Raw genomic sequence first — 225049 nt, 5'->3', positions numbered from 1 at the left:
ATCACCATGAAGACGAGGAGCGAGATCTGCTCGCCGATGCTCAGCGGGTCACCCGTGGCGTTGGCGATGAAGAGCGAGGCCATCGTGAGGTAGATGGCGGTGCCGTCGAGGTTGAAGCTGTAGCCGGTCGGCACGGTGATGCCGACGACGGGCTTGCTGACGCCCATGTGCTCCATCTTCGCGATGAGCCGCGGCAGCGCCGACTCTGACGACGATGTGGACAGGATCAGCAGGAACTCGCGCCCCAGGTACTTCAGCAGAGACAGGATGTTGATCCCGGCCACCACCCGCAGGATCGCGCCCAGGATCACGAACACGAACACGGCGCAGGTGACGTAGAAGCCGACCATGATGATGGCGAGGGACTTCAGGGCGTCCACGCCGGTCTCGCCGACGACCGCGGCCATGGCACCGAACGCTCCGACCGGCGCCGCCCACATGATCATCGCGAGGATGCGGAAGACCAGGCGCTGGATGTGGCCGATGCCGCGCAGGACCGGCTCGCCGGCCGTCCCCATGGCCTGCAGCGCGAAGCCCGCGAGCAGGGCGATGAGCAGCGTCTGCAGGACCTCGCCTTCGGTGAAGGCCGAGACCATGGTGGTCGGGATGATGCCGAGCAGGAAGTCCGCGGTGGACTCGCTGGCACCGGACGCCTGCTTCTCGCCCGCGGCCCGTGCCGCGTCGGTGAGGTGCAGGGTGGAGCCGGGTTCCAGGATGTTGCCCACGACGAGGCCGATGGCCAGGGCGACCGTCGACATCACGAGGAAGTATCCGAGGGCGAGCCCTCCGACCGCGCCGACCTTGGCGGCCTTCCGCACGGAGCCGACCCCCAGCACGATCGTGCAGAAGATGATCGGCGAGATCATCATCTTGATGAGGGCGACGAAGCCGGTGCCGATGGGCTTGAGCTCCACGGCGAAGTCCGGCGCCACCAGGCCCACGGTGATGCCCAGCACCACGGCGGCGATCACGGCCAGGTAGAGATAGTGCGTACGGTCCCGTCGTGCGGCTTGCTCTGCCACGGGGGTCTCCTCGGGTATGCGGTGGCTCCCCGTCCCTGGGGGCCCCGGTGACTATTCACTCCCCTGTGACGCCCGTCACCCTTGTGTTCATATCGTTCACGGATGCTTATCGGCCACCTTGGGCCGGTGCCCGGTGCCAGGCAGACTGTGGGGCATGCGCCTGCCCCGAACCCTGCCCCGCAGCCTGGCCGGCCAGCTGTTCGCGATGCAGGCCCTGCTCGTGGCCGCGGTCGTCGCCGGGTGCGCCTTCTTCGCCTACGCCTCGGGCCGGGCGCAGGCCGAGGAGACGGCGGCCCGCCAGGTGCGCGCTGCGGCCCTCGCGATGGCCGGATCACCGTCCGTGCGGGAGGCGATCCGCACCCCGGACCCCTCCGCGGTGCTCCAGCCCTACGCGGAGCGGGTGCGCGCGGACACCGGGATCGCGTTCGTCACGATCATGGATCCGGACGGCGTCCGCTGGACCCACCCGGATCCCTCCCAGATCGGCCGCCGCTTCATCGGGCACACCGAGCGCGCCCTCGCCGGCGAGACGTTCGAGGAGACGTACACCGGCACGCTCGGGCCCTCGATACGGGTCGTCACGCCGATCCGCGACGGCGGCGGGATCGTCGGGCTCGTGAGCGCGGGCATCACGGTCGAGCGGGTGTCGACCCAGGTACGGGAGCAGTTGGGCGCCCTCGGGACCGCGGCGGGCGCCGCACTCGCGCTCGGCGGGCTCGGGACGTACGTGATCAACGCGAGGCTGCGGCGGCACACGCACGGGATGAACGCCCGGGAGCTGAGCCGGATGCACACGTATCACGAGGCCACCCTGCACGCCGTGCGCGAGGGGCTGCTGATGCTGGACGGCCGGCGCAGGGTCGCCCTGATCAACGACGCGGGCCGGGAGCTGCTGGGACTGGCGCCGGGCGCGGTGGGGCGCAGGGTCGACGAACTCGCGCTGCCCGCGCCGCTGACGGGGGCACTCCTGGCGTCCGAGCCCCGGGTGGACGAGGTCCACCTGACGGCGGACCGGGTGATCGTGGTCAACACGAGCCCGGTGGTCGGCGGCGAGCGGCGCGGCACGGTGGTGACCCTGCGGGACCACACGGAGCTGCAGGCGCTGTCGGGCGAGCTCGACTCCGAGCGCGGCTTCACCCAGGCGCTGCGCTCACAGGCGCACGAGGCGGCGAACCGGCTGCACACCGTGGTGTCGCTGATCGAACTGGGCCGGGTCGACGAGGCCGTGGAGTTCGCGACGGCCGAGCTGGAGCTCGCACAGGTCCTCACCGACCGGGTGGTGGGGGCGGTCGCCGAGCCGGTGCTGGCCGCGCTGCTGCTCGGCAAGGCCGCACAGGCCCACGAACGCGGCGTGGAGCTGGCCCTCGCCGAGGACAGCCTGATCGACGACGGGGCGCTGCCGCGTTCGCTGGCACCGCGGGACCTTGTGACGATCCTCGGCAACCTGATCGACAACGCGGTGGACGCCGCGTCGGAGACGGCGACGGCCGGGGGCGGCCCCGTGCCGGCGCAGCGCACCGGGCCGGCGCGGGCCCTGGTCACCGTGACCGCGCTCACCGAGGCGGGCGAACTGCTGCTGCGGGTCGCGGACACCGGCGCCGGGATCGGCCCGGACGACGCGGACGAGGTGTTCCGGCGCGGCTGGACGACGCACGGCACGGGGCGGGGGCTGGGCCTCGCGCTCGTGCGGCAGGCGGTCCACCGCAACGGCGGGACGGTCACCCTGGGCAGGGCACCGGACGGCGGCGCGGAGTTCACGGTGCGGCTGCCGCTCTCCGGCCGCGCCACCGGCGCGGAGGTGGTCACGGCATGATCCGGGTGCTGGTCGTGGAGGACGACCCGGTGGCGGCGGACGCCCATCAGCTGTACGTGGGGCGGGTACCGGGCTTCGAGGTGGCGGCCGTCGCCCACTCCCGGGCCCAGGCCGTACGGGCGCTGGACCGCACGGAGGTGGATCTGCTCCTGCTGGACCTCTACCTGCCGGACGGTCACGGCCTGCAGCTGCTGCGCTCGCTGCGCGCGGCGGGGCACGGCGCGGACGTCATCGCGGTGACGTCGGCGCGCGATCTGGCGGTGGTGCGGGAGGGGGTGTCGCTCGGCGTCGTGCAGTACGTGCTGAAGCCCTTCACCTATCCCACCCTCAGGGACCGGCTCGTGCGGTACGCCGAGTTCCGGGCGGCGGCCGGCGAGGCGAGCGGTCAGGAGGAGGTGGACCGGGCCCTGGGAGCGCTGCGGGTCGCGGACCCCGCGACGCTGCCCAAGGGCCTGAGCGGACCGACCCTGCGGGCCGTGACCAGGGCCCTGCGCGAGTCCCCGGAGGGGGCGACGGCTGCGGCCACCGGGGAGGAGCTGGGCATCTCCCGGATCACCGCCCGCCGCTATCTGGAGCACCTGGTGACCGCCGGACGTGCGGAGCGGCGCCCGAGTTACGGCCAGGTGGGACGTCCCGAACTGCACTACCACTGGGTGGCCGAAACCCGCTGACGGCCCCGGCAGCCCGCGACCGATCCGCTAGGAGGATCATACGAAGGGTGAACTGGTCGGAACAGCCTGTAGCCAGGCCGATCCCGGCCTCATACGGTGGGGCCGTGCACCCCACCCCGCCCTTCAACGCCCCCGCCGCCCGCCGTCTCCGCGAGGCACTGGGAATGGCTCCAGGACATGTTGCGTACGGCCTCGGAGCCCAGTACGGACTGCAGATAACAGCGGAGACCGTGATGGCCTGGGAGCGGGGTACGGCCCTGCCCGGCGAACGCGAACTGATGGCACTGGCCGGGGTGCTGTGGTGCGCCCCGGGTGATCTGCTGGCCGCCGCGAGCACGCTGCGCGAGCACCGGATCGCGCGCGACCTCTCCGTGGAGGACCTGGCCCGCTCCCTCGGGATGACCGGGGGCGCGTACACGCGGATCGAGGAGTCGGGGCGCTGGAGGGGCAACGAGCGCCAGGCGGTCGCCCTGTGCGAGGCGCTGGACATGTCGGCCGCGCAGTTCCTGACCGCGACCGGCCGCAACGAGGAGCTCGCCGACCTGCTGACCAGGGCGGTGACGACCCGCTGGCAGGCCTACGTCCGGCCGGTGGACAAGCTCGTCCCGCTGGACCGGATCCTGGTGCAGGACGTGCTGGAGCAACTCCACGCCGACTACCAGGCGTTGATGGTCTCGACGCTCAGCTGGAACACCACGAACCGGGACCGGGCGGGCACCGCGGGCGACGCGGGACGGGAGTTCATCGACCGGGTCGTCGAGGAGTTCTGGCGGACCGCGGGCATCTGATCCGGGCCGCGGGGGGCACGACGGCGCCCCCGGCCCTCCCGAGGGAGACCGGGGGCGTGGGAGTGCCGGACACGATGCCCGGCGGGAGGATCAGAAGACCGACTCGGCCTCGTACATCCGGTCGCTCGGGACCGTCTTCAGCCGGGCAACGGCGTCCGCCAGGGGCGCCATCACGATGTCGGTCCCGCGCAGCGCGGTCATCCGGCCGAAGTCCCCGCGGTGCACGGCCTCCACCGCGTTCCAGCCGAAGCGGGTCGCCAGCACCCGGTCGTACGCGGTCGGCGTGCCACCGCGCTGCACGTGCCCGAGGATGACCGGCCGGGCCTCCTTGCCCAGGCGCAGCTCCAGTTCGACGGCGAGCCGGTTGCCGATGCCCTGGAAGCGCTCGTGACCGAACTGGTCGATCTCTCCCTTGGCGTACGGCATGGAGCCCTCCGCGGGGTGCGCGCCCTCGGCGACGCAGATGACGGCGAACTTCTTGCCCCGGGAGAAGCGCTCCTCGACCATCTTGACCAGGTCGTCGACCTGGAAGGGCCGCTCAGGCAGGCAGATACCGTGGGCGCCGCCGGCCATCCCGGACTCCAGCGCGATCCAGCCCGCGTGGCGGCCCATGACCTCGACCACCATGACGCGCTGGTGCGACTCGGCGGTGGTCTTGAGACGGTCTATGGCATCGGTCGCGACGCCCACGGCGGTGTCGAAGCCGAAGGTCCGGTCGGTGGCCGAGATGTCGTTGTCGATGGTCTTCGGGACACCGACGACGGGCATGCCCGCCTCGGACAGCATGCGCGCGGCGGTCAGGGTGCCCTCGCCGCCGATGGGGATCAGGGCGTCGATGCCGTAACGGAGCGAGAGCTCGGCGCAGTTCTCCGCCGCCTCGCGCAGCCGGTCGCGCTCCAGCCTCGCCGAGCCGAGGATGGTGCCGCCCCGCGCCAGGATGCCGCTGACCGCGTTCAGGTCGAGGGGCCGGAAGTGGCCGTCGAGCAGCCCCTTGAAACCGTCCTCGAAGCCGATGACCTCATCGCCGTGCCCCACCACGGCGCGGTGTACGACCGACCGGATCACGGCGTTGAGGCCGGGGCAGTCGCCGCCTGCGGTGAGAATTCCGATGCGCATCGTGCTCTGTCTCCTGCTCGCTAGTGGCATGCATTCCGGGGACCTCTCGAAAACCCCCGTACCGTGAGCCACGACGATTGTCCCACGCCGGGCCCCGGCCACGTGCTTCCGGCTTCGCCGGTGCGGGTCCGTCCGCTGCCCGGGAGGGCTCGGAGCGGGTGTCCGCCGGCGGGCGTCCCGCCTGTTCCGGTGGGTATCGTCAAAGGGGCAATGCCAGCCAAACAGGACGGGAGAGCACGCGTGACGCGCAGCGTGTACGTGACCGGGATCGACCGGGGGGACGGCCGCCAGGTCGTCGATCTGGGAGTCATGGAGCTCCTGACGCGTCAGGTGGACCGGGTGGGCGTCTTCCGGCCACTGCTCCACGACGGACCCGACCGGCTGTTCGAGCTGCTGCGGGCCCGCTACCGGCTCTCGCAGAGCCCCGACACCGTGTTCGGGCTGGACTACCACGCGGCCTCCGCCATACAGGCGGAGCAGGGGACCGACGAACTGGTCTCCCTGCTTGTGGACCGCTTCCACCGGGTGGCACGTGACTACGAGGTCGTGCTCGTGCTCGGCAGCGACTTCGCCGCCACCCAGCTGCCGGACGAGCTGGCTCTGAACGCCCGCCTGGCCAACGAGTTCGGCGCCTCGGTGATCGCGGTCGTCGGCGGCCAGGACCAGGACGCCGAGTCCGTGCGGGCCGAGACGCGCAACGCCTACCGCGCGTACACCGGCCTCGGCTGCGACGTCCTCGCCATGATCGTGAACAGGGTGGCGTCCGAGGACCGGGACGACATCGCCGAACGTCTGCGGACCCAGCTGCCGGTCCCCTGCTCGGTCCTGCCCGACGACCCGGCGCTGTCCGCGCCCACCGTCGCCCAGATCACCGGCGCCCTGGGCGGCACGGTCCTGCTCGGTGACGACGCGGGGCTGGCCAGGGACGCGCTGGACTTCGTCTTCGGCGGGGCCATGCTCCCCAACCTCCTGAAGGCACTGACCCCGGGCTGCATGGTGGTGACCCCGGGCGACCGCGCCGACCTGGTCGTCGGGTCGCTCGCCGCGCACAGCGCGGGCACCCCGCCCATCGCGGGTGTGCTGCTGACCCTGGACGAGCGCCCCGGCGAGGAGATCCTCCGGCTCGCGGCCCGCCTCGCACCGGGCACCCCGGTCGTCGCGGTGTCGGGCGGCTCCTTCCCCACGGCCGGTGAACTCTTCGCCCTGGAAGGAAAGTTGAACGCGGCAACGCCCCGCAAGGCCGAGACCGCGCTCGGCCTCTTCGAGCGCCACGTGGACACCGCGGCCCTGCTGGACCGGATCTCGGTGGCCCGCAGTGGCCGGGTCACCCCGATGATGTTCGAGCACGAACTGCTGGAGCAGGCCCGCGCCGGCCGGCGGCGCGTCGTGCTGCCCGAGGGCACCGAGGAGCGCATCCTGCGCGCCGCCGACGTGCTGCTGCGCCGCGACGTCTGCGATCTGACGCTGCTCGGCGACGTGGAGACCGTGCGCAGGAAGGCCGCCGACCTGGGCGTGGACCTCGCCGGCACCCAGGTGATCGACCCGCAGACCTCCGAGCTGCGCCAGGGCTTCGCCGAGCGGTACGCCTCGCTGCGCGCACACCGCGGGGTCACGGTGGAGCTGGCGTACGACGTCGTCTCCGACGTCAACTACTTCGGCACCCTGATGGTCGAGGAGGGCCTGGCCGACGGGATGGTGTCCGGGTCGGTGCACTCCACGGCGGCGACGATCCGGCCGGCGTTCGAGATCATCAAGACCAAGCCGGACGCATCGATCGTCTCCTCCGTCTTCTTCATGTGCCTCGCCGACAAGGTGCTGGTCTACGGCGACTGCGCGGTCAACCCGGACCCGGACGCGGAGCAGCTCGCGGACATCGCGGTCCAGTCCGCCGCGACCGCGGCCCGCTTCGGGGTGGAGCCCAGGATCGCGATGCTGTCCTACTCGACCGGCACCTCCGGCTCGGGCGCCGACGTCGACAAGGTGCGTGAGGCCACGGAGCGGGTACGCGCCTCGCGGCCGGACCTGAGGACCGAGGGCCCGATCCAGTACGACGCCGCGGTCGAGCCGTCCGTCGCCGCGACCAAGCTGCCGGCGTCGGAGGTGGCGGGCCGGGCGACCGTGCTGGTCTTCCCGGACCTCAACACCGGCAACAACACCTACAAGGCGGTCCAGCGCTCGGCGGGCGCGGTCGCGGTCGGCCCGGTCCTGCAGGGGCTGCGCAAGCCGGTCAACGACCTCTCGCGCGGGGCGCTGGTGCAGGACATCGTCAACACGGTGGCCATCACAGCGATCCAGGCACAGGCCCAGGACGGCGCATGACCACGACGGCCACCGACCCGACCAGCGGAGGTTCCCGCTCCATGACTGACGCCCCGCGCGTGCTCGTGCTCAATTCCGGTTCCTCGTCGCTGAAGTACCAGCTGCTGGACATGCGTGACCGCTCACGGCTGGCCACCGGCCTCGTCGAGCGCATCGGCGAGCCGGAGTCCCGTGTGGTGCACACCCCCCTGACCGGCGGCGGGGAGCCCCGGGAGCGCGCCGGGCGCATCGCCGACCACGAGCAGGCCCTGAAGGCCGCGGCCGAGGAGCTGGCCGCCGACGGGCTGGGGCTCGACTCCCCCGAGCTGGCCGCGATCGGCCACCGGGTGGTGCACGGCGGGCTGAGGTTCAGCGAGCCGGCGGTGATCACCGACGAGGTGCTGGAGGAGATCGAGCGCCTGGTCCCGGTGGCCCCGCTGCACAACCCGGCCAACATCACGGGGATCCGCACCGCCCGGGCACTGCGGCCGGACCTGCCGCAGGTCGCGGTCTTCGACACGGCGTTCCACACGACGATGCCGGAGTACGCGGCGCGCTACGCGATCGACGTCGAGACCGCCGACGCGCACCGCATCCGCCGCTACGGGTTCCACGGCACGTCGCACGCCTACGTGTCGCGCAGGACGGCGGAGCTGCTGGGCCGCCCCGTGGACGAGGTGAACGTGATCGTGCTCCATCTCGGCAACGGCGCCTCCGCGTCCGCGGTGGCGGGCGGCCGGTGCGTGGACACGTCGATGGGACTGACCCCCTTGGAGGGGCTGGTCATGGGTACGCGTTCGGGAGACATCGATCCGGCCGTCACCTTCCACCTGCAGCGGGTGGCGGGGATGTCGACGGACGAGATCGACGTCCTGCTGAACAAGAGGAGCGGCCTGGTCGGTCTCTGCGGCGACAACGACATGCGGGAGATCCGGCGCCGGGTGGACGAGGGCGACGAGCGGGCCGCCCTCGCGTTCGACGTCTACGTCCACCGTCTGAAGAAGTACGTCGGCGCCTACGCGGCGGTGCTCGGCCGGGTGGACGCGGTGGTGTTCACGGCGGGGGTCGGGGAGAACTCGGCTCCGGTGCGCGAGGCTGCGCTGGCGGGGCTGGAGTTCTTCGGCCTGGCCGTGGACCCGGACCGCAATGCCGTGCGGTCCGGCGAACCCCGGCTGATCTCGCCCGACGACGCCCGGGTCGCGGTCGCGGTCGTGCCTACGGACGAGGAGCTGGAGATCGCCGGCCAGACCTTCGCCCTGGTCCACAACTGAGCGGACCTCCGCCCCTTTGTATCTTCCACCAGCCGGAATATTCCGCACTGAAACAAACCGATAGGATCCGCCTCATGCGCCGTTCCAAAATCGTCTGCACCCTCGGTCCCGCCGTCGACTCCCATGAGCAGCTCGTCGCTCTGATCGAGGCCGGCATGAGCGTGGCCCGTTTCAACTTCAGTCACGGTACCCACGAGGAGCACCAAGGCCGTTACGACAGGGTCCGCAAGGCCGCCGCCGAGACCGGCCGCGCGGTCGGCGTGCTCGCCGACCTCCAGGGGCCGAAGATCCGCCTCGCGAAGTTCGCCGAGGGCCCGGTCGAGCTGGTCCGGGGGGACGAGTTCGTCATCACCTCGGAGGACGTCCCCGGCGACAAGTCGGTGTGCGGCACCACCTACAAGGGGCTGCCCGGTGACGTCGCCAAGGGCGACCCGATCCTGATCAACGACGGCAACGTCGAGCTGAAGGTCGTCTCGGTGGACGGCCCGAGGGTCACCACCATCGTGATCGAGGGCGGTGTCGTCTCCGACCACAAGGGCATCAACCTGCCCGGGGCGGCCGTCAACGTCCCCGCGCTGTCCGACAAGGACGTCGAGGACCTCCGGTTCGCCCTGCGGATGGGCTGCGACCTGGTCGCCCTGTCCTTCGTGCGGGACGCCGAGGACGTCAAGGACGTGCACAAGGTGATGGACGAGGAGGGCCGCCGGGTCCCCGTCATCGCCAAGGTCGAGAAGCCGCAGGCCGTCGAGCACATGGAGGGCATCGTCGCGGCCTTCGACGGCGTCATGGTCGCGCGTGGCGACCTGGCCGTCGAGTACCCGCTCGAGAAGGTCCCGATGGTGCAGAAGCGGCTCATCGAGCTGTGCCGCCGCAACGCCAAGCCGGTGATCGTGGCGACCCAGATGATGGAGTCGATGATCACCAACTCGCGGCCGACCCGCGCCGAGGCCTCCGACGTCGCCAACGCGATCCTGGACGGCGCGGACGCGGTCATGCTGTCCGCGGAGTCCTCCGTCGGCGCGTACCCGATCGAGACCGTCAAGACGATGTCGAAGATCGTCGTCGCCGCCGAGGAGGAGCTTCTCGGCAAGGGCCTCCAGCCGCTGGTACCGGGCAAGAAGCCCCGTACCCAGGGCGGTTCGGTGGCGCGTGCGGCCTGCGAGATCGCGGACTTCCTCGACGGCAAGGCCCTGGTCGCCTTCACCAAGTCCGGTGACACGGCCCGTCGTCTCTCCCGCTACCGCACCGCCCAGCCGATCCTGGCCTTCACCACGGAGGAGTCGACCCGCAACCAGCTCGCGCTGAGCTGGGGCATCGATTCCTACGTCGTGCCGCACGTGGACAACACGGACGCCATGGTCGACCTGGTGGACGCCGAGCTGCTGAAGCTGAACCGCTACAGCCAGGGCGACACGATGGTCATCACGGCCGGCTCGCCCCCCGGCGTCCCCGGCACCACCAACATGGTCCGGGTGCACCACCTGGGCGGCGAGGGCGTCTGACGTCCCGCCCCCGCACACGACTGTGGCCCGCGCCCCGTGAGAACGGGGGCGGGCCACAGTGCTGTGCGGCTCCCGGACGGGTCCGGACCACCGGCTAGCCGTTGCCGCCGGTGAAGTAGTTCTGCAGCCCGGGGACCTTGAGCGAGCCGCCGAACTGGCCGGCCTGGGTCACCTCGGCGTCGGTGAAGAAGGCGAACGGTACGTTCAGCGGCGGCGGGCTCTCCGGGCTGAAGGTGATGGGGATGATGCCGAAGAGGTTGCCCTTCAGCTTCTCCGTGTACATCGTCACCGTGCCGTTGCGGATGGTGGACGTCGAGCCCTCCTCCGCCTTGACGTGGCCGGTCGTGCCCGCCGGGCCCTTCGTCAGCTGGTGGAGGTCCCTGATGTCGATGGTGTCGGCGGTGAACTTGAGGACCTTCTTGACCTTGCCGCCGTACGTCTTCACCTCGACGATGCCGTGGTAGTCGAGACCGGTGAGCGTGAGCTTCGAGGTCTCCAGGGTCCACGGGTCGTCCGGGAGCAGCGGGATGCCCTGCTCCAGGTCGGCCGCGGCGAGCGCCTCCGGGTCGGCGGTCGGGCAGGGGAAGCGCTCCTTGGCGCCGTCCGGGATGTCCTCGTCCTTCACCGGGTCGAGGCCCTTGACGTCCTCGTCGAGTTCCTCGACGTCCTTGCCGGCCTTGTCGGCGGCCTCACGGATGGCGTCGGTGGTCTTGTCGACCGTGTCCTTCGCCGCGTCCGTGACCTTCTCCGCCGGCTTGGCGGGCGTGGTGCTCTCCGACGGCTCCGGGGTCTCCGTGGTGGCGCCGGGGGACGGCTCGGCCGTCTCCTTGTCCGGTCCGTCGAGGAGGTCCTTGAGCGCGTCGCCGACGCCCAGCGGGTCGAGCGGGTTCTTCGACTCGGTGGGCGCGGGGGTCGCGGTCGCGTCGTCCTCGCCCTCGGCCGCGGAGGGCGTGCCGGACGCGCTCGCCGAGGGCTTCGGCTCGGCCGTCTCGTCCTTGCCGCCGTCCCCGCCCGCTCCGTCGTCCTTGCCCGCCTCGTCGTCCTTGCCGGCGTCGTCGGAGGGGGTGGCGCTCGGGGTCGGCTTGGCCTCGGGCTCCTGCGACTCGGCAGGCTCGTCGGAGCGGGTCACGCAGGGGCCGGGCGCGAAGGGGATGTCCGTGCTGTCGTCGGCCATCGCCAGCCTGGGGGTGAGGCCCATGCCCACGAAGACCGCGGTCGGCATCGCGGCGAGCGCGAACGCCTTCTTGCCCGCGGGCATGTGGAGCTTCGTCAGCAGCGATTTCCTGGGGGCCGCGTGCCGGGGTCCTCTTCGCTCCGGGAACGCGTCCTGCCCGGAGCCGTTCGTCTGCGTGTCGTCACCCCGCACGGTGCCTCCCGCCGTCCGCGTCGACCGTCCCGTCGAACTGCGCGGGCTGCGGCGGGACCGGGGCCGCGCCGTGGAACTCCTGGCCGTACTCCGGCGCCCGGGCGTCGTCGTCCTGCCGCGTCCACTGCTCCGGAGCGCCTGCCGGCGCCGGGGCCATCGCCTCGCCGGGGACCCAGGCGATGGAGAGGGCTCCGCCGAGCAGCGCGAAGACGAAGCCGACGATGAAGCCGCCGATGTTGGCGACGGGTATGGAGATCAGTGCGAGCAGGATCGCCGCGACACCCGCGAACACCCGCACGATGTGGTGGAACCACATGGTGAGGCCGAGCGTGACGAGCAGGACCCCGATGATCAGCGATCCCGCGCCCGCGGTGGTCGACATCGCGATCGTCATGTTGCCGAGGTGCATGTTGGCGTACGGGAAGTACGCGATGGGTAGACCACCCAGGATGGTGAACAGGCCCGCCCAGAAAGGCCGGTTACCCCGCCAGGTGCGGAATCCCCGCCAGAAGACGGTGAGGTAGTGCTCGTTCTGCCCTGTGGACTCGGGGCTCATGGAAAACAGCTCCCTGGAACCGGTACTGCTGTGAGAAGAGAAGGGGTGGGCGGCCGGAGGTCCTCACGGAGCACTCCGGCCACCCGGGCGAGCGCTTAGAAGCACTCCTTGACGCCCTTGTGCAGCTTCAGGCTGAGGTTGCTCAGCTTGAAGGTGCCGGCGGTGGTCGCCCACGCCGTCTGCTCCACGTTGGTCAGCGTGGCCGTCTCGGCGCGCTGCGCGAAGCCGTTGGGGTTGACGGCCTTCTCGGTGCCGGGCTGGATACCGGGCTTGCCGACCGAACCGGCGGCGACGCCGATGTCGATCTTCTCGAAGTACGCGTCCGCGTCGAGCTGGGCCACGTCGAGGTAGAGGTTCGTCGCCTCGACGGGCTTCTTCGGGTCGGTGCCCGCGTTCAGCTCGAGGCTGACGCTGCCGAGACCGAAGGGCAGGTCGGGCGTGACCACCGACTGGCACATGTTGGTGATCGTGGCGCTGCTGAAGCCGGAGACGGCGACCGGGTGTGCAGCGTCGTTGCCCTTGAGGTCCTTGCCGACAGCGACGCTGCCGTACTGGACGAAGTCCTTACCGACGAGCTTGTCGGTGCTGACCTTGAAGCTCTGGCCGGAGACGCTGAACGACGCGGCGAGCGCACCCTGCGCCAGGCCGACGCCGACGGCGGCGGTCGCGACGACGCTCGGGACCATGACCAGAGCGAAACGCTTCCATCTGGTACCACCGCGAACCTGCGAACTCATAAAATTTCCTCCTTCTCGGACGTACATCTCCGGTCGGGCATCGTGCCCGCCCTGGGATGGGAGAAGTGCTACGTCCTCGGGAAGGAGAGCGCCCGGACCGGAGGCGCGTACCGCATCCGAATCACCGGCGATCACCCCCGAGCGACAACCACTGACCGCGCGTCTGCACGGCCGGTTCGGACAGGCCCTGCCCAGGGGCAGGAACCCCCCTGTCCGCGATCGGCGCCACTGCCGCCGACCACCCGGTGGGGACCCAACGGATCCGCCCGCTCGACTGGACGTCGGGCCGGCGGGTATTGGACCGAGCGTGGCCGATCGTGGTGCATTCGCGGCCATGACACAAGGGGGGTCGTTACTCGCTAGTAACGGCCCGATAACCAGGGGACGACAGGGCGATACCGCCCGGCCACACAGGGTGGCCCCGGAGGGGCGCGCGAATGGGGGTAATTCGACCCTCAACCGGACAGACCCCGGGAGGCGATTTACTGCCAGTAACAGTGAGTACTTTTATCAAGTTTTGGTAAAGCAGGGGCATTCGTTGTCGTTCGCCCGCGAAAACGGCCGTGGTGCCCGGGAGGGCTCCACGGCCGTGTTGTCACATCAGAACAAGACGCGCGCGAGGGCGGTCCGGGCGGCCACGACACGCGGGTCGTCCGGGCCGATCACCTCGAAGAGCTCCAGGAGCCGCACCCGCACCGCGTCGCGGTCGTCACCGAAATTACGGCGGACCGTCTCGACGAGCCGCCCGAAGGCGTCCTCGACGTGACCGCCGACGAGGTCCAGGTCGGCGGCGTCCATCTGCGCCGCCGGATCGGCCGGGTCGTCGGCGGCCGCCTTGCGGACCTGCTGCGGGTCCATGCCCCCCACGCGGCCCAGCAGATCGGCCTGGGCCAGGCCCAGCTTCGCCTCGGTGTTCAGCGGGTCGTCGGCCAGGACGCTCCGGTACGCCTGGACCGCGCCGTCGAAGTCATTGGCGTCCAGCGCCTGCGCGGCGGTCTCCAGCAACGCGTCGTACGGCCCCGCGGGCACCTCGGCGGGGGCGGCCTCCGCACCACCGGCCCCGGCCTCCGCGTCGACGACGATCCCGGTGAGACCGAACCGCTCCTCGCCCACCTGGATCAGCTGGTCGAGCGTCTGGCGGATCTGGCTCTCCGGCGCCGCGCCCTGGAAGAGCGGCAGCGCCTGCCCGGCCACCACGGCGAAGACCGCCGGGATGCCCTGGATGCCGAACTGCTGCATGAGCATCTGGTTGGCGTCGACGTCGACCTTGGCCAGCAGGAAGCGGCCGTTGTACTCGACGGCGAGACGCTCCAGGAGCGGGCCGAGCTGCTTGCAGGGTTCGCACCACTCGGCCCAGAAGTCGATGACGACCGGGACTTCGGTGGAGCGCTGGAGGACGTCGGTCTCGAAGCCGGCCTCGTCGACGTCGATCACCAGGGAGGCGGGGGACACGGCGCCGGTCCCACCCTGCCGGGCGGACTCGGCGCGGGCGTGCTCCGCCTTCGCCTTGGCCTCGCCGGCCGCCTTCACAGCGGCGAGGTCGACGACGCCGCTCATGGACATGTTCCTAGGCTGCATACGTACATCCTCCCCCCTGTGCGCGCTGCCGCGAAAAGCGATCCGCGAGCCGCCCCCGCCCACAGCCGCACCGGAGTGCGCGGCGTGTGGTCGAAAGCGGCCCCGAGGCCCTGAAACCCCCTGGTCGGCACCGGGTCCCCACCTGGTGCCTGTGGCTGTCGATCGGTCGTTGCGTGACGACGGCGGACCGTCGCTTCTTACGCTACGACCCGTAGCGTAACTGCCCGGCCCCCCTCCGGGGCAAGAGCGCACGGTGATCTGTCTCACGGGCTCCGGGGCCGGTCAGCGCTACTTACCGGCCGGTATGGTCGCCGCATGCTGAGCCGCAGCCCGACCGAACCCGCCCGATCCGGACGTCCCCGCAGCGCCGAGGCCGACGCCGCGATCCTGGAGGCGACCCGCGAGTCACTGGTCGATCTCGGCTGGTCGAAGCTGACCATGGGGGACGTGGCGTCGCGGGCGGGGGTCGCCAAGACGACCCTCTACCGCCGTTGGGCGGGCAAGAACGAACTGGTCGTGGACGCGGTCGCCGTGCTCTTCGACGAACTGGAGCTGCCCGACCTCGGCAGTCTGTCGGCCGATGTGCAGGCGGTGGTGCTGCAGTTCGCCGCCCTGCTGGAGCGGCCCGAGACCAGGACGGCGCTGATGGCGGTCGTCGCGGAGTCCACACGCGACGAGGCCCTGCGGGACCGTATACGGAACTCGATCGTGGCCCGGCAGAAGCGACTGGTCCTGCAGGGGCGCGAGCGGGCGGAGGAGCGCGGGGAACTGCCCCTGGAGTCCGACCCGGAGCTCGCGGCCCGGACCGCCGACCTGATCTTCGACGTCATCGCCGGCGCGGTGGTGCACCGCGCGCTGGTGAGCGCCGAGCCCGTCGATGCCGACTGGGCCCGGCGCTTCACCCTGCTGCTGCTCTCGGGACTGGGAGCGGCGGCGGCCTCGCGGGAGGACTGACGCGAGGTCAGAAGCCGGGCGGCTCGGTGTAGACGCCCCACTCGTCACGCAGCACGCCGCAGATCTCGCCCAGCGTCGCCTCCGCCCGTACGGCCTCCAGCATCGGCGCGATCATGTTCGAACCGTCCCGCGCGGAGGCCAGCATCGCGTCCAGTGCCCTGCGGACCCGGGCGTCGTCGCGGCTCTGCTTGCGCGTGGCGAGTTCGCTCACCTGGTCGCGCTCCACCTCGTGGCTGACCCGCAGGATCTCCAGGTCTCCCGTGACGGACCCGTGGTGGACGTTGACGCCGACGACGCGCTTCTCGCCCTTCTCCAGGGACTGCTGGTAGCGGAAGGCCGACTCGGCGATCTCGCCGGTGAACCAGCCGTCCTCGATGCCCCGCAGGATGCCCGAGGTCATGGGCCCGATGGGGTGCTTGCCGTCCGGGTGGGCCCGGGTGCCGCGCTCCCTGATCTGCTCGAAGATCTTCTCGGCGTCGGCCTCGATCCGGTCGGTGAGCTGCTCGACGTACCACGAGCCGCCCAGCGGGTCGGCGACGTTGGCGACGCCGGTCTCCTCCATGAGCACCTGCTGGGTGCGCAGCGCGATCTCGGCGGCCTGCTCGGACGGGAGGGCGAGGGTCTCGTCCAGGGCGTTGGTGTGCAGCGAGTTGGTTCCGCCGAGGACCGCGGAGAGCGCCTCCACCGCGGTACGCACCACGTTGTTGTACGGCTGCTGGGCCGTGAGCGAGACTCCGGCGGTCTGCGTGTGGAAGCGGAGCCACTGCGCCTTGTCGGTCTTCGCGCCGTACGTCTCCTTCATCCAGCGCGCCCAGATCCGGCGGGCCGCGCGGAACTTGGCGATCTCCTCGAAGAAGTCGAGGTGCGCGTCGAAGAAGAAGGACAGGCCGGGGGCGAAGGTGTCGACGTCGAGGCCGCGGGAGAGACCCAGCTCGACGTAGCCGAAGCCGTCGGCGAGGGTGTACGCGAGCTCCTGTGCGGCCGTGGCCCCCGCTTCGCGGATGTGGTAGCCGGACACCGAGAGCGGCTTGTAGGCGGGGATGTCGCGGGCGCAGTGCTCCATCAGGTCGCCGATGAGGCGGAGGTGCGGCTCGGGCTGGAAGAGCCACTCCTTCTGCGCGATGTACTCCTTGAAGATGTCCGTCTGGAGCGTGCCGTTGAGCACGGCCGGGTCGATGCCCTGGCGTTCGGCGGCGACCAGGTACATGCAGAAGACGGGGACGGCGGGCCCGCTGATCGTCATCGAGGTGGTGACGTCGCCGAGCGGGATGTCCCGGAAGAGGACCTCCATGTCGGCGGCGGAGTCGATGGCGACACCGCAGTGGCCGACCTCGCCCAGTGCGCGGGCGTCGTCGGAGTCGCGTCCCATCAGGGTCGGCATGTCGAAGGCGACGCTGAGTCCGCCGCCGCCGTTGGCCAGGATGGTCTTGTAGCGCTCATTGGTCTGCTGGGCGTTCCCGAAGCCGGCGAACTGGCGGATGGTCCAGGTGCGGCCCCGGTATCCCGTGGGGTGGAGTCCCCGGGTGAAGGGGTACTCGCCGGGCCAGCCGATCCGTTCGAATCCTTCGTACGCGTCGCCGGGGCGGGGCCCGTACACGGGCTCCACCGGGTCGCCGGAGAGCGTGCTGAAGTCCGCGTCGCGTGTGCGGGCCTTGTCAAAACGGGCCTGCCAGCGTCGGCGGCCTTCCTCGATCGCGTGAGCGTCCATGGTACGAATTTACTAGGACGTCCTAGTAAATGTCGATGGCAAACCGCCCGGCGCTTCGCGCGGGGCGGTTTCGCGGTGCGGTTTCGCGGTGCGGATCAGGCCTTGACGGTCTGCGGGGAGCCGTCGGCGATCAGCGGCTCCACCTCCTGGACCACCTTGCGCTCGACGAAGAACGCGGCGGTCGGGATCGTGCCCGAGATCAGCACCCAGAGCAGTTTGCCGACGGGCCACTTCGCCTTGGAACCGAGGTCGAAGGCGAAGACCAGGTAGATGATGTAGAGGACACCGTGGATCTGCGAGACGACGAGCGTCAGACCCTCACCGGTGTCGAAGCCGTACTTGAAGATCATGCAGACGCACAGGATCAACAGCATGACGGCGGTGACGTAGGCCATCACCCGGTAGCGGGTCAGCACACTGCGTTTCATGGCATCGAGCGTATCCGGGCGGCCGGGGCGATCTTGCGGCACCCCGCGCCCCGCACCTCGCACCTCGCACCGCACGCCCGCCCGCCCGGCGTGGTGCGGTCACTTGTCCTCGAAGTCCCGGGCCGCCACCCGCAGCGGGCGCAGCATCGCGAAGATCTCGGCGCACTCCTCCGCGTCGTACGCCCCGAGCCCGAAGTCCATCGCCATCAGGTCCGCACTGGCCGCCTCGACGACCTCACGGCCTTTGTCCGTGATGGAGGCGAGGGTTCCGCGCCCGTCGTTGGGGTTGGGGCGCTTGGCGACGAGGCCCGACCGCACCAGCCGGTCGACGGTGTTCGTCACGGAGGTCGGGTGCACCATCAGACGCTCACCGATCTTGGACATCGGCAGCTCACCGGCCTGGGAGAAGGTGAGCAGGACCAGCGCCTCGTAGCGGGCGAAGGTCAGGCCGTACGGCTTGACCACCGCGTCCACCTCGGCCAGCAGAATCTGCTGCGCCCGCATGATCGAGGTGATCGCGCCCATCGAGGGCACCGGCCCCCAGCGCCGGTGCCAGAGTTCCTCTGCACGGGCGATGGGGTCGAAAGGGAGGCTGAGCGGCTTCGGCACGGCACGACCTTACCCACTGGTCACATGGCGGTCATGCCCGTCTCGCACTTCGGTACCGGACGCGTGTTCTACGGACCTCCACGGCGAGCAGCAGCGTCGTCACGGCGCCCACGGCCCCCGAGGCGGCCACCACCTGGTGGACCGGGAAGAACTCCGCCGCCAGTCCCGCCAGGGCCATGCCGAGCCCCTGGACCGTCATCAGGCCCGCGGTGAGCAGGGTCATCGCCCGGCCCCTGAGGTGTTCGGGGACCGCCTGGACGAACCACTGGTCGAGCCCGATGACGTACGCGGCCCCCGTGCCCGCCAGGACGAGGACCACGACGGCCCCGGCCGTCCCCGGGCGGAACGCGTACAGCACGAGGGGCAGCAGGCCCAGGACGGCGACCGGCAGCACGATCCTGGAGCGGGCACGGGGCCCGAGGGCTGTACCCGCGAAGATCTCCGCACCGATGTGGCCGACGGCCATCGCGCACATCATCAGCCCGAGCGCCGCCGGTCCCGCGCCGATCGCGTCCGCGTACGGGGCCGCGAGCGCCTCCGGGGCCACCACGAAGAACGCGGGCACCCAGAACAGGAGCAGCAGCCCCCTGACCCCGCGGTCGCCGAGGACGGCGCGCGCCCCGGCGAGCGACTCCTTCAGCAGCGTGCCGCCCACGTCCCCTCCCGAGCGGGCGGGCCTGGCCTCGGTGCCCAGGCGCAGCAGGGCCGCTGAGCACAGGAACGTGACCACGGTGACGGTGATCGCCCCGCGCGGGGACAGCGCGGCGAGCAGGACCCCGCCCGCGCCAAAGCCGATGAGCAGGGCACTCTGCGAGACCAGGCGCAGCAGTGACCGGCCGAGGACGTAGAGCGGGCCGTCGCCGAGGATGTCCGGGAGGGCGGCCGTGCGGGTCCCCGTGAAGACGGGCGCCACGGCGGCGACCAGGCAGCGCAGCGCGAGGAGCAGGCCGACGGAGGTCCCCGGGAGCACCATGACGGCGACGCATCCGGCGCAGATCAGGTCGCAGGTGACGAGCACCCGCCGGGCGGGGTAGCGGTCCGCGACGCCGGCGAGGAGGGTTCCGCCCACGATGTACGGCAGGAAACCGAGCGCGAAGGTGAGGGCGGACAGCAGCGGCGAGCCGGTGAGGTCGTAGACGAGCACGGTGAGCGCGAGCTCGCTGACGACGACACCGAGGAGGGAGAGCAGATGGGCGGCGAACACCGCCCGGAACTCCCGTACGGCGAACACGGCGCGGTAGTTCGCGGACCGCGGGGGCGGTGCGGGACCGGTGGACGGGGTGTCGGCGGTGGACTCGTCGCGGGGTGTGCCCGCCGGGGTGGTGGTGTCGCTCGGCATGGCACGACCTGCTGCGCTGCCGCTTCGCCCTCTCGCCGCTGTGGGAGACCCAGGCGGCCGTACGACTGCTGGCCCGTCCGGGGGCGCACGGCCACCACCTGCCCTGGCTGCGCCGCATCCGCGAGGACGCGGCAGCCCTCGACTTCACCCCGCTGTGGCTGCTCATGCCGGACGGCGGCCACAACCCCGACTTCATCTGCCCGCCGCCCGTCGGCCCCACGACCACCTTCGAGGAGGAGATCGACGGGGTGCGCGGCACCGATCCGCTGGTCGCCCGCGAGGACATCGCACTGGCCCTGGCAGGGCGGCCCGACCGCCCCGCCGGTGAGCGGATGCTCGCCGACCCGGTGCGGGCGGTACGGGAGCTCGCCGACCTGCTGGAGCGGGCCTGGCGGGTCATGGTCGAGCCGCACTGGCCCCGGCTGCGCTCCCTGCTGGAGGCGGACATCGCCTACCACTCGCGCCGTCTCGCCGAGGTCGGCTTCGAGCGCCTGCTCGGTGAGATCAGCCCGCGGCTGCGATGGACGGACTCGACGCTGACGGTGGCCGGCACCAGGGGGAACCACACCCGGGTGCTCGGCGGCCAGGGGCTCGTCCTGATGCCCAGCGCCTTCGTCTGGCCCGACGTGGTCGGCGGCCACGAACCGCCCTGGCAGCCGGCCGTGATCTACCCCGCGCGGGGTATCGGCGGTCTGTGGACCCCGGCGGGCGACCGGACGCCCGACGCGCTCGCCCGTCTGCTGGGCCGGGCACGCGCGGACGTGCTGTGCGCGCTCGACGAACCCGCCGGTACCAGCGCCCTCGCGCACCGGCTGGCCCTCGCTCCCTCCTCCGTCTCGGCGCACCTGTCGGTGCTGCGCGCGGCGGGTCTGCTCACCTCACGGCGCTACGGTCACCAGGTGCTGTACGAGCGCACGCCGCTCGGCATCGCGCTGGCCGGCCAGGAGGCCTGAGTCCGCCCGGCGCCGCCGGGTCAGCCGCCCGGCGCGGGAGTGCCCGCGGCGGCGGCGGGGGCGCGCTCGGCCTCCGTGAGGGGCAGCGCCTCACGGCCGCGGGCCTCCTGGCGGCGGCGCTCCCGCAGTCGCGCGAGGGAGCTCACGGCGGTCGGCGCCAGGGCGGCGGGCAGGGTGAGCGCGGCCCAGGCCGTCGCCGGGAAGAGTAGCCAGGTCAGCGCGCAGAGCGCCCAGCCGACGACCGTCACGGGGCGGTGGAGGAGGAGCAGGGTGTAGCCCAGGAGCCGGCCGGCGGGCACCCGGAACAGCGCCTTCCCGTACAGCGGCAGCAGTGTTCTGCGGAGCCCGGGCGACGGGTCCCGGCGCGCCCCCGACACCTCTCGGGCGGCCGGCTCGTCCGCGCTGTGGACGGAACGCCAGTGGCGTCCGGTGAGGGGGTTGTGCCGGCGGTGCATCTCCAGCCCGGCCGCGATGTCGCCGGTGGCCGGGGCCCGGAACCCGCCCGCCCCGCGCAGCGCCTCGACGCGTACGACGACGCCGGAGCCGGAAAGCAGGGGCGCCCCGTGGTGGTTGCCCGCGCACTGGACCAGCGCCCGGTGGACGGGGTCCGGCCCCGGGCCGTCGGCCCCCTCGCCCTGCGGGCCCACCACGAAGGCGGTGTCGGCGTCCCGGAACCAGCCAGTAGTGCGTTCCAGGAAGCCCGGGTGCGGCACGTGACCCGGGGCCGCGCAGGCCAGGAGGCCGTAGTCGTCGCCGTGCTTGGCGATCCAGGCGTTGTGGTTGCCGTGCTCCGCCCCCGCCTCGTGCGGACCCCGCGCCCGGTTCCACTCGGGCACCCCGCGGCGGGTGAAGTGGTGCACGCCGAGTTCGGCGCAGAGCATCCTGGCCTCGGGATCGTCGCCCTCGTCGAGCAGCCACACGTCCAGCGGCCCGGGGTGCCGCAGCCGCACCGCGCCCTCCAGGACCGCCCGCACCGCGGAGAGGGGTTCCCTCCCCGGTGCGTACGTGGCCAGGAAGGCGACCGCGTAGCCGGGTTCGGGCGTCGCGGGGACCGGCTCCCGGGCGGCCCGGACGGCCCGGACCGTCAGGACCGCGTTGACCACGGCGACCAGTACGAGCGGGCAGACCACCCCGAGCAGTGCGGGGCGCTGGGCCTGCAGGACGGAGCCGAGGGCGAGCAGGCCGGTGAGCGCGGGGGCGAACGCCGCCGTGAGCAGCCCTCCCGTGCCTCCGTGCCCGGCCGCGGGCGCGTCCTGGTGCTCCGCCGTCGGCGGCCCGGCGGTCCGTCCCGCGGGACGGCCGCGCTTGTCGTGGTCGTGACCCTCCGTCGGCATCGCGCCTCCAACGGTCGAATATGCCGGTATCCCCACAGAAGGGGAGAGACGCGAAGGTGTCGACCCGGCAGGACCGGGCGGGCGGATTCTTTCCGCCGAACGGGGAAGAGCCCCCGGCGCCTGTGGGCGGCCGGGGGCTCCTGGGTGTGCGGAGAGCGGTACGGAGGGTCCGTCAGCCGGCGAGGTGGCGTTCCACCGTCTCGACCTTGGACGTCAGGCCGTCGGTCACACCGGGCCGGATGTCGGCCTTGAGCACCAGCGACACGCGGCCCGCGCGGGCCTCGACGGCCGCGACGGCGCGCTTCACCACGTCCATCACCTCGTCCCACTCGCCCTCGATCGAGGTGAACATCGCGTCCGTGCGGTTGGGCAGCCCGGACTCGCGGACGACGCGCACGGCGTCGGCGACGTACTCGCCGACGTCCTCGCCCACACCCAGGGGACTCACGGAGAAGGCGACGATCATGCGTTCACCGTGCCCTCGGCGCGGGCGCGGGCGGCGATCACGCCGTCGGCCTCGTACTTCTTGAGCAGCTTCTCGCCGTAGAGCCCGCCGAACGGCACGACCGCGAGGAGGAAGAACAGGCCGACGCGCTTGAGCGGCCACTTGGCCTTGACCCAGACGTCCACGAGGAAGATCACGTAGATCGTGAACAGGATGCCGTGCAGCGCCCCGAGGGGCGGCATCAGGAAGTCGATGTCCGAGACCCGCATGAGCAGCGAGCCGAAGATGAGCAGCGCCGGGAAGGAGAGTGCTTCGGGAAGCGAGATGAGGCGCAGCCGGTGCAGGGCGGAAGCGGTCTTGATGTCCACGAGGGCACCTTCGGTGGGAGGGGCGTGTCGGCTTGTGAACGCACGCACAAGCACAGCCATTGTGGCATCGGGCACGGCCCCCCTCCGAGCGGGGTCCCCGTACCGCCTCCGCAGCACGTACCGGTGCATTTCAGGGCCGTCGCGGGGGGCATTCGGGGTGGGATCGGTCACCGGGGCCTGTCCGCGCGGCGCACCTGCGGCTACCGTCTCATCGTGGCGATGTTCCGACTCCAAGGCAGCAAGACGCTGGCCGTCGACCTGACAGGCGATGCCGTCAAGGCGAAGAACGGCTCGATGGTCGCGTACGACGGCCGGATGGACTTCAAGAAGATGTCCGGCGGCGGTGAGGGCATCCGCGGCATGGTGACCCGCCGCCTCACCGGCGAGCAGATGGAGATGATGGAGGTGAAGGGGCAGGGGACCTGCTATTTCGCGGACCGCGCGAGTGAGATCAACCTCGTCTCGCTGCACGGCGACAAGCTGTACGTCGAGGCCAGCAACCTGCTGGCCGCGGACGCCGGGCTCCGCACCGGCACCACCTTCACCGGCCTCCGGGGCGGGGCGAGCGGCAACGGCCTGTTCACCACGACCGTCGAGGGGACCGGCCAGGCCGCGATCATGTCGGACGGCTCGGCCGTGGTACTGCGGGTGACCCCCCAGTACCCGCTGAACGTCGATCCCGGCGCCTACATCGCCCATCAGGGCAGGCTCCAGCAGCACTTCCAGTCCGGCGTGAACTTCCGGACGCTCATGGGCGAGGGCTCCGGGGAGTCCTTCCAGATCCGCTTCGAGGGCGAGGGCCTCGTGTACGTCCAGCCCAGTGAGCGCAACACCGTGGGGGGCGACGTCTGATGCCGTTCCGCGAGATCAACTCGAAGATGGTCGAGGCCACGGTGGCACCCGGCCAGAAGATGTACAGCCAGCGCGGCGCGATGCTCGCGTACCGCGGCGACGTGTCGTTCACCCCGAACATCCAGGGGGGCCAGGGCGGCCTGGGGTCGATGATCGGCCGGCGGGTGGCCAACGAGGCGACCCCCCTGATGACCGTCGAGGGGAGCGGCACGGTGATGTTCGGCCACGGCGGCCACCACATCCAGGTGATCAACCTGGCCGGGGACACCCTGTACGTGGAGGCCGACCGGCTGCTCGCCTTCGACGGCACCCTTCAGCAGGGCACCATGTTCATGGGCTCGCAGGGCGGGGTCATGGGGATGGTGCGCGGCCAGGTGACGGGGCAGGGCCTCTTCACCACGACACTCAAGGGCCACGGCGCCGTCGCCGTGATGGCGCACGGCGGTGTGATCGAACTGCCGATCACCCAGGGCCGCCCGGTCCACGTCGATCCGCAGGCGTACGTCGCGCACCACGGGAGCGTGACCAACAAGCTGTCCACGGCGCTCGGCTGGCGCGACATGGTGGGGCGCGGTTCGGGTGAGGCGTTCCAGCTGGAGCTCAGCGGCAACGGAGCGGTGTACGTCCAGGCGTCGGAGGAGAAGCTGTGAGCACGCCGGTGATCTTCGATCCGACGACGCTGCCGTCGGACGACAACGTGAACGCGTACACCTTCTGCGTGGAGCTCAAGGGGAGCCAGTGGTTCCTGCAGAAGGGCAAGATGATCGCCTACTACGGGCGCATCGACTTCAACGGGATCGGGCACGGGCGCTTCGAGCGGCTGATCCGCACGAGCTTCCACTCCCCCCTGCACGCCAGTGACTGGGTCGTGGCCGAGGGCAGCGGGAAGATGCTGCTCGCCGACCGGGCCTTCGACGTGAACTCCTACGACCTGGACGACGGCAACCTGACCATCAGGTCGGGCAACCTGCTGGCGTACCAGCCGACGCTCGCGCTGAAGCAGTCGATCGTCCCGGGCTTCCTGACCCTGATCGGGACGGGGAAGTTCGTCGCGGCGTCCAACGGCCCGGTGGTCTTCATGGAGCCGCCGGTGCGGGTGGACCCGCAGGCGCTGGTGGGATGGGCGGACTGCCCGTCCCCCTGCCATCACTACGACCACGGCTACATGACGGGCGTGATGGGCGGGCTGCGGTCGCTCACCGGTATCGGCGGCACCTCGGGCGAGGAGCACCAGTTCGAGTTCGTCGGGGCGGGCACGGTGCTGCTCCAGTCGACCGAGGTGCTGATGCCCGAGCAGGCGACCGGCGCGGTCCCGCACGAGCCGGGTGTGCCCGGCGGCGGTCCCGGAGCGGGTCAACACGGCTCCACACCCCGCATGCCCGGTCAGCTGGGGGACCTCCAGCGTCGCTTCGGCCTGTAAACGATAGTCTGCGGAGTGTGACGCCCGGCAGTGCGTGCGAGGTGTCACACTCCCTGACTTCGTCCGGCTTTCAACATCTTAGGTAGAATCCATACATGGAGACCGAGACGGCCACCCGCTGGCTGAACGACGCGGAGCAGTGCGCCTGGCGCACCCACCTTGACGTCAGCAGGCTGCTGACGCACCAGCTGGAGAAGGACCTCCAGCCGTTCGGGCTGACCATGAACGACTACGAGATCCTGGTCAACCTCTCGGAGTCGGACGAGCGGCGCATGCGGATGAGCGACCTCGCCGCCGCCACCCTGCAGTCCAAGAGCAGGCTCTCGCACCAGATCACCCGCATGGAGACCGCCGGCCTCGTGCGGCGCGAGCACTGCGAGTCGGACCGGCGCGGGCTCTACGCGGTCCTCACGGACCTCGGCGGCGAGACGATGCGCAAGGTCGCGCCCCACCACGTCGAGTCGGTGCGCAGCCACTTCATGGACCTGCTGTCACCCGAGGCGCTCGCCGAACTGCACGCGGCGCTGACCCCCATCGCGGACCACCTGCGCGGCCGCCGCGGCAAGCCGTAGGGCGCCCGTCGGCCCGGCCGGCCGGGACCCGCTCACCCCCTGCGGGGCAGCCGCAGGGTGAAGCGCGCTCCACCGTCCGAGGCCGCGCCGGCCGTCAGCGTGCCCCCGTGCCGCACGGCCACGTCGCGTGCGATGGCCAGGCCCAGTCCGGCTCCGCCGTCGTCCCGGCTGCGCGCGTCGTCCAGGCGCACGAAGCGCTCGAAGATCCGGTCGCGTTCGCCCGGCGGCACCCCGGCGCCGTCGTCGGTGACCTCCACGACCACGCCGCCACGGTCCGCGCGCACCGACACGGCGACCGAACGCACCGCGTGGCGCTCGGCGTTGTCCAGCAGGTTGCCGACGACCCGGGCCAGCTGACCGCGTGAACCGGTGACGTCGAGACCGTCCTCCTCCCGCACCGACACCGCCGGGGCGATCCGGTCCCCCGTACGCCGGGACACCTCCTCGCGGACCAGGGCGCCCAGATCGACCACCACGCTCCCCGGCCGCTCCCCCGCGTCCAGCCGGGCCAGCAGCAGCAGGTCGGCGGCCAGCGTCTGCAGGCGCACCGTGTCCGCGACCGCGCCCGGCACGTCCAGCAGCTCCGGGTGGGCGGCCCCCACCTCCAGCTGCGTGCGCAGCGAGGCGATCGGGCTGCGCAGCTCGTGCGAGGCGTCCGCGACGAAACGCCGCTGCCGGCCGACCGAGGCCTCCAGCACGGTCAGGGTCTCGTTCGTCGTACGGGCCAGCCTCGCCACCTCGTCCCGGGAGTCCGGCTCGGGGACGCGACGCCCGAGGTCCTCCGACGCGGTGATCGCGGCCAGTTCCCGCCGGATGCCCTCGACCGGGCGCAGCGCGCGCCGCGTGACGAGCCAGGTCACCCCAGCGACGACCAGCAGCACGACGGGCAGCCCCGTCAGCATGGAGTCGCGCACCGAGTCCACGGCCTCCTGTTCGGCCGCGAGCGGGGCACCCGCGTGGACGGTCAGGGTGACGTCCTCGTCCGTGGTCAGCTCGACGGAGGCGAACCGGTAGTCGGCCGTCTCGCCGTCGACGGTGGCCGTGCCGTTCGCGAAGTCCAACCGGTCGGAGGACACTTCACCGCGGTCCGGGGTGCTCGTGTCGTCATCGTCGTCATCGTCGCCCTCCGGGCTCGGGGCCGGCGCCGGCGGCTCCGGCTCGACCTCCGCCGTGCCCGTGCCCGAGATCGCCTCCAGGTCCTTGGAGACGGCCACGACGCGCCCCTCCTCGTCGGTCACCTGGACGGGGTGGGTCTCCTCGTCGCCCGGTTCCAGCTCCGCGTACGCCGTCCCCAGGGCGAGCTGCCCGGCCACCTCGCGCGCGGCCACCTCCGCCTCCAGCCCGGCCCGGTCCGTCAGATTGGCGCGCAGCACCAGCAGGACGGCCAGCCCGGCACCGATCAGCGCGACGGCGACGACGAGGGTGGCGCCCAGCGCCGCCCTCGCCCGGACGGACCTCACCGCGCCTCCAGCCGGTAACCGGCGCCGCGGACCGTGCGGATCGAGGTGGCGCCGAGTTTGCGGCGCAGGGTGCTGACGTAGACCTCGACGATGTTCGGGTCGCCGTCGTAGGCGAAGTCCCAGACGTGCTCCAGGATGTCCGCCTTGCTGACCACCTCGCCGGCCCGCAGCACGAGCTGCTCCAGGACGGCGAACTCCTTCGCGGTGAGGGCGACTTCCTCCCCGTCCCTGTGCACCCGCCGGGCGGCGGTGTCCATCCGGAGCGCACCGGCGTTCAGCACCGGCGAGGCGGAACCGGCGCGACGGCGCAGCAGCGCCCGGATCCGGGCGACGAGCACGACGTACGAGAACGGCTTGGTCAGGTAGTCGTCGGCGCCCGTGTCCAGGCCCTCCGCCTCGTCGTACTCCCCGTCCTTGGCGGTCAGCATCAGGATCGGCATCTCGTGTCCGGCGGCCCGCAGGGCGGCACAGATCCGGTAGCCGTTCATGCCGGGCAGCATGATGTCGAGCACGACGAGGTCGTGGACGCCCTCACCGGCCCGGTGCAGACCCTCCAGACCGTCGTGCACGACGTCGACGGCGAACCCCTCGGCCGTCAGCCCGCGCGCCAGTGACGTCGCCAGGCGCTTCTCGTCCTCCACGATCAACAGACGCATGGGGACAGCTTCCCAAACCGGACCTGAAGACGTCTTCAGGCGGCTTCAGGCTGGGTTCAGCATCGCGGCGCCAGTGTGGTTCCCGTCGTACCGCACCGCACATCCCATCGGGGAGGAACCCGCCATGAAGCGCAACATCACCGTCGCCGCTCTCACCGCCGCCGTGCTCGTGGGCGGCGGGCTCGTCACCACCGCGGCGTTCGCCGACTCCGACGGCGGCACGAAGGAGGGACGCACGGCCGGGAACACGGGCAGCGGCACGGCCGGCCGGACGATCCCCCTGGACGAGGCGGTGGGCACCGCCCTGAAGGCCGTCCCGGGCACGGTCACCGAGGCCGGGCTGGACGACGATGACGACCACGGGGGCCGCACCGTCTGGGAACTGGACGTGTACGGCTCCGACAAGGCCTGGCACGACGTGACGGTGGACGCCCGCGGCGGCAAGGTGCTGTCGGAGCGCACGGACGACGACAACGACGACCGCGACCGTGCGCCCCGCCGGACGGCCGTCTCCCTCGACGCGGCCGTGAAGGCGGCCCTCGGCGACCGGCCGGGCACCGTGACGTCCGTGGACCTTGACGACGACGGCGACGACGGCGGGAAGGCCGCGCCGCACTGGGAGGTCGACGTCACAGGCGAGGACGGCCGCGCGCACGAGCTCCACGTCGACGCGAAGAGCGGCAAGGTCACGGCGGACCGTGCCGATGACGACACCGACGACGACAGCGACAGCGACAGCGACGACTGACGGCCGGGAGCCGTCCGGCGGAAGCCTCCCCGGGCGGCCCGCACGCCGCCCGGGGCGGTCAGTTTCCGCTGGTGAGTCCCGCGACCAGCTCGTCGGCCGCCGCGTACGGGTCGAGCTCTCCCGCCACGATCCGCTCGGCGAGCGCGTCCAGCCGGCGGTCGCCGTGCAGATCGGCGATCCGTTCACGGAGCGCCGTGACGGCGATCGTCTCGACCTCGCGGGCCGCGCGTGCCGTGCGCCGCTCGGCGAGAACGCCGTGCTCCTCCATCCAGGCCCGGTGCTTCTCCAGCGCCTCGACGACCTCGTCGATGCCCTCGCCCCGGGCCGCGACCGTCTTCACGATCGGCGGCCGCCAGTCGCCGGGCCCCCGGGACTCCCCCAGGCCCAGCATGTGGTTGAGCTCCCGGGCGGTCGCGTCGGCGCCGTCCCGGTCGGCCTTGTTGACGACGTAGAGGTCGCCGATCTCCAGGATCCCGGCCTTCGCCGCCTGGATGCCGTCGCCCATGCCGGGGGCGAGGAGGACGACGGAGGTGTCGGCCTGGGAGGCGATCTCCACCTCCGACTGGCCCACCCCCACCGTCTCCACGAGGATCACGTCGCAGCCCGCCGCGTCCAGCACCCGGATCGCCTGCGGGGCCGACCAGGCGAGCCCGCCCAGATGCCCGCGGGTGGCCATCGAACGGATGTAGACGCCCGGGTCGGAGGCGTGCTCCGACATCCGGACCCGGTCGCCGAGGAGCGCGCCCCCGGAGAAGGGCGACGACGGGTCGACGGCGAGGACCCCGACCCGCTTGCCCGCCTTCCGGTAGGCGGAGACCAGCGCCGAGGTCGAGGTGGACTTCCCGACCCCCGGCGACCCGGTCAGGCCGACGACGTACGCCCGGCCGGCGAGCGGCGCCAAGGCGGCCATCACCTCGCGCAGGTGCTCGGAGGCACCCTCCACCAGGGAGATGAGCCGGGCCACCGCACGCGGCCTGCCCTCCCGCGCCTGCTCGACCAGGGTGGGGACGTCCACCTTCACACTCGGCCTCCTCGCTCGTTCGTACGGTGTACTACTTGCCCGGTACGCGGATGATCAACGCGTCGCCCTGACCGCCGCCGCCGCACAGAGCCGCCGCGCCGGTGCCTCCGCCGCGCCTCTTCAGCTCCAGCGCCAGGTGCAGCACCACGCGGGCGCCGGACATGCCGATCGGGTGGCCGAGCGCGATCGCGCCGCCGTTGACGTTGACCTTGTCCGAGCTGACGCCGAGGTCCTTCATCGACTGGACCGCGACGGCCGCGAAGGCCTCGTTGATCTCGATGAGGTCGAGGTCCTCGACGCCGATGCCCTCCTTCTTCAGGGCGTGCCGGATGGCGTTGGAGGGCTGCGACTGGAGGGAGTTGTCCGGTCCCGCCACGTTGCCGTGGGCGCCGATCTCGGCGATCCACTCCAGGCCCAGCTCCTCGGCCTTGGCCCTGCTCATGACGACGACGGCGGCGGCGCCGTCGGAGATCTGCGAGGACGTGCCCGCCGTGATCGTCCCGTCCTTGGTGAAGGCCGGGCGCAGCTTGCCGAGCGACTCCGCGGTCGTCTCGGGGCGGATGCCCTCGTCCTTGGAGAAGAGGACCGGGTCGCCCTTGCGCTGCGGGATCTCGACCGGGGTGATCTCGGCCTCGAACAGGCCGTTCTTCTGAGCGGCGGCGGCCCGCTGGTGCGAGAGGGCGCCGATCTCGTCCTGGGCCGCGCGGGTCAGGCCGAGGCGGGAGTTGTGCTTCTCGGTGGACTCGCCCATCGGGATGTTCTCGTGGGCGTCGGTCAGGCCGTCGTAGGCCATCGAGTCGAGCAGCTCGACCGCTCCGTACTTGTAGCCCTCGCGGGACTTCGGCAGCAGGTGCGGGGCGTTGGTCATGGACTCCTGGCCGCCGGCCACCACGACGTCGAACTCGCCGGCCCGGATCAGCTGGTCCGCGAGGGCGATCGCGTCGAGCCCGGACAGACACACCTTGTTGACGGTGAGCGCGGGGACGTTCATCGGGATTCCGGCCTTGATCGCCGCCTGGCGTGCGGGGATCTGCCCCGCCCCGGCCTGGAGCACCTGGCCCATGATCACGTACTGGACCTGGTCGCCGCCGATGCCGGCCCGGTCCAGCGCGGCCTTGATGGCGACGCCGCCGAGGTCGGCCCCGGAGAAGCTCTTCAGCGAGCCGAGGAGGCGGCCCATGGGCGTACGTGCGCCCGCGACGATCACTGAGGTGGTACCGGTCGTTCCTGACATGAGGCGCAGCCCCTTGGATTGGTTGTGAACGAGGGTTTACCTGAATGTACTGAGCGGTACCGCGCCCGTCATCCGGCAGTGGGTGTGATCGCGCGCACGTTGCGTAACCATCCCCGGGGCGCTGCACTGGTTCCATGCTGACGCGAATCGACCACATCGGAATCGCCTGTTTCGACCTGGACAGGACGGTGGAGTTCTACCGCGCGACCTACGGCTTCGAGGTGTACCACTCCGAGGTCAACGAGGAGCAGGGCGTCCGGGAGGCCATGCTCAAGATCAATGACACCTCCGACGGCGGTGCCTCGTACCTCCAGCTGCTGGAACCGACCCGCGAGGACTCGGCCGTGGGCAAGTGGCTGGCAAAGAATGGCGAGGGTGTGCACCACATCGCCTTCGGTACGGCGGACGTCGACGCGGACGCCGCGGACATCCGCGGGAAGGGCGTCAGGGTGCTGTACGACGAGCCCAGGACGGGTTCCATGGGGTCGCGCATCACCTTCCTCCACCCCAAGGACTGCCACGGGGTGCTGACCGAACTGGTCACCTCGGCAACGGAGCACTGACCCGCCGGATACCCGGCCCGGTAGAGTGGGCGGTTCCGGGCCGGGGCCGGGTCGGGGCCGTGCCCCGTCCTCACCGTTGATCTGTCACCATTCCCCGGGGGACCGCTCGCCGCGAGCGGTGCTCGTACGGATTTTGCGACAGGGTTGGGGTCTCCCCCGCTCGAACGATGTTGAGAGCTCGGGGAAGGATGGGACCGCGCAGTGCGGGGCTACGAAGGCCAGCAGAGCCACCGGGCTGACGACGACCATCTCTCGCGGTTCGAAGCCGAGATGGACCGGCTGAAGACCGACCGGGAGAAGGCCGTCCAGCACGCCGAGGACCTCGGTTACCAGGTCGAGGTCTTGCGCGCCAAGCTGCACGAGGCGCGGCGCAATCTCGCGACCCGCCCCGCACACGACGGCGCGGACATCGGCTACCAGGCCGAACAGATGCTCCGCAACGCCCAGATCCAGGCCGATCAGCTGCGCACGGACGCCGAGCGCGAGCTGCGCGAGGCCAGGGCGCAGACGCAGCGGATCCTCCAGGAGCACGCGGAGCACCAGGCGCGTCTGCAGGCCGAGTTGCACTCCGAGGCGGTGCAGCGGCGCCAGCGGCTCGACCAGGAGCTCGCGGAGCGCCGGCAGACCGTCGAGTCCCACGTCAACGAGAACGTCGCCTGGGCCGAGCAGTTGCGTGCCAGGACCGAGTCGCAGGCCCGCCGTCTCCTGGACGAGTCGCGCACCGAGGCCGAGCAGTCCCTGGCGGGCGCCCGCGCGGAGGCCGCGCGGCTGGCCGACGAGACCCGTCGGCGCCTCAACTCCGAAGCGGAGGCGGCCCGTAACGAGGCCGAGGGGACGCTGCTGCGGGCCCGCCGGGACGCGGAGCGACTGCTCGACGCCGCGTCCACGCAGGCGCAGGAGGCCACCAGTCACGCCGAGCAGCTGCGCTCGACGGCGGCCGCCGAGACGGACCAGACCCGTCAGCAGACGGCCGAGCTCAACCGCACGGCCGAGCAGCGCATGCAGGAGGCCGAGACCCGGCTGCGCGAGGCCAGGCTGGAGGCCGAGAAGGTCCTCGCCGAGGCCAAGGAGGCCGCCGTCAAGCGGCTGGCCGGTGCCGAGTCGCAGAACGAGCAGCGCACCCGTACGGCCAAGTCCGAGATCGCCCGGCTGGTCGGCGAGGCCACCAAGCAGGCCGAGACGCTCAAGGAGGAGGCCGAGCAGGCCCTCACCGACGCCCGGGCGCAGGCCGAGCGGGTGGTCGCCGAGGCCGCCGAGAAGGCCCGCACCCTGGCCGCCGAGGACGCCGCGGCCCAGCTCGCGAAGGCGGCCCGCAGCGCCGAGGAGGTCCTGACCAAGGCCTCCGAGGACGCCATGTCCACGACCAAGGCGGCGAGCGAGGAGGCCGACCGGATCCGCCGCGAGGCCGAGGCCGAGGCGGACCGGCTGCGCGGCGAGGCCGCCGAGCAGGCCGACCAGCTCAAGGGCGCGGCCAAGGACGACACCAAGGAGTACCGGGCCAAGACCGTCGAGCTGCAGGAGGAGGCGCGCAGGCTGCGCGGCGAGGCCGAGCAGCTGCGTTCCGAGGCCGTCGCCGAGGGCGAGCGCATCCGCGGCGAGGCCCGGCGGGAGGCCGTCCAGCAGCTGGAGGAGGGCGCCCGGACCACCGAGGAACTGCTCACCAAGGCGAAGGACGACGCCGAGGAGCGGCGTACCTCCGCGGGCACCGAGGCCGAGCGGGTCAGGACCGAGGCGGCCGAGCGCGCGGCCACGCTGCGCAAGCAGGCGGAGGAAGCCCTCGAACGTGCCCGCGCCGACGCCGAGAAGGTGCGTGCCGAGGCCGAGGAGCAGGCCGCCGCGCTGACCGCCGCCGCGGAGACGGCGGCCGAGGCCCTGCGCGAGGAGACCGAGCGCGGCGTCGAGGCCCGCAAGACCGAGGCGGCCGACGAGCTGGCCCGGCTGCACACCGAGGCCGAGTCCCGGGTCACCGCCGCCGAGGAGGCCCTCGGCGAGGCGCGTACGGAGGCGGAGCGCATCCGCCGCGAGACCAACGAGGAGTCCGAACGGCTGCGCTCCGAGGCCGCCGAGCGGGTGCGCACGCTCCAGGAGCAGGCGACGACGGAGGCCGAGCGGCTGCGCATCGAGGCCGCCGCGGACGCCGCCCAGTCGCGCGCCGAGGGCGAGTCCGTGGCCGTACGGCTGCGCAGCGAGGCGGCGGCGGAGGCCGAGCGGCTGAAGACCGAGGCCCAGGAGACCGCCGACCGGGTGCGCTCCGAGGCGGCCGCCGCCGCCGAGCGCGTCGGCACGGAGGCGGCCGAGGCTCTGGCCGCCGCCCAGGAGGAGGCCAACAGGCGCCACCGCGAGGCCGAGGAGACGCTGGGTTCCGCCCGCGCCGAGGCGGAGCAGGAGCGCGAGCGCGCCCGCGAGCAGAGCGAGGAGCTCCTCGCCTCCGCGCGCAAGCGGGTCGAGGAGGCCCAGGCGGAGGCGCAGCGGCTGGTCGAGGAGGCCGAGAGCCGGGCGTCGGAGCTCGTCTCCGCCGCCGAGCAGACCGCCCAGCAGGTGCGCGACTCCGTGTCCGGGCTGCAGGAGCAGGCCGAGGAGGAGATCACCGGGCTGCGTTCGGCCGCCGAGCACTCTGCCGAGCGGACGAAGAACGAGGCCCAGGAGGAGGCGGACCGGGTCAGGGCCGACGCCTACGCCGAGCGCGAGCGGGCCACCGAGGACGCCAACCGTGTGCGCCAGGTCGCGCACGAGGAGTCGGAGGCCGCGAAGTCCCTGGCCGAACGGACCGTGTCCGAGGCGATCACCGAGTCGGAGAAGCTCCGCTCGGACACCTCGGAGTACAGCCAGCGGGTGCGCACCGAGGCGTCGGACGCCCTCGCCTCGGCCGAGCAGGACGCCTCGCGCGCCCGCGCCGACGCCCGTGAGGACGCCAACCGGATCCGTTCGGAGGCGGCGGCTCAGGCCGACCGGCTCGTGGCGGAGGCCACGAGCGAGAGCGAGCGGGTCCGCACCGAGGCCACCGAGGAGTCGGCACGGTTCGTCGGCGAGGCGACCGACGAGGCGGAGCGGCTGCGGGCCGAGGCGGCGCAGACCGTCGGGTCGGCCCAGGAACACGCAGCCCGGACGCGCGAGGAGTCGGAGCGGCTGCGCACCGAGGCCGAGGCCGAGGCCGAGCGGATGCGCGCGGATGCCCGCCAGGAGGCGGACCGGCTGCTCGACGAGGCGCGCGAGGCCGCGGCGAAGCGGCGTACGGACGCCGCCGAACAGGCCGACCAGCTCATGGAGAAGGCGCAGGAGGAGGCGCTGCGTTCCGCCACCGAGGCCGAGGAGCAGGCCGACAGGATGGTCGGGGCGGCCCGCGACGAGGCCGTCAGGATCACCTCGGCCGCCACCGTCGAGGGCAACACCCTGGTCGAGCGGGCTCGTACGGACGCGGACGAGCTGCTCGTCGGCGCGCGCCGTGACGCCACCGCCACCCGGGAGCGCGCGGAGGAGCTCAGGGCCCGGATCGAGAGCGAGATCGAGGAACTGCACGAGCGTGCCCGGCGCGAGACCTCGGAGCAGATGAAGACGGCCGGCGAGCGTGTCGACAAGCTCATGAAGGCCGCGACGGAGCAGCGCGAGGAGGCCGAGGCGAAGGCCAAGGAGCTGCTGAACGACGCGAATTCGGAGGCGAGCAAGGTCCGGATCGCCGCCGTGAAGCGCGCCGAGTCGCTCCTGAAGGAGGCCGAGACCAAGAAGGCCGAGCTGACCCGCGCGGCGGAGAAGCTGCACGCCGACGCCGAGGCCGAGGCACAGCAGTTGGTCGACGAGGGCAGGCGGGAGCTGGATCTGCTGGTCCGCAGACGGGAGGACATCAATACGGAGATCTCCCGTGTCCAGGACGTGCTCGAGGCGTTGGAGTCTTTCGAGGCTCCGGGTGGGACGGGCAAGGCCGCGGGGGGTGGCGCCGGGGGCGTCAAGACCGGTGCCTCGGTGGGCAACCGGTCGGGCGGCAAGACGTCGGACGGCTAGCCTCGTACGACTTTGCCATGAACATTCAATCCTTCGAGTGGCAAGCACTCCGGAGGTCAGCCACTCAAAAGGGGTGTCATTCTCCATACCAAAGCGGCATCTTCACGTTGACACGCCGCCCAGGCCCCTAGGATTCCCTCTAACACCTCACCGGTCTCATTCGACAGGAACCCCATGAGCGACCCTTCCTCCCCCTTCGGCTTCGAGCTCGTGCGACGTGGATACGACCGCGGTCAGGTGGACGACCGCATTACCAAACTCGTCGCCGACCGTGACAGCGCCCTCGCCCGAATCACCTCGCTGGAAAAGCGCATCGAGGAGCTCCACCTCGAAACGCAGAACGCCCAGGCCCAGGTCAACGACGCCGAACCGTCGTACGCCGGCCTCGGTGCCCGTGTCGAGAAGATCCTCCGCCTCGCCGAGGAAGAGGCGAAGGACCTGCGTGAGGAGGCCCGCCGCGCGGCCGAGCAGCACCGCGAGCTCGCCGAGTCGGCCGCCCAGCAGGTGCGCAACGACGCGGAGACCTTCGCCGCCGAGCGCAAGTCGAAGGCCGAGGACGAGGGCGTCCGCATCGTCGAGAAGGCCAAGGGCGAGGCGGGCACGCTGCGCACCGAGGCGCAGAAGGACGCCCAGCAGAAGCGCGAGGAGGCGGACGCGCTCTTCGAGGAGACCCGCGCCAAGGCCGCCCAGGCCGCCGCGGACTTCGAGACGAACCTCGCCAAGCGCCGCGAGCAGTCCGAGCGCGACCTCGCGTCCCGCCAGGCGAAGGCCGAGAAGCGTCTCGCCGAGATCGAGCACCGCGCCGAGCAGCTTCGCCTGGAGGCGGAGAAGCTCCGCACGGACGCCGAGCGCCGGGCCCGTCAGACGGTGGAGACCGCGCAGCGCCAGGCCGAGGACATCGTGGCCGACGCCAACGCCAAGGCCGACCGGATCCGCAGCGAGTCGGAGCGCGAGCTGGCGGCGCTCACCAACCGCCGCGACTCGATCAACGCCCAGCTGACCAACGTCCGCGAGATGCTGGCGACGCTGACGGGTGCCGCGGTCGCCGCCGCCGGCTCCCCGGCGGAGGACGAGCCCGCCACCCGCGGGGTCCCGGCGCAGCAGAGCCGCTGACGCCCCACGCACCTCAGCTGTACCTCTTGCGCGCCCGGTTCCGCCCTTGTGGTGGCGCCGGGCGCGCGGCCGTTCTAGCGTGAACGCATGATCGAGCTGGACGGCCTCACCAAACGCTTCGGCAGCAAGGTTGCCGTCGACCATCTGTCATGCCGGGTCAAGCCGGGCATGGTGACCGGATTCCTCGGCCCGAACGGCGCGGGCAAGTCCACGACGATGCGGATGATGCTCGACCTCGACAACCCGACCAGCGGCACGGTGCGCATCGACGGCAGGCACTACCGGGAGCTGCAGGAGCCGCTCAAGCACATCGGCGCGCTGCTGGACGCCAAGTCGATGCACGGCGGGCGCAGCGCGTACAACAACCTCCTGTGCCTCGCCCAGAGCAACCGCATCCCGGCGAGCCGGGTCGCCCACGTGCTCGACACCGTCGGTCTGAGCGCGGTGGCGAAGAAGAAGTCCAAGGGTTTCTCGCTCGGTATGGGACAACGGCTGGGAATCGCCGCGGCGCTGCTGGGTGATCCCGAGATCCTGATGTTCGACGAACCCGTCAACGGTCTGGACCCGGAGGGAATTCACTGGATCAGGAATCTGATGAAGGCCCTCGCCGCGGAAGGCCGGACGATCTTCGTCTCCTCGCACCTGATGAGCGAAATGGCCCTGACCGCAGATCATTTGATCGTCATCGGACAGGGCAGGCTGCTCGCCGACACCTCGATGGCCGATTTCATCCGCGACAACTCCCGGAGTTTCGTGCGGATGCGCTCTCCCGAGCGGGAGCGGCTGCTCGACGTGCTGCACACGGAGGGCGTCGTCGTGGTCGAGTCGGGCAACGGCACACTGGAGGTCGACGGCGAGCCCCCGGAGCGGCTCGGTGAACTCGCCGCGCGGCACGGCATCGTGCTGCACGAGCTGAGTCCCCAGCAGGCCTCCCTGGAGGAGGCCTTCATGCAGATGACCGCGGGCTCCGTGGAGTACCACGCCCACTCCGACCGGGACGGCACACCGCCGGTGCCCGCGCCGGCGGGTCCGAACTGGGGCGAACGGTGGAACCAGCAGGCCGGCGACGGCACGAAGGGCGCGTGACGGCGATGGCATCGGTACCCGCGGTCCTGAACTCCGAATGGACCAAGATCCGGACGGTCTCCTCGACCACCTGGACGCTGATCTCCGCGTTCGCCGTCACCGTCGCGATCGGGGCGGCCCTCAGCGCCGTACTGAACAGCCAGTTCGACGACCTCTCCGACGCCGAGCGCGCGACCTTCGACCCGACCTTCGTGGGCTTCTCCGGACTGATCCTGGGGCAGCTGGCGATGGTCGTCTTCGGGGTCCTGGTGGTCGGTACGGAATACAGCTCCGGCATGATCCGCACGTCGCTCGCGGCCGTGCCCCAGCGGGGCTCGTTCCTCTTCAGCAAGATCGCGGTGGCGGGCGTCCTCGCCACGCTGGTCGGCCTCGCCACGAGTTTCGTGACCTTCTTCTTCAGCCAGGCCCTGCTCGGCGACCACAGCACCGACATCGGCGCGCCGAACGTCCTGCGCGCCGTCTTCGGCGGCGGTCTCTACATGGGCCTGATCGCGGTCTTCTCCATGGGCGTGGCCACGATGCTGCGCAGTTCCATGCTGTCGCTCGGCATCCTGATGCCGTTCTTCTTCCTCGTCTCGCAGATCCTCTCGGCGGTCCCCGGGGCCAAGAGCGTGGCCCGCTACTTCCCCGACCAGGCGGGCTCCGAGATCACCCAAGTCGTCCCGGACGCCATGAACAGCGACCCCGCACCGTACGGACCGTGGGGCGGGCTCGGGATCATGGTGCTGTGGGTGATCGCGGCGCTGGTGGGCGGCTTCCTCGTCCTGAAGAAGCGGGACGCCTGACCGGAAGCGGGTGCGCCGGCCCGGCGGCGGCACCCCGTCGGTGCGGACGCGGTGTGCCCGACGACCCGCGCGACGGCTTGGCCGGAACCAGGGCACGCTGGTTATCCTCCTAAGTCTTACGGGGGCGTGCGGCCGGCCGGCCTGGGCCCCGACGACAGACACGTCGATGGGGCTGGAGAATGATCGAGGCAGTCGGCCTGACGAAGCGCTACGGCGCGAAGACGGCCGTGCACAACCTTTCCTTCCAGGTACGCCCGGGTGCCGTGACGGGGTTCCTCGGTCCCAACGGGTCGGGCAAGTCCACCACCATGCGCATGATGCTCGGCCTCGACCGGCCGACGTCCGGCCACGTGACGATCGGCGGACACGCCTTCCGCAGCCTGCCCAACGCGCCGCGCCAGGTCGGGGCGCTGCTCGACGCCAAAGCGGTCCACGGGGGGCGCAGCGCCCGCAACCACCTCCTCAGCCTCGCCCAGCTGGCCGGCATCCCGGCGGCCCGGGTGGACGAGGTCCTGGGCGTCGTCGGGCTCCAGGACGTCGCCGGTAAGCGCTCCAACGGCTTCTCGCTGGGCATGGGGCAGCGGCTCGGGATCGCGGCGGCGCTGCTCGGGGATCCCCAGGTGCTCCTCTTCGACGAACCGGTGAACGGGCTCGACCCCGAGGGCATCCTGTGGGTGCGCAACCTCATGAAGCAGCTGGCCTCGGAGGGGCGCACCGTCTTCGTCTCCAGCCATCTGATGAGCGAGATGGCGCTCACCGCCGATCATCTGATCGTGATCGGGCGCGGGCAGCTGCTCTCCGACATGAGCGTCACGGCCTTCATCTCGGCCAATTCCGCGGACTTCGCCCGGGTGCGGGTCGCGTCGGACGGGCCCGAGGTCCGGGAGAAGCTGACGGCGTCGCTGACGGAGGCGGGCGGCCGGGTCATGACGGAGCCGGACGGCGCCCTGCGCGTGACGGGGCTGCCGCTCCCCCGGATCAGCGACCTGGCCCACGAGTCCGGCGTACGGCTGTGGGAGCTCTCGCCGCACCAGGCGTCGCTGGAGGAGGCGTACATGCGGATGACGCAGGGCGCCGTGGACTACCGGTCGACCGCGGACGCCAAGGCGGGACTCCAGCCTCCGCAGCCCGCCCACGGATTCGGGCAGCCGGGATCCGGCGGGTACGCGCAGCCGGGATACGCCCCCCAGCCGCCGCCCGAGGTCCCGGGGCAGGGCTGGTACGCCCCGCCCCCGCCGGGACAGAACCCGTACGCCGACGCCCCCGCGGCCACCGCCGAACCGACCGAGCGCACGACCAGCGAGGACCCCCGATGACGACACCGGCGACACCGCCGCCCCCGCAGGCACACCCCCACCAGGACCCGCAGCAGGGCTGGGGCAGCCCGTCCGGGACGTACGCCTCGCCGATCCCGGTGCGCACCCCGGGCCTCGGCGACGCGATCGCGTCCGAGTGGACGAAGATCCGCTCGGTGCGCTCCACGATGTGGACGCTCGGGGTGATGATCGTGCTGCTGGTCGGCATCGGACTGCTCACCGCGTTCGCCGTGAGCGTGTCGGACGCGGAGATGGAGGGGACACCGGTCCTCAGTCTCGGCTTCTTCGGCGTGCTGCTGGGCTCGATCTGCGTGATCACGCTCGGCGTGCTCACCATCGCGTCCGAGTACGGCACGGGAATGATCCGCACGACCCTGACCGCCTGCCCGAGCAGGGCGCGGCTGCTGACCGCGAAGTCGGTCGTCTTCTTCCTGCTCGCCTTCACGATCACCACGGTGACGACGGGGATCGTCGGGTTGCTGCAGACGGCCATGCTGGGCGGGGTCACCGCCGACGCCGGCTCCTGGACGCGCGCCACCCTGGGGATCGGCCTCTACGTCGCGACGCTCGGGCTGCTCGCCCTCGCGGTCGGCGCGCTCATCAGGCACTCGGCGGGCGCGATCACGGTGATGATCGGGGTGGTGCTGCTCCCGCTCGTGCTGGCGATGTTCATGTTCGCGGACTCCCTGGCGCGCGTGCAGCAGGCCCTCTTCGAGTACTCCGTCCCCAGCCAGCTCGGCGCGATGTACGACGCCTCGGTGGCCACGTCGGGACCGACCGGCTGGCAGCCGCTGTGGATCATCATCGGCGTGACCGCCGTGGTCATGGCGGGCGCGTACGCCTCGCTGGACCGGCGGGACGTCTGACTCAGTAGCGCGGGGCGTTCCTGGACCGCTGCACCCTCGTGGTGCGGCGGTCCTTCGCGTTCCAGCAGGCCTTGTGCCAGTGCCTCCGGTCGTCGATGCCGCCGAACTCGGGCCAGGCCACCATGTGCGGCACCCCGGACGGGATCTCCTGGTCGCAGCCCGGGCAGCGGTAGCGCTTCCCCGCCGCGCTCGCGCCGCTCACGGGGCGCACCGACCACTCCTCGCCCTGCCAGCTCTCGGTCGCACCGCCGCTGCCGTACCGCTCCCCGGGCTCTCGTGCGTTTCCATCGGGACTCTCGCCGCCTCGGGGGCGGTTGCGGCGCGGGGACACGGAACACCTCACGTGACGGTACGGGCAGATTGTTCCGTCCAGCCTAGAGCCATCCGCGGCGGACCGGGTGCGTGTGAGGCGCCCGAGTGCCGGTGGGGCGAGTGGGTAACCGGAAAATCGCAACAACTTCGCCGCGGACCGTGCCTTTGGCACGTGTCAGACGTTGTTGCCAGTGGGGGACAGCCGCGTCGGCCGTAAGGAGGCAAGAGGCGATGCGCGTAGGAACGTTCGTACTGGCGGCACAGTTTCCGGGGCAGGGGCAGGGCGAGGCCCTGCACCGCGCGGTCCGGTCCGCCGAGGTCGCGGAGGAGTCCGGACTCGATTCCGTCTGGCTGGCGGAACACCATTTCGTGCCGTACGGGGTGTGCCCGTCCGCCACGACACTGGCCGCGCTGCTGCTCGGCCGCACCCGCAGGATCAGGGTGGGCACGGCGGTCAGCGTGCTGCCCAACCAGCACCCGGTGATGCTCGGTGAACAGGCGGCGCTGCTGCACCTGACCAGCGGCGGCCGCTTCACCCTCGGGGTGGGGCGCGGCGGCCCGTGGGTCGACCTGGAGGTGTTCGGAGGCGGCCTCGACGCCTACGAGCGCGGCTTCCCCGAGGCGCTGGGGCTGCTGCTCGACTGGCTGGACAAGCCCCGGGTGGCGGGCGGCGGGGAGCGCTTCGGCTTCCGCGAGGTGGCCGTGGTCCCGCGCGCCGACGAACTCCTCGGGGACGGCCCGCCGGGCCCCGAGGTGATCGTGGCGTGCACCTCGCCGAAAAGCGTGAAACTCGCCGCTGGAAAGGGTTTGCCGATGCTCCTCGGGATGCACTGCGGCGACGAGGAGAAGGCGGAGATGGTCGCGCTGTGGCGGACGGCGGCCCGGGACGCCGGCCAGCCGGCCGACGTCGTGGAGCGGGTGGAACACGTGTCCGCAGGGGTGGCCCAGATCGCCGACCGTACGGCCGACGCGGTGGAGACGCTCGTGAAGGCGATGCCGGGGTGGCTGCGCCAGGGGCTCGACGCCCATGTGACGGTGGACGGCCGGCACCGGGTGATGCGCGACCCCGTCGCGTACACGGAGTTCCTGTGCGGGCTCCACCCGGTGGGACCGCCCGGTCTCGCCGCCGACCGCCTGGCGGCCACGGCGGAGCGCACGGGCATCACCCGCTTCGCCCTCATGGTGGAGGGATCGGGCGATCTCGCGGCGACGGAGACCAATGTGCAGCGGCTGGGCACAGAGGTGCTGCCGCTGCTGAAGTGACGGGTTCACGCTGGTTGTCCTGGTGGTGCGGTGGTACGGAAGCTGCCGCTCCGGAGCCAGTTGCACCTCCCGCGGCCCGAAGCGGCAGCGGAAGCGTCAGCAGTCCCGCAGCTCGGGCGACTGGTTGAGCAGCTGACCCCTCACCGAGGTGAAGCGGGCCAGACGCTCGTCGACCGAGGAGTCCAGCGGGAATACGGCGATGCGGTGGCAGTTCTGGAATGCCAGGCGCACCCCGAAGTGCCGCTGCAGCGCGCCGCGTATCGCATCACTCGCGAGCGCACGCAGCAGCTGACCACGTGCCTGCTCGTCCGGCGGGGGCGTCTGGTTGTCGGCGAACTCTCCGCCGTCGACCTTCAGCTGTGCCACCAGGGAGCTGATCATCTCCCATGCGTAGGGCAGGGAGGTCCGGACGCAGTCGACGAAGTCGGCTTCGTCGACCTCGCCTCGCTCGGCCTGTTCCAACAGCGCCGGTGAGACGTCGAGCGACATGGGTTCTCCTCTCGCGACCCCGACGGGTGGCCGGGGCCTTACGGGCAGGGCAGGGCGGCGACGCTGCGTACACAGGCGGCGACCTCCTGCTTCCACGGTAAGGGCGCAGTCCGGGCCGCACCAGGAGATTGGGAACACAACCGGCCAATAACGAACGGTTGCAAAGAGGGGCAAGCCCGATCGGGGTCCTTCGGGGGGCGCCGGGGCGGGGTCCGGGAATCGCGTGGACCCCGCGTCGTCGAGTAGCGTTGCCGACCATGCGTCTCGTCATCGCCCGTTGCTCCGTCGACTACGCGGGCCGGCTCACCGCCCACCTGCCCTCCGCCCCCCGTCTGATCCTGGTGAAGGCGGACGGCAGTGTCTCGATCCATGCCGACGACCGGGCGTACAAACCGCTCAACTGGATGTCGCCGCCCTGCACCCTGAAGGAGGGCGCCGACGACAACGAGGGCGTCTGGACCGTGGTGAACAAGGCGGGCGAAAAACTGATCATCACCATGGAGGAAATCCTCCATGACTCGTCCCACGAGCTGGGCGTCGATCCGGGTCTCATCAAGGACGGTGTGGAGGCACACCTCCAGGAGCTGCTCGCCGACCGCATCGAGACGATCGGCGAGGGTTACACGCTGATCCGCCGTGAGTACCCGACGGCCATCGGCCCGGTCGACATCCTGTGCCGGGACGCGGACGGCGCGACGGTGGCCGTGGAGCTGAAGCGCCGCGGCGACATCGACGGCGTGGAGCAGCTGACCCGCTATCTGGAGCTGCTCAACCGCGATCCCCATCTCGCGCCGGTGCGTGGTGTGTTCGCCGCACAGGAGATCAAGCCGCAGGCGCGGGTGCTGGCAACCGACCGCGGTATCGGATGCCTGGTCCTGGACTACGACGCGATGCGCGGCATCGAGGACGACAAGCTGCGGCTGTTCTGACCCGGGGGCGCCCGCCCCCTCGCCACACAAGCTGCGGCTGTTCTGACCCGGGGGGCCCGCCCCCTCGCCCCGCCGCACTGCCGCTCACGCCGTACGGGCCCGGATTCCGGGCCCGTACGGCGTACTTCGCCGTCAGGCCGTCGTCGGTGAAACGGTCGCTTCCTGCGTGGTCGACGCGCTGACCGTCTCGGCCGGTCCGCTCGCGGAGTCGGACATGGTCGGGGCCGTGGTCGTCTCCGACTCCGACGGGGTGGGCGTCGGCGTCGGGGTCTCGGTCGGGGTCCCGGTCGGGGTCCCGGTCTGGCCGGGCGGCGTGGTCGGCGGCTTCGTGGGCTTCTTCGTCGGCGACGGGCTGCCGTGCGTGGGCTGTCCGGTGGGGCTGCCGCTCGACGGGGTGGCGGAGCTCGCACCGGGGCTGGAGGCGCCCGGGGACGGAGTGCCGCTCGCCGACGCACCGGCCGTGCCGGACGGGCCGGGTGCGGCGGGGCCGTCACCGGGCGTGCCGTCCTCGGACACCGGGTCCTCGGCGGGTTCGTCCGCGGGGAGACCGTTCCCGCCGTCGTCCTCGTCCGCCGACTGCTCGGTCGTGACGTTCCGCCCTTCCGGGTCCTCGCTGCCCGAGGTCGCGCCCAGCGTCACGACCGTGCCGAGCACCGCCGCCAGCAGCGCACCCGCGCCGACCGCGACGAGATTGCGCCGGGCACCCCGGAGCACCCCCACGCGGGTGCGGCCCCTCTCGGGCGTCATGGGTTCCCGATGGGTGATCAGCATCGCGGAGGTGTCCGTGACCCGGGGGAAGAGCGGTCTGACCGCGGGCACACCGCCGGGGGGCGAGACGGGCTCGTCGCGCAGGACGGGCAACTCATCGCCCGACAGGGTGCGTTCGGCCGGGAGTGGTTCACCGGCACGGTCGGCGACGAGGGCGAGTGCGCGTCGCCCCGCCACCGCACCGGACTTGTCGGCGAGCGCACCGCGCATCCCGATGGACGTCTCCAACTCGGCCCGGGCGCGGTCGAGATGCCCGGTGCAGAGCGCGAGGATTCCCAACTCGTGGTGGAAGTAGGCCTCTTCGGCGACCTCACCGGCGATCCGGGCAGCCTCCTGGCCGGATCTGAGCGCCTTCTCCCAGGAGCCCCACTGCATGCCGGCGGCGAAGGCGGGCGCGGCGCTGCGGGCCAGCAGGACGGCCGCACTGGCCTGTCCCGCCAGATCGCCCGGGACGAGGCGGGACAGTGCGGCAAGGAGGGCGTCAGCCTCGGCGGCGGCCCGTTCGGGGGTGACGGAGGGGTGGCCGGACCACCAGGTGTAGTGCTGGGCGGCGCTCCGGGCGTGGGAGTCGGCGGTCTCGCCGTATCCGCTCGCCTCCAGTTGGGCCAGCACCCCGGCGGCCAGCCGGTAGCGGGAACCCGCCGGGGAGAGCAGCCCGCTGCGGTGCAGTTCGCCCAGCGCGGCATCGGCGTGGGTGTCGCCCACGAGGGCGGGCAGGTGCGCCTGGTGCGGCACCTCGCCGCCGAGGGCGACGGCGAAGCGGAGGGTCTCGCGGGCGGCCTCGCTCAGCCGGGAGGCGAGCAGTGCCGCGGGCGCGGCTCCCTCACCGAGGCTGGGCAGGGGCGAGTCGGCCGAGGGGGCCGTGCCGAAGGCCGGCATGTCGGCCGGGTCGTCGTCGAAGGCCTCGACGGTGTCCTGACCGGTCCGCAGGTCGTCGCGCTGGCGCAGGAGGGCGCCGGCCTGGACGAACCGCAGGGGCAGCCCTTCGGACTCGAACCAGAGGTCTCCCGCCCAGTTCGCCTCCTCGTCGGTGAGTTCGCGCTCCACGACGCGCTGGAGGAGTTCGATCGACGCGCTGCGGCCGAGGCCGTCGAGGGAGACCTCTTCGAGGTTCGAGTCGGCGGTGGGCGCGGGCACGTCGGGGGACGCGCCGAAGAGGAAGGCGCACTCGGGCGTCGCGTCGAGCAACTCCTGCAGCGGGGCGCCGCCGATTTCGAGGTCGTCGACGACGACCACGGCCCCGATGCCCTGGACGAGGGCGAGGAGCCCTTCCCGGTCGGGGCGGTGCAGCGGAGCCCGGTGGACGGTCTCGAAGAGCGCGTGGAGCAGGTCCGCGGAGGTCCGCTTGTAGCCGGAGAGCCGCACGACCCCGTCCGGGGCCAGATCCGCGCAGTCGGCCGCGACGGCGTCGAGGAGGGCCGTACGCCCGGAACCGGCCGGTCCGGTGAGGCGCACCGAGCGTCCGCGCCCGAGGTGGCGTACGAGGCGCTCACGGTCCTCCTGACGCTCCAGGAGGGGCAGCTGGGGGCCGGGGGGCCCGGCGGGGACGGGCGGCGCCGCAGCGCGCTCCCGGTCCTCGCGCTGCTCGGCGGTGTAGCGCTCGGGAGTGGAGGGGCGCTCCCCCGGCCGGCAGGACTCGACCTCGCTGCCGTCGACCGGGTTGACGGTGAGCAGGAGGTCGCCCGATATCAACTGCACCGCGCGGGACTGCTGCGGTGTCTGGTGCCCGAATTCGGGCGTCAGCGGTTCACGGGACTGACGTCGCGGTGGCGCGTCGTCACCGGACCGGTCATGGCCGTACTCTTCCGGTCCACGGTTGGTCGGGTCCATCGTCAAAGCCCCCCAAAGGCGCAGCGCGCGGTGACCCCTTCCGGCCTCGCACGCCCGCTTCGGCTCGTTCCGGTCCGGTGTCCGCCGGTGGGTCCTCGTCGATCGGCGGACGGCCGAACCCTAAACCTTCGCACAGTATCCATGAACCATCGGGGGGCCGCGCCGCCCACGACGTCACATTCTCGTGAGGATTGTGCGTAAATAGCCGTCCGCCGCTCCGGTCCGCCCGGAATTCCCTATACGCGTGGCAGGGAATCCGCCGCGATTCCGCCCTCGATGGCCAGGATCCTGTGGAGCCTCGTCGCGACCAGCAGGCGCTGCATCTGCGGCGGCACGCCGCGCAGTACGAGCCGTCGGCCCGCCCTGCCGGCCCTGCGGTGCGCACCCATGATGACGCCCAGTCCTGTGGCGTCCCACGAGTCCAGCTCGGTGAGGTTCAGCACGAGATCGCCGGCGCCGTCGTCGACGGCCGAGTGCAGGACCGTACGGGCGTCCGCCGCGCTTCGGACGTCGAGGCGGCCCCCGACGACCAGTTCGGCGTGGTCGCCCCTGATGTGCATATGCGCTCCCCGGAAATACTCCGCAGCAAGGTCGGTCTGACTGTTTTCTCTTTCTTCCTCTGCCCCAACTGACTGCCTCGGTGACAGGGAAGTTGCCGTCTGTAAGCGAACCGATACCGAATTCACCCCGAGGAGTGAAGAAGGTGTGGCGGTACCCCCTGGATCCGGATGCCGGGCGGCTCCGGTTCCCGGGCACCCGGGGTCCGGCCGACGGCGCGTCGGACGGCCCGGGGGCCCGGTCGTGATCAGTAGGTGTAGAAGCCCTGCCCGCTCTTGCGGCCGATGTCACCTGCGTCGACCATCCGGCGCATCAGCTCCGGGGCGGCGAACTTCTCGTCCTGCGACTCGGTGTAGATGTTGCCCGTGGCGTGCAGGAGGATGTCGACGCCCGTCATGTCCGCCGTGGCGAGGGGGCCCATGGCGTGGCCGAAGCCCAGCTTGCACGCGGTGTCGATGTCCTCGGCCGAGGCGACGCCCGACTCGTAGAGCCTGGCCGCCTCGACGACCAGCGCCGAGATCAGACGGGTGGTGACGAAACCCGCGACGTCGCGGTTGACGACGATGCACGTCTTGCCGACGGACTCGGCGAACTCCCGGGCGGTGGCGAGGGTTTCGTCGCTGGTCTTGTAGCCGCGCACCAGTTCGCAGAGCTGCATCATCGGGACCGGCGAGAAGAAGTGCACGCCGACGACGCGCTCGGGGCGCTCCGTGACCGCGGCGATCTTGGTGATCGGGATGGCGGACGTGTTGGACGCCAGGACGGCGTCCGGGCGGACGACCTTGTCGAGGGTGCGGAAGATCTCGTGCTTCACTTCGAGCTTCTCGAACACGGCCTCGACGACGACGTCGGCGTCGGCCACGGCGTCGAGGTCGGTGGTCATGGTGATCCGGGCGAGCGCGGCCTCGGCGTCGGACGCCTCCAGCTTGCCCTTGGAGACGAACTTGCCATAGCTCGCCTCGATACCGCCGCGTCCGCGCGCCAGGGCCTCGTCGGTGACATCACGCAGCACGACGTCCCAGCCCGCCTGGGCGGAGACCTGCGCGATACCGGACCCCATGAGTCCGGCGCCGATGACGGCGAGCTTCCTGGCCACGTTCGCACCCCTATGCATAGTCGGTCGTTCTCATGCTCTCCGGCGGAGATTAGTACCCGTGAGGGGACATGAGGCCGTGAAGAGATGCGCGTCACGTCTCACATGACGGACATCACACCCTCCGGCGTCACGCGGCGGCGCGCCGCGCGTAGTTGAGCGCCCTCTCGACGCTCGCACGGCGCGCCGTCCCGCTGCCCGTGGGCGGGTACGCGCTCCCGCGCCGGCCGGCATGCCACCACGCGTACGGCGCGCGCCGACGGCGTGGCGGCCCCCTGACACTCGTGGCCGTGACGGTGGGCACGTCCGTCCCCCGCGGGGCGGGGCGGTAACTACGCTGGCCCCATGGTCAATCTGACGCGCATCTACACCCGTACCGGCGACAAGGGCACCACCGCCCTCGGCGACATGAGCCGGACCGCCAAGACCGATCTGCGGATCTCGGCCTACGCCGACGCCAACGAGGCCAACGCCGTCATCGGTACGGCCGTCGCGCTCGGCAACCTCTCCGAGGACGTCGTGAAGGTCCTCGTCCGCGTCCAGAACGACCTCTTCGACGTGGGCGCGGACCTCTCCACGCCGGTGGTCCAGGACCCGGAGTACCCGCCGCTGCGGGTCGAGCAGTCCTACGTCGACAAGCTGGAGGCGGACTGCGACCGCTTCCTGGAGGACCTGGAGAAGCTGCGGAGCTTCATCCTTCCGGGAGGTACACCGGGCGCGGCGCTGCTGCACCAGGCCTGCACGGTCGTCCGCCGCGCCGAGCGGTCCACCTGGGCGGCGCTGGAGGTGCACGGCGAGGTCATGAACGCCCTCACGGCGACCTACCTGAACCGGCTCTCCGACCTCCTGTTCATCCTCGCCAGGACGGCGAACAAGGAGGTCGGGGACGTGCTGTGGGTGCCGGGCGGCGAACGCTGACCATCGGCCGGCCCCGGCCAGGGCGAAGACGCACACGTCAGTCGGCCGCCCGGAGGGCCGGGGCTGCGCAGCAGGGTGCAAGCGGCTTTCTCGGCACGGGAGTTGGGGATCCGACACCCGCTGGGAAACTTTGGTCTGGACCTCTTGACGATTGGTCCAGACCTTCCTAATCTCACCGAACACACTGCGGTGAGTACGCCATGACAAAGCGGGCTCAGGGCGACGCAGGGTTTGCAGTCCACGGACCATCCCCGTTAGCCGACCTCACCCGAGGAGCACCGTTGAGCACTGACAACCCCCTACGCGGATCCCGTCTCAGATGGAGGCGCGGAGCCGGTACCGGCACCCGGTCCAAGGCGGTCGCGGGCCTCACCGCCCTGCTGCTGCCGCTCGCCGCCATGGTCGGCCTGGCCTCCCCCGCCGAGGCCGCCACGTCCGCGACGGCGACCTACGTCAAGAAGTCCGACTGGGGCACCGGCTTCGAGGGCCAGTGGACGGTGAAGAACACCGGCACCACCGCCCTCTCCTCCTGGACGATCGAGTGGGACTTTCCCTCCGGCACCGCGGTCGGCTCCGCCTGGGACGCCACCGTCACGAGCTCCGGAACCCACTGGACCGCGAAGAACCTCGGCTGGAACGGCACCGTCGCCCCGGGCGCCAGCGTCAGCTTCGGCTTCAACGGCACCGGCACCGGCTCGCCCGCCGGCTGCAAGCTGAACGGCGCCTCCTGTGACGGCGGCAGCGTCCCCGGCGACAACGCCCCGTCCAAGCCCGGCACGCCCACCGCGAGCAACGTGACCGACACCTCCGCGAAGCTCACCTGGACCGCCGCCACGGACGACAAGGGCATCAAGAACTACGACGTGCTGCGCGACGGCGCCAAGGTCGCGACCGTCACCACGACGACGTACACCGACACCGGCCTCACCAAGGGCACCGACTACTCCTACACGGTGCAGGCCCGTGACACCGCCGACCAGACCGGACCCGTCAGCTCCTCGGTCGCCGTCCGCACCACCGGGACCACCGACCCGGGCAACCCCGGCACCGGCGACAAGATCAACCTGGGCTACTTCACCGAGTGGGGCGTCTACGGGCGCAACTACCACGTCAAGAACCTCGTGACCTCCGGCTCCGCCGCGAAGATCACCCACATCAACTACGCCTTCGGCAACGTCCAGAACGGCAGGTGCACCATCGGTGACTCCTACGCCGACTACGAGAAGGCCTACACCGCCGACCAGTCGGTCGACGGCGTCGCCGACACCTGGGACCAGCCGCTGCGCGGCAACTTCAACCAGCTGCGCAAGCTGAAGGCCCGGTACTCGCACATCAAGGTCCTCTGGTCCTTCGGCGGCTGGACGTGGTCCGGCGGCTTCCCGCAGGCCGCCCAGAACCCGGCCGCCTTCGCCCAGTCCTGCTACGACCTGGTCGAGGACCCCCGCTGGGCCGACGTCTTCGACGGCATCGACATCGACTGGGAGTACCCCAACGCCTGCGGTCTCACCTGTGACACCAGCGGCCCGGCGGCCCTGAAGAACGTCGCCTCCGCGCTGCGGACGAAGTTCGGCACCGGCAACCTGGTCACCGCCGCGATCACCGCGGACGGCTCGGCCGGCGGCAAGATCGACAAGGCCGACTACGCCGGCGCGGCCCAGTCCATGAACTGGTACAACGTGATGACGTACGACTTCTTCGGCGCCTTCGCCCCGCAGGGCCCGACGGCCCCGCACTCCCCGCTCACCTCGTACTCCGGCATCCCGCAGGAGGGCTTCAACTCCGCCGCCGCGATCGCCAAGCTGAAGGCGCAGGGCGTCCCGGCCTCGAAGCTCCTGCTCGGCATCGGCTTCTACGGCCGCGGCTGGACCGGCGTCACCCAGTCCGCCCCCGGCGGCACGGCGACCGGCGCGGCGCCGGGCACCTACGAGGCGGGCAACGAGGACTACAAGGTCCTCAAGAACACCTGCCCGGCCACCGGCACCATCGCCGGCACGGCCTACGCGCACTGCGGCACCAACTGGTGGAGCTACGACACCCCGGCGACGATCGCGACCAAGATGGCCTGGGCGAACAACCAGGGTCTGGGCGGGGCGTTCTTCTGGGAGTTCAGCGGCGACACCGCCAACGGTGAGCTCGTGACCGCGATGGACAACGGCCTCAGCTAGCCCGGCAGAAGCCTCGGCGCGCCACCCCCCACGAGGCAGCACCACTCCGGGAAATGCGCCGGGGAGACAGGTCCGCCCCCTGTCTCCCCGGTTCTCGCATGCTCAGACCGCATCGGCGCCCGCCCGAGTCCGTCCGGGGGGAAGCCTCCGCTCACGCCACGTTGACCCGCTGGCCGGGCGGTGCCGCCTCCAGCCAGGCGAGGAAACCGGTCAGGGCGTCCTCGCTCATCGCCAGCTCCAGGCGTGTCCCCCGGTGGAGACAGCCGAGCACGACGGAATCCGACAGGAGCGCGAGCTCCTCCTCGCCTTCGGGCAGCCGGCGCGCGACCACCTCGATGGCGGACCGCTCCAGCCCGCGGCGCGGGCGGGGCGAATAGGAGAAGACCCGGAACCAGTCGACGCGGTCACCGCTGTAGCGGGCGACGCCGTAGACCCAGCCCTTGCCGGACGGGTCGGGCTCCTCCGGGATGTCCCAGCGCAGACTGCAGTCGAAGGTGCCGCCCGAACGCTGGATCAGCCGCCTGCGCAGACCGAAGACGAACAGACCCACCGCGACCAGTACGACGATGACGCCGGCCACCCACAACGCGAGGACCATCTCCACCGACCTCCTCGCATCGTCGAGTAACGGATACCGCACCGAGCCGAACCGGACCGCACCTGCATCGCCTCAGCCGCGACACGGTCTGGAAGATTCCAGCACGGGCCGCGGCTGAGTCAAAAACTCCTCGTGGGGACGCTCAGTGCGCCGCCACCGCACGCAGTCGCACGTCCGCGCGGCGCTCGGCGCCCGCGTCCGTCTCCGACTTCGCACGCTCCAGCGCACGCTCGGCGCGCTGGACGTCGATCTCGTCCGCAAGCTCGGCGATCTCCGCCAGCAGCGAGAGCTTGTTGTCCGCGAACGAGATGAAACCGCCGTGCACAGCGGCGACCACGGTCCCGCCGTCGCTCGTACGGATGGTCACGGGTCCCGATTCCAGCACACCCAGGAGCGGCTGGTGACCGGGCATGACGCCGATGTCGCCGGACGTGGTTCGTGCGACAACGAGGGTGGCCTCGCCGGACCAGACACTGCGGTCCGCGGCGACCAGCTCGACATGCAGCTCAGCAGCCAAGGGTGGCTCCTCGGGTCACCACCCGGCGGTCGTGCCGGGTGTCGGTTCGATTCTACGGGGCGTGGTGAGGGGGGCGGGACACACCCACCCCCCTCGGTGAGCCGGAGGCTCAGGAGACGCCGAGCTCCTTGGCCTTCGCCTTCAGGTCCTCGATGCCACCGCACATGAAGAACGCCTGCTCGGGGAAGTGGTCGTAATCCCCGTCACAGATGGCGTTGAACGCGGCGATCGACTCGTCGAGCGGAACGTCCGAACCGTCCAGGCCGGTGAACTGCTTGGCGGCGTGGGTGTTCTGCGACAGGAAGCGCTCGACGCGACGGGCGCGGTGGACGACGAGCTTGTCCTCCTCGCCCAGCTCGTCGATACCGAGGATCGCGATGATGTCCTGGAGGTCCTTGTACTTCTGCAGGATCCCCTTGACGCGGCTGGCGGCCTCGTAGTGGTCCTGCGCGATGTAGCGCGGGTCCAGGATGCGGGACGTGGAGTCCAGCGGGTCCACGGCCGGGTAGATGCCCTTCTCGGAGATCGGACGGGAGAGAACCGTCGTCGCGTCGAGGTGGGCGAACGTGGTGGCCGGGGCCGGGTCGGTCAGGTCGTCCGCGGGGACGTAGATCGCCTGCATCGAGGTGATCGAGTGACCACGCGTCGAGGTGATGCGCTCCTGGAGCACACCCATCTCGTCGGCCAGGGTCGGCTGGTAACCCACCGCGGACGGCATGCGGCCGAGCAGCGTGGAGACCTCGGAGCCGGCCTGCGTGAAGCGGAAGATGTTGTCGATGAAGAGCAGCACGTCCTGCTTCTGCACATCGCGGAAGTACTCCGCCATGGTCAGGGCGGACAGCGCGACCCGCAGACGGGTGCCCGGCGGCTCGTCCATCTGGCCGAAGACCAGCGCGGTCTTGTCCAGGACGCCCGACTCGGTCATCTCGTCGATGAGGTCGTTGCCCTCACGGGTGCGCTCGCCGACACCGGCGAACACCGACACACCGTCGTGCAGCTTCGCCACACGCATGATCATTTCCTGGATGAGGACCGTCTTGCCGACGCCCGCACCACCGAACAGACCGATCTTGCCGCCCTTGACGTACGGGGTCAGCAGGTCGACGACCTTCAGGCCGGTCTCGAACATCTCGGTCTTCGACTCGAGCTGGTCGAAGGCCGGGGCCTTGCGGTGGATCGGCCAGCGCTCGGTGATCTGCGCCTCGGCCTCCGGCTCGTTCAGGATCTGACCGAGGGTGTTGAACACCTTGCCCTTGGTCACGTCGCCGACCGGGACGGTGATGCCCGTACCCGTGTTGGTCACCGACGCCTGGCGGACCAGGCCGTCGGTGGGCTGCATCGAGATCGCGCGGACCATGCCGTCACCCAGGTGCTGGGCGACTTCGAGGGTCAGCGTCTTACGAGCGCCGGCCTCGGCCGGGTCGTCGACCTCGACGTGCAGGGCGTTGTAGATCTCCGGCATCGCGTCGACGGGGAACTCCACGTCGACGACCGGGCCGATGACCCGGGCGACGCGGCCCGTGGCAGCGGCCGTCTCAACTGTCGTCGTCATTACTTGTCACTCCCCGCGGACGCGTCGGCCAGCGCACCTGCACCGCCGACGATCTCGCTGATTTCCTGGGTGATTTCGGCCTGGCGGGCCGCGTTGGCAAGCCGGGAGAGGCTCTTGATCAGGTCCCCGGCGTTGTCGGTCGCCGACTTCATCGCACGGCGGCGGGCAGCGTGCTCGGAAGCGGCGGCCTGCAGCAGTGCGTTGTAGATGCGGCTCTCGACGTAGCGCGGCAGAAGGGCGTCGAGGACGTCCTCAGCCGACGGCTCGAAGTCGAACAGCGGAAGGATCTCGTCCTTGCCGGCGCTCTCCTCCGCGACCTTGTCGAGCGACAGCGGCAGCATCCGGCCGTCGACCGCGTTCTGCGTCATCATCGACACGAATTCCGTGAAGACGATGTGCAGCTCGTCGACGCCGCCCTCGGCCGTGTCCTTCTGGATGGCCTCGATGAGGGGCTCGGCGATCTTCTTGGCGTCCGAGTACTCGGGGCTGTCGGTGAAGCCGGTCCACGAATCCGAGACCTTGCGCTCACGGAAGCCGTAGTACGCGACGCCCTTGCGGCCGACGATGTACGTGTCGACCTCCTTGCCCTCGGCCGCCAGCCGCTCCCTCAGCCGCTCCGCCGCCTTGATGGCGTTGGAGGAGTAGCCGCCGGCCAGACCGCGGTCGCTCGTGAGGAGCAGGACCGCGGCACGGACCGGGGACTCGGCCTCGGTGGTGAGCGGATGGCTGGTGTTCGATCCGGTCGCGACCGCGGTCACCGCACGGGTGAGCTCGGTCGCGTACGGCATCGACGCCGCCACCTTGCGCTGCGCCTTGACGATGCGCGAGGCGGCGATCATCTCCATCGCCTTGGTGATCTTCTTGGTCGCGGTGACGGCTTGGATGCGGCGCTTGTAAACGCGAAGCTGAGCGCCCATCGATCAGCCCTCGCCCAGGAGCTTGCCGTCCGAGGTCTCGAACTGCTGCTTGAAGGCGGCGATCGCGTCGGCGACCGACTGCAGCGTGTCGTCGGACATCTTGCCGCCCTCGGCGATGCTGGTCAGGAGGTCCTTGCGCTCACGGCGCAGGTACTCCAGCAGCTCGCTCTCGAAGCGGCGGATGTCCTCGACCGGGACGTCGTCCATCTTGCCCGTGGTGCCGGCCCAGACGGAGACGACCTGCTCCTCCATCGGGAACGGTGCGTACTGCGGCTGCTTCAGCAGCTCGACCATGCGCTTACCGCGCTCCAGCGACGCCTTGGAGGCCGCGTCCAGGTCGGAACCGAAGGCGGCGAACGCCTCCAGCTCGCGGTACTGGGCGAGGTCCACGCGCAGTCGGCCGGAGACCTGCTTCATGGCCTTGTGCTGGGCGGAGCCACCGACTCGGGAGACCGAGATACCGACGTTGAGCGCCGGACGCTGACCCGCGTTGAACAGGTCGGACTCCAGGAAGCACTGGCCGTCGGTGATGGAGATGACGTTGGTCGGGATGAACGCCGACACGTCGTTCGCCTTGGTCTCGACGATCGGGAGGCCCGTCATCGAACCGGCGCCCAGGTCGTCGGAGAGCTTGGCGCAGCGCTCCAGCAGACGCGAGTGCAGGTAGAAGACGTCGCCCGGGTAGGCCTCACGGCCCGGCGGACGGCGCAGCAGAAGCGACACGGCGCGGTAGGCGTCGGCCTGCTTCGAGAGGTCGTCGAAGATGATGAGGACGTGCTTGCCGTCGTACATCCAGTGCTGGCCGATGGCCGAGCCGGTGTACGGCGCCAGGTACTTGAAGCCGGCCGGGTCGGACGCCGGGGCGGCGACGATGGTCGTGTACTCGAGCGCGCCGGCCTCTTCCAGGGCACCGCGCACGGAGGCGATGGTGGAACCCTTCTGACCGATGGCGACGTAGATGCAGCGCACCTGCTTGTTCACGTCGCCCGAGCGCCAGTTGTCGCGCTGGTTGATGATCGTGTCGACGGCCAGAGCGGTCTTACCCGTCTGACGGTCGCCGATGATCAGCTGACGCTGGCCGCGGCCGATCGGCACCATGGCGTCGACGGCCTTGTAGCCGGTCTGCATCGGCTCGTGCACCGACTTGCGGACCATGACGCCAGGGGCCTGCAGCTCGAGGGCGCGGCGGCCTTCGGTCGCGATCTCGCCGAGACCGTCGATCGGGTTGCCGAGCGGGTCGACGACGCGGCCGAGGTAGCCCTCGCCGACGCCGACGGAGAGCACCTCACCGGTGCGCTGCACCGGCTGGCCCTCCTCGATTCCGCTGAACTCGCCGAGGACGATCGCACCGATCTCGCGCTCTTCGAGGTTGAGGGCGAGACCGAGGGTTCCGTCCTCGAACTTCAGCAGTTCGTTCGCCATGGCGGAGGGCAGACCCTCCACCTTCGCGATGCCGTCGCCGGCAACGCTGACCGTACCGACCTCCTCGCGCGAGGCCGCGTCCGGCTGGTACGACTGGACGAAGTTCTCCAGTGCGTCCCGGATCTCCTCCGGCCGGATCGTGAGCTCCGCCATCTGGGTTCCCTGCTCTCCTTGTTGGGCCCGAAGTTTCTTAAGGGGGTCTGGGGGCGACCCCCAGGAATCTTCTGCAGTCTCTGCACGGCCCAACCGGGCCGCCGTACTTGCTCGTTCAGTTGGTGCGGTTGGTAGCGCTGCGCGCCGTCAGCCGGCCATCCGGCGGGTCGCCTCGGAGAGACGCTCCGCGATCGTGCCGTTGATGACCTCGTCACCGACGCGCACCGAGATCCCGCCGAGGACCTCGGGGTCCACGTCGAGGTTCAGGTGCATCTGCCGGCCGTAGATCTTCGCCAGAGCCGCGCCGAGGCGCTGCTTCTGCCGGTCGGACAGCGGCACCGCGGAGGTGACGACGGCGACCATGCGGTCCCGGCGCTCCGCGGCGAGCTTGGACAGGGAATCGAGTCCTGCCTCCAGGCTACGTCCACGGGGCTGGGTCACGAGGCGCGTGACGACTCGCTCGGTGACGGGCTGGGCCTTGCCGCCGAGCAGACTGCGCAGCAGCTCGCTCTTGGCGGCGGTGGACGCCGTCCGGCTGGTCAGCGCGGAGCGCAGCCCAGTGTCGGAACCGACGATCCGGCCGAACCGGAACAGCTCGTCCTCGACGTCGTCGAGCGCACCCGCGCGCTGGGCCGCGGTGAGGTCTGCGGTGTTCGCCAGCTCCTCGACCGAGTCGACCAGGTCACGCGACTGCGACCAGCGGGAGCGGACCATGCCGGAGACCAGGTCCACGGTCGCGCCGCTCACCTGACCGCTCAGCAGTCGTCCGGCGAGCTCGGCCTTCGCCTCGCCGCCCTGCGACGGGTCGGTGAGGACCCGGCGCAGCGATACCTCGCGGTGGAGCAGCGCGGTGACGGCTGCCAGCTCCTCGGCGAGCTTCGCCGCGTCGACCGACGTGCTGTCGGTCAGCGCGTCGAGACGCTCGCGTGCGGCGGCCAGCGCCTCGCGGCTCGCTCCGTTCATCGGACGGCCTCGGCCTTCGCCTCGAGCTCGTCGAGGAACCGGTCGACGGTGCCGCTCTGCCGGGCGTGGTCCTCGAGGGACTCGCCGACGAGCTTGCCGGCCAGGGCGGTGGCGAGGGTGCCCACGTCCTGACGCAGCGCCGAGGCCGCGGCCTTGCGGTCCGCCTCGATCTGGGCGTGGCCCGCGGCGATGATCTCTTCGCGCTGCCGCTGACCTTCCGCCCTCATCTCCTGGATGATGACGGCACCCTGCTCCTGCGCCTCCTGGCGCAGACGGGCGGCTTCGTGGCGGGCCTCGGCGAGCTGAGCCTTGTACTGCTCAAGAACGCTCTGGGCCTCGGTCTGGGCCGCATCGGCCTTCTCGATACCGCCTTCGATGGCCTCGCGGCGCTCTTCCAGAACCTTGTTGATGTTCGGGAGGAGCTTCTTGGCGAGGAAGCCGAAGACGATGACGAAGGCGATGAGGCCGATGACGAGCTCTGGAATCGGCGGGATGAGGGGATTTTCCATCTCCTCAGCCGCGACCGTAAGCAGCTGGCTCACATCAGTGCCTTTCGTCTCGGGTGCTGTTCGTCAGGCCTGAAGATCAGGAACCGTAGACGAACGGCATGACCAGACCGATGAGGGCGAGCGCCTCACAGAAGGCGAAGCCGAGGATCTGGTTGGCGCGGATGAGGCCGGCGGCCTCGGGCTGGCGGGCGAGGGCCTGGGTGCCGTTACCGAAGATGATGCCGACGCCGACGCCGGGGCCGATGGCGGCGAGGCCGTAACCGATGGAGCCGAGAGCCTTCAGGTCGCCGGTGAGAGCGGCGAGGGTCTGGGACATGCCAGTCTTCCTTCTCTTTCAAGGACCGGTGGGGGTTGGCCACCGGACGAATAAGGGTTCGGTACGCGCTGCTCAGTGGTGCTTGGCGAGCGCGCCCTGGATGAAGGTGCAGGTGAGGAGCACGAAGACGTATGCCTGCAGCGCCTGAACGAAGAGCTCGAACGCGGTCATGACGATGACCATGATGAACGAGACGCCTGCGTACGCGATGCCGATGCCGTTGAGGAGGTACCAGCTGGCGATCGTGAAGAGCAGCAGAAGCGTGTGGCCCGCGAACATGTTCGCGAAGAGTCGCACCGCGTGCGTGAACGGCCGGACGAAGAGGTTCGAGAAGAACTCGATCAGCATCGCGAGCGGAAGCACCGGGCCGAGCGACTTGTCGTAGCCGGTGATGTTCTTGAACCCGCCGACGAATCCGTGCCGCTTGAAGGTCAGGCTGACCCAGAGCACGTAGACGATCAGGGCGAGCACGATCGGGTACGCGATGATCGACGTCACGGGGAACTGGGCGACCGGGATGATCGACCAGAGGTTCATCATCCAGACGAAGAAGAACAGCGAGACGACGAGCGGAACGTACTTCTCGCCCTCGCGCTTGCCGATCGTCTCGTAGACGATGCCGCGGCGGACGAAGTCGTAGCCCATCTCGGCGACCGACTGCAGCTTGCCGGGGACCATCTTGGGCTTGCGGAACGCAGCCCAGAAGAAACCGACGATGATGATCGAGCCGAGCAGGGCCAGCAGCATCGGCTTGTTGAAGTACAGGTTGCTGTCCGCGTCTCCCCAGAGGGGCTCGAACAGGAACGAGTGCAGGCCGGGTGCCGGGAAACCACAACCGTCGAAGATGTGGCAATCGGTCTCGAAGGCGAGCACCTGTGTCGGGTCAGCACTCACCGCGGGCTCCTTCAGCGTGGCGCATAGGTACGGCAACCTCGATGTGTCGGCGCGGCACGCGGCCGCGGTTCGGCACTGGACTGGTGTAACGGATGTGTGAGCGGCAGTCAGGCAATGAGCCTCGCGATCGAGCAGGCGTCAGCTCACATGCCCGCGCCCGCAGTGCCGCAGTTGAAACCGGACGATAGCAGGCTCCGGTGAGCGCCCTTATTCCGGCCCTACCCATCACGCCGACGAGCCCGTCTTCTTGGGCTCGCGGGCGTCGCTGGACTCGGGTTCGACGTAAAGGATCTTGGCCTTCATGTGTGCACGCGCCTGCGCGCCGATCCACGCGAGAGTCGTCGCGACCAGTGTGATCGCGAAGGCCTTCGGGTTGAACAGCGACGTGTCCTTGAACACGGCGACGAAGATGAACAGAAGGAGGAGCTGCGCCGTGTACAGCATCAGCCCCATGGCCTGGAACAGGTGCGGGAGGGACCTGGCGGTCCGTTGGAGGACCACGAGTCCGATCCCCATGAAGAGGATCACGACCAGCGTCGCGACGACCGCACCCACGGCTCCCTTGCCGCCCGCGACACCGGCGCTGACAGCAGCGGCGACGACGCCGGCGGCAGCAGTGGGCACGGCGGTCTGAAGGAGGGTCCGGACGTCGTTGGACGGCATGGCGGTTGCTCCGCATGGCAGGGGGTGGGCAGTGGTCGTCAGGGACGAGCGTAGGCCCGGTCCGAGATCGATGATCCGGGCCAATGGACCGCGCTACTCAGGTCCTTCGGCTTCATCACCGGGCTTCGTGAACGCTATCACAAACTATTTGATGAGGTCTTTACTCAGAAAGTGTGCCAGCTGTCACACGTGAGGGTTGTTTCGCGCGTCTGTGCAGCACGTCACAGCGGATTGTCTGGTATCGGGGCGTCTGCACCCCGTCCGTCAGCGTGACGAGTCGGCCCGGTCCCGATCCGTGAAGCGCGAACGGGGGCCGATCGCTGTCGCTCCGTTGACGCCGGACACCCCCACGGCCACCGGGGCCCGCTCCGGTGCCGGGGAGACCATCTCCGAGCCGCCCGGGCCGTGTTGGCCTTCGGCGCCGTCCTCGGCGCCCTGCACGGCCTCTGCCAGGCCCTTGCGCCGGCGGCGGTAGCGGGGCGGTACGAACGCCTCCGCCCAGCGCGGTGCCCGCGGGGTGAAGCGCGGCATCAGCAGGAGGATCAGACCGACGGCGCTGAGTCCCACGATGACCAGCACGATCCACAGCGAGGCCGAGTGCACCGAATAGCCGACGGCGCCGAACGCGATCAGCGCGGACCAGAAGTACATGATCAGCACCGACCTGCTGTGCGAGTGCCCGATCTCCAGCAGCCGGTGGTGCAGGTGCCCCCGGTCGGCCGCGAAAGGCGACTGGCCGTTCCAGGTGCGGCGCACGATGGCCAGCACGAGGTCGGCGGCCGGGATCGCGATGATCGTGAGCGGCAGCAGCAGCGGGATGAAGACGGGGAGCATCGCGTGGGTGGCCTGCCGCTCGCTGCCCTCGAAGAGCTTCATCGTGTCCGGGTCGACCTGACCGGTGACGGAGATGGCGCCGGCGGCCAGCACGAGGCCGATCAGCATCGATCCCGAGTCCCCCATGAAGATCCGGGCGGGGTGCATGTTGTGCGGCAGGAAGCCGAGGCACATGCCCATCAGGATCGCGGCGAAGAGCGTCGCGGGGGCCGCTGCCTCGATCCCGTACCCGTACCAGAGGCGGTAGGTGTACAGGAAGAACGCCGCGGACGCGATGCACACCATGCCGGCCGCGAGGCCGTCCAGGCCGTCGACGAAGTTGACCGCGTTGATGGTGATCACGACCAGGGCGACCGTGAGCAGCGTGCCCTGCCACTGGGTGAGCGCGACCGTCCCGACACCGGGGATGGGCAGCCACAGGATCGTCAGACCCTGGATGACCATGACCGCGGCGGCGATCATCTGTCCGCCGAGCTTGATCAGCGCGTCGATCTCGAACTTGTCGTCCAGGACACCGATCAGCCAGATGAGGGCCGCGCCGGAGAGCAGCGCCCTGGGCTCGTTGGAGAGTTCGAAGACATCGTTCAGGTTGAACAGGTGGTCCGCGACGATCAGGCCGGCGCACAGTCCGCCGAACATGGCGATGCCGCCGAGCCGGGGAGTCGGTTCCCGGTGCACGTCGCGCGCACGGATCGCGGGCATCGCCCCGACCGCGATGGCGAACTTCCGCACGGGTCCGGTCAGCAGATAGGTAACTGCGGCCGTGACACAGAGCGTCAGCAGGTAATCACGCACGGGCTGCCCCACAGAATTCGCCGGCCATCTCAGCCCCACACCCTAGTCTCATGAACGAGGACACCGAGCCACGGGTGATGGTTGCACATGGTCCGGCTACCCCGGATACGGCGGATTGCGCTCGGCCAGCGCGCGCACGTCGGCCCGCAGCCGGCCGGTGTCGCCTTCGTCACGCACGGCGGCGCCGAACAGCCCGGCGATCCGGACCATGTCGTCCTCGTCCATCCCCTGGGTGGTCACGGCCGCCGTGCCGAGCCGGATTCCGCGCGCGTCCCCGTAGGGAAGCGCGCAGGTGTCCAGGACCATCCCCGCGGCGCACAGCCGCTCGCGGGCCGTGCGGCCGTCCACGCCGAGGGGCCCGGGGTCCGCGACGACGATGTGGGTGTCCGTGCCGCCCGTGGTCACCTCGAAGCCCTCGGTCTCCAGGGCGGCCGCCAGGACCCGGGCGTGCGCGACGACCCGGTGGGCGTAGACCGCGTACGCCGGGGTCGCCGCCTCGCCGAACGCGACCGCCTTCGCCGCGACCGTGTGCATCTGCGCGCCGCCCTGGGTGAAGGGGAACACCGCGCGGTCGATCCGCTCGGCCAGCTCCACGCCGCAGAGGATCATGCCGCCGCGGGGCCCGCGCAGCACCTTGTGCGTCGTCGCGCAGACCACGTCCGCGTACGGCACCGGGCTGGGCGCCGCTCCCCCGGCGATCAGCCCCATGGGATGGGCGGCGTCGGCGATGAGATAGGCGCCTGCCTCGTCGGCGATGTCCCGGAACTGCTCGTAGTCGGGATGCCTGGGGTAGGAGATCGAGCCGCAGACGATCGCCTTGGGGCGCCGTGCCCGGGCGAGGGCGCGGACCTGCGCGTAGTCGATGAGGCCGCTGTCGGGGTCGACGCCGTATCCGGCGAACTCGAACCAGCGCCCGGAGAAGTTCTGCGGCGCACCGTGGGTGAGGTGGCCGCCGTACGGAAGTCCCATGGCCAGCACCGTGTCGCCCGGGCGCAGCAGCGCCGCGTAGGCGGCGAGCACGGCGGAGGAGCCCGAGTGCGGCTGGACGTTGGCGTGCTCGGCCCCGAACAGTGCCTTGGCGCGCCGTACGGCGAGGTCCTCGGCGGCGTCGGCCTGCTCGCAGCCGCCGTGGTGGCGGGCGCCGGGGTAGCCCTCGGCGTACTTGTTGGCGAGCGGGGAGCCGAGGGCGGCCAGGACCGCGGGCGAGGTGAAGTTCTCGGCGGCGATCAGCTGGAGGGTGCTCGCCTGCCGGCCCGCCTCGGCCAGCAGGATGGCGCCGGCCTCCGGGTCCTGGCGGAACAGGGCACCGAAGTCCTGGGGCACGGTGGTGTCCGGCGGGGGCGCGGCTGCGGGTGCGACTGGCGTGGTGACCGGCATCTGACGGCTCCGGGCCTGAGGGAGGGGTGCACTGGCGTCAGATCCAATGTAGGCCCGCCCCCGGCTGCCTGCCCGCTGCCGTGCGGCCCTCTACGCCGGTCGGCGCACCCGGGCGCGGAGTGCGCGGGGCGGTGGCCCTTCAGTGCGGGGCGCGTACCCCGGTCAGCGCGGTCATGACGGGATCGAGCGCCTGGCTGATCTCGTCGCCGATGGAGCGGAAGAAGGTGATCGGGGCACCGTAGGGGTCGTAGACCTCGTCGGCCTCGGCGGTGGGGGCGAGGAGCCAGCCGCGCAGGGCCGCCGCCGCGCGCACCAGGGCGCGGGCGCGCTCCACGACGCCCTCCTCGCGGGCGTCGGGGAGGGTCGCGGGGTCTATGGCCCGCACCAGCCGGGTGAACTCCTTGAGCGTGAAGGTCCGCAGGCCCGCCGAGTGGCCCATGGAGATGACCTGGGCCCGGTGGTCGCGGGTGGCGGTCAGCACCAGGTCGGCGCGGATCACGTGCTCGTCGAGGAGCTCGCGGCCGACGAAGCCGGAGGCGTCGGCGCCGAAGTCGGCGAGGACGACCTCTGCATTGGCCTCCATGGGTGCGCCCTCGTGTCCCCAGGTGCCGGCGCTCTCCACGATGAGGCCGCCGCTCAGCGGATCGCCGAGGCGGTCCATGAGGGCGTGGCGGGTCAGCCGCTCGGTGATGGGCGAGCGGCAGACGTTGCCGGTGCTGACGTGGAGGATGCGGAAAGCGTCGTGCTGCCCCGCTATGCCACGCCCCTCAGGGGCGGTCAATTGGCCACCTCGAGGTCGGGTACCACCTTGCGGAGCTCCTCGACCGAGAGTGCTCCGGCGCGGAGCAGCACGGGGGTCTTGCCCGTGACGTCGACGATCGAGGACGGCACGATCCCGGGGGTCGGGCCGCCGTCGAGGTAGACGGAGACGCTGTCGCCGAGCATGTCCTGGGCGGCGTCGCAGTCCTCGGGAGAGGGGTGACCGGTGAGGTTGGCGCTGGAGACGGCCATCGGGCCGACCTCCGTCAGCAGCTCGATGGCGACGGGGTGCAGGGGCATCCGGACGGCGACGGTTCCGCGGGTGTCACCGAGGTCCCACTGCAGCGACGGCTGGTGCCGGGCGACGATCGTGAGGGCGCCGGGCCAGAACGCGTCGACGAGCTCCCACGCCTGCTCGGAGAAGTCGGTGACCAGGCCGTGCAGGGTGTTCGGGGAGCCGATAAGGACGGGGGTCGGCATGTTGCGGCCGCGGCCCTTGGCGTCGAGCAGGTCGGCGACGCCCTCGGCGCTGAAGGCGTCCGCACCGATGCCGTAGACGGTGTCGGTGGGCAGCACGACCAGTTCGCCGCGGCGGACGGCGGACGCGGCTTCACGCAGGCCGGTCGTACGGTCGGTCGCGTCGTTGCAGTCGTATCGCCGTGCCATCAGCCGGCCTCCTCGGGCATGTACGGGTAGGGGTCCTGCGGTCCGGGTGTCCCGGTGGTCACGGCATGGCCCTGCGGGCCGTCGCGAACCGGGGCCGGTTGTTCAGGTCGGGGTGGTCGGCCGCGTCGGCCCAGCCCCGCTCCTCGGTGAAGATCCACGGCACCTGGCCGCCCTGGGTGTCGGCGTGCTCGATCACGACGAGCCCGCCGGGGCGGAGCAGCCGGTGCGCGGTGCGCTCGATGCCGCGGATGGTGTCGAGCCCGTCCTCGCCGGAGAACAGTGCCATCTGCGGGTCGTGGTCGCGGGCCTCGGGCGCCACGTACTCCCACTCGGTGAGCGGGATGTAGGGCGGGTTGGAGATCACCAGGTCGACCTGGCCGTCGAGCTCCGGGAGGGCGCTCAGGGCGTCGCCGCGGTGCACGGTGACCCTGGACCCCTCGGCGTTCTTCCGGGTCCACCTGAGGGCGTCCTCGGACAGCTCGACGGCGTGCACGCGCGAGCGCGGGACCTCCTGCGCCATGGCGAGGGCGATCGCGCCCGATCCGGTGCACAGGTCCACGATCAGGGGTTCCACGACGTCCATCGCGCGGACGGCGTCTATCGCCCAGCCGACGACCGACTCCGTCTCCGGGCGGGGGACGAAGACCCCGGGGCCGACCTGGAGTTCCAGGTAGCGGAAGAAGGCGCGGCCGGTGATGTGCTGGAGGGGTTCGCGGGCCTCGCGGCGGGCGATCGTCTCCCAGTAGCGGGCGTCGAAGTCGGCGTCCCGCACGTGGTGCAGTTCGCCCCGCTTGACCCCGTGCACGAACGCCGCGAGTTCCTCGGCGTCGAATCGCGGTGAGGGGACACCGGCGTCGGCCAGCCGCTGGGTGGCCTGGGCCACCTCGGCGAGCAGCAGGTTCATCGCGGTTCTCCGTACGGGTTCACGAGCGGGGCGGGCGGTGGCGCTTACGCGGAGGCGAGCTTGGCGGCCGAGTCGGCGTCGACGCAGGCCTGGATGACCGCGTCGAGCTCGCCGTCGAGCACCTGGTCCAAGTTGTACGCCTTGAAGCCGACGCGGTGGTCCGAGATGCGGTTTTCCGGGAAGTTGTACGTCCGGATCTTCTCGGAGCGGTCCACGGTGCGCACCTGGCTGCGGCGCACGTCGGAGGCCTCCTGCTCGGCGGCCTCCTGGGCGGCGGCCAGCAGCCGGGAGCGCAGGATGCGCATGGCCTGCTCCTTGTTCTGGAGCTGGCTCTTCTCGTTCTGGCAGGAGGCGACGACACCGGTCGGCAGGTGCGTGATGCGCACGGCGGAGTCCGTGGTGTTGACGGACTGGCCGCCGGGGCCGGAGGAGCGGTAGACGTCGATGCGGAGGTCGTTGGCGTGGATCTCCACGTCGACCTCCTCGGCCTCCGGCGTGACGAGCACACCGGCGGCGGAGGTGTGGATACGGCCCTGGGACTCGGTGGAGGGCACACGCTGCACGCGGTGCACACCGCCCTCGTACTTCAGCCGCGCCCAGACGCCCTGGCCGGGCTCGGTGGCGCCGTTGCCGCCCTTGGTCTTCACGGCGACCTGGACGTCCTTGTATCCGCCGAGCTCGGACTCCGTGGAGTCGATGATCTCGGTCTTCCAGCCGACGCGCTCGGCGTAGCGCAGGTACATGCGCAGCAGATCGCCGGCGAAGAGGGCGGACTCGTCGCCGCCCGCTCCCGCCTTGATCTCCAGCAGCACGTCCTTGTCGTCGCTGGGGTCGCGCGGGACCAGGAGGAGCCGGAGCTTCTCGGTGATCTCCTCGCGCTGCTTCTCCAGGACCTTGACCTCGGCGGCGAAGTCCGGGTCGTCGGCGGCGAATTCGCGGGCGGTCTCGATGTCGTCGCCGGTCTGCTTCCAGGACCGGTAGGTGGAGACGATCGGGGTCAGCTCCGCGTAGCGCTTGTTCAGCTTGCGCGCGTTGGCCTGGTCGGCGTGGACCGACGGGTCGGCGAGCTTCTTCTCGAGATCGACGTGCTCGCCGATCAGTTCCTCGACCGCCTCGAACATCTTCGGGCTCCTGGTTTCTGCGTCATACGTCTGCGGGCTGCCTGGACGGCGTGCTGCCGGTGGTGCCGCCCGCGGGGGCGCGACCGGCGGCAGAGCCGGAAAAAAACGCCGGTCCCGGCGCCCGTTGGAGGGCGTCGGGAACCGGCGCAGTGGCTCGCTACTTGCTGGCGGAGCCGGCAGCCTTGCCGAAGCGGGCCTCGAAGCGGGCCACGCGGCCGCCGGTGTCGAGGATCTTCTGCTTGCCCGTGTAGAACGGGTGGCACTCGGAGCAGACGTCGGCGCGGATGGCGCCGCCCTCGAGGGTGCTCCGGGTGGTGAACGACGCACCACAGGTGCAGCTGACCTGCGTCTCGACGTACTGGGGGTGGATCTCGCGCTTCAAGGTGTCTCCTAGGTTCGGGAGGGCTCCGGGTCGTTCGCGCGGATTGCGCGTCCGTGAACCGGGGCCGACGTACCAGTCTGCCAGGACCGGCCGTATCTCCCAAAACGAGGACCCCGCCGGGTGTATTCCCCCGTCCACGGGGAACGCTGGGCGACGTCGCGGTGACGGACAGCCGCCGGGGTCCCTCAGCGCACCACCGCCCCGGCCCCGCCCTTGTCACCGGCCGACTTCGCCGTGGCCGAGGCCGGAACCGGCTTGTCCTGCTTGAGCGCGGCCCACACCTGCTGCCCGGCCTTCTGCTGGGGAAGCACGCGGTTGGGGTTCTCCGGGTCGTACTCCACGGGCAGTGTCACCATGTCGACGTGCCTGGAGCCGAGGCCCTTGAGTCCTTCGGCGAAACCGGCGAGCTTCTTGACCGAGGCCAGTGCGGAGTCGGTGGTGACCGCCTTCGTGGCCGAATCCGCGAGCCCGAAGAGCGTCTTCGGGTGCGAGAAGACCCCGACGCTCTTCGCCTGGTCCATCAGGGCCTTCACGAACGCCTGCTGCAGCTGGATGCGGCCCAGGTCGCTGCCGTCGCCGACGCCGTGCCGGGTGCGGACGAGACCGAGGGACTGCTCACCGCTCAGGGTGTGCGTGCCGGGCTTCAGCGCGAGGTGGCTGTCGGGGTCGTCGATCGCCTGCGAGGTGGTGAGCTCCACGCCGCCCAGTTCGTCGATGATCTTCTTGAACCCGGTGAAGTCGACCTCCACGTAGTGGTCCATGCGGATGCCCGACATCGCCTCGACGGTCTTCACCGCGCAGGCGGGCCCGCCGACCTCGTACGCCGTGTTGAACATGGCTTGGCGCTCCGCGCCGACCTCCCGGCCGCCGGTGTCGCTCGCGCAGGCGGGGCGGTCGACGAGCGTGTCCCGGGGGACGGAGACCACACTCGCCGACGTGTGGCCCTGGTTGACGTGGACGACCATCGCGGTGTCCGACCGCGCGCCGCCGCCGTCCTCGCCGTACCGCGAGTTGGCCCCGGAGCGGGAGTCCGAGCCGAGCACGAGGATGTCCTGGGAGCCGTCGTCCACGTCGGCCGGACGGTCGGTGCCCAGCGCCGCGTCGATGTCGACGGCCTTGAGGTTCCCGTTGAGCGTGACGTAGGCGTATCCGGCCCCGGCACCCGCGACGACCACCAGAGCGGCGGCGCCCCAGAGTACGGCCGTCTTCACGCGGCGGCCCTTGGAGGGCTTCTTCCGGCGACTGCCGGTGCCACGTATTCGGCCGGCGCTCCTGCTCTGTTCGCTCATGGGGCTCCCTCTTTCCGTTCCTGGCTGCTGCCCCCTGCCGTCGTGCACGGGCGAGGCCCGTCGTCTCCCGTGGGTGACGACGGGCAGCCAGAAGCCTGGCACAGCGAGCGGTGGCCCCCGTCGGGCGACGGGGGCCACCGAAGGGGCGGCCGATGACCGGGTCACCCCGCGCTCACCAGGCATTTCGGCCGTCGGCGCGGTGGCTGCCCGCGCCGGGGCGGGGCCGCGCCCGTGTGGCGAAGGTCTCCGACGCGGCCGGGCCCGGGCCGGGGCGGCGCCCCGCAGCCGTGACGCGCCGCGGAGCGCGCACGCTCCACCGTGGTCCGCCCGCCCGCGGGAAGCGGGGGGCCGACGAGGCCCCGGTGGCCGTCGCGGCCCGGGTCCGGCCGCGCGACGACGACGTCACCGGTGTGCGAACCGGCACTTGCGACCGGCGGAGGGCCGAGGCCTCTCATCGGGGAGAAGGGGAAGGCGGGTTGTCGGACGGTCAGGAACGGTGGAACGCAGAACGCCCCGTCACCGAGGTGACGGGGCGTATCCCGCGCGCGGTCGAACCGCGTCCGGTCAGGGACGAGTTCAGTCGTTGCCGTTGCCCGGCGTCGTCTTCTGGATCTGGAGCAGGAACTCCGCGTTGGACTGCGTCTTCTTCATGCGGTCCAGGAGGAGCTCGATGGCCTGCTGCTGGTCGAGCGCGTGAAGCACCCGGCGCAGCTTCCAGACCACGGCCAACTCGTCGGTTCCCAGGAGGATTTCTTCCTTACGGGTGCTGGACGCGTCGACGTCCACCGCCGGGAAGATGCGCTTGTCCGAGAGCTTCCGGTCGAGCTTGAGCTCCATGTTGCCGGTGCCCTTGAACTCCTCGAAGATGACCTCGTCCATGCGCGAGCCGGTCTCGACGAGCGCGGTGGCCAGGATCGTCAGCGAGCCGCCGTCCTCGATGTTCCGCGCGGCACCGAAGAAGCGCTTCGGCGGGTAGAGCGCGGTCGAGTCGACACCACCGGACAGGATGCGGCCGGAGGCCGGCGCCGCCAGGTTGTAGGCGCGGCCCAGACGGGTGATCGAGTCCAGCAGGACCACGACGTCGTGACCCAGCTCCACCAGGCGCTTCGCGCGCTCGATGGCGAGCTCGGCGACCGTGGTGTGGTCCTCGGCGGGGCGGTCGAAGGTCGAGGAGATGACCTCGCCCTTCACCGACCGCTGCATGTCGGTGACCTCTTCCGGACGCTCGTCGACCAGGACGACCATCAGGTGGCACTCGGGGCTGTTGACCGTGATCGCGTTGGCGATGGCCTGGAGGATCATGGTCTTACCGGTCTTCGGCGGGGCCACGATCAGGCCTCGCTGGCCCTTGCCGATCGGTGCGACCAGGTCGATGATCCGGGTGGTCAGGACGTTGGAGTCGGTCTCCAGACGGAGTCTGTCCTGCGGGTAGAGCGGCGTCAGCTTCTGGAACTCGGGGCGGCCGCGGCCGCTCTCCGGCGCCATGCCGTTGACGGAGTCGAGACGGACCAGCGCGTTGAACTTCTCGCGCCGCTCCCCGTCCTTGGGCTGACGCACCGCGCCGGTGACGTGGTCACCCTTGCGCAGGCCGTTCTTGCGGACCTGGGCGAGCGAGACGTACACGTCGTTCGGGCCCGGCAGGTAGCCGGAGGTCCGGATGAACGCGTAGTTGTCGAGGATGTCCAGGATGCCCGCGACCGGGATCAGGACGTCGTCGTCCGCGACCTGCACGTCCGTCGCGAAGTCGTCGCGTCCACGACGGCCGCGGCGGTCGCGGTAGCGTCCGCGCCGGCCGCGCCGGCCGCCCTCGTCGTCGTAACCGTCGTCCTGCTGGCCGCCGCCGCCCTGCTGGCCCTGGCCGCCCTGGCCCTGGCTCTGGCCGCCGCCCTGCTGGCCCTGACGGCGTCCGCCGCCCTGCTGCTGGCCCTGGTCGTCGCCCTTGCCGCGCCGGTCGCGCTGGCGGTCCCGGCGGTCGCCGCGGTCCTGGCGGTCACCGCGCCGGCCGTCCTGACGGTCGCCCCGGCGGCCCTCGGCGGTGTCCGCCGCGGACTCCGCCTTGGCGTCGCCCTTCGTCTCGCCGCGCTCGTCGGCGCGGTCCTGGCGGCCCTCGCCCTTCGGCTCGGCCTGCGTCTCCGTCTTGGCCTCGGCCTTGGTGTCGGGGCTGCCGGCCTGCGCGGTGGCACGGCGGCGGCGACGCTCGCCCGTGGGCTGCTGGTCGTCGCTGGCCGGCTGGCCCGGGATGTCGATCTGCTGCTGGGCAGCGGCCTTGTCGGCGGCGGGCGCGGCGGCGGTCTCGTCACCCGTGCGCGTCTTGGAGGTGGCGCGTCGCTTCGGCTTGGTGCCGGCGTCCGCGTCGGCGGAGGCCTTGGGGGCGGGCGAGGAGGAGCCTCCTGCCTGCGCCTCCTTGATGACCTCGATCAGCTGGCTCTTGCGCATCCGCGCAGTTCCCCTGATGCCGAGGCCTGACGCGACCTGCTGCAGCTCGGCCAGGACCATGCCATCGAGGCCGGTGCCGGAGCGGCGGCGCCGTGCGGTGGTGCCAGAGGCAGCACCTTCGGCGGGCACGGAGCTGTCGACGTTCTTGTCGGCAGTCACGCCCATCAGATCGGTGGTGTCGCTCACGAAGGGTCCTTCCCTGGAGCGGACGTCGGCCTTCTGGCTCGGCGACCGGTTGTGCTGTCCGACTGCGGTCTGTTGATCGTTCGATCGCGGACCGTGCCGGGGCGGTGGTCCGCCGGGTACGGCGGAGAGACTGATGTGCGGGGTTCCGGCGCGAGATCCCCCTGCTCGGCCCACTCCTGGACGAGCAAGAGGGTGTCGTGCCGGTTCCGGAGCGTGCTCGAAAGCTCAGGCAGGATGCTCAGGCAGTCGGGGAGGCTCCCGGAAGAGTGGTGGTCCCGGAAGGGGACACGAAGCAACGCGCCACGAAGACGTCGATTGCTGACTTGAGGTTAACACTACCGGCTCCAACAAACATTCCCCCTCTCATGCACCGGCAATCACATGCGATTACGCGGCGAGCGGCAGCACGCTCGCGCCCGTGGCGTCCAGATCGAGCCGGTTCGCGGCCCAGCCCTCGCCGGCCAGCCGGGCGACCTTGTCGGCCGAACCCGCCTCGGTCAGTGCGAGCACGGTCGGTCCCGCACCGGAGATGACCGCCGGCACGCCGTCGGCGCGCAGCCGGCTCACCAGTTCCACGCTCTGCGGCATCGCGGGGCCCCGGTACTCCTGGTGGATCCGGTCCTCGGTGGCGGCGAGCAGCAGTTCCGGGCGCCGGGTCAGCGCCTCGACGAGAAGGGCCGCGCGGCCGGCGTTCGCAGCGGCGTCCACATGGGGGACGGTGCGCGGCAGCAGGCCCCGGGCGGTCTCGGTGAGCACCGGTGTGGCCGGGACGAAGACCACCGGCACGACGGAGTCGGCGGCGTCCATCCTGATGGCCCTGGCGGAGCCGCCGTCCATCCAGGCGAGGGTGAATCCGCCGAGGAGACACGCGGCGACGTTGTCGGGGTGGCCCTCGATCTCGGTCGCCAGCTCCAGCAGGGCGGCGTCGTCGAGGCGGGCCTCCCCGCCGGTGGTCACGGCGCGGGCCGCGACGATCCCGGCGCAGATGGCGGCGGACGACGATCCCAGGCCGCGGCCGTGCGGGATGCGGTTGGCGCAGACGATCTCCAGGCCGTGCGGCTGTCCGCCGAGCAGGTCGAACGCGGTGCGCAGGGAGCGGACGAGCAGGTGCTTCTCGTCGCGGGGCAGCGTCTCGGCTCCCTCACCCGCGATGTCGATGTGCAGTCCGGAGTCGGCGACCCGGACGACGACGTCGTCGTAGAGCCCCAGCGAGAGGCCGAGGGCGTCGAAGCCCGGACCCAGGTTGGCGCTGGTTGCGGGGACGCGCACCCGGACGGCGGCGGCTCGGAACGCGGGACCGGCCATCGGTTGGACGACTCTTCCTGTACGGCGGCGGGGATGTTGTGCGGGGTGGTTCGACGTGCGTGGGGGTGCCGGTGGTGCGAGGGGTGGGGGGCCCGGCATCACGACGGCCGCAGCACCGCGGCGCGAGCGGCGGGGCGGGTTGGTCACAGCTTATCGAAGGAAGGTTCCGTGGCGACATAGGGCGCACAGGAGGCGCACGATGCGTGTCGCACGCCTCCTATGCGCTGCCCGCCGGGAAGGGCGGCCGGGCTGCTACGCGAGGCCCAGCTTCTCGGCCGCGGTCACCGCGTCGACCGGGACCGTGACCGGCTGCGGAGCGCCCGCGACGGCCCAGTCGGGGTCCTTGAGGCCGTTGCCTGTGACGGTGCAGACGATCTTCTGGCCGGGGTCGACCTTGCCCTCTTCGGCGGCCTTGAGCAGACCGGCCACGGAGGCGGCCGACGCGGGCTCGACGAAGACACCCTCCTGGGAAGCCAGCAGGCGGTAGGCGGAGAGGATCTGACGGTCGGTCACCTCGTCGATGAAGCCGCCCGACTCGTCGCGCGCGTCGAGGGCGAACTGCCAGGACGCCGGGTTGCCGATGCGGATCGCGGTGGCGATCGTCGCGGGGTCCTTGACGATCTCGCCGCGCACGATGGGCGCGGAGCCGGAGGCCTGGAAACCCCACATGCGCGGGGTGTGCGTGGAGACCGCGTCCTTCGCGTACTCCTTGTAGCCCTTCCAGTAGGCCGTGATGTTGCCCGCGTTGCCCACCGGCAGGACGTGGATGTCGGGGGCGTCGCCCAGCGCGTCGACGATCTCGAACGCGGCGGTCTTCTGGCCCTCGATCCGGACCGGGTTGACGGAATTGACCAGCGCCACCGGGTAGTTGTCGGAAAGGCTGCGGGCGAGCGTCAGGCAGTCGTCGAAGTTGCCGTCCACCTGGAGGATCTTCGCCCCGTGGACGAGCGCCTGCCCCATCTTGCCGAGCGCGATCTTGCCCTGCGGCACGAGGACCGCGCAGACCATGCCCGCACGCACGGCGTACGCGGCGGCGGAGGCGGAGGTGTTGCCCGTGGAGGCGCAGATGACCGCCTTCGCGCCCTCCTCCTTCGCCCGGGTGATCGCCATCGTCATGCCGCGGTCCTTGAACGACCCCGTGGGGTTGGCGCCCTCGACCTTGAGGTGCACCTCGCAGCCCGTGCGCTCGGAGAGGACCTGCGCCGGGACGAGCGGCGTGCCGCCCTCACGGAGTGTGACGACCGGCGTCGTGCTCGTGACCGGAAGCCGGTCCCGGTACTCCTCGATGATGCCGCGCCACTGGTGGGTGCCCTTGCTGGTCATGGGTCCTTACTCCCCTTCAACACGCATGATGCTGGCGACACCGCGCACGGTGTCCAGCTTGCGCAGCGCTTCGACGGTCCCGGAGAGGGCGGCGTCGGGCGCGCGGTGGGTGACGACGACGAGGGACGCCTCGCCACTGCCGTCCTGTCGGACTTGCTGGCGGACCGTATCGATGGATACGTCCTGTTCGGCGAAGACCGTCGCGACCTGGGCGAGTACGCCAGGCTTGTCGGCCACGTCGAGACTGATGTGGTAGCGCGTGACCACGTCACCCATGGGGCTGACCGGCAGACGCGTGTACGCGGACTCACCGGGGCCGGTGGTCGCACCGATGATGTTGCGGCAGACGGCGACCAGGTCGCCGAGGACCGCCGACGCGGTCGGGGCGCCGCCGGCGCCGGGGCCGTAGAACATCAGCTGCCCGGCCGCCTCCGCCTCGACGAAGACCGCGTTGTACGCCTCGCGGACGGAGGCCAGCGGGTGGCTGAGCGGGATCATCGCGGGGTGCACGCGGGCGGTCACGGACCTGCCGTCGGCCGCGCGCTCGCAGATCGCGAGGAGCTTGACGGTACAGCCCATGCGGCGGGCTGACGCGATGTCGGCCGCGGTGACCTCCGTGATGCCCTCGCGGTGCACCTCACCGATCTTCACCCGGGTGTGGAAGGCGATCCCCGCGAGGATGGCGGCCTTCGCGGCGGCGTCGAAGCCCTCGACGTCGGCCGTGGGGTCGGCCTCGGCGTACCCGAGGGCGGTGGCCTCGTCGAGCGCCTCGGAGTAGCCGGCTCCGCTGGTGTCCATCTTGTCGAGGATGAAGTTGGTCGTGCCGTTGACGATGCCGAGCACCCGGTTGACCTTGTCCCCCGCGAGGGACTCGCGCAGCGGGCGCACGAGCGGGATGGCACCCGCCACGGCCGCCTCGTAGTAGAGGTCCCTGCCGTGCTTCTCGGCGGCGGCGTGGAGCGCGGCGCCGTCCTCGGCGAGGAGTGCCTTGTTGGCCGAGACGACCCCCGCGCCGTGCTCGAAGGCGGTCGTGATGAGCGTACGGGCGGGCTCGATGCCCCCGATGACCTCGATGACGACGTCGATGTCCCCCCGTTTGACCAGGGCGGTCGCGTCGGTGGTGATCAGGGCGGGGTCGATGCCCTCCCGCACCTTGGAGGGCCGGCGGACGGCTACACCGGCGAGCTCCACCGGCGCACCGATGCGCGCGGCGAGGTCGTCGGCGTGCGTCGTCATGATGCGCGCCACCTCTGAGCCGACCACTCCACAGCCCAGCAGCGCCACCTTCAGCGGACGCGTACGCATCATCCGACCTCGTTTCTCATACTTCTGATGTGTGGACCAGTCTCACTCACCGGACGGGGGTTTCTGCCACCCGTCCGGATTTTGAGATGCGAATTTCATCAGCCGACATCGAGTCGCAGGAGATCTTCCTCCGTCTCGCGCCGGACGATGACCTTCGCCTCTCCGTCACGCACAGCGACGACGGGCGGGCGGAGCGCGTGGTTGTAATTGCTCGCCATGGAACGGCAGTAGGCGCCGGTGGCGGGCACGGCGATCAGGTCGCCGGGAGCCAGGTCGGACGGCAGGAACGCGTCCTTGACCACGATGTCGCCGCTCTCGCAGTGCTTGCCGACCACGCGTACGAGCATGGGTTCGGCGTCGGAGGTGCGCGACACGAGCGAGACGCTGTACTCGGCGTCGTACAGCGCGGTGCGGATGTTGTCCGACATCCCGCCGTCGACGCTCACGTACGTCCGCAGGCCTTCGAGCGGCTTGATGGTGCCGACCTCGTACAGGGTGAAGGCCGTGGGGCCGACGATCGCGCGGCCGGGCTCGACGGAGATGCGCGGGGTGCGCAGCCCGGCGGACTCGCACTCCCGGGTCACGATGTCGCCGAGCGCCTTGGCGATCTCGTGCGGCTCGCGGGGGTCGTCGTCGGAGGTGTAGGCGATGCCGAGGCCGCCGCCGAGGTCGATCTCGGGGAGTTCGACGCCGTGCTCGTCGCGGATCTCGGCGAGGAGCTGCACGACCCGGCGCGCGGAGACCTCGAAGCCGGCCATGTCGAAGATCTGCGAGCCGATGTGCGAGTGGATGCCGACGAGCTCCAGCCCGTCCAGGGTGAGGGCCCTGCGGACCGCCTCGGCGGCCTGTCCGCCGGCCAGCGCGATGCCGAACTTCTGGTCCTCGTGCGCGGTGGCGATGAACTCGTGGGTGTGCGCCTCGACTCCGACCGTGACCCTGATCTGCACCCGCTGGCGCGTGCCGAGCCGCTGGGCGATGTGCGCGACGCGGACGATCTCCTGGAAGGAGTCGAGCACGATCCGCCCGACGCCCGCCCCGACGGCCCGCTCGATCTCGGCGACGGTCTTGTTGTTGCCGTGGAAGGCGATGCGCTCGGCGGGCATCCCGGCGTCCAGCGCGGTGGTGAGTTCGCCGCCGGAGCACACGTCCAGGTTCAGGCCCTCCTCCGTGAGCCAGCGGACCACGGCACGGGACAGGAAGGCCTTCCCGGCGTAGAACACGTCCGCGTCCGCCCCGAAGGCGTCGGACCAGGCACGGCAGCGGGCGCGGAAGTCGGCCTCGTCCAGGAAGTAGGCGGGGGTACCGAACTCCTCGGCAAGCCGGGCGACTTCGATCCCGCCGACGGTGAGGGCACCGTCCGCGTCACGGGTGACCGTGCGGGACCAGACCTTCTCGTCCAGGACGTTCAGGTCGGTGGCCGGTGCGGAGTAGTGGCCCTCGGGGAGGACGTCAGCGTGGCGGGGACCGGCGGGGTGTGCGGATCGGCTCATCGTGGCGCTCTGTTCTCTCGGTTCTCAGAGGTGTTCGGGGGCACTGATGCCGAGCAGGGACAGGCCGCCTGCGAGCACCGTCCCGGCGGCTTCGGCAAGGGCCAGCCGGGAGCGGTGGGCGGCCGAGGGTTTCTCGTCACCGACGGGGAGGGGCGGCGCCGTGTCCTGGAGGTCGAAGAAGGCGTCCGCCACCGCTTCGAGTTGCCGGGCGAGCCGGTCGGGGGCCCGGTGACGGGCTGCGGCGGCGAGGACACCCGGGTGGTCGGCGATCGCCTCGTGCAGCGCGGGCGCGTCGATGTCCTCCTCGTACGCACCGCTGAAACCCAGACGCTCCGCCCCCCTGGTGAGCGCGCGGGCGCGCGCGTGGGCGTAGCGGACCAGGAAGAGCGGGTTCGCCTCGCCCTGCACGAGGAGGTCGTCGCCGAGGGGCGCGCGGTCGTGTCCGGCGGGCCTCAGCAGGCCCCAGAGGGCGGCGTCGGCACCGAGCCGCCCCAGCAGCTCCGCGGCCGTCGCCCCGGCGGGAACCGGCCGGGTCTCCTTCAGGGGGGAGGGGGGACGGCCGTAGGCGTCGACGGTGACGCCGAGACGCGCCCAGTCGGGGTCGGGCGCCTCCTCGCAGGTGGTCCGCACCGGGGCGCCCTGTGCCCGCAGCAGCTTCCGCACCGCACCGGCCACGACGGCGGCGCGCACCTCGCGCCGGTGGTGGAGCTGGTGGGGCCGGCCCGCGCACTCGTCCCCCCACCCGTAACGGAGTCCCCGCTCCAGCACCTGGCGGACGCGCACGGCCCGGGCGTCCGCGTCGGCGGAGGCGTCGAGCGTGAAGTTGAGGAATCCGGGGCCGGTGATCTCGACCCGCCCGATGCCGGGCGCTCCGGCGACCCGGTCGCGCAGCAGCGCGGCGACCTCGCGCGCCGGGAGGCCGGCCGGGCCGGAAAGCTGGAGGGCGACGGCGCATGCGTAGTCGCCGCTGCCGCCCGGGCGGGTCCGCTCCACCCGCACGTGCGCGGGCACGGTGGCGCGCAGGACGTCCTCGTCGACCGCGCGGCGCACAGCGCGCAGCACGGTCCGGGAGAGCTCTGCGGGGGTCACGGGTCCAGCGTATGGGAGGAAGGGGGGCGGTTCGCCAACCGGTTTCGCCATGCGGGCAGAGGCCCGGTCAGCCGGCCGCGCTCCCGGCCGTCCCCGCACCGCGCCTGCCGTCCGCGGCCGTGGAATCCTCGCGCTTCGCGAGGCGGCGCACCATGCGTACCAGCTCGCTCGGCTCGAACGGTTTCGCCAGGAAGGCGTCGACCCCGGCGGCCACACCGGAGTCCACCTCGTAGGGGGTGCACGCGCTCACCACGGCGACGGGCAGGTGCCCGGTCCTGGGGTCGGCGCGCAGCCGGACGGCGGTCTGGATGCCGTCGAGCCGGGGCATCACCACGTCGAGGGTGATGACATCCGGGCAGAAATCGTGCACCAGGTCCAGGCACTCGACGCCGTCGGCCGCGGTCACGACCTCGAAGCCCTCCAGCTCGAGATTGACCCTGATCAGCTGCCGGATGACCTTGTTGTCGTCCACAACAAGCACGCGGCCGTACGCCCCTGACACCCCTCGAGGGTAGGTCGGGCGGAGGAGCTGCGTCCGGGTTTTGCCCACTTCCGCCCGCGGGGGGATGGCCGGAACCCCTCCACCCGCCGCCCGGGGACCACGTCGGCGGGCCGCCGCTGTCGCACCGTGCGGCACGAGGGCCCGGGCACGCGACCCCACCGCGTGCCCCCACCGCGTGCCCGCGACGCGGAAATACCTGTTCCCGGGCACCCGGTCGGAGCTGGTAGGGTTTCACTCGTCGCCGCCAAGCGCAGCGACATCGCCCCCGTAGCTCAGGGGATAGAGCATCGGCCTCCGGAGCCGGGTGCGCAGGTTCGAATCCTGCCGGGGGCACTCCGGATTAAGGCGCTGAACAGCGGAAACGCAGTTCAGCGCCTTTCTTGTGCATGCCGCGCCGCACACGGCCCACTTGGCCGTGACCGCTCGGCCCCTCGTAGCCCTGCTCGGGGTTTGCCACGGCCGGGTGGACGAAATCCCGATGGTCCGATTCCGCGACATGCCGGAAAGCCGCATGATTCGGTGGCCGCCGTCGCGCGCCAGATCGAGCGGGACAATCTCAACGAGCTCGTCCAGGTCGCCGAGGCCGAACACGGGCCCGTCGCCGACGGAGAGATCCAAGCCCTGCGCGACCAGCTCCACCAGGCCCGCCGGCAGCAAACGCAGGGCGGGACGAACGCCGCGTGACCCGGTCATCCGCCGCTGCCTCCGGCGGCACCCTGGTCCTCGACAGCGAAGGACTGGCCAAGGCAGTCCTGCGCGACCACACCGTCGCCGGCCGGCTCGCCCTCGCTCGCGCCGATGACCTGCGGGTGATCACTTCCGCAGCCACCCTTGTGGAAGTCGTCCACCCTCGGATCAACCGCCCGGCCCTGGAGTGGACCCTCTCCCGCCTCGTCATCGAACCCGTCGCATGTCACTCCCCTTGGACATCACCCGGTCTCCGGCCGCCGCCTGGGACCGTCGGCATGCCCGCCCGCTCGTCACCGGCCGCCGATACCGTGGCGGCATGACCGACCTGCCCTCCCCCGTGCGGGGTGTGACCGTCCGCGTGCGGATGGGGATCGGGGCCTGCGGGCCGTACGCGCATGTGGTCGCCGACTTCGAACCGCCCGGCGCCAGGGGCGGGTTCGAGCTGCACAGCGACGTACCGGAGCGCCGTCTTCCCGCCGAGTTCCTGCCCGCGCTGCGTGCCGGACTGCTGGAGGGGCTGGGTGGGGTCGCGGCGGCGGTGCTGGTCACGGACGGCTCGTTCCACGAGGTCGACTCGTCGGAGTTCGGCTACCGGATCGCCGGGGTGCAGGCGGGGCGGGCCGCACTGGTCGGGGCCGGGCTCCTGCCGCCGGAGGAGGGCGACGCCCTGCGCTGGGCCACCTGGCCGGGGCGCGGAGATCCGGCTCGCGCCGGGGAGCGGGGCCGTCACACCTCCTGAGCGTGGCGGAGCCCGGGAGTCGTATCCAGCTCCCGGGCCCCTGGGGTTGCCACCCAATTGCGCTTGCCAGCGCCGTTTAAGAGTGCGGATCAGTCGTCATACCGTCGCGTTCTGCCTTTGAACTACCGCGCCGTGGCAGAGGCGCAGGCCGGATTCGAACCAGCATTCCACGGTGTTCGTCCGTACTCGGTCGATCTGGCAATCGGCGGCGATACTGAAGCTGGAGCGAGAGTCTGAGATTGATCGCGGCTGCCTCTGCCATGTTGGGCCACCCCGGCAGGTGGTGCCGGGGGGAGGACTCGAACCTCCACCGTTACCGCGTCTTCAGGCTGAACGTCAGTTTCAGCTTGCGCTCGTCACACGGGGCGGATCTCGAAATCCGTCCCGTGCCGGGTGCGCAGCCCCCACGGCATTGGCGCGGGGGCGTTCTTGGGGGTGCCGCCTCGTGTCCGGCGTCAGCCGAACAGGTAGCCGAACACGGCGTCGCCGACCCGCCGGTCGGTGACCTCGGCTCCGTTGGCCTCCTCACGGGCGAACTTCACCGCCTGCTGCAGCTTCTCGACGCGCTCCAGCAGCTCGTTCACCCGTCGCGCCGGCAGCGCGCCGGAGAACTTCACGGTGGTCCAGTAGCCGATCGGCACGTCCTCGTAGTACACGTCGACCTGTGCCGGGTGCTTCTCCGTCGCCTCGGCCTTGACGTGGTTGCGCGGGACCTTCTTCGTGCGGATCGTGCGCACCGGGTCCGTCTTCCACCAGTCGGTCGACGGGTCGAGCGACCAGGACTCCGAGGCGTCCAGGACGGGGAGCTTCTTCACGAAGGTGTGGAGGTCGGTGAGCTGCTTCTCCAGGAAGAGCAGGTAGCTGACCGGGACTTCGGGGACGATGACCCGTCCGTCGACGGACACGTCCGCGCGGGCCGTGCAGTTGGCCCAGTCCTTGGTGGCGGTCACGTCGAACAGCCTGGTCAGCGACACGGACATCTCGCGCAGCGCGTCCTCGGCCTTGACCTGCACGCGGGAGGACTCGGGCGGCAGCTGCTCGCCCTCCTCGTTCTTGGGCTGGTAGGTGCGCGAGATACCGGCCAGCAGCGCGGTCTTCTGGACCTTGTGGTGGGCCGCGGTGGTGTCCTGGAGCGACTTGCTCTTGACACCCTTCTCCACGGCGATGATCTGGTTGAGCTTCGTCACTTCGCCCCCTTCGGATGCCAGGAAGCTATCGCACACAGAATCGATCTTGCATGCGATTAAAGGGCGCCGCTCAACGGATGCCGCGGGCAGGGCGTTAGCCGGGATCGCCGATCGCGGAAGTCGGGTTGCTCCGGCGGGCGTACCGCCGCGCCGGGTCAGCCCCGCTCCCCCGTCGGCGCCATGAGCTGCTCCCGCAGGGCCCGTTCGGTGGGTGTGAGCGGCTGGTCGGGGCGGACCCGCTCCGGGTGGCCGTCCGGCGGGCCCGTCAGGGCCGGGGCGAGCACGGGGACGAAGGGCCCGCCCAGCGGCAGCCCCAGCCAGATCCAGCCGACCGCGGTGAGCGAGGCGTAGACCTCGCGCAGTGCTCTTCTCACGTACCTCATGCGAGCTGCGCCTCCGCCGTCGCGCGGGGAGCCGTGCCGGCGGGCTCCGGGGCGCTCCAGGTCCACAGTCCGGACACGGCGTTGAGGTCCAGGTCGTGCCCCTCGGTCCAGATGCGGGCCGCGGCCGTGAGCACGGACTGGCGGTCCGCCTCGGGCGTCCCGGCGCGGGCCGGGAGGAGGGGTGTCACGGCGCCCGCGCCGAGGCGCAGGGAGCGGTGCCTGCGGGCGAAGGCGGTGAGCGTCTGACGGGGTCCGACCTCGATCAGCAGGACGTCGTCGGCCGCCAGCAGCTCGTCGAGGGCGTTGCGGAAGTACACGGTGTCGGTGATCTGGCGGGCCCAGAAGCGCGGGCTGCGGGCCTCTTCGGGGCTCATCATGGCTCCGGTGTAACCGGAGTAGAGGGGCATCCGGGGTTCCCGGAGGGGAATCTCGCGGTAGTCGGCCTCGATCGCGTCGGAGGCGGGGGCCATGGCCGGGGAGTGGAAGGGGCTGGTGGCCGGGACCGTCACCACCGTGTGCCCGTCCGCCTTGAGGCGTGCGGCGACGCGGGTGAGGGGTCCCTTCGAACCCGCCAGCATGACCTGCTGGTTGGCGTTGACCGCCGCGACCGCGACGTCGGCCGTGAGGTACGGCAGCACCGTCTCCTCGGCGGCGGCGACGGCGAGCATGCCGCCCGCCGGGATCTTCACGGCCTCCCTGACGCGGGCCATGACCATCGCGACCGCGTCGCGCAGGGAGACGACCCCGGCGAACGTCGCCGCGACGAGCTCGCCGGCGCTGTGGCCGAGCAGGGCCGTCGGCCGGACGCCCCAGCTGAGCACCAGCTTGCCGAGGGCGTAGTCGACGGCGAAGAGGAGCGGCTGGGCACGGCGTACGTCGTCGATGCCGATGGCGGCGCGCGCCGGGTCGAGCCAGTCGGCGCGGATGCGCGGTCCCTCGTCGCCCATGTACGAGAGGGCCGCGTCGACGGCGGCGGTGAAGACGGGCTCGGTGCCGTAGAGACCGGCCGCCATCCCGGCGTGCTGGGAGCCCTGGCCGGGGAAGATCAGGGCGATCGGCCGGGGCCGGGATCCGTCCGCGGTGCGTGCCTGGTGGACCGCGCGGGCGGCGAGCGCGGAGACGGCCACGACGCCGCCGCGGACCGGGCCCGGGGTGGTCCCGCAGGGTACGGCGGTCGGCAGGGCGGGGTAGATCTCGCGGTGCACTCCTCCGAGCATCGGCAGGAGTCCGTCGCGGACCCGGCTCTCGTCCTCGGCATCGCGCCCGGACCAGAGGATCAGCCGGTGGCGGTCGGGGTCGGTGCCGCGCGGGTCGCGGTGCAGGGGGCGCAGCGGTGGGGCGGTGTCCTCACGGGGCTCGGTGAGGTCGAGCACGCCGAGGACGGCGTCGCCGTCCGCGACCGCTTCGGCGGCGCGCCGGACGGCGTAGACGGTGATGGTCTGGGGGTCGGGTTCGCCGAAGCCGGCGACGAGGACCAGGTCGGCGGTGCCCTCGTGGAGTTCCCGGTGGGCCCGGCGCAGCGCGCGGGCCGGGGTGGGTTCGGTGCGGACGGTGAATCCCTCGTGCTCCGGGCGCAGTCCGGCGTCGACCGCGGCGGCGCCGATGAGCACGACGGTACGGGCGGGGAGGTCCTCCGGGGCGCGTCCGAAGGCGCGCAGCACCGCCGACACGCCGGCGGCCGAGGCGGTGACCCGGGCGTGCTGCCGGGGCGCGGAGCCGGGGCTGACGATCAGCCGGCGGACCACCGCACTCTGCGAGGTGAGCGACATGGTTCCTCCTTGGCGTCACCCCGTACCGGATGTGCGGGCCGGGGGTGTGGTCGGACGGTGCGGGGAGCCGGGGGGCGGTTGGGCCGCGGCCCGCGTGGGGCGGCCGGACGGCCCGGGAAGAGGGGCGGCCGCCCCGCCCCGGGGGGACGGAAGGCGGAGCGGCCGTGGGGGCCCGGCTCAGGCCGCGGTGGCCTGGCCGGAGTTGACGAGCGCGAGGAGCGCACCCGGGGTCTCGGCGTCGACGACGGCGTCGTCCGGGATCTCGATGCCGTACTCGCGCTGGATCTGGCCGATGACCTGGAGCAGGGCGAGGGAGTCGTAGCCCAGCTCCATGAACGGGGTGTCGATGACGTCACCGTCGAGGTCGATGCCCTCCTCCTCGCCGGCGCTCTCGCGCAGCATGCGGGTCAGGTCGGCCAGGGTCACTGTGGCGGTCGTGGTGCTCATGGTCGGTGCCGTCCTCTCGGTTGGGCGCATGGATGGTGTCGCCGTGCTGGTGGTACGTGGGGGCTGTGGGGCTCGTGGGGAGTCAGTGCGCACGGCGTACGACGAGGGCCGCGTTGAAGCCGCCGTGACCCCGGGCGAGGACCAGCGCGTGGCGCAGGTGCGCCTCGCGTGCCTCGGTGACCAGGTCCACGGTGTGGGCGGGTGCGGCGGCGGTGACGTTGGCCGTGGGCGGGATGACGCCGTCGCGCAGGGAGAGCAGGGCGGTGGCCACGTCGAGGGCGGCGCCCCCGGCGAGCAGCCGTCCCGTCATCGTCTTCGGTGCCGTGACGGGGACCCCGTGCGCGCCGAACAGCTCGGTGAGCGCCTGTGCTTCCGCCCGGTCGAGGTCGGGCACCCCGGAGGCGTCCGCGAAGACGACGTCGATGTCGCCGGCGGCGAGCCCCGCGTCGGCGAGGGCGTTCTCGGCGGCGCGGCGCAGGCCGGGCGGCCGTCCGCTGCCGGGTGCGGGGTCGAGGGTGGCGGCGTATCCGGCGATCTCGCCGTACACCTGGGCGGCGCCGCGGCCGCGGGCCGACTCGGCGTCCTCGACGAGGAGGATCGCGCCGCCCTCGCCGGGCACGTATCCGGCCGCGTCCTCGGAGAAGGGCAGATAGGCGCGGGCCGGGTCGTCGGCCGTGCTCATCAGGCCCGAGGCGATCTGCGGGACCCAGCCCCAGGGGCAGATGGCCGCGTCGACACCGCCGGAGATGACGGCCGGGAAGCCCTTGCGGATGTGGCGGCGGGCGTGGCCGAGGGAGTCGATGCCGCCGGCCTGTTCGGTGAGCAGGACGCCGCTGGGGCCGCGGAGCTTGTGCCGGATGGAGATCTGGCCGGTGTTGACGGCGTAGAACCAGGCGAAGGACTGGTAGGCGCTGACGTACTCCTTGCCCTTGCTCCACAGGTTCTGCAGTTCGCGCTGGCCGAACTCGACGGCTCCGCCGGAGGCGGCCGTGACCACGCCGATGCCGTAGTCGGGCATCTCGGTGGTGTCGATGCCCGCGTCGGCCAGTGCCCAGTCCGCCGCGGTCAGCGCCAGGCGCGTCATGTGGTCGGTCTGCGGCATGAGGCGGCTGGGGATGTGGTCCTCGGCGACGTAGTCGGAGACCTCACCCGCGATCCGGGAGGGGTACTGGGAGGCGTCGAAGCGGGTGACGGGTCCGAGGCCGGACTCGCCGGCCAGGGTGGCCTTCCAGTAGTCCTCGGTTCCCAGGCCGTTCGGGGCGGTGATGCCCAGGCCGGTCACCACTGCGGTGGTCATGGGGTGCTCCTCTCCGGGCGGGCCAGCACCATGGCGCTCTGGAATCCGCCGAAGCCGCTGCCGACGCTGAGGACCACGTCGGTCTGCTTCTCGCGGGCGGTCAGCGGGATGTAGTCGAGGTCCAGCTCGGGGTCGGGCTCATGGAGGTTCGCGGTGGGCGGCAGGACGCCGTGCTCCATCGCGAGGGCGCAGGCCGCGATCTCCAGGGAGCCGATGGCGCCCAGCGAGTGACCGATCATGGACTTGATGGAGCTGATCGGGGTGCGGTAGGCGTGCTCCCCGAGGCTGCGCTTGAAGGCACCGGTCTCGTGGCGGTCGTTCATCTTCGTGCCGGATCCGTGGGCGTTGATGTAGTCGACGGTGTCCGGTGCGAGGTGCGCTTCCGCCAGGGCGGCGTCGATGGCCTCGGCCATCTCCAGGCCCTCCGGCTTGAGGCCGGTCATGTGGTAGGCGTTGCAGCGGGAGGCGAACCCGGCGATCTCGGCGTAGATGTGGGCGCCGCGGCGGCGGGCGCTCTCCAGCTCCTCCAGGACCAGGATCGCCGCGCCCTCGCCGAGGACCAGGCCGCTGCGGGTCCGGTCGAAGGGCCGGCAGGAGCTCTCCGGGGTGTCGTTGCGCGGGGTGGTGGCGTGGATGGCGTCGAAGCAGGCCGAGGTGATCGGCGAGATCGGGGCCTCGGTGGCACCGGCGATCATGATGTCGGTGGTGCCCTCGCGGATGAGCTCGACGGCGTGCCCCAGTGAGTCCAGACCGGAGGTGCATCCGGTGGAGACGACCGCGGCGGGTCCCTCCGCGCCTGCCGCCAGGCCGACTTCGGCGGCGATGGAGCTGGGCACGAAGTGCCGGTACAGCTCGGGCACGGCGTATGCGTGGTCCACGTTCCACTTGCGGCCGCCGTCGCTGACGACCGCGTACTCGCGCTCCAGGCTGGTGGTGCAGCCGACCGCGCTGCCCACCGCGGTGCCGACCCGGCCGGGGTCGACGGCGGAGAGGTCGAGGCCGCTGTCGGCCAGGGCCTCACGGGTGGAGACCACCGCGAACTGCGAGGCCCGGTCGAGGCGCCGGATCTCCTGGTGGGAGAGGCCGGCGGCCAGGGCGTCGAAGTCGCACTCGGCGGCGACCTGCGAACGGAACGGCGAGGGGTCGTAGAAGCTGATCCTGCGGGTGGCGGTGCGACCCGCCGTCAGCAGGTCCCAGTACTCCTTGACACCGACCCCACCGGGGGCCACGACGCCCAGGCCGGTGATGGCGACTCTGCGCATGGTCTACCTGACCTTCGACGGGGCCGGATGCGGCTCTGCGCACCTGCCGGTTGGCACTGTGGGGGTCACTGTCGATCCCTTCGTCCATCTGACTGCTGAGCGTGTGACGGTGAGCGGGTGACGTGCCGGCCGCTCGGGCCGGTCCGCGCTGATCCGGGTCGGGACACCGGCGGCCGGGTCGGTTCGGGGTGTGAACTCCCCCGGCCGGCCGAACCGGTCGGCTGCCGGCTCGTAGCGGGCCGCCGTTTCCGGTGCAGCCATGGAACGTCCGTGCCCTAGACCGGGACTCGCGTGCTCGTGGACCTGCCGTATCGCACCGCTATGTGGGGATATTCCCGTGCTTACGGGACGGGATCTCGGCGTGCTTCGCCCGCAGCATGGCCAGGGAGCGGATCAGGGTCCGCCGGGTGTCACCGGGGTCGATGACGTCGTCCACGAGGCCCCGCTCGGCCGCGTAGTACGGGTGCATGAGCTCCGTCCTGTACTCGTCGATGCGCTGCGCCCGCACCGCCTCAGGATCGGCCGAGGCGGCGATCTCGCGGCGGAAGATGACGTTGGCGGCGCCCTCCGCGCCCATCACGGCGATCTCGTTGGTGGGCCAGGCGAAGGCCAGGTCGGCGCCGATGGAGCGGGAGTCCATGACGATGTACGCGCCGCCGTAGGCCTTGCGCAGGACGAGGGAGATCCGCGGGACGGTCGCGTTGCAGTAGGCGTACAGGAGCTTGGCCCCGTGCCGGATGATGCCGTTGTGCTCCTGGTCGACGCCGGGCAGGAAGCCGGGTACGTCGACGAGGGTGACCAGCGGGATGTTGAACGAGTCGCACGTCGAGACGAAGCGGGCGGCCTTCTCGCTGGCGTGGATGTCCAGGACCCCGGCGAGGGCCGCGGGCTGGTTGGCGACGATGCCGACCGGGTGGCCGTCGAGGCGGGCCAGCGCGCACACGATGTTGGGGGCCCACGCCTCGTGGACCTCGAAGGTCTCGCCGTCGTCGACGATCTCCCGGATCACCGCACGGACGTCGTAACTGCGCCCGGGGTCGGCCGGCACCAGGTCGGCGAGGGCGTCGGTGCGGCGGTCGGCGGGGTCGTCCGACGGGACGGCCGGGGGCATTTCGCGGTTGTTCGACGGCAGGAGCGCGATGAGGTAGCGCACGTCCTCCAGGCAGGTCTCCTCGTCGTCGTACGCGAAGTGGCTGACGCCGGAGACGCTCGCGTGCACGTCGGCACCGCCGAGGCCGTTGTGGGTGATCCGCTCGCCGGTGACCGCCTGCACGACGTCGGGGCCGGTGATGAACATCTGGGCCGACTCGCGGACCATGAAGACGTAGTCGGTGAGCGCCGGTGAGTACGCCGCGCCGCCCGCGCACGGGCCGAGCATCACGCTGATCTGGGGGATGACGCCGGAGGCGGCGACGTTGCGGCGGAAGATGCCGCCGTAGCCCGCGAGGGCGGTGACGCCCTCCTGGATCCGCGCGCCCGCCCCGTCGTTGAGGCTGACCAGCGGGGCGCCGGCGGCTTCGGCGAGGTCCATGACCTTGTGCACCTTCGCGGCGTGCGCCTCCCCGAGCGCGCCCGCGAAGACCCGGAAGTCGTGTGCGTAGGCGAAGACCGTGCGGCCGTGGACGAGGCCCCAGCCGATCACGACACCGTCGCCGTGCGGTTTGCGCGCCTCCAGGCCGAAGCCGGAGGCCCGGTGCCTGCGCAGCGGCTCGATCTCGGTGAACGTGTCCTCGTCGAAGAGGAGTCCGAGCCGCTCGTGGGCGGTGAGCTTGTTCTTCTCGTGCTGTCGCCGGGTGGCCGCCGGATCGGGTCCGCGGCTCACCTCCTCCTTCAGCCGGCGCAGTTCGGCGGCGGCTCGTCGCAGGTCGGGGGCGGCCGGAGCGACCGTCAGGTCGTCGAGGATCGTCATTGGCCGAACGTAGGAACGCTGCCTGGAGAAGTACTGGAGAGCCTGTGGGAGGGCGGGGTGCACCGCGGCCCCACAGGCTCAGCCGGAGGCCGGGACCGGGAGGTCGAGAGCCGGGTCGGCGGAGAGAACGGCCTGGTGGAGGCGCTGGAGACGGGCCGAGGGCTCCAGGCCGAGCTCGTCGACCAGGGTCACGCGCAGCCTCTGGTAGGCCTCGAGGGCACGCCAGGCGCCGCCCGAGCGGTGGAGCGCGGTCATCAGCTGGGCACAGAAGTTCTCGTGCATGGGGTGCCTGGCGACCAGCACCCGCAGTTCGGGCACGATCTCCGTGTGCCGGCCGAGTATGAGGTCGGCGTCGATGCGGCGCTCCAGAGCCGCCATCCGGTCCTCCTCCATGCGGAGGACCTCCAGCTCCAGCACGGTCCCGATGCGTACGTCGACGAGGGCGGAACCCTTCCACATCGCCAGGGCCCGTCCGAGGAGTCCGGAGGCCGCGTGATGGTCGCCGGCCTCGTGCGCGGCCCGGCCGGAGGCGGCGAGCCGGCCGAACTCGTGGGAGTCGACCTGGCCGGGCTGCACCTGGAGCAGGTAGCCGCCGTGCTGGGTGACCAGGACGTCCTTGGCCTGGCGCGCCGGGTCCCCGTCGAGCGCGGCCGCGATCTTGCGGCGGAGCTGGAGGATGTAGGTCTGCAGCGTGGTGGCCGCGCTGCGCGGGATGTCCTCGCCCCAGATCTCCTCCATGAGCGTCGCGACGGTGACGACGCGGTCGGACTGCAGGGCGAGCAGGGACAGGATCTGGCGGGGCTTGGCCGCGGTGGGCACGACGGACACACCGTTCTCACGGGCTGTCAGCGGTCCCAGGACTTTGATCTCCATGATGGCGCCCTCCCTTTCGTGCGCTCGGCGGCCGGCCCGACGGCGGGCCGGCACGGGCAGCGGAGTCTGGAGCGAGCCTGGCACCTGCGGCGATGGAGTCCCAGTGAGGTGGTCACGTGGGCGCACATGAAAATGTCATGCCCCGGTGGTGACACCGGCACTGTGCCGTGCGACTCGGTGGGACGCAGAATCCTGGCACTCGGCAAACCGCCGGGGGAACGCCGGAACACACGTCCGTGACACGGACACCGGAGGGGGAACTCCATGAGCACCACCCTGCACGACGCACCGGCCCACGTGATGGTCCAGCCGTCGTCCGACCACCGCCTCGCCCTGCTGACGGCCCGTGCGGGCCTGGAGCCCGAGCTCGCCCAGCGCTACACGAGCGACCCGGTGTCCGTGCTGGCCGAGTTCGGCCTCACGGCGACGGAGCCGGTGTACGGGGACGTGTCGGGACACGACGCGTACAAGCTCGGCACACCCGGCCAGGGCCGCGGCCTGGTGATCGACCACCTGGACCGGCCGGGGAACGCCACGCTCTACGGGTGCTACAGCGGCATGGCGCCGCTTCCCGGGGAAGAGGCCGGGACGGCCCTTGCATGACCGGAACCGGGGGGACGGGCAGCGAGCTGCCCGTGGGGTTCAAGAGGCACCTGCGGGTGGAGGCGATCGAGGGGGACGCCGTCTACCTGCTGTCGGAGCAGGGCACGACCGCCCTGCAGGGCCGTGAGGTTCAGGAGCTCGCGGCCCTGCTGGACGGCACCAGGACCCTGTCCGACGTGCTGCGGGACGCGGCGGCGACACTGCCGCCGGCGACCGCGGCCGGCATGATCGCGGAACTGGCCCGTGCCGATCTCATCGGCTACCACGACCCGGCCGCGGACGTCTCGACCGAGGCGTACTGGGAGTTCGCCGGCATCGACGGTGCGAGCGCCTCCGCGTCGTTCCGCACGACGCCGGTGGAGCTCGTCATCCTCGGCCGCGCGGATCCCGCCGCCGCGCGGGCCGAGTGCGTGGCGGCGGGGCTCCGGGTGACGGAGCCGGGCCGGGGGGAGACGGCCGCGCTGTCGCTCGTCCTCGTCGACGACTACCTGGACCCGCGGCTGGCCGAGGTCGACGCGGCGCACCGGGCCGCCGGCCGGACCTGGCTGCCGGCCAAGCCGAGCGGTGCGGAGACCTGGGTGGGGCCGGTGTTCGGCACCCCTGACACCGCGTGCTGGGAGTGTCTGGCCCACCGCCTGCGCGGCCACCGCACCTCGCGGGCGCCGGTGCTCCACGCCCTCGGCCTCGCCGGGACCGTCCAGGTCCCGGAGGTCTCCTTCGCCCCGGTGCGGGCGCTGGGGCTGCACACCGCCGTGCTGGAGGCCGCGAAGTGGGTGGCCGGCATGCGCTACGAAGGCCAGCGGGCCCTCTGCCGGCTCGACACCCGCACCCTGCACATCGAGCGCCACCGGGTGGACCGCCGCCCGCAGTGCGGGGTGTGCGGGGACCCGGGGCTCGTCGCGGACCGTGTACGAAGACCCTTCCGCCTCGGGTCCAGTCCGAAGACGCACACCGTGGGGGGCAACCACCGTGCGCAGAGCGCGGAGACGGTCCTCGCCCGCTACCGCCACCTGGCGGATCCGGTCACCGGGATCGTGTCCGGGCTGCGCCCGGCGCCCGACTCCCCGGACGGCCTGAACCGGTACGTCGCCGGGCGCAACATGGCCCTGGGCGACAGCCGTTCGCTCGCGGGGCTGCGCGGTGGGCTGCGGGGGCAGAGCGGGGGCAAGGGGACGACTCCGCAGGAGGCCGAGGTGGGCGCGCTGTGCGAGGCGCTGGAACGTTACTGCGGCACGCGCCAGGGCGACGAGCCCACCGTGCGCGGCACGCTCGCGGAGCTCGGTGACGCGGCGATCCACCCCAACCTCTGCCAGCTGTTCGCGGACCGGCAGTTCCGGGACCGCGCGAGCTGGAACGCCGGGCAGTCCCGCTTCCAGCAGGTACCGCCGCCCTTCGACCCCCAGGCCCCGTGCGACTGGACCCCGGTGTGGTCGCTCACCTCCGGGACCCGGAGGCTGCTGCCCACCTCGATGCTCTACTTCGGCGCGGGGCCGGGCGGCGTGCCGGCCGCCCCGTGGGCCGACTCCAACGGGAACGCGGCGGGCAGCAGCCCCGAGGACGCCGTCGTGCAGGGCTTCCTGGAACTGGTGGAACGGGACGCGGTGGCCCTGTGGTGGTACAACCGGACCCGGCAGCCGGCCGTGGACCTCGACGCGTTCGACGAACCGTGGCTGGCCCGGACCCGGCAGGCGTACGCGCGGCTCGGCCGTGACCTGTGGGTGCTCGACCTCACCGCGGACCTCGGAATTCCGGTCATGGTGGCGCTCTCGCGGTGCACCCGGGGACCGGCCCAGGGCATCTCCTTCGGATTCGGGGCCCATTTCGATCCCCGGCTCGCATTGCGCCGCGCGGTGACGGAGATGGCCCAACTGCTGCCGCCCGGAGGGGAATCCCTTCAGGCGCGTTCCATGGACCGTCATCTGTCCGCATGGTGGCGTGAAGCCACCGTGAATAATCAGCCATACCTCTGCGCGGATCCAGCCGAAACCGCGCGTACTCCCGCTTCCTGGCCGTATGTCGCGAGACCGGATCTGCGGGAGGACGTGGAGTGGGCCGAAATCCTCGTGCGGAACCAGGGGATGGAGATGCTGATTCTGGATCAAACCCGCCCCGACGTGGGACTTCCCGTAGCGAAGGTGATCATTCCGGGGATGCGGCACTTCTGGGCCCGATTCGCCCCGGGCCGCTTGTTCGACATCCCGGTGAAACTCGGACGCCTCGAAAGGGCCGTCCGGTACGAAGAATTGAACCCCGTACCGCTGTTCGTCTGAATCCGGCTACTGCCTGCGTCCGCTGGCTCACGGACAAGCGAAGACATAGCATGCGTCCGCCACTGTTGGTCCTTGGCGAGGAGGCGGCCATGCCGACGAGGAACATCGCTCCGTTCTCACCCCGGTCACAGGCGCCCGCGCCCAGGCTGGCCCGCGCGGTCATCGTCGTCGCCCTGCTCTGTTACAGCGCGATGACCGTGCTCAATGTCGTCCGGACGCGCCCGCCCACCGGGCAGCTGGTCGTCTGCGTCGGGCTGGTCCTGGCCGTGTTCGGCGTGCAGTTCGCGGTCTCGTCGCCGCAAGCCCGCCGGTGGCCGACCGGCCGGAAAGCGCTTGTCCTTTCTGTACAAGTGGTCCTCACCTTCGCGCCGCTCGTCTGGTTCGGCACCAACTGGGGAAGCATGGAGGGTCCGCTCGCGGCGTCGCTGCTGCTGACCCTCCCCGCCCGCTACGCCTGGCCGAGCTACGGACTGCTGATCGCCTTCATCCCGGTCTACAACGTGCTGGCCGGGGCGACCGTCGACCTGGTCCTGTACTTCACGATCGCCGGCATCCTCACCGGTCTCGTCATCTACGGCCTGACCCGCCTGACGGACCTCGTGCACGAGGTGCACGCCACCCGGGAGGAACTCGCCCGGATGGCGGTGACGCAGGAGCGGCTGAGGTTCGCCCGGGACCTGCACGACCTGCTCGGTTACAGCCTTTCCGCGATCACGCTCAAGGGGGAGCTGATCCAGCGGCTCATCGTCAGCCGTCCCGACAAGGCGCGCGAGGAGACGCTCTCGGTGCTGCGGGTGGCACGCCAGGCGCTGGCCGACGTACGGCTGGTGTCCAGCGGCTACCGGGACATGTCACTGGCCGAGGAGGCGGAGTCCGCGGGGGCGGTGCTCTCGGCCGCCGACATCCGCGCCGATGTCCGGGTCGAGTGCGGGCGGCTCCATCCGGTCGTCGACACCGTGCTCGCCACGGCGCTGCGTGAGGGGGTGACCAACATCCTGCGGCACAGCGGGGTCCGCGTCTGCACGATCACGGCGTCCGTGGAGGAAGAAACGGTCCGTCTCGGACTGACGAACGACCATCCGAACGCAGCGGCCGACGCTTTCTCCGCACGGTCCGGCGGAAGCGGACTGGACAACCTGCGCTGCCGGTTCGACGCCATAGGCGGCGGCCTCGACGCGGGGCTGCGGGGGGACGGACGGTTCCATCTGGAGGTCTGGGCGCCGTTGCAGCCGCGCAACCAGGAGGACGAGCCGCTGATCCTCGCGCCGGCGGCCGCAGAGAGAACCGCCGTGGCCTGACCACACCATCTGACCGGGGGTAATGATGCTGGATGTGAGAATCCTCCTAGCCGAGGATGTCCACATGATCCGTGGCGCGCTCGTGGCGCTGCTCCAGCTGGAGCCGGATCTGCACGTCGTCGCGGCCGTGGACCGCGGCGACACGATCGTGCCGACGGCGCTCGTGTCCAAACCGGACGTGGCCGTGATCGACGTCGATCTCCCCGGCATCGACGGGCTCACGGCGGCAGCCGAGCTCCATGAACAACTGCCCAGCTGCCGCACGCTGATCCTCACGAGCCTCGGACGGCCCGGAACACTGCGCCGCGCCCTGTCGGCCCACGTCTCGGGCTTCCTGCTCAAGGACTCACCACCGGACCAGCTCGCGCTGGCCGTGCGGTCGGTGGCGACCGGCCGCCGGGTCGTGGATCCACAACTCGCCCTGACTGCCTGGGACTCACCGGAGAACCCGCTGTCACCCCGCGAGCTGGAGGTGCTACGGCTCGCCGCCCGCGGCGCCGACGCCGCCGAGATCGCCGGCTGTCTCTACCTGTCCAAGGGCACGGTCCGCAACTATCTGACGGCGATCGTCGGCAAGCTCGGAGCCCGCAACCGCATCGACGCGATACGCATCGCGGAGGACGCCGGCTGGCTGCCGTGAGGCCGGCGGGGCCGGGCGTCCGGCGCCGGGTGCGCCCATCAGGGCGTCGAGCATGCCGGCGTCCAGGGTGGTGCCGACCGACAGGTCCGACAGTTCGCCGAAGCCGGTGTCGCACACCGCCGCGCTGACGACGTAGCCCTCCCCCGCCGGACGGGTGACGAACTGCCACTCCCCTCCGGGCACGGGCGACCCGTCCGGGCGCACCAGCCGGCTGGACTCTCCGTCCAGGGCGAAGCCGAACTCGGTGAACCGGAAGCGCAGCCCCTGACCGAGGGCCTTGCTGTACGCCTCCTTGAGGGTCCAGAGCCGCACCATCGTGTCGTTGCGGGCCTCTTCACCGCCGGCGTCCAGCCGCTCCTTCTCGTACGGGGTGCACGCCTGGCGTTCGGAGCCGGTGTGGGCGAGCCGCCGGTCCGCCCGCTCCACGTCCACACCGATGCGGCCCCTGCGGGTGAGGCCGACGACCATCATCTCCTCGGTGTGGCTGAGGCTGACATCGATCTGGTCGCAGCCGCGCACGTACGGCCGCCCGCCCGGCTGGTACGCCAGGTCGACCAGGTCCGGGGCGGTCCGCAGCGCGGCCGCCGCGGTCTGCCGCAGGAACAGCCGGGAGGCGACGAACCGCTCGCGGATGCGCGGCTGGGTGATCGTCTCGTAGCGGCGCCAGTCACGGCCGAGCCGCCGGCGCAGGTCCGACTCGGTGCCGCCGCGCGGCTGCCAGGCGGGCATCGTCGCGTACAGCACGACGCTGCCGGTGCGGGACAGCTCCTCGTGGAGTCCCTCCCAGGGGCCGTCCGGGCCCTCGGCGAACAGCAGGCGTCCCACCCGCCCACGCATCTCAGGCTCCGGACAGGGCCGCGGCCAGCGGCCCTGCGTCGAGGGCGGAGATCACCCCTGCCAGGTCCACGGCGTCGCTCGCCGGCCCCTGGCACACGGGCAGGCACACGGGACCGCGACGGCCGCCGCCCATCCGCCGCAAGTACGGCGTGAGGACGGCCTGCGGTCCGATCTCGACGACGTGCGTGGGCGTCTGCTGCGCGAGCAGGCTCCGCGCGGCGTCGGCGAACCGGACGGGGGCGGTGATCTGCTCGGTCCAGTACGGGGCGTGGAGCGGCTCGGTGGCCAGCCGGCCGTAGACCGTCGAGTAGAACGGCACCCGGGCGGCTCCCCCGGGCATCCGCCGGACGATCGCCTCGAACTTGGCGACGACCGGGGCCATCAGCGGCGAGTGGAAGGCGTGCGACACGGCGAGGTGCCGGCAGGGCACGCCGCGCTCCTCCAGCCGGGCCTCGATGCGCTCCAGCGCCGCCTTGTCGCCCGAGAGCACGACGGCTTTCGCCGCGTTGATGGCGCTGATGCCCACCTCCGGTTCGGCCGCGACCAGTTCGGCGGCCTCGTAGGGGGTCACGCAGGTGGCCATCATGCCGCCGCCGGGCGGCAGGTACTGCATGAAGGCGCCCCGCATGGACACCAGTTTCGCCGCGTCGGCCAGGGTGAGCGCACCGGCGACCGTCGCCGCCGCGAACTCGCCGATGCCGTGGCCGAGGACGGCCACCGGGTGCACGCCGGCCTCCTCCAGGGTCCGGGCGAGGGCGTACTCGACGGCGAACAGGGCGGGCTGGGTCATCGCGGTGCGGTGGATGCCCGGGTCGTCGGCGAGGATCGTCTTCACGACCGACTGCTTGGTCCACGGGGTGATCGCCGCGTCCGCCTCGTCCAGGAAGGCGCGGTAGCCGGTCGAGTTCAGGTAGAGCCCGGAGGTCATGCCCGGGTGCTGGGAGCCCTGGCCGGTGAAGACGAACGCGGCGCGGACCTTGCTGCCGCCCCGGTTCACGTCCCGCATGGCCAGGAAGTCCGCGAGCTGCCGGAGCGTCGGGTAGGCCCAGATGTCCTCGGGCTCGATCAGGGAGCCGAACTCCTCCTCGATGTCGCCGTAGAGGCTGAGGCCCGCCACCGAGTCGAGGCCCTCCTGGGCGAGCGACACGGTGTCGTCCACCGGCCGGCCGAGGTAATGGGCGACCCGCTCGGTGAGCCATTCGCGGTGGGCCACCGCGAAGTCGTCCTGTGCACGCGGGGGTTGGTCCTGCATGGGAGTGCTCCCTGTCTGGCTCTGGGGCGGGGGGCCGCCCGGGGTGGTGGTCAGGCGAGCGGCGAGCTGTAGAGGTCGTAACTGCGGCGGTTGTGCAGCCGGGCCATGGCCTCGTCCAGCACCAGCCGCTCGCAGTCCTCCGGACGGTCGGGCAGGGGGAGCCCGAGCCGTCTGACGAGCCGGTACAGCACCGCGGTCGCCCAGGCGGGGGACGCCAGGAAGGAGTCGGCGCGCCCGGCGTGCCGCTGCTCGCGCCACACCCCGAGCGCGGCCGCCCCCGCGAGCACGAGGGTGTAGCGGTCGGCGAGGCCGAAGCTGTACGGACTCGACAGCGCTTCCCGGTCGCCCTCGGGCACCTTCTCGAAGGCCTTCTTCAGCTCGACGAGTTCTCCGGTGAGCGCCCTGGCCAGGAAGCGCAGCGCCGGGCCGCCGTCCCCCTCCCCGCCCTGCCCGCCTGCGGATTCGAGGAGGTCGGTGCAGGCGACCAGGGTCGCGGCGAGCGGGTCGCCGTCGCCGAGCAGGGCCGGCTGGGACAGGTCCAGCGGCGGCAGCGGCTCGTGCGGGCGGAACAGCGAGGGGGGCGGTTCGGGGTCGGCGAACCAGGCGTGCCGGGCGAAGTAGGGCAGCTGGGGCAGGATGCTGACCTGCCGGCCGGCGCTGCCCGCGTGCCCCAGCGAGGTCACCGGCAGGTCCCGCCGCTGCTTCTGGAACATGCCGTACGCCCCGTCCTGGGCGAACGTCTCCTCGCCCAGGACCGAGGACATCTCGTCCATGCTCTCGGCCACGAGTTTGGGCGCCAGGTAGGCGGCGGCCGCCGCGTAGGCGCTCATCTGGCGGGGCAGCAGGTGCAGCGCCCTGGTGGCCACCAGGGCGCTGCAGTCGATGACCAGCAGGTCCAGGAAGCCGCCGGTGATCACGTCGCGCACGTGCTGCACGTCCAGCGAGGAGCGGCCGTCGGCGCGGACGCGGTTCGCGAAGCGTGCGACGGTGCGCAGCGCGGTGTCCGCTCCGGCGAGCACGATGGACGGGATCAGCCCGCGGATGAGGAGGGAGGAGCGCAGGGACAGCTCGTAGCCGTCGCCGACGGCGCCCAGCACCGCCGTGGCCGGCACCGGGCACTCGCTGATCCGCAGACCGCCGAACTCGGCGCTGCGCATTCCGGTGGTGGTGCGCCGTGCCAGGTCCTCGACCCGCTCGGCGGGCAGCTCGTCCCGGTCGAGCAGCAGGACCGTGTGGCTGCGGCCGCGCTCCGCGCCCTCGGTGCGGGCGAAGATGACCAGGCCGGTGGCGCGGGACGCGTTGGCGATGGCGGACTTGCTGCCGTCGAGGACCATCCCGCCGGGGACCGGGCGCGCGGTGAACTCGTCGCGCACGAAGTCGTTTCCGTGCGCGACCTCGTGCCGGGCGACGGCGACGCGGCGGCCGTCCAGGAGCAGCCGGGCGGCGTGCCCGCGCTGGTCCGGGTCGCCCGCGGTCCACACGGGGGCCGTGGCGAAGAAGCAGTTGAGTCCGTAGCCGAAGCCGAGGGAGGCGTCCCGCCGGAAGACGGGACGCAGGAGCCGGCCGAGCACGTCCATGCGCTCCAGCCGGCCACCGAGGTCCGCGGGGACGAATTCGGCGTTGAGGTCGAAGTCGTCCAGCACCCGTTCGGCCTCGGGCAGTACCTCTCCCGCCGCGTCGGCGGCGAGCAGCCCGGCCGTGCCGAGCGGGTTGGCGGTGTCGTCGAGGGGGCCGAACGCCTGCTCCAGGGCGTCGATCCGCTCCTCCGATGTGGTCATCGCTGCCTCCCCGACGCGAGCAGTTCCTCGATCTCGGGCTCGATGCGCTGGTGCAGCGGGGTCAGTTCCCCCCGCAGGAACAGCCGCCGCATGGCGGCCCGTTCGACCTTGCCGCTGGTCGTGCGGCGCACCGTGCCGGGGCGGACGAGCAGGACGGCGGAGGTCCGGATCTCGTACTCCTCGCCCAGCCGTCGCTGGACCGCGGTCGCGAGGGCCGCCAGGTCGACGTCGTAGCGGCTGCGGGCGCGGAGTTCCTGGACGATGACCACGCGTTCGCGCTCGCCGGCCACCGCGAAGGCGGTGGCCGCGCCGAAGAGGCCGCTGACCTGCTGGACGGTGCGTTCGAGGTCTTGTGGGTAGAGGTTGCGTCCGGCGACGACGATCATGTCCTTGAGCCGTCCGGTGACATGGAGCAGGCCCTCGCTCAGCGTCCCGAGGTCACCGGTGCGCAGGTACCCGCCGCCGCCGCCCTCGATACGGCGGTCGAAGGTCTCCGCGGTCTCCGCGGGGCGGGCCCAGTAGCCGGGTCCGACGCTCTCGCCGCGGACCCAGATCTCGCCGATCCGGCCGTCGGGCAGGGCCCGGCAGGTCTCCGGGTCGACGATGCGCAGCTCCGCCGAGGCCGCGGGCCCGCAGTGCGCGAGCGTCCGGGACCGTCCCGCGGGCGCGGTGAGCACACCGGTCTCCAGCGCGGCGGCGTCGACGGTGCGGGTGGCCGCGCCCGGGGCGGTGGGGGTGCCGGAGACGAGGAGGGTCGCCTCGGCCAGCCCGTAGCAGGGCGTGAGCGCGCCGGGGCGGAGTCCCGCGGGGGCGAAGCGCTCGGCGAACTCCGAGAGGACGTGGGGGGTGACGGGTTCCCCTCCGTCGACGGCGACCTCCCAGTGGGACAGGTCCAGGCCCGCGAGCTGGGAGTCGTTGATCCGGCGCACGCAGAGTTCGTACGCGAAGTCGGGTGCCCCGCTGACGGTCAGCCCGTAGCGGGAGACGGTCTCCAGCCAGTTCGCGGGCCGCTTGACGAAGGAGCCCGGGGTCATGAGCACGGAGGTGCCGCCGAGCCAGAGGGCGTGCAGCAGCTGGCCGACCAGGCCCATGTCGTGGTGGAGGGGGAGCCAGCCGCCCATCCGGACACCGGGCCGGGTGCCGAGCGCGTCGGCGATGGCCCGCTGGTTGGCGAGCAGACTCCGGTGGGTGACGACGACTCCGCGCGGATCACGGGTGGAGCCGGAGGTGTACTGCAGGTACGCCACGGTGTCCGGGGTGGCCGCGAAGGGCTCGCCCGGGGTGCCGGGGGCGGTCGCGGCGGGACCGTCGGCGGGCAGGCAGACGACGTGGCCGTGGCCGGTGCGCGCGAGCAGCTGGGAGACCTCGGCCGCCTCCTCGGCGGAGGTGAGGACGCATGCCGCCGCGCAGTCCTTGACGATGCCCGCGATCCGGTCGTCGTGGTGGCCCCGGCCGCCGGGCGGGGCGACGGGGACGGCGATCGCCCCGGCGTACAGGCAGGCCAGGAAACCGGTGGTGAACAGTTCGCGGGAGCGGTGCGCGATCAGCACCCGCTCCCCCGGCTGGACGTGTCCGCGCAGCGTGGCGGCCAGCGTGCGGGCGGCGCGGTCGAGTTCGCCGTACGTGACGCTCCGGGGCCGCAGACCGCCCTCCCGGTCGGTGAGGAGGATGAGCGCCTCCCGGTCCGGCGTGCCGGCGGCCTGGGCCTGGATGTGTTCCGTAAAAGTCTGGTGACCGTTCACGCCTCCCCCTCCCATGTCGTGGCTCCGTCAAGAACGGGCCGCGACGGGCTCTGCTGTCGGCAAGGCGGGGGTGTGCCCCTGAGGATTCCCCGGCCTCGCCCCCGGATGTGCGGCGAACCGCCCTTCACGGCGCGGTCCAGGTGACCGCGGGCCGGTGGCCGCCGCGCTTGACGGTCCATCCCGCGTAGGCCGCCCTGGTCTCCTCGTCCGGTTCCCCGGAGCGCCGGGCCAGTGCGAGGAGCACGGCCGTGACGGCCGCCAGCTCCGCCTCGTCGGGCCGGCCGCGGACCACGGTGATACGCATCGGATTCGCCATGCCGACAGAGTGCGCGCGTCCGCTCGAAGCGGGCTCGCGTCCGGGACGCGCCGGAGCCGAGGGCCGGGTCCCGCACGGCCCGGTGGGCCGGGCGGGGCCCGCGGCCCTCGGCTCCGGTGGTGCCGGTGGTGCCGGTGGTGCCGGTGGTGCTGGACGGGGACGTCAGATCAGGACGCGCTCGTAGGCCACGTGCCGGGTCCGCTCCTCGACGACGTCCGCCGTCCGCCGCACCTGCTCGGCGAGCGCGCGGCGGCCGTCGTCGGCCAGGGCGCGTTCGCAGTCCTCGGAGTCCTGCCACCACTGCAGCCCGGTGTACACGTCGGGGCGGAGTGTGGAGCGCAGCAGGTCGCTCCCGCCGTAGCCGCCGAGCCGGGCGAAGTGCTCGCCCGACTCGGCGAAGTACCGCTCGAAGACCGCACGGTCGCCGAAGACCCTGGCCCGGGTCAGCAGGACGTTCGCGGACCCGACCACGGCGTCCGCCCTGAGCACCCGCGCCACGCTGACGGCCTGGTCCACCTCGGTGTCGACCAGCGGGCCGAGCTGTTTGACGTGGGCCTGGAAGGTGTCGTCGTGGACGGTGTCCAGGAAGCCTCTCGTGGTCCGCCAGTGGCCGAGGTGCACGTACACCTCCGGGCGCTCGACGAGCTGGACGGTGACGAGGAAGTCGAAGTCCTCGCGTCTGCGCAGGTACTGGGAATGGTCCCTGAACTCGCGCTCGAACCGTTCGGTGTCGCCCTTCACCTCGAACCGGTTGACCACCGTGAGAGGAGTGTCCTGACTACGACTGTGCACGCGCTTCCTCCGCGAACTGCTTGGCATGCTGCAAGGTGGTGGAACTGTTCGTGCCGAGGGACCTGCGCACCAGCGCCCGCGCCTCGGCGAGGGTGGCCTCGGGGCCGAGCGCGGTCCGCACGCCCTCGGGGTCCAGGGTCACGGTGTGCCAGGAGGTGGCCCTGACCGTGCCGTCCCCCAGCGACTCGATCACCCAGCGGCCGGTGTGGCCGGCCATGGCGACCGGGACGCGCATCTGCTTGTAGACGATGACGTCGCGGTCCTCGAAGCAGACCCGGACCGAGGTGGTGTTGTGGGTGGAGCCGTCCGGGCTGCGGGTGTCCATGTCCATGTGCTGGATGCCCGGTTCGTCCTCGGTGAGGTCGAGCCTGGCCACGTGCGGCAGGCGCTCGGGCCAGAGGTCGGCACGGTCCAGGAAGGCGTAGACGTCACCGGCGGCGCCGAAGACGGTCGCGGAGTCGCTGAAGGTGAAGTGGAGTTCCTCGCGGGCCTCGCCGAGTTCGGCGGTGTTCTTCAGTGCGAGGAGTTCGGCGCGGCTGTTCCCGTCGACCGCGGCCTCGATCAGTTCCTCGGCGGCCGGGTCGCCGTCCACGGCACGGTAGTCGTGCAGGAGCGTGACGCGCGTGGTGCCGTCCTCCAGCTCCTGGACGCGCCATTCGCCGCCCATGGAGGCGACGGGCGCGGCGGTGACGACCTGCCGGAAGGTGATGGTGCGGGCAACGGGGTCCAGAAGACGGCGGGACGTCCAGGTGCGGACCTTGTCGCCGGCGACGGCCCAGATGCGCAGGAGCTGGTCGCCGCCTTCGGCGGGGGCCTCCTCCAGCACCTCGACGTGCACGGTGGGCCCGAACACCTGGGGCCACTCGGTGACGTCGGCCACGAGCGCGTAGACGGCGGCGGCGGGCGCCGCCACGGTGATGGAGTGCTCCGTGACATGGAGTGCTTCGGTCTCGGACGTAGCGGTCGGCGCCACGGCAAACCTTCCCTTCGGACAGTCCGCAGCAGGGCGGATCACAAGGCTGACATGAATGGCTCAAGCGGAACTGGAGAAACGGTGGACCGTCCTAGGCGGCCCAGCCGGGGCGTTCGAGCACGTCGACGACGGCGCAGCCCCAGCTGTAGCCGGCGCCGACGCTGACCAGGACGATCCGGTCGCCGGGCCGTGCCCGGCCGGTGGCCGTGAGGTGGTCCAGGCCCGCGAACTGGTCGCCGGCGCCGAGGTGTCCGACGGTCCGGTTCCATTCCCAGGTGGTGCGGTCCGGGTCGATGCCGAACGGTTTGTGGTAGATCGAGTCGAGCCGGCGGCGGCCGAAGTGCGGTAGCACCACCCAGTCGGCGTCGGCGAGTTCGGACCCGGCGTCGGCCAGGGCCTGCTTGATGACGGTCTGCTGGCCGCTGTGGGCGCGGGAGATGGCGTACGAGATCCCGGCCCGGCCGACGAAGGCGCGTTTGGCGGCCTCGAAGTCGACGGGCATCCGGTGGCCGAACGGGGCCGTGGTGAACGGGTCGTCGCCCCGGTGCAGCGGCTCCAGCTCGGGATCCGCGTGCAGCGCGAGCGAGACCAGCCGGGCGAAGCCGCCGCGCCGGGAGAGGACGAGCGCGGTGGCGCCGTCCGCGTACGGCGTGCCCGGGTCGGTGTTCCAGCGGTCGATGCCGGGGGCGCAGAACCGGTCGGCGGTGGTGAGGAGGGCGTCGCCGTGACCGTGGCCCGCCGTGAGATAGGCGGTGGCCAGGTCCAGGGCGGCGAGCCCGCCGTTGGACATCTGCCGGATCTCGACGGCCTGGCAGGTGTTGCCGAGCGCCTCACGCTGGATGTAGGAGGCGACGGGCCACAGGTCCTGGCCCTGGTGGTAGGTGTCCGCGTGCAGCAGCAGGCCGACGTCCCCGCCGCGGCTGCCGGACCGCTCCAGCGCGGTCCTGGCGGCGGCCACGGCCATCTCCGCGGCGGATTCGTCCGGCGAGTACGCCACCGACTCCATGCCGGTCGCCGCGGCCACCCGGGGCGGGCAGGCCCCGGTGGCGACCGCGTCGGCGACCGGGATGCGGGAGGGGAGCCGGGTGGAGGTCCCCCGTATGTAGACGTCTTCCAGGCGCACTGTCACTCCAGATGAGGTCGCGGGCTCAGCCCGTGGCGGCGGCCAGGGGCGGGGCGTCGTCGACCCGCCCGGGCGGCCCGTCGAGCAGGACGTAGTGGACGGCGTCGAGGAGCGCCTGCCAGCTGGCCGCCGTGGTGTTCCCGTCCACGCCGACGGTGCCCCAGTGATGCTCCCCGTCCCGGTAGGAGATGAGCACCCGGGCCGCGGCGCCGCTCCCGGTCTCCCCGCTCAGCACCCGCACTCGGTAGTCGACGAGTTCGAGCCGGGCGAGAGCGGGGAAGCACGGGTCGAGGGCGGTGTGCAGCGCGGTGTCCAGGGCGTTGACGGGGCCGTTGCCACGGCCGGTGGCGGTGACGGCACGGCCCTGCACCACGAGTCGTACGGTGGCCTCGGTGCTGACCTCCCCGCCGCTGGTGCCGGAGACGCCGACGGACCACGACTCGACCTCGAAGGGCACGGGGCCCCGGCCGCCGGCCAGTTCCTCGCGCAGCAGGAGGGCGAAGGACGCGTCGGCGGACTCGAAGCTGTAGCCGCCGTTCTCCAGTTCCTTCACCCGCGCGGCGGCGCGGGCCACCTCGTCGGAGCCCGCTTCGAGGTCGTAACCGAGCTCCCGTGCCTTCAGTTCGACCGACGAGCGGCCGCCCATGTCTGAGACGAGGGTGCGCATCGTGTTGCCGACGAACTCCGGCGTGGTGTGCTGGTAGAGGTCGGGGTCGACGCGCAGCGCGGACGCGTGCAGGCCTGCCTTGTGGGTGAAGGCCGAACCGCCGATGTAGGGCGCTGCCGCTCTGCCCGGAACCTGGGTCAGTTCGGCGACGGCCCGCCCGGTCGCCGCCAGCTCGCGCAGCTTCTCCAGCGGGACGACCTCCCGGCCGCGCTTGAGGACCAGGTTGGCGATCACGGTGAACAGGTCGGCGTTGCCGCAGCGTTCGCCGTAGCCGTGTGCGGTGCCCTGCGCGTGCACGGCCCCCGCGTCGATCGCCGCCATGGTGTTGGCGACGGCGCAGCCCGTGTCGTCGTGGCAGTGGATACCGAGCGGCACGCCCGTGAGCGCGAGGGTCTCGCCGACGACGGCGCCCACCTCGTCGGGCAGCGAGCCCCCGTTGGTGTCGCACAGGACGACGGTCTCGGCGCCGGCCTCGGCCGCCGCCCGCACGACCGCGAGGGCGTACTCGCGGTTGAGCAGGTAGCCGTCGAAGTAGTGCTCGGCGTCGACGAACACCCGCCGGCCCGCGTGCACCAGGTGGCGTACGGTGCCGCTGATCATGGCCAGGTTCTCGGCGAGGGTGGTGCGCAGGGCGTTGCGCACATGACCGGTGTGGCTCTTGGCCACGAGGGTCACCACCGGGGTCTCGGCCTCCAGCAGGGCACGGACCTGCGGGTCGAGGGAGGCGGGCACCCCGGGCCGCCGGGTGGCGCCGAAGGCGGCGAGCTCGGCGTGCTTCAGGCCGAGCTCGGTCCGGGCGCGGCGGAAGAACTCGGTGTCCTTGGGCACGGCGCCCGGCCAGCCGCCCTCGATGAATCCGACCCCGAGGCCGTCGAGCCGGCGTGCGACGGCGAGCTTGTCCTCGACCGTCAGCACCATGCCCTCCTGCTGGGTGCCGTCGCGCAGGGTCGTGTCGTAGAGCTGGAAGCTCTGCTCGGCCATCGCCCCTCCCTTGTCCTGTGTGCGCCGGCGATGGCCGGCCGCTGTCCGGATACTTCCCCCACGGTCCGGCGGCGGGCCGGAGAAAGGCTGGAGCGGTGATGGACCGTGCGCACACGACGGCGCGGCGGGAGCGGACGGCAGAGGCCGGCCGCTCCCGCCGCACCGTGAGCGGGGGTGTTACGGGGTCAGGAAGCCGGGGCGGCCTCGGGGGCCTTGCCGGCCTCCTCCTCGTCCTCGGGTGCTTCCAGCCTCATCTGCCGCGGAATCGCGAGCATCAGGAGGAAGGCGAGGACGACGACACCGCCGAAGACCCACAGGGTGGTCTGCAGGCTGCCGGCGAAGGAGGTTCCGGTGGCGTCCTTGGCGTAGCCGGCCAGGACCGGGGCCGCCTGCTGGTTCTGGAGCGCGGGGACGGCGCAGCTCTCCGGGAGGACAGCCGGGTCCTTCTCCTCGACCCGGTCGACCGCGCATGTCCGGTAGGCCGCGACGGTGGTGTCCGCATCCCCCGGGGTGAGCCCGGCGGTGGCGACGAGTTCCCTGCGCAGTTCAGCGGACTGGTCGTCGATCGCCGTTCCGGTGTTGCCCACCAGTCCGGCGAAGAAGACGACGCTGACCAGGGCGCCGCCGACGGCGAAGCCGAGCTGGGCGTTGGTGTGGACGATGCCGGAGGCGGAGCCCGCGTCCTTCTGCGGCACCTCGGAGATCACGATCTGCGGCAGCGGGGCCGCGATGAGACCGAAGCCGAGACCGATCAGCAGCATCGGCACCACGAGCTGCCAGGAGCTGATGCCGCTGCCGTACTCGCCTGCCGCCCACAGGAAGGCCAGTGCGCCGACCACGGTGACGACCGCACCGGACTGCAGCACCTTGCGACCGAACTTGGGCACCAGGACGACCATGGCCGCCGAGGAGGTGAGGAAGGCGCCGATGCAGAACGGGAGGCTCGTGAGCCCCGAGCGCATCGGCGACCAGCCGAGGCCGACCTGCATGTAGACGGTCCAGCCGATGTTGAACATGCCGATGCCGATGTAGAAGGCGAGGTTCACGCCGAGCCCGGAGGAGAAGCTGCGGATACGGAACAGCGCCAGCTCCACGAGCGGTGAGCCGTCCAGGAGGGTCTTCTTCTTCTGCCACAGGATGAAGGCGGCGAGCACCGGCACCGACGCGGCCATCGACACGAAGCCCCACAGCGGCCAGCCCAGTTCGCGGCCCTGGAGCAGCGGGAAGATCAGCAGGAGCAGACCGGCGGTGGCGAGGACGACGCCCCTGACGTCGAGCTTCAGGGCGTGCGGTGCCTTGGACTCACGGAGCACGCGCGGGGCGTAGATCAGCCCGAGGATGCCGACCGGGATGTTGATGAGGAAGATCAGACGCCAGCCGAGGCCGAAGAGGTCCCACTCGGCCAGCGGTCCGCCCGCGCCCATGCCGACCGCGGCGGCCACACCGGCCACACCGCCGTACATGGCGAAGGCGCCGGCCCGCTCCTTGGCGGAGAAGGTGACGTGGATGATGGCGAGGATCTGCGGAACCATGACTCCGGCGAAGGCGCCCTGGATCATGCGGGACGCGACCAGCTGCCACGGCTCCTGGGCGATTCCGGCTCCCAGCGATGCCAGCGTGAAGCCGGCCACGCCGAGGAGGAACATCCGCTTGCGGCCGTAGATGTCGCCCAGCCTGCCGCCGAGGATCAGCAACAGCGCGAAGCTGAGCTGATAGCCCACCAGCACCCACTGGATGATGGAGTAGCCGCCGCCGATGCCTTGCTGGATGGCCGGGGCCGCCACGTTCGCGATGGTGCCGTCCAGCATGTCCATGAAGGCGGCGACGAGCAGCACCAGCAGGGCCATCCAGCGCTTCGGGTCGGGCGGCGCCGCACCGGTTCGCTTGTCCGCGGCCGTCTCGTCCCCTGCCACCTCCGTCTCCGTGGACGGAGCCTGCTCGGAGGAAATAGCCATGGTTGTACCTCTCAGATCTTGGGGGGACCGGGATAGCCCTTGGGGGGTTCCGCAGGTGGCTGGACAGCCTTGGACCATCGGACGGCAGGATGCCCGATGTCAGTGGAATTCCACTGGAGTGCGGCTGAACCGCGGGGCCACTGCGGCAGGACCGCTTCCGCGTGCCAGGTGGTGCGGGTGAGATGCCGCCTCCGCGGCACTCAGCACCGGCGTGACACAGGCCTCGGTGCCTTCGAACAGCTGCGCCCAGTGATCCCGGTCCCCGGTGATGAAGCGACTCGCGAACTCCCGGTGAAGCGCCGGCCAGTTGTGCGGTTCGTCCCGGTCGGGCAGGGCCGCGCCCGCCAGTCCGATGCCGTGCAGCAGCGCGGCGTAGAAGCGTTCCTCCAGGGCGCCGACGGCCACGTAGCCGCCGTCGGCGCACGCGTAGGTGGTGTAGAACGGCGCTCCGCCGTCCAGCAGGTTCACGCCGCGCTCGTGCCGCCACTGGCCGGCCGCCTCCATGCCGACCAGCATGCCGAGCATCGCCCCGGCACCGTCCACGATCGCGGCGTCGACGACCTGCCCCCGGCCGGTCCGCTGCCGCTCGTACACGGCCGCGAGGACCCCGGCGACCAGGAACATCGAGCCGCCCGCGAAGTCCCCCAGGAAGTTCACCGGGACGACGGGCGGCCCGCCGGCTTCGCCGATCGCGTGCAACGCGCCACTGATCGCCAGGTAGTTGATGTCGTGTCCGGGGGTCCCGGCGAGCGGTCCCTCCTGCCCCCAGCCCGTCATCCGGGCGTAGACGAGGGCGGGATTGCGGTCCAGGCACACCTCGGGTCCGATACCGAGCCGTTCGGCCACCCCCGGTCTGAAGCCCTCGACCAGGATGTCGGAGCTCTCGAGGAGGCTCAGGAGCTCCGCGACGTCGTCGGGGCTCTTCAGGTCCAGTGCGATGCGGTGGCGTCCGCGGTCCAGGACCTGGTGCCACTGTTCGAAGGAGCGGCGGCCGTCGGCCCGGTCGATCCGGATCACTTCGGCGCCGAGGTCGGCCAGCACCATGCAGGCGAAAGGCGCCGGCCCGATCGCCGCCAGCTCGACCACTCTCAGCCCGCTCAGGGGCCCGGTCGCGACGGACCGGCCCTCACTCGCTGCAATGCCCATCCCGGGAGGCTAGGAAGCCTGTCCGGAAACCGGCTCGGGCCGCGCTCGCGCCGGGCTCGCACCGCGGCGCACGGACTCCAGCTGTGCCCGAGCCGGCGCTGGCACCGTGCACCGGGAACTCTGTGCCGTCGGAAACCCGACGTCCTTCACGAGGAACGATTCCCCACGAGGAAGGATCCACTGTGACAACCAGTGCTACGGAGCCGGGCACCGCCGAGGCGGAGACCAGCACCTTCCCCTACAAACGGCAGTGCCCCTTCACTCCTCCGAAGGAGTACGCGGAGATCGTCGAGAAGGACGTCTCCCAGGTCACGCTGTCCGGATCCGGCCTCCGCATCTGGACGGTCGCGGGCTACGAGACGATCCGGCAGCTGCTGACGGACCCCCGGGTCAGCGCCTCGCGCCGGCACGACAACTTCCCCTTCTACTTCATCGCCCCGCCGGAGTACCGCACCGAGACGTCCTTCATCGGCTACGACGGCAAGGCGCACAGCGACACCCGCCGCAAGGCCGCCCTGACGTTCACCAGCCGCCAGGTGCGACGGCTGCGGCCCCGGATCGAGGAGATCGTCGACGACCACCTCGACAAGCTGCTGGCCATGGAGCCCGGGGTGGACTTCCACCACGCGTTCTCGCTGCCGGTGCCGATGACCGTCATCTGCGAGCTGCTGGGCATTCCGCAGGACCGGCACGAGTTCTTCATCAAGCACGGCACGGCACTGCTCGGCGGGCACAGCTCCACCGAGGAGCGCCAGGCCGCGATCGTCGAGGTGAACGCGTACGTCAGCGACCTCATCCAGCTGAAGAAGCGGGAGCCGGGCGAGGACCTGCTCAGTCGTGCGATGGCCGACTACGAGGCGTCCGGCGAGGAGTACACCGACCGCGACCTGTTCAACATGGTCCGGCTCCTGATGAACGGCGGCCACGAGACCACCGCCAGCCAGATCTCGCTCGGCACCGCCTGCCTGCTGGAGAACCCCGACCAGCTGAAGCTCCTGCTGGAGGACCCCTCGCTGGTCAAGCCGGCCGTCGAGGAGCTGGTGCGGTTCGCGACCATCGGCGACACCGCGGTGCCCCGGGTCGCCCTGGAGGACATCGAGATCGGCGGCTCGGTCATCCGCAAGGGCGACGGCATCCTCTGCCTCGGTCTCGCCGCGAACCGGGACCCCGAGGTGTTCCCCGAGCCGGAGAAGCTCGACATCACGCGCGGCAGCCGCAAGCACCTGGGCTTCGGGCACGGCGTGCACCACTGCATCGGCGCGGACCTCGCCCGTCTGGAGCTGGAGATCGTGTGGAGCAAGCTGTTCCAGCGCATCCCGACGCTGCAGCTCGCCAAGCCCTTCCTGGAGATACCCCGTAAGGAGGGCGCAGTGATCTACGGGCTGTGGGAGCTGCCGGTCACGTGGTGAGGTCGACCCGTGCTCGAGCAGCCATCCGTAGCGTGCCGTGGCACCACACCCCGGCGGCGGTCAAGGAGGAAGACGTATGAGCACGGCACTCACGCCTTTCCGCGTCGGGTTCCCCGACGCGGATCTCGCCGACCTCGGCGAGCGGCTGGCCCGGACCCGGTGGCCCGACAAGGAGACGGTCGGTGACTGGTCGCAGGGTGTGCCGCTGGCCTACCTCCAGGAGCTCGCCGAGTACTGGCGGAGTACGTACGACTGGCGGGCGGCCGAGGCGCGGCTGAACGCGCTGCCGCAGTTCCGCACCGAGATCGACGGTCTCGGCATCCACTTCCTGCACGTGCGCTCGCGCCACCCGCAGGCGAAGCCGCTGCTGCTCAGCCACGGCTGGCCCGGATCCGTGGTCGAATTCCTGGACGTCATCGGCCCGTTGACGGACCCCGAGGACCCCGCGGACGCCTTCCACGTGGTCTGCCCGTCGCTGCCCGGCTTCGGCTTCAGCGACAAGCCGGACGAGACGGGCTGGACGGTGGAGCGCACCGCGGCCGCCTGGGCCGAGCTGATGCACCGGCTCGGATACGAGCGGTACGCGGCGCACGGCACCGACTGGGGCTCCTTCCTGACCGGGATCCTGGGCGAGAGCGACGCGGAGCACCTGGTGGGCATCCACCTGGCGATGCCCTTCGCCCGGCCGCCGCAGGAACAGGTGGAGCTGGACGAGCGGGATCTGGCCGGCCTGGCCGCGCTCAGGGAGTTCCAGCAGCACGAGGGTGCGTACTCCGTGCTGCAGGCCACCCGTCCGCAGACCCTCGGGTACGGGCTCTCCGACTCGCCCGTCGGCCAGCTGGCCTGGATGATCGAGAAGTACTGGGCCTGGAGCGACCACGACGGCGACGTCGAGAAGGTCATCCCCCGCGACCGGCTGCTGGACGCCGTGACGCTCGCCTGGCTGGCCGGCACCGGCACCTCGTCCGCCCGGATCTACTGGGAGAGCCACAACAAGATGGCGCTCGGCCGGGTCGACGTGCCCACGGCCTGCTCGGTCTTCCCCAAGGACGGCCGGATGCCGCGCGCCTGGTGCGCGCACCGCTTCACCGATCTGCGGCGGTGGACCGACCACGAGCAGGGCGGGCACTTCCCCGCCCTGGAGCAGCCGGAGCTGATCGTCGAGGAGCTGCGCTCCTTCTTCCGCACGCTGACCTGAGACCCGAGACCTTCCGTCTGGAGGCACTGCCCATGACCGCCCGAACGACCGGGGTGAGTGAAGACCTGCCCGAATTCCCGTTCCCGGGTACGAGTTACCGGGGCCCCGACCCGATCTTCACGCAGTTGCGCGCGGAGCGGCCCGTCGCGCGGGTGCGGTGGAGCGGAGGCGGTCATGCCTGGCTGGTGACCCGCCACGAGGACATCAGGTCGGTACTGGACGACACGCGTTTCAGCCGCGCCGCCTCGTACGCGCCGGACGCCCCCACCTTCAGCGGGCTGTTCCAGGCCCCGCCGGGAATGATCATCTCGCTCGACCCGCCGGACCACACCAGGCTGCGCGTCCTGGCCGAGCAGGCGTTCTCGCCGGCCCGGATCCAGGGGATGCGGCCCCGGGTGCGGGAGCTGGCGGGCCGGCTCCTGGACGCGCTGGACAAGGAGTCGGACGGCGGTCCGGTGGATCTGGTCGAGGGCTTCGCCGCTCCGCTGGCCATGGCCGTCATCTGTGAGCTGCTGGGTGTCCCGGAGCAGGACAGGGACCAGTTCCTCACGTGGGTAAGGCAGTTCGCCGATGTGTCGGGTCCCGAGGAGCTGGCCGTCGAGGGCCGCGAGAACCTCGGTGCCTATATCGCCGGACTGGTGGCCGGCAAGCAGGCGGAGCCCGCCGACGACGTGCTCTCCGCCCTGATCACCGCCCGTGACGGCGAGGACCGGCTCGGCTTCGAGGAGCTGGTCGGGCTCGGCTACACGCTGCTGGGCGGCGGTTTCGACTCGGCGGCCGGCCAGATCTCCAACTTCGCCCTGACGCTGCTCGACCGCCACACCGACGTCTGGCGTCGGCTCGGCGATCACCCGGAGGACGTACCGGCGGCGCTGGAGGAGCTCCTGCGTACGGTCAACCTGACCGGCAACGACACCTCGGGGCTGCCGCGGATCGCCACGGAGGACGTGGAGATCGGCGGCGCGGTCATCCCCGCCGGGGACGCCGTGTTCCTCTCCTTCGCCTCCGCCAACCGTGACGGGTCGGTGTTCGCCGACCCCGACACCGCCGACTTCGGCCGGACCGTCAACCCCCACCTCGCGTTCGGGTACGGCATCCACCACTGCCTGGGGGCGCCGCTGGCCCGGGTGGAGCTCGCCGTCGCCCTGGAGGAACTGACCGGCCGCTACCCCGACGCGCGGCTGGCCGTGCCGGAGAGCGAGCTGCTCTGGAGGGCCGGCGATGTGAACCACAACCTGGTCAGCCTCCCCGTCCACCTGAGAAGGAGCACCACATGAGCAGCGTCGAACTTCCCGCCGTCAGCCGGGAGGTCCGCCTTGCGGCCTACCCGGTCGACGACGTCACCCTGGAGCACTTCGAGTTCGGCGAGACCGAGCTGGCCGCGCCCGCTGACGGCGAGGTCGTCGTACGCAACGACTGGATGACGCTCGGCTCGGTGGCCCGCGACCAGATGAACCCCGGCACGAAGCTGCCGATCCCGGTCTTCCAGCCGGGCGTCGCGATGTGGGGCCGCACCGTCGGCACGGTGGTCGCGTCCAACAGCGACACCCTCGCCGTCGGCGATCTCGTGGAGCACTTCTCCGGCTGGCGCGAATACGCGGTCGGCAACGCCCACGGGTTCTTCAAGCGTGACCGCTCCCTCCTGCCCGGCCCGGAGTACTTCCTGTCCCAGGGACCGACGGCCTGGCACGGCATGGTCGGTACGGCGGCGGTGGCCGAGGGCGACACCGTGTTCGTGTCGGGAGCCACCAACGGTGTCGGCGCGCTGGCCGGGCAGATAGCGAAGCTGCGGGGCGCCAAGCGCGTCATCGGCAGCACCGGGTCCAAGGAGAAGATCGACTTCCTGGTCGAGGAGCTCGGCTTCGACGCCGCGTTCGACTACCACGAGGGGCCGGTGGCCGAGCAGCTCGCCGGACTGGCGCCCGACGGCCTCGACGTGGTCTTCGACAACGTGGGCGGCGAGCAGTTCGAGGCCGCGGTCCAGGTCGCGGCCCGCGGGGCGCGGTTCGCGCTGTGCGGTGCCCTGTCCGGGCAGCACGGCGCGGGTGACGGCGGCAGTCCCCGGCTGCCCCTGATGTCCGCCATCACCAAGGACCTGACGCTGCGCGGCTTCGCGACGCTGCACACGCCCGACCAGATCGAGGGCTGGAACGCCCAGTTCAGCACCTGGCTGCGCGAGGAGCGCATCGTCTTCCCGCACACGGTCGTCGAGGGCGGGGTCGCGGAGCTGCCGGAGGCGTTCGTGGCGCTGCTCGGCCGGAAGTACAGCGGCACGGTCCTGGTCAGGATGAGCTGAGACCGGCGGTCTTTCGTGCTGCGGTGGTGCCCCGGGGTCCGCGTGTCCCGGGGCACCACCGTCTTTTCATGGATACGAGGAAAGGATCCGGTCATGGTGACAGGAGACCCGAACGTGCTGGACCGACGGGCGCTCAACCGGAGCCTGCTGGCCCGGCAGCTGCTGCTGGAGCGCGCCGGCATGCCGGCCGTACAGGCGGTCGGACACCTGGTGGGGATGCAGGCCCAGGCGCCCAACCCGCCCTACATCGGGCTGTGGACCCGGCTGGCCGGGTTCCGTGCCGAGGACCTGGCGGACCGGGTCAGGGACCGCGAGGTGGTCCGGCTGGTGCTGATGCGGGGCACGATCCACCTGGTCACGGCACAGGACTGCCTGGCGCTCCGGCCGGTGCTCCAGGGCTCCCTGGAGCAGGGACTGAAGGGCACCTTCGGCCGGAAGCTGGCGGGGCTCGACACCGCGGACGTGGTGGCGCTGGGACGTGAGCTGGTCGAGAAGGAGCCGCTCACGCTGGGCGGTCTCGGCACCCTGCTCGCCGAACGCTGGCCGGACCGGGATCCGTTCGCCCTGGCCAATGCCGTACGCAATCTGGTGCCGCTGGTGCAGGTGCCGCCGCGCGGACTGTGGGGCGAGAGCGGTCAGGCCGTGCACACGACGGCGGAGTCCTGGCTCGGCGGGGCACTCGCGCGGAGCACCTCGCCCGACGCGATGGTCGAGCGCTATCTCGCGGCCTTCGGGCCCGCCACCGTCAAGGACATCCAGACCTGGTCCGGAATGACCCGGCTGGCCGACTCGGTGAACCGGCTCAGGCCCCGGCTGCGCACCTTCCGCGACGAGAACGGGCTGGAGCTCCTCGACCTCGCCGACGCTCCCCTGCCCGACCCGGGGATGCCCGTGCCGGTCCGCTTCCTGCCGGAGTTCGACAACATCCTGCTGTCGCACGCCGACCGCAGCCGCATCCTCACGGACGAGCAGCGCAAGCTGGTCTTCACCCGTAACGGCCTGATCAAGTCGACGTTCCTCGTGGACGGTTTCGTACGCGGGCTGTGGCGGATCGAGCAGGCTCGCAAGGAGGCGACCCTCGTGATCGAGCCGTTCGGCGCGCTGGGCAGGAAGGACCGCGACGCCGTCGCCGAGGAGGGGAGCGGCCTGCTCGCCTTCGCGGCGGCCTCCGCGACGACGCGCGGCCTCCGCTTCGACTGACCGCGTACGACGGCGGGGGAGAGACCGGAGGGCCCGGTCTCTCCCCCGCCGTCGTACGCGGTCAGTTCGACCAGTCCGGGGTGTCGAGGATCTCCAGCACCGTCGTCGTCCACACGTATCCCGCGCCGGCCGCCTGGAGGACCACCAGGTCCCCGGGCTTCGTCTCGCCGCTCTCCATGACCCGGTTCAGTCCGAGCACGGGGTCGGCGGTGCCGACCATGCCGGTGCCCAGGCCCCACTCGTGCGTCGTCCGCTCCCGGTCGACGCCCAGCAGGCCGTAGAGCCCGTGGGTCACGATCGACAGGGCGAGGTTCTGGTGGAGGAAGTACCGCACGTCGGGCAGCTCCACCTCGGCCTCGTGGAGGGCCTGCTTCATCGAGAGCTGCACGCTGGCGGAGATCTTCTCGATGGCGTCGTCGAAGTCCATGTCCTCGGCGAGCAGGTAGTCCGACTTGCGCTCGCTGACCCCGACCGGGGCTCCGCCGGAGAACGGCGCGTCCGTCCAGCCGGCCCCGCTGCGGCCCATCGGCTCCAGCGAGGGGTCCGCGTGCGAGTACGTGGCGCGGACGCGGGCGAACCCGCCGCGGCTGGACAGGACGAGGGCCGCGGCGCCGTCGCCGTCGACGTTCTGCTCGTCCGACCCCCAGCGGTCGATGTAGGGCATCCGGAAGGCGTCGCCGCCCGTGATGAGCGCCGCGGTGACGTCGGGGCGGGAGGTCACGTACGAGGAGGCGACCTCGAAGGCCGCCAGCATGCCGTTGCAGCCCTGCTTGATCTCGAATGCCGGGCCCGTGCCGCCGACCGTCTCGCGCTGCACGAAGCTCGCGGGGGTCCAGAAGTCGAGCCCCTGGTGTCCGATGTAGCTGTGCAGGACCAGACCGAACTCGTCGTGCTCGTGTCCGGACCTGGCCACCGCTTGGCGCCCCGCGATCGCCGCCATCGTGGGGCCGGTCTCGTTGTCGGCGGCCACGTGGACCGAGCGGAAGCCGTTCAGCGAACGCTTCTGCTCCGTGTAACTGCCCGCGGCGATCGCCTCCTCGGCGGTCTCGATCCGCTCGGGCAGGTACGCACCCACACCGGCGACATAGAGGTTGTTCCAGCGCATGTCAGTCTCTCCTTCAGGACGCGTAGAGGTACGCCGCGAGAGTCGCGGGGGTGGGCGCCTGGTAGATGCGGCGTACCGGGATCTTGATCCCGAACGCCTCCTGGACGCGCCGGGTCAGTTTGGACGCCAGGAGGGAGTGCCCGCCCAGGTCGAAGAAGCTGTCCTCCACATCGACGTCCGGCATGCCGAGAACTTCGCCGAACATCAGGCAAAGCTCCCTCTCCCACTCCGTTGCGGTCACTGGTGCCTCCGTTGTCCTCTGCGTCGGTGGGCGGCCCCGGTCCGGGGGCGCGGTCGGCGTCATGCCGCTTCGGTCTCGAGCCGGCTGTGCAGTTCCTCGTCGTACAGCTCGTCGACGGACATGCCGCCGGCGGCCACCGCGAAGTAGCGCTCCGTCAGGTCCTGGGATCCGCTGACCATGCGGAGCATCGCCATCCGGTCGGGTGTGACCTCCAGACGGCTCACGAACAGGGTGTTGCGGTAGCCCTCGAAGAGCTCGTCCTGGAGCTCCTCCCCGTACTTCCGCAGCCCTTCGGCGAGCCGCGCCGGGTCATCGAGTACGCCGCCGACCGACGCGGCCAGCAGATCGGCCTGCAGGAAGGCGTCGCTGATGCCGCGCGCGGTGATCGAGTCCTTGTGGTGTGCGGCGTCACCGACGAGCGCCCAGCCGGGGCCGGCCGGGGTGCGGAAGAAGTTCTGCTGGTCCCCCGTGCCGCGCAGCCGTTCGACGCGTTCGCCGCCGTCCATCGCCCGCGCGTACAGGTCCGGCGCGGTGGTGCGGATGTTCTCCAGGTAGTGCTCCAGCGCTTCGCCGCGCACCGTGTCGAACTCCGCCTGCGGGAAGTAGGCGGCGATCAGGGTGGCGTCGTCGTTGGTCGGTATCGCGCCGATCCAGCGGCCGGGGCGCTCGTACAGCTCGAACTGGGACGTGATGCCCTGCCAGTAGCTGAAGTAGATGCAGGACATCAGCGGGTCCTGGACCGTGTACGGGGCGTCGACGGCCTTGGCCACCGCCGACCGCATCCCGTCCGCACCCACCACGAGGCGTGCCCGCTCCTCGACCGGCTTGCCCTCCGCCGAGCGGCACTTGACCCCGACGACGCGGTCCCCGTCGAAGACGAGACCGGACACGGAGCAGCCGTCCCGGAACTCCGCACCGGCGGCCACGGCCGCGTCGACCAGGATCTGATCCAGCAGGTACCGGCGCGGTGCGTACGCGGCCGACTGTCCCTCGTGCGGGACGGTGCCGCCGTCCAGCCGGACGTCCTCGACCTGGTAGACGGTCCTGTCCAGCGCCGGGCAGCCGGTTGCGCGGACCGCGTCCAGCACCCCCCAGCGGGCGAGGCGCGCGATACCGGGCTGGTGGATGTAGTGCGTGGAGAGCGTGTCACTGGGGAACCGCGCCCGGTCGACGAGCAGCACCCGATGGCCCGCCCGCGCCAGGAGCAGAGCGGAGGCGGCACCCGCGACGCGAGCCCCCACCACGATGACGTCGTACATTCCGGACCTCCAAGTCACGGACCTGCCCCTCGGTTCGACGGTGGGCCGGGCGGACGACGCCCGGCCCACCGGCTTAGGAGCAATCTGAGGGCACCTTCGCAGTCCCTTCTTGAGACCCGCTCGATCAGTCCTGGGCGGCGAACGCGCCGAGGTTCTCCCCGGCCCACTGGCGGAAGGTCCGCGCCGGCCGTCCGGTGATGCGTTCCACGGTGTCCGGGGTCGCGGCAGGCCGCCCGACCCCCGCGGCCCACTGGCCGAGGAGCGAGGCGAGGATCGGCGCGGGGACGAACCGGCCCATCTGCTCGACCGCCTGGTCCCGGGTGAGTTCGCGCACCGGGATCTCGCGTCCGAGGAGTTCCCCGAGGATGCCGAGCTGCTCGCGGAAGGTCAGCGACTGCGGTCCGGAGAGGGTGAGGGTCCGGCCCACGAGCGTCTCGTCGGCCAGGGCGGCCGCGGCGACGTCGGCGATGTCGCCCTCGTGGACGGGCGCGGTGTGGGCGTGCGTGTACGGCAGTTCGACGGGCTGTCCCCTGCGGATGGCGTCGCTCCACCCGAACGCGTTGCTGTCGAAGGCGCCCGGCCGCAGCACGGTGCCCGGCAGCGCCGACTCGGCGAGCGCGTCCTCGACGGCCGCGTGGAGCAGGGCCAGGGCGTCAGTCTCGGCGTCGGGGCCGCCGACCGTGGACGAGGACAGCAGGACGACGTGCCGGACCCCTGCCCCGGCCGCGGCGGCGAAGAGGTCCTTGGCGCCTTCGGACTCGGCGTACAGGAACACCTTCTCCACGCCGTCGAGGGCGGCGTCGAAGGTGTCCGGCTCGTTCAGGTCCAGCCGGACGGTGTCCACTCCGGCCGGAACGCTCAACTCCCCGGGTGCGCGGCCGGATGCGCGCAGGGTGTGGCCCGCGGCGTGCAGGCGGTCGAGGACGCGGCGGCCGACGTTGCCGCGTGCCCCGGTTACGAGAATGGTCACGGTGGTACTCCCGTCGAGTGCGGTACCGGCCCGGATGGTGGGGTGGCTGACGGAGAGACCGTCGGCCCTACGGGCGTGTCCGGCGGAACGGGGCCGGACGGGCCCTAAGCGGAGCCGGCAATTCAGTGAACAGGGCCGCCCTCGCGCGTGCCTCGACCCGAGCGAGGACGTGGCCGGTTCCACCGGCATTCGAGCCGGTTCGCGGACTCTGCCGCCCCGGGCACCTCGAGAGGAGACAGGCCGATGACATCGGTAGTCGCAGCGTTTCGCCGTCGGGCCGCCGACACCCCCGGCACCGTGGCGGTCTCCGCAGGTGACGACCACCTGACCTACGCCGGGCTCGACCGCTGGGCGCGAGAGGTGTCGCGGGAGCTCACGGACCGTGCGGGGGCGACGGCGGGCGACCGGATCGCGGTCTGCCTGGAGCGCTCCCCCGAACTCGTCGCCGCGCTGCTCGGCGTGCTGGGGGCCGGCGCGGCGTTCGTCCCCATCGGCCTCGACGACCCGGCCGCACGGGTGGCCGAGGTGTTCGCGGACGCGGAGGTACGTGCCGTCCTGTGCGAGCCGGACGATGCCGGCCGGTTCTCGGCGTACGGCATCCCGGTCCTGCGGGTCCCGTCCCGTCCCGCGGCGGACCTGCCCCTGCCGCCGGAGACCGCCGGGGTCCGGCCCGGCGACCTCGCCTGCCTGATGTACACCTCGGGATCCACCGGCCGCCCGAAGGCCGTCATGGTCGAGCACCGCAACATCACCAACCTGGTGACGGACCCCAACTACGTGGAGCTGGGCGCCGACGACCGCATCCTGCAACTCGCACCCGTCGCCTTCGACGCCGCCACGTTCGAGATCTGGGGGGCTCTCCTCAACGGGGCCCGGCTGGTGCTCGCCCCGCCGCGGCAGATCCAGGCGGAGGAGCTCGGCGCCCTGCTGCGCGACGAGGGCATCACCGTGCTCTGGCTGACGGCCGCGCTCTTCCACCGGCAGATCGATGTGGACGTCAAGGCGTTCAGCGGGCTGCACACGGTGCTGGCCGGCGGCGACGTGCTCTCCGTCCCGCACATCCGCGAACTGCGGGCCGCGGTGCCCGGCTGCGCGATCGTCAACGGCTACGGGCCGACGGAGACCACCACGTTCGCCGTCTGCCACCGGATCGGCGCACACGAGGACCTCGGCCACTCCGTGCCGATCGGCACCCCGCTGCAGAACGTCGACGTCCGTATCGTCGGCGACTCCGGCCTGCCGCTGCCCGACGGCGTCTCCGGCGAGCTGTGGATCGGCGGCGCGGGAGTGTCCCGGGGGTACTGGCGGCGCCCCGACCTCACCGACAAGGCCTTCGTCACCGCCCCCTGGGACGGTGCGGCCGGGCGGTTCTACCGCAGCGGCGACCTGGCCAGGCGGCGCCCCGACGGGGTCATCGAGTTCCTCGGCCGCAACGACGACCAGTTCAAGCTGCGGGGCTTCCGTATCGAGCCCGGTGAGCTCGAGAGCGTCCTCGCCGGCCATCCGCAGGTGCGCGGCGCCGCGGTCGGCGTCCGGGAGAACCACCTGGGCGACCGCCGGCTGGTGGCATGGGTCGTACCGGAGGCCGGCACCCTCGACCGGCGCGCCCTGCGCTCGTATCTGCGCGAGCGCGTGCCCGAGCACATGATCCCCGCGGCCTTCGTCTCGCTGGCCGAGCTGCCCGTCACGGCGAACGGCAAGGCGGACCGCAAGGCGCTGCCCGCCCCCGACTGGACGTCGAAGTCCATCTACGTCTGATCCCCCTCTCCCGAGCCGATCCGAAAGGACGGAGCATGACCAACCACCCGTTCACCAACCAGTACGTCGTGGTCACGGGCGGTGCCACCGGCATCGGCCGGGCCACCGCTCTCGACTTCGCCAAGCAGGGTGCCGCGGGCGTGATCGTCACCGGGCGCCGGGCCGACCGGCTCGCCGAGGTGGCGGCACTGCACCCGGCCATCGTCCCGGTCCGCGCCGATGTGAGCACGCAGAGCGGCGCGGACGCGGTCGCCGAGGCGGTCGGCGAGCTGGGCGGCTCCCTCGACGTCCTGGTGCACAACGCCGGGATCCACACCATCGGCGCGGCCGGCAGCATCGACACGGACGCGGCCCGAGAGCTGTTCGACGTCAATGTGCTCGGCACCGTGATCCTCACCAACCGGCTCCTCCCGGCGCTCCGTTCGCCGGGCGGCAGCATCGTGTTCGTCACCAGCCCGGCAGGCCACAACCCGACTCCGATGGCCTCGGTGTACGCGGCGAGCAAGGCCGCGGTGAACACCTTCACCCGCTCCTGGGCACTGGAGCTGGCCCCGAAGGGCATCCGGGTGAACGCGGTCGCTCCGGGCTGGGTGCGCACCGAGGTGTACGAGAGCCACGGCATGCCCCCCGAGCAGGTGGACGAGCTCTTCGCACAGGCGGCGAAGAGCGTGCCGCTGGGAGTGACGGGCGTGCCCGAGGACGTGTCGCAGTGGATCACGCTGCTCGCCGCGCCGAGCAGCGCGTGGGTGACGGGCCAGATCCTCACGATGGACGGCGGCGCCGATCTCGTACGCGCGAAGCAGGTCTGAGGGCATCCGGGCCCACGGAACCGAACCCGAAGAAGGAAAGGACGGCACACCGATGTCGCAGACAGTGGACCGGCAGGACGGCAGTCCCGCACCCGGCCCGGTGCTCAGCCCCGAGGCCCTGTTCCACACCGGTCTGGTCGTGGAGGACCTGGACCTGGCGATGAAGACGCTGACCGAGCTGGCGGGCTACCGCTGGACCAGCGTGATGGAGCTCCAGGTGACGGCGCGCACCCCGGGCGGCCTCCAGCACGGCGACCAGCGTTTCGTGCTCTCGCTGGAGGAGCCGCGGCTCGAACTCGTCGAGGCCATCCCGGGCACCGTCTGGGTGTCCGACGGCGGCAACGGGGCCCATCACGTGGGCTACTGGGCCGAGAACGACCGGATCGAGGCCACCTCCGCGGCACTCGTGGAACTCGGCTTCGAGGTGGAGGCCTCCAACGACACCGAGGCGGACGGCACCCTGATGTGGGTCTACCACCGCGGTCTGGGCGGCATCCGGGTCGAGCTGCTGAACACCCTGATGAAGCCGTCCATGGACGCCTGGATCGCCGGCGCCGACCCCGCCGAGGTGCAGCAGGACGCGCCCGTCGGCTGACGGCGTTCCCCCGCACAGCAGTCGAGCCCCCGCCCTGGGACGGGCGGGGGCTCGACTGCTGCGGTCCCGGATCAGGTTCCCCAGGTGACCGGCAGGGTCTCCAGGGCGTGGTTGATCCCGCCGAGGTGCCAGGGGACCTCGCTCTCGGGCACGGCGAGCCTGAGGTCGGGGAAGCGCCGGACCAGGCCGTCGATGGCGATCTCCAGTTCCATCCGGGTCAGTTGCTTGCCCAGGCACAGGTGCATGCCGTGGCCGAACGAGAGATGCGGGTTGTGGGAGCGGCCGAGGTCGAGGCGGTCCGGGTCGGGGAAGACCCTCTCGTCACGGTTGGCCGAGGAGATGGCGATCACCACGGCGTCCCCCTTGGCGATCTTCATCCCGCCGAGCTCCAGGTCCTCCACGGCGATGCGCGGGTTGCCGGCCGAGTCCGTGGAGAAGAGGTTGACGTGCCGCAGCAGTTCCTCGACCGCCTTCGGGATCCGGGAGCGGTCCTCGGCCAGCCAGTTCCACTGGTCGCGGTGGTGCGCGATGAGCGCCAGGACGGAGCTGGCGAGCTGGTTGGCCGTGGTGTCGAAGCCCGCCCCGATCAGGGTGAAGGCGAAGGTCACCAGCTCCGTCTCGCTCAGCCGGTCCCCGCTGTCCCTGGCCGTGATCAGATCCGACAGCAGGTCCTGGGTGGGGTTCTCGCGCTTCTCCGCGACGACCTCGACCATGTACTCGTTCAGCTTGGCCAGGCCGTTGACGGAGTCCGAGTCCTCGCCCTGGTCGTCGACGGTGACGAAGTCCCGCGCGTGGGCGGCGAACAGCCGCAGGACCCTCATCGGCACACCCAGCAGCTCACCGATGACGGTCAGCGGCATGGGCACGGTGAACCGCTCCACCAGGTCGACCGGTCCGCCGGACGCGGCGAGGCCGTCGAGCATCCCGTCGGCGATCCGCTGGATGCCCGGCCTCATCTGCTCGATGCGCCGGGCGGTGAACGCCCCGGCCGCGAGCCGGCGCAGCCGGGCGTGCTCGGACCCGTCCATGGAAATGATCATTTCGGGCGTCGAGGTCATCGCCCCGCCGATCCGGGGTGCGCCGGGCTTCACGGTCTCGGCCCGGCTCAGCCGGGGATCCGCCAGTGCCTCCCGGGCCTCGTCGTAGGCGGTCACGAGCCAGGCGTCCACGCCGCCCTCGGTACGCACCCGTACGACCGGCTGCCCGGCCCGCAGCCCGGCGTACTGCGGGGCGGGGCAGCGGTAGGACGAGCCGGCGAGGGGGAACACCTTCATGTCCCGGTCCTCATCGGTCACTGACTCGCTCCCGTACTCGGTCACGGACACAACAGCACCTCCACAGTTGACACGGTTGCGCGGCACCGTAGAAGGCGCTGCTGGACACGGGGTTGCTTCGGACTCGACCCGCTCAGGCCGCGTCCGCCGGGACGTCCGGGCGCGGGGTGCGGCCCGGGACGCAGGAGCGTGCGGGCGGCAGGGTGCCGTCCACGAGATAGCGGTGCACGACGGCGTCGACGTGCGGGTTGCCGCCCAGCACGTACACCTCGTGCTCTCCCGAGTCCTGGACGGTGAGCAGGTGGTGGCCGACCAGTTCGGCCATGGCCACACCGCCGTCGTAGTGGTCCATGGGGTCGCCGTCGGCCTGCACGATCAGACCGGCGGCGTAGCCGTCGCGGGTGATCCGCACCGGTTCCTCGGCGGCCTCGAACGTGCGGAAGGCACCCACCCACGGCGAGGCCCGGAGCACCCCGTAGCCGTACGGGAAGCGCTTACGGAACTCCCGCATGTCCTGGTAGTAGACCTCCAGGTCGGACGGCCAGGCGTGCTCCAGCGTGATGGCCTCCAGGACGCCGACGCGCAGGTCGCCCTCGCTGTCCGCGGGCCGCCAGGTGCCCTGTTCGGCGAGCAGTTCGCGGCAGGCGTCCGGGTCTCCCTCGCGGGCCGCCCGGTGCACGCCGGCGACCAGGACGGCGAGGGTGGCCCACTGGCCGCGGTCGGCCGCCCGGTTGCCCACGGCCCCGTCGAACAGGGTCCGCAGCCTCACGGCGTCCTGCGGCAGCGACTCCAGGGCGGCGACCGCCTCCTCCACGGTGGTGAGCACCTGCTCGGCCGAGGCGCCGACGGCGAAGCCGGCGTGCCGCTCGCCGGTCCAGCGGGCCCACAGGTCGACGTTGCGCTGGACGGCGTCGCCCTGCTGGAGGAACTGCTCGCGCCACGTCCACTGCGGGCCGACGCAGGAGTCCAGGACCAGCCGGTCCAGGCCGGCCGGGAAGAGGCTGCCGTAGACGGCACCGACGTAGGCGCCGTACGCGTACCCGACGAAGCTGATCCGCTCCTCGCCGAGCACGGCACGGATCACGTCCATGTCCCGGGCGGTGTTGGGGGTGCTGATGTGCGGGCGCAGGTCCCCGCCGCCCCGTGCGCAGGCCTCCTCGCGCAGCCGCATGTCCTCGGCCAGTCCGGCGAACACGGTGTCCGGCGGCCGGGAGTCGAACGGCTGGGCGGGGACGGACACTTCGGCGTACAGCCGGGTCGATCCGGCGGTGCCGCGCGGGTCGAAGCCGATGAGGTCGTAGACCTCCTCCAGGGGGGTTCCGGCGAACTTGCCGGGCAGTCCGAGGCCGTGCCCCCAGTCGCCGCCGGGGCCGCCGTTGACGGCCAGCAGGACACCGCGCCGGCGCGCCGGGTCGGTGGCGCGGCGGCGGCTCAGGGCGAGTGTGATCCGCTCGCCCCCGGGGTCGGTGTAGTCGCGAGGGACCTCGATCGTCGCATGCTCGGTCCGGTCGTCGTCCGGTGCGGGCGACCATGCCGGCCGCTGTGTGTGGAACTCGCTCACCACCGCAAACCTCCGTTCTCGTCAGGCCGCCAGACTCGTAGCTGTGCCTTGAGGGGTACTGGAACGTTCCCGGACCGGCACGAACAGGGCCGCCACCAGTCCGGCCACGGCGAACAGGGCCGCCCAGGTGAGCGCCAGTCCGTAGCCGGAGGCGAGGGCGTCCGTGGTGTCCGCCCCGGCGGAGACGCGGGCGTCGGCGCGGGCGGCGGACAGCGCGGCCAGGGTCACCAGACCGGCCGCGCTGCCGAGCTGCCGGGTGGTGTTGAGCAGCCCGGAGGCGAGCCCGGCCTGATGGGCGGGGAGTCCGGCGGTGGCGGCGTTCGTCGTGGCGTTGAGCACCGCGCCCATGCCGAGGCCCAGGAGCACGGCGGGGCCCAGCACGTCCACGGTGTACGTGGCGCCCGCGTCCAGCCGGGCGAGCCAGAACAGTGCGACGGCGGACAGCCCGAGGCCGCCGAGCAGGACCGGGCGCGGTCCGGTGCGGGGAACGACCGAGGCGATGCCCCAGCCGCCGAGCGCCATGCCCAGGGACAGGGGCAGATAGCTCAGACCGGTGACCAGCGGGCTGTAGCCGAGCACCTGTTGGAGCAGCAGGGTGAAGAAGTAGAAGGTGCTGAAGAGCGCGGCGATGCCGAAGAAGGCGACAAGGTTGGCGGCGGCCACGGAACGGTTGCGGAAGATCTTGAGCGGCACCAGGGGGTGCCGGGCGAACCGTGCCTGGATCACCAGGAAGGCGGCGAGCAGCGCGGCGCCGGCCAGCAGCGGTCCGAGCACCCGCAGGGAACCCCAGCCGTGCACATGCGACTCCGAGACCCCGTACACGGTGCCCATCAGCCCGAGCGTGACCGTGACGGCACCGGGGAGGTCGAGCCTGCGGTGGGCACGCTCCTCGCCCTTCGGCCGGGTCTCCGGTACGACCCAGCGGACGGCGGCGAGCAGGGCGATCCCGACGGGGACGTTGATCAGGAAGATCCACCGCCAGGAGAGCCACTCGGTGATCACGCCGCCGGCCAGCACCCCGATCGCCCCGGCCGTCCCGGATACGGCGCTCCACCAGCCGTAGGCCCGTGCCCGTGCGCCCGGTTCGGTGAAGGTCGTGCCGAGCACGGTGAGCGTGGCGGGCGCCATGACGGCGGCTCCGAGGCCCTGGAAGGCGCGGGCGAGGATCAGCGTGCCCGGGGCGTCGGCCATTCCGCCGACCGCGCTGGCGAGCGTGAACAAGGCGACTCCGCACAGGAAGATCCTGCGCTGGCCGAACAGGTCCGCGAGCCGTCCGCCCAGCAGCAGGAAGCCGCAGACCACCACGGTGTAGGCGTTGTTGACGAGCTGCAGGTTGTGCCGGTCGAAGTCCAGGTCCCCCGCGATGACGGGCAGCGCCACGTTCACCACCGAGGCGTCGAGCACGTTCATGAACTGGCCCAGACAGCAGGCGACGAGCACCAGTCCGGTCCGGGGGGCGGCCCTGCCGGGCGGGGCGGGCGTCTGTCGCGTCCGATCGGTCACAGTCATGCGGGCACGCTGCGCCCCTTCGATGGACTGCCGCCGGACCGCGTGTCGACGCGCGCTCGAGCGCCGGTCCGCCCCCGTGGGGCGCCGGGGTCGCGCGGGCCGGCGCGGTCGAGATCCCCTCCACCGGGAATGCAGGGACGTATCCCACAGTCCGGTGCCGTACTTCCGCACGGCTGGCCGACATTCCACGAGGAGAGCTCGCCATGGCCAAGATCACCTACAAGCATCCGAACGGTACCGTCACCATCGTCGACGTCCAGGCGCCCAACACGGTCATGCGCGGTGCGAAGCTCAACAACGTCGACGGCATCGAGGCCCAGTGCGGCGGCTCCGCCCAGTGCGGCACCTGCCATGTGTACGTCGACGAGGCGAACACGCTGCCGCTGCCCGAGATGGACTCCGTCGAGGACGACGTGCTGTACGGCACCGCCTGCGAGCGCACCGAGTTCAGCCGGCTGAGCTGCCAGTTGCCCGTCGGTGACGAGATCGACGGACTGCTGGTCCACCTGCCCGAGGCGCAGAGCTGATGGCCTCGCACGCGGTCGTCGTGGTCGGCGCGGGCCAGGCGGGGTCCGACACGGCCTGCGCCCTTCGCAGCCGGGGCTTCCGGGGCCGGATCACGCTTGTCGGCGACGAGCCGCCCGGACCGTCCTACCGGCCGCCGCTGTCCAAGGGCTACCTGGCGGGCACGGTGGCGGCCGAGGAGATCGCGCTGCGGCCCCCGTCGTTCTACACCGAACAGGACATCGAGCTGCTGCCCGGCGACCGGGTGGCCTCCCTCGACCGCGAGCGGCGCACCGTCCTCCTGGAGTCCGGACTGCGGCTGCCGTACGACAACCTCGTCCTGGCCACCGGTTCCCGGCCCCGTAGCCTGCCCGTGCCCGGCGCCTCGCTGACCGGGGTGCTGTCGCTGCGCGGCCTGGCCGACGCCGAGGACCTGCGGCTGCGGCTCAGCGGGCCGCCCCGCAGACTCGTCGTGGTCGGCGCCGGCTTCATCGGCCTGGAGGTGGCGGCGACCGCCCGCGGCCTCGGCCACGACGTGACGGTGGTGGAGGCCCAGCCCCGGGCCCTGGCCCGCGCGCTCACCCCCACGGTGTCGGACCGGATCGTCGCCGAGCACCGCGAGCGGGGCGTACGCGTCCTGCTGGGGCGCGAGGTGACCGCGCTCTTCGGCGACGCCGAGGACCGGGTCCAGGTCATGGAGCTGGACGGCGGAGAGCGGATCGCCGCGGACCTCGTCGTGGTCGGCGTCGGCGTCCTGCCGAACGTCGAACTGGCTCTCGCCGCGGACCTGCTCGTCGGTGACGGCGTCGTCGTGGACGCGCAGCTGCGCACCAGCGACCCTTGCATCTTCGCCCTCGGTGACTGCGCGCGCTTCCCGAGCCCGCACGCGGGCCGCCATGTCCGGATCGAGTCCGTCCAGAACGCCTCCGACCAGGCCACGTGCGTGGCCGCCGCTGTCTGCGGCGAGCCCTACGCGTACACCGCCGTGCCCTGGTTCTGGTCCGAGCAGTACGCGCTGCGGCTGCAGATCGCGGGGCTGACGGCGCCCCACGACGAGACGGTCACCGTCGGCGACCTCGCCGAGGGGAAGTTCTCCGTCTTCTGCTTCCGCGGGGGCCGGCTGACCGGCGTCGAGTCGGTGAACCGTCCCGCGGACCACGGCATCGCCCGGCGCCTGCTCACGGCCGGCACCGATCTGTCACCCGGGACCGTCCGCGAGCCGGGCTTCGACCTCAAGAGACTCCCCCGCACCCCCACAGCTTCACCGTCCCGCACCACCACCCAGGAAAGGCTGTCCGTCCATGCCTGAAACCACGTCGGCGCCCGCGGGCGCGACCACCGGGGCCGATACCGCCCGGCGTCGGCCTCCGCGTCCGATCACCCTGAGAGTCCTCGGCGTCTGGCTGGCCGTACTCGCGGTCCTGGCCGGTGTCGGCACCGCGTCGGCCACGGCCGGCGAGACGTCCAGGCACCACGTCAGAGCCGTGTCGCTGGCCGGAACCTGGGACCTCACGGTGACCGTCCACACCCCTGACGGCGATTCCGTCGCCCACTCCCGCTTCGTCTTCCGCGCCGACCACCAGCTGACGGTCGAGGGACCGGCCGACGAGAACGGTGCGCCCCAGTTCGCCGGCAGCGGCTTCTGGAGCGACAAGAACAACGGCACGTTCGCCTTCTACGTCACGCACCCGCCGGGCCCGCCGGGATCCCCGTACCCGGGCAAGGTGGAGGCGGTGCACATGGGGCGGATATCGGGGCAGCGGTTCGTCTCCCGGGCGTACGCCTTCGTCACCCCCGACGCGACCGCCGGCCCCCAGGGACCGATCGACGTGGACGCCACCGCCGTCCGGGTGTCCTCCGCGGCCGGCTGACCCGGCTCCGGCCTCCTGCCCGCCTCCCGCTCCCACGAGTGGAAGGCGGGCGCGGCTCGTGCTGCGCGGGCACGGAACGGCCCCGGACCCCTCGTCCTTCTTCTTGTCCGTGAAGGAGGACGAGGGGGCCGGGACCGTTACGGTGTGTCCGCCGGGTCAGTTGCCCCGGACGACCGGGAGGCTGGTCAGCGTGTGGTTGATCTCCCCTACGTGCCAGGGCAGTTCACTCTCCGGGACGGCCAGCCGCAGGTCGGGGAAGCGGCGCACGAGGCCCTCGATGGCGATCTCCATCTCCATCCGCCCCAGGTGCTTGCCCAGGCAGTAGTGCATCCCGTGGCCGAAGGAGATGTGCGGGTTGCGCTCGCGGCCGAGGTCGAGCCGGTCGGGATCGTCGAAGACCTCGGGGTCGCGGTTTGCCGAGGCGAGGGACAGCAGGACCGCGTCACCCTTGGGGATCGTCACGTCGCCGATCTCGATGTCCTCGGCCGCGATGCGCGGGAAGCCCGAGGTGTCGGTGGCGAAGAGGTTCACGTGCCGCAGGAGTTCCTCGACGGCCTTGGGGATACGGGAGTGGTCCTCGACCAGGTAGCGCCACTGCTCCTGGTGGTCGACCAGCAGGGCGAGCACCGAGTTGGCCAGCTGGTTGGCCGTGGTGTCGAAGCCGGCGCCGATCAGGGTGAATCCGAAGGTGACGAGCTCGGGCTCGCTGAGGCGGTCGTCGTCGTCGCGGGCCGCGATGAGCTCGGACAGCATGTCGTCGGAGGGGTTGGCCCGCTTCTCCGCGATGAGCCCCACGATGTACTCGCTGAGCTTGCCCAGCGCGTGCAGCGACGCCTCTCCGCCTGCCCGGTCGTCGACGGTGGCGAAGGCACGCGCCCACTGCTCGAAGTCCCGCAGGTCCTCGGCGGGTACGCCCAGGAGTTCGCCGATGACGGTCAGCGGCAGCGGCACCGCGAGCTGCTGGACGAGGTCGACGGTGCCGCCCTTGGCCTCCATGTCGTCCAGGAGCTCGTCCGTGACCCGCTGGACGTTCTCCCGCATGCGCTCCACCCGGCGCATGGTGAAGGCTCCGGCCACCAGCTTGCGCAGCCGGGAGTGCTCGGGCGCGTCCAGGGAGATGATCATCTCCGGCGTGGTGTGCATGGTGCCGCCCACCCGCGGGGCGCCCTCGCCGCAGGCCTGGGCGCGGCTGAGCCGGGGGTCGGCGGACAGCCGCCGGACGTCCTCGTAGCGCGTGATCAGCCAGGCGTCGACACCGCCCGCCGTGGGCACCTTCACCACCGGCTGTTCGGCCCGCAGCCTGCTGTACGCGGGCGCGGGACCGCGGTAGCTGGATCCGTCGAAGGGGAAGGTGTGCGCCACCGGGCAGCCGGTGCCCTGGGGCGCCGTCTCCTGGGTGGCCGTCTCCTGGGTGACTGTCACGATGAAACCTCCGCTTGGCGTTACCGGTCGGGGCCAACGTACGTACCGCCGATGGAGACCGAGTCGCCCGCAACTGGAGCGCTCCGCCCCTGCGCGGGGACGGGGGAAGGGGGCGCCCGGACCTCCCGGACGCCCCCCTTCGCCGCCGCGTCGGCCCCGCCTACTCCGCGGGGCCGAGCAGCACAGCCGAGTAGTTCTTGCGCGCCGCCGTGTCGTACTGGAGCGCCACGTGGCTGGTCGCGGACGTGACGTCCCGCCAGAACCGCTGCAGGGCGTGCCCCTCGCCGAGTCCGCCGGTGCCGGCCGCGCTCACCAGGAGCGCGACCGCCTCGCGCAGGCTCTCCGCGGCGTACGTCGCGTTGCGCTCGTTGCGCGCCATGTGCTCGGGTGTGAACAGCCGCTGGTCCAGGACCCGGGCGTTCTGCTCCACGAGTCCGCGCGCCGCGTCGATGCGGCCGGATGCCCGGACGAAGGTGAGCTCGGCGGTCTGGTTCCGCCGCCGCCCGGTGACCGAACCCGCCGCGGCCTCCAGTGCTCCCACCGCCGCCCCGACGACCGGGGCGATGAAGGTGAGCCCGCCGACGGCCTGGAAGGGCACGTTGTGCGAGGGCACACCGGAGGTGCTGTTGCGGCCGGTGAGCATGTCGGTCCGGTCGAAGGAGAGGTGGCCCGGCACGAACACGTCGTCCACGACGACCGTGTGGCTGCCGGTGGCCCGCATGCCGACGCTGTCCCACGTCTCCTGCACGCCGTACGAACCGCGCGGCAGGGTGAAGAAGCGCAACTGCGGCGGCCCCTCGCCGCCCCCGACGGCCGCACAGAGCATGACCCAGTCGGCGAAGCCGATCCCGCTGACGTACGCCCACCGGCCGGTGACGCGCCAGCCGCCGTCGACGGGCCTGGCCCGCCCGGCGGGCATCAGCCCGGTCGCCACGACGGTGTCGGGGCTCGTCCCCCAGAGTGCCTGGTGCCCCTCCTCGGGCAGGTGGGCGGCGAAGCGCGCCGAGTACGCGGCGAGCGAGGCGCACCACGCAGAGGCGGCACAGCCCTGGCCGACGGACACGACGGCGCGGGTCAGCTCGTCGAAGGAGCCCTCCGCGCCGCCGAACCGGGCGGCGACGAAGTGCCGGGCGAAGCCGGCCTCCCGTATCGCGTCGGTGACCTCGCGGGACAGGACGCGTCCGGTGTCCGCGTCGCCGGCGTGCACCGCCGCGAGCAGGCGCAGCCGGTCGGCGGCCTCGACGAGCCCGGTGCCCGCGGCGGCGGGGGCCTCGATGACACCGGTGTCCACGCTCATGCTCCGGCCCCGTCCGCGACGGCCTGCGCGAAGCGCTCCAGCGTCTCGCCCGGGCTCGGGCCGTCGAGCGCCCTGAAGATCCGCTCGGCGCCCGGGCCGTGCCGGTCCAGCTCGACGTGCGCGAGCGACACCCTGGTGTGCTCGGCGTCGACGGCCTCGAAGTCGACCTCGATCCGGCTGGCCCCGTCGTCCGTGGGAATCGACTGCCAGTTGGGGTCGATCCGCCAGGTCATCGCGACCCGCAGGCCCGGCACCCACTCCAGCACCCGGCCCCAGGCGATCTCGGTGCCCTCCACGTCCCACTCGTAGTAGCGCCCGCCCACGCCGGCCTCGAAGGCCAGTCCGGCGCGCTCCTTGCGGACCAGGATGTGGCTCGGCGGCCACCAGTCCGCGGGGCGCTCGGTGAAGACCTTGAAGCACTGGTCGGGCGTCGCCGCCACGGTCACCGACTTCCTGACGTCGGGCAGGGTCTGCGTCTGCTCGGGCACGGGGTCTCCTCGCTCCAGCCGGGTGTCCGCCCGGTCGCCGCATCGAATGGCGTCCACGCTGACCGCTCCCGCTAGGCCGGGTGTCGAGCGCGGCTCGAACGCGTGCCGTCCACCCCGGCTCCACCGCCGTCCGAGAACCCCGCAAGGCGACGGGCCCACCGTCGACCCAGCGTGGACCGGATCGGGACGAGCGATGGGGAGAGCACGATGACAGACACGGGACGACGAGTTGCCTTCGTCACCGGCGCGACCAGCGGGATCGGCCTCGCGGTGACCGAGCTGCTGGCCCGCCAGGGGGTCGCGGTGTTCGGGGTGGCCCGCAACGCCGACAGCGTGCGCACCGTGGTCAAGGAGCTGCGCGAGGAGGGCCTCGAGGTGGCCGGGACCGTCTGTGACGTGACCTCGCTCGAACAGATCAAGGAGGCCGTGCGGGCCGCGGTGGCGGAGTACGGGCGCATCGACATCCTCGTCAACAACGCCGGCCGGGGCGGCGGCGGGGTGACCGCCGAGATCGAGGACTCCCTCTGGGACGACGTGATCGAGACGAACCTCAACGGCACCTTCCGCGTGACCCGCGAGGTGCTGAGCACCGGTCTCATGCGGGACGGCGACTGGGGGCGGATCATCAACATCGCCTCCACGGGGGGCAAGCAGGGCGTCGAGCTGGCCGCGCCGTACTCCGCCTCCAAGCACGGTGTCATCGGCTTCACCAAGGCCGTCGGCAAGGAGCTCGCCGCGACCGGCATCACCGTGAACGCCGTCTGCCCCGGCTATGTGGAGACCCCGATGGCGCAGCGCGTGCGCCAGGGTTACGCGGGCCACTACGGGGTGAGCGAGCAGGAGATCCAGGACAAGTTCAACTCCAAGATCCCGCTCGGCCGTTACTCGACCCCCGAGGAGGTCGCCGGCCTGGTCGGCTACCTGGCCTCCGACACCGCCGCGTCCATCACCGCGCAGGCACTGAACGTCTGCGGCGGCCTCGGCAACTACTGACCCGGGCGCCGGACGGGCAGTTCCGGCCACCACCGACCACGACGCCCTGCTGTCACGGGCGGAATCGGAGAATCTGACATGACCGCTGTGACCGCCGGCGCGCTGCTGGCCGAGCCCGACGTGGCCTCCTTCCGCGCCGCGATGGGCCGCTTCCCGACGGGCGTCACGCTGCTCACCCGGGGCAGCGGCGACGACACCATCGTGATGACCCTGAACAGCCTGACCTCGGTGTCGCTCGACCCCATGCTGATCCTGGTGTCCGTGAAGGCGGACGGCCGCATGCGGCCGCGGATCTCACGCGCCGGGAACTTCGCGGTGAACGTCCTGACCGAGTCGCAGCGCGACCTGGCACAGGAGTTCTGCCGCCCGGACCGCTCGGAGGGCCGGGAGGCGATGCTGCGGCTCTCCGCCGAGGAGGGCGTCACGGGCAACGCGGTGCTCCCCGACGCGGAGGCGGTGTTCGAGTGCCTGCTGGAGGCGGAGTACGCCGCCGGGGACCACACGCTGCTCGTCGGCCGGGTCGTCGCCCTGTCCGGCGGTCTGTCCGCCGCGGACCCGCTCCTCTTCCACCAGGGCCGCTTCGGCCGCCTGCCCGCAGCGGGGGCCGCCGCATGAGCACGGCCACCGCTCCGGACGTCGCACCGCCCGGCTCGCTGCTGCCGGTCGCCGACGGGGTGTACGCGTTCGTCCAGCCCGAGGGCGGCTGGTGCCTGAACAACGCCGGACTGGTCGCCGGCCGGGACTCCGCCGTCCTCGTGGACACGGCGGCGACGGAGTCCCGCACCCGGCGGCTCCGCGAGGAGGTCGCCCGCGTCGTGCCGGGCGGGCCGGACCACGTCGTCAACACGCACTTCCACGGTGACCACACCTTCGGCAACGGCCAGTTCGTCCCGCGCGCGGAGATCGTGGCCCACGAGGGGACCAGGTCCGACACGGCGGAGGCCGGCCTCGGCCTGCGCCATCTGTGGCCCGGTGTGGAGTGGGGCGAGACCCCCCTGACCCTGCCCACGCTCACCTTCCGTGACGAACTCACCCTGCACCACGGGGACATGCGCACCGAGCTGCTGCACGTGGGCCCCGCCCACACGGCGAACGACGTCGTGGCGTGGGTGCCGGAGCGGTCCGTGCTGTTCACCGGGGACGTCGTCTGGTCGGGAGTCACTCCGTACATCCTGATGGGGTCCGTGACCGGTTCGCTGGCGGCCCTGGACCGGCTGCGGGCGCTGGAGCCCGAAGTGGTGGTCCCCGGTCACGGTCCGGTCGGGGGCCCGGAGCTGATCGACGCCACCCGGGCCTACGTCGTCCGGGTGCGGGACCTGGCCGTGGACGGCCTGCGGCGGGGCGTGGACCCCCTGCGCGCCGCGAGGGAGGCGGACCTCGGGGAGTTCGGCGGTCTGCTGGACCCCGAGCGCCTGGTCGGCAACCTGCACCGCGCCTACGCGGAACTGGAGGGCCTCGCCCCGGGCGCCCGCATCGACGTGGCCGCCTCGTTCAAGGAGATGGTCGCCTACAACGGCGGGCTGCCGGCCTGCCACGCCTGACCGCACACACCGCACATCTCGAAGAAGGAGGACTCGTCGATGAAGACGATGCTGCTGGACCGCGAGACGGTGGAGCCACCGCCCGTGCCCCTTCCCGCTCTTCCCGCGCTTCCCTCGCTTCCCCTAGCGGCCGTGCCCCTGTGGGCGCCGCTGCTGCTGGCCGGGGACCCGGACGACGACGGGAGCGAGCCGCACATCTGCCGGGGCATCGACTGAACGGCCGCCGGGCGGCTCCCGGCACGTGGACGAGGGGCCCTGCGCGCAGGGCCCCTCGTCCACGTGCCGGACAGAACCGCTCAGACGACGGGCGGGGCCACCGGGGTGTCACGGTGGATGACCCTCGACCGGGTCAGCAGCCCGCCGTCACGGCGCACCAGCACGTCGTCCACGGTGAACGTCGGCTGGAAGGCGACCTTGCCCTCGCGGTCGGTCTGGGTGACCAGCGTGTAGTACGAGACGCGCAGGACGTCCGCGTCGGTCGCGTCGGGCTCGATGATCAGGTGGCCGAACCAGTGGCGTACGGCGATGTCCTGGTAGCGGGGCAGGCCGGCCCGCATCCCGGCGATCATCTCCGCCCGGCCGCTCTGACGGTGCCCGCCCGCGTGCACGACCTCCCCGTCGTCCGTGAACGTGTCGGCGAACCCCTCGATGTCGAGGGCGTCGACCCGTCGCATCTGCTGGGCGTAGAAGGTCTGCACCTCCGCGTACAGGTCACCCGTGACCTGCTGACGGAGGGTCCCGACCGGCTGAGACATGGCGAACTCCCTTCGCGGCGGCGGCCCTCACGGCTGCCCGCCCTGCACACCAGCCTGCCGGGGACGGCTGCAGCACCGCTGGAGAGGCACTCGTGATCGTCAGCCTGCCGCCCGGGCGGCCGGGCGGCAGGCTGACGGAGCACCCGCCGAGGCGGGCCGGGGGCTCACGCGTCCCGCCACGCCTCCCTGTTCCGTGCGACGTCGTAGACCCGCTCGACCTGCGTCGCGGTGAGCACCCCCGTCAGCGGGGCGAGGGCCGACAACTGCCGCTCCCGGCAGACCCGGACGCCGGCGGGGGTGGCGGCCACGTCGAGCCCGGTGACCCCGCTGAACACGAGCACCGTCCGGACGGGTACGTCGAAGGCGCAGTACCTCTCGAACACCCTCCTGGCGCGCGGAGCCCCGGGACGGCCTTCGAGCGCGTAGGGCCGCGGGTCACCGTCCCCGGTCCGCAGGGTCCCGTCGGCGATGCGTACGTCCACCCCTGGGTGGTGCTCGGTGCTCACGGCGAACACGCCGCCCGGGCCGATGAGCAGGTGCCCGATCCAGGTGCCGTCGGACAGCGGCACGGAGTGCAGGACCCGCCAGCCGTGCCGTGTCAGCCGCCGGAGTTCGGCCCCGACCCGTCGCTCGCCCGCCAGCGCGGTCCGGCGCGGGTCGGCCTCCTTGTGCCGCCGCAGGGCGCCGGTGGCCGCCCGCACGAGGGTTCCGGCGGCGGACTCGCCGAGCTGTTCCCGGAGTTCCTCCCCGGCCCGCCGGGCGGCGAGGTCGTTCGCGGGCGTCAGAGCCGGCAGCACGGCCCGCCTCCCGGCCCCCTGCTCCTGCTGACCGCCGGGGACGGCGGATAAGGGCTCCCCCGTCATCTCCGGCGTGGGCGGGGCCTGTTGTCCGGTCTCCGCACCCGGGGCGCCCTCCGCCTCCGGACCGGGGGCGTGGGCGGGGTCCGTCGCGGACTCCCCGAACGCGGCCCCGGCCTCCTCCCCGCTGCCGTCCGTATCGCGTGCGGCAGCCCGCTTCCGCATCCCGCGCATGGGCGGGATGCGCGGGACCTGCGGAGGGGTCCGCGGTGCGGGCGGCCCGGCCGGGGCGTCCTCGCCGACGAGGGACGGCATGTCCGGGACCTGTCGGGCGAGCGCGTCCAGCACGGCGTCGCGGTAGCGCGGGTGCAGCACCGTGATGGTGCCGTTGCCCAGATCCGCCCAGCCGATCGCGGTGCCGTCCGGAAGATTCACATAGAGCCGGTCGTGCCCGAAGAGCTGCCATGACGTGACCTTGAGATCCTGCATCGTGCCCCCTCTGTTCACCGCTCCGGCATCCTGACTCCCCCCAGCCTGTACGCCGGTCCGGCCGCCGGACAGGGCGCAGAGCGGGCGCGCGGAATCGGGAGCACGGCATTCCGGAGCCGGTCCGGGGCCGGAACACCCCCGGGCCGGCTCCGGCCGCCCGGTCAGACCAGGGGGAGACCGGGCGCCGGATAGGCGTCCATCATGGCCTTCACTTCGCCTCTGACCTTGGAAACGGCCGCCTCGTCACCTGTACGGGCGGCTTCGACCACGAGATCGATCCACTGCGCGACCGCGCCCATCTCGGACGCGGGTACACCGCGGGACGTGAGCGCCGGGGTGCCGATGCGGATGCCGGACGGGTCGAAGGGCTTACGGGGGTCGTACAGCACGGTGTTGTAGTTGACGACGATCCCCGCCCGGTCGAGTGCCTTGGCGGCGGCCTTGCCCGAGACGCCCTTGGCCGTGAGGTCGGCCAGCAGCAGATGGTTGTCCGTGCCTCCGGACACGAGATCGAATCCGCGGGCCGCCAGTTCCTCGCCCAGCGCGCGTGCGTTGGCGACCACCTCGTGGGCGTACGCGGCGAATCCGGCTCCGGCGGCCTCCTTCAGGGCGACCGCGATGGCGGCGGTGGTCTGGTTGTGCGGTCCGCCCTGGAGGCCGGGGAACACCGCGCGGTCGATCGCCCGGGCGTGCTCGGCGCGGGTCAGCAGCATGGCCCCGCGCGGTCCGCGCAGGGTCTTGTGCGTGGTGGTGGACACCACGTCCGCGTAGGGGGCGGGCGAGGGGTGCGCGCCGCCCGCGATCAGTCCCGCGATGTGCGCGACGTCGGCCACCAGCACGGCGCCGGTCTCCCGGGCGATCTCCGCGAACCCGGCGAAGTCGGTCACCCGGGGCACGGCGGTACCGCCGCAGAAGATCATTTTGGGCCGCTCGGCGAGGGCCAGGTCGCGCACCTCGTCCAGGTCGACCCGTCCGGTGTCGCGGCGGACACCGTACCGCACGCCCCTGAACCAGGTGCCGGTGGCGGAGACGTCCCAGCCGTGCGTGAGGTGCCCGCCCATCGGCAGCGACATCCCGAGGACCGTGTCGCCGGGCTTCAGGAACGCCAGGTAGACGGCGAGGTTGGCCGGGGATCCGGAGTAAGGCTGCACGTTGGCGTGGTCCATCCGGAAGAGCGCCTTGGCGCGCTCCACGGCGAGGGCCTCGACCTGGTCGATGACCTGCTGTCCCTCGTAGTAGCGCTTGCCGGGATAGCCCTCGGAGTACTTGTTCTGCAGGACGGTGCCGGAGGCCTCCAGCACGGCGGCGGACACGTAGTTCTCACTGGGGATCAGCCGCAGGGTGTCCGCCTGGAGGCGCTCCTCCGCGTTCACGAGCGCGGCGAGTTCGGGGTCGGTCGCACCGAGGGCGGGGCGGCGGTCGTCGGACGGCGTTACGGACACGGGGATCCTCCCGGGTCGGTCGCACGGGGGCGACGTGGACCCGGATTGCCCAGGCGGACGGCCCTCCGGCGATGACGCCCCGGGCGGGCCCGGGGAGTGCCGCTCCCTCGTGGTCGTTTCCACGGAGCACCCTGCCGGGTGCGCGCCAGTCGCGGCAATCCGCACCTTACTGTGCGCACGGCCAGAAGAAGGCGTGAACGGGGACGAAAGTGGGCAGCTACCCCGGGACCTGACGGGATTCGACGGTGGGGGACCGTGATGGATTCGCGCGAGCAGCCGGACATGCCCGAAACCGGACCCGGCCCCGGACCGTGGCCGTCCGGCCCCTGGGACGCACGGGGAGAGGCGCAGCCGCCGCCTCCGCCGTCCCGGCCCCCGGTGCCCGGACCGCCGCCCCCCGGGGCCCCGCTCCGCGCCGTCGCCGCGGGCCTGCTCAGCCTCTCCGGACTGGGGCTCGGCCACGTCCTGGTGCGCCGCTGGGGCAGGGCCGCGGTGAGCTGGGCGGTGACCGCCGCGTTCCTCCTGGTGGCGCTGCCCGCCGATCCGGACGGCGTTCCCGCGTTCCTCGTGGCCGCCTACGTCCTGCTGCTCGTCCTCGCGGGCGCCGACGCGGCCCGCATCGCGCTGCGCACGGAGTTCGCAGGGTGGGCCCGGCCGGTCGTGGCCGCGGTGGTGGGGCTGGCACTGCTCGCCGTCCCGGTCGCCGCGACCTCGGCGTACGGCTCGGCACGCGACGAGGCGAGGGAGCAGGAGCTGCTCGACCGCCTGGAGGAGGGCGACGAGCTGGTCACGAAGGCCGCGAAGAACTCGTTCGCCCTGTCGGGGCCCGACTACCGCAGCGCGCTCGCGGTCTACCGCGAACTGGGCGAGGACCACCCCGGATCGCGGGCCGCCGCCCTGGTGCCCGAGCGCCTGGAGGCCTACTACACCGCCGTCTCCACGCCGTACCGCGCGAAGAACTACTGCACGGCGATCGACCCGCTGACCTTTCTCCGGACCCTGCCCGAGCGGGTGGACCGCAAGCTGCTCGGCGACCTCCCCGGCAGGGCCGACGCACCGTTGGCCGAGTCGCTGTACGCGTGCGGGGTCTCCCGTCTGAACGGTTCGGGGACCGAGTCCGGCGGCACGGAACTGACCGCCCTGCTGCGCACGTTCCCCGACTCCACCCAGGCCGGTCAGGTGGCTCCGGCGGTCAGCGGGAAGATCCGTGAGCAGGTGGCGGCCCTGAAGGGCGAGGACCCGTGCGCCGTCACCGACGCACTGCGCCGCACGAGCACGCTGGTCGCCGGACTTCCCGGGACGTCCACGCCCGCCCTGAGCACGCAGGCGGCCGCGGGGGTGCGCGACGGTGTGTACGCCTGCGGGGTCGACGAGTTCGAGGACGGCAGGTTCAGCGAGGCACGGCAGACCCTGACGGACTTCGCGGAGGCCTACGGGAGCGACCGGCGCCGGGGGCACGCCGAGGACATCGCCGTCGCGGCCGAGATAGCCCAGGTCCGCCCGGCGGCCGGCAAGCGGCTGCCGCCCTCCGGCGGGTCCGGCGGCACCCGCATGGAACTGGTCATCAGCAACGACGCCCCCAACGGTGTGGAGGTGCTGTACACCGGCCCGGTCACCGGCTCGGTGAAACTGAAGCCGTGCGGAAGCTGCGACCGCTACAGCAGCGAGGCCACCGGAGCGGCCCGCGCCTGCCGGGCGAGCGGGACCTCGTACCCGAAGGCCAGGCTGCGGCTCCCCGCCGGCGAGTACCACTTCCTGTACAAGCACGGCACGGGCGCGTCCGCCGAGGTGGACAGCTACGCATCCGGTTCGAAGGTCAAGCCGGGCTACTCGTACACGAGTTGCACCTACGTCGTCGAGAGGGACAAGTACGGACTGGACCTGCCGTCGCTCCCGGACCTGCTGAAACCGGCGTCGCTGCTCCGCTGACGGAAGCGCGGGCCCCCTCCCCCTCCGAGGGCCCGGCTCAGGCCGGGGAACGCTTCCGGGTGCCCGCGGCGGTCTTGGAGGCGCCTTCCCCGCGCTCTCATGATCACCTGTCAGGGCACTCTTTCATCATCGGCCTGAGGCGCCGGCCCTTCCCTCGCTAGGTTGGCGCTCCGGTGTGAGAGGGGAACGGCATGCGTGCAGACACTGTCGATCTGAGGCGAATTTTCGGAAAGGACGTGCGGTACACCGTGCCGCTGTTCCAGCGGCCCTACGTATGGACGATGCGCGACAACTGGGAGGCACTGTGGGCGGATATTCGCCGGACTGTCGAGGAGGTCGAAAAGTCACAGGTGGACGGCCGCGCCGTGAGCCCCCACTTCCTCGGCGCGGTGGTCTTCGACCGAACGCCCTACCTTTCTTCCAATCTGGAAACACGGCAGGTCATTGACGGCCAGCAGCGTCTTACCACACTGCAACTCTTCGTGTTCGCCGCCCGCCTGGCCGCCACCGCCTTGGACCACGTGAAGTCGGTGAGGCTGCTCAGCAGATTCCTGGAGAACGACCGAGACCTGTTCGACTCGGAGCAGCACCCGGATCACCTCTACAAAGTCTGGCCCACCAACGCGGATCGCGACCAGTTCCGGGCGGTGATGATCGGCAACGAGGCTACTGGCCAGCTCGGTGAAGCCGTTGCGTACTTTCGTCAGGAGCTGGGCAGCTGGCTGGAGGAGGTGCCCGATCCACATCTCAGGCTGGACGCCCTGGTTCAGACGCTGCGCGAGCAACTTCGCCTGGTCATCATCGATCTGGAAGAACACGACGACGCACAGGTTGTCTTCGAGACGCTCAACAGCCGGGGAACTCCGCTGGAACACGCGGACCTGGTGAAGAACCTGTTGTTCCGTGAGGCAGAACACGCAGGTGTCGATGTCGAACGGCTGTATCTGACGTATTGGGCTCCGTTCGATCAACCGGCGTGGCGCACCGAACAGACCACCGGACGAATCACACGGAGCAGACTGGACGTTTTCCTGACCTACTGGCTATCCATGCGCACACAGCGCGAATTCACCACCTCAGCGCTCTTCAAGGAGTTCGAAGTCTGGCTGCGTACCGAGGAAATCCCCACCGAGGACGTCTTCGCGGAGTTGGCCAGGTATGCGGAGATCTACGACCGTCTCGACAAGCACCCTCTCGTCGGCAGCGAGGGACGCTTCCTGTACCGCCTGAAAGTCATGCAGACCTCGACACCGATGCCGTTACTTCTGTTCCTCTACGGCCTCGGTGACGAAGTCCTCTCTCCGGCGCGACGCGAGCGCGCCATTCGGGCACTGGACAGCTACCTCGTCCGCAGGGCCATGCTCAACCTCAGCAACAAGGACTACAACCACGTCTTCCGTGATCTCGTCGCAGCGGCGGCCGAGAATCCGGAGAGCGCCGACGAGGCGGTCATCGGGGCGATGGCCGCCATGCAGGGACACCATCGGCAATGGCCGGCCGACAAGGACTTTGCGACCGTTCTGGAACAGGATCCGATCTACACACGCCTGTACCGCCACCGGGTTCGCATCTTGCTGGAAGCCTTGGAGGATGAGTTGCGGTCGGAGCACACGGAACAGCTCACCGTCCCGGCCGGCGTGGACCTCGGGTCGAAGCTGACGATCGAACACGTCATGCCTCAAAGCTGGCGCGACAACTGGCCGCCGCTTCATGACGACCCCGAAGAAGGATCGGGCAGAGATGAACTCGTTCATTCGCTCGGCAACCTGACTTTGGTCACCGCACGGCTCAACCCGGCCCTGGGAAACATGGCTTGGGAGGACAAACGCAAGTGGCTGGGCCAGCACAGCTTGCTGCGGCTCACCCACGGCACTCTGCTGCACGCTCCCACCGCGACTGATATCTCCGACTGGGGTTCGGCCTGGGACGAACATCGCATCCGTGCCCGGGGAGCACACCTGGCCGGACTGGCGACAACCATCTGGCCCTCCAGGACCGCACTCCTCAGCGAGCCGCTGGTCGCCGTTCACGACGCGACCTGAGCAGGTCTCTCAGGCCGGGGAACGCTTCCGGGTGCCCGCGGCGGTCTTCTTCGCCGCGGCCCCGGCGGCCCGCTTCTCGGCCGGGGGCTTCTTCGCCGCCGCCCCTTCCGTGGCCGCCTTCTTCCCCGTGATCTTCTTCCCCGTGGCCTTCTTCGCCGGGGCCTTCTTCGCCGCGGACTTCGCGGCGGGTGCGCTCCGCTTCCGGGCGCTCCCGCCCTGCGCCGTCTTCTTCCGGGCCGTGCCGCCCGTTCCACCCGAGCGGGGGGTGCGGCCCCCTATCGGGTGGACGTCGGCGTGCCTGCCGTCCTCCCGGTCCCCCTTGGACTCCTCGGCCGCCCGGACGCTGCTCTCCAGTGCCGCCATCAGGTCGATCACCTTGCCGCCGGTCTCCTCGGCCTCCTCCTCCGCGACGGGTTCACCGGCGGCCTTCGCCGCGACGAGTTCCTCGACCGCCTCGCGGTAGTCGTCGTGGAGCGTGTCGAGGTCGGCCTCCCCGAGCGTGTTCATCAGGGCGTCGGCCAGATCGAGTTCGGCGTCACGGATCTTGACCCCGGAGTCCGGTGCGACGTCCTCGGGGGAACGGATCTCGTCCGGCCAGAGCAGGCCGTGCATCACGATCACGTCACCGGTCACCCGCAGCATGCCGAGGCGCTCCCGGCCGCGGAGCGCGTACTTCGCCACGGCCACCTTCCCGCTGCGCGTCAGCGCCTCGCGCAGCAGGGCGTAGGGCTTGGCTGCGGGGACGCCGTTGGCCTGCAGGTAGTAGGCGGAGTCCAGCTGGAGGGGATCGACCGCCGACGAGGGCACGAACCCCTCGATCTCGATGGTCTTGGCGGTGGGGAGCGGGAGCGAGGCCAGGTCCTCGTCGGTCACGGGGATCACCGTGCCGTCCTCCCCTTCGTAGGCCTTGACCGTCTCGGAGGCGGGCACCTCCTCCTCGTCCAGCTCGCACACCTTGCGGTACCGGATGCGGCCGCCGTCGGAGAGGTGGATCTGCCGGAAGGAGATGGCGTGGTTCTCCGTGGCGTTCATGAGCTTGACCGGAATGCTGACCAGTCCGAAGGAGATGGCGCCGTTCCAGATGGACCTCATTTTCACCCCTTACGCCCGCACCTGACCGCATCAGTCCGGTTTCATGTGATTCTTATCGTATGACGCCGATCACGGAGGTGGAGGGGCGGCGCCTCGCGCTCAGCAACCTCGACAAGGTGCTGTATCCGGCGACCGGGACCACCAAGGGCGAGGTACTGCACTACTACGCGGCCACGGCGGCGGACGCGATGCTCCCGCACCTCCAGGGCCGCCCGCTGTCCTTCCTCAGGTATCCGGACGGACCCGAGGGGCTGCGCTTCTTCACCAAGAATCCACCGCCGGGTACACCCGACTGGGTGCGCACGGCCCCCGTCCCCCGCCACGACGAGCCGGAAGCCCGCCAGGTGCTCGTGGAGGACCTGGCCTCGCTGATGTGGGCGGCCAACCTCGTGGTGGAGTTCCACACCCACCAGTGGCGCCACGACTCCCCCGCGCGCGCCGACCTGATGGTGTTCGACCTCGATCCCGGGCCGCCCGCGACCATCCTCGAATGCCGCACGGTCGCCCTCTGGCTGCGCGAGCGGCTGGCCGCCGACGGGCTGTCCTCCTGGGCGAAGACCTCCGGTTCCAAGGGGCTGCACCTGCTCGTCCCCCTGGAACCCACGCCCTCCGAGGAGGTGACGGCGTACGCGAAGGGCCTGGCCGTCGAGGCGCAGAGCGCCCTGCCCGAGCTGGCGGTGTACCGCATGACCCGCGCACTGCGGCCCGGGAAGGTGTTCGTGGACTTCAGCCAGAACGCCGCCGCGAAGACCACCGCCGCCCCGTACACCCTGCGCGCGAAGGGCAGCCCGACCGTGTCCGCGCCCGTCACCTGGGACGAGATCGAGGCCTGCGGGGATCCGGACGACCTGGTCTTCCTGGCGGGCGACATGCCCGCGCGGCTGGAGCGGCACGGCGATCTGCTCGCCCCGCTGAACGACCCGGGCCGGGCCCGGCCCCTCCCCGGCGACTGAGGGGAGCAGAACGCACACAGCCTGTTCACAGCCCCGGCGGGTGCGGCGGCGAAAGGCCGCAAGTGAGGGGTGGACTGTCCTGGCGGTGGTGCACACTCTGCCCAGACGCTGCTTCCCGGACTCGGTTACCGGGAGCGGAGGAAAGACACGGGGAGGGTGTGGCGTGTTCGCGGGGATCGACGAGGTCGACTGGGCCTCGATGGAGCATGCCTACGGCCCGGCGGACGACGTGCCGGGCCTCCTCCACGGGCTCGCGTCGGCCGACCCGGCGGAGCGGGAGAGCGCGCTGGACGGGATGTACGGCGCGGTGCACCACCAGGGCGACGTGTACGCCTGCACGCTCGCCTGCATCCCCTTCCTGTTCGAGCTGGCCGCCGACCCGCGGATACGCGACCGGGGCGGCATAGTCGAGCTGCTCACCAGCATCGGCGGCATCGACCTGGACGAGACCGACGAGGACGAACTCGCCGAGCTGGACGAGGACGAGATCGAGGGTGTCGCGAACTACGCGATGGCGGCCGCCGCCGTCTCCGCCGGCTCCTCGGTCTTCTTCGAACTCGTCGCCGACGAGGACCCCGGGGTGCGCCTCGCGGCCCCGCTGGCCCTGGCCGCGCTGCACGGCCGGCCGGCGCGGGTGATCGCCCTGCTGCGGGAGCGGCTCCCGGTGGAGACGGACGACGAGGTACGGCTCGCCCTCGTCGAGGCCGCGGGCCGGGTCGCGCTGCGCCACCGGCCGCTCGCGGGGCAGGCCGCTGACTGGCTGAGCAGGCTCGCCGCCGAGGCCCACCCGCCCGGGCTGCGGCTCGCGGCCCTCGCCCAGCTGGCCAGGTGCGCACCGGACGCGCTGCCGGACGACGTCGTGCCGGTGGTCTCGGGTCTGCTGCGCGAGCTGCGCTCCCGGCCCGCCGCCCCGGAAACACCGCCGTCGCCCGCACCGGGCGCGGACGACGCGGCGGGCGACCGGGCCACCGCACCCACGCTGGTGGGACAGCTGCGGGCGCTGTCCGCCGAGGAGTCCGCGGGCCGCAGCACCCCGTGGGCGGCCGACCTGCTGCGGACCCTGCACAGCGGCCTGGACGACCGGGTCGCGGACCGCACGGCACTGCTGGTGGACCAGCTGGGCAGCCCCGACCCCTGGCAGCGCATCGACGCCGTCCGGATGAGCGGCGGGCTGATGCGGGCCTGGCGCGGTTCGTACGAGGGTCTGGTGCGGCTGGTCGGCGTACAGCTGGCCGATCCGGAGCCGCGCCTCGCCGACGCCGCCTCGCACGTGCTGGAGGAGCTCTTCGCCCTGGCGGCGCCGGCGGCCGACGCCCTGGCCGCGCGGGTCGCCGCGGATCCGGGGTCCTGGGTGAAGGAGTGGGCGAGCGGACCGCCCGGCCTCGGATCGTCGGTGAAGGCGCTGGCCAGGCTCGGCGACGCCCGGGTGCTGCCCGCGCTCGCGGCGGCGCTGGAGCGCCGGGAGGTCCCCCACGACGTGGGGTTCGCCGTCGGTCACCTCGGGGCGGCGGCGGCGCCGCTCGCCGGGCTGCTGCGACGCCGGCTGGGTGAGGTCGGCCTGGACGAGGGCGCCTACGACCGGGCGAGTCCGCTGCTCGGCGGGCTGACCGCCCTGCGGGCGGGCGAGGCCGCGCCGGAGGTGCTGCGGGTGCTCCGGGGGGCTCCCGAGTACCGGGGCGAATGGCTGCGCACCGCCGCGCTGCGGGCGCTGGGTTCGTTCGGCCCCGGCGCGGGGTGCGCCGTGCCGGAGCTGCGCCGTCTGATCGCCCGGCCGGGCACCGCGGTCGCGACGGAGGCGGCCGAGGCCCTGTGGGCGGTCACCGGGGACACCGGGGCGGTACTTCCGGTGCTGGCGGAGGGCCTGCGCACCGAGCAGGTGCACGACTGCCGGGCGGCGGCGGGTGCGCTGGGGGCACTGGGCAGGAGCGCCGAGGTGGTGGCACCGCGGCTGAGGGCGCTGCTGGCGCACGACGAGCTGTGGCTGCGCGTCGAGGCGGCGATCGCGCTGTGGAAGGTCTCCGGCCGGACCGGCGACGTGGTGCCGGTGCTGCTCTCGGCATGGGAGAAGAATCGTCACGTCAGGGTCAGGGTCGCGGAATGCCTGGCACGGATGGGGCCCGCCGGCGCGGGGCCCGACGCGGCGCGCGTGCTGCGTGCGGAGCTTCTCTCCGTACGTCGGCACAACGCGATGGACGGCGGCTACGGCAGTCACGACACTCTTGAGGACGAGAAGCTGCTGGCGCTCTGCCGGCGGGCACTTCGCAACGACACGGGGAAGGCATCCACATCATGATCATTTTCGGCACCAAGGGCTACCTCTACCAGTTGGCGGTCCTCACGATGGTGTGCGGCTGGTGCGGGAACCCGGCCGCGCACACCCTGCGCAAGCGGGTCACCAAGTTCACCCTGTTCTTCGTCCCGCTGTTCCCCTTCTCCACGAAGTACGCGACCCAGTGCACCTTCTGCGGCGGGGAGCGGAAGATACCGAAGGAGCAGGCCGACGAGCTCCTGGCCCAGGCGGGCCACGGCGGACAGGACGGCAATCCGTACGGCGCGGCGCAGCAGCAGCCCGGCTACGCGCCTCCCCCCGGCCAGAACCCGTACCAGCACTGAGCCCGGACCCGTACCCCCGCCGAAGGGTGCCACGAAGCTGACATAAGGGAAATAACACCCGACGCTTGCTACGTTGCGGGGCATGACCGCAACGTCGGCGGAGGCACGACCGCCCGAGCTACGCCTGCCCAAGCGGCGCGGGGTGGAGCTCTCGCTCCTGATCGGGGCCGTGCTCATCTCCGTCTACGGCTACGCGGCCGTCGGCCTCGCCCGGAACGACGCCGTACCCCCCGATGTCGCCGGGTACGGCGCCGGTCTCGGCCTGCTGGCCCTGCTGGCCCATCTCGCGGTCCGCTTCCGCGCGCCCTTCGCCGATCCGCTGCTGCTGCCCATCGCCGTCCTGCTGAACGGACTGGGCCTGGTGCTGATCTACCGCCTCGACCTGGAGACACCCAGGAACCAGGCGGCGACGACCCAGCTGATCTGGTCGACGCTCGGGGTGGCCTTCTTCATCGCCGTGGTCGTCGTCCTGCGGGACCACCGGGTGCTCCAGCGCTACGCCTACCTGTCGGTCGCGGTGGCACTGGTGCTGTTGATCGTCCCGATCTTCTTCCCCGCGGTGAACGGCGCGAAGATCTGGATCCGTGTCGGCGGACTCTCCTTCCAGCCCGGCGAGTTCGCCAAGATCCTGCTCGCGGTGTTCTTCGCCGCCTATCTGGCGGCGAACCGCAACGCGCTGGCGTACACCGGGCGCAGGGTCTGGAGGCTCCAGCTCCCCACCGGCCGGGTGCTGGGCCCCATCGTCGCGATCTGGCTGCTCAGCGTCGGCGTACTCGTCCTCGAACGGGACCTAGGCACCTCACTGCTCTTCTTCGGCCTGTTCGTGATCCTGCTCTACGTCGCCACCGGCCGTACCGGATGGATCGCCGTCGGCCTGCTGCTCGCCGCCGCCGGCGCCTTCGTCGTCGGCTCGTTCGAACCCCATGTGCACAGCCGAGTGGAGGACTGGCTCGACCCGTACGCCACGATCGAGGCCGGGCAGGGGCCCAGCCAGCTCGCGCAGTCCCTCTTCGCGTTCGCCGCGGGCGGGCTGTTCGGCACCGGCCTGGGGCTCGGGCACTCCATCCTCATCGGCTTCGCGGCCAAGTCCGACTTCATCCTGGCCACCGCGGGCGAGGAACTCGGCCTGGCCGGCCTGACCGCCGTCTTCATGCTGTACGCCCTGCTCGTGGCCCGCGGTTTCCGGGCCGGTCTGGCCCTGCGGGACCCCTTCGGGCGGCTGCTGTCCATCGGCCTCGCCTCGATCCTGGCGCTCCAGGTCTTCGTGATCGCCGGCGGAGTGATGGGGCTGATCCCGTTGACCGGTATGCCGATGCCGTTCCTGGCCCAGGGCGGTTCCTCGGTCGTCACCAACTGGATCATCGTGGCCCTGCTCATCCGGGTCAGCGACGTGGCACGCACCCCCGACCCCGATGCCGCCGCCGCGCGGGAGGAACCGTGATCCGCTACATCCGGCGGGCCGCCGCATTCTGCCTGCTCCTGCTCGTGGCCCTCCTCGCGAACGCCGCCCGCGTCCAGATCTTCGAGGCGGACGAGCTCAACTCCAACTCCGCCAACCGCCGTGCCACGATCGACCGTTACGACCGGCCGCGCGGCAACATCCTGGTGGGCGACGAATCCGTCACGGGCTCCCGGAACACCGGGGAGCAGCTCGCGTACGAACGCACCTACCGCCACGGCCCGCTGTACGCGCCGGTGACCGGCTACGCCTCGCAGACCTACGGAACCACGCTGCTGGAGAACGCCGAGGACGGCATCCTCTCCGGGACCGACCCGATCCTCGCCCCGCTCCCGCTGTGGGGCGACGTCACCCGCAGCCGTCAGCCCGGCGGCGACGTCGTGACCACCATCGACGCGGCGGCACAGCGGGCCGCGTACGAGGGGCTGGACGGCCGGCGCGGAGCGGTCGCGGCGCTGGACCCGGCCACGGGCCGGATCCTGGCGCTCGTCTCCTCCCCCTCCTACGACCCCGAGGTGCTCTCCGGAACGGGCTCGTCCGTCGCCGACGCCTGGGCCCGGCTCAACAGCGCGCCGAGCCAGCCGGTGCTCAACCGCGCCATCCGGGAGACCTACCCGCCCGGTTCCGCGTTCAAGATCGTGACGGCGGCCGCGGCGCTCGACGCGCGGGTGGTCACCGATCCGGACGCGGCCACGGACACCCCCTCCCCCTACGTCCTGCCCGGCACGTCCACCGTGCTGCCCAACGAGGCGAGGGGCTGCGAGAAGGCGTCTCTGGCCGAGGCGATCCGGGTGTCCTGCAACACGGTGCTGGCGCACCTCGGCGTCGAGGTGGGGCTGGAGGGGATGGTGGAGGCGGTGGGCAGGTTCGGCTTCAACGACGACGACCTCAAGATCCCCTCCCGGGTGGCCCGCAGCAACTTCGACTCGGACATGACGGACGACCAGCTGGCCCTGTCCTCCATCGGCCAGTTCGACACGGCGGCCACTCCGCTGCAGATGGCGATGGTCGCCTCGGCCGTGGCGAACGGCGGCGAGCTGATGCGCCCCCGTCTGGTGGAGCGGGTGACCGCCCACGACGGCGACACGGTCCGGCAGCGGGGAAACGAGTCCTACCACCGCGCGATGAACCCGATGACCGCCCAGCAGCTCCAGCGGATGATGGTCGACGTCGTGGAGAACGGGACGGGGACGAACGCCGCGATCGACGGCGTGAAGGTCGGCGGCAAGACGGGCACCGCCCAGCACGGCGTCGGCAACTCGGGGATCCCCTACGCGTGGTTCATCTCCTGGGCCCAGGCAGCGGGCTCGGGCCGCCCCGCGGTCGCCGTCGCGGTGGTCGTGGAGGACGCGTCGGCGGTCCGGGCGGACGTCAGCGGCGGGGGCGACGCAGCCCCGATCGCCCGGGCGGTGATGGAGGCCGCACTGGAGGACTGAGACCGGGGAGCACGGGGCCGGATGGCACCGGACCGGGCGGCCCGGGACCGGGAGGCACGAGATTGGCCGGCACGAGACTGGGTGCCATGACCTCGCCCCTCGAAGCGGCTCTCGCCCGGATCGACCTGCTCGACCCGGAACTGTGCGCGTTCACCGAGGTGTGGCACGAGGAGGCGCGCGCACGGGCAGAGTCCGCCGCCCGGCTCCCGCTCGCGGGGCTGCCGTTCGCGGTGAAGGGACGCACCGGCATCCGCTCGTACGCGGCCCGCCGCCTGATGGCGGCGGGCGGGATCCCGGTAGGCGCCACGTCCGTCCCCGGCCCCGGCACGGACTGGCAGACCTGGGGGCAGGGGGCCCGCGGCCGTACGGTCAATCCCTGGCGTGCCGACCGGACTCCGGGCGGTTCGTCGGCGGGTGCGGCCGTGGCGGTCGCGGCCGGCATGGCGGAGCTGGCGACGGGCGCCGACGGTGCGGGATCGGTGCGGATCCCGGCGGCCTGGTGCGGGGTGTTCGGCCTCAGGACCACGACGGGCCTGCTCCCCTCCCCCGACCGCACGGGGCTCGCGTCCCCCGGCGTGATCGCGGGTTCGGCCGCGCGGGCGGAGGTGTACCTGCGCCATGTCCTCGACGGATACACCCCGCGGCCCGCACGGCTCCCGGTCCCGGCCGTCTTCAGTCCGGACCTGGGCTTCGCCGACGTCGACCCGGACGTGGCCCGGGTGACGCGGAGAGCGGTGGACCGGCTGGTGGCGGCGGGGGCGGTCCTTCCGGTGCCGGGGACCTGCGAACTGCTCGACCCCGCCGCCGCCTGGGCGGCGGTGCGCGCGGGCAGCCCGGCGTCCGCGGCGCGTCCGCGCGGCGCCAACGACCGGGTCCTCGACGCGTTCTTCGCCCGCACGCCCCTGCTGCTCACCCCGGTCACCCCCAACCGCCCGCACGGGCACGACGGTCCGGGCGACGTCTACTCCACGGCTCTGACCTGGGCGTTCAACCTCAGCGGCCACCCGGCGGCGAGCCTGCCCGCGGGCTTCACACCGGACGGCTGCCCGGTAGGTCTGCAGTTGGTGACCGACCGGGGTACGGACGCCGAGCTCCTGGGCATCGCGCGCGCCCTGGAGGCCGCGCTGGGCTGAGGCGCTGACGCGGCTCCCGGCCGGGCGTCCGGCGTGTGCGACCTGCGCGTCCGGCGCCCCGGGGCGCTCACCCCTGCGCGCGGCCCTCCGCTATCGCGTCGGCGACCTCCGCCACCCGTGCCTGCTCCTCCACCGCGAAGCGGTCCCGGTCGAGCTGTTCGGCGATCTCCTCGTCCTGGGCCATCAGGAGGTCCAGGTTCGAGTCGCCCAGCTCGAAGACGCCCATGTCGACGTAGGCCTTCTGGAGCCGCTCGCCCCAGAGGCCGATGTCCTTGACGCACGGGACGATCCGGCTGAAGAGCAGCTTGCGGAAGAGCTGCAGGTACTCCGAGTGCTCGGAGAGGTCCTTGGCCTCCTGCTTGCCGATGCCGAAGTTCTCCAGCACCTCGACTCCGCTGAGCCGGTCGCGCATCAGGTGGCAGCCCTCGATGACGAACTCCTCGCGCTCGCGCAGTTCGGCGTCGCTCAGCTGCTTGTAGTAGTCGCGCAGCGCCATCCGGCCGAAGGCGACGTGGCGGGCCTCGTCCTGCATGACGTACGCGAGGATCTGCTTGGGGAGCGGGCGGGTGGTGGTGTCGCGGATCATTCCGAACGCGGCCAGCGCGAGCCCTTCGATGAGCACCTGCATGCCGAGGTAGGGCATGTCCCAGCGGGAGTCGCGCAGGGTGTCGCCGAGCAGCCCCTGGAGGTTGTCGTTGACCGGGTAGAGCATCCCGATCTTCTCGTGCAGGAAGCGGCCGTAGATCTCCGCGTGCCGCGCCTCGTCCATCGTCTGGGTGGCGGAGTAGAACTTCGCGTCCAGGTCGGGGACCGACTCGACGATGCGGGCCGCGCACACCATGGCGCCCTGCTCCCCGTGCAGGAACTGGCTGAACTGCCAGGAGGTGTAGTGCTTGCGCAGTTCACCGCGGTCCCGCTCGGTCATCTTCGCCCAGTGCGGCGTGCCGTAGAGGGTGAGGGCCTCGTCCGGGGTGCCGAGGGGGTCGGCGGGGTCGACCTCCAGACTCCAGTCGATGCGCTTGTTGCCGTCCCACTGCTTGTCCTTGCCCTTCTGGTAGAGGGCGAGGAGGCGTTCGCGGCCGTCGTCGTAGTCCCAGCTGAACCGGGCGGCGCCGCTGGCAGGGACCTGCCAGGTCGGAGCCGGGGGCGGGGTGATGTAGAGGTCGTGTGTCGACACGGACAGCTCCTTCGCCTGGCGAGGATCGTATGTTCCGTGGTGCTGCGGTCAGTTGGCAGGTTCACACGTTGGTAGACACGCGGTCAACAAGTCGCGCACAAGGGATTGACGGGCTTGCTGACAGGCAGTCTCATAATCCTGAGCAGAGAATCGACCGCCGGTAACCCAGGTGCGAGGGGCCCACAGCCATGACGACAGTGACGGACGAGGACATCCAGGCCCTGCGCGACGCGCTCGGCCCGCTCAAGGACCGCGAACAGGTCGCCGCCCGGCTGCTGGAGGCCTCGGCCAAGCACTCCTTCGACCCGGACACCGAGCTCGACTGGGACTCCGCCGTGGAGGACGGCAAGTGGTTCTGGCCGCCCGAGCTGGTCTCCCTCTACGACACCCCGCTGTGGCGGAAGATGTCAGAGGACCAGCGGATGGAGCTGGCCCGCCACGAGGCGGCCTCGCTGGCCTCCCTCGGCATCTGGTTCGAGATCATCCTCATGCAGCTGCTCGTCCGGCACATCTACGACAAGTCCGTGACCAGCAAGCACGTCCGCTACGCACTCACCGAGATAGCGGACGAGTGCCGGCACTCGATGATGTTCGCCCGCATGATCGAGTGGGGCGGCGCCCCCGCCTACCCGGTGCCGGCGCGCTACCACAACCTCGCGCGGGTGCTGAAGACGGTCTCCACCACGCCCGGTTCCTTCGCCGCGACCCTGCTCGGCGAGGAGATCCTGGACTGGATGCAGCGGCTCACCTTCCCCGATGAGCGCGTCCAGTCGCTCGTACGCGGCGTGACCCGCATCCACGTCGTCGAGGAGGCCCGCCATGTGCGCTACGCACGCGAGGAGTTGAGGCGCCAGATGGTGACCGCGCCCGCCTGGGAGCGCCGCATGACCAGGCTGAGCTGCGGGGAGGCCGCCCGCGTCTTCTCCGTCTGCTTCGTCAACCCGCAGGTGTACGACCACGTCGGCCTGGACCGCCACGAGGCCGTCGCCCAGGTGAAGGCGAGTGGACACCGGGCCGAGGTCATGCAGACGGGGGCGAAGCGGCTCACCGACTTCTTCGACGACATCGGGGTCCTCAACGGAGTGGGGCGCAGGCTGTGGAAGAGCTCGGGTCTGCTGGCCTGAGGCCGCTCCCCCTTCCGGAGGGAGCGCTTAGGCTTCGGAGTATGACCTCCGCACCCGCAGCACCGCCGGCCCGCGCGTACCGACGGCTCGGTGTCGAGGAGCGCCGCACCCAACTGCTCGGCGCGGCACTCACGCTCTTCGCGCACCGGGCACCGGACGACGTCTCGATCGACGAGGTGGCGGCCGCGGCCGGGGTCTCCCGCCCGCTCGTCTACCGCTACTTCCCGGGCGGCAGGCAGCAGTTGTACGAGGCAGCGCTCGGATCGGCCGCCGAACAGCTCACGCTCTGCTTCGCGGAGCCCGCCGCCGGACCGCCCACCGAGCGGGTGAGCCGGGTCCTGGACCGCTACCTCGGTTTCGTCGACCAGCACGACGCCGGTTTCAGCGCGTTGCTGCGCGGCGGCAGCGTGGCGGAGACCTCGCGCACGACGACGATCGTGGACGGGGTGCGCAGGGCCGCCGCCGAGCAGATCCTGCTCCATCTGGGGCGTGGTTCCGGGCCGGGGCAGGAGCCCGCCGGGCCCCGGCTGCGGATGATGGTGCGCACCTGGATCGCCGCCGTGGAGGCGGCGTCCCTGATCTGGCTGGACGAGGAGAAGCACCCTTCGCCCGCCGCTCTGCGCGGCTGGCTGGTCGATCATCTGATCGCCCTGCTCGCGGCCACCGCCGCCTCGGACGAGGAGACCGCCACCGTGGTGGCCGAGCTGCTGGCCCAGGAGACCGCGGACGGCCCGGCGGGACGCCTGGCCTCGCTGATCGTCCCCGTCGTGGGGCACGCGGCGCACCTGCTGCCGCCCGTCTGACGCCTCCTGGGTCAGACTGGCCCGGTGAAAAGCGAGAACACGACCTTCCGCGGCGGCCCCCTGGACGGGCGGGTGCTGCCCATCCTGCTCGGGCCGACCGGCCACCCGCCCAAGTGGTACGAGGTCCCGGTGCCGGACGCCGGCGGCGGTCCCGCCACCGTCCACGCCTACCGGCGCGTCCCGGCCGGATACTCGAAGCGGCTCGGCCTGCAGCGCGGCTGGGTCTACGAGTACGCCCCCGGGGGACGGGAGCGGTTCCAGCCCAAGTGGCCCTGGAAGAAGCCCCGGAGCGGGTCCTGAGCCCGGGCGCGACCGCTCGCCGTAAGATCGGCGGTCACGTGCCGAGGACGGTCACAAGGGGGGTGCGCCATGGAGGCGCTGCGTCAGGACGATCCACGCCACTTCGGCCCGTACACCGCACTGGCCCGCCTCCGGGAGCGTGCGAGCGCGGTGCACTTCCTGACCCGTGGCGCGGACGGTGACGGCCTCGCGGTGGTGACCGCCGCGCGGCCCGCCCTGGCCGCCGTGCCCGCGTTCCGGCGCCGTTTCGTCGCCGAGGCGCGGACCGCCGAGCGGCTGGCCGGGGGCTGGGTCCAGCCTCCCCTCGCCCCGCCGGGCGACGAGGGACTGTGGACGGCGGCGGCCTACGTCCCCGCGCTGACGCTCGCGGAGGCCATCGCCCTCGCCGGCCCCCTGCCGGAGCGTGCCGTGCGGATACTGGGCGCCGGCCTGGCGGAGACCCTCTCCCGGGTGCACGCCACGGGCAGCGTGCTCCAGGGCCTGGCGCCGGAGACGGTGCTCCTGGCCGAGGACGGCCCCCGGCTGACCGCCTTCGGGCCCCTCGGCGCGGCGGTCGCGGCCGAGGCCGGGGAGGGCGGCCGGCTCTCCGTACGGCTCGGCTACCTCACGCCGGAGCAGATCGAGGGCGCGGAGGCGGGCCCCGCTTCCGACCTGTTCGTCCTGGGCCTGCTCCTGGCGTACGCGGCGACCGGGACGACTCCGCTGGCCGACGGCCCCGTCGACGAGGCCGCTGCGCGGATCGCGCACGGCTCGGCCGAACTCGGTTCCGTGCCCGATGAGTTGCGTGCACTGATCGCGGGCTGCCTGGCGAAGGACCCGGCCGTCCGGCCGAGTGCGGGGTCCGTCGCGGCGGAGCTGGCGCTGGAGGGCGCCGCGGGCCTCGCCAGGGGCGGCTGGCTGCCGGGGCCGCTGGCGGCGGCCGTGTCGGACCAGGCGGAGCGGGCCCGCTCCGTGGAGCCGCCCGCGGAACCGGGCGAGGACACGGCGGACACGGGGAAGGCCACCGTCGGCCCGTCCCCGGACGAGACCCCGGACGAGACCCCGGACGAGACCCCGGACGACCCCGGAGCCGGGGCAGCGGGCGAGGACAGCCGGATCACCCGCTTCCTCGGGACCGTGACACGCCCGCAGACGGACCGGGTCACCACCCAGCTGGCTCTCCCGCGCGAGGCGGCCGGGCCCGTACCGCACAGGCCCCCCGCCCTGCCGGCCGCACCCGCACCCGCACCCGCACCCGCACCCGCACCGCAGTATCCGTACGCCCACCCGGCCGTGGCTCCGGCGCCCCTCGCCCTGCCCGCCGCGCCTCCGGCCGCCGGACCCGCCCCAGTCACCGGCCGGCGGGCCCTGCTCACCGCCGTCGGCACAGGAGTGGCCGGGCTGGTGCTCGGCGGGACCGCTGTCGCCGCCCTGGGCTCCGGCGACGACGCGGCCGCCTCCGACGACAAGCCGGCGCCCGCGCCCCGTCCCACGCTCCCGGGCCAGGCGCCGGTCCCCCGCTGGATGTACCACCGGCCCGCCGACGCGCCCGCTCCGCTCACCGCGGGCGTGTGGCGGGACGAGCTGCTGGTGCTCACGGACACGGCCGGGGCCACCGCCGTCGACCTGCGGACCGGGCGCGAGGTCTGGCAGCGTGCCGACGCCGCCGGGGCCCAGACCGTACGGGCCGCCGGCGAGGACCTCTGCTTCCTGGCGACCCCCACCGAGTTCCTGTGGCTGTCGTCCGAGGACGGGCGGGTCGTCCACCGGGTCCGCTTCGTGGACCAGTTCACGGGCGTACCCGGCATGAAGGCCGCCCCTCTCACCGGCGGGTCGGGCGACGTCGTCTGGTTCACCGGGTCCCACACCGTCACGGTGAAGGCGCCGAAGCCGAAGAAGGGCAAGAAGCCCGGCAAGGACGTCCAGGTCGCCAAGGCCTGGTTCTTCGCGTACGACGTGGTGCGGCGCAGGGAACTCTGGCGCGTCGCCGTCCCCGCCGGGCGGGCGCCCGGTACCCCGGTCTACCGGCTGACCGCGGTCCGTGACGCCGACGTCGTCGTGCGCCAGGACGTCGCGACGCTGACCCCGGCGGACGTGGCCGCCGGCAAGGGGCGAGCACTCTTCCGAGGCTTCGACCGCGCCACCGGGAAACTCCTGTGGGCCCGGCAGTTCGGCGCCCTCGCCCCCGCCGGGGCGGTCGCGGGCGACGAGGAGGGGCGGCTGTACGGCGCGGTCGGTGACGATCTGCAGGCCTTCGACACGGCGAGCGGCAAGCCGGTCTGGACCCTCAGCGGCACGGCGTCGTCGGTCTTCGGCACCCCCGTGCCGGCGGGGACGGCGCTGCACGTCACGAACCGCAACCAGGAGGTCGGCGCGGTCGAGCGGGCGACCGGGCGGCTCCTCTGGAGGCGTTCCACCGAAGTGCCGCTCGGCGGCGGCATCCCGGTCCTGACCGTCGGCGCGGGCGGGAAGACGCTGTTCGCCGCGGACGCCACGCAGGTGACCGCGTTCGCGGCGGCGGACGGGCGGCGTCTGTGGAAGTTCCAGGACATCGGGGCGCAGGACCCGAAGGGCCCGGCGGTGACCGCGCCGTACCGGGTGCTGGCCACCGGGAGGACGGCCGTCGTCCAGCGCGAACGGGCCTTCTACGCGTTCCCCGTGGAGTGACTCCCCGGTGACGTCCCGCCGTCCACCGTTCGGGGCATCCATCCGGCGGCATGCCGGGCGGTCCTTGCATCACACGGCACCGAGTGACCGGATGGACCAGATCCGAGCACTTGTGGGGTAGTCCGATTAATCGGCATCGCCCCCTCACCGGAGGTGATGACGTGGCACGCAGGTACGCGCGGATCCTCTGCGCAGCGACGCTGGCCGCGGTCTTCACGGCCTCCCCCGCGATCGCGGAACCCGCGGGACCCGAACCCGCCCCGGCCGCCGGCGCACCGCAGGGCGTTGCCGGACTCCTCCGGCAGCTCCAGACGCTCTACCAGGGCGCCGAGGAGGCCGGTGAGCTCTACACCGGCACCTCCGAGGAGCTCAGGAAGCGCACCGCCGAGGCGGCGAGACTGGACGGCCGGCTCGCCGGGGCACGCAGCGCGCTGGACTCGGGACGCCGCGAGGCGGGCCGGATCGCGCGCGACCAGTACCAGGGGGACACCGGCTTCTCCGTGTATCTGCGACTGCTGCTCGCCGCCGACCCGGCCCAGGCCCTGGAACAGAGCCACGTCATCGAGCGGGTCCAGGCGGGACGGGCCGCCGCGGTCGACCGGCTGACCGGGGCGGAGAAGCACGCCGAGGCGCTCGCCGCCCGGTCACGCGCGCTCCGCGACCGGCAGAAGGTGCTGGTCGCACGGCAGAAGAAGCAGCACGACACCGTGCGGGCCCGGCTCAAGGGCATCGAGGCACTGCTCGCCTCGCTGTCGGAGGAACAGCTGGCCGCGCTGGAGGCGCTGGAGCGGAAGAACATCGACAGGGCCCAGGACGAGCTGACCGCGTCGGGAGCGCTCAGCTCGGTCCGCCCGCCGACCCGGGAGGGCGGGGAGGCCGTCAGGTACGCCGTCGAGCAGATCGGCAAGCCGTACGTCTGGGGCGCGGAGGGCCCCGAGTCGTACGACTGCTCCGGGCTCACCTCGCAGGCCTGGGCGGCGGCGGGGCGGGAGATCCCGCGCACCTCTCAGGAGCAGTGGCGGCAGCTGCCGCGCGTGCCGGTCTCCTCGCTGCGCCCCGGCGACCTGGTGGTCTACTTCCCGAAGGCCACGCACGTCGCGCTGTACATCGGCGACGGCCTGGTGGTGCAGGCACCCAGACCGGGCGCCACGGTGAAGGTCTCACCCCTCGCCTCGAACCCGCTGCTGGGAGCGGTCCGCCCGGACCCGGACGGCTCGCCGCTGAGCGCCTACACGCGGCCGGAGCTGCCCGACGACGCCACGGCGGGCGCGGACACGGGGTACGACGCACCCGAGGCCTGAGAAGGACGGCGGTGGCACCGGGCCCGCACGTCCCCGGTGACGGCAGGTGCCACCCGGTCCCCTGCACGCAGGGACGGGGAGCGGTGCCCGGAATCCTCCACGAGGTACCCTTTCGCCTTCCCGGCTGATCCGCCGTGCACCGATGCCCCGCCCCTCTCCACTTGGCGATCCGCGGCCGTGGCGCGCGTCACAGGAACTTCCCTGCCGTGGCGGAGAGGTAGTGGTGTGAGGGAATCAGAGAACGAGCTGCGCCCGCGGATACGGGCGGGCGACCGTGACGCGTTCGCCGAGCTGTACGAGAAGCACTCCGGCGCCGTCTACCGGCACGCCCTGTGGCTCACCGCAGACTGGGCGACGGCCGAGGACGTCATGTCCGAGACCTTCCTGACCGCGTGGCGGGCACGGGAGCACCTGGAACCCGAGGGGGGCGCGCTCACCCCGTGGCTTCTCGGGATCGCCACCCACAAGGCGGAGAACGCCCGGCGCGGCCTGCGACGCCGGCTCGCCTTCCTCGGCCGGCAGCGGCAGCCTCCCGTGGTCGCGGACTTCGCCGGTGAGGTCGCCGGACGCGTCGACGACGCCCGCCGGCTCCAGGCCGTACAGGGCGCTCTCGACCGGCTGCGGCGCCACGAGAGGGAAGTACTGACCCTGTGCGTGTGGTCCGGGCTCGACTACCAGCAGACCGCCGACGCGCTCGGCATCCCCGTCGGGACGGTGCGCTCACGCCTCTCGCGCGCCCGCGCCCGGCTCGCCAGGCTCGCCGACGAAAAAACTCCGTCCCGGACGGAACCCGGCACCCGCCACGGAGAGATGACAGGTGAAGCCGCACTCGCGGCCCTGCCCATGCGGGAGGAAACGACATGAAGAACGACGACGCCTCGGCCCCCCGTCGCACCGACGCCGACGAGATCGCCCGGCTCCTGCCGGCCCCGGGCCGGTGGGATCTTCCGCACGAGCAGCACCTGCGCCACAAGGAATCCCTGATGCAGCACATCGACCACGATCTGGCCACCGAGAACCGCCGCGAGGCCACCGGCCCCGCCCGACGGCGGCTGCGCCCCGCCGTCCTCCTGCCGGTCACCGCACTGGCCCTGGGCGGAGTACTCGCCGCGGGTATCGCGTTCACCGCCGACGGCAGCAAGCCCGCCACCGCTCAGGTCACGGACACCGTCCGGGCCACCGGCACGGCGCGGCCCGCCGTGGTACTCCTGCAGCAGATCTCGACCGCCGCGCTCAAGGGCGACACCCTGCCGGTCGCGGACGACCAGTTCACGTACACCAGGTCCAAGGGCAGGGGCGCGGACCTGACCAGCGGGAAGGCCGTGGTCGGCCCCCTGGAGAACCGCGAGACCTGGTCGTCGCAGAAGCCCGGGCCGCAGCACAAGCTCGGCGTGGTCAGGACCGACGGGGAGACGTCCGTCGTCAACGCCGAACTCGGCGACACCGAGGGCACACCGGCCGGCCTCACCCGGCCCACCTACCGCTGGCTGGCCGCCCTGCCCTCCGACCCGGACAAGCTCCTCACGTACCTGTACTCCAAGACTCCCGAGGTGAAGGGACAGGAGCGCGACCAGGCGGTCTTCGACCGGATCGGCGGCCTCGTCGGTGAGGTGATGCCGCCCGAGACCGCTGCCGCCCTCTACCGGGCCGCCGCAGCCATTCCGGGTGTCACCGAAGCCCCCACGGCCCACGACGCCATCGGCCGCCACGGCATGGGCATCGCCCGCGACGACAAGACCTTCGGCGCCCGCACCGAATGGGTCTTCGACAAGCAGGACCTCACGTTCCTCGGCTCGCGCAGCTACCTCATCCGGGACACGGCATACGGCGCGAGCGGGACCCTGCTGTCGAGCAACGCGGTGATGGAGCACGCGATCGTCGACGAAGCGGGCGCCGAGCCCACGGACACGCAGCGTGTGACGGGGCGCTCGCAGGCGAGCTGACAGCTCCGCCCGCGGTCGCCCGTGAGCTGTCCGGAAACGGCTCACGGGCGACCGCGGGCGGGCAGGGCTCGGCGGTCGGATCCTCTACTGGGCGCCGGTGAGCGAGCCCAGGTAGGCGTTCGTCTTCTCCGGCTCGAAGAAGAAGTTGTCGAAGTCAGCCGGATTGTCGAAACCGTTGGCGAACCGGTCGGCGGCGGGCTGGAGCTGACCGGCCGCGCCGATGAGGTTCAGCACGTGCTCCGGCGGCGGGCCGAGCATCGCGTTCGTCCACTTCACGACGTGCTGGGTGTTCTCCCAGTGCCGCTCGAAGGTGGCTTCCATGAACGCCTCGTCGAACTCGCGGTCGCCGTGTTCGAGGATCGAGTTCAGGTAGGAGTGCGCACACTTCGACGCCGTGTTCGAACCCTGCCCGGTGATCGGGTCGTTGGCGACGACCACGTCGCCCACCCCGAGCACCAGACCGCCGCCGGGCAGCCGGCCGACGGGCTTGCGCACGGTCGGGGCGTACCGGCCCGCCAGCGTCGCGTTGGCGTCGGTGAGCTCGACCTTGGTGGCGCGCGCGTACTCCCACGGGGTGAACTTCTCCATGAGCTCCAGCGTCTTGGCCAGGTGCTCCGAGGGATCCTTGATGCCCTGGAACGCGTCCAGCGGACCGCCGGGGATGCCCTCCCAGAACAGGATGTCCGCCCGGCCCGACGTGGTCAGGGTCGGCATGACGAACAGCTCGCCGACACCCGGGACCAGGTTGCAGCGGACCGCGTCGAAGTCCGGGTGCTCCGGGCGCGGGCCCATGCCGTGGACGTACGCGACGGCCAGCGCCCGCTGGGGGACGTCGTACGGTGAACGGGACGCGTCCCGGCCGAACATGGAGACGAGCTCGCCCTTGCCGGCCGAGACCATCACCAGGTCGTACGTGCGGGAGAAGTAGTCCAGGTCGGACACGGCGGCACCGTGGATCACGAGCTGGCCACCGCGCTGGGCGAAGGTGTCCATCCAGCCGGCCATCTTCACGCGCTGGTCGACCGACTGCGCGTACCCGTCGAGCTTGCCCACCCAGTCGATCACGCGGGAGGAGTCGGGCCCGGCGACCGAGACACCGAGGCCGTCGATCCGCGGGGCCTGCGACTCCCAGAAGTTGAGCTGGAGGTCGCGCTCGTGCTGGAGAGCCGTCTCGAACATGCACTGCGTCGACATGACGCGGCCCGACCGGATCTCGTCCGCCGTGCGGTTGGACATCAGGGTGACTTCGTAACCGTTGGACTGCAGTCCGAGAGCCAGCTGAAGCCCGGACTGGCCGGCTCCGACTATGAGTATCTTCCGCATCGTGGTTCTCCGTTACGTGTGCTGGGTGCGTTGACGGTTACTCGGGAGTGACGTCGAGTGCGTGGCCCACCAGGGCGAGCAGGGACTCGACCACCGTGATCCTGTTACGCGCATCCATGATCACAACAGGTACGTGCTGCGGAATGGACAGGGCTTCCCGGACGTCCGCCTCCTCGAACCCCTCCGTTCCCTCGAAGTGGTTGACGGCGACGATGTACGGAAGACCGCAGCTCTCGAAGTAGTCCAGCGCGGGGAAGCAGTCGGCGAGGCGCCGGGTGTCGGCCAGGACGACCGCACCGATCGCGCCGCGCACGAGGTCGTCCCACATGAACCAGAAACGCTGCTGACCGGGCGTGCCGAAGACGTACAGGACGAGGTCGTCGTCGAGGGTGAGACGGCCGAAGTCCATCGCGACGGTCGTGGTGACCTTGTCGGGCGTGGCCGTGAGGTCGTCGGTCTCCTCGCTGGCCTGTGTCATCAGCGCTTCGGTCTGCAGCGGGGTTATCTCGGAGAGAGAGGTGACGAAGGTCGTCTTGCCCACGCCGAAGCCGCCCGCGACCACGATCTTGGTGGCGATCGGCGCACGCGTGTGGTCGAGCTGCCAGTCCTGCGGGGACTCCTCGGACTGCTCGCGCGGGCCCGGCTGACGGGGGGTGAAGAGCGGCGCCTCAGAGACGGCGGAGTCCATTGAGAACCCTTTCGAGCAGTGCGCGGTCGGGCTGACCGGCGCCGTGACCGGTCCCGTACACGCGGATCTTTCCCTGGTCGGCCAGGTCGCTGAGCAGCACCCGGACCACACCGAGCGGCATCTTCAGCAGGGCCGAGATCTCCGCGACCGTACGCATGCGGCGGCAGAGTTCGACGATGGCGCGCAGCTCGGGCATGACCCGCGAGGCGAGATTGCCGTTGGTCAGCTCCCGTCGTTCCTCGGGCGCCTCCAGCGCGGCGACGAACGTCTCGACGAGCAGCACGTGGCCGAATCTGGTGCGGCCACCGGTCAGGGAGTACGGGCGGACCCGCGCGGCCTTGCGGTCGGCACCCCTGACGGGCAGTTTCCGCACGGGTTCAGCAGCTGACGTCACTGGGCGCTCTCCATCGATTTGCGCAGCTCACTGCGGAGTTCGGGGGTGAGTACGTGTCCGGCGCGGCCGACGAAGAGCGCCATGTGGTAGGCGACGACGCTCATGTCGCAGTCGGGGTTGGCGTGCACACCGAGCAGGGAGCCGTCGCTGATCGACATGACGAAGACGCTTCCCTCGTCCATCGCGACCATCGTCTGCTTGACGCCGCCGCCGTCCATCAGTTTCGCGGCGCCGATCGTGAGCGACCCGATGCCCGAGACGATGGTGGCGAGGTCGGCGCTGGATCCCTTGGGCCCGCGGTTTCCTCCGGCCGCCTTGGCGGCCGCGAGTCCGGGGTCCGAGGAGAGCAGCATCAGCCCGTCGGACGAGACGACGGTGACCGAGTGGACCCCTGGCACCTCCTCCACGAGATTGCTCAGCAACCAGTGAAGGTTACGGGCCTCGGAACTCAGCCCGAATGTGCTGGGTGCAGTCAACTGCGTGCCTCCTCGACTGTGTCCCCCGTCTCATCGATGCGGCCGTCGGTCCGGCCGGTCAGCTCCTTGTGGTCGGTCTCCTGCTGCGGGTCGTCCTCGGCGATCTCGCTCTCCACGTCGCGCCGGCCGTCCTTCGCCCCCTGGTGGAATCCGCCGAGCCGGCGGCGCAGGGCCTCCTTGTCCATGCCTCCCGGACGCGCTACGGGCGCGGCCGGTGCGGGCGCCGCGATCCTGGGTGTGCGCTTGGGCAGGCCCTTGTCGGTGAGACGCTCGGGAGAGGGTGCCGGGTCGGGCACCTCCTCCCCCAGTCCGGACAGCGGCTGCCGGGGGCCGGGAACGGCGTCCTCGGCGGGAGCCGGGGAGGCGTCCGCGGCGCCCGGAGCGACGTCGGCGCTGCGCTCGTGGCGGTCGGGCCCTATGGCGTACGGACCAGGCGCGTCCTTCTGCACCGGGAGCCGGACCTGCATCGTGGTCTCGGCCTCGGACTCCTCGCGCGGCGGGACCTCCTGAGCCGCCTCGGGCGCGGACCCGCTGCCTGTCACCGGCGCGGCACCGTCGGCCGGCCGGTCCGGTGCCGGCGCCTCGGCGGCGGACGCCTCGGGAGCGGGACCGGCCGGGGCGGGACCGGCCGGGGCGGACGCCTCGGGAGCCGGCTCGGCGGAGGCCGGCTCGGTGACCGTCGTGCGCAGGGTCTCCTCGGCAGCGGCGATCAGCGGGTCGCTGTCCGGAGGGGTGGAACGGGCGGGCAGTGCGTTCGAGTTGGCCTCGGCGACCGAGCCGGGAAGGTTCAGCGTGGGCGCGTCGCCCGGCAGTTGGACCGGCGGCGGGGCCGCGGTCGGCGGGGCCTTGGGCAGCAGGGCCTGCGGAAGCACCACGACCGCTGTCACCCCGCTCCCCTTCTGCTCGCGCAACTCGACCCGTACACCGTGGCGGGCGGCCAGCAGCGACGTCACCTGAAGCCCCAGACCCGCACCGTCCGCGGCCTGTTCACCGGCCTCGAAGGACGCCGGGTCCGCCAGCCTCGCATTGAGTTCGCCCATCCGGACCGTCGACATGCCGATGCCCTCGTCCTGGACCGAGAGCATCACCTCCCCGGTCTCCAGCAGCCAGCCGGAGAGCTCCACATGGGAGTCGGGCGGCGAGAAGGACGTCGCGTTCTCCAGGAGTTCGGCGACCAGGTGGCTCAGGTCGTCCGCGGCGAAGCCGGCGATCTGGGCGTGCGGCGGCAGGGACTGGATGGTGACCCGCTCGTACCGCTCGATCTCGCTGACGGCGGCGCGCAGCACGTCGACGAGCGGGATCGGGTTCACATGGCCCTGGCCGTGGTCGGCTCCCGCGAGGACCAGCATGTTCTCGCTGTGCCGGCGCATCACGGTCGCCATGTGGTCCAGCTTGAAGAGCGTGGCGAGGCGCTCCGGGTCCTGCTCCCGCTCCTCCATGCCCTCGATCACGCCGAGCTGGCGCTCGACCAGGCCGAGGGTGCGCAGCGAGAGGTTGACGAAGGTGTGGTGGACGGTGTTCCGCAGCCGCTCCAGCTGGGCGCTCAGTTCCACGATCTGCGCCTGGAGTTCGGAGCGCTGGACGGTGAGGGCCTCCCGGCCCGCGACGAGCTTCCCGCGCTCGGCCTGGAGGCTCTCCAGCCGTCCGGTGACGTCGTGGTGCAGCCCGTGCAGCCTGCCGTGCAGGGCGTTGATGGACCGTACGACCTGGGCGAACTCGTCGTTGCGCCCGGTGTAGCGGACGGGCTCGGCGGTCTCGGGCTCGGCGGCGATGCGGCCGGCGCCGATGCGCAGGACGGCCAGGGGCTGGGTGAGGGTGCGGGCGACGGCGGTGGAGACGCCCACGGCGATGAGCAGGCAGCCGCCGAGCAGGGCCAGGCGGAGTTCGAGCGCGGTGACGTCGTCGTCGCGCAGCGCTTCCAGGCGCTCGACCTGGGCGGTTCCCAGGGCGGACTCGACGCTGCGCATGCGGTCGATCCGGCCGGAGAGCGCCGCCTCGACCTTCTCGGGGTCGGCCGACCGGTCCGTGCCCGACAGCTCGGGGCTGTCGGTGAGCCGGGTGAGGTACTTCTCCGCGCTGGTGACCTGGGGGCCGGTGACCGTGGAGGCGAGCCGGTCCCTGGCGGAGGGGCCGGCGGCCTGGTCGAAGTCGGCGAGGGCCGCGAGTTCGCGCACCCGGGCCTGCTGGGCGGCGGCGCTCAGTTCGTCGCGTGTGCGGTCGTCCTCGCCGCCGCTCTCGTCCTGGGTCTGGACGGGCAGGCCGGTGAAGGGGTCGATCTGCGGCTGCTGCGGCTCCGTGCCGGGCACCGCGAGTGCGGCCAGCAGGAGCCCCCGGGTGGCGGAGGCCTGCTCGACGGCCGTGCCCAGAGCGAGCGGGGCCCTGGTGGCGTCGGCGGCGCGCGGCGGGGTCTTCTCGGCGAGTTCGTCCGCGAGGTCGTGGAGCTTGGCCACGACCTCGGAGTACGCCTGATAGGCCTCCGCCGCAGAGCCCTTGCCCGTCAGGGCGGTGCGGCGCAGCGAGGGGATGTCGGAGAGCTCGCGGCGCAGGGCGGCCGGAGCGGCCTCGCGGATCTCGTCGACCTGCTGGTCGACACGGGCCGCGAGGCTCGCCGTGTCGTCCTTCCCGTCCTCGTCGCGCCCTCCCGCGATGTGGGCGACGACGCCGTCACGCTCGTCCGCGAGGGAGTGCGCGAGGGTGATGGCCTGCTGGTTCAGCGCGGCGAGCGTGACCAGCCGTTGGGACTCGTTGAGGTCGGAGGAGGCGCTCAGGGCCGCCGGGGCGCCCGCCGCGATGACCGTGATCCCCACGACGGCAACACCGGCGACGAGCCGGTTGCGTACTCGTACGGTCCGCTTGGAGGCACTCGCCGCCTGGGGCGGGGCCCCGGACTCCTCGCGCGTGCCGTCCTTGCTCCGAGGCCGCTTCTTCTGCACCGGTGCTCGCAATCTTGACTCGTCCGCCCTTGAAGCAGAGGTGACGCACGGTCACATGTGATGAACACCCACCCTGGCGTGCGCCGTACGGCTTCCGACCATTCCAGCGCTTCTGAAGAGGGGGCCGCGCATCAACCGCTCCGCCACTCGAACGAGTGAACATCACTCTGGAGTTGGCGAACAAGTCTCCCCACGGACGACCCCCGCCATGCACGGGCCGCCGGGTGGAACTTCCGGCCCGGCTTTGGCAGGATGCCCGCCCGCATATGCGCAAGGCATCCCGGCCGGTCGGTGTGACCCCCTTGACCTGCCCGTACGGCCCAACAGCACGATCGTGCAGGGTGCGTGAAGGCGTCGTGCAGACTGGCCGGATGCGCATCGACCTCGCCACCGGACCAGGCAGTCCCGAACGCCCCAACGAGGACTGGGTGTCGGTCGCGGCCCCTGCCGCCGGCCTGGGCGGCACCCTCGTCCTGCTGGACGGAGTCACGCCTCCACCGCAGGACGACGGCTGTGTGCACTCGGTTCCCTGGTTCACGGCGCGGCTCGGCGGGGCACTGGTCGAACTGTCCGCTTCGCGGCGGGATCTGACGCTTACCGAGATTCTCACCCTGTCCATTCGCCGCACCGCCGACGTTCACCGTTCCGGGTGTGACCTTTCTCACCCGCGCACGCCCCAGGCGACCGTGGTCGTGGCGCGCTGGGACGACCGGCGCGTGGAGCACCTGGTGCTCTCCGACTCGGTCCTGCTCGTCGAGGCGCCCGACGGCTCCGTGCGCCCCGTGCTCGACGACCGCCTCGACCGGCTTCCGCCCGGCTCACTCGCCTCGGAGGAGATCGCGGACGCCCGCGTACGGAACAAGGAGGGCGGCTTCTTCACCGCCGCCGCGGACCCGGGGGTGGCGTCACGCGCGGTGACCGGGGAGAGCCCCCGGGCCGAGGTGCGCGCACTGGCGGCGATGACCGACGGGGCGAGCCGGTGGGCGGAGACGTTCCGGGAAGGCGACTGGACCGCCACGCTGGGACAGCTGCGCAAGGACGGACCGCAGGGCCTGATCGACCGGGTCCGGGAGCTGGAGCGGGCCGACACCGAGCGCGTGTACCTGCGCCGGGGGAAGCGGCACGACGACGCGACGGCGGTTCTCGTGGAGCTGTAGCCGCCGCCGGCCCCGGGCGGCTCGCGCCCGCCGGGGATGACGGGCCGGCCCTCAGCTCCCGGTGCGCTCGTTGAAGTGGTGCAGCAGCCTGGCCAGTTCCGCGACCTCGGCCCGGTCCCAGCCCGCGAGATTGCGGGCGTACCGTCCGCGCCGTGCGTCGCGGACCGTGCGGAAGCGCGCGAGACCCTCGTCGGTGAGGTGGACGAGCGAGGCGCGGCCGTCCGCCGGATCGGTCTCCCGCGCCACCAGCCCGAGGACCTCCAGGGCCCGCAGCTGACGGCTCATGGTCGCCTTGCCGACACCGAAGTACGCCGCCAGGTCGGTGGCCCGCTGCCGCCCGGTCGACTCCAGCCGTACGAGCAGTCCGTACGCGGCGGATTCCAGGTCCGGATGGACCTCGCGCGCCATCTCCCCGGAACTGGCGCGCGCACGGCGCAGGAAGACCGCCAACTCGCGCTCCAGCGCCAGGAACTCGTGGTCCACACCGCTTCCGGCGCTCGCACCGGGCCCGTCGCCGCTTCCGCTGCCGTGCACGTCCGCACTCCTCACACGCTTTCCCGCGAATGAATCCTCGACTCCGGCCGTCACCGCAGCGTGGCCAGTATTTCGCAGGTGCGGCCCTCCGCCGTCGACCGGACTCCTCCCGGAGCGCTCGGCCGGCCTCCTCCCGGTGGGGAAGACGGCGGCCGCCGCTCCGCCGAGACCCCGGCCCGGGTGCGGCCGGCCGCTCCGCACCCGGGCCGCGGCCTCGGTGACGTCCCCCGGGACCGGGGCCGCTCGGCCCGCACCCCCCACTATGCACTCCACGTATACGCTCTACGTATAGTCACTCCGTGCCGCACCGCCGGCGTGCTGCCGAGCCCCTGGGGAGGGACCTGTCGTGTCTGTCGTGCCTGTCGTGCCTGTTGTGTCCACAAGGACGAAGCCGCTCGGGGCGGGGTTGGCCGCCGCTCTTGTGACCGTGCTCACCCTCGCGCTCGGCGGGTGCTCGATGCAGACGACGGCGCCGGCGTCGGCGCGCGCCGGTGCCGCGTCGGACGCCAAGGGTTCCTTCGGCCGGACGGACTGCCGCAAGGCCAAGTGCATCGCGCTGACCTTCGACGCCGGACCGTCCGAGGACACCCCGCACCTCCTGGACGTGCTCAAGGAGGAGAAGGTGCCTGCCACCTTCTTCCTGCTGGGCAGGGACCACGTCCTGAAGCACCCGGACACCGTGCGGCGCATCGGGGCGGAGGGACACGAGGTCGCCAACCACACCTGGTCGCACCGGATCCTGACCGGGAAGAAGCCAGGTGAGATACGGGCCGAGCTGGAGAGGACCCAGGACGCGATCGAGAAGATCACGGGAAAGAAGCCCCGGCTGATGCGTCCGCCGCAGGGCCGCACCGACGACGAGGTCTCGAAGGTCTGCGAGGAACTCGGACTCTCGCAGATCCTCTGGAGCGCGACGGCCAAGGACTACTCCACGACCGACTCGGCGCTGATCAGGAAACGGATACTCGACCAGGCCGGCAAGGACGGGATCATCCTGTTGCACGACATCTACAAGGGAACGGTCCCCGCGGTTCCCGGCATCATCCACACCCTGAAGCAGCGGGGCTACACCTTCGTGACCGTGCCCCAGCTGATGGCTCCGGCCGAGCCGGAACCCGGCACGGTGTACCGCCCCTGACCCCTCCGCACGCGGAACGGCCCGCCCTCCGGGGAGAGCGGGCCGTCCGTACCGGCCGTGCGCGCGGTGCCACGCCCGTCACGACATGGCACCTACGCCGCGGCCGGGACCCTTGTCCTCGCCCTGGCCGTGGCCGGGACGAGCGCGATCTCGAGGACCTGACGGACGTCGGTCACCGGGTGGACCTCCAGGGTGTCGAGGACCTCGGCCGGGACGTCGTCCAGATCCGCCTCGTTCCTCTTGGGGATCACCACGGTGGTGATCCCTGCCCGGTGGGCCGCCAGCAGCTTCTGCTTCAGCCCGCCGATCGGCAGCACCCGTCCGGTCAGCGACACCTCGCCGGTCATCGCCACGTCGGTCCGGACGAGCCGCCCCGACAGCAGGGACGCCAGCGCGGTCGTCATGGTGATACCGGCACTCGGCCCGTCCTTGGGGACCGCGCCCGCCGGGAAGTGGATGTGCGCCCCCCGGTCCTTGAGGTCCGCGACCGGGAGTTCGAGTTCCGCGCCGTGCGAGCGGAGGAAGCTCAGCGCGATCTGTGCGGACTCCTTCATCACGTCGCCCAGCTGGCCCGTCAGGGTCAGTCCGGACGCCCCGGTCTCCGGGTCGGCCAGTGACGCCTCGACGAAGAGCACGTCCCCTCCCGCCCCGGTGACGGCGAGCCCGGTCGCCACACCCGGGACCGCGGTACGGCGCTCGGCGGGGTCCTGGGCGGACTCCGGCACGTGGTGCGGCCGGCCGATCAGGCCCCGCAGGTCCTGCTCGGACACCGTGAACGGCAGTTCCCGGTCCCCCAGCTCGTGCTGGGCGGCCACCTTGCGGAGCAGCCGGGCTACGGCGCGCTCCAGGTTCCGCACCCCGGCCTCCCGGGTGTACTCACCCGCGAGCTTGCGCAGGGCGGACTCGTCGAGCGCGACCTCGCCCGTCTCCAGGCCCGCCCGCTCCAGCTGGCGCGGGAGGAGGTGGTCGCGTGCGATGACGACCTTCTCGTCCTCGGTGTAGCCGTCCAGCCTGACCAGCTCCATGCGGTCAAGCAGAGCCTCGGGGATGGCTTCGAGGACGTTGGCCGTCGCCAGGAAGACCACGTCGCTCAGGTCGAGTTCGACCTCCAGGTAGTGGTCGCGGAACGTGTGGTTCTGCGCCGGGTCGAGCACTTCGAGCAGGGCGGCCGCCGGGTCGCCCCGGAAGTCCGAGCCGACCTTGTCGATCTCGTCGAGCAGGACGACCGGGTTCATCGACCCGGCCTCCTTGATCGCCCGGACGATGCGCCCCGGCAGCGCGCCGACGTACGTACGCCGGTGACCGCGGATCTCCGCCTCGTCCCGGACACCGCCGAGCGCGACCCGGACGAACTTGCGTCCCATGGCGTGCGCGACGCTCTCGCCCAGGGACGTCTTGCCGACTCCGGGCGGGCCGACGAGCGCCAGCACCGCACCGCCCCGGCGGCCTCCGACCACACCCAGCCCGCGGTCGGCACGCCGCTTGCGCACCGCGAGGTACTCGGTGATGCGTTCCTTCACGTCCTGCAGGCCCGCGTGTTCGGCGTCCAGGACCTCCTGGGCGCCCTTGATGTCGTAGGCGTCCTCGGTCCGCTCGGTCCACGGGAGTTCGAGGACCGTGTCCAGCCAGGTCCGGATCCAGGAGCCCTCGGGGCTCTGGTCGGACGCGCGCTCCAGCTTCTCGACCTCCTTGAGGGCGGCCTCGCGGACGTTGTCCGGCAGATCGGCTGACTCGACGCGGGCACGGTAGTCGTCGGACTCGTCGGCACCGGACTCCCCGTTGAGCTCGGAAAGCTCCTTGCGCACCGCGTCGAGCTGGCGCCGCAGCAGGAACTCTCGCTGCTGCTTGTCGACGCCCTCCTGGACGTCCTTGGCGATGGATTCGGCGACATCCTGCTCGGCCAGGTGCTCACCGAGCCACTGGATGGCGAGCTTCAGACGGGCGACCGGGTCCGCGGTCTCCAGCATCCGGACCTTCTGGCCGATGGTGAGGAAGGGCGAGTAGCCGGAGTTGTCGGCGAGCGCGGAGATGTCCTCGATCTGCTCCACCCGGTCCACGACCTGCCAGGCACCGCGCTTCTTCAGCCAGCTGGTGGCGAGGGCCTTGTACTCCTTGGCCAGCTCCGCGACGGATCCGGGCAGGGGGTCGGGCGCGGACACGTCGATCCGGGTGCCCTCCACCCACAGTGCGTTGCCGGGCCCGCTCGTGCCGGCGCCGATCCGCACGCGGTGACGGGCCCTGATGATCGCCCCCGGGTCCCCGTCGGCAAGACGGCCGACCTGCTCGACCGTGCCGAGGACACCGATCCCGGTGTAGCTGCCGTCGACACGCGGCACGAGCAGCACCTGGGGCTTGCCGCTGCCGGCCCGGGCGACGGCCTGCGCGGCCTCCACCGCGGCGCGCACCTCCGCGTCCGACAGGTCGAGCGGCACCACCATGCCGGGCAGTACGACCTCGTCGTCGAGCGGCAGCACGGGCAGGTCGACCGGCGCGAACGTCTCGGCCTTGGACTCAGCAGTCATGATCTTCCCTTCGGCAGCCAAGTTGAGCTATGTGCACTCAATGCTTGTGAGCCCAGGAATGTTCCCCACACTCTGTTCGCTGTGGGCGATCACCACTCGGCCTGCGTGCGACCTGGGGAGATCCGGTGAAGGCCCGACGCGGCCGACGGCGCACGGGCGGGACCCGCACGCCCTTGGGCGCGACACCTTCTTCCACAGCAGCACCACCCGGGCCGCCGCCATTCCCCGCATCTCCCGGCAGCGCTCCGACACGCCCCACGGCCCCGGGCCCGGCTCCCACCCCGAACGGGGCGGGAGCCGGGAAACCGGTGGTCCGGAGCCGACGCGGCGGGGAGAATCGACGGCCCGAACAGCCACCCGCCCGAGACCGGAGAACGCACACATGTCCGCCACAGACACCCCCCGCCCCGTCGTGCTCGACCGCCGGGACGGACCGTTCGGTGAAGTCGTCCTGCGCGGGCGCGGCGAGGACTTCGAGATCATCGCGAACGGCTGCTTCCTGATGGACACCTCGGACGGACGCTCCGAGCGCCTGCTCGTCGACGCCGCGCTCGCCGCCCTGCCCGCCGACCGGCCCTCCCCGTCGGTCCTGATCGGCGGGCTCGGCGTCGGCTTCTCCCTGGCGCGGGCCGCGGCCGAGCCCCGCTGGGGCAGGATCGCGGTCGTCGAGCGGGAACAGGCGGTCGTGGACTGGCACCTGGACGGCCCTCTCGGCCGGATCTCCGGTGCGGCCCTCGCCGACCCGCGGACGGAGATCCTGCGCACGGACCTGGTCGCGCACCTCCGCACGGCCACGGAGCGTTACGACGCCCTGTGTCTGGACATCGACAACGGCCCCGACTGGACCGTCACCGAGGACAACGGGAACCTCTATTCTCCGGCCGGTCTGACGGCCTGCCGGGCGCGCCTGACCCCCGGCGGAGTGCTCGCCGTGTGGTCGGCGCAGCCGTCCGCGGAGTTCGGGCCGGCTCTACGGAATGCCGGATTCCACGCCGTAACGACCGAAGAAGTAGCCGTTGCCCGAGGTGTGCCGGACGTGGTCCATCTCGCACTCCGGGACGACTGAACCCCCACCCGGTATGCACGGCCCCGCCCTGCCGGGGGCCGCACGCGGTGCGGCCGGTGATCCACACCCTTTCCGTGGGTAACACCTTCACGACGGACAACACCCTGCGTAGCCGGAAGGCCTCCCGTGCCTTTACGCTCTGACCGGCACAAGGGATCACCGACGACATCCACAAGCGATAACCGTGCCTCCGGGGGAATGGCCTCCGCGAGAACGGGCAGGGGCGGGGCGATGGAACAGACACACACCACCCACAACGGCGTCGCGGCCACCCCCGGGGCTCAGCGCCGGGTGCTGGTGGTCGAGGACGACCCGACGATCGTCGACGCCATCTCCGCCCGTCTGCGGGCCGAGGGCTTCCTGGTGCAGACCGCACTGGACGGCCCCGCGGCAGTGGACGCGGCCGAGGCGTGGCAGCCCGACCTGATGGTGCTCGACATCATGCTTCCCGGTTTCGACGGCCTGGAGGTCTGCCGCCGCGTGCAGGCCCAGCGCCCCGTGCCGGTGCTGATGCTGACAGCGCGCGACGACGAGACCGACATGCTGGTCGGACTCGGGGTCGGCGCCGACGACTACATGACCAAGCCGTTCTCCATGCGTGAGCTGGCGGCGCGGGTCCACGTCCTGCTGCGCCGGGTCGAGCGGGCGGCACTGGCCGCCGTGACCCCCCGCAGCGGCATCCTGCGACTCGGTGAGCTGGAGATCGACCACGCACAGCGCCGCGTCCGGGTGCGCGCCGACGACGTCCACCTCACCCCGACCGAGTTCGACCTGCTGGTCTGCCTGGCCAACACCCCCCGTGCGGTGCTGTCCCGGGAGCAGCTGCTGGCCGAGGTCTGGGACTGGGCGGACGCCTCCGGGACGCGCACGGTCGACAGCCACATCAAGGCTCTGCGCCGGAAGATCGGCGCCGAGCGCATCCGCACCGTCCACGGTGTCGGTTACGCCCTGGAGACCCCCGCGCCATGACCCGGCCCGGCTCCGGACTGCGGCCCTTCTCGATCAAGGCGAAGCTGGGCGCGCTGGTCGTGATCTCGGTGTTCATCACGACCGGGCTGCTGATCGTCGCGCTGCGGACCCGGACCGAGTTCCGGTTCATCACGGTCTTCTCCGTGATCGCCACCCTGCTGATCACGCAGTTCGTGGCCCACGGCCTGACCGCTCCGCTGGACGAGATGCGCTCCGTCGCCCGGTCGATCTCCCACGGCGACTACACGACGCGGGTGAGCGGCGCCGGGCGGCGGGACGAGCTGGGCGACCTGGCCCAGACGATCAACCGCATGGCGGAGGACCTGGAGGCGGAGGACCGGCACCGCAAGGAGCTGGTGGCGAACGTCTCCCACGAGCTGCGCACGCCCATCGCCGCGCTCAGAGCCGTGCTGGAGAACGTGGTGGACGGGGTGTCCGCCGCAGACCCGGAGACGATGCGCACGGCGCTGAAGCAGACCGAGCGCCTGGGCAGGCTGGTGGAGACCCTCCTCGACCTGTCCCGGCTCGACAACGGCGTGGTCGAGATCAAGGCACGCCGTTTCGAGGTCTGGCCGTATCTCTCCGGCGTACTCAAGGAGGCGAACCTCGCCGCCTCGCAGCGCCGGCTCTCCTCCGGCTCGGGCAACCACTCCCGTACGGACGTCCACCTCCACCTGGACGTCTCACCGCCCGAGCTCACGGCCCACGCGGACGCGGAACGGCTGCATCAGGTGGTGGCCAACCTCATCGACAACGCCGTCAAGCACAGCCCGCCGCACGGCAGGGTCACGGTGCTCGCGCGGCGCGGTGCGCACCCCGAGTCGCTGGAGCTGGAAGTCATCGACGAGGGGCCCGGCATCCCCGAGGCGGAGCGCCACCGGGTCTTCGAGCGCTTCAACCGCGGCCAGGCGCCGTCCCCGCACGGGCCGGGCAGCGACGGCGGCACAGGGCTGGGGCTGGCGATCGCGCGCTGGGCCGTGGACCTGCACGGCGGGAGGATCGGTGTGGCCGAATCAGCGCGCGGTTGCCGGATTAGAGTCACTCTCCCGGGTAACACGCAACCCCGTAGTTGACTCGGCGTTCGAAGCGGAGGAGCACGTTCTCCCCACGCCCGGAAAAGAGATACGGTCCAAGGGGCCACAGCGCTGGCCCGCGTAGCGGAACTCTGCTTGTTTCCCGCCATTTCATGCGCCGAAACCCGGCTTCCGATGTGATGTGCACGACGAAGACCGGCCCGGCCTGCACGTAACGGCTGGGGAGGCGTAGCCTTGATTTCCGCTGTCCATCACCTTGTGAAGCGGAAGAGGGCGGTTGCCGCCGTGTCGTCTCAGTCCCCCAGTAACTCGAGCATCTCGACCGATCAAGAAGCGGGCTCCGGGTCCAACCCGGCCGCCGCCTTCGGCCCCAATGAGTGGCTCGTCGACGAGATCTACCAGCAGTACCTCCAGGACCCCAGTTCGGTCGACCGCGCCTGGTGGGACTTCTTCGCCGACTACAAGCCGGGCGCGTCCGGCACGGCGGACAAGCCCGTCCCCGCACCCGCGGGAGCGGTGACACCGCCGCCGGCGACCACCGTGGCGAACACCGTCGACCACAGCGCTCCGGCACCGGCCGCGCCGCAGGCTCCGGCCGCAGCCGCCGCCCCGGCTCCGCCCGCCGCGGCTCCCGCGGCCGAGGCGGCGGCCCCCGCGCCGGCTCCCGCCGCTCCCGCGAAGGCAGCCCCGGCAGCCGCTCCGGCCCCGGCGAAGAGCGATGCCCCGGCCGAGGCCCCCGCCGGCCCGGAGTACGTGACGCTGCGCGGCCCGTCGGCCGCCGTCGCGAAGAACATGAACGCCTCCCTGGAACTGCCGACGGCCACGTCCGTCCGCGCCGTCCCGGTGAAGCTGCTCTTCGACAACCGCATCGTCATCAACAACCACCTGAAGCGCGCCCGCGGCGGGAAGATCTCCTTCACGCACCTCATCGGGTACGCGATGGTGCAGGCTCTCAAGGCCATGCCGTCGATGAACTACTCCTTCGCGGTCAAGGACGGCAAGCCGACCCTGGTCAAGCCGGAGCACGTCAACCTCGGCCTCGCCATCGACCTGGTGAAGCCGAACGGCGACCGCCAGCTCGTCGTCGCGGCCATCAAGAAGGCCGAGACCCTCAACTTCTTCGAGTTCTGGCAGGCCTACGAGGACATCGTCCGCCGTGCCCGCGTCGGCAAGCTCGGCATGGACGACTTCTCCGGAGTCACCGCCTCGCTGACCAACCCCGGCGGCATCGGCACCGTCCACTCCGTCCCCCGCCTGATGCCCGGACAGGGCCTCATCATGGGCGTCGGCGCGATGGACTACCCCGCGGAGTTCCAGGGCACGTCGCAGGACACCCTGAACAAGCTGGGCATCTCCAAGGTCATGACGCTGACCTCGACGTACGACCACCGGGTCATCCAGGGTGCGGCGTCCGGCGAGTTCCTGCGCGTCCTGTCCCAGCTGCTGCTCGGCGAGAACGAGTTCTACGACGAGATCTTCAAGGCGCTGCGCATCCCCTACGAGCCGGTCCGCTGGCTCAGGGACATCGACGCCTCGCACGACGACGACGTCACCAAGGCCGCGCGGGTCTTCGAGCTGATCCACTCCTACCGGGTCCGCGGCCACGTCATGGCCGACACCGACCCGCTGGAGTACCGCCAGCGCAAGCACCCCGACCTGGACATCACCGAGCACGGCCTCACCCTGTGGGACCTGGAGCGCGACTTCGCGGTCGGCGGTTTCGCCGGCAAGACGATGATGAAGCTCCGCGACATCCTCGGCGTCCTGCGTGAGTCGTACTGCCGCACCACCGGCATCGAGTTCATGCACATCCAGGAGCCGAAGGAGCGCAAGTGGCTCCAGGACCGGGTGGAGCGTCCGCGCCCCGCTCCGGAGCGCGAGGAGCAGCTGCGGATCCTGCGCCGCCTCAACGCCGCCGAGGCGTTCGAGACGTTCCTGCAGACCAAGTACGTCGGCCAGAAGCGGTTCTCGCTGGAGGGCGGCGAGTCCGTCATCCCGCTGCTCGACGCGGTCATCGACTCCGCCGCCGAGGCCCGCCTCGACGAGGTCGTCATCGGCATGGCCCACCGCGGCCGCCTGAACGTCCTGGCGAACATCGTGGGCAAGTCGTACGCCCAGATCTTCCGGGAGTTCGAGGGCAACCTCGACCCGCGGTCGATGCACGGCTCCGGCGACGTCAAGTACCACCTGGGCGCCGAGGGCACCTTCACCGGTCTGGACGGCGAGCAGATCAAGGTCTCGCTGGCCGCCAACCCCTCGCACCTGGAGGCGGTCGACCCCGTCCTCGAGGGCATCGCGCGCGCCAAGCAGGACATCATCAACAAGGGCGGCACGGACTTCACCGTCCTGCCCGTCGCGCTCCACGGCGACGCGGCCTTCGCGGGCCAGGGCGTCGTCGCCGAGACGCTCAACATGTCGCAGCTGCGCGGCTACCGCACCGGCGGCACCGTGCACGTGGTGATCAACAACCAGGTCGGCTTCACCGCCGCCCCGGAGTCCTCGCGCTCCTCGATGTACGCCACGGACGTGGCGCGCATGATCGAGGCGCCGATCATCCACGTCAACGGCGACGACCCGGAGGCCGTGGTCCGCGTCGCGCGGCTCGCCTTCGAGTACCGGCAGACGTTCAACAAGGACGTCGTGATCGACCTCATCTGCTACCGCCGCCGCGGTCACAACGAGGGCGACAACCCGGAGTTCACCAACCCGCAGATGTACACCCTGATCGACAAGAAGCGCTCGGTGCGCAAGCTCTACACCGAGTCCCTCATCGGTCGCGGCGACATCACGCTGGAAGAGGCCGAGCAGGCGCTCCAGGACTTCCAGGGCCAGCTGGAGAAGGTCTTCGCGGAGGTCCGCGAGGCCACCTCGGCACCGTCCCAGCCGCATGTCCCGGACGTCCAGGCCGAGTTCCCCGTCGCAGTGAACACCGCGATCTCCTCGGAGGTCGTGAAGCTGATCGCCGAGTCCCAGGTCAACATCCCCGACGAGATCACCGTCCACCCCCGCCTGATGCCGCAGATGCAGCGTCGCGCGGCCTCGGTGGAGAACGGCACGATCGACTGGGGCATGGGCGAGACCCTGGCCATCGGTTCGCTGCTGATGGAGGGCACCCCGGTCCGGCTCGCCGGCCAGGACACCCGCCGCGGCACGTTCGGCCAGCGTCACGCCGTCCTCGTCGACCAGAAGACCGGCGAGGACTACACCCCGCTGCTCTACCTGGCCGACGACCAGGCCCGCTACAACGTCTACGACTCGCTCCTCAGCGAGTACGCGGCGATGGGCTTCGAGTACGGCTACTCGCTGGCCCGCCCGGAGTCGCTGGTCATCTGGGAGGCGCAGTTCGGTGACTTCGTCAACGGCGCCCAGACCGTCGTCGACGAGTTCATCTCCTCGGCCGAGCAGAAGTGGGGCCAGACGTCCGGCGTCACCCTGCTCCTCCCGCACGGTTACGAGGGTCAGGGCCCGGACCACTCGTCCGCCCGCCCGGAGCGTTTCCTGCAGATGTGCGCGCAGGACAACATGACGGTCGCGATGCCGACGCTCCCGTCGAACTACTTCCACCTCCTGCGGTGGCAGGTGCACAACCCGCACCACAAGCCGCTGATCGTCTTCACGCCGAAGTCGATGCTGCGTCTCAAGGCCGCGGCCTCGAAGGCGGAGGAGTTCACCACCGGCGGCTTCCGCCCGGTCATCGGTGACGAGTCGGTCAACGCCGAGGCGGTCCGCAAGGTCGTCTTCTGCGCGGGCAAGCTCTACTACGACCTGGACGCCGAGCGCGAGAAGCGCGGTGACACGGAGACGGCGATCATCCGTCTGGAGCGCCTGTACCCGCTGCCGGGTGCGGAGATCCAGGCCGAGATCGCCAAGTACCCGAACGCCGAGAAGTACCTCTGGGCCCAGGAGGAGCCGGCGAACCAGGGTGCGTGGCCGTTCATCGCGCTCAACCTGATCGACCACCTGGACCTGGCCGTGGGCGCCGACGTGCCGCACGGTGAGCGCCTGCGCCGCATCTCGCGCCCGCACGGCTCGTCCCCGGCGGTCGGTTCGGCCAAGCGTCACCAGGCCGAGCAGACACAGCTGGTCGCCGAGGTCTTCGAGGCCTGATCAGCCGCTGTACGCCACCGAGGGCCCGGCCCCGCGAGATCTTCGCGGGGCCGGGCCCTCCGGTTTCCGGGCCTCGTTATTCTTGTCCCATGTACTTCACTGACCGTGGCATCGAGGAACTGGAGAAGCGGCGCGGCGAGGAGGAGGTCACCTTCGAGTGGCTCGCCGAGCAGCTTCGTACGTTCGTCGACCTCAACCCCGACTTCGAGGTCCCCGTCGAGCGGCTCGCGACCTGGCTCGCGCGCCTGGACGACGACGAGGACGAGTAGTCACGGGCCCGGCGAACGCCTCCGGTCGTCGGAGGCGGGTCCGGGCACGGCGGGCTCGCGCGGCCGCCACGGCCGGACCGTGACGGGGTCACGGCACGCGCACGGGGTCACGGCACACGCGCGGCCTCACCGGCCGGACCGTGAAGTGGGCACGGCACACGCGCGGCCTCACCGGCCGGAGCTCCAGGCACCTCCGGCCCTCCCCCTGATGCGGTCGTACGCGAAGCCCAGCAGCCCCTGCACCAGCAGCAACAGGCCCGTCGCGACCCAGCCCCCGCTGCGCCGGCGCGCACCCCACACGGTGAGCGGCAGCCCGGTGGCCACCTGCGCCGCGGCGATCGCGCGGGCCCTCGGTCCGAGCACCCAGGGTCCGAGGCTCCCGCTCTCCACGGTGTCCAGTTCCACGCGAACGGCGTCCCGCCAGCCCGCCCACTCGATCTGCTCCGCCCGCGGCAGGATTCCGGCGACCGAGCGCAGCCGGTCGGCGGATTCACCGGGTGCGAGGCCGGGCGGCAGCTCCACCCCGGTCCGGCTCAGCACCGTCAGCAGCCCGAGCAGCCGGGTGTCGGCGTCGGCCTCCGGGTCCGCGCGGGTGAGCCCCTCCAGCGCCTGGACGTCGAGGACGGGGTCGAGGCCCAGCCGGGCGGCGAACGTCCGCATGGCCTCGTCCTCGCCGACGGGGGTGCCGTCGGCCAGCCAGGTGTAGCCGACCGGGCGCCGGAAACCGGCGGCGAGGGTGTATCCGGACCGGTCGCCGTCCCACCACAGGGCGAGCACCGGCCAGGTGGAGCCCACGGCCAGGGCGGTGGCCCAGCCGCCGACGACCCGGTCGACGGGCTCGGCTCCGGCTCCGGCTCCTGCGGTGCCCGGCGCCGTTTCTCTGCGCCAGGGCTTCCCCTCGGGCACGAGCACGCTCCAGCCGTCCCCCGCGGGCACGAGCGTCATGCCCTCCTGGAGGAGGTGGGCCACGGGCCGTACGGTCTGGGCGCCGGCCCGGCACAGCAGCAGGGCGCCCACGGATGTCGTGGTCATGCTCCACACGCTAGGGCAATTCGCCCCGTTATGAACGACTCGCGAGGTTCCGTGACGTCACGTCTCCTCCCCTTGCCGCCATTCCCTTGACTTCTCGGAACCGCGATATATCGTGTTCTTGAGAAGACGCGATATGTTGCGTCACGCCACCCAGCGGGAGGTCAGATCCATGCCCGAGTCGACGTGGACCGTCGCCGAGCCTCAGAAGCTCACCTTCGACGAACCGGTCACCGCACTCAAGGTGCGCATCGTCGACGGCGTGATCAATGTCGTCGGCACCGACGAGCCGACAGCCCGGCTGGAGGTGTCCGGGATCGACGGGCCGCCCCTGATCGTCACCCAGCGGGACGGCGTCCTGACCGTCGCCTACGAGGACCTGCCGTGGCAGGGCATCCTCACCTGGCTCGACCGCAGGTCCTCGCGGCGCAGCGCCGCCGTCTCCCTCGCCGTCCCGGCGGGCGCGGCGGTGGAGGTCGGCGTGATCGGCGCCGATGCGGTCGTCTCGGGCATCCGGGGGCGCACGGAGCTCCGGGGCATCTCCGGCGACAGCACCCTGGTCGGGCTCGACGGGGTCGTCCGCGCCGAGACCGTCTCCGGCGGCCTGGAGGCGCAGAACGTCACCGGGGACCTCCGGTTCCAGTCCGTGTCCGGCGATCTGACGGTCGTCGACGGCGCGGGCACCTCGGTGAAGGCGGAGTCCGTCACGGGCCACATGGTGCTCGACCTGGACACCTCACCGAAGCCGACGGACATCAGGCTGACCTCGGTCTCCGGCGAAATCGCCATCCGCCTGCCGCACCCGGCGGACGCGCAGGTCGAGGCGAACACGGCGAGTGGCGCCGTCTCCAACGCGTTCGAGGACCTGCGGGTCGGAGGCCAGTGGGGAGCGAAGAAGATCACCGGCACACTCGGTGCGGGCACGGGCAAGCTGAGGGCGACGACCGTCTCGGGTTCCATCGCGCTGCTGCGCCGCCCACCCGCGCAGGACGACGCACACGACAGCGAGCCGACCGGAAAGGTGCTCTGACATGCCCCCCGTATTCGCCCACGGCCGTCTGCGCCTCTACCTCCTCAAGCTGCTGGACGAGGCCCCCCGCCACGGCTACGAGGTGATCAGACTCCTGGAGGAGCGATTCCAGGGTCTGTACGCACCGTCGGCCGGCACGGTCTATCCCCGGCTCGCGAAGCTGGAGGCGGAAGGCCTGGTCACCCACGCCACCGAGGGCGGCCGCAAGGTCTATTCGATCACCGACGCGGGGCGGGCCGAGCTGGCGGGCCGGGGCGGCGAGCTGGCCGATCTGGAGCTGGAGATCCGCGAGTCGGTCTCCGAGCTGGCGGCCGAGATACGCGACGACGTGCGCGGCGCGGCGGGGCAGCTCCGCAGCGAGATGCGCGCGGCGGCTTCCGAGTCCCGCCGCACCTCCGGCGGCCGGTCCGGCTGGGACCCCGGCCCGGGCGAGAAGGAGGCCTGGCGGACGGCGAAGGAGGAGCTGCGCAAGGCCAAGCAGGAGTGGAAGGAGCAGGCCCGCAGAGCGAAGGACGAGTCCCGCCGGGCCCGTGAGGACGCCGAACAGGCCCGTCGCCAGGCCAAGGAGGCGCACGAGAAGGCGCGGGAGCAGATGCAGAACGCCGCCCGGCAGGTGCAGGAGCACTTCGCCCGGGGCGACTGGCCCAAGGGCGTGCAGGAGGGGCTGGCCGAGATCACCGGCCGTCTCGGCAGCTTCGCCGGCACGGGCACCTGGCCGCACTACACCCGGCCCGCGCCGGAGGAGCCGCACGTCGAGTGGGCGGCCGACGCCGCGTCCACCGGCGATCCCGCCCGGGACCTGGACCGGCTCCTGGACCGCTTCCGCGACGACATCCGGGACGCGGCGCGGGACCGGGGCGTCACCGAGGACCAGCTCGCCGAGGCTCGTGGCCATCTGTCGGCGGCCGCGACACGGATCGAGGCACTTCTGCGGAAGTCCGCCGGCGCGGACGGGGCATCCCGGGACCGTAACGGCTCCTGACGCGCCCCGGACCGAGGTCCGGCGCGCGGCCCGGCAAGCCGGATGCCCGCCGGGCCGGCCCTGGGATCCGAGCCCCGGCGGGGCGGGCGCGGACCGGTCCGCGTCCACCCCGCCGGGTCAGCCGGCCAGGGCCTGCCCGTTCCCTCCGGCTCCGTAGAGCGCGCGCTCCACCGTCGCATAGGTCGCACCGTGGTCGGCCAGTACCTCGGCGACCACTCCGGGGCAGGCCGTCAGCGCGAGCAGGAGGTGCTCCTCGCCGATGAAGCGGTCGCGGCGCCCCAAGGCGATGCGCAGCGACTTCTCCAGCACCCCCTTCGCCCCGGCGGTGAAGGGCCGTTGCGCCGACCACCACCGGCGGCTCCTGCGGTCGCCCGCGAGGACGCCGCTACCGTGCGCGCCCTCCACTCGGGCCACGATCTCGGTGACGTCGATGCCGATGTCCGCCAGCGCCTCCGTGTCCGCCTTGGTGAGCCCGCCGCGGCGGCGCGTCTCCGCGAACGCAGCCTCGATCGAGGCCCTCCGGTCGGTGAGACCGAGTGCGGCCACGGCGAACGAGGCACGGCTGCCCTCCTGGTCCAGCAGGGAGAACAGCAGGTGCTCCTCCGTGATCGCGTCCGCTCCGGCCCGCTCGGCATGGGTCACCGCGCCCGTCACCGTGGCCCGGGCCCCCTTGGTGAATCGCTCGAACATCAATGCCTCCCGTACTTCTTGTGCACGGCCTGCCTGCTGACGCCCAGCTCGGCAGCGATCTCCTGCCACGACCAGCCCTTCGCGCGGGCGCTTCTCACCTGGACGGCTTCGAGTTGTTCCAGCAGCCGCCGCAGCGCGGCGACGGCACGGAGCCCGACACGCGGGTCGTGGTCGCCGGCACGGGCGGCGAGGTCCGTTGCTTCGGTCATAATGTCAACTTACGTTGACACCATGGGTCGCGTCAACCGAAATTGACAGGATCGGTGGCGAGACGCGCATGGCGCTCCACGTCGTAGCGCTCGCTCCCGTAGCGGAGCCTGGCGCGCTCGATGCCCTCTGGAGCGAACCCGGCCCGCAGGGCGACGGCGCAGGAGGCGGGGTTGTCCGTACGGTGCCCGAGTTCGAGCCGGTGGAGCCCCAGGCCGGCAAACGCCCAGCGTGCCAGTTCCCGCACGCCCGCCGCCGCGACACCCGAGCCGCGGGCCGACCGGGTGGTCCAGTACGACACCCAACCGGTGTCATGGATGTGGCTGACCGCGTTGACGGCCACGGTCCCGACGGCCGCGCCGTCCCGGACAACGGCCCAGGAGAATCCGCTGCCGGCGTCCCGTTCGGCCGCCCGTGCGGCGATCCAGTCCAGCGCCTCGGCCGTGGTCGTGACCGGGCCCGCCGCCTGACGGGCCATCTCCTCCGCCGCGAAGGCGCGGAGCACGGCAGGCGCGTCGCCGGACCGCCAGTGCCGCAGCACCAGACCCTCCGGTGTGGTCAGCACGTCGGCCGGGCTCACGAGGTGGTGAGCACGATCTTCCCGAACAGATCCCCGGCGGCCAGCCGCTCGAAGCCCTCCCTGGCCCGGTCCAGCGGCAGCGTCTCGTCGATGACGGGCCGTACGCCGGTGGCCGCGCAGAAGGAGAGGAGGTCCTCCAGTTCGTCCTTGGAGCCCATGGTGGAGCCGACGATCCTGAGCTCCAGGAAGAAGACGCGGGTCAGTTCGGCGTGCGAGGGCCGGTCTCCGCTGGTGGCCCCGGAGATGACCAGGGTTCCGCCCGGCCGCAGCGACTTGACCGAGTGGGACCAGGTCGCGGCCCCGACCGTCTCGATGACCGCGTCCACGCGCTGGGGCAGCCGGGCTCCCGGCTCGTACGCGTCCAGTGCGCCCAGCTCGACCGCCCGCTTGCGCTTCGCCTCGTCGCGGCTGGTGGCGAACATGCGGAGACCGGCCGCCTTGCCGAGCACGATCGCGGCGGTGGCCACACCGCCGCCCGCACCCTGCACGAGGACGGAGTCGCCGGGCCGCACACCGGCGTTGGTGAACAGCATCCGATAGGCCGTCAGCCAGGCGGTGGGCAGGCAGGCGGCCTGTTCGAAGGTGAGCTCCTTCGGCTTGGGCAGCACGTTCCAGCTGGGGACGGTGACCTGTTCGGCGAAGGTGCCCTGGTAGCGCTCGGTGAGGATGGAGCGGGGCTCGCCCGGACCGACCCCGTGCCCGGTCTGGCCGATGACGGAGTGCAGGACGACCTCGTTGCCGTCCTCGTCGATGCCCGCGGCGTCACAGCCGAGGATCATCGGGAGTTTGTCCTCGGCGAGGCCCACCCCGCGCAGGGACCAGAGGTCGTGGTGGTTGAGCGACGCGGCCCTGACCTGGACGGTGGTCCACCCGGACCGCGCCTCGGGGGCCGGGCGTTCACCCAGCTCGAGTCCGTCGAGGGGCCGGTCACGGTCGATGCGGGCTGCGTAGGCGGCGAACATGGCCACGACGATAGGCCGTGACGCGTCGTGAGGTAACCGTTCGATGGTGTGACACACACCCCAGAACCGGGGGCCGGTACGCCTGGCACCCCGGGTCGCCCACAAGCGGCTGCCCGGACGCTCCGGCGGCCGGTTCCCGGGTCACCGGCCGTACGCCGGTGACGGCCCGCCGGGACGCACGTGGCACCCGGGCAGGGAACACGGCGGGCCGGGGGCCACGGAACCGCTCTGCGGTTCCGTGGCGGCTCCGGCCCGCCGTGTCCGGTGTCAGCGCCTGGCCACACCTTCCGCCCGGGCCGCCGCCGCGACGGCGGCGGTGACGGCGGGGGCGACCCGCTCGTCGAACGGCGACGGGATCACGTAGTCCGCGGCGAGTTCGTCACCGACGACGTCCGCCAGGGCGTTCGCCGCCGCGATCTTCATGCCCTCCGTGATCCGGGAGGCGCGGACCTGCAGGGCGCCCGCGAAGATGCCGGGGAACGCCAGCACGTTGTTGATCTGGTTCGGGTAGTCCGACCGTCCGGTCGCCACGACGGCCGCGTACTTGTGCGCGACGTCGGGGTGGACCTCGGGGTTCGGATTGGCCATGGCGAACACGAACGCGCCGGGCGCCATTGAGGCGACGGCCGGCTCGGGGACCGTACCGCCGGAGACGCCGATGAAGACGTCGGCGCCCGCGAGCGCCTGCTCCAGGGAGCCCGTGATCCCGGCCCGGTTCGTGATCTCCGCCAGTTCGCGCTTGACCTCGGTGAGGTCGTCGCGGTCGCTGCTGACGATGCCCTTGCGGTCGGCGACGGCGACATCGCCGACGCCCGCCTCCAGCAGGAACTTCGCGATGGCCACACCCGCCGCGCCCGCGCCGGAGATGACGGCGCGCAGGTCACCGAGCGTCCGGCCGGACAGCTTCGTGGCGTTGCGCAGGGCGGCGAGCGTCACCACGGCCGTGCCGTGCTGGTCGTCGTGGAAGACCGGGATGTCGAGGCGCTCCTGGAGCTTGCGCTCGATCTCGAAGCACCGGGGTGCCGAGATGTCCTCCAGGTTGACCCCGCCGAAGGACGGTGCCAGGCGCACGACGGTGTCGACGATCTCGTCGGCGTCGGTCGTGGCCAGCGCGATCGGCACCGCGTCGACCCCGCCGAACTGCTTGAAGAGGATCGCCTTGCCCTCCATCACCGGGAGGGATGCCTCGGGACCGATGTCCCCCAGGCCGAGGACGGCGGTGCCATCCGTCACGACGGCCACGACCTGCGACTTCCAGGTGTAGTCGTGGACGAGTTCGGGATGCTCGGCGATGGCGCTGCACACCTTCGCGACGCCGGGCGTGTAGGCGAGGGACAGGTCGTCCTTGTCGCGGATCGGAACGGTGGCCTGCACGGCCATCTTCCCGCCGCGGTGAAGGGCGAAGGCCGGGTCGAAGGGCTCGTCCGCACCGCTGAGTCCGTCCGAACCGGCCGTGCCGTGCGTCTTGCTGTCGCTGCGAGGATTGACGATCTCCGCTGCCATTGTGTTGACCCCTTAAGTCTTCATCATTTGAGGGTGGCCACTCCTGGTTGAGGAGGGGTGGGCGGGCACCGCGTACGTTCCCGGCACCGAGCGGTTGGCCCGCTCCGGCAGGGGAGACACATACGCGCGGGCGCGCCGCACACGCGCCCTGAGCCCCGGATGAGGGGTGTAAAGGTCTTTCTTACCGGACGGACCCGGCCTCTTACGAGTCGGAATCGACTCGGTGAGATGACTCATAGCCGAAAATCTGGACAAGTCCACTAAGGGCTACAAAGGTCGTCCGTCGGTTGAGACGCACCGGAGATTCTCCGGAGCAACGCTCGCTTCCCCGCAGAAGGTCCCGCCCTGCGGCACCGGCCCGTTGGGGTTCGGGGGTCTCCCGTTACGCGATTTTGACATGACCGGCCCCCTGATTGGGTGAGTCCGAATGGCAAGATGCCCTAATCACGCAAGGTGGCGACACTCGAAGGTGCGTGCGTATCCACCTGACCTGCACTCTCACCGCCGGAGGATTCCGACCATGACCGCAAGCACCCTCTGTCGTTCGACCGCAACGTCCCGGATCGCCGCGGTCTGCGCAGTCGCGGTCGCGGGCACCCTGCTGCTGACCGCCTGTGGCGACCAGACCGACAGCGCGACCAAGAAGGACTCGGGCGCCTCCGCGACCAAGGACGCGCCGCTCGCCGACCTCCTTCCCCAGTCCGTCAAGGACAAGGGTGAGATCAAGGTCGGATCCGACATCGCCTACCCGCCGGTCGAGTTCAAGGACAAGTCCGGCAAGACGGTCGGCATAGACCCCGACCTGGCGGACGCCCTGGGCAAGCAGCTCGGCGTGAAGTTCGTCTTCGAGAACGGCACGTTCGACACGCTCCTCACCGGCCTGCGCTCGAAGCGCTACGACCTGGCGATGTCGGCCATGACCGACACCAAGGACCGCCAGGACGGAGTCGACTCCGAGACGAAGAAGAAGGTCGGCGAGGGCGTCGACTTCATCGACTACTTCACCGCGGGCGTCTCCATCTACACCAAGAAGGGCGACGACAAGGGCATCAGCACCTGGTCGGACCTCTGCGGCAAGAAGCTGGTCGTCCAGCGCGGCACGGTCTCCCACGACCTCGCCAAGGCCGAGAGCACCAAGTGCGGCAGCAAGGGCAAGATCTCCATCGAGGCGTTCGACAACGACCTGGAGGCCCAGACCCGGCTGCGCGGCGGCGGCGCCGACGCCGGCTCCTCGGACTTCCCGGTGGCGGCGTACGCGGTGAAGACCTCGGGCGGCGGCAAGGACTTCCAGCTGGTCGGCGAGCAGGTCGAGGCCGCCCCGTACGGCATCGCGGTCGCCAAGGGCAACGACGAGCTCACCAAGGCGATCGAGGCGGCCCTGAACGCGGTCATCAAGAACGGCGACTACGCGAAGGTCATCTCCAAGTGGGGCGTCGACGAGGGCGCGGTCACCGAGGCCAAGATCAACGGCGGGTCCTGACCGGGGACCGGCGCTGAAAGGCATCATCTGTGACTGACATCAAGACGGCGGATCCGGCGGACACCCCGCCCACCCCGCCCATCCCGTCGGCGGGGCCGGAGGCGATCAAGGCCATACCGGTGCGTCACTACGGCCGGTACGTCTCGGCGGTCGTCGCCATCGGCCTGCTGGCCGCGCTCGTCTACGCGTTCGCGCAGGGCGACATCAACTGGGGTGCGATCCCGGACTACTTCTTCGACGACCGGATCATCCGGGGCGTGGGCCAGACGCTGCTGCTGACCGTCCTCTCGATGGCCATCGGTATCGTCGGCGGCATCATGCTCGCGGTGATGCGGCTGTCAAAGAACCCGGTGACCTCGTCCATCGCGTGGTCCTACATCTGGTTCTTCCGGGGTACACCGGTCCTGGTCCAGTTGTTCGTCTGGTTCAACCTGGGTCTGGTCTTCGAATACATCAACCTCGGGCCGATCTACAAGGACGAGTGGTCGTCCTTCATGACACCCCTGCTGACCGCCCTTCTCGGACTCGGCCTCAACGAGGCCGCGTACATGGCGGAGATCTGCCGGGCCGGCCTGCTCTCGGTCGACGAGGGTCAGACCGAGGCATCGCACGCGCTGGGCATGAGCCACAGCAAGACGCTGCGTCGTGTGGTCATCCCGCAGGCGATGCGCGTGATCGTGCCGCCGACGGGCAACGAGGTCATCAACATGCTGAAGACGACCTCCCTGGTGGCCGCCGTGCAGTTCTCGGAACTCTTCCGTTATGCCCAGGACATCGGGCAGAACTCCGGCGCACCTGTGGAGATGTACTTCCTCGCCGCGGCCTGGTATCTGATCATGACCTCGGTCCTGAGCGTGGGCCAGTACTACCTGGAGCGCCACTACGCACGCGGTTCCAGCCGGAGCCTGCCGCAGACTCCGATCCAGAAGATCAGGGCCAACTTGCTGTCGCTGGGCCGCCCGAAGGGAGGCGCCGCATGACCGCCATGGTGAAGGCCGAGGGCGTGCACAAGTCCTTCGGCCCCGCGCACATCCTCAAGGGCATCGACCTCGAGGTCGCGCCCCGCGAGGTGTTCTGCCTGATCGGCCCGTCGGGTTCGGGCAAGTCGACGTTCCTGCGGTGCATCAACCACCTGGAACAGATCAACGCGGGTCGCCTCTACGTGGACGGCGAGCTGGTGGGATACCGCCAGAAGGGCGACAAGCTCTACGAGCTCAAGGACAGCGAAGTCGCGCTGAAGCGCCGGGACATCGGCATGGTCTTCCAGCGGTTCAACCTGTTCCCCCACATGACGGCGATCGAGAACGTCATGGAGGCCCCGGTCCAGGTCAAGGGCGAGGCGAAGGCCGTCGCCCGGGCTCGCGCGGAGCGGCTTCTGGACCGGGTGGGCCTCGCCGACAAGGCGAAGAACTACCCGTCCCAGCTCTCCGGCGGTCAGCAGCAGCGCGTGGCGATCGCCCGTGCGCTCGCCATGGAGCCCAAGCTGATGCTCTTCGACGAGCCGACCTCCGCGCTCGACCCCGAGCTGGTCGGCGACGTCCTTGACGTCATGCGCGGACTGGCCGAGGAGGGCATGACGATGGTCGTCGTCACGCACGAGATGGGCTTCGCCCGCGAGGTGGGCGACGCGCTGGTCTTCATGGACGACGGCGTCGTGGTCGAATCCGGCCACCCGCGCGATGTCCTGACCAATCCGCAGCACGACCGGACGAAGTCGTTCCTCTCGAAGGTGCTGTAGCACCGCACGAGCGACGTGAGGAGGGCGGTACGGACCGGGTCCGTACCGCCCTCCTCACGTCGCGGGCGCCACTGTCCGGCGCGGAAGCTACTTCACCGCGAGCACCATGCTGTCCGACGGAGAGGCCCAGACCGCCCGGGCCTCTCCGAAGCCGGACTCGCGGAGGGTGCGGGCATGCCAGTGGACGGAGGGCATGTCGCCGTCCGCGTGTTCGCCGTAGATCTCGAACCGTTCGGCGGTGGGTGCCGCGAGGGCCGGGTCCTTCGCCATCAGGGCCCACCACTCGCTCCAGTCCACGGCACCCGCGGCCTTGGCCCGGTCCATGACGGCGTGCCGCCGGGCGCGTTCGGCCGCGTTGATGCGAGGGGTGTCGGTGTCGATCATGTGGTCCGCGTTCATGAACACGCCGCCGTCCCTGACCAGGCCCCCGATCTGGCCGTACAGTGCCGCCAGCGGCTCGCTGTGCAGCCAGTGCAGGGCGGTGGCGGTGAGCACCGCGTCGTACGAGGTGTGCGGAAGCCGGCCGGTCCAGGCCGGGTCCTTGAGGTCGGCGGTGACGAGGGTGACCCGGTCGTCGCCGGCGAAGGTGCCGCGCGCGATGGCGAGCAGCGCGGGATCGAGGTCGACGCCCGTGCTGGTGGCCCTGGGGAACCTCTTGAGGAGCCGGTCCGTGATACTGCCCGTACCGCAGGCGAGGTCGAGCACCCTCGGCTCGGGTCCGACGACCGCCTCGACCATGTCCAGCATCACCCGGAACCGCTCCTCGCGGTCCGGCATGTACCACTCCTGCTGCCGGTCCCAGCTCTCCTGCCAGGACCGCCAGTCGGTATCCGTCGCCGTCACTCTGACCTCCGTCAGCATCGATGCACATCGTAATACTCATGCCTGGCGACCACCCATTACACTGGTCGCCACCCCGACCATAGACCGACCGCCGTAAGGACTACAAGTGGAACTGGCCTATTACTCGGACTACGCCGTGCGTCTGGTCAACACCGAGGAGCCGGCCCGCGGCAAGGACTCACTGACGACGGTCGAGTCCGTCCGCGAGTTGTTCGGCGCCAACGCCCAGGCGGCCCGCCGGGCGACGGACACGGACGTCACCCGTTTCCGTTCCGTGCGGGCGCGGCTGCGGACGGTCTTCGAGGCGGCGGACGGCGGCGAGGAGACCCTCGCGGTCGACCTGCTCAACTCGCTGCTGCTGGAGTTCCCCGTGAGCCCGCAGATCTCGGGCCACGACACACGGGACGACGACGGCAAGCCGGACTGGCACATGCACCTGGCCGACCATCCGTCGAACGCGACGGCGGGGTACGCGGCCATCGCGGCCATGGGGCTCGCGTTCCACCTCACGTCGCACGGGGTGGACCGGCTCGGCCTGTGCGAGGCGGCACCGTGCCGCAACGCCTACCTCGACACCTCGACCAACCGCTCGCGCCGCTACTGCTCGGACCGCTGCGCGACCCGGGCCAACGTCGCCGCCTACCGGGCCCGCAAACGCCTGGAGACGGAGCGGTCGGGCGAGACCCTCCGCACCGCCGACACGGCCCAGCCCAGCAGCCCGAGCAGCGAACGCTGATCCTTCCTCAGCGGCCGGTAACGGGCCCGCGCACGCGCCAGCACGAGCTCCTCGGGCACGGCCCCGTAGTCCGTACTGTCCCCGCCCGCGAACGAGTTGTCGCCGAGGACCCACCACCCGGCCCCCCGCCGCTCGGCGGCACGCTTCACGACCAGCAGGTCCTGCTGGAACGGGTGACGCAGGATGACCACGTCCCCGGGGCGCACCGGTGCCCCGTGCTGCACGAGCAGCCAGTCCCCGTGGTAGAGCGTGGGCACCATCGACGGCCCCGTCACCTCCACCACCTGGAACGACTTTCGGGCCGTCCGCCCGCTCAACGGCTCCTGCGCCGGCTCCGGCATCAGTGGCACCTCCCGGTCCATCCTCCAGTACACCGCTCCGTGCATTCGGCCACTGGTCGCATTCTCGCCTTGGACTTTTGGCCTAAGCCCCAGGGGGCAGCCGCAAAAAGCGGCTTCCCACGGAGTAATGTCCCACCTGAGAAGACGATCACGAGGAAGGACAGCCCCATGCTTTCCCGCCTGTTTGCCCCCAAGGTGAAGGTCAGCGCCCACTGCGACCTGCCCTGCGGTGTGTACGACCCGGCCCAGGCCCGCATCGAGGCGGAGTCCGTCAAGGCCGTCCAGGAGAAGTACCAGGCCAATGAGGACGCGGACTTCCGCACGCGCGCCGTTCTGATCAAGGAGCAGCGTGCCGAGCTCGCGAAGCACCACGTCTCGGTGCTCTGGAGCGACTACTTCAAGCCCCCGCACTTCGAGAAGTACCCGGAGCTGCACCAGCTGGTCAACGACACCCTGAAGGCGCTCTCCGCGGCCAAGGGCTCGAACGACCCGGCCACGGGCCAGAAGGCTCTGGACCTGATTGCCCAGATCGACAAGATCTTCTGGGAGACCAAGAAGGCCTGATCTACGGTTAGGCCGTCTGACCTGCGGTTTCGCTGGTCAGACTGCCTACCGGTCCGCACCCGGTCCGCAGGCCGCCGAGAACGGCGTCCCTCACGGACCGGGTGCGGTCTTCTTCGCCAGGCCACAGGTGCGCGTCGATCCGCAGTGTGATGACGGCGGAGGCGTGACCGAGGACCATCTGGACTTGCTTGACGCTCGTCCCGCCCGCGATGAGCGCGGGCCCTCCGCCGCCTGGAGCGCCTTGCGGGCACAGTTCCACTCGGTCTTCCACCGTCGATAGTTGAGCGGTTCCCCCTCCTCCATCGTGAACAGCCACTCCGTGGAGGGGCGCGCGGCGAGATGCCCGAGGGGCGCGTCGGTGACGACCTCCCCGACCGGAACCGTCCGCCGGGACTTGGCGGTCTTCGGCGGACCGACCTTCCCCGACTGAAGCCGCTGCCGCTCCACACGAATGCTGCCGGCCGTGAAGTCGATGTCCGACACCTTCAGGCCCAGCAACTCACCTATGCGCAAGCCTGACCCGGCGAGCATGACGACGGCCGCCCGGATGTACGGCGGCATCACACGCGCCATCACCTCGACCTGCGCGACCGTGGCCGGGGTGACCTCCTCGTCCGGTATGACCGGAAGGGTGATCCGGCGGCACGGGCTGGAGGCGATGACCTTGTCGTCCACGGCCGCCGTCATGAGACGCACGAGGACGTCATAGACGTTTCGCACACTGCCGGGGGCGAGCTGATCGGACAGGTGCTTGAAGAGCAACCCCGCACCTCGAAGCTGTCGCGCGCTACGAAGGCATCCTGCGGGCGACTCTCCCCGCCCAAGCCGACCGAATCCTGGCCGACCCCGCGTGGCCTGCTCTGACCACTGCCCTGCGCCGTGCAGAGGCTGGCAGCTACTCGCCGGCCTCTGTTCTCACCGCAGCCGCCGAAGGACGTGAACTCGACACCGCCGACCACCCGGCCCAGATGCTGATCTGGCGGCTCGACAACGCGTCAAGCCGACGACTCGCAGCCGCGAAGGCAAACAGCACAATGGCTGTAGAGCCGAGCATGCCAGCGGTCGTGCCTGCCGACTCCAAAGTTCCTCCCTCTTGTCGGCGTGGGCGATGATCCCCAACCTGACGGTCGGATTCTCGTCAAAGTGACATGCTGGATACTTCACTGAAACAAGGGAGTTGGGCTCATGCAGTGGACCGTCCATGGCGAGCGGCAGATCTACAACAACCCATGGGTGAATCTCTGGCTTGTCGACGTTCAGCAGCCTGACGGTCGGCGGTGGGAACACCATGTGGTCCGGATGCGGCACCTGGCCGTAGCCGCCGTGGTCGACGACCAGAAGCGCGTGCTGATGATGTGGCGGCACCGGTTCATCACCGACACCTGGGGCTGGGAGCTCCCGATGGGCCTCATCGAGGCCGACGAGACCCCGGAACAGGCTGCCGCCCGCGAGGCCGAGGAGGAGACCGGCTGGCGGGTGAAGGGCGTCAAGCCGCTCGTGTACGCGCAACCAGCGAACGGCATCACGGATTCCGAGCACTTCGTCTTTCGTGCCGAGCCCGCCTCGTATGCGGGCCCGCCGACCGAATTGAACGAGTCAGACCGAATCGAGTGGGTTCCGATCTCGGAGATCAGGGGCATGATCGACCGTCGCGAGATCGTGAGCAGTGGCAGTCTGGTCGGTCTGCTGTATCTGCTGCTGGACGAGGCGACCGGCGGCTCGTAAGGGGTCAGCCGAGGGCCTCGCGCATGCGTTGCTCGAAGGCGAGGACGGGCGCTTCGCGTGCGTAGGGCAGCATTCGGCGGTGAAGCTCTTGGACGTGGCCGCTCACTCGTGGCGAGTCAATGGCTGCGGCGAGGCCGAGGGCGAGGCCGGCGCTGGTGCATGCCTCGTCGAGTTTGCCCAGCTGGAGCTGGGCGCTGGCCAGCCAGTAGGCGTGGAAGGCCCGGCCTCGCTGCTGGTCGGTATTTTCTCGACGCAAGCCCTCGGCGATGAGGGGTTCGGCGCGGGCTGGTTCGCCGAGGCGCGCGTATGCGATGCCTGTGTCCACGAGGAGTTTCGTCTCGTCGAAGTACTGGACCCAGTCAGGCGCCTCGGCCTCATATCCCCGTGAGCGTTCGTACTGCGCGCGGGAGCGATCAACGGCCTGGTGGCAAGCCTGAGCATCTCGAAGGGCAGCGTGGGCGAACGCTTCACGCAAGTGCAGCATCGACATGACGAGCGGCTGTTCCCCGGCGGCGCGGGCGGCGTCCTGGGCACGGCATGCAAGGGCCACGGCATCGTTCGGGTTGCCGTCGTAGGTGGCCAGAAGGCTCATGCAGGACAGCACATTGGCCATGAAGAGGCTGTCGCCTTGGGTGTGGGAAAGCTTGAGCGCCTGGGTGAAGTAGGTGCGGGCGGTGCTGTACTGACGGGCGTCGAAGTAGGCCCAGCCGGAAAGCCGTGCCAGCTCGGCCGCGACCCCTTGGAGGTCGTGCCGTAAGCCAGCCTCGGCGGTATCGAGTAGACGGCCGACATAGCGCAGATGCCCCACGACGGCCGGCCGCAGGGTCGCGCCGCCGTGTGCGTTGTCGCGCCGCCAGTAGTCCTGGACCGAGGAGCGCAGGGCCGTGAGGGTGGAACGGGATGCACGGCCGTCGACCAAGGCAAGAAGGTCATCCAATTCCTCGGCCGTTTCGGTGCGCTGAGGTTCGCGCGGTACAGCAGGAAGTGGCTCGGGCGGCCTCTCCTCGGTGATGGAGAAGGCAGGGATCTCCCAAGGGCGGTGGGCCAGGCCGAGCATTGCACCGGGGATGCGAAGGCCGTCCGCGACGCGTTCGATCACGTCGATATGTGCCAGGCCGCGTCGGCCCGCCATGATTTCGCCGACTCTGCTCGGCGTCATGCCGCACAGTGCCGCGACCCGCGACGGATAGATCCCGGCCTTGACCTTGACCAGCCGGAAGATGCGGGCGAAGTCCCTGCTGCGACAGGCTTCCTGCCACTCCGCACTGGCCAGCAGTCCGGCCGGCAGAGCCCGGTGATCCTGCGAGCGTGCCACTCATCCCCCTCACTCGCCCGTCCGGACGGGCTGCCATGGGACCGACTGCCAGCGAGATTACCCACGTTGGGTAACCACGGTGACCTGACTCTGTGATCGTCGCGGCAGTGAACTTGTGTCCCACAACCCGCCCGCGACGAGGGGACGCGATGCACGCGATGACGACGTACGACCGACAGACCACCCCGCTGCGGTGGCAGATGCAGTTCAGCCCGGTACGCAAGTGCGTGCCTCTGGCCCGCGCCCTCGTCTCCAAGACGCTCGCCAGCTGGGGATACGGCCAGGAGTGCATTGACCGGGTGGTCCTCGTCTGCGGAGAGCTCTCTGCCAATGCCGTCGAACACGGCGGCAGACGAGGGCACCTCTTCGAAGTTCGACTGACGGTTGACGGCCCACACTGCCTGGTCGAAGTCTCCGATGCCGGCCGCACCCCTCCCCGCCCCATCCAGGCCGGGGAGGACGACGAAGGCGGCCGGGGCCTGCTTCTCGTCGCAGCGCTCTCTGAAGAAACCGGCCACCACGACCGCCACCCGATCGGCAAGACCGTCTGGGCCCGCCTGATCCTCAGCAGCCCGAGCGAGGAGTCCGTGTGCACGAGCTGATCGCTGCCCCGTACCTCGACCACCACCTCCTCGTACGGCCGGGCAACCCGAAGGCAGCACGCCTTCCCGCCTCCCGGTACGACGAACTGCACTCCGCATCGGGTACCTCAAGAGTGCCCGCGTGGCTGGCCGACGTGGCCCGTCAGGCTTGGAAGATCGATCTCAACGACCGACGCCTCGATGAAACTGTGCTGGTTCGTTCCCGCTCTCCGTATGCATACGGGCGCGCCTCGTACGAGCTGAACCTCGGCTGCAACTACGACTGCGAACACTGCTACCTCGGCCTGAAGCGATTCGCCGGCCTGGAGTGGCCTGAGCGTGAGCGCCTGCTGCACGCCATCAGGGACTCGGGGGTGCTTTGGCTCCAGCTCACAGGCGGTGAGCCGATGATCGACAAGCTGTTCCCCGAGACGTACCGGCTGGCGTACGAGCTGGGCATGATGGTCGAGATCCTCACCAATGGCTCGCGTCTTGCCGCACCGAAGAACCTCGCCCTGCTGACCCGCTTGAGGCCGAACCGGATCACACTCAGCCTGTACGGGGCCACCGCAGAGTCCTACGACGGGCTGACCCGGCGCCGGGGCGCGTACCGCATGTTCGTCAAAGGACTGGATGCAGCCCACGAAGCTGGGCTACCCCTCGATCTGGCCTTGATCATCACGCGGCACAACGCCCATGAGGCCGACCAGATGCGCGCCTTCGCCGGCCGCTACGACCTGCAGTACCGCGAATACACCCACATGTCGCCGACCATCTACGGCGGCGCGGAAACCCTCGCCACCCAGGCCCCGGACCACCTCGCAGATCGCGAACCCTTCAACGGCTGCAACGCCGGCCACACCTTCTTCCACGTCGACCCGCACGGCATGGCGACCATCTGCAAGGTCGGCCGTGACGAAGCGATCCCCCTCATGACCACGGGAGTCGAGGGCCTGAGCCGCCTCGGCGGCATCGCCGACTCTCTGATGCTTCGCACCGGTGGCTGCACCGGCTGCCAGCTCTCCGGCACCTGCCGGATCTGCCGGCCGCTGGCCAAGGTCTACCAGGAGGCGAAGGCACCACTGGACAGGTACTGCCAACACGCGACTACAAGGAGCTGAACCATGACCGCCGTAGCAGTCGAGATCGCCCCCATCCGCCCGCCGTCCGAGCCTGATGCGGAGATCATCCTCATCGACGACCTGGATGCCTTCGCTGCGGCCACCACCCCTGGCTGCGGGGACGACAACCCGTACAACTGACCATCCCTTCAGGGGCTTCCGGCAGCGCCTCGCGCCGGAGGCCCCTGTTGGCGCGTAGATCTGGAAACCTGACGGCCATGCCCGCACCCTCCATCACCTTCGCCGGTCTTCCCTCTGGCGCTCGCATCGCCATCGAGGCCGAGACCGGCTCGATTCTCAGGATCGAAAACGTCAGCACCGGACTCAACAGCTCTCTCTCCGCACTCGCACACACCGCCGACGGAGTCGTCTTCCTCAAGGGCCTGCGCGCCGATCACCGATGGGTCTGGACGCAGCAACGCGAGGCAGACATCAACCCGTACGTGACCCCGCTCGCCCCGCGCCTGCTCTTCCACGTCATTGCCGGCGGCTGGGATCTCCTCGGCTTTGAGGCTATCGACGGCCACCATGCCGACTACTCCCCAGGCTCCCCCGACTTGCCCAAAGTGACCGGGACCCTCAGAGAGCTCTCCTCTCTCCCTTGCCCTGACATCGAACTCCGGCACGCCGAACAACGCCTGGCTGGCTACGTCGCCGATCCCGCCGACGCGAAAGCTTTCGCAGGAAACGCGCTGCTTCACACTGACTGGAACAACCACAACGTTCTCATCACCCACGACCGCGCCCACCTCGTCGACTGGGGCTGGGCCACCCGCGGAGCCGCCTGGTTGGATCCCGCCCACTGGGTCATCTGGCTCATCGCGGCTGGCCACACGCCTTCTGCCGCAGAGGAGACGGTCGCGTCTCTTCCCGCCTGGGCATTGGCACCATCCCGAGCAGTGGACGCCTTCGCTGACGCCAGCGCGAACCTCTGGGAGGAGATCGCGGGCTCCGCTCCAGACGACTGGACAATGAACTTGCTCAACGCCGCACGGCTCTGGCAACACCATCGAAGCAATCGCTCCTGACGGACGCAGCCTGCGGATGGATCAACCGTGGCGCAGCCTCCCGCACGTTGATCTCGTGCTCCTGAGCACAGACAGGTCGGCGAACCTTCCGAACTGATCTCTTCTGCGGAAGTGCTACGACGGCCCCTCGGAGCCCTCGCTCGACAATCAGTCCTATGTATGAAGGGACCCCCATGCCCCAGCAGACCGGCGACCAGCCGAAGACCCTCAAGCCGGCGCTCGAATCGATGACCCTGCTGGTCGCTGCGGTCATCGTCCACGACAGGGCCACCAACCGCGTCGTCCTACTCAAACGCAGCGAGAACGCCAAGTTCGCCCAAGGTATGTGGGACCTGCCGGTCGGCAAGAGCGAACCCGGCGAGCCCATCACCGAGACTGCGGTCCGCGAACTCTATGAGGAGACCGGCCTCACCGTGAAGCCCGAGTCTCTCGAGGTCGCCCACATCATCCACGGCGCCTGGGGCGTCGAAGCCCCCAACGGCTTCCTCACCGTCGTCTTCACCGCCCACGAATGGACAGGTGAACCCGAAAACCGCGAACCCCGTAAGCATTCTCAGGTCCGCTGGGTCCACGCCAACGCCATCCCCGAAGAGTTCGTGGACACCACCGCAAGCGCCCTCCACCAGTATTTCATGGGGGGCCGAGAGGTTTCCCTTAAAGGCTGGAAGTAGAGATACCTGACCCCTCCGGCGAACGCTTATCGACCACGGCGAACGCGTACATTGCGTCAGGGCGGAAGGGACCCGGCGGGTCTCAGCCCGAAGCCGAACGCAGCAGAGCGGTCGGCGAACGACGTGCTGTCCGAGGGGACTTCGGAGCCCACGAAGACCACCCGGTTCAGGCGGTCACCGATCCGCTCGGCCGCCTGTCCGACGGGGATGCCGGAGTAGCTGTGTCCCACCAGCATGTGCCCCACCGGCACGACGTCGCTCAGCCCGCGGCGCTCCACCTCGTCGACGATGTCCTGGACGTGCGTCCGCTGCCCTGCGGGCCGGCTTCCGCGCTCACCGAGCCCGGACAGGGTGACCGGGCAGGCGCCGTGTCCCGTCGCGTGGAGGTGGGGGACCACGTCGTCCCACGCCCACGCTCCGAGCCACGCGCCTGCCGCCCATGCGTGGTTCGCCATCGTGCCGGCGCAGTGCGGCGGTCCGACAGCGCGTCCCCGCCGCAGATGTCACGCGTCCGGGACGAGGTGCCGCCAGCTGTCCGGGTTCTCCCGCAGATAGGTGGCCAGGCTCTCGGCGGGGCGGCCCGTGAGCCGGGGGACGGCGTCCGAGACGGTGTCCAGTTCGCCGGCGGCGATGGCCTCGTACGACGTGACCCAGCCGGCCACCTCCCACTCCTCGGCCCCGTAGCGTGCGCGCGAGGCGTACGCCTCCTCCCTGGTCTCCGGGACGTACCGGACGGTCCGGCCGGTGATCCGGCTGAGCTCCTCGGCCGCCTCCGCGAGGGTGAACGCCTCGGGTCCGGTCAGGTCGTACGTCACACCGTCGTGGCCGGTGCCCTCGTCCAGCAGGACGGCCGACGCGGCGTCCGCGATGTCCTCGTGTGCGACGGCCGCGACCCGCCCGTCGCCGCCGGGGCCGCGCAGGACACCGTCGGTGCCGGTCATCGCGGGGAGTCCCGCCAGGTACCAGCTGTCGCGCAGGAAGGTGTGCCGCACGTCGGCCATCCGGAGGTGCGCCTCGGTGTGCCAGTGGTCCCGGGCGAAGGTGAACGTCGCGTCCGGGGCGGCCCCGAGGAACGACACGTACACGATGCGTTCGACGCCGGCGGCGACCGCCGCGTCCACGGCGGTGGTGTGCTCCTGGACCCGTGCGGGGCTCTCGTGCGCCGAGACGAGGAACAGTGTGTGCGCCCCGTGGAGCGCACGGCGCATCGCCTCGCCGTCGCCGTACGGGGCGGGTGGCGCCAGGACCGCGCCGGGCAGCCGGGGCAGCCGGGACGGATCCCGGCCCAGGAGGCGGACGGGGACACCCGTCCGGGCCAGGCGCGCGGCCACCCGTCCGCCCACCGCACCGCTCGCTCCGGTCACCGCCACGAGAGGGCTGATCACGGTGTCCCGCCCTCCTCGCGCGCCGCGTGCTCGCTGAAGGGGCGCACCTCCACGACCGCGTCCACCGGGATCGGTCCGTAGATGTGCGGGAACTCCTCGCCACCGGGCTTCACGGCCTCGAAGCGCACGGGCGACCCGAGCCGTTCGCCGTCGATGACGAGGACCACGAGACCTCCGGGATCGGGCCCGTACAACGCCCGCGCCACGGACGGCAGCTGATGGGGCAGGGAGCAGTGGATGAACCCCTCCTCCGTCAGGGTTCTGCCGCGGGTCGACATCTCGTACGTGCCCACGCATCGGGCCGCGTCCCAGAGGGACTTCTCCGTGAGGTGCAACAGCTGTTCGGTCATCCGCCCACGCTAAGCGCTGCCGGGGGCGCCGAGCAGCTTCGCCTCCGTCCGCGCGTCGAGGCCGACGGCCGGCCGGTCCGGTCTGTGCGGGACCGCGCCACCCAGATCGCGTATCCAGGCCCAGGTGTCGGCGACCGTCTCACCGACGGGCCGGCAGCGGAGTCCGGCCGCGTGCGCCTTGGTGACGTCGCCCCTGTGCAGGAAGTCGTAGTCCTCGCCCGCGGGCAGCCAGACCGGCAGGCCGGTCCAGGGCTCCACGCCCGCCGCGAGGAGCACCTGCGGTTCGGTCCAGCGCAGTTCGGCGTCCGAGCCCGTGACCCGGACACAGTGGTCGAGGAGTGCGCCCATGGTCGTGTGCCCGGGGTGGCTCACCGTGTTGTACGCCCCTCCCAGGCCCTTCTCCGCCGCGTCGAGGAGCCAGGCCGCGAGGTCGCGTGCGTCGATGTACTGCAGTCCGGCGTCCGGTGGTCCGGGGGCAATCACCGGGCCGCCCCGGGCGATACGGTTCAGCCACCACGGCAGACGGCCGATGTTCTCGCCGGGGCCGAGGATCAGACCGGCCCTCGCCAGCAGTGCCCGGTCTCCGAAGGCGTCGAGCGCCGCGAGCTCGCCGCCCCGCTTGGCCAGGGCGTACGGGACGTCCGGGCCCGCGTCGGGCGAGGCTCCCCCGACGAGCGGGCCGTCCTCCGGCAGGCCCGCCGGGGCGGGGTGGCCGTACACCGACCTGCTGGACACATAGCTGAAGTGCCCGGCTCTGCCCGCCAGCGCCCGGGCGGCGTCCCGGACCGCCGAGGGCGCGCCGCTCCAGGTGTCCACGACCAGGTCCCAGGTGCCGCCGGCCAGCGCAGCGAGCCCAACCGCGCCCGCCGTCCGGTCGCCCGTGAGCGTCCGCACCCCGCCCGGTGCCGGGTGGCGGCCGCGGTGGAACACCGTGACGTCCCATCCCCTGCCGAGCGCCGCGTCCGTGACCGCGCGCCCGACGAACTCCGTGCCGCCCAGCATCAGTAGCCTCATGCCGTGAACCCTGCCCGCCGGCCGCGGACCGGGAAACGGCGCGTCGCTGTCGGCAGAACGGGGAACCGTCCGGATCAGGCCGCCTGCGCCAGTGGACTGCGATGCCGCAGCAGCCACTGGTGGTACTCCCCGGCCCGCCGGGCCGCGTCCCGGTAGGCCGCCTCCAGTTCTCCGTACACCGCCTCGATGTCCGTGCCCGGCCGCGAGACGAGCAGCAGCCGTACGGCGAGGGGATCGCCGCGCAGGGGGCGGATCGCCATGTCGTCGCGCGGACCCGTGGTCGGCTGGCAGGGGGCGACCGCCTCGCCGAGCACGACGAGGGAGGCGGCCGTGAGGTAGTCGCCGTGCAGCAGGGGCGGATCGAGCCCCGCGGCGCCGAGCACCCGGCGCACCCCGTCCCACTCGCCGTCCACCGAGGGGTCGACCATCCACCGGTCCGCGGCGAGGTCGCGGAGGTCGACCACGGGCAGGTCGGCGGCCGGATGGTCCTTGGACAGAGAGATGAACTGCGGCTCGCGATCCAGGAGTACGCGCCGGTTCAGTCCGTCGGGGATGCCGAGCGGGCAGCCCTCGACCTCGTGTACGAAGGCCATGTCCAGCCGGCCCCCGGCCACCGCCCCCAGCAGTTCCCTGGCCGAGACGTCCACCCGTAGCGAGATGTCGGTCCCGGGCAGCAGGATCCGCAGCCGGCGCAGCCAGTCTCCGATGACGCGGCTCGCGGTGGATCCGATGCGGAGTCCGGGACCTCCCGCTCTGGCCGCTTCGGCCTCCGCCATCGCCGCACCGACCAGGGTGGACATGCCGTCCACCAGAGGACGGGCGCGGCTGAGGAGGACGCGGCCCAGGAGTGTGGGCCGGCAGCCGGTCCTCTCCCGCCGGAACAGCTCCGCCCCCATGACCCTCTCGATCCGCTGGAGCTGGGTGGTCAGGGAGGGCTGGCTGACGCCCAGCCGCCGTGCCGCCTGGTGCAGGCTGCCCGTGTCGGCGATGGCGCAGAGCGCCTTGAGGTGTCTCACCTCCAGGTCCATGACGAGGGAGCGTATGGGTGTGCGCACACCGAGCACCAGACGGCGCAATCCCGCTAAACGCCTTCATTCGGGTGCTGTTGGGACGACTTCCAGGTGCCGGTTGTGTGCGCTTCCTGTGGGGGTGATAGGGCGGCGCTATCGCCGGTTGACATCATCCGCCGGAGCCCCGGCTTCCCCGACACTCTCTCCGTACCCCCCACCCGTTACCCGTCCGGCCGCCGGACGGGGTTCATCGGACAGGTAGGAGAACCCCCCATGAGACACCTCAGGACAGCCGTCACGTCGGCCGTGGCCGGTCTCGGACTCGCCGCAGCGCTGGGCACCACCCCCGCGGTCGCCGCCGCACCGGCACCTGTCGCTCCCGCCCACACCGCCACCGCACAGGCCGGGTACGCCGCGTACGCCGGTTCGAGCGAGAACGCCGCCGCGAACAAGGCGTTCTTCGACGCCGTCATGGACTCGGTCGCGAAGAAGCGGGCCGCGAACCCGGGCGCCGCGGCCGTCACCGTCGTCTACAGCACCACCAACGCCCCCAGCTTCCGCAGCCAGATAGCCAGCAGCACGAGCATCTGGAACAGCTCCGTCTCCAACGTCAAGCTGCAGGAGGGCTCGAACCCCGACTTCACCTACCGCGAGGGCAACGACTCCCGCGGCTCGTACGCGAGCACGAACGGGCACGGCAGCGGCTACATCTTCCTCGACTACGCCCAGAACCAGCAGTACAACTCGACCCGTGTCACCGCGCACGAGACCGGCCACGTCCTGGGGCTGCCGGACCACTACACCGGCCCGTGCAGCGAGCTCATGTCGGGCGGCGGTCCCGGAACGTCCTGCACGAACGCCTACCCGAACTCCACCGAGCGGTCGCGGGTGAACACCCTCTGGCAGAACGGCCTCGCGGCCGCGCTCGCCCGCGCCGCCTCCTGACACCCCTGCGGCACGGGTCACGGGCCGTCCCGCCTTCGCGGGGCGGCCCCACGTGCGTCGGCGGTCAGGCGAGTTCCAGCGGGAACGCCCCCCGGTGCCCGGTGCCCGCACCGTGCGCCGGGCGGGGCTCGAACTCCCGGCAGCTCCAGATCTCCTGGACGAAGCCGGTGCGCCGGTCCCAGAGGCCCGCGACCTCCTCCCCGCCCGCCACGTCCCGGTAGGCGTCCTTGGCGCCGCGGAAGCAGGCGAGTCCGCCGGAGAGCCCGCGGACGGGGACCGGGAAGTAGTCCGAGAAGGCGCACGCTATGCAGGTCTGCAGGTGCATGTCCGGCGGCAGGATCCGCTGGACCGTCGCCATCGCGGCGGCGAAGTCGCCCTCTGCGCGGTTCGACTCGTACACCGCTCCGTCCAGGTGGAGGGCGAGGTACAGGCCCGGTTCGGCTCTGCGCAGGGACAGCAGGCAGCCGAGCGTGGCCTGGCGGACCGTCCCGGACACGAGCACCGGGAGGGGCAGGTCCCACTCCAGCACGCAGTCACCGAGCACACCGTCCACCAGGCGGAAGGCGCCGTCCTGGACCGTCGCGCCGGCCGCCGGGCCCAGACCGTCGAAGCTCGTGCCCTCGAAGTCCGTACCGCGTACGCGGATGCGCAGTTGCTGCCCGTCCGTGGTGAGAATGACGGCCTCGGAGCCATGACGGTCCCGGTACCAGCCTGCCCACGACTCATCTGTCATGAGCAGGGACTGTAGTCCGTGCCCCGCGCCCGCCCGGTGCCACCCTCCCCTTCGCTCCGCCGCCCGCCCGGGGTTCGCTCAGCCGGACCGGGGCTCACGCCACATGGGCCACATCGAGGGCCCCTCGGGGAGGTCCACGGTCGTCCCCGTGAAGTCGAAACCGAGCCGTTCGTAGAGTCGGCGGCCGCGTTCGCTGCTCGCCTCCAGGTAGGCCGGGACCCCCTCGCGGTCGCACCGCTCCAGGACCCCGCTCATCAGCGCCCTGCCGATGCCCTCCCCCTGCCGCTGCGGGCTGACGCCGATCATCAGCAGGTATTCGTGGGCGCGGTCGTGCGGGTGCACGGCACCCGTCAGCACGCCCACCAGCTCGGCCCGTTCGTTGTCCGGGTCGGCCGTCTCCCGCATGAGCGCGGGGGTGTCGTCGGCGCCCTGCGGCGCTCCGGCGGGTACGGAGATCCAGAGGGCGGCCGCCGTACCGTCCTCCAGGAGGTCGATGCGGCCGTTCTCCAGCGTGATGTCGGCGAACACCCCCAGGAACCTGCCGTGTACCGCCCGCCGGTGGTCCTCGTCGGGAAAGACCCAGCTGCTCACCGGATCGTCGTGGAACGCCTCTTCCAGGATCCGTACGACCTGGTCCCTGTCGCTCCGGTCCGCCTGCCGTATGCGTACGCCCATGACCGGCCCCGCCCCCTCGCACCCGTGATGATCTCAACCGACGCACGGAATACTAGAGTTGACACGCGGGTCCGGTCACGGGCGGCGGGTGTTCAGCGTGTTCTGCGGGTGACGAACTCCGCCAGGGCGAGCAGGTCACCACCGTCCGCGGCGCCGGGCACCGCGCGGGACAGGTGGTGCACGGCACGGGCCATCCGGTCCCCCGCGGTGACCTGCGCCCAGTCCCGGCCTCCCGCCCGGTCCACCGCTTCGGCCGCCGCACGCACCTCCTCCGGCGTGTTCATCGCACCCCGGTAGAGCGCGGCGAGTTCGGCGGCGGCCGGGGTGCCCGAGGTGAGCGCCGCGACCACCGGCAGCGACTTCTTGTGCGCGGTCAGGTCGGCCCCGACCGGCTTGCCCGTGCGCTCGGTGTCCCCCCAGATGCCGATGAGGTCGTCGATGAGCTGGAACGCGAGGCCGGCCTCCCTGCCGAATCCGTCCATGGCCACGACCGCCCTCTCCCCCGCCCCGGCGTAGAGCGCGCCCAGGGCGCAGGCGCAGCCGAGCAGGGCGCCCGTCTTGGCCGTGGCCATGGCCAGGCACTCGTCCAGCGTGACGTCGTCGGGGCCGCGGTCCTCGAGAGCGCAGTCCGCCTGCTGCCCCGCGCAGAGCTCGATCACACAGGTGGTGAGGCGCACCGAGGCGTGGGCGGACGCGGGGTGCGGGTCGTCCGCCAGCAGCCTCAGGGCGAGGGCGAGCATGGCGTCACCCGTGATCACCGCGTCCGGCACACCGAACACCGCCCAGGCCGTCGGCCGGTGCCGCCGGGTGGTGTCCTCGTCGATGATGTCGTCGTGCAGCAGGGTGAAGTTGTGGGCGAGTTCGACGGCCACAGCCGCCCGGACCGCCGCGTCCGGGTCGCCTCCGAGAGCCCGGGCGGCGGCCAGGACGAGGGCGGGCCTGATGGCTTTGCCGGCCTGGCCGGCGGCGGGGGTCCCGTCGGCGTTCTGCCAGCCGAAGTGGTACTTCGCGACCCGGCGCATGGCCCCGGGCAGCGTCTCCACGGCCGCTCGCAGGTGCGGGTCGACGGCGTCGCGGGTCCGCTCCAGGAGGGCTGCTGCCTTGTGCTCCCCCATCGCGGCGTCCGTACTCGTCATGGTCACGGTCACTCCTTCCCGGGCGCCACGGGGCACCTTGGTCGCGGTAATCGCCTGCGGGGCCCGGGCGGACTGCCGCCCGGGCCCGGGGAGCGTCACCGCCAGCGGCTGACCTCCACGTTCTCCAGGACGCCGAGGGCGTCGGGCACCAGGACGGCCGCGGAGTAGTAGGCCGTGACCAGGTAGGAGATGATCGCCTGCTCGTCGATGCCCATGAAGCGGGCGGAGAGACTCGGCTCGATCTCGTCCGGGATGCCGCTCTGCTGGAGGCCGATGACTCCCTGGTCCGCCTCCCCCGTCCGCATGCAGATGATCGACGTGGTGCGGGCGTCGGTGACCGGGATCTTGTTGCACGGGAAGATCGGCACCCCGCGCCAGGCCGGGACGTGGTGACCGCCGACCTCCACGCTCTCCGGGACGAGACCGCGCTTGTTGCACTCACGGCCGAAGGCGGCGATGGCCCGCGGGTGGGCGAGGAACAGGTTGGATCCGCGCCGCCTCGACAGGAGTTCGTCCATGTCGTCGGGGCCCGGTGCGCCGTCGTGCGGCTGCAGCCGCTGACCGTAGTCGCAGTTGTTGAGCAGGCCGAACTCACGGTTGTTGACGAGCTCGTGTTCCTGGCGCTCGCGGAGCGCCTCGACCGTGAGCCGCAGCTGCTGCTCCGTCTGGTTCATCGGCTGGTTGTAGAGGTCGGCCACCCTGCTGTGCACCTTCAGCACGGTCTGGACGACGCTGAGTTCGTACTCGCGCGGCGCCGACTCGTAGTCCACGAAGGTGTGCGGGACGACGCTCTCCCCCACGTGCCCCGCCGAGAGGTCGATCTCCGCCTCGCCGTAGGTGTTGGTGCGCTGGTGCGGGATCGCCAGCAGCCCGGCGAGGTGGTCGCGGAGCGAGTCGGCGCGTGCCGCGAGGTTGAGCACGTCCGACCGGCGCAGGGTCAGCAGGGTGCAGGCGGTGACGGCGCGTGCCGTGTACTCCCAGGTCGCGTCGCCGTCGATCAGGGCCTGGTCACCGAAGTACGCGCCGTCGGCGAGGACGCCCAGCACCGTCTCGTCGCCGTACGGGCCGGTCCCGACCTTCTCGATCTTGCCGTGGGCCAGCAGATGGACCCGGTCCGCCGCGTCGCCCGACGTGGCGAGCACCTCGCCGGCCGCGATGTCGCGCTGTTCGCACCTGCGCGCCAGCTCGGCCAGCACCTCCTCGTCCGCGAAGTCGCGCAGGGCGGGGAGTTCGCCGAGCTCGGCCGGGATGACCGCGACCCGGTCGCCCGTCTGGACGAAGGTCACCCGACCGTCCCCGACGGAGTAGCTCAGCCTGCGGTTCACCCGGTAGGTCCCGCCCTGCACCTGCACCCAGGGCAGCATCCGCAGCAGCCAGCGGGAGGAGATCTCCTGCATCTGCGGTGCGGATTTGGTCGTCGTCGCGAGGTTCCGCGCAGCCGCTGTCCCGAGACTCTGCTGGGGCGGCTGCGTGTCCCGGACCTCTTCACCAACGGACATCCGACATCCTCTCGATCATGGGCTGACCTGCGAGAGGAACACTTCCAGCAGAGGGACACCGGGCGCTATTACACAAAAGAGTGTGACTATTCGGGCTGCGGTCGGGGCATGCCGCCGTTCCGGAGACGCGCGTACGGGCGGAATGTCACCCGGCGGACGCGGACCGGCCGGACCGGCGCGGGCCGGCAGGGGTCCCGCGGGCGGTCAGTGCCGGCGGTGACCGCCCGGCACGGGCTCAGACGGCCAGCGGCGCACCCGAGTCCACGACCTTCCCGGGATTGAGGATGCCGTACGGGTCCAGGGCCGCCTTGACCGCGCGCTGCATGGCGAGGTTGACGGGGCCGATCTCCCGGTTCATGCCGCCCATCTTCAGCAGGCCCACGCCGTGTTCGCCGGTGACCGTGCCCCCGAGGGCGATCGCGGCGTCGAGGATGTCCTCGAACGCGAGCTGGGCACGGCTCCGGGCGGCCTCGTCGCCGGGTCCGGTGATGATCAGCGGGTGCAGGTTGCCGTCGCCGGCGTGCGCGATGTTGGCGATGAGGACGTCGTGTTCGCGGGAGATCTCCTCCACGCGCGCCAGCATCCGCGGGACCTCCGACCGCGGGACCACCACGTCCTCGGTGAGCACCGGGCCGAGCCGCTCCAGCGCCGGGTAGGCGAGGCGGCGGGCCTGGAAGAGGGCGTCCGCCTCCGCCTGGTCGGTGGAGACCTCGGCCCAGGCGGCGCCCGCCTCGGCGAAACAGGCCCTCATGGCCTCCGCCTCGGCGTCACCCGCGGCGCCCGGGGTGTCCACGCGGCCGAGGAGGATCGCGTCCGCGTCCGCCGACAGCCCCATGTTCTTCCACTCGTCGACGGCCTTCAGGCAGTGCTTGTCGAGGAGTTCGAGGGCGGAGGGCACGATGCCAGCCGCCGTCACCCGGCCCACCGCGTCCCCGGCGGCGACGACCGAGTCGAAGAACCCTGCCACGGTCCGTTCCGCGGGCCGGGCCCCCCGCAGCTTCACGGTGATCTCGGTGATGACACCGAGGGTGCCCTCCGAACCGACGAGAAGTCCGCACAGGTCGTATCCCGCGACCCCCTTCGCGGTGCGCCGGCCCACCCGCACGACCTCGCCGAGCCCGTTGACGGCTTCCAGCCCGAGCACGTAGTCCCGGGTCACGCCGTACTTGACGCAGCACATGCCGCCGGCGTTGGTGGCGGCGTTACCGCCGATCGTCGACCAGGGGGAGCTCGCCGGGTCCGGCGGGTACCAGAGGCCCTGTTCGGCGCACGCCGCGCGCAGGTCGTCGTTGACCACGCCCGGCTGGACGACGGCGAGGCGCTCGACCGGGTCGATGCGCAGGATCCGGTTCATGTCCTCGAAGGAGAGGACGACCGCCCCGTCCACCGCGTTGGCGCCGCCCGACAGGCCGGTTCCCGCGCCGCGCGGGACGACCGGGATGCGGTGCTCGGCGCAGTGGGCGACGACCGCGGCCACCTCGGCGGTGTCCTGGGGCCGCACGACCGCGAGGGGCACTCCGGCCGGGGCCCATTCCGCCTCGTCGTGCGTGTACCGGCCGAGAGCGTCCGGGTCGGTGACGACCCGGCTCGCCGGTATCCCGTCGGCTGCGTTGGGCTTCGGCACGGCCGCTGACCACCTTTCCCGCGACGGCGGACTCCGCACCTGCCGCGGAGCCGCACGCTCCATCATGGCGCGCGCTCCCCGGAGGCGGGCGCCCGCACCCGGAGCTTAAGTTGCATCCACGATGCAACTTATCTACGCTGACCGCCATGCGGCTGACGCGATTCACCGACGTGGCGCTCCGGGTGCTCATGCGCCTGACCGTCACGAAGGACGGCGAGGACCCGCCGACCACCCGCGAGGTGGCGGCCACCATGCAGGTGCCGTACACCCACGCCGCGAAGGTCGTCGCCCGGCTCCAGCACCTCGGCCTGGTCGACGCGCGACGCGGCCGGGGCGGGGGCCTCACCCTCACCGCGGCCGGACGCTCCGCCTCGGTCGGCGCCCTGGTGCGCGAGCTCGAAGGGCCGGGGGAGGTCGTGGAGTGCGAGGGGAGCACCCCCTGCCCCCTGCGGTCCGCCTGCCGGCTCCGCACCGCGCTGCGCCGGGCCGAAGAGGCGTTCTACACCTCGCTCGACCCCCTCACGGTCGGCGACCTCGTCTCCTCCCCCACCGGCCCGCTCCTGATCGGCATCAGCTCCGGCAGACCCGGGCCCGACTGATCTCGCGCGTCCCGCCGAACCCCACGCCCGCGACTCACCTCGCGGGCATTCCCCCGCACCCCGCGCCGCCCAATCCTTCCGCACGGCCAAAAATACGCATCCCATATTCCAATAAAGCCCGGGCGGCCGTGTGACCGCCCTCGTACACAAGGAGTCAACCGATGCTCTCCGAGACGTCGACCGCAACCGTCCGCGCCACCCTCCCCGCCGTCGGGGCGGCCATCGGGGACATAGCGGATCTCTTCTACCGGAAGCTGTTCGACGCCCACCCGGAGCTGCTCAGGGACCTCTTCAACCGGGGCAACCAGGCCTCGGGCACCCAGCGCCGCGCACTCGCCGGATCCATCGCCGCCTTCGCCACCCAGCTCGTCGAGCACCCCGGCACCCGCCCCGACGCGATGCTCGGCCGCATCGCGAACAAGCACGCCTCCCTCGGCATCACGGCCCCGCAGTACGCGATCGTGCACACCCACCTCTTCGCCGCGATCGCCGAGGTGCTGGGCGACGCGGTCACCCCCGAGGTCGCCGCGGCCTGGGACGAGGTCTACTGGCTGATGGCCAACGCCCTGATCGCCATCGAGGAACGCCTCTACGCGCAGCAGGGCGTGCTCGCGGGCGACGTGTGGCGCGAGTGGACGGTGGTGTCGCGCACCGAGGACACCGCGGCCGTGGCCACTTTCCGGCTCGCCCCGGCGGACGGCTCGCCCGCCCCCGCCTTCCGGCCGGGCCAGTACGTCTCCGTCCAGGTGGAACTCCCGGACGGGGCCCGCCAGATCCGTCAGTACAGTCTCACCGGGGCGCCGGGCGGCGGCCCGCGCTCCATCTCCGTCAAGCGGGTACAGGACGGGGACGGGCCCGACGGCGAGGTCTCCGCACACCTGCACGCGCGACTGCGCGAGGGCGACCGGCTGCGCGTCTCCGCCCCGTACGGTGATCTGGTGCTGGACGACTCCGGCGCGCCGCTGCTGCTCGCCTCCGCCGGCATCGGCTGCACCCCGGTCCTGTCGATGCTGGAGCACCTCGCCGCCGAGGGGCACCCGGCGCCGGTGACCGTCGTGCACGGCGACCGGTCCCCCGCGGACCACGCCCTGCGCACCGACCACGCGGCGCTGACGGCGAAGCTCCCGGACGCCGCCGCACACTTCTGGTACGAGGACCCCGAGCCCGGCCACCCCGCCGGGCGCACCGGCCTCGTCGACCTGAGCGGCCTGCCGGTCGCCCCGGGCACCCGCGCCTACCTCTGCGGGCCCCTGCCCTTCATGAGGGCCGTCCGGTCCCAGCTCCTCGACAAGGGGGTGGCCGCGGCCGACATCCACTACGAGGTGTTCGGCCCCGACATGTGGCTCGCCCAGGACTGACGCACGCGACGGCCGGAAACCCGGCAGATGTCCGGATCCACTCGCACAGTTCCCGAACAGGTTTGGCGGAGCCGCATGTTCCGGTACAAGCGCTGTACGGACACACGTCCCGTACCGAAGGAGCCCGCCATGTCCTCACCCATGTCCGCGAGCAGTTTCCTCAAGGCCCTGAGGGACGAGGGACTCACCGTCGTCCAGGTCGGCGACTGGCGCACGCACAACCGCAACCACAAGGGCCCGTGGGGGCCGGTGCACGGTGTGATGCTCCACCACACCGTCACCAGCGGCACCGCCCGCACCGTCGAGATCTGCCGCGACGGTTACTCCGGCCTCCCGGGCCCGCTCTGCCACGGCGTGATCGCCAAGGACGGCCGGGTCCACCTGGTCGGCTACGGCCGCGCCAACCACGCCGGCCTCGGCGACGACGAGGTCCTGCGCGCCGTGATCGCCGAGAGGCGCCTGCCGTCGGACAACGAGTCGAACACGGACGGCAACCGGCACTTCTACGGCTTCGAGTGCGAGAACCTCGGCGACGGCGAGGACCCCTGGCCGGCCGTGCAGCTGGAGGCCATCGAGAAGGCGGCCGCCGCGGTCTGCAGATTCCACGGCTGGGGCGCGCCGTCCGTCATCGGACACCGGGAGTGGCAACCCGGCAAGATCGACCCGCTCGGCTTCTCGATGACCGGCATGCGCAACCGGATCCACGACCGGCTGAAGTAGCCCGGCGCGGGGCGGCACACAATGGCGTCATGCGTGACGAAGCACTCGACCTCTCCCGGCTGCGGCCGGCACTGCCCTCACCCCTGCAGCCGGTCGAGGACGAGCGCTTCGCCCGGCACGGCGTGACGCTGCTGCTCAAGCGCGACGACCTGATCCACCCCGACCTGCCGGGCAACAAGTGGCGCAAACTCGCTCCCAACATCCGGGCCGCCGCCGGACGCACCGTGCTGACCTTCGGCGGGGCCTACTCCAACCACCTGCGCGCCACCGCCGCCGCGGGACGCCTGCTGGGCTTCCCCACCGTCGGCGTCGTACGGGGCGACGAGCTGGCCGGGCGCCCACTGAACCCCTCCCTCGCGCGCTGCGCGGCGGACGGCATGCGCCTGCACTTCGTGGACCGGGCCACCTACCGCGCGAAGACCACTCCCGGCGTCCTGGACGGCCTGCTGAGCCTCTTCGGGGAGTGCGCGGTCGTCCCGGAGGGCGGCAGCAACGCCCTCGCCGCACGGGGCTGCACAGAGCTCGGCCGCGAGCTGCGCGACGCGGGCGGCACGGTGGCCGTCGCCTGCGGAACCGGCGGCACCCTGGCGGGCCTCGCCGCCGGCCTCGGGCCGGGGCAGCGCGCCCTCGGCGTCCCGGTCCTGCGCGGCGGCTTCCTGGCCGGGGCCGTGCGCGGCCTCCAGCAGGAGGCGTTCGGCGGACCTACGGGGCGGTGGTCGCTGGACGAGCGCTTCCACTTCGGCGGGTACGCCCGTACGACTCCGGAGCTGCACGCGTTCGCCGATGCGTTCGAGGACCGGCACGGGCTGCCCGTGGAGCGGCTCTATGTCGCCAAACTCCTGTACGGCCTGACCGTCCTCGCCGGTGAGGGCGCCTTCACCCCGGGCTCCACGGTGACCGCCGTCATCACCGGCCGCCCCGCACCGGAGGCCGACGGCCCTCAGTTGCCGTCGGACTCGCGGTAGGCGGCCGCCTCCTCCAGGTCCAGCCTGCGCAGCAGGGCGCGCATCATCTCGTCGTCGATCCGCCGTTCGTCCCTGAGGCGTACGAAGACCGCCCGCTCGGCGTCGATCATCTCCCTCGCCAGCCGCCGGTAGGTGTCGTCCGCCGACTCCCCGGTGACCGGGTTGGGCCGGCCGAGACGCTCCCAGACGGCGTTGCGGCGCCGTTCCATCACGGCGCGCAACCGCTGGGTCAGCGGGTCGGGCAGTTCGTTGGCGGGGTCGGTCAGCAGCGCGTCCAGCCTGGAGTCCGCCGCCGTGGACGCCTCGCTCTGGGCCTGCGCCTCCGCCAGCGTCTCCCCGCGCGTGTCGCGGCCCGGCAGTCTCAGCACGCGCACCAGGAGGGGCAGGCTGAGGCCCTGGAGGACCAGGGTCCCGATCACCGTCGTGAAGGTCAGGAACAGCACGAGGCTGCGCGCCGGGAACTTCTCCCCGTCGGGTGTGAGCAGGGGGATGGAGAACACGATGGCGAGCGAGACGACGCCCCGCATCCCGGCCCAGCTGATGATCAGCGGGGAGGTCCAGGGCAGCGGCCCCTCGCGTTCCCGCACCCGCCGGGACAGCCACAGGGGCAGATAGCTCGCGGGGTACACCCAGAGGAAGCGGACCACGACCACGGCGACGAACACCAGGACGGCGTACTGGAGCGCCTCGCCCACGCTGTACTCCCCCAGCTCCCGCAGGACGAAGGGCAGCTGCAGTCCGATCAGCGCGAAGACGGCGGATTCCAGGATGAACGCCACCATCTTCCAGACCGCCGCCTCCTGCAGCCGGGTCGCGAAGTCGACCTGCCAGGAGCGGTGCCCCAGGTACAGCGCGACGACGACCACGGCCAGCACCCCGGAGGCGTGCACCCGCTCGGCGGCGGCGTACGCCACGAAGGGGATGAGGAGCGACAGGGTGTTCTGGAGCAGCGCCTCCTTGAGGTGCGTGCGCAGCCAGTGCAGCGGGACCATCAGCAGCAGGCCGACCCCGACACCGCCGACCGACGCCACCAGGAACTCGACGATCCCCTCGCCCCAGTTCATCCCCTCGCCGACGGCGGCGGCGAGGACCACCTTGAAGGCGGTGATGGCGGTGGCGTCGTTCACCAGGGACTCGCCCTGGAGGATCGTGGTGATCCGGGCGGGCAGGCCCACCCGCCGGGCGATCGCCGCGGCGGTGACCGCGTCCGGCGGGGCCACCACGGCTCCCAGGACCAGTGCGGCGGTCAGCGGCAGGTCGGGGACCAGCAGATAGGCCAGCCAGCCCACCGCGACCGTCGCGAAGAGGACGTAACCCACGGAGAGCAGCGCGACGGGCCGCACATTGGCCCGGAGGTCCAGGTACGAGCTGTCGACCGCGGCCGTGTACAGCAGCGGCGGGAGCAGCAGGGGCAGCACGACGTGCGCGTCCAGCGTGTAGCTCGGCACCCCGGGCAGATAGGAGGCCACCAGCCCGGCGGCGACCAGCAGCAGGGGCGCGGGCACCGGGGTCCGGCGCGCCGCCCCCGCGACCACCGCACTGACAGCGACAAGCGCCACCAGCGGCAATGCGTCCATCTCACCGTCCTCGTATCCGACGTACCGTGGCCATCATGAGTGAGTGCCTCCATGTTGACGAGCTGCCGCGCCCCGAGCCCACCCCGCTCGACAAGACCTGTCCGGAGTGTCTGGCCGCGGGCACCCATCCCGTGCAGCTGCGCCTCTGCCTCGAGTGCGGGCATGTGGGCTGCTGCGATTCCTCGCCCCTGAAACACGCCACGGCGCACTTCGAGGAGACCGGACATCCGGTGATGCGCAGCTTCGACTGCATGGACAGCTGGCGCTGGTGCTTCGTGGACGGTTCGATCGTCTGACGTCTGGGTACGTCAAACCGGCGCCGGTTCTTCTCAATTGACCGCCGCAGACCTCTAGCCACCGTGCGTACTCGCATGCCTACCATGCGTAACGGTGGGTATGAGGTCCCGGCGACACGGCATCATGGGGCGCGATAGCGTCGCCGAGCCAGAGAACCGACGACGGACCGCACGGCCCCGGGAATTCGACCCGGAGCCCCGAACGAGTTTGTGCCACCTTGGAGGTGAGGGTGTCCCAGATCGCAGGCGAGCCCGGGAACCAGGACTTCGTAGAGGTCCGGCTGCCCGCTGCGGGTGCCTACCTGTCGGTGCTGCGTACGGCCACGGCCGGCCTCGCAGCGCGCTTGGACTTCACTCTCGACGAGATCGAGGATCTCCGCATCGCGGTCGACGAGGCCTGCGCGATCCTGCTCCAGCAGGCCGTGCCGGGTTCCGTCCTCAGCTGCGTCTTCCGCCTCGTGGGCGATTCCCTCGAGGTGACCGTCTCGGCGCCCACGACCGACGGCCGCGCGCCCGAGCGCGACACCTTCGCCTGGACGGTGCTCTCCGCACTGGCCGGCAAGGTCGACTCGACGGTCGCGGACGACCGGACGGTCAGCATCAGCCTCTACAAACAGCGCGGCGCGGGACCCGGGCCGGCGTGAGCGACGGGAACGGGGACGGTCCTGTGCGGGACGAGACGATCCGGTCCGGGGCGGTGCGCCCAGCAGCCGTCCCGGAGCAGCAGGCCCGGCCGCATCCGGAGGACGGTGCGGACGCGGACGGTGCGGACGGGGTTCAGGGCCGTCCGGTCGCGGTGGAGCAGTCGCAGGCGGAGCGGGCGGGCCAGATGAGCGAGCACGGGCACCACGATCCACGGGACCGCAGCGGGGCGCGGGCGCTCTTCATCGAACTGCGGGCACTCCCCGACGGTTCGGTGGAGAAGGCCGAGCTGCGCAACCGGCTGGTGCGGATGCACCTGCCGCTCGTGGAGCACCTGGCCCGCAGATTCCGCAACAGGGGCGAGCCGCTCGACGATCTCACGCAGGTCGCCACGATCGGTCTGATCAAGTCGGTGGACCGGTTCGACCCCGACCGCGGGGTCGAGTTCTCGACGTACGCGACGCCCACGGTCGTCGGCGAGATCAAGCGCCACTTCCGCGACAAGGGCTGGGCGGTGCGGGTCCCGCGCCGCCTCCAGGAGCTGCGGCTGTCGCTGACCACGGCCACCGCGGAGCTCTCCCAGCAGCACGGCCGCTCGCCCACCGTGCACGAACTGGCGGAGCGGCTGGGCATCTCCGAGGAGGAGGTGCTGGAGGGGCTGGAGTCCGCCAACGCCTACAGCACCCTGTCGCTGGACGTGCCGGACACGGACGACGAGTCGCCGGCCGTGGCGGACACCCTGGGCTCCGAGGACGAGGCCCTGGAGGGCGTGGAGTACCGCGAGTCGCTCAAGCCGCTGCTGGAGGACCTTCCCCCGCGCGAGAAGCGCATTCTGCTGCTGCGCTTCTTCGGCAACATGACGCAGTCGCAGATCGCGCAGGAGGTGGGCATCTCCCAGATGCACGTCTCCCGCCTCCTGGCACGCACGCTGGCGCAGCTGCGCGAGCGGCTGCTCGTCGAGGAGTAGCGGGCGCCGGCCCGTCGGCCACCGGGCGCGGCGGGCCGGCGGGGCCGCCGCGCGGGGCTCACGCGTCGGGCGTCGTCCGCTGCACCCGGATCCCCAGGGCCTTGGTGGTCGCGGGGGCGAGCAGCAGCACGAGGGCGGTCACCGCGACCACGGAGAGGGCGATCCCGGCCGGGATCAGCGCCCCCTGTGCCCTCAGCAGGGTCCAGGCGACCGGCAGCGCCATGAGCTGGGTGATGAGCGCGGGCCCCCTGCTCCAGCTGCGCCGCAGCAGCAGGCCGCGGGCGGCGAAGAGGGGGATCAGACCGAGGACGATCAGCGTCACCCCTCCCGTCTCGGCCTGCTGCGGGCTGTCGGGGCGGCCGAGCAGTCCCATGACCAGCATGTAGATCCCGCCGACGACCAGCGCGGCGGCCTCCAGGGCGCAGAGCCCGGCCACGAGCGCGATCCGGGCGGGCTTCTCCGGACCGGCAGGGGGCGACGGCGGGGGCGTGTTCTGCTGAGTGCTCACGCCTTTCAGGTTGACATCCCCGCCCGCCGATCGTGAACCCGGGGGCCGCACCGGCCCCGTCGCCGTCACGCTCGGTGACCGGTCACGGACCCGTTGGAGCGCGACTTCAGGGCCGTACGGCGCGGTGGGTACCCTGGCCAGCATGCGCGCACTCCTCGTGGTCAACCCAGCTGCCACCACTACCAGTGCGCGGACGCGTGACGTGCTGATCCACGCCCTCGCGAGCGAGATGAAGATCGAGACGGTGACCACGGAGTACCGCGGTCACGCCCGGGACCTGGGGCGTCGTGCCGCAGACTCCGACGACGTCGACCTGGTGGTGGCCCTGGGCGGCGACGGCACGGTCAACGAGGTGGTCAACGGCCTGCTCCACAACGGCCCCGACCCCGAAGGCCTGCCGAGTCTCGCGGTGGTGCCCGGCGGTTCCACCAACGTGTTCGCCCGCGCCCTGGGCATTCCCAACGACGCCGTGGAGGCGACCGGCGCGATCCTGGACGCCCTGGCCTCCCGCAGCGAGCGCACGGTGGGACTCGGTCTCGCGGCCGGCACCCCGGGAAGCGCGGACGAGGCGGTCCCCGGCCGCTGGTTCACCTTCTGCGCGGGCCTCGGATTCGACGCGGGCGTCATCGGCCGGGTCGAACAGAAGCGCGAGCTGGGCAAGCGGTCGACCCACGCGCTCTACGTGCGGCAGGTCCTGCGGCAGTTCCTGGACGAGCCGCACCGGCGCAGCGGCCAGATCACCCTGGAGGTCCCCGGCCGGGACCCGGTCACGGACCTCGCCTTGTCGATAATCTGCAACACCGCGCCCTGGACCTACCTGGGAAACCGCCCGATATACGCGTCCCCGAGGGCCTCGTTCGACACCGCCCTGGACATCCTCGGCCTGAAGCGTCTTTCGACCCCTGCCGTTACCCGGTACGCCACCCAGTTGCTCACTTCGAGTCCCGAAAAGGGTCCACACGGTAAGCACGCAGTCTCCATGCACGACCTCACGGACTTCACCTTGCATTCAAAGGTTCCACTGCCCTTCCAGATGGACGGTGACCACCTCGGACTGCGTACGAGCGTGACGTTCACAGGCGTTCGCCGTGCACTGCGTGTGATTGTGTGAGTGGAAGGGGCGAAAGTCCTTTAACTCGAACGTTTGGGCTGGCCCCCACCCCTTAGAAGTACGGCTGTGACCTAGTCGACACCGAGGAATCAAAAAAAACTTTCCAGAAGGGGTTGTATCCGTCGCCGAGGTTTGGGAATCTCTACATGGCGATCGGGACGGCCCGCAACATCGGCCTCCACTGAGAGCCAGAACCCCTCCTCACCACAACAGGACCACATCCAGTTCTTCTGGACGTCGGACCTTCGGCCGCGGGGGGATTCGTGAAAGCGTTCACATTCACAAGCACCAGCATGTAATACCAAGGAGAGGTAGCAGCCATGGACTGGCGTCACAACGCCGTTTGTCGTGAGGAAGACCCCGAGCTGTTCTTCCCCATCGGCAACACCGGTCCTGCGCTGCTGCAGATCGAGGAAGCCAAGGCCGTCTGCCGTCGCTGCCCCGTCATGGAGCAGTGCCTGCAGTGGGCGCTCGAGTCCGGTCAGGACTCCGGCGTCTGGGGTGGCCTCAGCGAGGACGAGCGCCGCGCAATGAAGCGCCGCGCCGCTCGCAACCGGGCGCGTAACGCCAGCGCCTGACCGACGCCCCCCGCACGACGAGCCTCAGCCCGGCGGCGCGTACAGAGCGTACGCACAGCCCCGCCTTCGAGTCGCAGCGCGCAGTACCCCCGAAGCGCATCGCACCGTGAGCACCACGCAGTGGGCCCGGACCGTCACCACGGTCCGGGCCCACTGCTGTGCGGTGGCGGTCGCGAGGCTACTTGTGGTTCCGGACGGGGATGTCCAGGACCACCTGTGTGCCGCGCACCGGCGCCGGGACCATACCGAAGGTGCCGCCCAACTCGCCCTCGACCAGCGTCCGCACGATCTGGAGACCCAGATTCCCGGCGCGCTGGGGGTCGAAGCCCTCGGGCAGTCCGCGTCCGTCATCCGTGACGGTGATCATCAGCCGGCCCTCGGAGGGTGACCCGCCACGCACCGCGGAGACCTCGACCGTGCCCTGTTCAGCGACGGTGAACGCGTGTTCCAGCGCGTTCTGCAGCACCTCGGTCAGCACCATCGAGAGCGGCGTCGCCACCTCGGCGTCGAGAATCCCGAAGCGGCCCGCGCGACGGCACGTCACCTTTCCGGGCGAGATCTCGGCGACCATGGCGATCACGCGGTCCGCGATCTCGTCGAACTCCACGCGCTCGTCCAGATTCTGGGACAGCGTCTCATGGACGATCGCGATCGAACCGACCCGTCGCACCGCCTCGTTGAGCGCCTCGCGCCCCTGCTCGGAGTCCATCCGGCGCGCCTGGAGGCGCAACAGGGCGGCCACCGTCTGGAGGTTGTTCTTCACCCGGTGGTGGATCTCCCGGATGGTGGCATCCTTCGTGATCAATTCCCGCTCGCGGCGCCGGAGTTCCGTGACGTCACGCAGGAGCACCAGCGAACCGATGCGTACGCCCTTGGGCTTCAGGGGAATGGCCCGCAGCTGGATGACCCCGCCCGCGCCCTCGACCTCGAACTCCCTGGGGGCGTATCCGCTCGCCACCTTGACCAGGGCCTCGTCGACCGGGCCGCGCGACGGTGCCAGCTCCGCGGTCGTCGCGCCCAGGTGATGGCCGACGAGGTCCGAGGCCAGGCCGAGCCGGTGGTACGCCGAGAGGCCGTTCGGGCTGGCGTACTGGACGACACCGTCCGCGTCCAGCCTGATCAGCCCGTCGCCCACCCGCGGCGAGGCGTCCATGTCGACCTGCTGGCCGGGGAAGGGGAAGGACCCGGCGGCGATCATCTGGGCCAGGTCGGACGCGGACTGGAGGTAGGTGAGCTCCAGCCGGGACGGGGTGCGCACGGTGAGCAGGTTGGTGTTGCGGGCGATCACCCCGAGGACCCGGCCGTCGCGGCGCACGGGGATCGACTCGACCCGCACGGGCACCTCCTCCCGCCACTCGGGGTCGCCCTCCCGCACGATGCGGCCCTCGTCCAGGGCGGCGTCCAGCAGCGGACGGCGGCCGCGCGGCACCAGATGGCCGACCATGTCGTCCTGGTAGGAGGTGGGGCCGGTGTTCGGCCGCATCTGCGCCACGGAGACGTAGCGGGTCCCGTCGCGGGTCGGGACCCACAGGACGAGGTCGGCGAAGGACAGGTCGGAGAGCAGCTGCCACTCCGAGACCAGCAGATGGAGCCACTCGAGGTCGGTGTCGCTCAGGGCTGTGTGCTGGTGGACGAGGTCGTTCATGGAGGGCACATGTGCGAGCGTACCCGCGGATATGACGAGGTTCCGAACCGATCGGGCCGCCGATGCGTGACACTGGGCAGGGGCCGGGCGGCGGGAGAATGTCCGCCCCCACGGATGGACATGGGCTATTGGTCTAGTCCACAATGCGAAGTGCGGACGCCGCACACAGGACATGAGCGTCACGCGACACGAACCTCCGCTCTCCCCGCACAGGAGAGCGGACCGAGGTACCCGGCGCTCTCTGCCCTGACTGCGCCCGGTGCCTCACATGGCCGGAGGCACCGCACACCGCCGGCCAGGAAGCTCCGGGCTGCGGTGCCGGACGGGCTGAGGGTCCCGTCCCGGCGCCGCGGCCCGCGGGTGTTTTCCGGGGCGTTCCGCGCGCGGGCCGGATGTCCGCCGACGGGGCGACAGCCATCGACGCGAACACGGACGGTTCACCTCCCGGCCGCCCCCTTCTGCTAGATTGGTCCGAGATTGGTCTATACCACATGACGCCCACTCTTCAGATCGGCAGGCACAGCGTGGAAGTTGTCATCGTCCCGGACGCCACGGCAGGCGGCGAGCTCATCGCGGAGGCCATCGGCGCCCTGCTGAACCGCAGGCCTGACGCACTTCTCGGTGTTGCCACCGGCTCGACCCCGCTGCCCGTCTACCAGGCCCTGGCGGCGAAGGTCCGCTCCGGAGCCGTGGACGCCTCGCACGCCCGCATCTGCCAGCTCGACGAGTACGTCGGGCTGCCGGCCGGCCACCCCGAGTCCTACCGCTCGGTCGTGCTGCGCGAGGTCGTCGAGCCGCTCGGCCTGTCCGAGAAGTCCTTCATGGGCCCGGACGGCACGGCCGAGGACGTCCAGGCGGCCTGCGAGGCGTACGACAGGGCGCTCGCCGAGGCGGGCGGTGTCGATCTCCAGCTGCTCGGCATCGGCACTGACGGGCACATCGGTTTCAACGAGCCGTGCTCGTCGCTCGCCTCCCGCACACGCATCAAGACGCTGACCGAGCAGACCCGGATCGACAACGCGCGCTTCTTCGACGACGACATCGAGCAGGTGCCCCACCACGTCATCACCCAGGGCATCGGCACGATCCTGGAGTCCCGCCACCCGATCCTGCTGGCCACCGGCGAGGGCAAGGCCGACGCGGTGGCCCGCACCGTCGAGGGCCCGGTGGCCTCGATCGTGCCGGCCTCGGCGCTGCAGCTGCACCCGCACGCCACGGTGGTGGTCGACGAGGCCGCCGCGTCGAAGCTGAAGCTGGCGGACTACTTCCGCGCCACCTACGCGGCGAAGCCGCTGTGGCAGGGCCTGTAGAACCTCCCCCGTACGCCGGAGGGCCGGGTCGCCGACGACGGTGACCCGGCCCTCTCGCGTCGCGCCGGCGGCTATCCGGTCCGGGTCCCCGTGATCGTCTCCGCCGCTGCGATCCCGCACACCCGTGCGGCGCCGTGGGTGGCGACGTGGAGCGCGCCCCGGGGCGGTGCCACCGGCAGGCCCATCTCCACCACGATGGTGTCGGGGCGCGCCGCCACCAGGGTGTCCAGCGCCTCGCCCATCCACGCGTGCCGGTGGGCGTCGCGGACGACGGCGACGATGCGCCGCTCCCCCGCCGCCCGCAGCACCTCGGCCGCCGGTGACCCGTGCTCACCGCCGTAGGTGTCCGTCACGGTGCCGGGCAGCAGCCGGGTCAGCTCCGCGGCAACGCCCCACGGGGTCTCCTCGCCGACCGCGATGTTCGCGACGGGGGTGAGCGCGGCGACGTAGGGCGGTGCGGCAAGCGGCTCGGCGGCCCCCGTGACCTTCACGGCGCGGCGGGCCGCGGTCAGGCCGATGCCGGCTCCGGTGCCGGGCGCGGTCCCCTCCTGCATTTCCGCGCCCGGCCCCGAGGCAGCCCCCCTGGCCCTCTGCGTCCAGGACGCGAGAGCCCGTACACGTGCGGCGGCGTCGGCCAGCCGCTCCTCGGGCAGTTCGCCCGTCCGCACCGCCGTCACGAGCGCGTCGCGCAGCCGCAGCACGGTCTCCTCGTCGGCGAGCCCGCCGCCCACGCAGATGGCGTCGGCGCCCGCCGCGATGGCGAGGACGGACCCGCGCTCGATGCCGTACGTGCCGGCGATGGCGTCCATCTCCATGCCGTCCGTGACGATCAGGCCGTCGTAGCCCAGTTCCTGGCGCAGCAGTCCGGTGAGGATCTGCGGGCTCAGGGTGGCGGGCCGGGTCGGGTCGAGTGCGGGGAGCAGGATATGCGCGCTCATGACGGATCGGGAACCCGCGGCGATGGCCGCCCGGAAAGGCACCAGCTCACGGGCGTGCAACGTGTCCAGGTCCACATCGATGCGGGGCAGCGCGTGGTGCGAGTCGACCGCCGTGTCGCCGTGCCCGGGGAAGTGCTTGGTGCAGGCGGCGACCCCGGCGGACTGGAGGCCCTCGACATACGCGGCGGTGTGCCGGGCGACGAGCGCGGTGTCGGCGCCGAAGGAGCGTACGCCGATGACCGGGTTACCGGGATTGGAGTTGACGTCGGCGGACGGCGCCCAGTTGAGATTGACGCCGCACTCGGCCAGCCGGCGGCCGAGCTCGCGGGCGACGGCACGGGTGAGGTCCACGTCGTCCACGGCGCCGAGGGCGAGGTTGCCGGGGAACGACGAGCCGGCGCGGACCTCCAGCCGGGTGACGTCGCCGCCCTCCTCGTCGATCGCGACGAGTACGTCGTCCCGCTCGGCGCGCAGCCGCGCGGTGAGCGCGGCGAGCTGCTCGGGCGAGTGGATGTTCCGGCCGAACAGCCCGACGGAGGCCAGGCCTTCGCCGACCCTGCGCAGGAGCCAGTCCGGGGCGCTCGTGCCGGTGAACCCGGGCTGGAGCACGGCGAGCGCGTCGCGTGTGACGGTGTCCGTGGTGGATACGAGGGTGGTCATGGCAGCCGGGTTATCCCTTCACTGCGCCATCGGTCAGACCGCTGACGGCCTTGCGCTGCAGGAAGACGAAGAGGACGAGGATCGGGACGGCGAAGATCGAGGAGGCGGCCATCGTGGCGCCCCAGTCGTCACCGAACTGGGTCTGGAACTGCGACAGCCACAACGGCAGGGTCTGGGACTCCGCCTGCTTGTTCAGGACGAGCACCAGGGGGAACTCGTTCCACGCGGTGATGAAGCCGAACATCGACGTGGACATCAGCCCGGGTGCGAGCAGCGGCAGGATCACCTTGACGAACGCCTGCGGACGGGTGCAGCCGTCCACCATGGCCGACTCCTCCAGCTCCCGGGGCACCGCGGCGACGAAGCCGCGCAGCGTCAGGAGGGTGAAGGGCAGGACCATGACCATGTAGAAGACCGTCAGCGGGATCAGGCTGTTGAGCATGTCCGAGTCGCGGACGATGAAGTAGATCGCGATGACCATGACTTCCCAGGGCGCCATCTGGGCGACCATGAAGCCGACGATGAATCCCTTGCGTCCCTTGAAGCGCATCCGGGCCAGGGCGAACGAGCCGGCCAGCGCGAGGATCAGGGAGAACGTCACGGCGAGGACCGTGACCGTGAGCGAGTTGCGGACCATCGTCCAGAAGTTGTCCGCGTCGACGGCGGTCCGGAAGTGCTCGAACGTGAAGTTCGTGGGGAACCAGACCGGGTCGTCCGCGACGATGTCCGGCGTCGGCTTGAAGGCCGTCGCGAACATCCAGTACACGGGGAAGACGAAGCCGATGATCAGCAGGACCGCGGTGGCGTTGGGCCAGATGCGGCTGAACCGTGACGAAGCCGAGCGCTTCACAGCTCGTCCTCCTCTTGCTTGAGAACGATCCGGAGGTAGGAGGACGTCAGCAGGAGCAGGATCACGATGGTGAGCATCGCGATCGCCGAACCCATCCCGTAGTGCTGGTTCCCGACGCCCTCGATATAGGCGTAGACCGGCAGGATCTCGGTGAGCCGGTCCGGGCCGCCCTGGTTGATCGCGAAGACCTGGACGAACGCCTTGAAGATCCAGATGATTTCGAGGAACGTCGTCGCGAAGAGGAACGGCTTGAGGAACGGCATGGTGACCGAGGTGAAGCTCTTCCACGGGCCGGCGCCGTCGAGCGAGGCGGCCTCGTAGAGCTCCTTGGGGATGGTCGTCGTGGCCGCGTAGAGGTTGATCGCGACGAACGGGATCGACATCCAGACGATGAGCACGGTGATGACGAAGAACGTGGAGAACTGGCCGCCGGTCCAGTTGTAGTCGGCCATCGAGTGGAAGCCGGCCTTGTCCAGCACCCAGTTGACGACACCGAACCGGGAGGCGAAGAGCCACTGGTAGACGGTGGTCGAGGCCACGACGGGCATCGCCCAGGCGAGCACCAGGCCGATGAGGAGCGCGACGCGCATGCGCTTGCCGAGCCGGGCCAGCAGGAGTCCGATCAGCGTGCCGAAGACCATGGTCAGGGCGACGTTGACGGCCGTGAAGACGGTCGAACGGACGGTGACGTTCCAGAATTCCTCGCTGCCGAGGATCTCCTTGTAGTTGTCGATCCCGTTCCACTCGGTGAGGTGCTGGATCAGCTGCCTCATGTTGAGGTTCTGGAACGACAGCAGGGTGTTCTCGACCAGCGGCCAGCCGAGGAACACCAGGGTCACGGCCACCGGCGGCAACAGCAGCAGGTACGGGGCCGTCGCGCGGGATCTGCCGCGGGCCGCCGGCTTGCCCTGCGCTGCACCGGTCCCCTTCACCACGTCCGTCGGACCTGAAGGCGGCCGTTCGGTCTGCACGGTCATGCTCGCCATCTCTTTCTCGGCACCATGGGACACAAATCGACTGCCGGGGGACGGACTCCGTGATGGAGCCCGTCCCCCGGCAGTTCGGCCTTACTGCTTCTGCGCGAGGCGCTTGTTGAACTCCGCCTCGACCTGCTTGGCGGCCTCGGCGTTCGACTTGCCGTTCAGGACCGCCGTCATGAAGGTCTTGATCGGGTTCGGGGCGTTCTCGACCGCGGCCCACTCGGGGATCAGCGGGGTGGTGCCGCCGACCTTGGCGGACGGCGCGGCGGCCTCGGCGACCGGGTTGCCGGCCAGGTTCGCGTTCAGCGACTCCTTGTTCGGGATGACGCCGTTCAGCTTCGCGAGCTGACCCTCGAACTGGTCGGAGAGCGCGAGCTTCAGGAACTCCTTGGCGAGGTCCTGCTTCGCACTGCCCTCGGCCACGGCGAGGTTGGAGCCGCCGAGGAAGACGCCCTCGGGCTTGTCGGCGGTCTCACCCGGGATGGTGAAGTAGCCGATCTCCTTCTCGATGGCGGGGTTGGCCGCGATGGCCGTGCCGGCCTCCCAGCCCATGCCGATGAAGGCGCCGGTCTTGCCCTTGGCGAAGACGTCGGCCTGCTGCGGGGTCGCCTCGTCCTTGTCCTTGGGTGCCTTGGAGTAGGACTGGTACTTCTTGTACAGGTCCATCGCCTCGCCGATCTTCGGGTCGGCGAGGTTGGAGACCCACTTGTCCCCGTCCTTCTTGATGAGGTCCGCACCCTTGCCGATGGTGAGACCGTCGAAGAAGTACCAGTTCTGGCCGGGCAGGTAGAGCGGCTCGGCCTTGCCCTTGGCCTTGATCTTGTCGAGTGCGGCGAAGAACTCGTCGCGGGTCTTGGGGGTCTCGGTGACGCCCGCGTCCGCGAAGACGGTCTTGTTGTAGAGGACCACGCGGTTGGCGAAGTACCACGGGGCGGCGTACTGCTTGCCGTCGACGACCGCGGCCTCGTTCAGGTTGGCGGCCCAGTCGCCGCCGATCTCCGACTTGAGGTCACCGAGGTCGGCGAGGCCGCCGGTCTTGGCGTACGCGGCGGTCTGGGTGTTGCCGATCTCGAAGACGTCCGGCGGGTTCTCCTCGGAGAGGGCGGTCGTCAGCTTCTGCTGGATGCCGTTCCACTGCTGGACCTCGAACTTGACCTTCGCGCCGGTCTTCTTCTCGAACGCGGCGGTAAGATCCTTCTGCCACTGCTCGGGCGTCGAGCCGTCCATGGCCCAGACGGTGAGGGTCTGTCCCTTGTAGCTGTCGGGCCCGGACTTCTTGCCGCTGCTGTCGCTGCCGCCGTCGTCGGAGCCACACGCCGCCATGCTGACCATCATGCCCGCGACGCCGATCGCCGCGATGAGCTTGCGCTTCACGCCAAACCTCCTCAGGGTGCTGCAACCCCCCCGCCCACCGCGAAGACACCCACGAGTAGTTCTGCTGGGGCTGGGACCTGGTCTTTAATGGTTTAGACCAGTACCGGGAGCTTGGCCTAGACCTTTAGGGGTGTCAAGGGTGTATAAGAAGTGCACTCGCGTCCGTTACAGGACCGACACCTAAGGGAGGGCGACGACCCGTGACCGGACCGTGCCACCATGTGAGCCGCGACAGACGGAGGAGCCGGTGACGGCAGCAACGCAGCAGTCGGGAAGGCGGATCATGGGTGCCGACGGGGGCAGCAGTACGGGCGAGACCGGTGCGGGTGCGCGCACGGCACGCGTCCCCAAGTACTACCGGCTCAAGCGCCATCTCCTGGAGATGACGGACACCATGCCGCCCGGCACCCCCGTGCCGCCGGAGAGGACGCTCGCCGCCGAGTTCGACACCTCTCGCACCACGGTGCGCCAGGCACTCCAGGAGCTGGTCGTCGAGGGCCGGCTGGAACGCATCCAGGGCAAGGGGACCTTCGTCGCCAAGCCGAAGGTCTCGCAGGCCCTGCAACTCACCTCGTACACCGAGGACATGCGGGCCCAGGGCCTCGAACCCACGTCCCAGCTCCTGGACATCGGCTACGTCACGGCGGACGACACGCTCGCCGGACTGCTGGACATCACCGCGGGGGGAAGGGTGCTGCGGATCGAGCGGCTGCGGCTCGCCAGCGGGGAGCCGATGGCCATCGAGACCACGCACCTCTCGGCGAAGCGCTTCCCCGCGCTGCGCCGTTCACTGGTGAAGTACACGTCGCTCTACACCGCGCTCGCCGAGGTGTACGACGTCCGGCTCGCCGAGGCCGAGGAGACCATCGAGACCTCGCTCGCCACGCCGCGCGAGGCCGGACTGCTGGGCACGGACGTCGGGCTTCCGATGCTCATGCTGTCCCGGCACTCGGTCGACGGGCACGGCGAGCCGGTGGAATGGGTGCGCTCGGTCTACCGGGGCGACCGCTACAAGTTCGTCGCCCGCCTGAAGCGCCCCACCGACTGACCCCGGCCCCCTTCCGGCGGCCTCGGATCCCCTCGCACACACGCGGGGGGATCCACTCGTTCCGGGTGTCTTCCGGACCGTTGCAGGACCGCAATGCGGACGGGGGGTGACGCTGGGCGGAACCCTCGCCTAGATTTCCTGCGCATTACACCAGGTGATCAGCGAGGGGACGGAGTTGCCGATGTCAGAAAAAACCGAGGCGAAACCACCAACAGTGACACCCGCGAGGGTGGTCATCGCGCTGTGCCTGATCGCACCGTTCGTGGCGATGCTCTGGGTGGGCTCGTACGCCAAGGTGGACCCGACCTTCATCGGTATCCCCTTCTTCTACTGGTACCAGATGCTCTGGGTGCTCATCTCGACCTCGCTCACCATGGTCGCCTACAAGCTGTGGCAGCGTGACCAGCGCGCCCGCAAGGGAGGTGCTTCCGCATGAAGGACGGCGTGAACGGCGTCGCACTCGCCGTGTTCATCTTCTTCTTCCTGGCCGTCACGGTCATCGGATTCATGGCCGCGCGCTGGCGCAAGGCCGAGAACGAGGCGAGCCTCGACGAATGGGGTCTGGGCGGCCGGTCGTTCGGCACCTGGGTCACCTGGTTCCTGCTCGGCGGCGACCTGTACACCGCGTACACCTTCGTCGCGGTCCCCGCGGCGATCTACGCGGCCGGTGCGGCGGGCTTCTTCGCCGTCCCGTACACGATCCTCGTCTACCCGCTGATCTTCACCTTCCTGCCCCGCCTGTGGTCGGTGTCGCACAAGCACGGCTACGTCACCACCTCGGACTTCGTCCGCGGCCGCTTCGGCTCGAAGGGCCTCTCACTGGCCGTCGCCCTCACGGGCATCCTCGCCACCATGCCGTACATCGCGCTCCAGCTGGTCGGCATCCAGGCCGTGCTGGACGTCATGGGCGTCGGCGGCGGCGAGAACACCCACTGGTTCGTCAAGGACCTGCCGCTGCTCATCGCGTTCGCGGTCCTCGCCGCGTACACGTACTCCTCGGGACTGCGGGCCCCCGCGCTCATCGCGTTCGTCAAGGACGGCCTGATCTACCTGGTCATCGCGGTGGCCATCATCTACATCCCGATCAAACTCGGCGGCTTCGACGACATCTTCGCGAAGGCCGGCGAGGCGTTCGCCCAGACCAACGAGGCGACGGGCAAACCGAGGGGCGCGCTCGTGCCCGGGGAGATGGGCCAGTGGGGCTACGCGACGCTGGCACTGGGCTCCGCGCTCGCGCTCTTCATGTACCCGCACTCGATCACGGCGACGCTCTCCAGCCGCAGCCGTGAGGTGATCCGGCGCAACACCACGATCCTGCCGCTGTACTCCCTGATGCTGGGCCTGCTCGCGCTGCTCGGCTTCATGGCGATCGCGGCCGGGATCAAGGTCGACAACGGTCAGCTGGCGATCCCCCAGCTGTTCGAGAACATGTTCCCCGACTGGTTCGCGGGTGTGGCCTTCGCCGCGATCGGGATCGGCGCCCTGGTGCCAGCCGCGATCATGTCGATCGCCGCGGCGAACCTCTTCACCAGGAACATCTACAAGGACTTCATCAAGCCGGACGCGACCCCGGCGCAGGAGACCAAGGTCTCCAAGCTGGTCTCGCTGCTGGTCAAGGTGGGCGCGCTCGCCTTCGTCCTCACCATGGACAAGACGGTCGCGATCAACTTCCAGCTGCTCGGCGGGATCTGGATCCTCCAGACCATGCCGGCGCTGGTGGGCGGCCTGTTCACCCGGTGGTTCCACCGCTGGGCCCTGATCGCCGGCTGGGCCGTCGGCATGATCTACGGCACGGTGGCCGCGTACGGTGTCGCCAGCCCGACCCAGAAGCACTTCGGCGGCTCCTCGAAGGAGATCCCCGGCATCGGCGAGATCGGCTACATCGGTCTCACCGCGTTCGTGCTGAACGTCCTCGTCGTCGTCGTGCTGACCTTCGTCCTGAACGCGCTGAAGGCCCCGGCGGGTATCGACGAGACCTCGCCGTCCGACTACACCGCGGACGTCGGCGAGCCCGGCG

204 protein-coding genes, 1 tRNA gene and 6 pseudogenes (2 of these 211 only partly in view) are annotated in these 225049 nt (G+C 71.3%); 96 read left to right on the top strand and 115 right to left on the bottom strand.

Annotated elements, in window-relative coordinates:
• Window positions 1-1022 carry the 5' portion of a cation:dicarboxylate symporter family transporter gene (locus ACFYY2_RS19285; protein WP_388744179.1) on the bottom strand. 346 nt of this gene lie to the left of the window's left edge, so 1022 of the gene's 1368 nt are visible here — the first part of the coding sequence; the start codon lies at window positions 1020-1022; the stop codon falls past the left edge of the window.
• Between the two features lie 154 nt (window positions 1023-1176).
• Here ACFYY2_RS19285 and ACFYY2_RS19280 point away from each other — a divergent pair, with 154 nt between their 5' ends.
• The 3 genes from ACFYY2_RS19280 (at window position 1177) to ACFYY2_RS19270 (ending at window position 4294) form a co-directional block, all read left to right on the top strand.
• Window positions 1177-2835 carry an ATP-binding protein gene (locus tag ACFYY2_RS19280; RefSeq protein ID WP_388744176.1) on the top strand — a complete coding sequence of 553 codons (1659 nt, stop codon included), beginning with the start codon at window positions 1177-1179 and terminating at the stop codon, window positions 2833-2835.
• Entirely contained in the window at window positions 2832-3506 is a 675-nt protein-coding gene (locus ACFYY2_RS19275) for a response regulator (RefSeq protein ID WP_388744173.1), read from the top strand. The genes ACFYY2_RS19280 and ACFYY2_RS19275 overlap by 4 nt, the downstream gene beginning before the upstream one ends.
• Before the next feature lie 164 nt (window positions 3507-3670).
• Window positions 3671-4294, top strand: a complete 624-nt coding sequence (locus tag ACFYY2_RS19270; RefSeq protein WP_388744344.1) for a helix-turn-helix domain-containing protein — start codon at window positions 3671-3673, stop codon at window positions 4292-4294.
• 90 nt (window positions 4295-4384) lie between these two features.
• Here ACFYY2_RS19270 and ACFYY2_RS19265 read toward each other — a convergent pair whose 3' ends face one another.
• Complete coding sequence (locus tag ACFYY2_RS19265) at window positions 4385-5410, bottom strand: ATP-dependent 6-phosphofructokinase (protein ID WP_388744170.1); 1026 nt, start codon at window positions 5408-5410, stop codon at window positions 4385-4387.
• A 240-nt stretch (window positions 5411-5650) separates the two neighbouring features.
• Here ACFYY2_RS19265 and pta point away from each other — a divergent pair, with 240 nt between their 5' ends.
• From pta to pyk, 3 genes are all read left to right on the top strand, one after another.
• Window positions 5651-7729 carry a phosphate acetyltransferase gene (gene pta / locus ACFYY2_RS19260; protein ID WP_388744167.1) on the top strand — a complete coding sequence of 693 codons (2079 nt, stop codon included), beginning with the start codon at window positions 5651-5653 and terminating at the stop codon, window positions 7727-7729.
• Window positions 7726-8979 (top strand): acetate kinase, encoded by a 1254-nt coding sequence (locus ACFYY2_RS19255; protein WP_388744164.1) that lies wholly within the window; start codon window positions 7726-7728, stop codon window positions 8977-8979. The genes pta and ACFYY2_RS19255 overlap by 4 nt, the downstream gene beginning before the upstream one ends.
• Before the next feature lie 74 nt (window positions 8980-9053).
• Entirely contained in the window at window positions 9054-10481 is a 1428-nt protein-coding gene (pyk, locus tag ACFYY2_RS19250) for a pyruvate kinase (RefSeq protein ID WP_388744162.1), read from the top strand.
• Window positions 10482-10575: 94 nt separating this feature from the next.
• Here pyk and ACFYY2_RS19245 read toward each other — a convergent pair whose 3' ends face one another.
• The 4 genes from ACFYY2_RS19245 to ACFYY2_RS19230 form a co-directional block, all read right to left on the bottom strand.
• A complete protein-coding gene (locus ACFYY2_RS19245) occupies window positions 10576-11847 on the bottom strand; it encodes a hypothetical protein (protein WP_388744160.1) in 1272 nt (423 codons plus the stop codon).
• The gene (locus ACFYY2_RS19240; protein ID WP_388744157.1) at window positions 11837-12403 is read right to left on the bottom strand and encodes a DUF6114 domain-containing protein; all 567 of its coding nucleotides are present in this window, start codon (window positions 12401-12403) and stop codon (window positions 11837-11839) included. Before ACFYY2_RS19240 ends, ACFYY2_RS19245 begins: the two co-directional genes overlap by 11 nt.
• A gap of 95 nt (window positions 12404-12498) precedes the next feature.
• Entirely contained in the window at window positions 12499-13140 is a 642-nt protein-coding gene (locus ACFYY2_RS19235) for a DUF6230 family protein (protein WP_388744154.1), read from the bottom strand.
• Window positions 13141-13740: 600 nt separating this feature from the next.
• Window positions 13741-14718: a tetratricopeptide repeat protein gene (locus ACFYY2_RS19230; protein WP_388744151.1), complete on the bottom strand. Its 978-nt coding sequence runs from the start codon at window positions 14716-14718 to the stop codon at window positions 13741-13743.
• 315 nt (window positions 14719-15033) lie between these two features.
• Here ACFYY2_RS19230 and ACFYY2_RS19225 point away from each other — a divergent pair, with 315 nt between their 5' ends.
• Entirely contained in the window at window positions 15034-15672 is a 639-nt protein-coding gene (locus tag ACFYY2_RS19225) for a TetR/AcrR family transcriptional regulator (protein ID WP_388744147.1), read from the top strand.
• 7 nt (window positions 15673-15679) lie between these two features.
• Here the strand turns inward: ACFYY2_RS19225 and ACFYY2_RS19220 are convergent, their stop codons facing one another.
• From ACFYY2_RS19220 to ACFYY2_RS19205, 4 genes and pseudogenes are all read right to left on the bottom strand, one after another.
• Window positions 15680-17380, bottom strand: coding sequence for a methylmalonyl-CoA mutase (locus ACFYY2_RS19220; protein WP_388744144.1), 1701 nt, complete (start codon window positions 17378-17380; stop codon window positions 15680-15682).
• Between the two features lie 95 nt (window positions 17381-17475).
• Window positions 17476-17808, bottom strand: a complete 333-nt coding sequence (locus ACFYY2_RS19215) for a DUF3817 domain-containing protein (protein WP_388744141.1) — start codon at window positions 17806-17808, stop codon at window positions 17476-17478.
• 99 nt (window positions 17809-17907) lie between these two features.
• A complete protein-coding gene (locus tag ACFYY2_RS19210; protein WP_388744138.1) occupies window positions 17908-18417 on the bottom strand; it encodes a MarR family winged helix-turn-helix transcriptional regulator in 510 nt (169 codons plus the stop codon).
• A 9-nt stretch (window positions 18418-18426) separates the two neighbouring features.
• Window positions 18427-19756: pseudogene (locus ACFYY2_RS19205) on the bottom strand (MFS transporter).
• On the opposite strand from ACFYY2_RS19205, the gene ACFYY2_RS19200 reads away from it, so the two are divergent.
• Window positions 19723-20709: a DUF5937 family protein gene (locus tag ACFYY2_RS19200; protein WP_388744135.1), complete on the top strand. Its 987-nt coding sequence runs from the start codon at window positions 19723-19725 to the stop codon at window positions 20707-20709. The pseudogene ACFYY2_RS19205 and the gene ACFYY2_RS19200 overlap by 34 nt on opposite strands.
• A gap of 20 nt (window positions 20710-20729) precedes the next feature.
• Here ACFYY2_RS19200 and ACFYY2_RS19195 read toward each other — a convergent pair whose 3' ends face one another.
• From ACFYY2_RS19195 to ACFYY2_RS19185, 3 genes are all read right to left on the bottom strand, one after another.
• The gene (locus ACFYY2_RS19195; protein ID WP_388744132.1) at window positions 20730-22043 is read right to left on the bottom strand and encodes a glycosyl transferase; all 1314 of its coding nucleotides are present in this window, start codon (window positions 22041-22043) and stop codon (window positions 20730-20732) included.
• A 172-nt stretch (window positions 22044-22215) separates the two neighbouring features.
• Complete coding sequence (locus ACFYY2_RS19190) at window positions 22216-22509, bottom strand: MTH1187 family thiamine-binding protein (protein WP_015578763.1); 294 nt, start codon at window positions 22507-22509, stop codon at window positions 22216-22218.
• Window positions 22506-22856, bottom strand: coding sequence for a DUF3817 domain-containing protein (locus tag ACFYY2_RS19185; RefSeq protein WP_384057990.1), 351 nt, complete (start codon window positions 22854-22856; stop codon window positions 22506-22508). The genes ACFYY2_RS19190 and ACFYY2_RS19185 overlap by 4 nt, the downstream gene beginning before the upstream one ends.
• A gap of 219 nt (window positions 22857-23075) precedes the next feature.
• On the opposite strand from ACFYY2_RS19185, the gene ACFYY2_RS19180 reads away from it, so the two are divergent.
• The 4 genes from ACFYY2_RS19180 to ACFYY2_RS19165 all read left to right on the top strand — a co-directional run bounded on the left by ACFYY2_RS19180 (window position 23076) and on the right by ACFYY2_RS19165 (window position 25700).
• Window positions 23076-23708 carry an AIM24 family protein gene (locus ACFYY2_RS19180; RefSeq protein ID WP_388744340.1) on the top strand — a complete coding sequence of 211 codons (633 nt, stop codon included), beginning with the start codon at window positions 23076-23078 and terminating at the stop codon, window positions 23706-23708.
• Entirely contained in the window at window positions 23708-24358 is a 651-nt protein-coding gene (locus ACFYY2_RS19175) for an AIM24 family protein (RefSeq protein ID WP_388744128.1), read from the top strand. Before ACFYY2_RS19180 ends, ACFYY2_RS19175 begins: the two co-directional genes overlap by 1 nt.
• Window positions 24355-25128 carry an AIM24 family protein gene (locus ACFYY2_RS19170; protein ID WP_388744125.1) on the top strand — a complete coding sequence of 258 codons (774 nt, stop codon included), beginning with the start codon at window positions 24355-24357 and terminating at the stop codon, window positions 25126-25128. The genes ACFYY2_RS19175 and ACFYY2_RS19170 overlap by 4 nt, the downstream gene beginning before the upstream one ends.
• A gap of 95 nt (window positions 25129-25223) precedes the next feature.
• Window positions 25224-25700: a MarR family winged helix-turn-helix transcriptional regulator gene (locus ACFYY2_RS19165; RefSeq protein ID WP_388744122.1), complete on the top strand. Its 477-nt coding sequence runs from the start codon at window positions 25224-25226 to the stop codon at window positions 25698-25700.
• Between the two features lie 32 nt (window positions 25701-25732).
• On the opposite strand, the gene ACFYY2_RS19160 is transcribed toward ACFYY2_RS19165, so the two are convergent.
• Together ACFYY2_RS19160 and ACFYY2_RS19155 are read right to left on the bottom strand one after the other, a co-directional pair.
• Window positions 25733-27160 carry an ATP-binding protein gene (locus tag ACFYY2_RS19160; RefSeq protein WP_388744119.1) on the bottom strand — a complete coding sequence of 476 codons (1428 nt, stop codon included), beginning with the start codon at window positions 27158-27160 and terminating at the stop codon, window positions 25733-25735.
• Window positions 27157-27816: a response regulator transcription factor gene (locus ACFYY2_RS19155; protein WP_388744116.1), complete on the bottom strand. Its 660-nt coding sequence runs from the start codon at window positions 27814-27816 to the stop codon at window positions 27157-27159. Before ACFYY2_RS19155 ends, ACFYY2_RS19160 begins: the two co-directional genes overlap by 4 nt.
• 124 nt (window positions 27817-27940) lie before the next feature.
• On the opposite strand from ACFYY2_RS19155, the gene ACFYY2_RS19150 reads away from it, so the two are divergent.
• On the top strand, window positions 27941-28564 hold the full coding sequence (locus ACFYY2_RS19150) for a PepSY domain-containing protein (RefSeq protein ID WP_388744113.1): 624 nt from the start codon (window positions 27941-27943) through the stop codon (window positions 28562-28564).
• Window positions 28565-28622: 58 nt separating this feature from the next.
• Here the strand turns inward: ACFYY2_RS19150 and meaB are convergent, their stop codons facing one another.
• Both meaB and ACFYY2_RS19140 read right to left on the bottom strand, forming a co-directional pair.
• Window positions 28623-29585, bottom strand: coding sequence for a methylmalonyl Co-A mutase-associated GTPase MeaB (meaB, locus tag ACFYY2_RS19145; RefSeq protein ID WP_388744110.1), 963 nt, complete (start codon window positions 29583-29585; stop codon window positions 28623-28625).
• Between the two features lie 31 nt (window positions 29586-29616).
• Complete coding sequence (locus ACFYY2_RS19140) at window positions 29617-30819, bottom strand: acetyl-CoA C-acetyltransferase (protein WP_388744107.1); 1203 nt, start codon at window positions 30817-30819, stop codon at window positions 29617-29619.
• 134 nt (window positions 30820-30953) lie between these two features.
• Here ACFYY2_RS19140 and mce point away from each other — a divergent pair, with 134 nt between their 5' ends.
• From mce to ACFYY2_RS19105, 7 genes are all read left to right on the top strand, one after another.
• On the top strand, window positions 30954-31382 hold the full coding sequence (gene mce, locus ACFYY2_RS19135) for a methylmalonyl-CoA epimerase (protein WP_099174436.1): 429 nt from the start codon (window positions 30954-30956) through the stop codon (window positions 31380-31382).
• A gap of 201 nt (window positions 31383-31583) precedes the next feature.
• Window positions 31584-35378: a polarized growth protein Scy gene (gene scy, locus ACFYY2_RS19130; RefSeq protein ID WP_388744104.1), complete on the top strand. Its 3795-nt coding sequence runs from the start codon at window positions 31584-31586 to the stop codon at window positions 35376-35378.
• 174 nt (window positions 35379-35552) lie between these two features.
• Window positions 35553-36491: a cellulose-binding protein gene (locus ACFYY2_RS19125; protein WP_329040664.1), complete on the top strand. Its 939-nt coding sequence runs from the start codon at window positions 35553-35555 to the stop codon at window positions 36489-36491.
• Window positions 36492-36578: 87 nt separating this feature from the next.
• Window positions 36579-37577: an ATP-binding cassette domain-containing protein gene (locus ACFYY2_RS19120; protein WP_388744101.1), complete on the top strand. Its 999-nt coding sequence runs from the start codon at window positions 36579-36581 to the stop codon at window positions 37575-37577.
• Between the two features lie 5 nt (window positions 37578-37582).
• Window positions 37583-38362 carry an ABC transporter permease gene (locus ACFYY2_RS19115; RefSeq protein ID WP_388744098.1) on the top strand — a complete coding sequence of 260 codons (780 nt, stop codon included), beginning with the start codon at window positions 37583-37585 and terminating at the stop codon, window positions 38360-38362.
• A 179-nt stretch (window positions 38363-38541) separates the two neighbouring features.
• Window positions 38542-39678: an ATP-binding cassette domain-containing protein gene (locus ACFYY2_RS19110; protein ID WP_388744094.1), complete on the top strand. Its 1137-nt coding sequence runs from the start codon at window positions 38542-38544 to the stop codon at window positions 39676-39678.
• On the top strand, window positions 39675-40544 hold the full coding sequence (locus ACFYY2_RS19105; RefSeq protein ID WP_329040660.1) for an ABC transporter permease subunit: 870 nt from the start codon (window positions 39675-39677) through the stop codon (window positions 40542-40544). Before ACFYY2_RS19110 ends, ACFYY2_RS19105 begins: the two co-directional genes overlap by 4 nt.
• 1 nt (window position 40545) lies before the next feature.
• Here ACFYY2_RS19105 and ACFYY2_RS19100 read toward each other — a convergent pair whose 3' ends face one another.
• Window positions 40546-40875 carry an ATP/GTP-binding protein gene (locus tag ACFYY2_RS19100; protein WP_329040659.1) on the bottom strand — a complete coding sequence of 110 codons (330 nt, stop codon included), beginning with the start codon at window positions 40873-40875 and terminating at the stop codon, window positions 40546-40548.
• Window positions 40876-41087: 212 nt separating this feature from the next.
• Between ACFYY2_RS19100 and ACFYY2_RS19095 the strand changes: the two genes are divergently transcribed.
• The gene (locus tag ACFYY2_RS19095) at window positions 41088-42119 is read left to right on the top strand and encodes an LLM class flavin-dependent oxidoreductase (RefSeq protein ID WP_388744089.1); all 1032 of its coding nucleotides are present in this window, start codon (window positions 41088-41090) and stop codon (window positions 42117-42119) included.
• Window positions 42120-42215: 96 nt separating this feature from the next.
• Here the strand turns inward: ACFYY2_RS19095 and ACFYY2_RS19090 are convergent, their stop codons facing one another.
• Window positions 42216-42608: an SCO5389 family protein gene (locus ACFYY2_RS19090; protein ID WP_388744086.1), complete on the bottom strand. Its 393-nt coding sequence runs from the start codon at window positions 42606-42608 to the stop codon at window positions 42216-42218.
• A 257-nt stretch (window positions 42609-42865) separates the two neighbouring features.
• Here ACFYY2_RS19090 and nucS point away from each other — a divergent pair, with 257 nt between their 5' ends.
• On the top strand, window positions 42866-43537 hold the full coding sequence (gene nucS / locus ACFYY2_RS19085; RefSeq protein ID WP_099174445.1) for an endonuclease NucS: 672 nt from the start codon (window positions 42866-42868) through the stop codon (window positions 43535-43537).
• A gap of 132 nt (window positions 43538-43669) precedes the next feature.
• Here the strand turns inward: nucS and ACFYY2_RS19080 are convergent, their stop codons facing one another.
• The 3 genes from ACFYY2_RS19080 to ACFYY2_RS19070 form a co-directional block, all read right to left on the bottom strand.
• Window positions 43670-46135, bottom strand: a complete 2466-nt coding sequence (locus ACFYY2_RS19080) for an ATP-binding protein (RefSeq protein WP_388744082.1) — start codon at window positions 46133-46135, stop codon at window positions 43670-43672.
• Window positions 46136-46371: 236 nt separating this feature from the next.
• Window positions 46372-46695, bottom strand: coding sequence for an STAS domain-containing protein (locus ACFYY2_RS19075; RefSeq protein WP_073745281.1), 324 nt, complete (start codon window positions 46693-46695; stop codon window positions 46372-46374).
• A 245-nt stretch (window positions 46696-46940) separates the two neighbouring features.
• Entirely contained in the window at window positions 46941-47789 is an 849-nt protein-coding gene (locus ACFYY2_RS19070) for a 3-hydroxyacyl-CoA dehydrogenase family protein (protein WP_388744079.1), read from the bottom strand.
• Between the two features lie 342 nt (window positions 47790-48131).
• On the opposite strand from ACFYY2_RS19070, the gene ACFYY2_RS19065 reads away from it, so the two are divergent.
• Together ACFYY2_RS19065 and ACFYY2_RS19060 are read left to right on the top strand one after the other, a co-directional pair.
• On the top strand, window positions 48132-48704 hold the full coding sequence (locus ACFYY2_RS19065; protein WP_329040651.1) for a cob(I)yrinic acid a,c-diamide adenosyltransferase: 573 nt from the start codon (window positions 48132-48134) through the stop codon (window positions 48702-48704).
• A gap of 281 nt (window positions 48705-48985) precedes the next feature.
• Entirely contained in the window at window positions 48986-50869 is a 1884-nt protein-coding gene (locus ACFYY2_RS19060; protein WP_388744075.1) for a glycosyl hydrolase family 18 protein, read from the top strand.
• A gap of 151 nt (window positions 50870-51020) precedes the next feature.
• Here the strand turns inward: ACFYY2_RS19060 and ACFYY2_RS19055 are convergent, their stop codons facing one another.
• From ACFYY2_RS19055 to ACFYY2_RS18935, 25 genes are all read right to left on the bottom strand, one after another.
• Window positions 51021-51467, bottom strand: coding sequence for a DUF2550 domain-containing protein (locus ACFYY2_RS19055; RefSeq protein WP_388744072.1), 447 nt, complete (start codon window positions 51465-51467; stop codon window positions 51021-51023).
• 142 nt (window positions 51468-51609) lie between these two features.
• A complete protein-coding gene (locus tag ACFYY2_RS19050) occupies window positions 51610-51984 on the bottom strand; it encodes a F0F1 ATP synthase subunit epsilon (RefSeq protein WP_325747706.1) in 375 nt (124 codons plus the stop codon).
• A 109-nt stretch (window positions 51985-52093) separates the two neighbouring features.
• Window positions 52094-53536: a F0F1 ATP synthase subunit beta gene (gene atpD, locus ACFYY2_RS19045; protein WP_388744068.1), complete on the bottom strand. Its 1443-nt coding sequence runs from the start codon at window positions 53534-53536 to the stop codon at window positions 52094-52096.
• Window positions 53536-54453: a F0F1 ATP synthase subunit gamma gene (locus ACFYY2_RS19040; RefSeq protein ID WP_388744065.1), complete on the bottom strand. Its 918-nt coding sequence runs from the start codon at window positions 54451-54453 to the stop codon at window positions 53536-53538. The genes atpD and ACFYY2_RS19040 overlap by 1 nt, the downstream gene beginning before the upstream one ends.
• 3 nt (window positions 54454-54456) lie before the next feature.
• Window positions 54457-56028 (bottom strand): F0F1 ATP synthase subunit alpha, encoded by a 1572-nt coding sequence (gene atpA, locus ACFYY2_RS19035; RefSeq protein WP_388744062.1) that lies wholly within the window; start codon window positions 56026-56028, stop codon window positions 54457-54459.
• 147 nt (window positions 56029-56175) lie between these two features.
• The gene (locus tag ACFYY2_RS19030; protein WP_388744059.1) at window positions 56176-56991 is read right to left on the bottom strand and encodes a F0F1 ATP synthase subunit delta; all 816 of its coding nucleotides are present in this window, start codon (window positions 56989-56991) and stop codon (window positions 56176-56178) included.
• Window positions 56988-57533 carry a F0F1 ATP synthase subunit B gene (locus ACFYY2_RS19025; protein WP_327114582.1) on the bottom strand — a complete coding sequence of 182 codons (546 nt, stop codon included), beginning with the start codon at window positions 57531-57533 and terminating at the stop codon, window positions 56988-56990. Before ACFYY2_RS19025 ends, ACFYY2_RS19030 begins: the two co-directional genes overlap by 4 nt.
• A gap of 43 nt (window positions 57534-57576) precedes the next feature.
• On the bottom strand, window positions 57577-57816 hold the full coding sequence (locus tag ACFYY2_RS19020; RefSeq protein WP_327114584.1) for a F0F1 ATP synthase subunit C: 240 nt from the start codon (window positions 57814-57816) through the stop codon (window positions 57577-57579).
• 72 nt (window positions 57817-57888) lie between these two features.
• Window positions 57889-58710, bottom strand: a complete 822-nt coding sequence (gene atpB / locus ACFYY2_RS19015; RefSeq protein ID WP_388744055.1) for a F0F1 ATP synthase subunit A — start codon at window positions 58708-58710, stop codon at window positions 57889-57891.
• Window positions 58711-58935: 225 nt separating this feature from the next.
• Entirely contained in the window at window positions 58936-59373 is a 438-nt protein-coding gene (locus ACFYY2_RS19010) for a hypothetical protein (protein WP_388744052.1), read from the bottom strand.
• 264 nt (window positions 59374-59637) lie between these two features.
• Window positions 59638-61002 (bottom strand): MraY family glycosyltransferase, encoded by a 1365-nt coding sequence (locus tag ACFYY2_RS19005; protein WP_388744049.1) that lies wholly within the window; start codon window positions 61000-61002, stop codon window positions 59638-59640.
• A gap of 96 nt (window positions 61003-61098) precedes the next feature.
• The gene (glyA, locus tag ACFYY2_RS19000) at window positions 61099-62379 is read right to left on the bottom strand and encodes a serine hydroxymethyltransferase (protein WP_388744046.1); all 1281 of its coding nucleotides are present in this window, start codon (window positions 62377-62379) and stop codon (window positions 61099-61101) included.
• 139 nt (window positions 62380-62518) lie between these two features.
• Window positions 62519-63160: a protein-tyrosine-phosphatase gene (locus ACFYY2_RS18995; RefSeq protein WP_329040638.1), complete on the bottom strand. Its 642-nt coding sequence runs from the start codon at window positions 63158-63160 to the stop codon at window positions 62519-62521.
• Window positions 63157-63804, bottom strand: coding sequence for an L-threonylcarbamoyladenylate synthase (locus tag ACFYY2_RS18990; protein WP_388744042.1), 648 nt, complete (start codon window positions 63802-63804; stop codon window positions 63157-63159). Before ACFYY2_RS18990 ends, ACFYY2_RS18995 begins: the two co-directional genes overlap by 4 nt.
• Before the next feature lie 58 nt (window positions 63805-63862).
• Window positions 63863-64708, bottom strand: a complete 846-nt coding sequence (gene prmC / locus ACFYY2_RS18985; RefSeq protein ID WP_388744039.1) for a peptide chain release factor N(5)-glutamine methyltransferase — start codon at window positions 64706-64708, stop codon at window positions 63863-63865.
• A gap of 44 nt (window positions 64709-64752) precedes the next feature.
• The gene (gene prfA, locus ACFYY2_RS18980; protein WP_388744036.1) at window positions 64753-65829 is read right to left on the bottom strand and encodes a peptide chain release factor 1; all 1077 of its coding nucleotides are present in this window, start codon (window positions 65827-65829) and stop codon (window positions 64753-64755) included.
• 157 nt (window positions 65830-65986) lie between these two features.
• Window positions 65987-66211, bottom strand: a complete 225-nt coding sequence (rpmE, locus tag ACFYY2_RS18975) for a 50S ribosomal protein L31 (protein ID WP_056794327.1) — start codon at window positions 66209-66211, stop codon at window positions 65987-65989.
• A 185-nt stretch (window positions 66212-66396) separates the two neighbouring features.
• Window positions 66397-67500, bottom strand: coding sequence for an LCP family protein (locus ACFYY2_RS18970; RefSeq protein ID WP_388744032.1), 1104 nt, complete (start codon window positions 67498-67500; stop codon window positions 66397-66399).
• Window positions 67501-68076: 576 nt separating this feature from the next.
• Window positions 68077-70122, bottom strand: coding sequence for a transcription termination factor Rho (rho, locus tag ACFYY2_RS18965; protein WP_388744029.1), 2046 nt, complete (start codon window positions 70120-70122; stop codon window positions 68077-68079).
• Window positions 70123-70509: 387 nt separating this feature from the next.
• Window positions 70510-71427, bottom strand: coding sequence for a homoserine kinase (thrB, locus tag ACFYY2_RS18960; protein ID WP_388744026.1), 918 nt, complete (start codon window positions 71425-71427; stop codon window positions 70510-70512).
• 252 nt (window positions 71428-71679) lie between these two features.
• Window positions 71680-72750 (bottom strand): threonine synthase, encoded by a 1071-nt coding sequence (thrC, locus tag ACFYY2_RS18955; RefSeq protein WP_388744023.1) that lies wholly within the window; start codon window positions 72748-72750, stop codon window positions 71680-71682.
• 6 nt (window positions 72751-72756) lie between these two features.
• Window positions 72757-74058: a homoserine dehydrogenase gene (locus ACFYY2_RS18950; protein ID WP_388744020.1), complete on the bottom strand. Its 1302-nt coding sequence runs from the start codon at window positions 74056-74058 to the stop codon at window positions 72757-72759.
• Between the two features lie 95 nt (window positions 74059-74153).
• Entirely contained in the window at window positions 74154-75545 is a 1392-nt protein-coding gene (lysA, locus tag ACFYY2_RS18945) for a diaminopimelate decarboxylase (RefSeq protein WP_388744017.1), read from the bottom strand.
• A gap of 24 nt (window positions 75546-75569) precedes the next feature.
• Window positions 75570-76634 carry an ArgS-related anticodon-binding protein NrtL gene (gene nrtL, locus ACFYY2_RS18940; RefSeq protein WP_388744014.1) on the bottom strand — a complete coding sequence of 355 codons (1065 nt, stop codon included), beginning with the start codon at window positions 76632-76634 and terminating at the stop codon, window positions 75570-75572.
• A gap of 67 nt (window positions 76635-76701) precedes the next feature.
• Window positions 76702-77136, bottom strand: a complete 435-nt coding sequence (locus ACFYY2_RS18935) for a response regulator (protein ID WP_388744011.1) — start codon at window positions 77134-77136, stop codon at window positions 76702-76704.
• 261 nt (window positions 77137-77397) lie between these two features.
• Here ACFYY2_RS18935 and ACFYY2_RS18930 point away from each other — a divergent pair.
• From ACFYY2_RS18930 to ACFYY2_RS18915, 4 genes and pseudogenes are all read left to right on the top strand, one after another.
• A tRNA-Arg gene (locus ACFYY2_RS18930) sits at window positions 77398-77469 on the top strand.
• Between the two features lie 189 nt (window positions 77470-77658).
• A pseudogene (locus ACFYY2_RS18925) lies at window positions 77659-77820 on the top strand (CopG family transcriptional regulator); the annotation flags it as partial.
• Window positions 77817-78044 (top strand): annotated as a pseudogene (locus ACFYY2_RS18920) (DNA-binding protein); the annotation flags it as partial. The pseudogenes ACFYY2_RS18925 and ACFYY2_RS18920, both read left to right, overlap by 4 nt.
• Window positions 78045-78142: 98 nt before the next feature.
• Entirely contained in the window at window positions 78143-78565 is a 423-nt protein-coding gene (locus ACFYY2_RS18915) for a hypothetical protein (protein ID WP_388744008.1), read from the top strand.
• Window positions 78566-79020: 455 nt separating this feature from the next.
• Here the strand turns inward: ACFYY2_RS18915 and ACFYY2_RS18910 are convergent, their stop codons facing one another.
• The 8 genes from ACFYY2_RS18910 to ACFYY2_RS18875 form a co-directional block, all read right to left on the bottom strand.
• Entirely contained in the window at window positions 79021-79752 is a 732-nt protein-coding gene (locus ACFYY2_RS18910; RefSeq protein ID WP_388744005.1) for a hypothetical protein, read from the bottom strand.
• A gap of 155 nt (window positions 79753-79907) precedes the next feature.
• Complete coding sequence (locus ACFYY2_RS18905) at window positions 79908-80135, bottom strand: DUF6059 family protein (RefSeq protein WP_388744002.1); 228 nt, start codon at window positions 80133-80135, stop codon at window positions 79908-79910.
• Window positions 80132-81904, bottom strand: coding sequence for an acyltransferase domain-containing protein (locus tag ACFYY2_RS18900; protein WP_388743999.1), 1773 nt, complete (start codon window positions 81902-81904; stop codon window positions 80132-80134). The genes ACFYY2_RS18905 and ACFYY2_RS18900 overlap by 4 nt, the downstream gene beginning before the upstream one ends.
• Before the next feature lie 177 nt (window positions 81905-82081).
• Window positions 82082-82351, bottom strand: coding sequence for an acyl carrier protein (locus ACFYY2_RS18895; RefSeq protein WP_388743996.1), 270 nt, complete (start codon window positions 82349-82351; stop codon window positions 82082-82084).
• Window positions 82352-82433: 82 nt separating this feature from the next.
• Entirely contained in the window at window positions 82434-83648 is a 1215-nt protein-coding gene (locus ACFYY2_RS18890; RefSeq protein WP_388743993.1) for a ketosynthase chain-length factor, read from the bottom strand.
• Window positions 83645-84910, bottom strand: coding sequence for a beta-ketoacyl-[acyl-carrier-protein] synthase family protein (locus ACFYY2_RS18885; RefSeq protein ID WP_388743990.1), 1266 nt, complete (start codon window positions 84908-84910; stop codon window positions 83645-83647). The genes ACFYY2_RS18890 and ACFYY2_RS18885 overlap by 4 nt, the downstream gene beginning before the upstream one ends.
• 319 nt (window positions 84911-85229) lie before the next feature.
• Window positions 85230-86819 carry an acyl-CoA carboxylase subunit beta gene (locus ACFYY2_RS18880; protein ID WP_388743988.1) on the bottom strand — a complete coding sequence of 530 codons (1590 nt, stop codon included), beginning with the start codon at window positions 86817-86819 and terminating at the stop codon, window positions 85230-85232.
• Window positions 86820-86897: 78 nt separating this feature from the next.
• Window positions 86898-87692 carry a BTAD domain-containing putative transcriptional regulator gene (locus ACFYY2_RS18875; RefSeq protein ID WP_388743985.1) on the bottom strand — a complete coding sequence of 265 codons (795 nt, stop codon included), beginning with the start codon at window positions 87690-87692 and terminating at the stop codon, window positions 86898-86900.
• Between the two features lie 264 nt (window positions 87693-87956).
• On the opposite strand from ACFYY2_RS18875, the gene ACFYY2_RS18870 reads away from it, so the two are divergent.
• From ACFYY2_RS18870 to ACFYY2_RS18855, 4 genes are all read left to right on the top strand, one after another.
• The gene (locus tag ACFYY2_RS18870) at window positions 87957-88295 is read left to right on the top strand and encodes a hypothetical protein (RefSeq protein ID WP_388743982.1); all 339 of its coding nucleotides are present in this window, start codon (window positions 87957-87959) and stop codon (window positions 88293-88295) included.
• Window positions 88292-90565, top strand: coding sequence for a TOMM precursor leader peptide-binding protein (locus tag ACFYY2_RS18865; RefSeq protein WP_388743978.1), 2274 nt, complete (start codon window positions 88292-88294; stop codon window positions 90563-90565). The genes ACFYY2_RS18870 and ACFYY2_RS18865 overlap by 4 nt, the downstream gene beginning before the upstream one ends.
• An 89-nt stretch (window positions 90566-90654) precedes the next feature.
• The gene (locus ACFYY2_RS18860; RefSeq protein WP_388743974.1) at window positions 90655-91863 is read left to right on the top strand and encodes a sensor histidine kinase; all 1209 of its coding nucleotides are present in this window, start codon (window positions 90655-90657) and stop codon (window positions 91861-91863) included.
• Between the two features lie 25 nt (window positions 91864-91888).
• Window positions 91889-92503, top strand: a complete 615-nt coding sequence (locus ACFYY2_RS18855) for a DNA-binding response regulator (RefSeq protein WP_388744337.1) — start codon at window positions 91889-91891, stop codon at window positions 92501-92503.
• Window positions 92504-92641: 138 nt separating this feature from the next.
• On the opposite strand, the pseudogene ACFYY2_RS18850 reads toward ACFYY2_RS18855, so the two are convergent.
• The 11 genes and pseudogenes from ACFYY2_RS18850 to ACFYY2_RS18800 form a co-directional block, all read right to left on the bottom strand.
• Window positions 92642-92971, bottom strand: a pseudogene (locus tag ACFYY2_RS18850) (4'-phosphopantetheinyl transferase family protein); the annotation flags it as partial.
• A 370-nt stretch (window positions 92972-93341) separates the two neighbouring features.
• Window positions 93342-94592, bottom strand: coding sequence for an acyltransferase domain-containing protein (locus ACFYY2_RS18845; protein ID WP_388743970.1), 1251 nt, complete (start codon window positions 94590-94592; stop codon window positions 93342-93344).
• Window positions 94593-94642: 50 nt separating this feature from the next.
• Window positions 94643-96370, bottom strand: a complete 1728-nt coding sequence (locus tag ACFYY2_RS18840; protein ID WP_388743967.1) for an acyl-CoA dehydrogenase — start codon at window positions 96368-96370, stop codon at window positions 94643-94645.
• A complete protein-coding gene (locus tag ACFYY2_RS18835) occupies window positions 96367-98112 on the bottom strand; it encodes a fatty acyl-AMP ligase (protein ID WP_388743964.1) in 1746 nt (581 codons plus the stop codon). Before ACFYY2_RS18835 ends, ACFYY2_RS18840 begins: the two co-directional genes overlap by 4 nt.
• A 124-nt stretch (window positions 98113-98236) precedes the next feature.
• Entirely contained in the window at window positions 98237-98428 is a 192-nt protein-coding gene (locus tag ACFYY2_RS18830) for an acyl-CoA carboxylase subunit epsilon (RefSeq protein ID WP_388743959.1), read from the bottom strand.
• Between the two features lie 162 nt (window positions 98429-98590).
• Window positions 98591-99220 carry an antibiotic biosynthesis monooxygenase family protein gene (locus tag ACFYY2_RS18825; RefSeq protein ID WP_388743956.1) on the bottom strand — a complete coding sequence of 210 codons (630 nt, stop codon included), beginning with the start codon at window positions 99218-99220 and terminating at the stop codon, window positions 98591-98593.
• Window positions 99207-100193: an aromatase/cyclase gene (locus ACFYY2_RS18820; RefSeq protein ID WP_388743953.1), complete on the bottom strand. Its 987-nt coding sequence runs from the start codon at window positions 100191-100193 to the stop codon at window positions 99207-99209. The genes ACFYY2_RS18825 and ACFYY2_RS18820 overlap by 14 nt, the downstream gene beginning before the upstream one ends.
• A 91-nt stretch (window positions 100194-100284) precedes the next feature.
• The gene (locus ACFYY2_RS18815; RefSeq protein ID WP_388743950.1) at window positions 100285-101316 is read right to left on the bottom strand and encodes a ketoacyl-ACP synthase III family protein; all 1032 of its coding nucleotides are present in this window, start codon (window positions 101314-101316) and stop codon (window positions 100285-100287) included.
• Window positions 101317-101341: 25 nt separating this feature from the next.
• Window positions 101342-102964: a citramalate synthase gene (gene cimA / locus ACFYY2_RS18810; RefSeq protein WP_388743947.1), complete on the bottom strand. Its 1623-nt coding sequence runs from the start codon at window positions 102962-102964 to the stop codon at window positions 101342-101344.
• A gap of 185 nt (window positions 102965-103149) precedes the next feature.
• Complete coding sequence (locus tag ACFYY2_RS18805; RefSeq protein WP_388743944.1) at window positions 103150-104919, bottom strand: MFS transporter; 1770 nt, start codon at window positions 104917-104919, stop codon at window positions 103150-103152.
• Between the two features lie 99 nt (window positions 104920-105018).
• The gene (locus tag ACFYY2_RS18800) at window positions 105019-106065 is read right to left on the bottom strand and encodes a CaiB/BaiF CoA transferase family protein (RefSeq protein WP_388743942.1); all 1047 of its coding nucleotides are present in this window, start codon (window positions 106063-106065) and stop codon (window positions 105019-105021) included.
• Between the two features lie 182 nt (window positions 106066-106247).
• Here ACFYY2_RS18800 and ACFYY2_RS18795 point away from each other — a divergent pair, with 182 nt between their 5' ends.
• The 5 genes from ACFYY2_RS18795 to ACFYY2_RS18775 all read left to right on the top strand — a co-directional run bounded on the left by ACFYY2_RS18795 (window position 106248) and on the right by ACFYY2_RS18775 (window position 112168).
• The gene (locus ACFYY2_RS18795) at window positions 106248-107474 is read left to right on the top strand and encodes a cytochrome P450 (protein ID WP_327114670.1); all 1227 of its coding nucleotides are present in this window, start codon (window positions 106248-106250) and stop codon (window positions 107472-107474) included.
• A 76-nt stretch (window positions 107475-107550) separates the two neighbouring features.
• Window positions 107551-108672 carry an epoxide hydrolase family protein gene (locus ACFYY2_RS18790; RefSeq protein WP_388743938.1) on the top strand — a complete coding sequence of 374 codons (1122 nt, stop codon included), beginning with the start codon at window positions 107551-107553 and terminating at the stop codon, window positions 108670-108672.
• A gap of 32 nt (window positions 108673-108704) precedes the next feature.
• Window positions 108705-109949, top strand: coding sequence for a cytochrome P450 (locus ACFYY2_RS18785; RefSeq protein ID WP_388743936.1), 1245 nt, complete (start codon window positions 108705-108707; stop codon window positions 109947-109949).
• Window positions 109946-110968: a zinc-binding dehydrogenase gene (locus ACFYY2_RS18780; protein WP_388743933.1), complete on the top strand. Its 1023-nt coding sequence runs from the start codon at window positions 109946-109948 to the stop codon at window positions 110966-110968. The genes ACFYY2_RS18785 and ACFYY2_RS18780 overlap by 4 nt, the downstream gene beginning before the upstream one ends.
• A 93-nt stretch (window positions 110969-111061) precedes the next feature.
• Window positions 111062-112168 carry a winged helix DNA-binding domain-containing protein gene (locus ACFYY2_RS18775; protein ID WP_388743931.1) on the top strand — a complete coding sequence of 369 codons (1107 nt, stop codon included), beginning with the start codon at window positions 111062-111064 and terminating at the stop codon, window positions 112166-112168.
• Between the two features lie 61 nt (window positions 112169-112229).
• Here the strand turns inward: ACFYY2_RS18775 and ACFYY2_RS18770 are convergent, their stop codons facing one another.
• The 4 genes from ACFYY2_RS18770 to ACFYY2_RS18755 all read right to left on the bottom strand — a co-directional run bounded on the left by ACFYY2_RS18770 (window position 112230) and on the right by ACFYY2_RS18755 (window position 115743).
• The gene (locus tag ACFYY2_RS18770; protein WP_388743928.1) at window positions 112230-113273 is read right to left on the bottom strand and encodes a ketoacyl-ACP synthase III family protein; all 1044 of its coding nucleotides are present in this window, start codon (window positions 113271-113273) and stop codon (window positions 112230-112232) included.
• Window positions 113274-113286: 13 nt separating this feature from the next.
• Window positions 113287-113478 (bottom strand): acyl carrier protein, encoded by a 192-nt coding sequence (locus tag ACFYY2_RS18765; RefSeq protein ID WP_329040577.1) that lies wholly within the window; start codon window positions 113476-113478, stop codon window positions 113287-113289.
• A 95-nt stretch (window positions 113479-113573) separates the two neighbouring features.
• A complete protein-coding gene (locus ACFYY2_RS18760; RefSeq protein ID WP_388743924.1) occupies window positions 113574-114773 on the bottom strand; it encodes an NAD(P)/FAD-dependent oxidoreductase in 1200 nt (399 codons plus the stop codon).
• A 124-nt stretch (window positions 114774-114897) separates the two neighbouring features.
• Window positions 114898-115743 (bottom strand): SDR family oxidoreductase, encoded by an 846-nt coding sequence (locus tag ACFYY2_RS18755; protein ID WP_388743922.1) that lies wholly within the window; start codon window positions 115741-115743, stop codon window positions 114898-114900.
• Between the two features lie 243 nt (window positions 115744-115986).
• On the opposite strand from ACFYY2_RS18755, the gene ACFYY2_RS18750 reads away from it, so the two are divergent.
• The 3 genes from ACFYY2_RS18750 to ACFYY2_RS18740 are packed head-to-tail and all read left to right on the top strand — an operon-like array spanning window position 115987 to window position 118905.
• Window positions 115987-117501 (top strand): amino acid adenylation domain-containing protein, encoded by a 1515-nt coding sequence (locus ACFYY2_RS18750; RefSeq protein WP_388743919.1) that lies wholly within the window; start codon window positions 115987-115989, stop codon window positions 117499-117501.
• A gap of 35 nt (window positions 117502-117536) precedes the next feature.
• The gene (locus tag ACFYY2_RS18745; RefSeq protein WP_327114689.1) at window positions 117537-118310 is read left to right on the top strand and encodes an SDR family oxidoreductase; all 774 of its coding nucleotides are present in this window, start codon (window positions 117537-117539) and stop codon (window positions 118308-118310) included.
• A 52-nt stretch (window positions 118311-118362) separates the two neighbouring features.
• Window positions 118363-118905, top strand: a complete 543-nt coding sequence (locus ACFYY2_RS18740) for a VOC family protein (RefSeq protein ID WP_388743916.1) — start codon at window positions 118363-118365, stop codon at window positions 118903-118905.
• A gap of 71 nt (window positions 118906-118976) precedes the next feature.
• Here ACFYY2_RS18740 and ACFYY2_RS18735 read toward each other — a convergent pair whose 3' ends face one another.
• The 3 genes from ACFYY2_RS18735 to ACFYY2_RS18725 all read right to left on the bottom strand — a co-directional run bounded on the left by ACFYY2_RS18735 (window position 118977) and on the right by ACFYY2_RS18725 (window position 123249).
• Entirely contained in the window at window positions 118977-120179 is a 1203-nt protein-coding gene (locus ACFYY2_RS18735) for a cytochrome P450 (RefSeq protein ID WP_388743913.1), read from the bottom strand.
• Between the two features lie 133 nt (window positions 120180-120312).
• On the bottom strand, window positions 120313-121740 hold the full coding sequence (locus ACFYY2_RS18730) for an alpha/beta fold hydrolase (protein WP_388743910.1): 1428 nt from the start codon (window positions 121738-121740) through the stop codon (window positions 120313-120315).
• A gap of 21 nt (window positions 121741-121761) precedes the next feature.
• Entirely contained in the window at window positions 121762-123249 is a 1488-nt protein-coding gene (locus ACFYY2_RS18725; protein ID WP_388743907.1) for an MFS transporter, read from the bottom strand.
• A 203-nt stretch (window positions 123250-123452) separates the two neighbouring features.
• Between ACFYY2_RS18725 and ACFYY2_RS18720 the strand changes: the two genes are divergently transcribed.
• Genes ACFYY2_RS18720 through ACFYY2_RS18710 form a run of 3 tightly spaced genes read left to right on the top strand, consistent with a single transcriptional unit; the run spans window position 123453 to window position 125624 of the window.
• Window positions 123453-123776 carry a 2Fe-2S iron-sulfur cluster-binding protein gene (locus ACFYY2_RS18720; protein WP_327114700.1) on the top strand — a complete coding sequence of 108 codons (324 nt, stop codon included), beginning with the start codon at window positions 123453-123455 and terminating at the stop codon, window positions 123774-123776.
• Entirely contained in the window at window positions 123776-125062 is a 1287-nt protein-coding gene (locus tag ACFYY2_RS18715) for an NAD(P)/FAD-dependent oxidoreductase (RefSeq protein WP_388743904.1), read from the top strand. The genes ACFYY2_RS18720 and ACFYY2_RS18715 overlap by 1 nt, the downstream gene beginning before the upstream one ends.
• Window positions 125055-125624: a hypothetical protein gene (locus ACFYY2_RS18710; protein ID WP_329040566.1), complete on the top strand. Its 570-nt coding sequence runs from the start codon at window positions 125055-125057 to the stop codon at window positions 125622-125624. Before ACFYY2_RS18715 ends, ACFYY2_RS18710 begins: the two co-directional genes overlap by 8 nt.
• Before the next feature lie 156 nt (window positions 125625-125780).
• On the opposite strand, the gene ACFYY2_RS18705 is transcribed toward ACFYY2_RS18710, so the two are convergent.
• From ACFYY2_RS18705 to ACFYY2_RS18695, 3 genes are all read right to left on the bottom strand, one after another.
• On the bottom strand, window positions 125781-127046 hold the full coding sequence (locus ACFYY2_RS18705) for a cytochrome P450 (RefSeq protein WP_388743901.1): 1266 nt from the start codon (window positions 127044-127046) through the stop codon (window positions 125781-125783).
• 160 nt (window positions 127047-127206) lie between these two features.
• Complete coding sequence (locus tag ACFYY2_RS18700) at window positions 127207-128343, bottom strand: hydrolase (protein ID WP_388743898.1); 1137 nt, start codon at window positions 128341-128343, stop codon at window positions 127207-127209.
• A complete protein-coding gene (locus ACFYY2_RS18695; protein WP_388743896.1) occupies window positions 128340-128888 on the bottom strand; it encodes an SRPBCC family protein in 549 nt (182 codons plus the stop codon). Before ACFYY2_RS18695 ends, ACFYY2_RS18700 begins: the two co-directional genes overlap by 4 nt.
• Before the next feature lie 150 nt (window positions 128889-129038).
• Here ACFYY2_RS18695 and ACFYY2_RS18690 point away from each other — a divergent pair, with 150 nt between their 5' ends.
• From ACFYY2_RS18690 to ACFYY2_RS18675, 4 genes are all read left to right on the top strand, one after another.
• Window positions 129039-129824, top strand: coding sequence for an SDR family NAD(P)-dependent oxidoreductase (locus ACFYY2_RS18690; RefSeq protein WP_388743893.1), 786 nt, complete (start codon window positions 129039-129041; stop codon window positions 129822-129824).
• A gap of 78 nt (window positions 129825-129902) precedes the next feature.
• Window positions 129903-130439 (top strand): flavin reductase family protein, encoded by a 537-nt coding sequence (locus ACFYY2_RS18685; protein ID WP_388743891.1) that lies wholly within the window; start codon window positions 129903-129905, stop codon window positions 130437-130439.
• The gene (locus ACFYY2_RS18680; protein WP_388743888.1) at window positions 130436-131365 is read left to right on the top strand and encodes an MBL fold metallo-hydrolase; all 930 of its coding nucleotides are present in this window, start codon (window positions 130436-130438) and stop codon (window positions 131363-131365) included. Before ACFYY2_RS18685 ends, ACFYY2_RS18680 begins: the two co-directional genes overlap by 4 nt.
• A gap of 39 nt (window positions 131366-131404) precedes the next feature.
• Window positions 131405-131581 (top strand): hypothetical protein, encoded by a 177-nt coding sequence (locus ACFYY2_RS18675; RefSeq protein ID WP_388743885.1) that lies wholly within the window; start codon window positions 131405-131407, stop codon window positions 131579-131581.
• Window positions 131582-131661: 80 nt separating this feature from the next.
• On the opposite strand, the gene ACFYY2_RS18670 is transcribed toward ACFYY2_RS18675, so the two are convergent.
• From ACFYY2_RS18670 to glyA (ACFYY2_RS18660), 3 genes are all read right to left on the bottom strand, one after another.
• Window positions 131662-132120 (bottom strand): nuclear transport factor 2 family protein, encoded by a 459-nt coding sequence (locus tag ACFYY2_RS18670; RefSeq protein WP_388743882.1) that lies wholly within the window; start codon window positions 132118-132120, stop codon window positions 131662-131664.
• Window positions 132121-132284: 164 nt separating this feature from the next.
• Window positions 132285-133406, bottom strand: a complete 1122-nt coding sequence (locus ACFYY2_RS18665) for an NERD domain-containing protein (RefSeq protein ID WP_388743880.1) — start codon at window positions 133404-133406, stop codon at window positions 132285-132287.
• Between the two features lie 161 nt (window positions 133407-133567).
• The gene (gene glyA / locus ACFYY2_RS18660) at window positions 133568-134848 is read right to left on the bottom strand and encodes a serine hydroxymethyltransferase (RefSeq protein ID WP_388743878.1); all 1281 of its coding nucleotides are present in this window, start codon (window positions 134846-134848) and stop codon (window positions 133568-133570) included.
• 282 nt (window positions 134849-135130) lie between these two features.
• On the opposite strand from glyA (ACFYY2_RS18660), the gene ACFYY2_RS18655 reads away from it, so the two are divergent.
• Together ACFYY2_RS18655 and ACFYY2_RS18650 are read left to right on the top strand one after the other, a co-directional pair.
• The gene (locus ACFYY2_RS18655) at window positions 135131-136777 is read left to right on the top strand and encodes a hypothetical protein (protein WP_388743876.1); all 1647 of its coding nucleotides are present in this window, start codon (window positions 135131-135133) and stop codon (window positions 136775-136777) included.
• A gap of 191 nt (window positions 136778-136968) precedes the next feature.
• Window positions 136969-138819, top strand: a complete 1851-nt coding sequence (locus ACFYY2_RS18650) for a DUF262 domain-containing protein (RefSeq protein WP_388743873.1) — start codon at window positions 136969-136971, stop codon at window positions 138817-138819.
• Between the two features lie 9 nt (window positions 138820-138828).
• Here the strand turns inward: ACFYY2_RS18650 and ACFYY2_RS18645 are convergent, their stop codons facing one another.
• The gene (locus ACFYY2_RS18645; protein ID WP_388743870.1) at window positions 138829-139911 is read right to left on the bottom strand and encodes a Ku protein; all 1083 of its coding nucleotides are present in this window, start codon (window positions 139909-139911) and stop codon (window positions 138829-138831) included.
• A gap of 59 nt (window positions 139912-139970) precedes the next feature.
• On the opposite strand from ACFYY2_RS18645, the gene ligD reads away from it, so the two are divergent.
• The 6 genes from ligD (at window position 139971) to ACFYY2_RS18615 (ending at window position 147505) form a co-directional block, all read left to right on the top strand.
• Window positions 139971-140864 carry a non-homologous end-joining DNA ligase gene (ligD, locus tag ACFYY2_RS18640; protein ID WP_388743868.1) on the top strand — a complete coding sequence of 298 codons (894 nt, stop codon included), beginning with the start codon at window positions 139971-139973 and terminating at the stop codon, window positions 140862-140864.
• Window positions 140865-141027: 163 nt separating this feature from the next.
• Window positions 141028-143157, top strand: coding sequence for a PBS lyase (locus ACFYY2_RS18635; protein WP_388743866.1), 2130 nt, complete (start codon window positions 141028-141030; stop codon window positions 143155-143157).
• Complete coding sequence (locus ACFYY2_RS18630; RefSeq protein WP_388743864.1) at window positions 143154-143477, top strand: zinc-ribbon domain-containing protein; 324 nt, start codon at window positions 143154-143156, stop codon at window positions 143475-143477. The genes ACFYY2_RS18635 and ACFYY2_RS18630 overlap by 4 nt, the downstream gene beginning before the upstream one ends.
• Window positions 143478-143559: 82 nt before the next feature.
• On the top strand, window positions 143560-144918 hold the full coding sequence (locus ACFYY2_RS18625; RefSeq protein ID WP_388743861.1) for an FtsW/RodA/SpoVE family cell cycle protein: 1359 nt from the start codon (window positions 143560-143562) through the stop codon (window positions 144916-144918).
• The gene (locus ACFYY2_RS18620) at window positions 144915-146372 is read left to right on the top strand and encodes a peptidoglycan D,D-transpeptidase FtsI family protein (protein WP_388743859.1); all 1458 of its coding nucleotides are present in this window, start codon (window positions 144915-144917) and stop codon (window positions 146370-146372) included. The genes ACFYY2_RS18625 and ACFYY2_RS18620 overlap by 4 nt, the downstream gene beginning before the upstream one ends.
• 86 nt (window positions 146373-146458) lie before the next feature.
• On the top strand, window positions 146459-147505 hold the full coding sequence (locus tag ACFYY2_RS18615; RefSeq protein WP_388743857.1) for an amidase family protein: 1047 nt from the start codon (window positions 146459-146461) through the stop codon (window positions 147503-147505).
• A gap of 67 nt (window positions 147506-147572) precedes the next feature.
• On the opposite strand, the gene ACFYY2_RS18610 is transcribed toward ACFYY2_RS18615, so the two are convergent.
• Window positions 147573-148682, bottom strand: coding sequence for a ferritin-like domain-containing protein (locus tag ACFYY2_RS18610; protein ID WP_388743855.1), 1110 nt, complete (start codon window positions 148680-148682; stop codon window positions 147573-147575).
• Between the two features lie 188 nt (window positions 148683-148870).
• Here ACFYY2_RS18610 and ACFYY2_RS18605 point away from each other — a divergent pair, with 188 nt between their 5' ends.
• The 7 genes from ACFYY2_RS18605 to ACFYY2_RS18575 all read left to right on the top strand — a co-directional run bounded on the left by ACFYY2_RS18605 (window position 148871) and on the right by ACFYY2_RS18575 (window position 156799).
• Entirely contained in the window at window positions 148871-149806 is a 936-nt protein-coding gene (locus tag ACFYY2_RS18605; protein ID WP_388743853.1) for a diiron oxygenase, read from the top strand.
• Between the two features lie 41 nt (window positions 149807-149847).
• Window positions 149848-150609 carry a TetR/AcrR family transcriptional regulator gene (locus tag ACFYY2_RS18600; protein ID WP_388743850.1) on the top strand — a complete coding sequence of 254 codons (762 nt, stop codon included), beginning with the start codon at window positions 149848-149850 and terminating at the stop codon, window positions 150607-150609.
• Window positions 150610-150633: 24 nt separating this feature from the next.
• Entirely contained in the window at window positions 150634-150909 is a 276-nt protein-coding gene (locus ACFYY2_RS18595) for a hypothetical protein (RefSeq protein WP_388743847.1), read from the top strand.
• 69 nt (window positions 150910-150978) lie between these two features.
• On the top strand, window positions 150979-153555 hold the full coding sequence (locus tag ACFYY2_RS18590) for a PQQ-binding-like beta-propeller repeat protein (protein ID WP_388743845.1): 2577 nt from the start codon (window positions 150979-150981) through the stop codon (window positions 153553-153555).
• A 161-nt stretch (window positions 153556-153716) separates the two neighbouring features.
• Window positions 153717-154856, top strand: coding sequence for an NlpC/P60 family protein (locus ACFYY2_RS18585; RefSeq protein ID WP_388743843.1), 1140 nt, complete (start codon window positions 153717-153719; stop codon window positions 154854-154856).
• A 225-nt stretch (window positions 154857-155081) separates the two neighbouring features.
• Window positions 155082-155720: an RNA polymerase sigma factor gene (locus ACFYY2_RS18580; protein ID WP_388743841.1), complete on the top strand. Its 639-nt coding sequence runs from the start codon at window positions 155082-155084 to the stop codon at window positions 155718-155720.
• Window positions 155717-156799 (top strand): CU044_5270 family protein, encoded by a 1083-nt coding sequence (locus ACFYY2_RS18575; protein WP_388743839.1) that lies wholly within the window; start codon window positions 155717-155719, stop codon window positions 156797-156799. The genes ACFYY2_RS18580 and ACFYY2_RS18575 overlap by 4 nt, the downstream gene beginning before the upstream one ends.
• An 84-nt stretch (window positions 156800-156883) precedes the next feature.
• Here ACFYY2_RS18575 and ACFYY2_RS18570 read toward each other — a convergent pair whose 3' ends face one another.
• The 5 genes from ACFYY2_RS18570 to ACFYY2_RS18550 are packed head-to-tail and all read right to left on the bottom strand — an operon-like array spanning window position 156884 to window position 162613.
• The gene (locus tag ACFYY2_RS18570; RefSeq protein WP_388743836.1) at window positions 156884-158122 is read right to left on the bottom strand and encodes a styrene monooxygenase/indole monooxygenase family protein; all 1239 of its coding nucleotides are present in this window, start codon (window positions 158120-158122) and stop codon (window positions 156884-156886) included.
• A 37-nt stretch (window positions 158123-158159) separates the two neighbouring features.
• On the bottom strand, window positions 158160-158810 hold the full coding sequence (locus ACFYY2_RS18565; RefSeq protein ID WP_388743833.1) for an ATP/GTP-binding protein: 651 nt from the start codon (window positions 158808-158810) through the stop codon (window positions 158160-158162).
• Complete coding sequence (locus ACFYY2_RS18560; RefSeq protein ID WP_145803226.1) at window positions 158791-159204, bottom strand: DUF742 domain-containing protein; 414 nt, start codon at window positions 159202-159204, stop codon at window positions 158791-158793. Before ACFYY2_RS18560 ends, ACFYY2_RS18565 begins: the two co-directional genes overlap by 20 nt.
• Window positions 159201-159680, bottom strand: coding sequence for a roadblock/LC7 domain-containing protein (locus tag ACFYY2_RS18555; protein WP_388743830.1), 480 nt, complete (start codon window positions 159678-159680; stop codon window positions 159201-159203). The genes ACFYY2_RS18560 and ACFYY2_RS18555 overlap by 4 nt, the downstream gene beginning before the upstream one ends.
• Window positions 159677-162613, bottom strand: a complete 2937-nt coding sequence (locus ACFYY2_RS18550) for a nitrate- and nitrite sensing domain-containing protein (protein WP_388743828.1) — start codon at window positions 162611-162613, stop codon at window positions 159677-159679. Before ACFYY2_RS18550 ends, ACFYY2_RS18555 begins: the two co-directional genes overlap by 4 nt.
• 371 nt (window positions 162614-162984) lie before the next feature.
• Between ACFYY2_RS18550 and ACFYY2_RS18545 the strand changes: the two genes are divergently transcribed.
• Entirely contained in the window at window positions 162985-163770 is a 786-nt protein-coding gene (locus tag ACFYY2_RS18545) for a hypothetical protein (RefSeq protein WP_388743825.1), read from the top strand.
• Between the two features lie 51 nt (window positions 163771-163821).
• On the opposite strand, the gene ACFYY2_RS18540 is transcribed toward ACFYY2_RS18545, so the two are convergent.
• Complete coding sequence (locus tag ACFYY2_RS18540; RefSeq protein WP_388743823.1) at window positions 163822-164304, bottom strand: MarR family winged helix-turn-helix transcriptional regulator; 483 nt, start codon at window positions 164302-164304, stop codon at window positions 163822-163824.
• 457 nt (window positions 164305-164761) lie between these two features.
• On the opposite strand from ACFYY2_RS18540, the gene ACFYY2_RS18535 reads away from it, so the two are divergent.
• The gene (locus ACFYY2_RS18535; RefSeq protein WP_388744334.1) at window positions 164762-165442 is read left to right on the top strand and encodes a polysaccharide deacetylase family protein; all 681 of its coding nucleotides are present in this window, start codon (window positions 164762-164764) and stop codon (window positions 165440-165442) included.
• Window positions 165443-165534: 92 nt separating this feature from the next.
• Here the strand turns inward: ACFYY2_RS18535 and lon are convergent, their stop codons facing one another.
• Window positions 165535-167964, bottom strand: coding sequence for an endopeptidase La (gene lon, locus ACFYY2_RS18530; RefSeq protein ID WP_388743820.1), 2430 nt, complete (start codon window positions 167962-167964; stop codon window positions 165535-165537).
• 382 nt (window positions 167965-168346) lie between these two features.
• Here lon and ACFYY2_RS18525 point away from each other — a divergent pair, with 382 nt between their 5' ends.
• The 5 genes from ACFYY2_RS18525 (at window position 168347) to ACFYY2_RS18505 (ending at window position 175409) form a co-directional block, all read left to right on the top strand.
• The gene (locus ACFYY2_RS18525; RefSeq protein ID WP_388743817.1) at window positions 168347-169030 is read left to right on the top strand and encodes a spermidine synthase; all 684 of its coding nucleotides are present in this window, start codon (window positions 168347-168349) and stop codon (window positions 169028-169030) included.
• Window positions 169031-169261: 231 nt separating this feature from the next.
• Complete coding sequence (locus ACFYY2_RS18520; RefSeq protein ID WP_056794186.1) at window positions 169262-169999, top strand: response regulator transcription factor; 738 nt, start codon at window positions 169262-169264, stop codon at window positions 169997-169999.
• A complete protein-coding gene (locus tag ACFYY2_RS18515; RefSeq protein WP_388743814.1) occupies window positions 169996-171072 on the top strand; it encodes an ATP-binding protein in 1077 nt (358 codons plus the stop codon). The genes ACFYY2_RS18520 and ACFYY2_RS18515 overlap by 4 nt, the downstream gene beginning before the upstream one ends.
• Before the next feature lie 246 nt (window positions 171073-171318).
• Window positions 171319-175140, top strand: coding sequence for a multifunctional oxoglutarate decarboxylase/oxoglutarate dehydrogenase thiamine pyrophosphate-binding subunit/dihydrolipoyllysine-residue succinyltransferase subunit (locus tag ACFYY2_RS18510; RefSeq protein WP_388743812.1), 3822 nt, complete (start codon window positions 171319-171321; stop codon window positions 175138-175140).
• 89 nt (window positions 175141-175229) lie between these two features.
• Window positions 175230-175409 (top strand): DUF6104 family protein, encoded by a 180-nt coding sequence (locus tag ACFYY2_RS18505; RefSeq protein WP_014048295.1) that lies wholly within the window; start codon window positions 175230-175232, stop codon window positions 175407-175409.
• Between the two features lie 168 nt (window positions 175410-175577).
• Here the strand turns inward: ACFYY2_RS18505 and ACFYY2_RS18500 are convergent, their stop codons facing one another.
• Window positions 175578-176441: a hypothetical protein gene (locus ACFYY2_RS18500; RefSeq protein WP_388743809.1), complete on the bottom strand. Its 864-nt coding sequence runs from the start codon at window positions 176439-176441 to the stop codon at window positions 175578-175580.
• Between the two features lie 169 nt (window positions 176442-176610).
• Here ACFYY2_RS18500 and ACFYY2_RS18495 point away from each other — a divergent pair, with 169 nt between their 5' ends.
• Both ACFYY2_RS18495 and ACFYY2_RS18490 read left to right on the top strand, forming a co-directional pair.
• Window positions 176611-177468, top strand: coding sequence for a DUF4097 domain-containing protein (locus ACFYY2_RS18495; RefSeq protein ID WP_388743806.1), 858 nt, complete (start codon window positions 176611-176613; stop codon window positions 177466-177468).
• Window position 177469: 1 nt separating this feature from the next.
• The gene (locus tag ACFYY2_RS18490; protein WP_388743803.1) at window positions 177470-178450 is read left to right on the top strand and encodes a helix-turn-helix transcriptional regulator; all 981 of its coding nucleotides are present in this window, start codon (window positions 177470-177472) and stop codon (window positions 178448-178450) included.
• 117 nt (window positions 178451-178567) lie between these two features.
• Here the strand turns inward: ACFYY2_RS18490 and ACFYY2_RS18485 are convergent, their stop codons facing one another.
• The 5 genes from ACFYY2_RS18485 to ACFYY2_RS18465 form a co-directional block, all read right to left on the bottom strand.
• Window positions 178568-179140 carry a Clp protease N-terminal domain-containing protein gene (locus ACFYY2_RS18485; RefSeq protein ID WP_388743801.1) on the bottom strand — a complete coding sequence of 191 codons (573 nt, stop codon included), beginning with the start codon at window positions 179138-179140 and terminating at the stop codon, window positions 178568-178570.
• Window positions 179140-179349, bottom strand: a complete 210-nt coding sequence (locus tag ACFYY2_RS18480; protein ID WP_073745141.1) for a helix-turn-helix domain-containing protein — start codon at window positions 179347-179349, stop codon at window positions 179140-179142. Before ACFYY2_RS18480 ends, ACFYY2_RS18485 begins: the two co-directional genes overlap by 1 nt.
• 32 nt (window positions 179350-179381) lie before the next feature.
• Window positions 179382-179912, bottom strand: coding sequence for a GNAT family N-acetyltransferase (locus tag ACFYY2_RS18475; RefSeq protein ID WP_388743799.1), 531 nt, complete (start codon window positions 179910-179912; stop codon window positions 179382-179384).
• A gap of 11 nt (window positions 179913-179923) precedes the next feature.
• The gene (locus tag ACFYY2_RS18470; protein WP_388743796.1) at window positions 179924-180889 is read right to left on the bottom strand and encodes a zinc-binding dehydrogenase; all 966 of its coding nucleotides are present in this window, start codon (window positions 180887-180889) and stop codon (window positions 179924-179926) included.
• Between the two features lie 267 nt (window positions 180890-181156).
• Complete coding sequence (locus ACFYY2_RS18465; protein ID WP_388743793.1) at window positions 181157-182392, bottom strand: NADP-dependent malic enzyme; 1236 nt, start codon at window positions 182390-182392, stop codon at window positions 181157-181159.
• Window positions 182393-182912: 520 nt separating this feature from the next.
• Here ACFYY2_RS18465 and ACFYY2_RS18460 point away from each other — a divergent pair.
• From ACFYY2_RS18460 to ACFYY2_RS18450, 3 genes are read left to right on the top strand one after another with little or no spacing between them, the layout of a single operon-like run.
• Window positions 182913-183872 (top strand): ABC transporter substrate-binding protein, encoded by a 960-nt coding sequence (locus ACFYY2_RS18460; RefSeq protein WP_388743791.1) that lies wholly within the window; start codon window positions 182913-182915, stop codon window positions 183870-183872.
• Between the two features lie 29 nt (window positions 183873-183901).
• Entirely contained in the window at window positions 183902-184852 is a 951-nt protein-coding gene (locus tag ACFYY2_RS18455; RefSeq protein WP_388743789.1) for an amino acid ABC transporter permease, read from the top strand.
• The gene (locus ACFYY2_RS18450; protein WP_388743783.1) at window positions 184849-185610 is read left to right on the top strand and encodes an amino acid ABC transporter ATP-binding protein; all 762 of its coding nucleotides are present in this window, start codon (window positions 184849-184851) and stop codon (window positions 185608-185610) included. Before ACFYY2_RS18455 ends, ACFYY2_RS18450 begins: the two co-directional genes overlap by 4 nt.
• A gap of 87 nt (window positions 185611-185697) precedes the next feature.
• Here ACFYY2_RS18450 and ACFYY2_RS18445 read toward each other — a convergent pair whose 3' ends face one another.
• Window positions 185698-186471 carry a class I SAM-dependent methyltransferase gene (locus ACFYY2_RS18445; RefSeq protein ID WP_388743780.1) on the bottom strand — a complete coding sequence of 258 codons (774 nt, stop codon included), beginning with the start codon at window positions 186469-186471 and terminating at the stop codon, window positions 185698-185700.
• Between the two features lie 88 nt (window positions 186472-186559).
• Between ACFYY2_RS18445 and ACFYY2_RS18440 the strand changes: the two genes are divergently transcribed.
• Entirely contained in the window at window positions 186560-187189 is a 630-nt protein-coding gene (locus ACFYY2_RS18440) for a CGNR zinc finger domain-containing protein (RefSeq protein ID WP_388743777.1), read from the top strand.
• On the opposite strand, the gene sodX is transcribed toward ACFYY2_RS18440, so the two are convergent.
• The gene (sodX, locus tag ACFYY2_RS18435) at window positions 187093-187530 is read right to left on the bottom strand and encodes a nickel-type superoxide dismutase maturation protease (RefSeq protein WP_388743774.1); all 438 of its coding nucleotides are present in this window, start codon (window positions 187528-187530) and stop codon (window positions 187093-187095) included. The genes ACFYY2_RS18440 and sodX overlap by 97 nt on opposite strands.
• Before the next feature lie 168 nt (window positions 187531-187698).
• On the opposite strand from sodX, the gene sodN reads away from it, so the two are divergent.
• Window positions 187699-188094, top strand: a complete 396-nt coding sequence (sodN, locus tag ACFYY2_RS18430; protein WP_033298259.1) for a superoxide dismutase, Ni — start codon at window positions 187699-187701, stop codon at window positions 188092-188094.
• A 7-nt stretch (window positions 188095-188101) separates the two neighbouring features.
• Here the strand turns inward: sodN and ACFYY2_RS18425 are convergent.
• Window positions 188102-188856 (bottom strand): annotated as a pseudogene (locus ACFYY2_RS18425) (tyrosine-type recombinase/integrase); the annotation flags it as partial.
• 423 nt (window positions 188857-189279) lie between these two features.
• Here ACFYY2_RS18425 and ACFYY2_RS18420 point away from each other — a divergent pair.
• Window positions 189280-189819 (top strand): NUDIX hydrolase, encoded by a 540-nt coding sequence (locus ACFYY2_RS18420; RefSeq protein ID WP_030730888.1) that lies wholly within the window; start codon window positions 189280-189282, stop codon window positions 189817-189819.
• Window positions 189820-189823: 4 nt separating this feature from the next.
• On the opposite strand, the gene ACFYY2_RS18415 is transcribed toward ACFYY2_RS18420, so the two are convergent.
• Entirely contained in the window at window positions 189824-191134 is a 1311-nt protein-coding gene (locus tag ACFYY2_RS18415) for a helix-turn-helix domain-containing protein (RefSeq protein ID WP_388743769.1), read from the bottom strand.
• A 149-nt stretch (window positions 191135-191283) separates the two neighbouring features.
• On the opposite strand from ACFYY2_RS18415, the gene ACFYY2_RS18410 reads away from it, so the two are divergent.
• The 5 genes from ACFYY2_RS18410 (at window position 191284) to ACFYY2_RS18390 (ending at window position 194535) form a co-directional block, all read left to right on the top strand.
• Complete coding sequence (locus ACFYY2_RS18410) at window positions 191284-191736, top strand: ATP-binding protein (protein WP_388743766.1); 453 nt, start codon at window positions 191284-191286, stop codon at window positions 191734-191736.
• Entirely contained in the window at window positions 191724-192836 is a 1113-nt protein-coding gene (locus ACFYY2_RS18405) for a radical SAM protein (RefSeq protein ID WP_388743763.1), read from the top strand. Before ACFYY2_RS18410 ends, ACFYY2_RS18405 begins: the two co-directional genes overlap by 13 nt.
• 3 nt (window positions 192837-192839) lie before the next feature.
• Window positions 192840-192977 (top strand): hypothetical protein, encoded by a 138-nt coding sequence (locus ACFYY2_RS18400; protein ID WP_388743760.1) that lies wholly within the window; start codon window positions 192840-192842, stop codon window positions 192975-192977.
• Between the two features lie 77 nt (window positions 192978-193054).
• Window positions 193055-193864 carry an aminoglycoside phosphotransferase gene (locus ACFYY2_RS18395; RefSeq protein ID WP_388743757.1) on the top strand — a complete coding sequence of 270 codons (810 nt, stop codon included), beginning with the start codon at window positions 193055-193057 and terminating at the stop codon, window positions 193862-193864.
• Between the two features lie 173 nt (window positions 193865-194037).
• Window positions 194038-194535 (top strand): NUDIX domain-containing protein, encoded by a 498-nt coding sequence (locus ACFYY2_RS18390; protein WP_388743754.1) that lies wholly within the window; start codon window positions 194038-194040, stop codon window positions 194533-194535.
• A 116-nt stretch (window positions 194536-194651) separates the two neighbouring features.
• Here ACFYY2_RS18390 and ACFYY2_RS18385 read toward each other — a convergent pair.
• From ACFYY2_RS18385 to ACFYY2_RS18365, 5 genes and pseudogenes are all read right to left on the bottom strand, one after another.
• Window positions 194652-194990 (bottom strand): annotated as a pseudogene (locus tag ACFYY2_RS18385) (alpha/beta fold hydrolase); the annotation flags it as partial.
• A gap of 48 nt (window positions 194991-195038) precedes the next feature.
• Window positions 195039-195920, bottom strand: a complete 882-nt coding sequence (locus tag ACFYY2_RS18380) for an SDR family oxidoreductase (RefSeq protein WP_388743752.1) — start codon at window positions 195918-195920, stop codon at window positions 195039-195041.
• Complete coding sequence (locus tag ACFYY2_RS18375; RefSeq protein ID WP_388743749.1) at window positions 195917-196270, bottom strand: DUF952 domain-containing protein; 354 nt, start codon at window positions 196268-196270, stop codon at window positions 195917-195919. Before ACFYY2_RS18375 ends, ACFYY2_RS18380 begins: the two co-directional genes overlap by 4 nt.
• Window positions 196271-196279: 9 nt before the next feature.
• Window positions 196280-197284, bottom strand: coding sequence for an NAD-dependent epimerase/dehydratase family protein (locus ACFYY2_RS18370; protein ID WP_388743747.1), 1005 nt, complete (start codon window positions 197282-197284; stop codon window positions 196280-196282).
• A 74-nt stretch (window positions 197285-197358) separates the two neighbouring features.
• Window positions 197359-198312, bottom strand: coding sequence for a LysR substrate-binding domain-containing protein (locus ACFYY2_RS18365; protein ID WP_388744331.1), 954 nt, complete (start codon window positions 198310-198312; stop codon window positions 197359-197361).
• Window positions 198313-198567: 255 nt separating this feature from the next.
• On the opposite strand from ACFYY2_RS18365, the gene snpA reads away from it, so the two are divergent.
• The gene (snpA, locus tag ACFYY2_RS18360; RefSeq protein WP_388743745.1) at window positions 198568-199239 is read left to right on the top strand and encodes a snapalysin; all 672 of its coding nucleotides are present in this window, start codon (window positions 198568-198570) and stop codon (window positions 199237-199239) included.
• Window positions 199240-199303: 64 nt separating this feature from the next.
• Here the strand turns inward: snpA and ACFYY2_RS18355 are convergent, their stop codons facing one another.
• From ACFYY2_RS18355 to ACFYY2_RS18335, 5 genes are all read right to left on the bottom strand, one after another.
• Complete coding sequence (locus ACFYY2_RS18355) at window positions 199304-199972, bottom strand: DUF6304 family protein (protein ID WP_388743742.1); 669 nt, start codon at window positions 199970-199972, stop codon at window positions 199304-199306.
• Between the two features lie 78 nt (window positions 199973-200050).
• Window positions 200051-200647, bottom strand: coding sequence for a GNAT family N-acetyltransferase (locus tag ACFYY2_RS18350; RefSeq protein WP_388743739.1), 597 nt, complete (start codon window positions 200645-200647; stop codon window positions 200051-200053).
• Window positions 200648-200739: 92 nt separating this feature from the next.
• Window positions 200740-201783, bottom strand: coding sequence for a family 2 encapsulin nanocompartment cargo protein polyprenyl transferase (locus ACFYY2_RS18345; protein WP_388743737.1), 1044 nt, complete (start codon window positions 201781-201783; stop codon window positions 200740-200742).
• 95 nt (window positions 201784-201878) lie between these two features.
• Window positions 201879-203282 (bottom strand): family 2B encapsulin nanocompartment shell protein, encoded by a 1404-nt coding sequence (locus tag ACFYY2_RS18340; protein WP_388743734.1) that lies wholly within the window; start codon window positions 203280-203282, stop codon window positions 201879-201881.
• 235 nt (window positions 203283-203517) lie between these two features.
• Window positions 203518-204906, bottom strand: coding sequence for an FAD-binding oxidoreductase (locus tag ACFYY2_RS18335; RefSeq protein WP_388743731.1), 1389 nt, complete (start codon window positions 204904-204906; stop codon window positions 203518-203520).
• 146 nt (window positions 204907-205052) lie between these two features.
• On the opposite strand from ACFYY2_RS18335, the gene ACFYY2_RS18330 reads away from it, so the two are divergent.
• From ACFYY2_RS18330 to ACFYY2_RS18315, 4 genes are all read left to right on the top strand, one after another.
• A complete protein-coding gene (locus ACFYY2_RS18330) occupies window positions 205053-205505 on the top strand; it encodes an RrF2 family transcriptional regulator (protein ID WP_388743729.1) in 453 nt (150 codons plus the stop codon).
• Window positions 205506-205666: 161 nt separating this feature from the next.
• On the top strand, window positions 205667-206863 hold the full coding sequence (locus tag ACFYY2_RS18325; protein WP_388743726.1) for a globin domain-containing protein: 1197 nt from the start codon (window positions 205667-205669) through the stop codon (window positions 206861-206863).
• Window positions 206864-206992: 129 nt separating this feature from the next.
• Complete coding sequence (locus ACFYY2_RS18320; protein WP_388743723.1) at window positions 206993-207583, top strand: N-acetylmuramoyl-L-alanine amidase; 591 nt, start codon at window positions 206993-206995, stop codon at window positions 207581-207583.
• 29 nt (window positions 207584-207612) lie between these two features.
• Window positions 207613-208548 carry a 1-aminocyclopropane-1-carboxylate deaminase/D-cysteine desulfhydrase gene (locus tag ACFYY2_RS18315; RefSeq protein ID WP_388743721.1) on the top strand — a complete coding sequence of 312 codons (936 nt, stop codon included), beginning with the start codon at window positions 207613-207615 and terminating at the stop codon, window positions 208546-208548.
• Here ACFYY2_RS18315 and ACFYY2_RS18310 read toward each other — a convergent pair.
• Entirely contained in the window at window positions 208524-210125 is a 1602-nt protein-coding gene (locus tag ACFYY2_RS18310) for a Na+/H+ antiporter (protein ID WP_388743718.1), read from the bottom strand. The genes ACFYY2_RS18315 and ACFYY2_RS18310 overlap by 25 nt on opposite strands.
• Window positions 210126-210160: 35 nt before the next feature.
• Here ACFYY2_RS18310 and ACFYY2_RS18305 point away from each other — a divergent pair, with 35 nt between their 5' ends.
• From ACFYY2_RS18305 to ACFYY2_RS18295, 3 genes are all read left to right on the top strand, one after another.
• Window positions 210161-210421, top strand: coding sequence for a UBP-type zinc finger domain-containing protein (locus tag ACFYY2_RS18305; protein ID WP_327114836.1), 261 nt, complete (start codon window positions 210161-210163; stop codon window positions 210419-210421).
• A 230-nt stretch (window positions 210422-210651) separates the two neighbouring features.
• Window positions 210652-211065 (top strand): anti-sigma regulatory factor, encoded by a 414-nt coding sequence (locus ACFYY2_RS18300; RefSeq protein ID WP_014154139.1) that lies wholly within the window; start codon window positions 210652-210654, stop codon window positions 211063-211065.
• Complete coding sequence (locus ACFYY2_RS18295; protein WP_388743716.1) at window positions 211062-212030, top strand: RNA polymerase sigma factor SigF; 969 nt, start codon at window positions 211062-211064, stop codon at window positions 212028-212030. The genes ACFYY2_RS18300 and ACFYY2_RS18295 overlap by 4 nt, the downstream gene beginning before the upstream one ends.
• 58 nt (window positions 212031-212088) lie before the next feature.
• On the opposite strand, the gene ACFYY2_RS18290 is transcribed toward ACFYY2_RS18295, so the two are convergent.
• Entirely contained in the window at window positions 212089-212538 is a 450-nt protein-coding gene (locus ACFYY2_RS18290) for a hypothetical protein (RefSeq protein WP_388743713.1), read from the bottom strand.
• A gap of 142 nt (window positions 212539-212680) precedes the next feature.
• On the opposite strand from ACFYY2_RS18290, the gene ACFYY2_RS18285 reads away from it, so the two are divergent.
• Together ACFYY2_RS18285 and ACFYY2_RS18280 are read left to right on the top strand one after the other, a co-directional pair.
• Window positions 212681-213649: a diacylglycerol/lipid kinase family protein gene (locus ACFYY2_RS18285; RefSeq protein WP_388743711.1), complete on the top strand. Its 969-nt coding sequence runs from the start codon at window positions 212681-212683 to the stop codon at window positions 213647-213649.
• A gap of 320 nt (window positions 213650-213969) precedes the next feature.
• On the top strand, window positions 213970-214227 hold the full coding sequence (locus tag ACFYY2_RS18280) for a WhiB family transcriptional regulator (RefSeq protein ID WP_003953983.1): 258 nt from the start codon (window positions 213970-213972) through the stop codon (window positions 214225-214227).
• A 178-nt stretch (window positions 214228-214405) separates the two neighbouring features.
• Here ACFYY2_RS18280 and ACFYY2_RS18275 read toward each other — a convergent pair whose 3' ends face one another.
• Complete coding sequence (locus tag ACFYY2_RS18275; protein ID WP_388744328.1) at window positions 214406-215872, bottom strand: sensor histidine kinase; 1467 nt, start codon at window positions 215870-215872, stop codon at window positions 214406-214408.
• A gap of 524 nt (window positions 215873-216396) precedes the next feature.
• Here ACFYY2_RS18275 and nagB point away from each other — a divergent pair.
• The gene (nagB, locus tag ACFYY2_RS18270) at window positions 216397-217182 is read left to right on the top strand and encodes a glucosamine-6-phosphate deaminase (protein WP_388744325.1); all 786 of its coding nucleotides are present in this window, start codon (window positions 216397-216399) and stop codon (window positions 217180-217182) included.
• 71 nt (window positions 217183-217253) lie between these two features.
• Here nagB and ACFYY2_RS18265 read toward each other — a convergent pair whose 3' ends face one another.
• The 4 genes from ACFYY2_RS18265 to ACFYY2_RS18250 form a co-directional block, all read right to left on the bottom strand.
• Window positions 217254-218780, bottom strand: coding sequence for a glycoside hydrolase family 3 protein (locus ACFYY2_RS18265; RefSeq protein ID WP_388743708.1), 1527 nt, complete (start codon window positions 218778-218780; stop codon window positions 217254-217256).
• Window positions 218781-218790: 10 nt separating this feature from the next.
• Window positions 218791-219630 carry a carbohydrate ABC transporter permease gene (locus ACFYY2_RS18260; RefSeq protein WP_329040474.1) on the bottom strand — a complete coding sequence of 280 codons (840 nt, stop codon included), beginning with the start codon at window positions 219628-219630 and terminating at the stop codon, window positions 218791-218793.
• Window positions 219627-220607 carry a carbohydrate ABC transporter permease gene (locus ACFYY2_RS18255; protein ID WP_388743705.1) on the bottom strand — a complete coding sequence of 327 codons (981 nt, stop codon included), beginning with the start codon at window positions 220605-220607 and terminating at the stop codon, window positions 219627-219629. The genes ACFYY2_RS18260 and ACFYY2_RS18255 overlap by 4 nt, the downstream gene beginning before the upstream one ends.
• A gap of 90 nt (window positions 220608-220697) precedes the next feature.
• Window positions 220698-221984 (bottom strand): extracellular solute-binding protein, encoded by a 1287-nt coding sequence (locus tag ACFYY2_RS18250; RefSeq protein WP_388743702.1) that lies wholly within the window; start codon window positions 221982-221984, stop codon window positions 220698-220700.
• A 283-nt stretch (window positions 221985-222267) separates the two neighbouring features.
• Here ACFYY2_RS18250 and ACFYY2_RS18245 point away from each other — a divergent pair, with 283 nt between their 5' ends.
• From ACFYY2_RS18245 to mctP, 3 genes are all read left to right on the top strand, one after another.
• Window positions 222268-223032 carry a GntR family transcriptional regulator gene (locus ACFYY2_RS18245; RefSeq protein WP_388744322.1) on the top strand — a complete coding sequence of 255 codons (765 nt, stop codon included), beginning with the start codon at window positions 222268-222270 and terminating at the stop codon, window positions 223030-223032.
• 181 nt (window positions 223033-223213) lie between these two features.
• On the top strand, window positions 223214-223468 hold the full coding sequence (locus tag ACFYY2_RS18240; RefSeq protein WP_388743699.1) for a DUF3311 domain-containing protein: 255 nt from the start codon (window positions 223214-223216) through the stop codon (window positions 223466-223468).
• Window positions 223465-225049, top strand: partial view of a monocarboxylate uptake permease MctP gene (gene mctP / locus ACFYY2_RS18235; protein ID WP_388743697.1) — the 5' portion only. Its footprint extends 71 nt past the window's final position; 1585 of the gene's 1656 nt are visible here — the first part of the coding sequence; its start codon is at window positions 223465-223467; the stop codon falls past the right edge of the window. Before ACFYY2_RS18240 ends, mctP begins: the two co-directional genes overlap by 4 nt.

The sequence above is a fragment of the Streptomyces sp. NPDC001822 genome (assembly GCF_042892135.1).
Classification (GTDB): domain Bacteria; phylum Actinomycetota; class Actinomycetes; order Streptomycetales; family Streptomycetaceae; genus Streptomyces.
This window is presented reverse-complemented; position numbering and strand designations above follow the sequence as displayed.

Coding starts and splice junctions, on each gene's coding strand:
- ACFYY2_RS19280 (WP_388744176.1), top strand. CDS start 1,177: ATGCGCCTGCCCCGAACCCTGCCCCGCAGCCTGGCCGGCCAGCTGTTC.
- ACFYY2_RS19275 (WP_388744173.1), top strand. CDS start 2,832: ATGATCCGGGTGCTGGTCGTGGAGGACGACCCGGTGGCGGCGGACGCC.
- ACFYY2_RS19270 (WP_388744344.1), top strand. CDS start 3,671: ATGGCTCCAGGACATGTTGCGTACGGCCTCGGAGCCCAGTACGGACTG.
- ACFYY2_RS19265 (WP_388744170.1), bottom strand. CDS start 5,410: ATGCGCATCGGAATTCTCACCGCAGGCGGCGACTGCCCCGGCCTCAAC.
- ACFYY2_RS19255 (WP_388744164.1), top strand. CDS start 7,726: ATGACCACGACGGCCACCGACCCGACCAGCGGAGGTTCCCGCTCCATG.
- pyk (WP_388744162.1), top strand. CDS start 9,054: ATGCGCCGTTCCAAAATCGTCTGCACCCTCGGTCCCGCCGTCGACTCC.
- ACFYY2_RS19240 (WP_388744157.1), bottom strand. CDS start 12,403: ATGAGCCCCGAGTCCACAGGGCAGAACGAGCACTACCTCACCGTCTTC.
- ACFYY2_RS19235 (WP_388744154.1), bottom strand. CDS start 13,140: ATGAGTTCGCAGGTTCGCGGTGGTACCAGATGGAAGCGTTTCGCTCTG.
- ACFYY2_RS19230 (WP_388744151.1), bottom strand. CDS start 14,718: ATGCAGCCTAGGAACATGTCCATGAGCGGCGTCGTCGACCTCGCCGCT.
- ACFYY2_RS19225 (WP_388744147.1), top strand. CDS start 15,034: ATGCTGAGCCGCAGCCCGACCGAACCCGCCCGATCCGGACGTCCCCGC.
- ACFYY2_RS19220 (WP_388744144.1), bottom strand. CDS start 17,380: ATGGACGCTCACGCGATCGAGGAAGGCCGCCGACGCTGGCAGGCCCGT.
- ACFYY2_RS19215 (WP_388744141.1), bottom strand. CDS start 17,808: ATGAAACGCAGTGTGCTGACCCGCTACCGGGTGATGGCCTACGTCACC.
- ACFYY2_RS19195 (WP_388744132.1), bottom strand. CDS start 22,043: ATGCCGACGGAGGGTCACGACCACGACAAGCGCGGCCGTCCCGCGGGA.
- ACFYY2_RS19190 (WP_015578763.1), bottom strand. CDS start 22,509: ATGATCGTCGCCTTCTCCGTGAGTCCCCTGGGTGTGGGCGAGGACGTC.
- ACFYY2_RS19180 (WP_388744340.1), top strand. CDS start 23,076: ATGTTCCGACTCCAAGGCAGCAAGACGCTGGCCGTCGACCTGACAGGC.
- ACFYY2_RS19175 (WP_388744128.1), top strand. CDS start 23,708: ATGCCGTTCCGCGAGATCAACTCGAAGATGGTCGAGGCCACGGTGGCA.
- ACFYY2_RS19165 (WP_388744122.1), top strand. CDS start 25,224: ATGGAGACCGAGACGGCCACCCGCTGGCTGAACGACGCGGAGCAGTGC.
- ACFYY2_RS19155 (WP_388744116.1), bottom strand. CDS start 27,816: ATGCGTCTGTTGATCGTGGAGGACGAGAAGCGCCTGGCGACGTCACTG.
- ACFYY2_RS19150 (WP_388744113.1), top strand. CDS start 27,941: ATGAAGCGCAACATCACCGTCGCCGCTCTCACCGCCGCCGTGCTCGTG.
- ACFYY2_RS19140 (WP_388744107.1), bottom strand. CDS start 30,819: ATGTCAGGAACGACCGGTACCACCTCAGTGATCGTCGCGGGCGCACGT.
- mce (WP_099174436.1), top strand. CDS start 30,954: ATGCTGACGCGAATCGACCACATCGGAATCGCCTGTTTCGACCTGGAC.
- ACFYY2_RS19125 (WP_329040664.1), top strand. CDS start 35,553: ATGAGCGACCCTTCCTCCCCCTTCGGCTTCGAGCTCGTGCGACGTGGA.
- ACFYY2_RS19120 (WP_388744101.1), top strand. CDS start 36,579: ATGATCGAGCTGGACGGCCTCACCAAACGCTTCGGCAGCAAGGTTGCC.
- ACFYY2_RS19115 (WP_388744098.1), top strand. CDS start 37,583: ATGGCATCGGTACCCGCGGTCCTGAACTCCGAATGGACCAAGATCCGG.
- ACFYY2_RS19110 (WP_388744094.1), top strand. CDS start 38,542: ATGATCGAGGCAGTCGGCCTGACGAAGCGCTACGGCGCGAAGACGGCC.
- ACFYY2_RS19105 (WP_329040660.1), top strand. CDS start 39,675: ATGACGACACCGGCGACACCGCCGCCCCCGCAGGCACACCCCCACCAG.
- ACFYY2_RS19095 (WP_388744089.1), top strand. CDS start 41,088: ATGCGCGTAGGAACGTTCGTACTGGCGGCACAGTTTCCGGGGCAGGGG.
- ACFYY2_RS19090 (WP_388744086.1), bottom strand. CDS start 42,608: ATGTCGCTCGACGTCTCACCGGCGCTGTTGGAACAGGCCGAGCGAGGC.
- nucS (WP_099174445.1), top strand. CDS start 42,866: ATGCGTCTCGTCATCGCCCGTTGCTCCGTCGACTACGCGGGCCGGCTC.
- ACFYY2_RS19080 (WP_388744082.1), bottom strand. CDS start 46,135: ATGGACCCGACCAACCGTGGACCGGAAGAGTACGGCCATGACCGGTCC.
- ACFYY2_RS19075 (WP_073745281.1), bottom strand. CDS start 46,695: ATGCACATCAGGGGCGACCACGCCGAACTGGTCGTCGGGGGCCGCCTC.
- ACFYY2_RS19065 (WP_329040651.1), top strand. CDS start 48,132: ATGGTCAATCTGACGCGCATCTACACCCGTACCGGCGACAAGGGCACC.
- ACFYY2_RS19055 (WP_388744072.1), bottom strand. CDS start 51,467: ATGGTCCTCGCGTTGTGGGTGGCCGGCGTCATCGTCGTACTGGTCGCG.
- atpD (WP_388744068.1), bottom strand. CDS start 53,536: ATGACGACGACAGTTGAGACGGCCGCTGCCACGGGCCGCGTCGCCCGG.
- ACFYY2_RS19040 (WP_388744065.1), bottom strand. CDS start 54,453: ATGGGCGCTCAGCTTCGCGTTTACAAGCGCCGCATCCAAGCCGTCACC.
- atpA (WP_388744062.1), bottom strand. CDS start 56,028: ATGGCGGAGCTCACGATCCGGCCGGAGGAGATCCGGGACGCACTGGAG.
- ACFYY2_RS19030 (WP_388744059.1), bottom strand. CDS start 56,991: ATGAACGGAGCGAGCCGCGAGGCGCTGGCCGCCGCACGCGAGCGTCTC.
- ACFYY2_RS19020 (WP_327114584.1), bottom strand. CDS start 57,816: ATGTCCCAGACCCTCGCCGCTCTCACCGGCGACCTGAAGGCTCTCGGC.
- ACFYY2_RS19010 (WP_388744052.1), bottom strand. CDS start 59,373: ATGCCGTCCAACGACGTCCGGACCCTCCTTCAGACCGCCGTGCCCACT.
- glyA (WP_388744046.1), bottom strand. CDS start 62,379: ATGCCGGTCACCACGCCAGTCGCACCCGCAGCCGCGCCCCCGCCGGAC.
- ACFYY2_RS18990 (WP_388744042.1), bottom strand. CDS start 63,804: ATGGCACGGCGATACGACTGCAACGACGCGACCGACCGTACGACCGGC.
- prmC (WP_388744039.1), bottom strand. CDS start 64,708: ATGAACCTGCTGCTCGCCGAGGTGGCCCAGGCCACCCAGCGGCTGGCC.
- prfA (WP_388744036.1), bottom strand. CDS start 65,829: ATGTTCGAGGCGGTCGAGGAACTGATCGGCGAGCACGTCGATCTCGAG.
- ACFYY2_RS18970 (WP_388744032.1), bottom strand. CDS start 67,500: ATGAGCGAACAGAGCAGGAGCGCCGGCCGAATACGTGGCACCGGCAGT.
- thrB (WP_388744026.1), bottom strand. CDS start 71,427: ATGGCCGGTCCCGCGTTCCGAGCCGCCGCCGTCCGGGTGCGCGTCCCC.
- thrC (WP_388744023.1), bottom strand. CDS start 72,750: ATGACCAGCAAGGGCACCCACCAGTGGCGCGGCATCATCGAGGAGTAC.
- ACFYY2_RS18950 (WP_388744020.1), bottom strand. CDS start 74,058: ATGATGCGTACGCGTCCGCTGAAGGTGGCGCTGCTGGGCTGTGGAGTG.
- lysA (WP_388744017.1), bottom strand. CDS start 75,545: ATGAGCCGATCCGCACACCCCGCCGGTCCCCGCCACGCTGACGTCCTC.
- ACFYY2_RS18915 (WP_388744008.1), top strand. CDS start 78,143: ATGACCGACCTGCCCTCCCCCGTGCGGGGTGTGACCGTCCGCGTGCGG.
- ACFYY2_RS18905 (WP_388744002.1), bottom strand. CDS start 80,135: ATGAGGTACGTGAGAAGAGCACTGCGCGAGGTCTACGCCTCGCTCACC.
- ACFYY2_RS18900 (WP_388743999.1), bottom strand. CDS start 81,904: ATGTCGCTCACCTCGCAGAGTGCGGTGGTCCGCCGGCTGATCGTCAGC.
- ACFYY2_RS18895 (WP_388743996.1), bottom strand. CDS start 82,351: ATGAGCACCACGACCGCCACAGTGACCCTGGCCGACCTGACCCGCATG.
- ACFYY2_RS18890 (WP_388743993.1), bottom strand. CDS start 83,648: ATGACCACCGCAGTGGTGACCGGCCTGGGCATCACCGCCCCGAACGGC.
- ACFYY2_RS18885 (WP_388743990.1), bottom strand. CDS start 84,910: ATGCGCAGAGTCGCCATCACCGGCCTGGGCGTCGTGGCCCCCGGTGGG.
- ACFYY2_RS18880 (WP_388743988.1), bottom strand. CDS start 86,819: ATGACGATCCTCGACGACCTGACGGTCGCTCCGGCCGCCCCCGACCTG.
- ACFYY2_RS18875 (WP_388743985.1), bottom strand. CDS start 87,692: ATGGAGATCAAAGTCCTGGGACCGCTGACAGCCCGTGAGAACGGTGTG.
- ACFYY2_RS18870 (WP_388743982.1), top strand. CDS start 87,957: ATGAGCACCACCCTGCACGACGCACCGGCCCACGTGATGGTCCAGCCG.
- ACFYY2_RS18865 (WP_388743978.1), top strand. CDS start 88,292: ATGACCGGAACCGGGGGGACGGGCAGCGAGCTGCCCGTGGGGTTCAAG.
- ACFYY2_RS18860 (WP_388743974.1), top strand. CDS start 90,655: ATGCCGACGAGGAACATCGCTCCGTTCTCACCCCGGTCACAGGCGCCC.
- ACFYY2_RS18855 (WP_388744337.1), top strand. CDS start 91,889: ATGCTGGATGTGAGAATCCTCCTAGCCGAGGATGTCCACATGATCCGT.
- ACFYY2_RS18845 (WP_388743970.1), bottom strand. CDS start 94,592: ATGCAGGACCAACCCCCGCGTGCACAGGACGACTTCGCGGTGGCCCAC.
- ACFYY2_RS18840 (WP_388743967.1), bottom strand. CDS start 96,370: ATGACCACATCGGAGGAGCGGATCGACGCCCTGGAGCAGGCGTTCGGC.
- ACFYY2_RS18830 (WP_388743959.1), bottom strand. CDS start 98,428: ATGGCGAATCCGATGCGTATCACCGTGGTCCGCGGCCGGCCCGACGAG.
- cimA (WP_388743947.1), bottom strand. CDS start 102,964: ATGGCCGAGCAGAGCTTCCAGCTCTACGACACGACCCTGCGCGACGGC.
- ACFYY2_RS18805 (WP_388743944.1), bottom strand. CDS start 104,919: ATGGCTATTTCCTCCGAGCAGGCTCCGTCCACGGAGACGGAGGTGGCA.
- ACFYY2_RS18800 (WP_388743942.1), bottom strand. CDS start 106,065: ATGGGCATTGCAGCGAGTGAGGGCCGGTCCGTCGCGACCGGGCCCCTG.
- ACFYY2_RS18790 (WP_388743938.1), top strand. CDS start 107,551: ATGAGCACGGCACTCACGCCTTTCCGCGTCGGGTTCCCCGACGCGGAT.
- ACFYY2_RS18785 (WP_388743936.1), top strand. CDS start 108,705: ATGACCGCCCGAACGACCGGGGTGAGTGAAGACCTGCCCGAATTCCCG.
- ACFYY2_RS18780 (WP_388743933.1), top strand. CDS start 109,946: ATGAGCAGCGTCGAACTTCCCGCCGTCAGCCGGGAGGTCCGCCTTGCG.
- ACFYY2_RS18775 (WP_388743931.1), top strand. CDS start 111,062: ATGGTGACAGGAGACCCGAACGTGCTGGACCGACGGGCGCTCAACCGG.
- ACFYY2_RS18770 (WP_388743928.1), bottom strand. CDS start 113,273: ATGCGCTGGAACAACCTCTATGTCGCCGGTGTGGGTGCGTACCTGCCC.
- ACFYY2_RS18765 (WP_329040577.1), bottom strand. CDS start 113,478: ATGTTCGGCGAAGTTCTCGGCATGCCGGACGTCGATGTGGAGGACAGC.
- ACFYY2_RS18760 (WP_388743924.1), bottom strand. CDS start 114,773: ATGTACGACGTCATCGTGGTGGGGGCTCGCGTCGCGGGTGCCGCCTCC.
- ACFYY2_RS18750 (WP_388743919.1), top strand. CDS start 115,987: ATGACATCGGTAGTCGCAGCGTTTCGCCGTCGGGCCGCCGACACCCCC.
- ACFYY2_RS18745 (WP_327114689.1), top strand. CDS start 117,537: ATGACCAACCACCCGTTCACCAACCAGTACGTCGTGGTCACGGGCGGT.
- ACFYY2_RS18740 (WP_388743916.1), top strand. CDS start 118,363: ATGTCGCAGACAGTGGACCGGCAGGACGGCAGTCCCGCACCCGGCCCG.
- ACFYY2_RS18735 (WP_388743913.1), bottom strand. CDS start 120,179: ATGAAGGTGTTCCCCCTCGCCGGCTCGTCCTACCGCTGCCCCGCCCCG.
- ACFYY2_RS18725 (WP_388743907.1), bottom strand. CDS start 123,249: ATGACTGTGACCGATCGGACGCGACAGACGCCCGCCCCGCCCGGCAGG.
- ACFYY2_RS18720 (WP_327114700.1), top strand. CDS start 123,453: ATGGCCAAGATCACCTACAAGCATCCGAACGGTACCGTCACCATCGTC.
- ACFYY2_RS18715 (WP_388743904.1), top strand. CDS start 123,776: ATGGCCTCGCACGCGGTCGTCGTGGTCGGCGCGGGCCAGGCGGGGTCC.
- ACFYY2_RS18710 (WP_329040566.1), top strand. CDS start 125,055: ATGCCTGAAACCACGTCGGCGCCCGCGGGCGCGACCACCGGGGCCGAT.
- ACFYY2_RS18700 (WP_388743898.1), bottom strand. CDS start 128,343: ATGAGCGTGGACACCGGTGTCATCGAGGCCCCCGCCGCCGCGGGCACC.
- ACFYY2_RS18690 (WP_388743893.1), top strand. CDS start 129,039: ATGACAGACACGGGACGACGAGTTGCCTTCGTCACCGGCGCGACCAGC.
- ACFYY2_RS18685 (WP_388743891.1), top strand. CDS start 129,903: ATGACCGCTGTGACCGCCGGCGCGCTGCTGGCCGAGCCCGACGTGGCC.
- ACFYY2_RS18680 (WP_388743888.1), top strand. CDS start 130,436: ATGAGCACGGCCACCGCTCCGGACGTCGCACCGCCCGGCTCGCTGCTG.
- ACFYY2_RS18675 (WP_388743885.1), top strand. CDS start 131,405: ATGAAGACGATGCTGCTGGACCGCGAGACGGTGGAGCCACCGCCCGTG.
- ACFYY2_RS18670 (WP_388743882.1), bottom strand. CDS start 132,120: ATGTCTCAGCCGGTCGGGACCCTCCGTCAGCAGGTCACGGGTGACCTG.
- ACFYY2_RS18665 (WP_388743880.1), bottom strand. CDS start 133,406: ATGCAGGATCTCAAGGTCACGTCATGGCAGCTCTTCGGGCACGACCGG.
- ACFYY2_RS18655 (WP_388743876.1), top strand. CDS start 135,131: ATGCCCGAAACCGGACCCGGCCCCGGACCGTGGCCGTCCGGCCCCTGG.
- ACFYY2_RS18650 (WP_388743873.1), top strand. CDS start 136,969: ATGCGTGCAGACACTGTCGATCTGAGGCGAATTTTCGGAAAGGACGTG.
- ACFYY2_RS18645 (WP_388743870.1), bottom strand. CDS start 139,911: ATGAGGTCCATCTGGAACGGCGCCATCTCCTTCGGACTGGTCAGCATT.
- ligD (WP_388743868.1), top strand. CDS start 139,971: ATGACGCCGATCACGGAGGTGGAGGGGCGGCGCCTCGCGCTCAGCAAC.
- ACFYY2_RS18630 (WP_388743864.1), top strand. CDS start 143,154: ATGATCATTTTCGGCACCAAGGGCTACCTCTACCAGTTGGCGGTCCTC.
- ACFYY2_RS18625 (WP_388743861.1), top strand. CDS start 143,560: ATGACCGCAACGTCGGCGGAGGCACGACCGCCCGAGCTACGCCTGCCC.
- ACFYY2_RS18615 (WP_388743857.1), top strand. CDS start 146,459: ATGACCTCGCCCCTCGAAGCGGCTCTCGCCCGGATCGACCTGCTCGAC.
- ACFYY2_RS18605 (WP_388743853.1), top strand. CDS start 148,871: ATGACGACAGTGACGGACGAGGACATCCAGGCCCTGCGCGACGCGCTC.
- ACFYY2_RS18600 (WP_388743850.1), top strand. CDS start 149,848: ATGACCTCCGCACCCGCAGCACCGCCGGCCCGCGCGTACCGACGGCTC.
- ACFYY2_RS18590 (WP_388743845.1), top strand. CDS start 150,979: ATGGAGGCGCTGCGTCAGGACGATCCACGCCACTTCGGCCCGTACACC.
- ACFYY2_RS18575 (WP_388743839.1), top strand. CDS start 155,717: ATGAAGAACGACGACGCCTCGGCCCCCCGTCGCACCGACGCCGACGAG.
- ACFYY2_RS18570 (WP_388743836.1), bottom strand. CDS start 158,122: ATGCGGAAGATACTCATAGTCGGAGCCGGCCAGTCCGGGCTTCAGCTG.
- ACFYY2_RS18565 (WP_388743833.1), bottom strand. CDS start 158,810: ATGGACTCCGCCGTCTCTGAGGCGCCGCTCTTCACCCCCCGTCAGCCG.
- ACFYY2_RS18545 (WP_388743825.1), top strand. CDS start 162,985: ATGCGCATCGACCTCGCCACCGGACCAGGCAGTCCCGAACGCCCCAAC.
- ACFYY2_RS18535 (WP_388744334.1), top strand. CDS start 164,762: ATGCAGACGACGGCGCCGGCGTCGGCGCGCGCCGGTGCCGCGTCGGAC.
- lon (WP_388743820.1), bottom strand. CDS start 167,964: ATGACTGCTGAGTCCAAGGCCGAGACGTTCGCGCCGGTCGACCTGCCC.
- ACFYY2_RS18525 (WP_388743817.1), top strand. CDS start 168,347: ATGTCCGCCACAGACACCCCCCGCCCCGTCGTGCTCGACCGCCGGGAC.
- ACFYY2_RS18520 (WP_056794186.1), top strand. CDS start 169,262: ATGGAACAGACACACACCACCCACAACGGCGTCGCGGCCACCCCCGGG.
- ACFYY2_RS18515 (WP_388743814.1), top strand. CDS start 169,996: ATGACCCGGCCCGGCTCCGGACTGCGGCCCTTCTCGATCAAGGCGAAG.
- ACFYY2_RS18505 (WP_014048295.1), top strand. CDS start 175,230: ATGTACTTCACTGACCGTGGCATCGAGGAACTGGAGAAGCGGCGCGGC.
- ACFYY2_RS18500 (WP_388743809.1), bottom strand. CDS start 176,441: ATGACCACGACATCCGTGGGCGCCCTGCTGCTGTGCCGGGCCGGCGCC.
- ACFYY2_RS18495 (WP_388743806.1), top strand. CDS start 176,611: ATGCCCGAGTCGACGTGGACCGTCGCCGAGCCTCAGAAGCTCACCTTC.
- ACFYY2_RS18490 (WP_388743803.1), top strand. CDS start 177,470: ATGCCCCCCGTATTCGCCCACGGCCGTCTGCGCCTCTACCTCCTCAAG.
- ACFYY2_RS18485 (WP_388743801.1), bottom strand. CDS start 179,140: ATGTTCGAGCGATTCACCAAGGGGGCCCGGGCCACGGTGACGGGCGCG.
- ACFYY2_RS18480 (WP_073745141.1), bottom strand. CDS start 179,349: ATGACCGAAGCAACGGACCTCGCCGCCCGTGCCGGCGACCACGACCCG.
- ACFYY2_RS18470 (WP_388743796.1), bottom strand. CDS start 180,889: ATGTTCGCCGCCTACGCAGCCCGCATCGACCGTGACCGGCCCCTCGAC.
- ACFYY2_RS18465 (WP_388743793.1), bottom strand. CDS start 182,392: ATGGCAGCGGAGATCGTCAATCCTCGCAGCGACAGCAAGACGCACGGC.
- ACFYY2_RS18460 (WP_388743791.1), top strand. CDS start 182,913: ATGACCGCAAGCACCCTCTGTCGTTCGACCGCAACGTCCCGGATCGCC.
- ACFYY2_RS18450 (WP_388743783.1), top strand. CDS start 184,849: ATGACCGCCATGGTGAAGGCCGAGGGCGTGCACAAGTCCTTCGGCCCC.
- ACFYY2_RS18445 (WP_388743780.1), bottom strand. CDS start 186,471: ATGCTGACGGAGGTCAGAGTGACGGCGACGGATACCGACTGGCGGTCC.
- sodX (WP_388743774.1), bottom strand. CDS start 187,530: ATGCCGGAGCCGGCGCAGGAGCCGTTGAGCGGGCGGACGGCCCGAAAG.
- sodN (WP_033298259.1), top strand. CDS start 187,699: ATGCTTTCCCGCCTGTTTGCCCCCAAGGTGAAGGTCAGCGCCCACTGC.
- ACFYY2_RS18420 (WP_030730888.1), top strand. CDS start 189,280: ATGCAGTGGACCGTCCATGGCGAGCGGCAGATCTACAACAACCCATGG.
- ACFYY2_RS18410 (WP_388743766.1), top strand. CDS start 191,284: ATGCACGCGATGACGACGTACGACCGACAGACCACCCCGCTGCGGTGG.
- ACFYY2_RS18400 (WP_388743760.1), top strand. CDS start 192,840: ATGACCGCCGTAGCAGTCGAGATCGCCCCCATCCGCCCGCCGTCCGAG.
- ACFYY2_RS18395 (WP_388743757.1), top strand. CDS start 193,055: ATGCCCGCACCCTCCATCACCTTCGCCGGTCTTCCCTCTGGCGCTCGC.
- ACFYY2_RS18390 (WP_388743754.1), top strand. CDS start 194,038: ATGCCCCAGCAGACCGGCGACCAGCCGAAGACCCTCAAGCCGGCGCTC.
- ACFYY2_RS18375 (WP_388743749.1), bottom strand. CDS start 196,270: ATGACCGAACAGCTGTTGCACCTCACGGAGAAGTCCCTCTGGGACGCG.
- ACFYY2_RS18370 (WP_388743747.1), bottom strand. CDS start 197,284: ATGAGGCTACTGATGCTGGGCGGCACGGAGTTCGTCGGGCGCGCGGTC.
- ACFYY2_RS18365 (WP_388744331.1), bottom strand. CDS start 198,312: ATGGACCTGGAGGTGAGACACCTCAAGGCGCTCTGCGCCATCGCCGAC.
- snpA (WP_388743745.1), top strand. CDS start 198,568: ATGAGACACCTCAGGACAGCCGTCACGTCGGCCGTGGCCGGTCTCGGA.
- ACFYY2_RS18355 (WP_388743742.1), bottom strand. CDS start 199,972: ATGACAGATGAGTCGTGGGCAGGCTGGTACCGGGACCGTCATGGCTCC.
- ACFYY2_RS18350 (WP_388743739.1), bottom strand. CDS start 200,647: ATGGGCGTACGCATACGGCAGGCGGACCGGAGCGACAGGGACCAGGTC.
- ACFYY2_RS18345 (WP_388743737.1), bottom strand. CDS start 201,783: ATGACGAGTACGGACGCCGCGATGGGGGAGCACAAGGCAGCAGCCCTC.
- ACFYY2_RS18340 (WP_388743734.1), bottom strand. CDS start 203,282: ATGTCCGTTGGTGAAGAGGTCCGGGACACGCAGCCGCCCCAGCAGAGT.
- ACFYY2_RS18330 (WP_388743729.1), top strand. CDS start 205,053: ATGCGGCTGACGCGATTCACCGACGTGGCGCTCCGGGTGCTCATGCGC.
- ACFYY2_RS18325 (WP_388743726.1), top strand. CDS start 205,667: ATGCTCTCCGAGACGTCGACCGCAACCGTCCGCGCCACCCTCCCCGCC.
- ACFYY2_RS18320 (WP_388743723.1), top strand. CDS start 206,993: ATGTCCTCACCCATGTCCGCGAGCAGTTTCCTCAAGGCCCTGAGGGAC.
- ACFYY2_RS18315 (WP_388743721.1), top strand. CDS start 207,613: ATGCGTGACGAAGCACTCGACCTCTCCCGGCTGCGGCCGGCACTGCCC.
- ACFYY2_RS18310 (WP_388743718.1), bottom strand. CDS start 210,125: ATGGACGCATTGCCGCTGGTGGCGCTTGTCGCTGTCAGTGCGGTGGTC.
- ACFYY2_RS18305 (WP_327114836.1), top strand. CDS start 210,161: ATGAGTGAGTGCCTCCATGTTGACGAGCTGCCGCGCCCCGAGCCCACC.
- ACFYY2_RS18285 (WP_388743711.1), top strand. CDS start 212,681: ATGCGCGCACTCCTCGTGGTCAACCCAGCTGCCACCACTACCAGTGCG.
- ACFYY2_RS18280 (WP_003953983.1), top strand. CDS start 213,970: ATGGACTGGCGTCACAACGCCGTTTGTCGTGAGGAAGACCCCGAGCTG.
- ACFYY2_RS18275 (WP_388744328.1), bottom strand. CDS start 215,872: ATGAACGACCTCGTCCACCAGCACACAGCCCTGAGCGACACCGACCTC.
- ACFYY2_RS18265 (WP_388743708.1), bottom strand. CDS start 218,780: ATGACCACCCTCGTATCCACCACGGACACCGTCACACGCGACGCGCTC.
- ACFYY2_RS18255 (WP_388743705.1), bottom strand. CDS start 220,607: ATGACCGTGCAGACCGAACGGCCGCCTTCAGGTCCGACGGACGTGGTG.
- ACFYY2_RS18245 (WP_388744322.1), top strand. CDS start 222,268: ATGGGTGCCGACGGGGGCAGCAGTACGGGCGAGACCGGTGCGGGTGCG.
- ACFYY2_RS18240 (WP_388743699.1), top strand. CDS start 223,214: ATGTCAGAAAAAACCGAGGCGAAACCACCAACAGTGACACCCGCGAGG.